Consider the following 179,516-nt stretch of genomic DNA (forward strand, 5'->3'; position numbering starts at 1 on the left):
TAAGACCCCTGAAAGATGATCAGGTTGATAGGTTTGGGGTGGAAGCGTGGTGACACGTGGAGCTGACAAATACTAATCGGTCGAGGACTTAACCAAATTAGAAAAGCGAAGGCGACTGTTCAACTTCGAGAGGCGTTGGAGAGCCGGTACTGCAAATCCCGCATTTGGATTTGTAGGGACGGATCGAAACGACCGAGAAGTTAGGAGCCGTAGCTGGACAGAAAATGATTACTCAAACATTCTTCTTTCACATTATCTAGTTTTGAGGGAACAAACCTCAACTTAAATAGGTCTAGTGGCGATAGCGAAGAGGTCACACCCGTTCCCATCCCGAACACGGAAGTTAAGCTCTTCAGCGCCGATGGTAGTTAGGGGCTGTCCCCTTGTGAGAGTAGGACGTCGCTAGGCAAATGAAAAGAGTACCGAATCGGTGCTCTTTTTTTATTTGTAAAATGAAAACCCTAGGCTAGGCCTAGGGTTCTAAAAAGCTTCCAGCGTGGTATTAAAAAAACTCCCCTTTGGTGCTAAAATATTTTTGGTTCGCCAACCAAAATATCAGCATACGGAGGAGTTTTAATGTCAAAAGACACTAATAGTTTAGCACACACAACTTGGAATTGTAAGTATCACATCGTGTTCGCACCGAAGTACAGAAGACAAGTAATTTATGGGAAAATCAAAAAAGATATTGGAGAAATACTTCGCACTCTTTGTGAAAGAAAAGGAGTAGAGATCATCGATGCAACTGCGTGTAAAGACCACGTACATATGTTAGTAAGTATTCCCCCTAAGTTAAGTGTATCTGCATTTGTAGGATATTTAAAAGGAAAAAGTAGTTTAATGATATTCGATCGTCATGCAAATCTGAAATATAGATATGGGAACCGAAAGTTTTGGTGCACTGGATATTATGTAGATACGGTGGGTAGAAATAAAAAAGTGATAGAGCAATATATACGTAATCAAATACAAGATGACATAGTCGCGGAGCAATTAAGCATGATGGAATATCTTGATCCATTCACAGGTGAAGAGGTAAAGAAAAAGAAACGAAAGTAAGTAGGAGGCCTTTGAGGTCTGGCCAGTAAAAGTAGTACGCAAGGCGAACCGTTCAGTAGCCCTTTAGGGTTTGGTCAGTAACAAAGGCTTTCAGCCGTAGAGCAAACCACCCGTTATCACGGGTGGTTTTGACTTAGATTTTGTTATAACTTATAACTGTATGTTGATTTTACGATGTTCGAAAAATAAGCGGAGAAACTCCGGCTATTTTAGGAAATACCTCTATTTTCTTAAAAATAAGCGGAGTTTTTCCGCTTATTTGATCAAAATCAATGGATTTTGTCTTATTTAGAGATTATAACCGGAATTTCTCCGCTTATAATCTCTTTTTTAGCTTCCAAATTCATATTAAGCGGAGTTTTTCCGCTTATATATCTGCTTCTTTGGTTTTTCTCTTTATATATTGGGCGAAAGTCCTCCGTCTAATTTTAAATCAGTAAAAGGTAAAAGCAAGTGCCAATAAATTTTAGGAGTCTTTTCAATTGCCAGCGCTTTTTGAATGTAAGTAGTTTCCCCTTAATAATAGTCTTGTCCATCTACTGAAAGACTTTCATTATTTCTTCTTAAGGTAAGGGTAAGACAATATTAATCCGAGCAAATAGATAAGAACTAAAAAGTATACAGGCAGTAAATGAATGAAAGTCGTATATCCAATATATAGATGTGTTCCAATTCCTGCTATAAAAGCTGGCAATGCACCTAAGCATAATGTATTCCAAACCCAGCGTTCCCCTTTTCTAAATCCCCACAAGGAAAGCGTTAGAACGAGTAACCCAACACTTATTAGAGCACTTCCAAATCCAGCCCGGTCATGTGCAATAACAGGAATTAAATTCGCACTAACTGTTTCTAATATTTCAGGTGACATGCATAAGAAGTTTAAGTCAGTTGAGACAAACACTTTGGATACACCGATCGTGGAAATAACTAAACCACCTAATAATAGTAAAAATCCAAGGAGAATAAAACAAAGCTGCCCATAAAGGCCATATTTCCATAGATGGTCATTTTCCCCATGCACAGAATATGGAGGGGTTATGGCGTTTTTACCTTCTTGAAAACTAAAATAATAGATTGGTAATAATATCACCCAAAATATACCATGTAGCCAATCGAAATAACCAAAGCCGATAAAAAGAAAAATCCCCAAAAATCCTATGATTGCTGCACTATGAAAAGCAATCTTTGTCCAATGCAAGCCATATTTAATTCCATGGCGTGCAAGCTGAGTATACAATATCCCTCCAGATATCATCGTTCCAGCAAGTGCCATTCGATCATGCGACATAAAGGATAAGATGAGTGGATTGATTTGTAAGATATCCGCTCTCGATAAACCGATAAATGATTCATCATAAGGAAGGATCACATCCGTAAATGCAAAATATAATGCTATGATCCCTCCAAATAGAATGGAGAGGCCAAACAGAAATGACCAGTGCCAAGAATGTTCTTTCATAGGATGGACTTCTTCATACAATATTCGTTCATGAATGCGTTTTGGCAACCCTGGTCCGGCATTTACATAGCCATCTGTAAGCATGACTAAATCGGCGCCAGCATGTACTAAAGCATATGCCTCATTTGGCGTCTCCACCCCACCAGAAGTAAGGATGATTAGTTCAGGATATTGTTCTTTAAACTGTGTAACCATTTTAATTAAAGATTCATTTGCATTTACGATTTCATGCCAATAGCTCCCATTTGATTGATGAGGCGCATTTAAAACAACACCAGCTACGTACTGGTTCTTCAGTAATTTCCCAAGATCGATAGTGTTATTGTCGAATTCATCAGTAGAAAATGATACATAAAAAAATCGATCAAAAGCGAATGCCTTTTGGTCGATGCAAGAAGTAAGTTGTTCACTTGTACCAATGAATGCATCGACAAAAGGGGATAAATGTTGGACAATTATTGCCCATTCCTCTTTATTTACTTGCTCATCAATCCTTGCAAATACTGGAATACGGATCGTATGTTTTATTAACTTTTTTAATGCAGATCTCAGTGGAACCTTCTCTAGTTGTTCGGAAAACTGAATATGATTACCCTTTCTCCTTGGCTCGAGCTGCTCTTCAGGTTCAGTTAATACAATCGGTCCAATTTCAACAAATCCGAAGCCTAACTCTTGAAAGACATTCATGCCAGATAAATGAGGGTCGATATGGCCATTTAATCCAATCGGAGAAGGATAATGAATATGATGAATGTCCTTCTGAAATTCATGAGGAGCTTTCATATGCCCTAAAAATCCAATCAGATTCCGGCCACCAGGAATGGATGCAATCGTACTCATGGATTTATGAATGAACTCTCGGCTTGCTTTTGGACTTATTTTATCAAGTAGCAGTTTTTTTAATGGATGATAAGACCAGTCAGGCATAAACAACACCTTCAATTCATAAATTTATGCGACTCTGTAAATATATGTATTTCGCTTTAACATTTATTCTAGCATGTTCATAACTATAAATCTGCTGCTACCTGTTTTAATTGAGAAGCTTTCAAGTGAATGTGGTGCTGATAAAAAAAGATTAATGCATGGATATTTAGGTTAATATAACATGTAATTAGAAAAATCCTAAGTTATTAGTAAATAATGGTTCGCAAATGATCAATTTTTCTGTAAAATAAGTACTCAATAGTCCTTGGCTATTTATGAATAGTCTTATTACCCTCAAAGGAGGATTTGCATTGCTCGAAAATAGTTTTATAATGGTCCTAATTATTCTTGTCATTAATATTGTGTATGTTTCTTTTTTTACTATTCGGATGATCTTGACTCTTAAAGGACAGAGATATCTTGCCGCATTCATTAGCACAATTGAAGTAGTTATTTATGTGATTGGTCTTGGGCTTGTTCTTGATAATTTGAATGAGATACAGAACTTGATCGCTTATGCGGTCGGTTATGGAATTGGTGTCGTTGTAGGAATGAAAATTGAAGAAAAACTTGCGCTAGGTTATATTACAGTGAATGTAATTACAAAAGAATATGATAAAGATCTTCCAAAGATATTAAGGGAAAAAGGGTATGGGGTAACGAGCTGGGCTGCAAATGGTTTAGAAGGAGATCGAATGTCTCTGCAAATTTTAACACCAAGAAAGTATGAATTAAAGCTTTATCATACAATTAAAGAGTTAGATCCGAAGGCGTTTATTATTGCATATGAGCCTAAAACGATTCATGGCGGTTTCTGGGTGAAATCGGTAAAGAAGGGAAAGTTGTTTCGTGAGTAAAGAAAAACAGAAAATGACTTTTGAGGTACAGGAAAATGAAACAATCGATATGTGTCTTGATAGAATAAAAAAAGCAGGCTATTTTCCTGTAAGGAGAACAGAAAAGCCCATTTTCAAAGAAGTTAAAAATGGCCCTACCATTACATATGAACCAGCGGGTCGCCAAATTACTTTTGAAGCGAGAGCCATCCAATTATAAAACACGAACAATCTGTATATTACATGTTTTATTGTTCGATTATAGGTTGACATGATTGATATAAAGTTGGTAAGATAACGATATAAGTTGCAAATGAACTGAATAGCCCTCGTATAATAATGGGAATATGGCCCATAAGTTTCTACCCGATAACCGTAAATTATTGGACTATGAGGGAAAGTCGATAAGCCCGGCGAATGTAGGTAAGTATCCTTTTCTATAAAGGAAACTCATTTCATTATGCTTATTTGTGCCCGGACAGATTGCTTTCTCTCTATGTAGAAAGGTCTGTTCGGGTTTTTTATATTTTATTTAAATAGTTTAGTAGATGAACTGGAGGAGAATCATGGAGACAAGTGTAGCTGTAATCATGGGGAGCAAGTCAGACTGGGAAACAATGAGGCATGCTTGCGAGGTACTTGATGAGCTCGAAGTTGGATACGAGAAAAAGGTTGTTTCCGCTCATCGTACTCCAGATTTAATGTTTGAATATGCGGAAGTAGCAAGAGGAAGAGGAATAAAGGTCATTATTGCTGGAGCAGGTGGGGCTGCACATCTACCTGGAATGGTCGCTGCAAAAACAACCCTTCCAGTAATAGGGGTTCCTGTTCAATCGAAAGCATTAAATGGTCTTGACTCTTTATTATCTATTGTGCAAATGCCCGGAGGAATCCCAGTTGCAACGGTTGCAATTGGAAAAGCGGGAGCAACGAATGCAGGACTGCTTGCTGCGCAAATTTTAGGTGTATATGATGCTGCCGTAGCAGATCGTTTAGAGCAGAAAAGGGCAAGAATAACACAGGAAGTGTTAGAAAGTAGTGATGAACTTGTCTAAACAGGTTATTTTACCAGGCCAAACAATTGGCATCATTGGCGGAGGGCAATTAGGGCGGATGATGGCGATTGCGGCTAAGGCAATGGGCTTCAGAATTGCTGTGCTAGATCCAACTGAAGATTCTCCATGCGGGCAGGTGGCCGACTATAAGATTATAGGTGAGTATCACAGCCTTCAATCCATTCAAAAACTTGCTGAGGTTAGTGATGTAATAACTTATGAATTTGAAAATATTCATGCAGAAGCGCTGAATTGGTTATGTAGTCATGCCTATGTTCCTCAAGGAACCTCTTTATTGGAAATTACACAGGATCGGATACGAGAGAAGGCTGCTATCCAAAATGCAGGCTTAGAAGTTGCACCTTATGGCGTAATCAAAACGCAACAGGAAATTTATGATAATATAGAAAAGTTCGGGCTTCCAGCTGTATTAAAGACTTCCAGAGGCGGCTATGACGGAAAAGGGCAATATGTTATTAAAAGTGAGCAAGAAATAAATGAGGCAGCTCAGCTTCTCGAAAAAGGCGTATGTGTGCTTGAACAATGGATTCCATTTGAAAAAGAAATTTCTGTTGTTATCTGTCGAAACAGCAATGGGGAAACGGCTGTATTTCCAGTCGGAGAAAATATTCATAAAGAGAATATTCTTCACCAGTCGATTGTGCCGGCAAGAATAACGAAGAATGCAAAAGATAAGGCAATTCAAGCAGCACAGCAACTCGCTTGTGAGCTTGAGCTCGTCGGAACATTAGCTGTAGAAATATTTCTCACAAAAGATGATCAAATTTACATAAATGAGCTGGCTCCACGGCCTCATAATTCAGGACACTATTCCATTGAAGCATGTGAAACCTCTCAATTTGAACAGCATATTCGCTCGATCTGTAACTGGCCGCTCGGTCAGACTACGCTATTAAAACCAGCAGTAATGGTTAATATATTAGGAGAACATCAACAGGGAATACTAGAAAAAATTCCTTCACTAACCGACTGGAAAATTCATTTATACGGGAAAAAGGATGCCAAATATAAACGCAAGATGGGCCATGTCACGCTTTTACGTGATTCAGTTGAAGAAGCACTAGCTGAAACTGAGAAAAGTGAGATATGGTCTGATGTGACAGAAAAGATCGGAGGATAAAACATGATTGAACGTTATACAAGACCGGAGATGGGGGCCATTTGGACGGAGGAAAATCGTTTCCAAGCTTGGCTGGAGGTTGAAATTCTAGCATGTGAGGCATGGGCGGAGTTGGGGGATATCCCTAAAGAGGATGTTCAAAAAATCCGTGAAAAAGCTTCATTTGATATTAACCGCATTAAAGAAATTGAAGAAGAAACAAGACATGATGTCGTTGCTTTCACACGTGCAGTATCAGAAACACTTGGCGAAGAGCGAAAATGGGTTCATTACGGCTTAACATCAACTGACGTAGTTGACACAGCACTTTCCTACTTAATTAAGCAAGCGAATGATATTCTTCTTAAAGACTTAGAACGCTTTGTTGAGATTTTGAAAAATAAAGCAAAAGAACATAAGCATACTGTTATGATGGGCCGTACACATGGGGTTCATGCAGAGCCGACAACTTTCGGATTAAAGCTTGCCCTCTGGTATGAAGAAATGAAGCGAAACCTTGACCGCTTTAAAGAAGCGGCAGTAGGTGTGGAATTCGGTAAAATTTCTGGAGCAGTTGGAACGTATGCAAACATCGATCCATTCGTTGAACAATACGTATGTGAAAAGCTTGGCCTGCAGCCAGCACCAATTTCAACGCAAACATTACAGCGTGACCGTCATGCGCACTATATGGGGGCACTTGCACTAGTTGCCACTTCCATTGAAAAATTTGCTACTGAGGTTCGTGGCCTGCAAAAAAGTGAAACACGTGAAGTGGAAGAGTTTTTTGCAAAGGGTCAAAAAGGCTCATCTGCTATGCCACATAAACGCAATCCAATTGGCTCAGAAAATATGACAGGGCTGGCACGCGTCATCCGTGGCTACATGATGACAGCATATGAAAATGTTTCATTATGGCATGAGCGTGATATTTCCCACTCATCTGCTGAAAGAATCATCATTCCAGATGCAACGATTGCGTTAAATTATATGCTAAACCGTTTCGGAAATATCGTGAAGAACTTAACGGTCTTCCCAGAAAATATGAAGCGCAATATGGATCGTACACTGGGTTTGATTTACTCTCAGCGTGTCCTTCTTGCCCTAATTGATAAAGGATTAACACGTGAAGAAGCATATGATACCGTTCAACCAAGAGCAATGGAAGCATGGGAAAAGCAAGTTCATTTCCGCAGCCTAATTGAGCAGGATGAAATAATTACAGCTAAGCTTACTGAAGCAGAAATCGATGATTGCTTTGACTACAACTACCATATTAAACATGTAGATACAATCTTTAATCGTTTAGGTTTATAAAAATTAAATAAGAGGTAAAGGTGTGCCTTTACCTCTTATAAAATAACCAAAAAGCACTAAAAATAGTAAAAATATTCCCAATTTTCTTGAAAAGGTGGCTTTCCAAGTGGAAAAAGGAACATTGTTATACGAAGGCAAGGCGAAAAAAGTATATCAAACAAATAATGATGACATCGTTTGGATTGAATATAAGGATTCAGCAACAGCTTTTAACGGAGAGAAGAAAGCCAGTATTGCTGGAAAAGGCCGCTTAAATAACGAGATTACTAGCTTACTATTTTCTAAGCTTCAAGCGCTTGGAATCGATTCTCACTTCATTAAAAAGCTTTCAGCAACAGAGCAGCTTGTCAAAAAGGTAGAAATCATTCCGCTTGAAACCGTTGTTCGCAATTTTTCTGCGGGAAGCTTTGCCAAGAGGTTGGGGGTAGAGGAAGGCGCCAAATTAGCACGACCGATTGTTGAGTTTTATTATAAGGACGATGCGCTTGGAGACCCGCTGCTAATAGAGGATCATATTGAAATTCTTCAGCTCGCGAATAGCGACGAAGTGGCAATTTTAAAAGAAAAAGCACTTCAAGTAAACACTGTGTTATCAGAATTATTTAAAGAGCTTGGCATCCGCCTTGTTGACTTTAAGCTAGAGTTTGGAAAAGACGAAAATGGAAACATCCTGCTTGCAGATGAAATCTCACCTGATACATGCAGGCTTTGGGATGACAAAACAAATGAAAAGCTAGATAAAGATGTATTCCGCAGAGACCTTGGAAATTTAACAGATGCATATGAAACTATTTTAGCGAGACTAAGGAGGCCAATCAGTATGTACAAAGTAAAAGTATTCGTCACTTTAAGAGAAAGTGTTTTAGATCCTCAAGGAACAGTAGTGAAAAACTCACTTCATTCGCTTAATTATAGTGAAGTGTCAGATGTTCGCATCGGCAAATATATGGAACTTACAATTGATAAGTCAGATCGCCCGGTTGATGAAGTAGTGAAGGATATGTGTGAACGCCTGCTGGCTAATGTTGTGATTGAGGATTACCGTTATGAAATTGAGGAGGCTGTTGCTCAGTGAAATTTGCGGTCATTGTTTTTCCAGGATCGAATTGTGACGTAGACATGTATCATGCTGTGAAGGATGAGCTGGGTGCTGAGGTGGAATATGTTTGGCATGACAGAAAAAGCTTAGACAAGTTTGATGGAATTCTTCTTCCGGGCGGATTTTCATATGGTGATTATCTGCGTTCGGGAGCAATCGCACGCTTTAGTAATGTCATGAAGGAAGTTGTGAAGGCGGCAGAGGCTGGAAAGCCGGTATTAGGCGTATGCAATGGATTCCAAATTTTATTAGAAGCAGGTCTTTTGCCTGGAGCAATGAAACGAAATGAAAGCTTAAAGTTTATTTGCCGCTCTGTTGAATTACAAGTGGAAAATAACAAGACGATGTTTTCATCCGCTTATGAAAGCAATGAAGTGATTACGATTCCTATCGCTCATGGTGAAGGGAACTATTATTGTGATGAAGAGACGCTAGCAAAGCTGAAAGCGAATAATCAAATTGTTTTCACATACAGTGGATCCAACCCAAATGGCAGTTTAGCAGATATCGCTGGAATAATTAATGAAAAAGGAAATGTCCTTGGAATGATGCCCCATCCTGAGCGAGCAGTAGATGAGCTTTTGGGCGGCGCAGATGGCTTGAAACTTTTTCAATCGATCGTAAAACAATGGAGGGAAGCACATGTCGTTAATGCTTGAACCAAATCCAGAACAATTAAAGGCACAGAAGGTTTACAAAGAAATGGGATTGTCGGATGAAGAATTTGCGATGATTGAAAAGATTCTCGGGCGTCTGCCGAATTATACAGAAATTGGCCTGTTCTCTGTCATGTGGTCAGAGCACTGCAGCTACAAAAACTCGAAGCCTGTCTTGAAAAAGTTCCCAACAACAGGTGAGAAGGTACTTCAAGGACCTGGTGAAGGTGCAGGGATTGTTGATATTGGTGACGAGCAGGCCGTTGTTTTCAAAATTGAAAGCCATAATCATCCCTCAGCAATTGAGCCATATCAAGGCGCAGCGACAGGGGTCGGCGGAATTATTCGTGATGTCTTTTCAATGGGTGCACGTCCTGTTGCCATGCTAAATTCCTTACGCTTTGGCGAGCTGGACAATGCGCGTACGAAGTACCTTTTTAAAGAAGTGGTTGCTGGGATTGCTGGTTATGGCAACTGTATTGGAATTCCGACAGTCGGCGGGGAAATTCAATTTGAATCAGCCTATGAAGGAAATCCATTAGTCAATGCAATGTGTGTTGGATTAATTGACCATAAGGATATTCAAAAAGGGCAGGCTCATGGTATTGGCAATACAGTCATGTATGTCGGTGCCAAAACAGGGCGTGACGGAATCCACGGGGCAACTTTTGCTTCTGAGGAACTTACAGATCAATCAGAAGAGAAGCGCCCAGCGGTTCAAGTAGGAGACCCTTTCATGGAGAAGCTTTTACTTGAAGCTTGTCTAGAGCTAGTAAAGTCAGATGCCCTTGTTGGCATTCAGGATATGGGTGCAGCAGGCTTAACAAGCTCATCCGCAGAAATGGCGAGTAAAGCAGGCTCAGGCATTGAAATGAATCTTGACCTTGTGCCACAAAGGGAAACAGGCATGACTGCCTATGAAATGATGCTTTCTGAATCTCAGGAGCGGATGCTTATTGTTGTGACAAAGGGCAGAGAGCAAGAGATTGTTGATCTTTTCTCTAAATATGATTTGGAAGCTGTTGCAATTGGCACAGTTACAGATGATAAAATGCTGCGCCTTATCCACAATGGAGAAGTTGTCGCAAATGTTCCAGCAGATGCGCTTGCAGAAGAGGCGCCTGTCTATCATAAGCCATCTCAGGAACCTGAATATTACCGTGAGTTTCAGATGATGGAAAATGATATTCCTCAAGTAGATGATTATAAGGAAACATTAATGAAATTGCTTCAACAGCCGACAATTGCAAGCAAAGAATGGGTCTATGATCAGTACGATTATATGGTTCGTACGAACACGGTTGTAGCACCTGGTTCTGATGCGGCTGTTATTCGAATCCGCGGCACACGAAAAGGGCTTGCGATGACAACGGATTGTAATTCTCGCTATATGTATTTAGATCCGGAAACAGGCGGGAAGATTGCTGTTGCTGAAGCAGCAAGAAATATCGTTTGTTCTGGCGGTGAGCCTTTAGCGATTACAGATAACTTAAACTTCGGCAATCCTGAAAAGCCTGAAATTTTCTGGCAGATTGAAAAGTCGGCTGATGGAATAAGTGAAGCTTGCCGGACATTGAATACGCCAGTCATTGGCGGAAATGTATCATTATATAATGAAACGAATGGAGCGGCTATCTATCCTACACCAGTTATTGGGATGGTCGGCTTAGTTGCAGATATTGAGCATGCTACAACGCAACACTTTAAAGAAGCAGGGGATCTTATTTATCTTTTAGGCGAAACGCAGGCTGAATTTGGTGGCAGTGAGCTGCAAAAGCTGACATACGGCAAGATTTTTGGCAAAGCACCTGTGCTTGATTTAGATAAAGAAGTGACGTACCAAAGCCAAGTATTAAAAGCTATTCGTGAGGGACTAGTTGCTTCCGCTCATGATGTGGCAGAGGGAGGATTGGCTGTTGCTGTTGCTGAAAGCCTCATTGGTTCAAAAGGTCTTGGTGCAAACATAAAAATTGCTGGAAACACAGTTTCTGCTTTATTCAGTGAATCCCAATCGCGTTTCTTGCTTTCAGTGAAAAAAGAGCATCAACAAATGTTTGAAAGTTTAGTAGATGCTAGGTTAATTGGAGAAGTAACAGATTTACCTGTCCTGCAAATGTCTTCAGAGGAAGGGTTTGAACTTGCAGAGCAGGTTGATGTATTGAAAGAGGCTTGGAAAGGAGCCATCCCATGCTTGCTGAAATAAAAGGATTGAACGAGGAATGTGGGATTTTTGGTGTTTGGGGACATTCTGAAGCTTCGCAAATTACTTATTACGGGCTGCATAGCTTGCAGCATCGTGGCCAAGAAGGCACAGGGATCGTTGTTACAGATGGGAAGAAGCTTAAGGGAAAAAAAGGCGAAGGACTTGTTACGGAAATTTTCACTTCTGAAGTAATCCAGGAGCTTGAAGGAAAAGCGGCGATTGGGCATGTTAGGTATGCGACAGCAGGCGGAGGCGGTTATGAGAATGTTCAACCCCTTCTATTTAACTCGCAAAGTGGAAGTCTATCTCTTTGCCACAATGGGAACCTAATTAATGCAAATGCTTTACGAAGCCAGCTCGAGGCTCAAGGGAGTATTTTTCAAACAAGCTCGGATACAGAAGTGCTGGCTCATTTAATTAAACGTGGAGGATTCACCTCCTTTAAAGATCGGGTGAAAAATGCACTATCCATGGTGAAAGGTGCCTATGCCTTCCTAATAATGACGGAAACGGAATTGATGGTAGCGCTTGATCCAAATGGAATGCGGCCACTATCTTTAGGGAAAATTGGTGACGCATATGTTGTCGCATCGGAAACCTGTGCTTTTGACATTGTCGGGGCAGAGTTTGTTCGTGATGTACTGCCTGGTGAACTGCTTATTATTGATGATAAAGGATTTCGTTCAGAAATGTTTGCTTTCGCTTCGAATCTTGCGATGTGTACGATGGAATATGTGTATTTTTCCCGCCCGGACAGCAGCATTAATGGCATTAATGTTCATACAGCTAGAAAAAACCTTGGCAAGCAATTAGCTATTGAAGTGCCAGTTGATGCAGATGTAGTCACTGGTGTGCCCGATTCTAGTATTTCGGTTGCAATTGGCTATGCGGAAAGCTCGGGCATTCCGTACGAAATGGGACTAATCAAGAACAAGTATGTTGGGCGTACGTTCATTCAGCCTTCACAGTCGTTAAGAGAGCAGGGCGTAAAAATGAAGCTTTCTCCTGTTCGAGGTGTGGTAGAAGGAAAAAGAGTCGTCATGGTCGATGATTCCATTGTTCGCGGAACGACAAGCAGAAGAATCGTTTCGATGCTGAAGGAAGCGGGTGCGACAGAGGTACATGTGCTAATCAGTTCACCGCCTATTAAAAATCCATGTTTCTATGGGATTGATACTTCTACAAAAGAAGAGTTAATTGCGGCTAATCATTCAGTGGAAGAAATTAGAGAGATAATCGGGGCAGATTCACTTACTTTCCTTAGTGTGGAGGGCATGGTAGAAGCAATTGGGCGAAAGGAAGACGGGGAAACCCGTGGTTCATGCCTTGCATGCTTTACTGGTAAATACCCAACAGAAATCTATCCTATCTCTTCAGAGGAAAAGGTTCCTACTGTTTAATGACATATAAAGGAAAGCGGCATTGCAAGATGTCGTTTTTCTTTTCAGAAAGTGCAGTTGCATAAACATCCTGTTTTTTTAAAAGCTCTGTTATAATTCATTGTTGATTTTCGTTTATGTAATAGGCGGAGAAATTCCGCCTATTACATAAAGAACATGTCGTAGTAGCAGAAATAAGCGGAGAAATTCCGCTTAACTGCCCTAAATTACACAAAATCCATCAATTTTGATCAAATAGGCGGAAAAACTCCCCTTATTTTTATGGAAATAGCGGTATTTCCCAATTTAGCCGGAATTTCTCCGCTTATTTTTCAAACATAGTTAACATAGATTTCCATGCAAGAAGATTAGCACCATGGGGTGTGAAAAAAGCGAATTTGTCTATAATGCATATTCATTTTTACAAGAAGACTTATTTTCAGAAGAGCCTTAAAAAAGAAAGTAAAACTTTTGAGTTGGAGAATTATCTGGCGCATTCGGACTATGATTGATCAAACTTTAGGGTTCCTTCGCAACGGTTTGCTAAGGCTCCCGTTATTTTCTTAATCAAGAAGGGGCCCCTCTAGATTGTATAGCGTTGCGCTTCTCTAATAGGAGGAAAAATATAATGGCGAATGCATATAAACAGGCTGGCGTGGACATTGAAGCTGGTTACGAAGCGGTATCCCGTATGAAAAAGCATGTGCAAAAGACAATCCGACCAGGGGTGCTTGGAGGACTTGGCGGTTTTGGCGGAATGTTTGACTTATCTGTCCTGCAATTAAAGGAGCCTGTACTCGTTTCAGGCACGGACGGCGTCGGAACGAAATTGATGCTCGCTTTTCAGATGGATAAGCACGATACAATCGGGATTGATGCTGTAGCTATGTGCGTAAATGATATTGTCGTACAAGGTGCAGAGCCTTTGTATTTCTTAGATTATATTGCATGTGGAAAAGCAGAACCCGAGAGAATTGAAGCAATTGTAAAAGGGATAGCTGAAGGATGCGAACAGGCTGGCTGTGTACTTGTTGGCGGGGAAACAGCAGAAATGCCAGGGATGTACAGCGAGGAAGAATATGATCTTGCAGGTTTTTCTGTTGGTGCTTGCGAGAAATCACAACTGATTGATGGCACAACGATTCAATCAGGGGATGTTTTAATCGGGTTGGCTTCAAGTGGCATTCATAGCAATGGTTACTCACTTGTAAGAAAGCTATTTTTTGAGAATGCGAAGATGGAGTTAACGGAGCATATAGATGCCTTAGGATGTACATTAGGAGAAGAATTACTGCGCCCGACAAAGATTTATGTGAAATCGATCTTATCGGCCTTGGAAAAGTTTTCGATTAAAGGAATGGCCCATATTACTGGCGGCGGGTTTATTGAAAATATTCCCCGTATGCTACCTGAAGGATTAGGTGCTGAACTGATGGAAAGCAACTGGGAGGTGCCTGCTATATTCCAATTGATGGAAGAGATCGGTGGACTAGATCGGTTGGAAATGTACAATATTTTTAATATGGGAACCGGTATGGTTGTAGCAGTTGATGAGGAAGCAGCAAATGAAGTGATCGCTCATTTTAATCGCCTAGGTGAAAAAGCTTATGTTATCGGTAAGGTAACAGCGAGACCTGGCATTGAAATATATAGGGGGCACGAATGAAAAATATCGCCATATTTGCTTCGGGCAGCGGCACAAACTTTCAAGCGATTGCCGATGCGATAAGGGAAGAAAAGCTATCTGCAGTCATTAAGCTGCTCGTTTGTGATCGTCCAGGTGCATACAGTATTGAGAGAGCAATCAAACAATGCATCCCAACATTTGTTTTTTCGGCAAAAGAGTATGCGAGTAAAGAAGAGTACGAGATAGAAATTTTACAGAAATTAAAAGAATTAGAGATTGATTACATCGTTCTAGCCGGCTATATGCGGTTAATCGGTCCAACGCTTCTTAAAAGCTATGAGGGCAGGATTATTAATATTCACCCTTCACTTTTGCCTGCCTTTCCAGGAAAAGATGCCATCGGTCAAGCATTGAATGCAAATGTGAAAGAGAGCGGTGTCACTATACATTTCGTTGATGAAGGGATGGATACAGGTCCAATCATAGCACAGCAGTCTGTTCCTCTTAGTGAAGTAGAAACAATTGAAAGTATTCAAACCAAAATCCATCAAATAGAACATCAATTATACCCGCAAGTATTGCAGCGTTTATTTACAACGAGTCAGGAGGATGACAGATGAAGAAACGAGCGCTAATTAGTGTGTCCGATAAAAAAGATGTGACAGCTTTTGCCAAGCAATTAAGTGAATTAGGCTTTGAAATTATTTCAACAGGTGGGACGAAAAAGTCGTTAGAGGAAAGCGGCATCCCTGTAATTGGAGTGAGTGATGTAACAGGATTCCCAGAGATCCTTGAAGGGCGTGTGAAAACGTTAAATCCGATGATTCACGGAGGGCTTCTTGCTAAGTTTGATGAGCCTTCTCATCAAGCACAGCTTGAAGAACATCATATTGAGCCTATCCAAATTGTCTGTGTTAACTTATACCCTTTCCAGCAAACAATCGCGAAACGAGATGTGACGGTAGAAGATGCGATTGAAAATATTGATATTGGCGGACCTGCGATGCTGCGTGCATCCGCTAAAAATCATGAGCATGTCACCGTCGTTGTTGATCCAGCTGACTATAAGACTGTTTTGTCACAAGTAAAGGATATGGGAGAAGTGGACAAAGAAACCCGCCGAAAGCTAGCCGCAAAGGTTTTTCGTCATACGGCTGCCTATGATGCGATGATAGCAGACTATATGACAAAGCTAGCGAATGAGGAGGCACCTGAAAAGCTGACCGTTACATATGAACTGAAACAATCACTTAGATATGGAGAAAACCCACATCAAAAGGCGGCATTCTATCGTAAGCCGCTTGGTTCTGAATGTTCAATTGCGAACGCAGAACAGCTGCATGGAAAAGAGCTTTCCTATAATAATATCAATGATGCAGATGCTGCCTTGCAAATGGTGAAAGAGTTTACGGAGCCTGCAGCTGTAGCTGTAAAGCATATGAATCCTTGTGGAGTAGGCAGTGGATCAACAATTTATGACGCATTTTCAAAGGCTTTTGCAGCAGATCCAGTTTCAATTTTTGGCGGAATCATTGCTTTCAATCGAGAGGTAGATGAAGAAACTGCCTGTAAGCTACATGAAATCTTTCTTGAAATCATTATTGCTCCTGCTTTTACGAAAGAAGCATTGGCCATTTTAACTGGGAAAAAAAATCTGCGCTTATTAACGATTCCGTTTCATACAAGTGGAAAGGAAGAAATAAGACTGACTTCAATGGAAGGCGGCTTGTTAGTTCAGGATTATGATACATTCACATTTGATCATGCGAATGTATCTGTGCCAACTAAAAGAGAGCCATCAGAAGAGGAATGGAAGGCACTACAGCTTGGTTGGAAGATCGTCAAACATGTGAAATCGAATGCGATTGTTGTGAATAATGAGCATATGACACTTGGAATAGGTGCTGGACAAATGAACCGTGTAGGTGCTGCCAACATTGCCTTGGAACAGGCTGGAAAAAAAGCTGCCGGAGCTGTTATGGCATCTGACGCATTTTTCCCAATGAATGATACTGTTGAGGCAGCAGCAAAGGCAGGAATTACGGCAATTATTCAGCCGGGCGGTTCGGTAAGAGATGAGGATTCGATCCAAAAGGCCGATGAGTACGGCATTGCAATGGTTTTTACAGGAATTAGACATTTTAAGCATTAAACGAATCTAAGGGGGTGCCTCAGAAATGAAAGTATTAGTAATTGGCAGGGGTGGACGTGAGCATGCGATCTGCAGAAAATTAGCAGAAAGTCCTTCCGTTGGGAAAGTGTTTGTTGCACCGGGGAATTGTGGAATGGAGGATGTTTCCGACCTAGTAGACATCCAGGAGAATGACCAAGAAAGGCTTATCCATTTTGCGAAGGAAAATGATATAGGATTAACAATCGTCGGGCCAGAGGTTCCTTTATTAGAAGGGATTGTCGATCATTTTCAGAAAGAGGGATTGACAATTTTTGGCCCTAAAAAAGAGGCTGCGATCATTGAAGGAAGTAAATCTTTTGCGAAAGAATTAATGCAAAACTATGGCATTCCAACAGCTGAGTATGCGGTGTTTTCAAACTATGAGGAAGCCCTTGCCTATCTGGAAGTAAAAGGGGCACCCATTGTCATTAAGGCGGATGGCTTAGCTGCTGGAAAAGGCGTTACTGTTGCAATGACGATGGATGAAGCAAGAAGCAGCCTTAAGGAAATGCTTTTAAATGAGCGATTTGGTTCAGCTTCATCTACAGTCGTCATGGAGGAATTCCTGATTGGTGAGGAAATTTCTCTAATGGCCTTCGTTAATGGAGAAGCTGTTACGCCGCTTGAAATAGCTCAGGATCATAAACGTGCTTATGATGGGGACAGCGGACCGAATACAGGAGGGATGGGGGCTTATTCCCCTGTTCCCCATATTAGTGAGGAAATCATTAGACAGGCGGTAGACTCTATATTAAAGCCAACAGCTAAAGCACTTGTCAAGGAAGGCAGACATTTTTGCGGAGTTTTATATGCAGGGCTTATTATTACAGAGACAGGACCGAAAGTGATTGAGTTTAATGCAAGGTTTGGAGATCCGGAAACGCAAGTAGTTCTCCCTCGAATGAAATCAGATCTAGGAGAAACTTTATTAGCGGTTATAAAAGGAGAGAGCCCAACGATTATTTGGGATGAAAAAGCAATGATTGGTGTAGTTGCTGCTTCAATTGGCTATCCTGAAGAATATAAAAAAGGAGCAGTCTTAGATGGACTGCAAAGGATTCCTCCCACGATATATATGTTTCATGCGGGGACAGAGAAAAATGCATCAGGAGATTATATAACAAATGGCGGACGGGTATTCTTAGCAGGCGCGAAAGCAAACACTTTGCTAGAAGCTCAAAATAAAGTGTATGCCGAACTAAGTAAAGTGAATTGTACCGGAATTTACTATCGTAAAGATATTGGGTATAAAGCTATTCAGCACGCCGTTTACTCGATTTTCGAATAAAAACAAAAAGCAATGCAACGATACTGCCAATTAATGCAATTAATACGAAAGACATATCAGTTAGATATTCCCAAAACATGTAGGATTACCCCCTTTGTGATAGCCCCCGTAATTGGGGGCTATTATTTATGCTTACGAAATGATAAATTCACATACTTGCGCTTTTGTTTATGTCGGATTATATGGAAGGATTTCATTAATATTGATTTCCTCTTCCTTATTCTCCTGTTTTTTTGGTAATAGGTTTTCTGGGCTATTTTCAAAGAGGGCTACGATTGGACAAAAGCGGACGATTCCTTCTGCAACCTTCATTGCACCGAGAATTGCTAAGATGATATAAGATTCACGCCAAGGTTTTTTTGCTAGCTTTGCTGTACTGCAAGCTAGAATGGTTAGCCCACAAGTAATTCGAATCAAGGCATTGATTGTACCGATGTTTGGCTTCATATTCACTTGCTCACCTTCTTCATCAATATTTTCAAACTTGTCCCATTCTTTAATGCGTTAAATAATGAAATATGGTAAGATAAAACAAATATGAAAGGGCTTTCTTTATTTCGTAAATAAAAACAGAGGGAGGGATACATATGCTGGAACAACGGTATCGTTGGAAGAACAAGCAGCTTCGTGATCATGTTTCTGTATTAGATGGGAAACTATCTCCAACATTATTATTAAAAAATGCACGAATTCTTAATCAGGCATTTCGCCAATGGATGACTGCAAATATTTGGATCTTTGAAGATCGTATCATCTATGTTGGAGATAAGCTGCCTGATGATATCGGACAATGTGAAGTAATGGATTGCGAAGGCTTAGTGCTTGTTCCTGGCTATATTGAGCCCCATGCCCATCCGTTTCAATTATATAATCCCCATTCGTTTGCGAGTTATGCATCGCAGTTTGGAACGACAACCTTGATAAATGATAATATGGTACTTGCTTTGCAGTTGGATAAAAAGAAAGCGTTTTCTTTATTAGCTGACTTAAATAATCTTCCCACAACGATGTATTGGTGGTGCAGATTTGATGCACAAACTGAAATACATAATGAAGAAAAGATTTTTTCACATAGTAATGTAAAAGCATGGCTTGAGCATGATGCGGTATTACAAGGTGGCGAATTGACTGGATGGCCCAAGTTATTAGCTGGTGATGATTTAATGCTTCACTGGATGCAAGAAGCTAAACGGATGAGAAAGAAAATAGAAGGCCATTTTCCTGGTGCTTCAGAAAAAACGTTAGCGAAGCTCATGCTCCTTGGGACAGATTGTGATCATGAAGCAATGACTGGGAAGGAAGTTTATAACCGTTTAATGCAGGGCTATACGGTTTCATTAAGATATTCATCGATTCGTCCTGACTTACCAAAGTTATTAGACGAAATGCATGCGCTTGGGATCAATCAATACGACTCCTTTATCTTTACGACAGATGGATCCTCCTCTTCCTTTTATGAACAGGGGATCATTGATCATATGATTCGAATGGCAATTGAAAAGAATGTTCCTGTCATTGATGCTTATAATATGGGATCGAGAAATATCGCGCGTTATTATAATATTGAGCATCTACATGGATCGATTGCAACAGGAAGAATAGCAAATATAAATTTCTTAACTGACGAATTAAACCCTACTCCAGTTTCTGTGCTTGCAAAAGGAAAATGGGTGAAAAAAGATAATGAAAATTTGAATGAATCTCCATTGTTTTCATGGAATGGAAAAGGACTTGGCCCATTACATATTCAGTGGGATCTAGGTTTAACTGATTTACAATTCTCAATGCCATTTGGCATTAAAATGGAGAATGCGGTTATTACAAAGCCTTATTCCATTACGATAGATGTGACAGGTGATCAATTAAGCAAGACACATGATGAGTGCTTTTTCGTCTTAATTGACAAAGACGGAAAATGGAGAATCAATACTATTTTAAAAGGATTTGCTAATAAGTTGGACGGCTTAGTGAGCTCTTTTTCTAATACAGGCGATATTATTTTAATTGGGAAAAGCAAGAAAGATATCCTTATCGCATTTAATCGGATGAAACAATTAGGTGGAGGGATTGTTGTTTCTGAAAATGGAGAAGTTGTTCAAGAAATTCCATTGAAAATTAAAGGCGTCATGTCTGATCAAAAAGTAGAAGCACTTATTGAAGCAGAAAAACAACTGCTTACGTATTTAAGGGCAAAAGGCTATCAATTTGCTGACCCTATCTATTCACTTTTATTTTTCTCATCTACCCATTTGCCCTATATTCGAATTACACAGCAAGGAATGTATGATGTCATGAATAAAACAGTACTCTTCCCAACGATAATGCGTTAAAATATAAAAGCAAAAGGGTTCATAAGATTAGGGAAAGATCGTTTCGTATAATTGAGAGCAAAACGTTCATTCAGTAGCTTTATTGAAACTAACGTGCTTATAAATAGTAGAAAGGCCACTACTGTGGCCTTCACCTAGTTAAGACATCTATTTTTCACTTATTAGGTCAGTTGATTGGAGCGGAAGGTAGCGAGACTCCTCGAAAATGCTGTCGCATTTCCTTCGTGCGGTGCGAATTCTAAGAAGCCTATTCAATGTCCTGCGGGATGCGTTGGACAGGTGAGACCCCGCAGGAGCGAAAGCGACGAGGAGGCTCAGCGCCAACCCCGCGGAAAGGGAGCAACCTGGAGCGGAAATCAACCTTTACCAACTTTATCTTAATAAGCAACAATGTTTGCAAAACAGCCTAAATGAAAGAGGTGTGATATGGGGAACAAATGGTTGGCTGCTTCTGTTATTGCTTTACTCTTACTAGCAGGCTGCAGCAATAATAATGAGGCATCAATTGATAATGAAGAAGAAGTCGTTGAAAAGCCTGAAGAAACAATTGACGTGCCAGAGGTAGAGGATCTTCCATTTCAATTTCCATTAACGGGGGTAGGGACAGAAAAGAAAGCGGAAGATCGAGCAGTTGCGGTTATGATTAATAATGATCCGAAAGCACGCCCACAATCAGGACTTGAGAAAGCGGATATTGTATATGAGCTGCTTGCAGAAGGAAATATTACCCGATTTCTTGCCATCTACCAGAGTGGACAACCAGAAAATATTGGTCCTGTACGAAGTGCAAGAGACTATTTTATTGAACTAGCGAAAGGCTATGACAGCCTGTACATCGCCCATGGGTATAGTCCAGATGCCAAAGCAATGTTAGATCAGGGCTATATTGATGAGTTAAATGGAATTACATACGATGGAACACTTTTTAAGCGTGCAAGTTTCAGAAAGGCACCACATAATTCATATATTTCATATGAGAATATTTTAAAGGGTGCTGAAAAAAAGAACTATGATATGGATGAAGCTCCATCATCCCTCTTTTTCTTAAATGAAAGTGAAATGGAAGAGATAGAGGGTGAAACGGCCGAATCAGCAATGGTTTCTTATTTCAACAGTGATCTTTATAATTCCATTTATGAGTATGATGAAGCACTTGAAAAGTATAAGAGATATACGAATGGCGAATTAACTGCTGATTATGATTCTGGAGAGCCTGTATTGCTGGACAATATTTTTATCGTTGAAACAAATCATAAAGTCATTGATGATGCTGGACGGCGCTCGATTGATTTAACTTCTGGTGGTAATGGATATTTGCTGCAAAAAGGCAAATGGAAGGAAGTAAAGTGGGAAAATATAAAAGGGAAAATTTTACCTGTCCGTAATAATGGGGATCAAATAGGCCTTGTTCCAGGACGAACATGGATCAATATCATTCCTACAAGCCCAGGCTTAACACAATCGGTTTCTTTCGATGTAAATTAAAACAAAGGAGTATGCATATATGCAAATTGATAAACTAAGAGGAAAAGAACTTGATCAATTATTTAATTCGATCTTATCATTAAAGGATTTAGAGGAATGCTATCGATTTTTTGATGATCTTTGTACGGTAAATGAAATTCAATCACTTGCTCAACGCTTAGAGGTGGCTCGAATGCTTCGTGAAGGGAAAACCTATCATAAAATTGAAACAGAAACAGGAGCAAGCACTGCAACAATCTCACGTGTAAAACGTTGTCTAAACTACGGCAATGATGCCTATGAAATGGCATTAGAGCGTATTAAGGATGAGGAAACGGACACAGCTGAATAAAATAATCATTTACTTGGTAATATTTTTCTGAATAAATAAAGAAACCGTAGGAGGATCTTCCTGCGGTTTCTTTATTTATGCCTCTTTTTAAAGGCTCTTTTGAAAAGATTGTTGTTTTAAAAAAGTGGTTAGAATGAATGGTTTACTAAATAGGTCGGTTGATTGGAGCGGAAGTCAACCTTTTCCAATTATGTGTAAAATAGCACCAATGTTTGTGGAAACAGCCTTATTTATTCATTGTTTTTGCTGAATTTTTCGACTGCATGCATTGCTTTTTGAAACAATCCACTAATGATATAATGGTGGAATGGAATGATAGAATGGGGGAGAAGTACGGATGTATGATATTAGCAAATGGCGTCATGTGTTTAAGTTAGATCCTGATAAGAGCATTTCAGATGCTCAATTAGAAAGAATTTGCGAATCAGGCACAGACGCTATTATTGTTGGAGGAACAGATGGAATTACTTTAGAAAAGGTGCTTGATTTAATGGCTCGCGTGCGAAGATATACCGTTCCTTGTGTGCTTGAAGTATCTTCTATTGATTCAATTACTCCAGGATTTGATTTCTATTTTATTCCGACTGTGTTGAATAGCAAGGAAACTAAATGGATTACAGGTCTTCATCATGAGGCTGTTAAAGAATATGGTGACGTGATGAACTGGGACGAGATCTTCGTTCAAGGCTATTGTATATTAAATGAAGACTGCAAAGCAGCCAAGCTGACAAAGGCAAAAACTGAATTAACAATCGATGAAATAAGAGCCTATGCGATGATGGCTGAGAAAATGTTCCATCTCCCGATTTTTTATCTTGAATACAGTGGAACTTTTGGCAATTATGATACTGTGCAAGAAGTGAAAAAGGTACTTGAGAAGACAAGCTTATTTTATGGCGGCGGGATCGAAACGGTCGAGCAAGCAAAGGAAATGGCCAAAGCTGCAGACGTCATTGTTGTAGGAAACATCATTTACAAAGACCTTGGAGCTGCATTGAAAACAGTTAATGCTGTCAAGAACTAAAAAAGATAAGGCATAGACGAAACAGAAAGAGTAAAGGGAATTTGTGTAATACTAATATGGTTCTTTCAGCTAAAAATCGGGATGAGGGAATCCCTTTTTACTAGAAGTTTCCCTATGCTAATACTTGATTCATCTTTAATAAGATTATAAAATATAATAGAACATATGTTTGTATGGCGGTGATGAAAAGAAATGAATTATTTAACAGATAAATTATTAACTGGACTTAATCCACAGCAAAGAGAGGCTGTGAAGTCAACAGACAATCCCCTCTTGATAATGGCAGGGGCAGGTAGTGGGAAAACAAAAGTGCTAACACATCGGATTGCTTATTTGATGGTTGAAAAAGGAGTAAATCCTTATAATATTTTAGCCATTACGTTCACGAATAAAGCGTCGAGAGAGATGAGAGACCGGATTCAGCGAATGATGGGCGGAGCCGCAGATGAAATATGGATTTCAACCTTTCACTCCATGTGTGTAAGAATTTTAAGAAGAGACATAGATCGGATTGGCTATAATCGTAATTTCACAATATTGGATACAACTGATCAGCAATCCGTCATTAAACAGATTTTAAAGGCAAAAAATATTGATCCAAAAAAGTTTGATCCACGTGGATTGCTTGGTTCAATCAGTTCAGCAAAAAATGAATTAGTTACTCCTGATGAATTCGCCAAAACGGCTGGTGACTATTTTCAAAAGGTTGCCAGTGATGTGTATGAGGAATATCAAAAAAGATTACAAAGAAACCATGCACTAGACTTCGATGATCTCATTATGAAAACCATTCAGTTATTTCAACGTGTACCCGAAGTACTTGAATACTATCAGCGGAAATTTCAATACATTCATGTCGATGAGTATCAGGATACGAACAGAGCACAATACATGCTTGTAAAATTACTTGCTGCACGCTTTAAGAATCTTTGTGTTGTCGGCGATTCAGATCAATCAATATATCGTTGGCGTGGGGCAGATATTACGAATATTTTATCCTTTGAGAAGGATTATCCGAATGCACAAGTTATTTTGCTTGAGCAAAATTATCGTTCAACGAAAAGAATTCTTCAAGCAGCAAATGAAGTAATTGGTCGAAATATGAATCGAAAGCCGAAGAATTTGTGGACAGAAAATAATGAAGGCAATAAGATTTACTATCATCGAGCAGATAGTGAACAAGGAGAGGCACAATTCGTTGTCGGGAAGATAAAAGAATTAATGAAGGAAGAGAAGCGAAATCTATCAGATATTGCGATTCTTTATCGTACAAATGCCCAATCCCGTGTAATGGAGGAAGTGCTTCTTAAATCAAATATTGAATACGCCATTGTTGGCGGAATCAAATTCTATGATCGTAAAGAGATCAAGGACATTCTTGCTTATTTACGATTAATCGCTAATCCAGATGATGATATTAGTCTACAACGGATTATTAATGTACCAAAGAGGGGAATTGGATCAGGATCGATTGATAAAATTGCCAATTTTGCTTTGCTGCATGAAATGACCATGTTTGATGCTTTGGATTCTATTGAACTCGTTGGGGTTAGCCCAAAAATCACAAAGCAAGCAGCTGAATTCAGAGATTTAATCAAGAACTATACGCAAATGCAGGAATTTCTTTCTGTTACAGAACTTGTTGAAGAAATACTAGAAAAGTCCGGATATAAAGAGATGCTTATTGCAGAAAAATCCATCGAAGCAGAGAGCCGGCTTGAAAACTTAGAGGAATTTTTATCAGTAACAAAAAACTTTGAAGAAGGCAGTGAAGATAAAAGTCTGATCGCCTTTTTAACAGACCTAGCACTTGTAGCTGATATTGATAAATTAGATGAAGATGGAGAACAGGCAGATTCAGTCGTTCTAATGACGCTCCACTCAGCAAAGGGCCTTGAATTTCCGATTGTGTTTCTCATCGGATTAGAAGAAGGGGTATTTCCGCATTCTCGTTCTTTAATGGAAGAAGCGGAGATGGAGGAAGAGCGGAGGCTCATGTATGTCGGCATTACGAGAGCAGAAGAAGAACTGTTCCTAACGAATGCACAAATGAGAACATTATTTGGACGCACCAATATGAATCCTGCCTCACGATTTATCAAAGAAATTTCATTCGATTTATTAGAGGGACTAGAGCCTGCTAAAAAAGCTGCTACACCTTTTGGTTCACCATTTAGTTCCTCACCGACAAGACAACCACAAAGAAAGCCTGTTATCCGACCAGCGATGAATGCAACTGGCGGAGATGAGCTAGGCTGGAATGTGGGAGATAAAGCTGTTCATGGCAAATGGGGAACAGGAACAGTTGTAAGTGTAAAAGGGGCAGGAGAAAGCATTGAATTAGATATTGCTTTCCCGAAGCCAGTCGGCATTAAGCGACTATTAGCTAAATTTGCACCGATTACAAAAGGATAAAAATAGACTGTTGGATTTCTTTAAAAAAGCGGCAAGAGATGGAAAACGCCTCTCTTGCCTATAATAAACGGTCAGTGTGGAATAAATGGAAAGTCCTTTACTGATTGCATGTTTCACATTATTTTTTAGTTAGGAGTTGACTGTATGGACCTTCAGCTTGCTGAAAAAAGGGTAAAGGAGTTGCACAAACTACTTAACCAATATAATTATGAGTACCATGTACTTGATCAGCCGTCTATTCCCGATTCAGATTATGATCGGCTATTAAAGCAATTGCTAGAGATCGAAGAACAGTTTCCTGAGTTAACTACAGCAGATTCTCCGACACAGCGCGTAGGCAGTGAAATCCTAGACATGTTTGAGAAGGTTCAACATCAATCCCAAATGCTCAGTTTAGGGAACGCTTTTAATGAACAGGATGTACTTGATTTTGACCGCCGTGTCCGACAATTAGCTGGAGAGAATGTATCTTATGTATGTGAACTGAAAATTGACGGATTAGCTGTTTCTTTACGTTATGAAAATGGATTATTTAATCTGGGAGCTACTCGTGGAGACGGGACAACTGGTGAAAACATTACAGCAAATTTACGGACAATCCGATCCATTCCGATCCGGTTAAATAGGGAAGTAAGCATGGAAGTGCGTGGCGAAGCATTTATGCCAAAACGATCGTTTGAGGCTTTGAACCTCCAGAAAGCTGAAAAGGGGGAAGAGGCATTTGCCAACCCTCGAAATGCAGCAGCCGGTTCATTGAGACAGCTTGATCCTCGCATTGCTGCTTCTCGTAATCTGGATGTTTTTTTATACAGTGTAGCAGATATAGGAGAAACAGGTGTCGCTTCACATAGTGATGCACTTAATTTATTAGATACACTTGGCTTCAAAACGAATAAGGAACGAAAAAAATGCGAAAATATAGAGGAAGTCCTTGCATATATACAAAAATGGACAGAAGAGAGACCCAATCTCCCTTATGAGATTGACGGCATCGTCATAAAAGTAGATTCGCTTAAGCAGCAGCAGGAATTAGGGACAACAGCAAAAAGTCCGAGATGGGCGATCGCTTATAAATTTCCTGCTGAAGAAGTAGTGACAACATTAACCGGTATTGAACTAAGTGTAGGCAGGACGGGCGTGATTACACCAACGGCCATTCTTGAGCCTGTTCGGGTAGCTGGCACAACGGTTCAGCGTGCATCTCTTCATAATGAAGATTTAATTCGTGAAAAGGATATCAAAATCGGTGATCAAGTAGTTGTGAAGAAAGCCGGAGATATTATACCAGAAGTTGTCAATGTTCTTGTAGATCGTAGAACAGGCGAAGAAGTAGATTTCCACATGCCAACACATTGCCTAGAATGTAACAGTGAACTCGTTCGTCTTGATGGGGAGGTTGCTTTACGCTGTATTAATCCGAAATGTCCAGCACAAATACGTGAAGGACTAATCCATTTTGTTTCAAGAACGGCAATGAATATTGATGGACTTGGTGAGAAAGTAATTAGTCAATTATTTAAAGAAAATCTTATTCAAGATGTTGCTGATATTTATAAGTTAACTTATGAACAGTTGATTCAGCTTGAACGAATGGGGGAGAAATCTGCGACCAATCTTCTTCAAGCAATCGAAGCTTCTAAGGTGAATTCACTTGAAAGACTTTTATTTGGTCTTGGCATCCGTCATGTTGGAGCAAAGGCAGCTAAAACATTGGCACAGCAATTTGAACATATCGATCATTTAATGGATGCAGACTATGAACAATTAACAGCAATTAATGAAATTGGAGAAAAAATGGCGGATTCCATTGTTAGTTATTTTGGACAAGAAGAAGCGATCGCCTTAATGAATGAATTAAAAGCTGTTGGAGTCAATCTGATCTATACAGGTCCAAAGCTCGTTTTGATAGAAAACTCAGCGTCCATTTTTGCTGGAAAGACAGTCGTTCTTACAGGGAAGTTAGAAAGAATCAAACGAAATGATGCAAAAGAAAAGATTGAATCGTTAGGTGGCAATGTAGCCGGAAGTGTAAGTAAAAAGACAGATATTGTTATTGCTGGGGAAGAAGCAGGATCCAAGCTAACAAAAGCACAAGAACTAGGGATTGAAATTTGGGATGAAGAGAGACTGGTTGAAGAATTAAATCTGTAAAAGGTGGAAACAAGATGAAAAAAATGAGGATGCTATCTCTAGCTCTTATCCTTCTGCTTGCAGGTTGTGCACCTAATTTTAATAAGCAGGAGGAAATTATTCAGGATAATGAGGACGCGGATGAGAAAGCGATCATTCCTAACTACAAAATATCTGATCAATATTATCAAACGCTCCTCCCCTTTAAGCCGAGTGAATCGAGAGGGCTTGTTGTTAATAATATTAATTCAAATTATAATTTGACCGAATTTGAAACGGGGTTAATGAGAGTAGCCCAAAATACTTTTTCAACAGATAAATATTTGTTTCAGGATGGTCAATATGTTAAAAGTGATCAAGTTCGATCTTGGCTGAATCGTAAGCTTAGCCCCCAGCAAATGGAAGAACAGGGAGTAAAGGAAGAGGACAATCTTGGACTGAATCCACTTGATAGTGGGAAAGAAGAGACACCAAAATATCTTGCACATATTCTGGAACATAATTATCTTGTGAAAAATGAGGATGGGCAAGCTAAATTAAGCGGGGTTGTCGTTGGTCTCGCATTAAACTCTGTTTACTATTATCAAAAGGTTGAATTTGGTGCATGGTATGAGACGAAAATAGGACATGCAGAACTAGAAAAGGAAGGAAAGAAGCTTGCAGAGGAAGTCTTAAATCGATTGCGCAAAATCGACGAATTAAAGGATGTTCCGATTACAATTGCTCTATTTGAACAGCAAAGCAAAACGTCTGTTGTTCCTGGAACCTTTTTTGCTTATGCGAATGCAGCAAAGGGAAGTGCAAATCTAGGTGGTTGGGAGAAGGTTGATGAAAAGTATATACAATTCCCATCTTCAGAAGCCATGGAGAACAATCGAGATGATGCCACTTCTTTTCTTAATTTTAAACAAGATGTAGAAACGTTCTTTCCGAACTTCAATGGGGTTATTGGGAAAGCTTTTTATGCACGTGGACAATTACAGGAATTAAATATAAATATTCCTATTCAATTTTACGGAAAAGCTGAAGGGGTAGGCTTTGCGCAATATGTTGCAGGGCTCGTTATTAAGCATTTTCCAAACTATATTTCTGTTCAAGTAAGTGTTTCATCCGTATATGGGCCTGAAGCGCTTATCGTCCGAAAAGCAGATCAAAATGAGCCATTTGTTCATATTTATCAGTAAAATGATTTTTCTTTTCATTATTGTAGAATATTATTCCTTTCTAACAGGATATTTGATGAAGTGAATTGAAACATGTTAAGATATATATGTTGCGATACGACCTATAAATGGGTAATTGCCCTTTATAGGCTAGTATCATTTTAAAAAGGGTGAAAGTTTAATACATAGGAGGCGGAAAATTTGGTACAACCATACAAGCATGAACCATTTACAGATTTTAAGGTAGAAGAAAATCGTCAAGCATATTTAACTGGTTTAAAGACAGTTGAAAGCTATTTAGGACAAAATTATGATTTAGTCATCGATGGAGAGCGTATTTCTACAGAGGACAAAATTGTATCATATAACCCAGCAAATAAAACAGAAGTGATTGGAACGGTTTCAAAAGCAAGCCAAGATCTTGCTGAAAAAGCAATGCAAGCTGCAGTTGAAGCATTCAAATCATGGAAAAAAGTAAAGCCAGAAGTACGTGCAGATGTATTATTCAAGGCAGCTGCAATTATCCGTCGCCGCAAGCATGAGTTTTCTGCTCTTTTAACGAAAGAAGCTGGAAAGCCATGGAATGAGGCAGATGCTGATACAGCAGAAGCAATCGACTTCCTAGAATATTATGCTCGTCAAATGCTACGAATTAAAGACGGTGTAGAAGTGAACAGCCGTCCGAATGAATATAATCGTTACAACTACATTCCATTAGGTGTTGGCATCATTATTTCACCATGGAACTTCCCTCTTGCAATCATGGCTGGTACAACAGTTGCTGCCATCGTAGCAGGTAACACTGTTCTATTAAAACCAGCTTCAACTACACCTGTAGTAGCTGCGAAATTTGTAGAAGTAATGGAAGAAGCGGGTCTTCCGAAGGGCGTATTAAACTTCGTACCTGGTAGTGGTGCAGAAGTGGGCGACTATTTAGTTGACCATAAAGATACTCGTTTCATCAGCTTCACTGGTTCACGTGATGTAGGTCTTCGTATTTTTGATCGTGCATCAAAAGTGAATGAAGGACAAATTTGGATGAAGCGTTTGATCGCTGAAATGGGCGGAAAAGACACAATCGTTGTTGATAAGGAAGCAGATCTTGAACTAGCTGCAACAGCAATCGTAACTTCAGCATTTGGTTTCTCAGGACAAAAATGTTCAGCTTGTTCACGTGCAGTGATCGTTGAAGATGTATATGATCAAGTGTTAAATCGTGTCGTTGAATTAACAAATGAATTAACACAAGGTGATCCAACAGATCAAAGCAATTACATGGCTACTGTTATTGACCAAAGTGCTTATGATAAAGTGATGAGCTATATTGAAATTGGCAAGCAAGAGGGCAAGCTAATGACAGGTGGAGAAGGAGACGATTCTAAAGGCTACTTCATTAAACCTACTGTATTTGCTGATTTGACACCAGATTCTCGTATAATGAAGGAAGAAATCTTCGGACCAGTTGTTGGTTTTACAAAAGCGAAGGATTTCGACCATGCAATTGAAATTGCAAATGATACAGAATACGGCTTAACAGGTGCTGTAATTACAACAAACCGTGCAAACATGGAAAAAGCACGCGAAGATTTCCATGTTGGAAACCTATACTTCAACCGTGGATGTACAGGTGCAATCGTTGGTTACCAACCATTTGGCGGATTCAATATGTCAGGAACAGATTCAAAAGCAGGTGGCCCTGACTATATTCTGCTTCACATGCAAGCAAAAACTACATCTGAAATGTATTAATAGAAATGGGGCAATCCAAAAGCCGGTGTATCCGGTTTTATGGATGCCCCTTTTTACTATTTCAAAAGTGTGACAAAATGTTGAAAGAAGGGATTTTTATTTTAATGTTGAAGTATGATTCTAAGAAGGGGTTTGGTGATTTATTGCATATGAGAGAGGATGAAAAGAATGATTAATGATAAAAGTGAGGTCTTTGAATGGTTGAAGGCCCTCTTTATTGCCATAGCATTCGCTTTTGTAATACATACTTTTTTCTTTACGCCCGTTTTAGTTGACGGAGCTTCAATGGAGCCTACTTTGCAAGACCAAGATCGTATGATTTTAACGAAAGTGGGGGAACCGAAAAGATTTGATATTATTGTTTTTCATGTAACAGAGGAAACAGATTATATAAAACGCGTAATCGGACTGCCTGGAGACCGTATTGAATACAAGGATGATCGATTATATATAAATGGAAAGCTATTTGATGAACCGTATTTAGATGAGTTTAAACAAGAAGTAATCGATGGGCCATTAACTCATTCATTTACATTACGAGAAACTCCGATAAAAAGTGAGGTCGTTCCAGAAGGACATCTATTTGTTATGGGTGATAATAGAAGATACAGTACAGACAGTCGCCATATAGGGGCTGTTCCTATGGAAAAAGTAGTGGGAACAACGAAATTTGTTTTTTATCCAATTGGAAAGATAAAAATAATTGATAAGTAAAGAGGCTTAATCTGCAGCAAGTTTTTATGTGATAGGCGGAAATTGAAACGATACTTTTAGGTTTATAGGATGGAAAATCCTATACTGATTAATAGAAAACTAGCCTAAAAGGATCCACATTACAATCATTCAACATAACTATATTGAAATCAATCTGTTTATTTAAGGGGCTTATCGGAAAGTCCTTTTTTTATTGCTTTTTTAAAAATGATTAGCAAGTGTAAGTAAATATAGTAGCCGTCTCTAACAGATCCCTTCATTAATAAAAACCAAATTAAAAACCGCTAAAGAACGATGCAGAAATATGTCGAACAATTATTTTGAAAATTTTAAAATTAATGTTCCGAAATAATTATCTGTGTTATATAATAGGTAACGTATTAATATCTGTATTATAACAATAAAGAGGTTTTAAAAAACTGTGTAGATTTACAATTGAAGGAGGAGATTGATGATGTTAGAAACTAGAGTAAAACAATTGCAGGAAAGTTGGGAAATGGATGAGCGCTGGAATGGAGTTGAAAGACCTTATTCAGCTGAAGAAGTGATTAAATTAAGAGGATCAATTGATATGGAATATACATTGGCAAAAAGAGGAGCAGAAAAGCTATGGAAGCTTATACATGAAGAGGATTTCGTGCATGCATTAGGTGCGTTAACTGGCAATCAGGCTGTACAGCAAGTGAAGGCAGGCTTAAAGGCGATTTATTTAAGCGGCTGGCAAGTGGCTGCAGATGCGAATCTATCTGGCCATATGTATCCTGATCAGAGCTTATATCCTGCTAACAGCGTACCGAGTGTGGTGAAAAGGATCAATCAGGCATTGCAGAGAGCAGATCAAATTCACTATTTAGAAGGGGATCAATCAATTGACTGGTTCGCTCCCATTGTGGCGGATGCAGAAGCAGGATTTGGCGGACAGCTCAATGTATTTGAATTAATGAAAGGGATGATTGAGGCGGGAGCGGGAGGTGTCCATTTTGAAGATCAGCTTTCATCAGAGAAGAAATGTGGGCATCTTGGTGGGAAAGTGCTGCTGCCAACGCAAACAGCGGTAAAAAATTTAATTGCAGCCAGACTAGCAGCGGATGTAATGGGTGTCCCTACACTCATTGTGGCGCGTACAGATGCGAATGCGGCCGATTTAATTACAAGTGATGTGGACCCATATGATGCCCGATTTATTTCTGGCGATCGTACACCAGAAGGCTTCTTCCGTACAAATGCTGGTTTGGATCAAGCAATAGCAAGAGGGCTCGCCTATGCTCCTTATGCAGATTTAGTCTGGTGTGAGACGTCAGAACCAAATTTAGAGGAAGCACGACAATTTGCAGAGGCAATCCATGAGAAATATCCTGGAAAGCTGTTAGCATATAATTGTTCCCCATCATTTAACTGGAAGAAGAAGCTTGATGATGAGACGATTGCCGAGTTTCAGGTTGAACTTGGGAAAATGGGTTATAAATTCCAATTTGTAACACTTGCAGGCTTCCATGCACTGAATCACAGCATGTTTGAATTGGCTCGTGGCTATAAAGAGTATGGCATGGCCGCTTATTCTGAATTACAGGAGGCTGAATTTGCTAGTGAAGAATATGGATATACGGCGACTAGACACCAAAGAGAAGTAGGTACGGGCTATTTCGATCAAGTGTCAATGACGATTTCAAGTGGAACTTCTTCAACAACTGCCCTTAAAGGATCGACTGAGGAAGAACAATTTACTCGATCAAAATAATTGAATGACTCCTCTCTTCTTTTTGAAGGGAGGTTTATTTTGTTTATAATGGAAATGATTATACTAGCACATCTTATATTATATATACATACAAAGTAATAGCCCTATAATGGCTTGAATAATTGAGGGAATAAGAGTATCTAGGTATGATGAAAGGAAATTCATTGATTGACTAAATAGGGAGGTATCGCATTGTCTAAAGAGATTGATGATTATATTCAGCAGGGAATTTATGGTGATAAGCAAACGAAGCCGGATGAACGCCGAAAGTATCTTGGGACATTGAGAGAGAGAATTGTGATTGTTCTTACACAATCACAAGTTAGGGAAGCTGGTATTTATAAGCAGGTAATCGACGCATATAAAGAGAACAGAAAGGCTCATCTTTACTTGAATGGCAATATGAGCTATTCAGAGCTTTCTAAATATACGAAGGCTGCTGGAGATTATAGTATTGAATATACAATAGTGACAAATAAAGAATATAATTCGGAAATTGGCTTAGTCCTTGCATACGATCATGCAATAGACAAAGAGGATATTTATGTGCACAAAGAAACTGTAAAACCAAAGCAAATAAAAAGTAAGGATAAAAAGGGCGCTTTTACAATTTTTTCAAATGTATTTAAGCGGGGAAGTCAATAAGGCCTCTTCGCTTCGTAAATAAAAGATTCTCTAATATACTTCTGAAAACCGTGTTAATGTTAAGGTGAAATAACGCTGATGACGGTGATATGTTATGAATTCAGTTACTATAAGCCCTAAGCTAAGCATATTTTTTAACCCGCTATTGGTTACTTATTAAAAGTATTGTTGGGGCAAATGATACCATCAATTAATTATCTCGGGCAGAGATGGAAAGGTACTGAATTTCATATCTAGGTATCGGTTAGGTTGAGCCCCAGGGCGGATAAATAGACGGAGAAACTCCGCTTATATTGTAATTATTAATAAAAAAGGCCTTAATAAGCGGAGAAATTCCGCCTATTTGCTCGAAAAATTCAAAAATGGAGGATTTTGCATTGAATAAGCGGAATAAATCCGCTTAATTCATCCAAAATGAGCTTCATTCTACATTTAGGCGGAAAATTTCCGCTTATTTTGCTTTTGTTGGTTACTCGATTACATATTTAAAGTGAGTTTTAAGAAGGGATGTTCGTTAGCAAAATCATTGATTTGCCTCATCAACTAAAGAAGCTCTAGTCAAAAAATTATTAGAAACGCAGAGGATGCAAATCACTGTGTTTTTTAGTCTGAACATATGCGATTTAGCCCGATATTTACCTTATAAATGAAATTTTTCTACTTCACAATCGAACTAATCCAATAGGGTACCGCTTTTTCTGAACTAGACGATTGAAACGTCATTTTTACTAAGGCTTACCGTTTGATCAACTAGTTGGATTGATGGGAGCATCCTGTAGCAGAAACCAACCTTTTAATAGCAATAATGTTTGCGAAAACAGAATTGTTTTCTCAATATATTAAGTATGAACTGCGAAACGACTGCAAATCATGTTAAAATAGGCAAAAGGATTGACTAATCTATCAAATCACGTAGTAGTTTAACGCGCGAAAGTCTGATATGATTAATCTTATTGTGTGAAGGAAAGTACATATATGGAGGTGTCTTGTATGTCTAGAATTTCTGCCGAACAAGTGAAGCATGTAGCAAACTTAGCGAGGCTAGCAATTTCAGAGGAAGAGTCAGAAAAGTTCACAAAACAGCTGGATGCGATTATTACTTTTGCTGAGCAGCTGGATGAATTAGATACGGAAGGTGTCGAACCAACTACTCATGTATTGAATATGATAAATGTTATGAGAGAGGACGAGTCGAAGGCAGGATTGTCCCAAGCAGAGGTCCTGAAAAATGTCCCTGATCATCAGGACGGACAAATTAAAGTACCATCAATCATGGAGTGAGGAGGGAAATAGAGTGAGTTTATTTGATCATAAAGTATCAGAACTGCATGAACGTCTACATAAAAAAGAAATTACTGTCACTGATCTTGTTGATGAATCGTATAAGCGGATCAGTGAGGTTGAAGAGAAAGTACAAGCTTTTTTATCACTAGATGAAGAAAAGGCGCGTGAAACAGCTAAGAAATTGGATGAGAAGCTGCATCTAGATGAATCGAAAGGGCTTCTATTCGGGATGCCGATTGGGGTAAAAGATAATATTGTAACAAAGGGATTACGTACGACATGCGCAAGTAAAATCTTATCGAACTTCGACCCAATCTATGATGCAACAGTGATGAACAAATTACATAATGCAGAAACAATTACAATTGGAAAATTAAATATGGATGAATTTGCAATGGGGTCCTCAAATGAGAATTCTGCTTATAAAAAGACACGCAATCCATGGGATTTAGAAAGGGTGCCTGGTGGATCATCAGGTGGTTCAGCAGCAGCTGTTGCATCAGGCGAAGTCCTCTTTTCCTTAGGATCAGATACAGGCGGTTCGATTAGGCAGCCTGCTTCCTTTTGTGGAGTTGTTGGCATGAAGCCTACCTATGGTCGCGTTTCGCGTTTCGGACTTGTTGCATTTGCTTCTTCACTTGATCAAATTGGGCCGATTACCCGAACAGTTGAAGATAATGCTTATTTATTACAGGCAATTGCTGGCCTTGATCCAATGGACTCAACTTCAGCAAATATGGCTGTACCAAGCTTTGTCGAGTCATTAACTGGCAATATTAAAGGCTTGAAAATTGCTGTACCGAAAGAATACCTTGGAGAAGGTGTCAAAGAGGAAGTACGACAATCTATTTTTGATGCCTTAAAGATACTTGAGAAACTAGGGGCTAGCTGGGAAGAGGTTTCACTGCCACATTCTAAGTACGCATTAGCAACCTATTATTTATTGTCTTCTTCAGAGGCTTCAGCAAATCTATCAAGATTTGATGGTGTTCGTTATGGTTATCGGACGGAAAACCCGGAAAGCTTAATGGATCTTTATAAGAAGACACGTGCAGAAGGGTTTGGCGAAGAGGTAAAACGCCGGATCATGCTTGGGACATTTGCCTTAAGCTCAGGCTATTATGATGCTTATTATAAAAAGGCACAAAAAGTGCGTACATTAATTAAAAATGACTTTGAAGAAGTTTTTAAACAATATGATGTGATTATTGGCCCAACTACGCCAACACCAGCTTTTAAAATCGATGAAAATACACATGATCCACTTACAATGTATGCCAATGATATTTTGACTATTCCAGTGAACCTTGCAGGCGTACCAGGCATATCGATCCCATGTGGGTTTGACAATGGACTGCCACTAGGATTGCAAATTATAGGCAAGCATTTTGATGAGAGTACTATTTATCGAGTCGCACATGCCTTCGAACAAGCAACAGACTATCATAAACAAAAACCAGCATTGTAAGGGGGGATAAAAAATGAAGTTTGAAACAGTGATTGGACTTGAAGTACATGTTGAATTAAAAACAGAATCGAAAATTTTCTCGGCAAGTCCGAACCATTTTGGGGCAGAACCTAACACAAATACAACAGTCATTGATCTAGGCTATCCAGGTGTTCTTCCAGTGTTAAATAAAAAGGTTGTTGAATATGGAATGAAAGCTGCAATGGCTCTTAACTGTGAGATTGCACCGATTACAAAATTTGATCGGAAAAACTATTTTTATCCAGACAACCCAAAGGCCTATCAAATCTCTCAGTTCGATAAACCAATTGGCGAACATGGCTGGATTGAAATTGAAGTAGATGGCTATAAGAAAAGAATTGGCATTACGCGTATCCATTTAGAAGAGGATGCGGGAAAGCTAACACATGGAAATGGTTATTCATTAGTAGACTATAACCGTCAAGGAACTCCGCTAATTGAAATTGTTTCGGAGCCAGACATTCGTACGCCAAACGAAGCTTATGCCTATCTTGAGAAACTAAAGTCAATCATTCAATACACAGGTGTTTCTGATTGTAAAATGGAGGAAGGCTCTTTACGCTGTGATGCGAATATCTCCCTTCGTCCAGTGGGCCAAGAGGAATTTGGCACAAAAACAGAACTCAAGAATCTAAACTCCTTTAACTTCGTACGTAAAGGATTAGAATATGAAGAAAAACGTCAGGAAGAAATCTTACTTTCTGGTGGCGTCATTGGTCAAGAAACATTAAGATATGATGAAGCAACAAACACAACGATTCTTATGCGGGTGAAGGAAGGTTCAGATGATTATCGCTATTTCCCTGAGCCCGATCTATTAGCTGTTCATATTGATGAAGAATGGAAAGCGCGTGTACAAGCAGAGATCCCTGAGCTGCCGGATGATCGGAAGAAGCGTTATGTAGATGAACTTGGCTTACCTGCTTATGATGCAGCAGTCCTTACAATGACGAAGGAAACAGCTGATTTCTTTGAAGCAGCCGTTCATGAAGGAGCAGATGCAAAGCAGGCATCCAATTGGATTATGGGTGAGTTATCAGCTTATCTAAAGACTGTACAAAAAGAGCTAGAAGAAACGAAGTTGACCCCAAAAGAGCTTGCTGGAATGATTAAGCTGATCGAAAACGGAACGATTTCTTCTAATATCGCGAAGAAAGTATTCAAGGAACTTCTTGAAAATGGCGGAGAGGCTGAAAAGATTGTTAAAGAAAAAGGCCTCGTGCAAATTTCAGATGAAGGTGCTCTTTTGAAAATCGTTACGGAAGTATTAGATAATAATCCGAAAGTAATTGAGGATTATAAAAATGGCAAACAAAAAGCAGCACTCTCCTTAGTCGGCCAAGTAATGAAGGCAACTAAGGGACAAGCAAATCCGCCATTAGTGAATAAAATATTAATGGATGAAATAAAGAAAAGATAATAGTTGAAAAGAACTGGTGGAAGGATCCATCAGTTCTTTTTTCGACATATTTTTATCTATTTCCCAGGAAAAGATATAAGATGACATTATTAGACAGACATGGACATTAGTTGGTTGGAAAGTAAGGTTAATTGCGAAAATTTCATTTAATAAGATATAATATGAAAATTATAGGAAAATAGATGAAGAGGATTCCGAAATTATCGGCACAAAGGTGATAGCAATGAGTATATTGAAAATCAACAACCTTGAAAAACATGATGGTCATGCTTTAATCTTCCCTCCATTTAGTTTAGAAGTCTCAGCACATGAAGCGATTGCTATTCATGCCAGCACAAACGTACGATTGATATTATTGAAAATATTAGTAGGTGAGATGCCAGCATCTAATGGGGAATGGACAATTAACGGGAAATCATATTCCGAGTCGAAGAAAGATTATTTTGAACAAGTTGGCATGTATTTTTTAGATGATGGTTTGTATGAAAGATTAACTGTGAAGGATCATTTTGATTTCTATAAAAAACTATATCATTCTAAGCTTCCAATTGAGGAAGGATTAAGAATCATTCAGCTCGAGGTCAAACGAAATAGTAAAATAAGTAAATTATCAGTTTCAGAGAAAAGAAGAGTTCATTTTGGACGTTTGCTTTTTCAGAATCCAGCTTTGCTTATTTTTGAAGAGCCAGACCAGAATGCAGATTTGGAAACAAAGCGTGTATTTGTAAAAATGGTAAGAATGCTTATTGAGAAAGGCAAAGGAGTATTTGTATTGACAGGGAATATGGAAAGTGCGCTAGCAATCACGAACAAGGTTTACCGTTTAGACGAGGCTGGATTGCATATGCTTGATATTTTATCAGAGGAAGAATCGACAGAAGAATTACATAGAGATGTGCAAAATCTTGAAGAGAAACAGAAGGAAGAAGAAATAATCGTTCAGCCAGTTCGTTTTGAAAAGATCCCGACAAAAGTGAATGACAAAATTGTCTTATTTGATCCGCCAGAAATTGATTACATTGAAAGTCATGAAGGCCAGTCAAATATATATATTAAGGGTGAAATGTATCCAAGTGTATTTACTATGACGGAACTAGAGAAACGCCTGCATCCATATGGCTTTTTCAGATGTCATCGATCTTATATCGTTAACCTGCAAAAGGTTCGTGAGGTTGTGACGTGGACAAGAAATAGCTTTACATTAGTATTAGGAGATACAAAAAAATCATCGATTCCGTTATCAAAGACAAAAATGGCGGAACTAAAGGGAATGTTAGGGCTTAAATAGTGATCCATTCGACCAAAGAAACGCTCCCCTCACCCTAATATATGCTCTTTTCATCCAATCCATAATGCACAGATCAGATTTGTTTTCTATGATGAGGTCATACGAATTGAATGACAAATCGCATCTACCAGGAGGATGAAAATGGAGAATATTATTGAAGTATCTGGATTAGCAAAATTGTTTGCAAATCAATCCGCATTAAAGGATGTTTCATTTCAAGTGAAAAAAGGGGAGACCTTCGGATTTTTAGGTCCGAGTGGATCTGGAAAAACAACGACGATTAAAATTTTAACGGCACAATTAGCTCAAACAGATGGAACGGCTCTTGTATTTGGTGTTCCTGCTTCCAAGTTAAAAGAAGCAGGTTACCGTAAAAAAATTGGTGTTCTGACAGATAATAGCGGGCTCTATGCACGACTTACTGTTCATGATAATTTAAAACTTTACTGTGACCTCTATGATGTCCCGCATACTCGTATTGATGAAGTGCTCGATATGGTCAATTTGAAGGATGCAAAGAAGAAGGCTATTTCCAAACTTTCAAAAGGAATGCTGCAGCGAATTACTTTGGCACGTGCATTCTTACACAAACCAGAGCTGCTATTCTTGGATGAACCAACATCAGCACTTGACCCAGTAAATTCAAAACATATATATAAGGGATTAGAAAGTTTGAAGGAGCAAGGAACGACGATCTTCTTAACAACACATGATATGAATGAGGCAGAGATACTTTGTGATCGTGTTGCTTTTTTGAATGATGGTGTCATCCAGTTGCTTGATACCCCAAAGGCTTTAAGACAAAAATTCGCTGATCATACATTAACTGTTGAGCTAGCAGATGGAAGCAAGGAAATAATTGATCGCGGTCCAGAAGGCGCAGAAGCGATGTACAATTACATGAAAGAAAGTAAAGTGGTTTCGATTTATTCGAATGAACCGACACTTGGTGATATTTTTGTTGAGGTAACAGGGAGGAAATTATCATGACATTTTCAATCAAACGTTCTATTGCAATACTTCAGAAGGACTATAAAGATGTATCGAAGAATTTATTTGTGGGCTCATCTATCTTTATGCCACTCGTTTTAGCTGCGCTATACGGTAGATTAGGTGTGGAATCAATCAATGAGTTTTATATGATTTTTAATATGACCTTTTGTTTAGTGGCAGCATACGTCCAGTGTTCGTTAATTGCTGAAGAGAAAGAGAAGAATACGCTGCGTGGGCTGATGCTATCGCCTGCAAGTACGGTTGAAATCCTTGCTGGAAAAAGTTTATTAAGCTTTATTGCTACAGTCCTTGTTATTGCTTTTGCTGCTTTTCTCATTGAATATAAGCCAGAAAATATTCTTGTCATTTCAATTGCTCTTATTTTGTCCACTGTTTTTTATATTGGATTAGGCACCGTGCTAGGCTTAGTGACGAAATCGGTAATGGAGGCGTCTGTCGTTATTTTGCCCTTCATGGCGATCTTCTCTTTTGGTTCATTTCTAACGGTATTTGCAGAGAAGTATCCGATTCTAAAGGTGGCAGAATATATGCCGAATTCACAATTGATTATTCTAGCAAGTGAGGTTCAAATAGGGGCTAGTTTAGCAGATATATGGTTTAATTTATTAGTAATACTCGCGTGGGTAGCTGTCATTTATATCCTTGTTGTTATTGTGTATCGCAAGCGGATGATGGATTAGGCAAGAAAGGGCTGAAGGGCTTCCTTCAGCCCTTTTCCTTAATTCTCCATAATATCTGTTTATTTCCTAGGAAAGAACAGTGTTTTTCGACATCGTTTATGCCTATTAATAGCTTTTTTGAATCAAGATTCGATGCTTCGCTTTAATAGAAGGGATATGTCATAATAAGGAATAGATACATAGGAAATGGAGGGCTACGAATGAACTTAAATCAATGGTTTGAGCAAGGATTAACTGCTGAGCAGTATATTGCAGGTATGAATGTCAATCAGGAAAGAATGAATAAAATTATTGAGGGCTTCTCCTTATCAAGTGAAGAAAAGGATCAAATGGCTTCACTTAAAGGAAAAGGATTAAAGGTCATTGCGTTATCAGAAGATTGGTGCGGAGATGCACTATTAAATAATCCTATTCTGTTAAAAATTGCAGAAGAAATAGAAATGGAAGTTCGCTTTGTATTAAGGGATCAGAATCTAGAATTAATGGATCAATATTTAACGAATGGGACATCACGAGCGATTCCGATATATATTTTCATCAATGAGCAAGGGGAGGAACAGGCAGTTTGGGGACCTCGTGCAGAACATCTCCAAGAACTTGTCATGCAGGAGCGCAGTAAGCTTCCAGCTCAGGAGGATCCAGACTTCGCAGACAAACAAAAGGCGATGTATAAAGGTCTAGTAGAAATGTATCAAGCGGATGAAAAATTATGGCACGCAGTTGCAAAAAGTATAATCGCTAGAATGACGAAGAGTGAATAACTCTTCTAATAAGCTAGTATAATGGAGACATCACTGGAAAACGGAATAATTTCGGTGGGACCAATAATACAAGGAAGGAACATTTGTTTCTTCCTTTTTCTGCGTTAGTTCCAATGTAACTAATAAAGGGTTACGGGAGAGAAAGTGTCGAATGCTCTATTGAAAAGAGCTTGCAGCAGCAAGTTCTTCCTTTTTTAATTCATGACGTGCATCAATGCGTTTTTCTATCTTTTCTATCGCTTTTTTGTCATTTAATAAATCTTGTTTATTTTCTTCAATTAACTCTTTCATCGTTTTAAATTCTTTACGCATATGAAATTTACCCCTTTCAACTACAATTTTTAGAATATTTGTATACTTCAATGATACCCTAATAAAAGCTGTAATTTGTTTAATACTTTGAACATTGTGTGAACCTTGTTTATTTAAGGCGAATATAAGAATCTTATTTCCTTTTCCTGGTTAATGCCTTTTAAATTCATCGAGATACTAGAAAGCATTTTTAAAGAAAATTAACAGAATAAATGTCCAATATATTAGACATTTGTAATGATCTAATATAAAATTATGCCTAAAGTATTGGACAAATCAGGAGATGAAAATGAAAAATATCATAAAGGAACTACGAAAAAAACTAGGAATTACACAGGAGTTTCTTGCTAAAGAATGTGGAGTTGTTAGGCAAACAATTAATTGTGTAGAAAATGATAAGTATGATCCTACGCTGGAATTAGCTTTTAAAATTGCGAAAGTGTTAAATAGGAAAGTAGACGAGGTGTTTATTTATGAATAAGTTCTCCCCAGAATATTTAATTACAATGAAAGATATTGTAAAAGAAGGTTCGGCTATTTTACGAAGGAAAACCGAAGAGGTTAAAATGCCAGTTTCAAATGAAGATAAAGCTGCATTATTATGTATGCTTCAATATTTGAAAAACAGCCAAGACCCAAATATAGCAAAAAAATATCAACTCCGTCCTGGATCAGGATTATCAGCCAATCAAATTGGTTTAGATAAATGTATGTTTGCAGCACTATTTGAAGATAAACAAAAAGACGGCGAGTATATGTTAATTAATCCAAAAATTATAAGTCATTCTCTTAATATGATTTATTTGCCTCAAGGGGAAGGCTGTCTTTCAGTTGATAGAGAAGTAAATGGCCTTGTTCCGAGATATGAGAGAATAAAGATAAAAGCTTATGATCTAACTGGTAAGGAATTGATATACAAATTTAAAGGATATGGATCCATTGTTATCCAACATGAAATAGATCATTTAAACGGAATCATGTTCTATGACAGAATAAATAAAGAAAATCCATTCAAGCTGCCAGACAATGTTGATATTGAAGCCTTGTATTAAGATAAACGATATACTCAATTAAAATAGTTAACCAATCCTAAGGAGTAAACAAATAATCAAATGATAGAAAAAGGTGAAGATAAACGAGTCGTTTTTCTTCACCTAATTATTTTCGAAACGAGTTCGTATTTTATCTTTCTGTCAATGCTTTTGTTAATGGCGGAACAATTTGCTTCTTACGTGAAACAACTCCATTTAAGGTAGCGCTGTTGTTTTCAAGTGTCACTTGATAGGCTTCTTCGACTGCTTTTGTTTCATTGCCGATTGCAATGACAACAGAATCACTATTTAAAATATCTGTTAAAACAAATAGGAATAGATCTAATTCTTTCTTTGTCACGACTTCAGAAAGTATGGATTCAAGTTCCTCTTTACGGGACAATACATCATTTAAATCAATCGCATTTACTTGTGCGATTTCTGTTTTGTAGCTGCCCATTTGGAATTCTTTTGCGTCAAGAGAAATGAGCTCTTCAAGTGTCTTATCGCTAAGGTCAGCTCCTGCTTTTAGCATCGCTAATCCGTACTCTTCTGCATTGACACCAGCGATTTCGGCAAGCTCGCGAGCAGCAGCTATATCTTCCTCTGTGCAAGTTGGTGATTTGAACAGCAAGGAATCAGAAATGATGGCAGATAGCATTAATCCCGCTGTTTCTTTACTAATTTCAATATTCTTTTCTTGATAGATTTTCTTTAAGATCGTTGCTGTACAGCCAACAGGCTCAGCGCGGTAATATAAAGGATCACTTGTTTCAAAGTTAGCGATACGGTGGTGATCGATGACTTCTAGAATCTTTACGTCGCGGATATCATTTGCACTTTGTTGGAATTCGTTATGATCGACGAGGATGACCTCGCTTACTTCCTTTGATACAGCTTCTACTAAACGTGGAGCTTCTGTTTTAAAATAGTCTAATGCAAATTGAGTTTCCCCGTTTACTTGTCCAAGGCGGACAGGCTCGGCATCTACTCCTAATTTAGTCTTTAATTCTGCATACGCAATCGCAGAACAAATAGTGTCTGTGTCTGGGTTTTTATGGCCGAATACGAATACTTTTGACATAATCCTTCTCCTTGAATAAATAGAATTGGGCAAAAAAAGCCTGTAGTTATTTTACCATAGATACAGATCGAGAAAAAACTTATAACAATAAAACACCCGAATAATGGATTGTCCACTATTCGGGTGTTGTCTAAGCCCGTTTTGCGTGACTCTTCGGAGGAATTCGATCATCCTTAATCCGCTTATCATTAATTTTTGGCTCATTATTATGAATGAAATTATTAATATTTGAGCGATGCAGAAAAATAAGAAGTAAAAGAAAAATAGAAAATATGAGTTCATAAGTAAGTCCTGGGGTAAAAAGGGAATAAAATAGCAAAGTAAGTCCAACCGTGAGAGAACCGTAAAAAACATACTTCGTCACAAAAATCACAAATACAAATGCAACATAGGCAGCTAGAAACATCCAAATATTCGTTATTAGGAGAACGCCTGCTGTCGTAGCAATGGCCTTTCCTCCACGAAACCCTGCGAAAATAGGAAAACAATGTCCAACGACTGCGATAAGCCCTGGCAATAGTGGATCGATTTCCACACTGAATAGTGCAGGAAGGGATGCGGCAACAACACCTTTGCCTACATCGACAAGCAACACAAAAATGGCTGCCTTTTTCCCGAGTACTCTTAACGTATTCGTTGCTCCTGGATTATTGCTTCCATGCTCTCGAATATCAATATTAAAAGCATATTTGCCAACGAGAAGAGCAGTAGGGATTGATCCCACTAAATAAGCAATGAAAAAAAGTAATATTGTCATCCTATCATCCTTTTATTAGAGAATTATCCAGCCCATCTTATCCAGGCTTGAGGCTGATCAGCATACCTAGAGTTCTTCTAGTATTCATCCCTACAATAATTTCATCTTACCATGGATTCGTTAATTGGGGTATGATGTATATAATAGTAAGGAAGACTAACCAATTATTACTAAATAAAAGTTAAAGAGGTGTGTTATGAAGACAGCGATATTTTTTGTTATCCTTCTGACTCTTCTTGCTGTAGTTCTTACACTTATATTTATGAGCAAAGGTGATCAAAATTACGGAGATGCATCAAAAAGAAATACGACAAATCTTTCATTAATATATGTAGTAGCTATTCTAATTTCAATTATTGCTTTAGCTATTTATATTTGGTTAACGTAATAGGAAGTCTTTGTCATTCTCATTCTAGCTGTTGCATAGATAAAACGCTTTGGAATACGAAAATTCCTTAGCGTTTTTTACTGTTTGAAAAAAGTAGAAAGAAATTTATCTTTTTGTGTAGGGGTATGTATGGTCACTTACGTCTATTAGGGTGGAAGCTGTTAGAAAGGGGGGGAGAGAGATTAGCGACCAAGTTCTTATCCAAAAAGTAAAAAGCGGCAATGATCATGCCTTTCGCTTACTCGTTGAAAAGTATCGCAACGATTTGTTCCGGACAATTTATGCTGTACTAAGAGACCAGAAAGAAGCGGAAGATGCTGCACAAGAAGTGTTTTTAAAGATCTATACTTCTCTCCCCCAATATGAGAATCAAGGCTTTAAAACATGGATAACAAGAATTGCTGTCAATCATGCAATTGATGTGAAAAGGAAACGTGATCGAAGGAAAGAAGATATAGCAGAAATCGACAAATATGATTTTCAGGGAAGCGAAAGTGAGAGTGTGGAAGCTGAGCTGATTGAGAAAGAAAAACGAGTGCTTGTACGCCAAAAGCTCAATGAGCTGCCTCCCAATTATCGAAATGTCATTTATGATTTTTACATAGCTGAAAAAAGCTATCAGCAAATAGCAGAGGAACAGAATGTCGGGGTCAAAACGATTGAGACGAAGCTTTACCGTGCCCGTGTATGGATGAAAAAGCATTGGAAGGAGGACGATTTTTCGTGATGCATTATTCAGAGCAAGAGTGGATGAAATACGTGAAAAATGAGTTAGCTAAAGATGTCCGAGAGGAGTTTGAACATCATCTGTATAGCTGTGACCAATGCTTAGATACGTATTTATTGGCGGTAGAAGCGGAGGAAGCTTTGTTGCCAAAGATCTCAAATGAAGTTGACTTCACGGACCTTGTCATGACACAAATTACAAAGACAAAAGTGGAAAAACACAAAGCTGAAGAAAAGAAGAAACGATTCTATCATTCATCGATTTTCCATTATTCCATAGCAGCGGCCATGACTATTCTATTAATGACGACAGGAGTTTTCCAATCGATTACGCAATATGCAGAAAATGTGCAAAGCCCATCCTTTCAGGGGAAGAATCCTTCTATGACTGAAGGGTTAGTAAATAAAACATTTGCTTGGATGGATACATTTTCAATGAATATGAAGGAGGATAAATAATGAAAAATCCAATTATCGCTTTTCTCTTGGCATTTTTTCCAGGTGGAGGGCTGATCTACTTAGGGAAAGTGTTTCGAGGATTAGTCTATATGCTCGGCGAATTCCTGCTGATTTCACTCTTTTTTCTCATTGTTTCAGGTTACTATGGCAATGTGGCAGGGTTTGTTGTTCTATTAGGTGTGTTCCTATACATTGTCAACTTAGTGGATACAGCGATTACAGCATCCAAACTATTTTACAAAAAACAAAGTCTTTCAGAAACAAATGCAGCGCCTGCAGATGAGTTGGAATATGAAAGATTCCGGACGATTCTGCTGTCATTCATGCCAGGTATTGGTCATTTTCAGCTTGGATTAATGAATCGTGGCATCACCTTATTAGCTGCATTTCTTGGTTTAGGTGTGATGGTCTTATTTATTACCGTGCTTACACATCGCGAAGAGTTTTTAGTCTTCCTTGCTATTCTGCCTGTGATTTGGGTGTATGGTTTTTTTGATGCGATGCAGCAGTTAAATCGTAAGCAACGCGGGGAAGAATTAATTGATCGTACATTGCTTGAAGATTTTGAAACGAGAAGAGAGGATGGAAAGAAGAGCAAAGCAATTGCCACCTTCTTATCGATTTTTCCAGGAGCGGGTCATCTTTATCTCGGGATGCAGCGTCGTGGCATTCAATTAATGGCCGCTTTCCTTTTCTCGATTTATATATTAGATATTTTACGACTCGGTATTTTTCTGTTTCTAATTCCAATCATCTGGTTTTATAGCTTTTTTGATGGCTTACAGAAAGCATCGAAATATGAGGATGAGCCAATGGAGGATACGCCAATTATCTCATATTTAATGAATCAGCAGAAATGGATCGGGATCGGAATGATCTTGCTAGGCTTGTATTATTTAACAACAACAATCGTGCTTCCAGTCATATCGCCGATGATTTATAACATGATTGATATTGACATTAGGTATTGGTTTGACCGTTATTTCCAAACAGGGATCGTCTGTATTTTACTGATTGGCGGAGGAATAAAACTTCTTCTTGGCAAGCGAGTCAATAAGGTTGAATTAGAAAAAGAAGAAATCACGGAATAAGGAAAATATAGAAAGTAGGTATAAGATGAGAACCTGGCGTGTTGGTACGTTTTCAATGGGGGCTTCGCTCCTGTTTCTTGGTATTTTTTTATTGCTATCACAATTTTTCGGAATGAACCTCATGCAAATCATGATTTCTTGGTGGCCAATCTTATTGATTGTTCTTGGGATTGAAATCTTGTTGTTTTTATTTTTATCCAAGCAAGAAAAGCCCTTTTTAAAATATGATTTTCTGAGCATCTTCTTTGTCGGTGTTCTTGGCACAATTGGGATTGGGTTTGCTGTGCTTAGCTCAACAGGAATATTTGATAAGGTCGATGATGTCTTGAATCGTGAGGAAAGAACAATCGATCTTCCCTCTTTCGAGCATCAAATAAATAATGACATAAAGCGAGTGGTGATCAATACAGATCGCAATCCACTAACGATTGAAGGAACAACAAGTAAGGAAATATCCTTATTCGGCACATATAGAGCATTGGTTGGTCCAAAGGAACAGTTAGTCACTAAGGCAGAAGAGTATGTATTGATACAGGAAAAAGGGGATACACTCTATATTCAAGTGAAGGGGCTGCCAAGTGAAACGGTAGGGCCATTTGATCGCTATTCAAGTCTTTCTGCAACAATTCTCATCCCAAATGATATAAAACTCGAAGTAAATGGCAATGATAATTCAATCATACTTAAGCCGCGTTCGCTCATGAGTGATTGGACGATTGACCAGGCTTCTGATGTAGCTGTTCAGCTACAAAATACAAGTGATGTAAAGATTACTGCAACAGACATTCGAAACATTGATGGAAATCGGAATGATTGGGCGATAACAGAAGAAACAGAAGCAAGTAGTCAAGAAATGTATGGGGATCGGCCAGAAATCAAGCAAGCAATTTTTAAGACTGGACAAGGCAAGCACCATCTTCAAATTATGAATAGCTATCAATTGAATGTAAGTACAGTTGATTAATGAGTCGCATATAATAGCGGAGAAATTGTTAGCTGAAAAGTCTTCTTTGACGAATAGAAAAGGTTAATTGATGAATCACAAGCTGTTTTGGAAGGGATTCTATTTCTGTGATTAGTCGATTTGTTTTTGTGGAGGGGAGTCTTTTCATTTGCTTTGGACGAATGTTCTCTATCAATCATTTTAAGGGCTATTCGGCTGGCAAAAAAATTGATATGTTTCTACTGTTCCGATATGATGTTAAATGATGGGAAGAATTGGACAGATCATGAGCCATTAAGTTTATTATTAGGATGATGAACATGAAACGAGCAAGAATTATATATAATCCGACTTCAGGACGGGAATTATTTAAAAAGAGCTTGGCAGAGGTACTGCAAAAGCTTGAGATGGCTGGCTACGAGACATCATGTCATGCAACAACGGGTGAAGGGGACGCGACAGAAGCCGCACGCGTGGCTGTGGAGCGCCGCTATGATCTCGTTATTGCAGCTGGCGGAGATGGAACAATAAATGAAGTGGTTAATGGATTAGCTGAGCAAGCGTACCGGCCAAAGCTTGGAATCATTCCGACGGGAACGACGAATGATTTTGCAAGGGCTCTTCATATTCCAAGAGACGTAGAGGCGGCAACAGATATTATCGTACAAGGTGATACGATTCCTGTTGATATCGGTCGAATTAATGATAAATATTTTATTAATATCGCTGGTGGGGGAAGAATCACTGAACTGACATATGAGGTGCCGAGCAAGTTGAAAACAATGCTTGGCCAGTTAGCCTATTATTTAAAAGGAATCGAAATGCTTCCATCCTTTCGTTCAACAGAAGTGAGCATTGAATATGATGGGAAACTGTTTGAAGGTGAGGCCATGCTTTTCCTTGTTGGCTTAACGAACTCTGTCGGTGGATTTGAGAAACTAGCACCTGACTCATCTATTAATGATGGGTTGTTCTCGCTATTAATATTAAAAAAGACCAATTTAGCCGATTTTATTCGTATCGCCACTTTGGCCATCAGAGGGGAGCATGTGAATGATTCACATGTAATCTACACGCAAGCAAACCGGATCAAAGTACAGTCAAATGAAAAAGTCCAGCTTAATTTAGACGGTGAATTTGGTGGCTTGCTTCCAGCTGAATTTGTGAATCTATACCGACATCTCGATGTTTTCGTACCGATTGACAAAATTCGCGAACAAGATATCCCTGTAGAATGGGAAAAAGAACAAGAGGATGCTCGTTCCGAATAGGAGCGGGCTTTTTTGTGAATAAATTTAAGCCCCTTTCGTATTCTGCTCCAAATTATGATACACTTTCTCTAGTTATCTATAGCAAAGGAAGAAAAAAATGAATAAAACAATCCCAGTAAATAAGAATGAATATATAGATGTAGAATTCGAAGATTTAACGCATGATGGTGCAGGAGTAGCAAAGATTGACGGCTACCCATTATTTGTACCGAATGGTCTCCCAGGTGAGAAGGCAAAGGTGAAAGTAATTAAGGTGAACAAAGGGTACGGCTTTGGCCGATTAATTGAATTATACGAAGAAAGCCCATACCGAGTAGAACCTGCTTGCACCATCTATAAAGAGTGTGGCGGCTGTCAGCTCCAGCATTTAAGCTATGAGGGCCAACTGCTAGCAAAAGAGAAACAAGTGCGGGATGCATTGACGCGAATTGGAAAACTCCAGAATGTGAAGGTACACCCTGTTCTTGGCATGCAAGACCCTTGGCGGTACCGAAATAAAGCCCAAGTCCCTATCGGTGAACAAGAGGGTGGGCTTATTGGCGGCTTTTATCAACAGCGCACCCATCAGATTATTGATATGAAAGAATGCATCATTCAACAAGAAAAAAACGATGAAGTTGTCCAAGTCGTGAAGGAAATCTGCAGCCACTATGGCGTTCGTGCTTATGATGAAGGCAGGCATAAAGGAGATCTTCGTCACGTCATGGTTCGTTATGGACTTATTACTGGAGAAGTAATGATCGTTCTCATAACAAGAACGAATGATTTGCCCCATAAAAATAAGATTGTTGAAGACATTGTTTCTCGCATTCAAGGAGTCAAATCGATCTGCCATAATATCAATTCCAAAAAAACAAATGTTATTTTTGGCGATCAAACGAAAGTTCTGTGGGGAGAAGATGTCATATATGATTATATTGGAGAAATCAAATTTGCCATCTCTGCCCGTTCTTTCTATCAGGTCAACCCTGAGCAAACAAAAGTCCTATACGAAAAAGCATTAGAATTCGCCGATTTAAGCGGCGAAGAAAATGTCATCGATGCCTATTGCGGAATCGGAACCATTTCATTATTTTTAGCACAAAAGGCGAAGAAGGTTTTTGGTGTCGAAATTGTACCAGAAGCGATTGAAGATGCGAAAAGAAATGCCGCACTCAACGGGATTAATAATGCGGAATTTGCTGTTGGAGAGGCGGAAATTGTTATCCCAAAATGGTATAACGAAGGCAATTCAGCAGACGTACTTGTTGTTGATCCTCCAAGGAAAGGCTGTGATGAGGCTCTTTTGCAAACCATTATTGATATGAAACCGAAAAAAGTTGTCTATGTTAGCTGTAATCCTGGGACATTGGCGAGGGATTTGCGGGTATTGGAAGATGGTGGTTATAGGACGGTTGAAGTGCAGCCGGTGGATATGTTTCCGCAGTCAACACATGTGGAGTGTGTGGTAAAACTAATTTTAAAATAAATTAAGTGAGCTTGTTTCTTAGCTGAAATGAGCTCACCTTGCTTAACTATTTATTAATTTAGCAATTTTTAGTTGAATATCGAAGTGTATTTTAGGTTCCCTCAGACTAATTGTTTGGGGGAATTTTGTTTTAGTTGTTCTAACTTTTACGCAGGATAAGAAGTTTTTCGTTGGGGAAATATGTTTGTGTTACAATGGGTAAAGATTAATGTTTAGAAAATTCTTTATTTTATATTATACACTAAGGTAATAATGAAAATTGAAGGCAAGCATGATGAAATAGAGGAGGTAAGTATATGGATGTTACACAAATTGTAGAAAGAATTGATGATCTTTTTAATATAACAAGTAAGGAAATCTATTCAAGTGAATCTGGGATTACATACGATGCAGGTAAAAAAGTAAAAAGAATAGGCTACTGTGTTAACCTAACGCTTGAAACAATAGAGGAAGCAAGAATTTATGGAGTTGATATGATGGTGACTCACCACGATGCATGGGATGAAATATTTGGATTAAAAGAGGCATGCATAGAAAAACTAACAGAATACGGGATAAGTCACTACTATAATCACTTACCGCTTGATGATTGTAACTTTGGAACAAATGATAGTTTATTAAAAAAATTGAATTTAGAAATTGTTAAAAGAACCCACGAATGGGAAGGGTTATATTTTGGTAGAGTCGCAGAATATGAGGAAGAAATTGAGCTTAATGAATTAGTAAAAAGTATTGAAAATCTACTTGAAGAACCAGTTAAATTTTGGCAGTTTAATGACAGAAAGGTAAAGCGAGTGGGCTTAGTCTGTGGCAATGGAGCACCGACAACTTGTCTTAAGGAAGCGGTTGAAAACAAGTGTGATGTATACATTACAGGTGAATGTAATTTATATACGATTCAATATGCGAGTTTTAAAGGAATAAACCTCATCATTGGAAGTCATACTTTCACAGAATTCTTTGGAGTTGAAAGTTTAGCATTGAAATTGAATGAGAATATAAAAGAACTTGAAGTAGTGAGACTTAATGAAGAGCATTATGAAGCTTGAGTTGACATTGTGTTTCCTCCACTAATATTAGTTTTCATCAATTTATTTTCTCTCTTTTGCATTTCCTGCAAAAAGGCAATTCGATTCAAATGGTCATTCAAAAACATATGATGTACCTACATATTAGAAGCCTATAAATTGCATACTCACTAATCAACAAATTCTGGTAGAGTTTGAAATCACTTATAGGAGCCTACAGTTGCCTCGAGTACATTTGCATAACAAAGCCTCCTGTCCATTCGTGAACAGGAGGCTTTGTTTGTCGTTGGTCGTAAGTCTGTTAATTATTGCTGCGGCTGTTCTTCTGAGACATTCACTTGGAACGTAACCATAAAAAGACACTCTGATTATGATTTTTAAGGTTTTTTTAAGATACATCGTTGATAATCTAGATTGAGATACATATTTCTAGTAATAATTAATCAGTAAAAGGTTAAATCTGTAATATCGGTTACATCAAATTGGAGCATCTAGTCTCTATTTTCCTGCAAATATGAAGTTGGTTGAGCAGCCGCAGAAATATTCGTACAAGGGGCATGGAGGAACAAAATAAATAGTAGGTGGAATAGTTAAATGAAAAAAATATCTACAAAGATTATCCTTATATCATTATTAAATTCAATAATGATTGCAATTACAAATGTAGGCGCATCATTAGTTATGCGCAATGGTGATAGTAATACACTTCCCACTAATACAGAATCTGCACAGCAAATGCAGCAAGGTTTTATCATTCCTACAACGGTATTGTGGGGGTTAATTATTTCTCTGATCATCGGTGTTGTATTGTCGTATATTTTAGGAAAAGCGATTGAAAAACCCATTGTCAAAATAACTGAGATTGCGGAAGAAACGGCGAATCTCAATCTAGTTGAGACAGATGGTGAATTTGAAAAACTATTAAACATAAAAGATCAGACTGGAGATATGGCAAGAGCTTTACATGACACAAGAAAAGCTCTCCGGGTTATGGCTTCTGAGTTACAAGAGGTATCTTCAACAGTGACTAATCACTCAGATAAATTGACCAAAAATACAAATGAAAACGTGAATTCGATTACACAAGTTGTAACAACTATAGACCAGCTTGCAGCAGGTAACTCTGCACAAGCTGAGACCATGAGTGGAATTAGCAAGACATTATCAGATGTGGTGCTTTTAATAGATGAGATAGCAAGAAAAACATCTGAAGGCGCAGAGCAAGCATCCCAATCGATCGAATCAATAAATGAAGGTCAAACAAGTGTCGATATGCAGACGAAGAAAATGGATGAAACCCTTCGTGTATCTAATGAAGTTAATCGTTCTATTAATGAACTAAAAGAAATGATTTACCAAGTAACAGGATTTGTAGGGATTATTACATCCATCGCAGAACAAACAAATTTATTAGCCTTAAATGCCTCAATTGAAGCAGCTAGAGCTGGTGAGGCTGGTAAAGGATTTTCGGTGGTAGCAGATGAGATTCGAAAACTAGCAGAAAAGGCCTCTAATTCAGCAAGTGAAATAACATCTATTATCGAAAAGACTTCAGATAGGACAGATTTAGCCGTAACAAATATTGAACAATCAAATAAATTAGTGGATGAACAAAGAGATGCCTTAAAGATTACAGAAGAAGCTTTTGATAAGATAAAGTATATGTATGAAGATATTGTGGGGGGATTTAAACAAACTGCAGTGGCCATGAGAACTGTTAATGAAAATTCGAAAATGGTATCTATTCAGATTCAAGATTTAACTTCACAAGTAGAAGACTTTGCGGCAAGCACAGAAGAAATATCTGCAATTGGGCAAGAACAGTTAGTTTCTACTGAGATTATTGCAAATTCGGCTAAAGAACTTGATGAATTAGCGATCACTCTAAACAATCAAATTAATAAACTCAAAATTAACTAGGGTAATTCTAATATTTGATATAATCATATTAAAATAAGCATAGACAAGTTAAGTATACGACGAAAAAAGGTTGGGAGTGGAAATCACATTGAATCTCAAAGAGAAGGCAAAAAAACTCCCATCTTCCCCAGGTGTTTATTTGATGAAAGATTCCTCAGATCATATCATATATGTGGGAAAGTCGAAAATGCCGTTAATGAATTACTTAATTTATAACAAGCGATTATAATTTCGGTAGGTAAACACGACTATATCAATAGATCTGCTATTACCGCTCAAGCCTCGTTGATTGCATGGCGTTAATAGAGTTGAAATAGTTTATTGACAATAGGTTTTCTTGCCTCCAGCTGAAAATTCAAGTATGTTTTATGTTCCCTCGGACTAATCATTCGGGGGGATTTTTTTCCCCCTAAGATTTAACTTTTACGTGGAATTAAGGAGTAATTGAAACATGGAACAGCGAACATTCCTACAGAAAAATAGTGTGGCAACGCTGCACCTATATAAAAAACGAAAAAAATGCCTGCCTCGGAACTCTGATTGATGATGAAGTTGCACGGAGGCTGGCGATTGCTGAAAAGCATTTTTACAGTAATAGTTAAAATGTAATGCGTCCCAACATTTTCTCAACTTTTATACAATAAAGGATTTCAGCAAAAAGTCTTAAAAATAAAAATCCCAATACAAGATATTCACACATAAAATAATAGTGGAAATAAGCGTCATGATTCTAATTGACGTTTGATATTTATATGTTTTTTTATTTTTTAATAGAAAAAGTAAATAGCCACTTATGACAAATGAAATAGCCATATAGAATATATTTGCAGTTAAAAAAGGTGTAAGTGATGAATAGGTTGTCATCGATAATGTTTTGTAACCAATCCAAATTACGTTAATGAACATGAATACATTTAACAAATGTTGAATTACATGTAATTTAGATTGTTGTTTTTTTCGTAACTTTTTAAAAACCGTGACAATCATAAATCCAAAAGAAAACAGGGCGGAAAATACCCCTAGAATCATTAATCCCCATTCAAGGAAATGTTTATAAAATGGAACGTAAAGTAAATCTGTATGTACAGATGATAAGATTTTTTTAGTTTCAGGATGTTTGGAATAAACATCAAGAGCATATCCACTAAAGTCATCTTCTGTTATGTAAATATTCGGCTCTGCCTGTGAATAATAAAAGTCGTTCATCATTAAATCATGTGAACCCGTCTGTTTCGCTTTGCTCCTTAAAAATAGTCCGTATACTTTACTAAATCCATGGCGAGGCACGCGAGCTGGCTCATAAATGCCATTCCATTCTGAAGAGTTCTCCAAATTTGTATGATTTCCTATATGCGTATAGTTACCAAAAATAATTTCAGGAATGCGTAGTGTGAACGTACTTTCGTTTGCCATGTTAGTCAACACTAAAACGCCTATACGCTCTACTCTGTCTAAATAAATGGAGGAGCTGAAAGAAATCGTATTTCCTCCATGACCAAAAACCTGCTCACTAGCGGATGGCAAGAAAAATAAACCATTTGCAATTCTTGGTATACTGGATTCCGGGTAATATAAAGAAGGTTTAAACAGGAAATCAATGGTATTGTGGTGTTTAAATAAAGGCGTTCCATCCTCAGCTAATAGCGCTTGTAATAGTTTTTGAAGATCTGAGGCTACTCCCATTACACCTCCGGAAGGATACATAGGAATCACATAATGATTCGGTTCTATTAATTGAAGGTCCTCTGTATACCCTTGCACTTTTTGCCTCTGCTCTTTCACCCACTGATTATCGTTCTGTTCGGGATCTATTGCTGTTTTTGTCATGTGAAGGGGATCGAAAATATGCTTTTGAATGTATTCTCGATAATCTAAACCACTCACTTCTTCAACAATGTAAGCTGCGAGACTTGCCCCATAGTTTGAATAAGCAACAAATTGCCCAGGGGGAAATACTTGCTTAATATCAGCTGCTTCCAGTGCTTCTCTTAATGAAGGAATTTTAGTAGGATGATAGATCATTAAGTCTGTATAACTATCATCAAATCCCGCTGTATGATTCATTAAATGTTGCAAAGTGACTGGAGTGTCAAACGATGTTTTTAAGCGGAAATCATGAGGCAAATAAGTTTTGATATCCATTTCTAAAGCAAGTTTTTCATCCTCTACTAATTGTAAAACACTAATCCAAATGAGGATTTTAGAAACAGATCCCCATTCAAAAACTGTTTCCTCATCGACGCGTGTTTGTTTTTCTATATCTGCATACCCTTTCATTTTATAAATTATTTCATCCTCGCTTACTGCAATCGTTGCGACACCAGCAGCAGTATTTTCATGTTTTGTCATAAAATCTATTAATTTATTTTCTAATCTTTGTTGTTCCGTTGCAGAAAAGACAGGTTTAGTAGCATATCCAAACAAAATATAAATAAGAAATAAACAAATGAATATGTTAAATCGTTTATTATTTTGATTGTTCACTATATATCAGACCCCTCTCCCTAATTCCCCCTATTATTCCATAAAGTGGGACGGAACTCCAATTATTATTACATCCAGACATTCACTCGATAATTACAAAAGTGGTCCATAATAAACAGTTTTAAAAATACCATTCAAGACTGATTTTCGTTAATACATAAATTGTTAAACATATTATAATAGAATATAAATTGAAATGAATCAGTGGGGATTTAATTGAGATGGTTTGAAGTACGTCGGTATTTTCGTTGTCTTCTAGTAAAAGCTTTTTAATCAAGAGTTCCAGTTGTTTACCATTGAGACAGTTATATATGTAAGTTTCAAGCATATGATTGAATGAATTAATGAGTAAATTGAACAGGAATGAATGTTTAAAAGCAGGGGGAATTGTATCAATATTAATAAGGGATGAAAGGATGATATCTCTGTGGATACTACCAAAATTGATATTCTTTTTAAGAAATTAACATCATCTGATAAAATTCATGAAAGCGTATTACTAATTGAAACATCATCTGGAGATTTCAATTTTACTAGAGAGTATGAGCGGGATATAGATTCCCCTATGCTTATGGCTAGTACAACAAAGCTTTTTACTACTACCTGTATCTATGCCTTAGCGCAGGAGGGGAAGATAGATTTAAAAGATAAAATATCTCATTATTTGCAAAAGGAAATTATTGCTGGATTACATGTCTACAAAGGTAAAGAGTATACCTCGGAGCTTACTATAGAACATCTATTATTACAAACAAGCGGTTTGCCTGACTTTTACCTGGAGGGTGCAAAATCTATTTTTTCAAAGGTAAAAGAGCAGGATTTTTCTTACTCCTTTGAGGATGAACTCAAATGGATTAATTCTAAGAAAGCTCGATTTATACCCGGCACAAAAAGAAAAGCCTATTATTCAGATGTCAACTTTGATTTGCTTGGTAAAATCATTGAGGTGGCAAATGTTTCTACGCTGCAGGAGGCATATGAAAAATACATATTTTCCCTATTAAACCTCAAAAACACCTATATTGCTTGCAATGAAAGTGATTTCATACCACATACTTATTATAAGAACCAACGTTTAGATAGACCTTTGTTTGTTCGTAGCAGTTATGCTAGCGGCGGCGGAATCACAACTGCACGAGAACTAATGATTTTTATCAAGGCATTTTGGAATGGAGAACTATTTGATACAACCTTCTTCTCCAAGCAAACACAGTGTAATCCGCTTCAGATGTCTTTCTATCCTATTCACTATATGAGTGGGTATATGAAAATCAGTGTGTCATCCCCATTTAGGAAAAAATACACATTAGTTGGTCACTCGGGTTCAACAGGTTCTTTTGCCTTCTATTGTCCAGAAAAGGATCTATTTCTTGTTGGTGATGTACCGCAAATCGCCTCTCCCAGTTCTTGCGTTAGATTAGCCATGCGAGCTGTACTGGCTGCTCATTGATAAAGCCGAGTAAAAACATATTGAGATTCACAATATAAAAAGGGCTTATTAACAGATCGCATTATTTTACAATTGTATTTATATTTTTCATAATAAAGATAATAAGGAAAGTACGTATTAAATGTCATTGTTTAATATTAAAGTTACTGATATGTGATAATATGTAATCAAATCCATCTTAATCGGCGGTGATCAAATGGTTAATGTATTATCTTCAGAGGAACTTATGAATTACATTAGTAAAATGGATAGTGAAAATTCTGTCGTTCAATTTTCTATCCCGGGTAAAGGCAGATTTACACTTGTTCTTCAAGAGGAAGACGATCAATCAATAAAAGCTGATGTAAAGAAAAATCCGCAACTTGAATTGATGTTTAAAGAAAGTGAAGAACAATATAAGAGTGGACTAGGGGATACGACTTCAGATCTATTAAAGTCACTTTCAGAAAAGGATTTCAGGTAATGGGAGCCCGTAATGTTATATGGACTCCAGCTGTGAGAGAGAAACTTATTGAATTTAGAAGTTCCAGATTTACAGCTGAGGAGACTTTTGATTTTATTTCTCATCTCGTGTTAGAAATAGAGGATTTACTAAAAAACCCCATTATAGGTAAAGCCTATACTGAGAAATTTGGAAAATATAAAGGGATTTCAAGATTAGTTATTAAGAAATTTCAAATTTATTTCAAACAAGTTAATAATGATATTGTTATTATCGCAATTTTGTTTCCAGGTGAGAATAAATAGCGATAAACCTAAATGGATTTTTCTAAAGCACGATCCTAAGCCCTCTTATGGTTGAATTCGGTATAATAGAAAAGCAGTTGATATAGAGCCCATCTATACCATCTGCTTTTTTGTTTATAAAAATTCCATTCAACGCCGATTTTCGTTACAATAAAGAATGTTGATTTTACAAATGATAAATATCCAAATGTGTTTGATAATCAGATATGACGCATGATATAAGTATAAAAGAAGTGAACATGTGGCTTTATATTTTTCATTGAAAAATAAAGTTGTATCGATAGTGAGAGGATTTGAGTTTGAAATGATCGATAATTTTTGGCGTGATTTGCCGCGGCCGTTTTTTGTGCTTGCACCAATGGAAGATGTGACAGATGTTGTTTTTCGTCACGTAGTCAGTGAGGCTGGGCGACCAGATGTGTTTTTCACAGAGTTTACAAACTCTGATAGCTATTGTCATCCAGAAGGCATAAAAAGTGTGCGTGGCCGTTTGACATTTACGGAAGATGAACAGCCAATGGTGGCGCATATTTGGGGGGATAATCCCGAATATTTCCGACAAATGAGTATTGGCATGGCAGAGCTTGGATTTAAAGGCATCGATATTAATATGGGCTGCCCGGTACCGAATGTGGCATCGAGAGGGAAGGGGAGTGGCCTTATTCTTCGTCCAGATGTTGCAGCAGAACTTATTCAAGCAGCAAAAGCAGGCGGTCTTCCTGTCAGTGTGAAAACACGACTTGGCTATAAGGAGATTAATGAGTGGGAAGAGTGGCTAACGCATATTTTTAAACAGGATATTGCAAACCTTTCTATTCATTTACGTACGAGAGAGGAAATGAGCCAAGTTGATGCGCATTGGGAGCTCATTCCAGAAATCAAGAAATTACGTGACCGTATCGCACCTAATACACTGCTAACAATCAATGGAGACATTCCTGACCGTCAAAAGGGGTTGGAGCTTGCGGAAGCATATGGGATTGATGGGGTAATGATCGGGCGAGGGATTTTTAAAAATCCATTTGCTTTTGAAAAAGAGCCTAAAGAGCATAGCAGTGAGGAATATCTTGATCTTTTAAGATTGCAGCTTGATCTACAAGATCAGTATGAAGACGAACTGCCACGTTCAATGACAGGACTTCATCGCTTCTTCAAAATTTATGTCAAAGGATTCCCGGGCGCTGCTGAATTAAGAAATCAATTGATGAACACGAAATCAACAGATGAAGTACGTGCCATGCTTGATAACTTTGGAAAGTGATTAAGTTTTTTATGAAGGAAGGAATTCTTTAGAATGTGAATAACTTAAATAGCAGTGTTTTGTACGATTATTTATAAATAAATATATAGACCTTTGAGTGCTGTGGTTATTGAATCCTCTATTCAATTGCACAACAGCTCATAGGTCTTTTTTTGTTCGTAGATATTTCCCGATTGTTAAAGATGACGTTGAAGTGACGAGGCCATTCCAAACTGCGGGAGTTACCATAGTAGTATGCTAAGTTGGATTTACCTGTATATTTCATGAATGAGTTTAAAAAGTGCCCTTTCATATTGAAAAGTGGAGGAAAGTAGAACATTTGTAAGGAAAGTTGATACCCAGTACATATGGTAATTTCTGTCCGTATTAAATGAACGATAATAACAGAATATACGGTTTGAATTGGATAAATTAATCACGTTACAATTAAATAGGTATTAATTGAAATATTAATAAAGTTTTGAATTTGAGGTGAATTTAGCAACAGTTGTTATCTCTATTTTTACTAGATCACATCATTCGAAATATAGGCAAGAAAAAACAAGGAGGAAAAGCATGATATTTAAAAGGGTTTTAGGCATTACATCAGCATTAATAGTAACACTTGGACTAGCAGCTTGTGGAGGAACTGAAACAGAAGACTCTGCAACAAAATCGATAGGAGAACAGTTAGATTATAAAATTGTTGGGATTGACCCAGGGGCGGGATTAATGAAACTAACAATTGAAGATGCACTGCCTGAGTACGGTCTTGATAAGTGGAATGTTATTGAAGGTTCAGGTGCTGCAATGACAGCCGCATTGAAAAAGGCTTATGACAAGGAAGAGCCAATCATTGTGACAGGCTGGAATCCGCATTGGAAGTTTAATAGCTTTGACTTAAAATACTTAGAAGATCCAAAAGGAGTTTTTGGTGGAGCGGAAGATATTAATACAATCGCACGTCTAGGGTTAAAGGAAGACCATCCTGATGCACATTTATTATTAGATCAGTTTAACTGGGAACCAGCTGATATGGAAGAAGTCATGGGCTTCATTCAAGATGGAACAGATCCAGTTGATGCTGCTTCACGGTGGATAAGTGAAAATGAGGACTTACTGAGTGAATGGACAAAGGGCGTCAATAATGTGAACGGAGAAGAACTTACGCTGCTTTATGTAGCGTGGGACGATGTAATTGCTAGCTCACATGTTGCAGCAAATGCTCTTGAAAGTGTTGGGTATGAGGTGAAATTGGTGCAGGTGGATGCAGGTCCAATGTGGGCTGGTGTGGCAGACGGAAGCGGAGATGCTATAGTAGGCGCATGGTTACCAACAACACATGCTGTATATTATAAGGAATACGAAGGAAAGTTTGAAGACTTAGGACCAAATCTTCAAGGTACAATGCAAGGACTAGTCGTACCTGCATACATGGATATCGACTCCATAGAAGATTTAAAAGAATAATATAATTTTAGAGAAAAGATAGCAATATTCATCGTTTGCTATCTTTTCTTTATCAGAGCTATAAGTCATGTCTAATCAAAGAAAATCTCATACATATAAGAAAAAAATAAGTAAAGGAGTGAATGAAATGTTAATCGGAAGTATGAAGGAAATTGTTCGTCATCCAGTAAAGTCCTTTTACGGAGAAAGTGTACAAAAAACAAAAATAATGGAATATGGTTTATATGGAGATCGGAGTCACGCCTATTTAGATGAAACAAGTAAAGGTAATTTCTTTACAATCACTCAATTCCCGGAAATGGTTCGCTATAAAGCAAGGTTCATAGGGGAGGAATCCATAGAAAAATATCCAAAAGTTGAAGTAATGACACCTGGGGGCGAAATTGTTGATTGGGATGATGAAGAATTAATTCATGAATTGGAAAAAAAATCGAACCGAAAAATATCTACAAAAAAATATCTCCCTTCGCATGTGCCTATTTGTCCAATAGCAGAAGAGCCGATTCAGCTTGTAACGGATGCTTCCTTAGAGGGATTGGAGGAAATTTGGAAGGGTCAGGTAGACTCTAGACGCTTTCGTCCGAATCTACTCATTGCATTAAAAGATAAGGTACCATTTATAGAAGAAACATGGTTTGGCAGACGAATCAAAATAGGAAGAGACGTAGAAATTCAATTAAAAAGACATTGTAAAAGATGTATGATTATTACAGTTAATCCAGAAAATGCAGAAAGAGATCCGAGTTTGCATAAAACGGTTATAAGTGAAAGAAACAATAATATGGGCGTTTATGCCTCTGTAATTAAAACTGGTGAAATTCATGTAGGGGATGAAGTGCATCTTCTCTAATGAGTTTTGCTTAAAATTAGCGTAAAAAAAGAACAAGATTTCAGCAAGCGGATGAGCATATATTTCCGCTTGCTTCTTTTTATTATTCTATAAGGATTACTAAATTCGAAAATAGCTATAGATGTAGTAAAGGGTTTAACTAGTAGGCAATATAAAATAGGTGGTAGGAGGCATCGTAAAAAACAGTGTAAATTGTGTAATCATATCAAGGGAAAAGATAGAATGTTACGGCTTTTCATATTTAGATATCGGATAGAGGGGATCAGGTTGAGTACCGAGCAGAAAAATAGACGGAGAAATTCCGCTTATTTCGTAATTTTTAACAAAAAAGGCTTAAATAAGCGGAGAAACTCCGCCTATTGATTCAAAAAATGCAAAAAAGGACAATTTTACATTAAATAAGCGGAAAAATTCCGCTTATTCCCACGAAAAACGGGTTCATTCTGCATTTAGCCGGAAAATTTCCGCTTATCTTAAGATTGCCCGTTACTCGATTTAGGACAAGAGGTTTTCTTTAGATGAAAGTAAGGCTATAAGGGGACATTCTTTAGCAGAAGTCATATATTTGCCTCAACAACTCTTTTTAGAGTAAGTAGTAGAGTGATTTTTTACAAGTCCATGCTCTATCCGCACACAGCGCTCCACAAACAATGAATGGGTTGTTCCCTAGAGGAAAATCCATTTACCGCCTCATAAGTAACTAGTTTATAATAAATAGATATCCCTTTTATAATAGGGTACTTTTCTTATGGAAAAAAGTAGAGGCAAGTAGGTGATTACAATCAACATCATTGAAACGCGGGTGAGAAGTTTTGTGGAAGATATTCAGCACCCTAAGCAAAAAAAGAAGATTAATATAAATGATTTAGAGCTTCAGCTTCGAAAGCTCTTGGATGATTATTTTGAAATGGACGGGTATTCGTTGTTCTATCAATCGATTGAGGCAATGCATGTCGAAGGAATATTGACGCCCATTCAAAATAAACAATATAACGGAAGAACACCAGCACTTCATCTATACTATTGGGTGAATGTAAAGGTTCAGGAAGATAAATGGGATCGGCTTGAAATGATGAAAGTAAGTGATAGATTTGATTTTTCCTTTTACGAACGTCATCCTGAATGGCAAACAAAAGAGGAATGGCTTCGAATTGAAAATGTATATACATTTCTAAAATCTAGTACGGATAGGGAAATGGTATCTGTGGAGGAAAGAAGTCTCGAACTGTTTGGACATGAAAAGTTTTTAGTGGATTCGGATAACTTCCCTGATGGCAAAGGATTTTTAACGCGAATTGGAGTAACGGAAAATCAGTTGAAAATGGTGAATTATGGGGAGCCTTTTGTCTTTTGGATGAAGCAGGGAAAAGAAATAAAAGACATTCGAAGGGTTCTTATTGTTGAGAATCTATCTTTCTTTCATACGTCCATTCAGCTTTTAGAAGCCAATAGATTAGACTATGAGCCTGAACTGATTATATATGGCGAAGGAACAAAGATCGAACGGAGTTTCTCCTTTTTCAATCAGATGTTCCCCGCTAAGCCGTATTTATTCTATTATGCAGGGGATTTGGATGCGGCAGGATGCGGCATCCTCATTCGACTGATTCAAAAGTATCCCGATTGCTCGATACAGCCGGCGTTGAAAATTTATCGCAAAATGCTTGATTGTCTAGAACAAAAAAACAACCAAAAACAAGGACAGAATCAAAATCCCAGATACCGAGATGAATTTATTCAATGGTTTACTGAGGAGGAACAAGCGGTTTTAATCCAATTATGGGAGGAAAAAAAGCGGATTCCGCAGGAAGTACTAACAGTTGAAACATGGGGGAGATGGATGTGAACGAGTCATGGGAAGGGTTTGCTCAGAGGATGCAGCGATTGAATCCTCTGTTTGAACTTGGGAGAGGAATGGATGTTGGAGAGCTAAAGCCCCATATCCAGACGATTCTGATGCAAGTGCTCCTCACCATTTTTTACCGAGAATTAAATGATGATGACAATCGACGTAAGATAGATATTAAATACATGGTTGAAGATGCCATTAAGGAAATGAAGCTTTTAGCAGATGAAAAGCAAATTGATCGGATTACGGGTGGTCTTCTTTATTCAGGAAAGGAAGAGTTTAGTAAGCCTTTTGAAGCCTTGTATTATGATGAAATCAGAGGTTCATGGGAAACTCAGACTTTCCGCTATGTCACGATGGATGAACTGTATACAAATTTAGAGATAGGCGGCTCTATCGTTTATAAGCTTACAGAGGTTGCACAGGAACTGATATTTATGAGTCGGGAAATGGCAGAGGAATTCTCGATTACCATTGAGCAGCTTTATAGTATGCAGCTTATTAAAAATGGGAATTTCAGAAAAGCTACCCGAAACCTTGATCATCTTATTTCAAGAGTGAACCGCCTAATGTCTAGGGAGTTTTCCTTTCAGAAGGAAATGATTAATAATCCAAAAATCCTCTTAATGGAAGAGGAGTGGCAAAGGGCTGATAACCGAGAAGAGATTGAAAAACAGTTTGAAGAAGAAAAAAGTCATTTCCGTACGATCACGAGCATGATCGAAAAAACAAAGCGAAGAAATGAGGAAGATGATTATATTCAGAAGGAACTGATTCTTCTGCAGGAGAAAATTGGTCATACAAGGCAATTGCATGATCGGTTTGCCAAGCTCGTCATCCAAAATATTTCCTATGAGATGAAGCTAAAGGTGGAAAATCCTTCGCTGTTTTGGGAAAACAGTCTCGTCTCTTTCCGGGAGCATTTTTATGAAAATTGGTTCATGAAAGAAGGTTTTTCTCGTTTTGAAGAAATCGAAAACGTATTAGCACCTTTATTTTCAACAAAAAATGAATTTATTTTGCCACTTGATTGGATTTGGGGTGAGCAAGAATTCGATGAAAAGAACCAAGCAGATGAAGTGGAAGAAGAGGCACCACAGGAAAACATCACAACTCAACGCGTGACAAATTGGGATTCAGTTATTAAGGCTTGGAGCTATGTCTTTCAATACTTACAAACCTATCGTGAATTTTCTATAGCTGATTTAGCAGATTTGCCATTAGAAGTGCAGGATTTGTGGGTAGAGGAATCGGAAACGATTGATTTATGGATGATGTTTGATAAAAAGCCATTGAAAGTTCAAGTGATGCACCGAAAACTAGAAACATTGAGTGATGAGAGAGAGATTCTTCTTTATAAATTAATGCAGGAATATCCCCAATTTCAAATGTTTGAGGGCTTGAAGATATATACAGAATTTGATTACCGAGCAGAACCACTCCTATGGCACCGAATGAAAATATCCCCTTTTAAAATTTGTGTACAGGAGGAGAAACGATGAATGCAGAAACGATAAAAAAAGCATCACAAGTTTATTTTACCCTTTTAAAAGAGAAAGTGATTGATGAAAATAGTGAGCATTTTCAAGTGTATTTTGAACCAGATGTAAGGCAGACAGTGCTTTTATTAGCAGATGAATCCGGTACATATATTATTGAAGCTCCAAAGCGTATTCATTTGGTAGTCCAGCCTACAGGGTCAGTCTTTGCTACAAATTTCACCCATATGAAGAATAAGCATCGGCAAGTCGAAACGAAAAAACACTTCCAACTTATGAGTATCATTATCATGTGCTTTTTGGCAAGTATTGACCGAAACCAGGCTGCTAAAGTACGTACGAAGCGGGAAGGAATAAGCTATTATGCTCTAGAAAGACAAGTGAATGATCTTATTATGAATTGGGCTAGTATGCTGAATGGAAATCCTCGCTTAGGGGAAGAAGAACGGATTGATATGAAGGAAGCTGTTACAGTCTGGAAGAACATGGAGGTCGACACAGACGATTATGGAATAAAGAAAGGCAATCGTCGGACGAGAATCGGTTTAATTGCGGGTAGCATGCGGCTGTTAGAGACAGAAGGTTTGATTGTCATTCTAGACAGGGACGATATACCTAAGGTGATTCCCCGAAATGAGTTATTTGAGCGAATAGAATATTTATACCATGATTATGATCGATACGAGATGTTTAAAAAATTGATGACAACAGAGGAGGATGAGCATGCCGAAAATTAACCAAATTAGAATTGTAGGCCTCAAGTATGATGGCATGCAAAAGCAATATAAGGACACCACATTCCACTTCCATAATGAGAGTACATCATCAAATGGCCTCATTGCCATGATGAACGGTGGTGGAAAAGGCGTGTTCCTGCAAACAATCTTCCAAGTCATTAAGCCAGGAACATCTTGGGGAAAACAAAACAACCGTTATTATCAGCAGTTCTTTTTTAATAATAAAGAACAATTTATTCCATATACGTTTCATGTTGTGATTGAATGGGAATTGGATGGTGCTGACAGAAGACATCTGATCACTGGAGGAATGTTCTCAGCAGAACAGCGGATTTCCATGAATGATGAAGGTGACAATGAAAGGAAGTCCTTGGAGCAAGAAGCGAAAATAGTTCCAAATATAACTTTTTACACAAGAGAATTTGAACGGAATGAAGTAGCTACCCTTGAGCATATTCCACTATTTGAAAATGATGAAGTTGCAGAAACAGAAGGCTTGAAGGATTACCTGAAATGGAATGGCTATGATGTATACCGTGATACGAAGAAGCATTATCGTATCCTAGATACTTACGGAATTAACCGTAAAGACTGGGATATTATGAAGGATATCAATAAAGATGAAGGTGGAGTTGGAAAATATTTTGAGGGAGCGGAGGATGATCATTCCTTATTCCAAAAAAGAATTATTCCGACGGTAAGCCAAGTATTGCATCGAACGGAGCATCAAAAGAACGACCTTGTAGAAATCTTCAAGAGTCAGGCAAGCATTGCAAAGGATCTGCCAATTCTATTAAAAAGAGAACAAGCCCATAAAGAATTTTTAGAGGATATCGTCCCATTCGAGGAGTACTTAGTTAAAGGAATCGAACATAAGGAAATTGTTGATGAAAGCATTAAAGTGGGCAGACAATTTCTTGGAGCTTTGGAGCATCTGAAGCAAACGGAGGAAGAAACACAGCTGTCTTTAGAGAAAGAATTAGAAAAGTTAACGATAATGCAAGTGGATCTACGCTTTCAAAAAGATAATTTGGAATATGCTAAAGCCCATCGAGAGGTTCTTGATTGGGAGCAAAAGGTTAAAGAAGAAAAGAAGAAGCATGAAGACTTGGAAACGGCTGTTACAGCAAAGCAGGAGAGAAAAGAAGAGCTCTCTTTTCAACTTCTTTTGAAGGAGTGGCATGAATACGAACAAACCATTCGCACTCTTTCACAGCAGATTGCCACACTGGAGCAAAATAGTGGATTAGAGCAAGTGAACCAGAGAATGGACGAGGTTAAAAGGAAAGTAGCAGCTGAATGGGAGCAAGCGCTTCAAAAATTACAAGAAGCTGTGAAGCAACATGTAGGCTATCAAAAATTCCTAAAGAAAAAAGAAGCAGAGCTTTCTCAGCAAGATAAACAAAAGACAAAGGAAATTGCTCAAGTTACTACAGAAATTGATTTCCTTTATACTCAAATTCATGACTTTGCCACGAATGAAGAAGCGCTCATTCAAGAATTTGGTGATCGTATTACCTATGATATGCAGGGATTTATTGAAAATTTAACGAAACAAATAGAAACAAAAAAGACAAGACTCCAAGAACTGCAAGATGAGGAGAAAGCATCGAATGAAAAACAAAATCAACTAGCAGAAGCAAATGGAACACTTGTTCAATCCATTCAGCATACAGAGGAAAAGTGGGGAGAATTAAAGGCTGAAAATGAAAGACAGAAGCAAAAGGAAGCAAAGCTTTATGAGAACCTTCAAGGATTGTTAACGGATGTCTCAGTCCCATTTACAAACTCTTTATTATCGAATTACTCCTTGCAGATTGAAGAAATGCTCATGCAAAATCGACAAGAAGCGGAGCAAGTCAAAAAAGAGCTTTGGGAATCCCAGTTGGATCATACGTTAAATGATGAGCCTTTTTGGATTGCCAATAAAGATGTGAAGGAGTTAAAGGAATGGATTGATGAGAAAACAGGCATTGATGTTTTTTATGGTTCCCAATTTCTACAGTCTTTAAGTGCTGAGGAAATAGCCAATTACTTGATTGCATATCCACTGCTTCCATATGGATTAGTCGTTAATCAGCATCAATGGCAAAAAATAAATCATCAGATTCTTTCTGTAAGAAAGTTTAATAGTCCTGTTCCTATTTTTTTGCGAGAGGAAATGAACAAAAGCAATACAAATGCGGAAGAAGGATTTGTGTTGCTATATGGTACGGAACGAGAACTATTAACAGATAAACAATCATTCACCAACTGGAAAATCAAGATTTCTAAACAAATAGAAGAGAAGATGGATACGCTTAATGAAATCGAAAAAACAGAAAATGCATTGAGACGTATTTTGACAGAAATCGATCGCTTTCTATCCAAAAACCTTTCTATTGATATTGAAAAGGCAATCAGTCAAGAACAGAATGCTCTTCAAGTAAAGAAAGTAAAATTACAGGACATTACAAATCAAGCAGAAAAAGAAAAAGAGCTACAGCTTCAGCTAAAAGAGCAGATAGAGAAGGCATTAAAAAAGATAGATAAGCTTTCAAAGGATGTAGAAGTATTAGAAGATTTTGAGCATAAAAGAGTTATTCATAAAGAAAACCAACGGGTGAAGCTGGAGAAGGAAAAACAAAAGGAAGTATTTGTCGGCAAGCAAGAGGAAATCAGCAATGAGCATCAAACGATTGTTAACTTAACAGTTCAGTGGAACCAAACGTATTTGGAATGGAAGCTGAAAACAGAACAAAATATAAAAGAGATTGCGCTTTTCATTGAGGAAGCGGCGTTTCCTTCTGATGAAAAAGCAGACCGAAGTGAGGAGATTCCAAACCTTTCTCTGCATCATTTAGAAGAAATCAATGGGAGCATGGACGAGCTAAAGCAGCTTCAAAAATCAAAGGAAGAGCAAGCGCGAGAATTACTCATTATTCAAGCTAAGAAAGAAACGGAACAGAAGCAGCAAAAGAAATTAGAGAAAAAGCTGAATGCTCATCGGGAGGACTGGAATGAAGCGCCAGAGCCGAATGAACCGATTAGTATAGTAGAAACGATGCTGCAGACTGCACAAAAGGAAGCGAAACAGGCAGAAAAGGAAGAACGTGAACAGGGAACGGCGGTAACGAAAGCGGAAACGACCTTGGATCATGCGAAGGTACAGCGTGATAAAGCAGGTAAAAAAGCAGCAAAACATGAACAGCAGCCACAAGAATGGGAAGAGCTTGACTTAAAGATAAAAGAAGTTGAAATCATTGACCTCACAAAGAAGACAAAAGAGCAAATCAAGCAAACAGAGAGCCTCCAGAAAGAAGCCGAAACAAAAATGGCTGGCTATGAAGGGGATTTGTTAACTTTATCGGTGATTCTCAAGAAGGAAGCAGCCGTATTCACAAATGATGACATCAAAAAAATCAAGAGTCAGGGAAAAGCTTGTATCCTAACCTGGTGTGAAGAGCATCAAGCGATTCAAGAGGAAGGCCAGGAGAAGCATGCGAAAATTGAGCAGTCCTTAAGAAACCTAAAACTCACAATTGAAGGGAAGAATTGGGAGATTCGCTTCAAAAATGAAGTATTAACGACTCTAGACCATTTGGATACGAGGCATTATACCCATATTCAAAGTGTTGTAAAGAATATGAAGCTCTTCTCACAAAGCGGCTTGGAGCAGCTAGAACGTGATAAGGAAAGGGCAGAGAGGGCGCAAAGCTTCTGGGCAAGCCGTGCCAGCATGAAGGTTATGAGTATTTCAGAGGCAATCCGTTCGATGATTGCAAAAATGAAGCTGAAAAATGAGCGTGGTTCATTCCCTCTTGTTCATTTAAAAGAGGATATATTACCGAAAAAGCCTGAGGATGTTGAACCACTTTTGAAGCAGCATTTCGTCTCGTCTATTAACAAAATTACAAAGCAATTTGATTTGATCGATGACCAGAATCGTGCATTAGATCAAGAAATAAAGGAGCTCATTAGTGATGAGCAAATTTTATTTGTTTCACTAAGGAATCGATACCCAGAATTACTTGTCTATAACATGAGAACAGATAATGCCTTTATGTATGGGAAACCGCAAAAGGAGCATTACTCAACATGGCAAACGATCAATCAGGGCTCAAAGACAAAATCAGATGGCAGTGGCGGACAAAAATTATCAGCTCGAATGGTTATGATGATGATGCTATTATCAGTGAAGAGTGAAACGGATCAGAGCTGGGTACCATTAGTATGTGATAATCCATTTGGACAAGCGGCTTCGGCACATGTCCTAGACCCTATTTTTGCTGTTGCGGAGAAGCTGAAATTCCAATTCATTGTCGTTACTCCACCAGAACTGGTGAAAACGGAGATTAGCCAAAGGTTTGATGCCTACTACAAACTCGATTTCATTCGTGAAAATGGAAAAGAAATTGTTTCTGACACGATTATTCCTGCGTTTCGGATCTATCAAGGTGAGAAAGTGGGCCAATAGGGCAGATAACTTGTAAATTGTGTAATTCGTTCTAAGGATATTTTTCAATGAATTCCATCAAAAAATCAATTTATGAAAAGGGATATAGGCAAGTGAAGAAGAATCCATTCTACAGCAAATTCACTTATGAATGTCCATTTTCAACATTAATAGTATATGGTGAACATGCATAATCAAGAAAGTTGAGCTTCACTTGCTTTCTGATAGGAAACGAGTTGCTTTAAGTTATACGTTCTATTTAATAATCAAAAGAAATTAAAAAACTTAGTAGAAAAGGAGTCGGTTTATAATGGAAAAGGTTATCCCTTTCTTAATGTTCCAAAATGGCAAGGCAGAAGAGGCGATGAATTTTTACACCTCGCTTATAGAGGATTCGGAAATTACCAACATTATTCGATACGGAGCGAATGAATCTGGGGACGAAGGAACGGTGATGCAGGCTACATTTACTTTAAAGGGGCAAGAATTTATGTGCATTGATAGTCATGTGACACATCAGTTTGCCTTTACCCCTTCTTTCTCCATTTATGTTACTTGTCATACTGAAAATGAACTTGATACACTTTATCAAAAGCTAAGTGAAGGTGGACAAGAACTTATGCCACTAGGTGATTATGGATTTAGTAAGAAATTTGGCTGGGTAAATGATAAGTTCGGGGTTTCTTGGCAATTAGATCTGCCTAGATAATATTGTTAAGCAAGAGCACGGGATAGAAAGTTTCCGTGCTTTTATTATGGGAAAAACTTGGATGAAAAAGTTGGGACGAGTATGTCTGGTGATGGAATTGATTAAGTGATACGATACAAATGAGTTGTACTCCCATAAGGAAGGGACTATTCGATGAAATCATATTGGTTATGGCTTTTTCTTAATATAATAGTTTGGCTGCTGGCAGTCGTTTATTTTAACGAAGATTTAGATAATTTAACGATACGCTTGTTTGGAGTTACCTTCTATTTTATTCAATTCTTTATTATTCCGATTACAATACGTAAGACCAATTTGTTAGTAATCATTTTGAGCATAAATGCACTTCTTGCAAGTATATCTTTACTTCCTTACGATAATGGTGGTTTTAACCCATTTCTCATTCTGATCATATCGCTCCTAATTGCAGAAGGGTTTTATCGTTTGTCAATTGGTCGTAGCATGATTGTAGGAGTAATTGGAACATTTGGGTTAATTGCAAATGTTCTATATTCCAATCTAGATCCATTTGTTCAACTTTTTATAGGAATTTATATTATTTTATTAATTATCGCTATGATATTTTATAAGAAAACAAAGAATCGCTCAGATGATCTGGAGGCGAGATATCAAGCGCTTCTAAGTGAGTATCGTGATTTAAAGCGAAGAGTGATTTCAGAAGAAGATTTAGCAAGACAGGAAGAGCGAGTTCTAATCGCACATGAGATTCATGATTCAGTAGGACATACATTGACAGCATTGCTAATGCAGCTCGAAATGTTTCGGTTAAATATATCGGGCGAATATAAAGAACAAGTACAAACCTTGAAAGAACTAGCTAATTCTAGCTTAGAGAAGACGAGAAATGCGGTAAAATCTTTAAAGGCTAGAGAATCTGGCGGTCTTCCTGGGATTTTAAGATTAGTTCGAAAACTGGAAATGGAAAGCTTTATCCGCATTCATTTTTCCGTAAAGCATGGCGCTTTTACTGCGCCGTTAACAGGAGAGCAATCTTTTGTTATTTACCGTTCTGTGCAAGAGGCATTAACGAATATTATGAAACATAGTCAGGCAAGAGAGGCTGAGATTACATTCGAAGCACCAGGCGGCAGTATTTTTCGCTTTGAAATCAGTAATCCAGTTATAGATAATCATAGATATCAGGAAGGATTTGGACTCACATCCATGCGAGAGCGGTTAGTAAAGTTTGGCGGCAATCTTGAGGTTTTTAAAACAGAGGAGCAATTCGTTGTTACTGGATTTATAAGAATTGGATATGAGGGATTAGAATGATTCGAATATTATTGGCAGAAGACCAAATAATGGTTAGACAAGGATTAAAAATGATGATTGAGTCGGATGAAGAAATGAGAGTGACAGGGGAAGCTGACAATGGCAAAGAAGCGGTTCTTCTTTGTGAAAAACAAATGTTTGACATTGTCATTCTTGATATTCGGATGCCAGTCTTAGATGGAATCGAAGCAGCAAAAGTGATTCAATCCCGCTGGCCCAATACGAAAATCTTAATACTAACGACGTTTGATGATGATGACTATGTGTTGGAATCATTAAAAATTGGAGTGAGTGGGTACATTTTGAAGACTGGAGATACAGATTCCTTACTTCGCTCCATTCGAAGTGCTTTAACCGGTGGGTTGTCCATAGAAGACCGAGTGGCAGCTAAAGTCATGCCGCTTCTACTTAATCGTGGGGAAAAGCACGTGGCTGATCCATCTTTAACTCCCCGTGAAAGAGAAATTTTGACATGCATTGGTGAAGGGCTCAACAATGGAGAAATAGCAGAAAGATTAGCTATATCTGTTGGAACAGTAAAAAATAATACGAGTCAGATTCTGAATAAATTGGCATTAAGGGATCGGACACAGTTAGCGATTTATGCCATTCGTCATAATCTTGTATAATAAAATGACAGAAGTAACGCCTAAATAAATATTTCATGACTAGAGACAGTGGTGACACTGTTTCTTTTTTTATACATTAAAAAGGAATAAGTCACAATAGAAATGGGTTAGGAAAATTAAATTAAAGGAGTGTTAAATAGATGCTAGAAACGGTCAATCTAAGTAAAACGTATAAAGATAAAAAAGCAGTAGATGAAATTGAAATATATTTAGATAAAGGGGAATCGGTTGGATTACTTGGACCTAATGGTGCAGGAAAATCAACGACTATTTCAATAATTTCCTCCCTATTAAAACCTACCTCCGGTGATGTCAGACTTAACGGAAAAAGTACGATTAAAGATCCATCTGAAATTAGAAAGGTGCTTGGTGTTGTCCCGCAAGAAATCGCCTTGTATGAGGAACTGTCTGCATATGAAAATCTTAAGTTTTTCGGCAGAATCTATAAAGTGAGAAAAGATCAATTGGAGGATCGTATTCAAGAAGTACTAGGGATGGTTGGGCTAAAGGATCGGCAAAAAGAGCTCGTTAAAACGTTCTCTGGTGGCATGAAAAGAAGGGTGAATATTGCAGCAGCACTCTTGCATCAGCCAGAAATTCTGATTCTTGATGAACCAACAGTCGGGATTGATCCACAATCAAGAAACCATATTTTAGAGACGGTTAAGAAATTAAATGAAGAACATGGAACAACCATTTTATATACAAGTCATTATATGGAGGAAGTTGAACAATTATGTAATCGTGTCTACATTATGGACCATGGAAAAGTTGTTGCTTCAGGAAGCAAAGCTGAATTATTAAGTATTTTATCCAGTGAGGACACGATACAAGTACATCTAAGCAAAACAACTGATGCATTAATTGAAAAGATTAAGAATATGGAGCATGTACGTCAGGTGGATGAAACAAGTGATGGCATTCGCATTATTACAAAAAAGGGCAGCAGCATTTTGAGTGATTTAGTACATGCGGCAGAAAAGGAAAAAAGTCAGATTGTTCATTATCAAGTAGAGGTTCCAAGTCTTGAAGATGTATTCTTACATTTAACTGGCAAGACTTTGCGAGATTAGAAGGGAGGAAAAAAAGTGGGCTCATTTTTTAGAAAAGACCTATTAGTGTTTTGGAGAGACCGTAAAGAGATTCTGCTAGCTCTATTCCTTCCTATCATAATCATTCTTGTTTTAAATACAGCTTATTCTGGCCTATTTAATAGTGACTCAGAGTCCGTAAACATTGATGTAGCCCTTGTTCAGGAAGATAATGAAGCATTGGGGCTAGAGCGATTTGCAGATGCTGTAAACGGTTTGGAAATGTCCTCAATCGAGAAGGAAACATTGCTCGAACAAGCTGCACAAATTACACCAGTGCGCCTTATTGATGATTTTTTTAGTAATCCAGAATTAAAGAAATGGATCAATATAAAGGAATTAAAGGAAGAGGAAGCAACAGAGTTAGTGGAAACAGGGGAATTAGATGCGATTATTAAGATTCCAGAAGGGTTTACGTATGAGGTTCTATCTCATTTAATGCTTGATGAGCAATCAGAAGTTGCATTAACGATCCAAGCTGAAGAGCAATCTACAGAGGTGAGTGTTCTTCGAGACGTCACACAGAATTTCATTGATACGATTAATTTACAATTCGCACTCGGAGGCGCATCTGACGCTGAAGCAAAAGAACTGGAACTGCCGCAAGGAGGAACAGAAGTAGTAGAAGGTGTTGAAACCTTTAGTATGACACAATATTTTACAATTGGGATGAGTACCCTTTTTGCATTATTTATTTCACAGACGATTGCGATTAAAACGGTGACAGAAAAGAGAGAACGTGTTTTTAATCGGATTTTATTAACGAATAGTAACCCTATTCATTATCTAACAGGAAAAATGCTTGCTACTTTTTGTTTAACATGGTTGCAGTTGGTCATTATCTTTACGTCAATGCAATTCATTTTAGATGTTTTCACTGAAAAACCATTGGTGTTTTGGATTGGGTTATTAGCAGTTATTACTGCATTTGCACTCACAGTCGCTGGATTATCTGCCTTATTTACTATTCTTACTCTGTATTTACATGACTCAAACGCAGTGAGTGGGCTGACTTCACTAATAGTTATGATGTTTGGGTTTCTTGGCGGCAGTTTTTTTCCAATACAAGGTTTTCCGGAACTTCTACGAAAAATTGGAGAATGGACACCGAATGGCCTCGTACAGACTACTTTAATAAAGTTGATTCAATTTAATGACTTGCAAGATTTAATGATTCCGATCATCTTTTTAATTGGAATGTTTATTGTTTGTTTGACTATTGGAATAGCATTCTTTCCGAAAAGGGGGAGGATATAATGTACTCAGTAATGATGGCGCAATGGATGAAAGAAAAACGGAAGCCACTACTCATTCTTTTATTTATTGTCATAAGTATTTTGGCAACAGTCATATTTGGCGATGCATCACTGTATACGCAAACATCTGTTGAGGTATATAGCACCGAAGAAAACGCTGAGGAAATCGAAAAAAAATGGGAGAGATTGTTAAATGAGGCAAGTGATATAGAATTTGTTATTACAGTTGAAGAGGAAGCGCTTAAGAATGTTTCTGAAGGAAAAAGCGATGTTGCTGTTCGACTAATGGAAAAGGATTATCGCTTGATTACTGCATCTGAAACACCCAATTTACAACTAGTTGAGCAGGAAGTTCAAAAAGTATTTACAAAGGAAGCAAGACTTGAAGCAATGACTGACGTCGTGAATTCGTCTAAATTACGAAATGAAGTGAAGGATTACCTGGAAAATCCGCCGATTAAGGTTCAATCTGAATCGTTAGCTGGCGAAGAAATTCCACAATATAATATGGGCATGCAGCTATTGTTTGGCTTTACCTTGTTTTTTGCGATGTTTACGATTGGTTTTAAAGTTAATGGAATTAATGAAGATAAGGTGAGCGGAATATGGAACCGGTTGATTCTCTCTCCAGTGAGTAAAACAAGCATGTATGTAGGTCATCTTATTTATAGCTTCCTCATTGGATACGTTCAAATATTGCTTGTTTTTCTTATCTTCAAATATGTGATGGGCTATGATATTGGAAATCTTCCAATGATACTTGTGATTTCAGCAGTGTATACACTGAGCATGGTAAGCCTCTCAATGTTGATTGCAGGAGTAGCTAAAACACCAGAAAAATTTAATATGATCTTTCCATCAATCATTCCGATCATTCCAATCATTAGTGGGATTTATATGCCGCCGGGTACCATTAGTAATCCAGTCCTTCAATTTATAGGAGATTTGTTTCCTTTATCCCATGCAACAGAAGCAATGATGGGGGTTGCATTATATGATAGCAGTTGGAATGATATAGCCCTGCCGATTTCCCTCATGCTACTTATTGGTGTTGTATGTATGGGGCTAGGAATTAATATGGTTGAACGGGTGAAAAAATGAAGGAGATTTGTTGGCTCCGTTTATGCTTAAGATAGGAGAAAATCAAAGTTAAATCAAAAACTTCATTCTATAAAGAGACAATATATTTTTTTTTGATTATTCATGTATAAAAGGCGCCGAAATAACAAATCGGTGTCTTTTTTATGCAATTACTTATAGATTGAGGGGAGGATCATATTTCTATGAAAATTGGAAAGTAAATTATTACGCTGAAGCAAGATAGGTACTTTCTCCATAATTATAATAGGATTTGATCAAAAGATACTTTAGAAGCTGTAGGTCAGTTCTTATCGTTCTTAATAAAGTAAAAATAGTTCTTTTTGTAGTATTATTTTCCAACATACTATAGTATAATTCTATTAAATGAAATGGAAAAGTTTATTTCATTTTTTTTACCTAAAACGTTCTTTTTAAAGAACTTATGAAGGGGGGATAAAAAGTTAGACAATTAATCTATTCACTAAATCCACAAGAACAGCAACGAACCGTAAGTTCATTCATACCTTACTAAAAAGGAATGAAATAGATTTTTATACATAGGTGAGTGAATAGAATCCAATCAGTACTTGATAGAGAAAAGAGAAGTAGGAGGAGAGTTTATTGGGGAAAAGAAAGTTTACAAAACTATTTAGTAGTTTCCTAGCTTTTCTAATGGTCATTTCGATCGTATTGCCTGTTTCTGCAACAGAACTAGGAACGACTGATCAAAAGCCATTCAAGCAGCAACAACAAAACGAAAGAAACATGCTATTAAAGGCAGCAATTGCGGAGCAATTAGAAGCAGCTGAAGGTTTACCAAAGCTTCATAAAGAATTAGAGGGTAAATCAGGGAATGAATTGGTCCCAATCATTGTTCATTTATCGGAAAATCCAGTAGCATTAGAAAAAGGAATTGGTGACCTAAAAGGAAAAGCACTTTCAAATTCTAAGCTTTCAGAAATCCGCAGCAAAGTAAAAAGACAGCAAGCGGATGTTGATAAAGCAATGAGAGTAAAAGGAATTCTATTTGAAAAAGGTTTTACTTATGATACCGTTCTTAACGGTTTTGCTGCCAAAGTAAAAGCAGATGATCTTCAAAAACTTCTAGACATTACTGGCATCACATTAGTAGAACCTGATACAGAAGTTCATGCAACTAATGAGAAGCCTGCAGATTCAACGTCAGACCTTGAAAAAGTAGGAGATTTCGAGGCGAAGATGAACACAAGCATCTCTTTTCTAGGGATCGAGAAGGTCTGGGATGAGGGATACAAAGGAAAGGGCGTCAAGGTAGCTGTACTTGATACAGGTATTGATCCAGACCACCCAGAATTCCAAGGAATATACAAAGGTGGAAAAAACTTTATTCCAAACAGCTCAACTTATGCTCGTGAACGCTCAGATGACGATGCACGGGAAACTTCGCCGAAAGATCGTCCAGCTAGCCAGCCAGAATTCAATGCAGATGGAAGATCCTTCTACACGGATCACGGTACGCATGTTGCAGGAACCATTGCGGCTATTGGTGCGAATGAATACGGAATTGAAGGCATCGCACCTGAAGTTGATCTTTATGCATACCGTGTTCTTGGTGCATACGGAAGTGGATCTACATCAGGAATTATCTCAGCGGTTGAACATGCGGTTAATGAAAAAATGGATGTGATTAACCTTTCTCTTGGTGGAGGCAGCAACTCAGAAAATGACAGTTTATCCTATGCGATTAACAATGCTATGATGGCAGGAGTAATTTCGGTTGTTTCATCTGGTAACTCAGGACCAAATCGGGGAACAGTAACAACTCCTGGAACAGCACGTCTTGGAATTGTAGTCGGTAACACGACTAATCCAGAAACACAACATAACGGATTAGTAACAATCAATGTTGGTGAAGATTACAATTACTCGAAACCATTGAAATTTATGGGAACAACGTTTGGGCAGGATCTTGCTGAACAATTGGATGGCGAGTATGAGCTTGTTTCTGTACCAAATGTTGGTGCTGTATCTGACTATGATGGAATTGATGTAGATGGAAAAGTTGCCCTTATCGCACGAGGAGAACTTGCATTCGTTGATAAAATTGCCAATGCAAAGGCAAACGGAGCCATTGCAGCAATTATCCACAACTTCTCAGGAGGAACAAATGCACCAGATGTATCAAACGTGTTCTTAGGTGATTCATTTGCCTTCATTCCCACGATAGATATGTCAGTAACGGACGGAACAGCAATCCGTGATGCATTGAAAAGTGGCAAAGGAACGGTTATATTTGGAAACTATAGTTCGGAAAAGTCCCTAGGTGATGATGTGAATGACTCTAGTTCCCGAGGCCCATCCACACCGAACTTCGATATAAAACCGGATGTAACAGCTCCAGGAACAAACATCATGTCCTCTGTGCCAGCTTATAAATGGGACTTCCCTGAAGCTAGCTACGAAGAATCCTATGATCGTTTTACAGGAACATCTATGGCAGCACCTCATATTGCTGGAGTTGCAGCACTAGTCAAACAAGCAAATCCAGATTGGAATGCTTTTGATGTAAAGGTTGCGATTTCAAATACAGCGAAACTTCTTAATACTAGTAAATATGACGTCTTCGTTCAAGGAGCGGGCCGTGTAGATGCATATGCTGCCGCATTCCCAAGCGTGCTTGCTTATGCTGAGGATGAAGCAGTACTTGATGGATCCGGTGAAATTGTACCGAATATTAAAGGAACAGTCACATTTGGTCCGCAAAAACTGGACAAAGATATTACAGTCACGAAGCAAATTCGCGTGAATGATCTTAATGGAGCGGGTGGAAGCTTTAATGTAACCGTGGACGTAACGAAGTCATTTGCTGATGCAAATATCACAATTGACAATCCGTCCTTTACATTAGCACCAAATGGAGAACAGTTATTAAACGTTACATTAACAGCATCGAAAAATACTGCAGCTAAAGCTGGGGATGAAATTTTAGGCTATATCCATATTAACGGTGGACAAAACCATGTTTCCTTGCCATTTGCTGCTGACTTTGGCGGAGTGCCAGCTACTCAAATTATGGATATGAGAATTACTGAAACAGATCTTTCCTTTAATGGAGACGGAGTGAAAGACTCTGCGATGCTTTATTTCACCATTACTGGAGATGTCGGAACGAACTATATTGAAATTTGGAATATTGAGGATCCTGAAGGAGGGGCATATGGTGATGGCTATATTGGTTACCTACATGCAGGAACTTCATTGGGGGCTGGTTCATACCAGTTAGCAATTAATGGGGAATATAGACCATGGGAAAATTCATCAACATTAACAAAAATTCCTGATGGCCTATATACAATTGACTATACTGCTCAGGCAGCAGCAGGTATAATCGGTGACTATGTTGGTCCAATTGTTGTAAAATCTACAGTACCTGAAATCGAGGGTGAAGTGGCAGAGAACAAATTAACAGGTCAAGTAACAGATAAGTACATTGATTATAATGATGTTCTAAAAGATTATGGGCTTAACTACGAACTCAATACAAAACTGAAGGCTTCCTATGTCATCACAAGTGATGGAAAGGCAGGCACTGCAGTACCATTGACACTTAATCAAGATGGTTCATTTGAAATTGATCTTACTCAAGATGCAGAAAAAGTGACTGTTTATGTAGAAGATGCTGCTGGAAATAAAGGGGAAGCTGAATTTGTTTATGAAAATACAGCAGAAATCAGCCTATCTGTAGACCAGTCAGATCTTACAATTGAAAAAGGCAAAACGGCATCAGTCATAGTTACTCAAACGACGAAAGATGGCGACGAATCAACAGATGAAGATGTAACAGCTAAAGCAACATACACAGTGGCAGATGAATCGATTGCAACAGCAGAAGCTGGTGTCATTACTGCAAAAGCTGCTGGCAAAACAACTGTTACTATTTCATATGGCGATAACGAAGTGAAAGTAGCTGTAACTGTAGTTGATGGAGAGCCAGGCCCAGAGCCAGAAATCAGCTTATCCGTCAATCCATCAGAAGTAAAAATTGAAAAAGGCAAAACGGCATCAGTTGTAGTTACTCAAACGACGAAAGATGGCGACGAATCAACGGATGAAGATGTAACAGCTAAAGCAACATACACAGTGGCTGATGAAGCAATCGCAACAGCAGAAGCTGGTGTCATTACTGCAAAAGCTACTGGCAAAACAACTGTTACCATTTCCTATGGCGATAACGAAGTGAAAGTAGCTGTAACTGTAGTTGACGGAGAGCCAGACCCAGAAAAAACGGTTAGCTTGAAGGCAGACAAGAGCCTATTCTTAATTAATGTAGGTGCAACAGACAAGGTGAAGATCACTGAAGTAACAACAATTGGTGATAAAGTAACAGAAGAAGATGTAACAGCTAAAGCAACATATAAAATGGCCAATGAAAAAATTGCAACCGTTAAGGAAGGCGTCATCTCAGGAAAGTCTGTTGGGATTACAGAAATGACTGTCACTTACGGTGGAAATACAGTTACGATTCATATTGCTATTGCACAACCCGATGGGGAAAGACCGGTTAGACCATTACCATAAGTTGTACTTAGGTCTTGGTAAAATCATTTGAAATAAATAAAGAAGAGTCAGCATTTTCAATGCTGACTCTTCTTTATTATTCTATTAGAAATCCAAAACAGAATAGGATTGCTTAATCATCCTTATCCTTCTTCATTCCTAATGTGATAGGTACTCACCTATATTTACAAAATGAATAGATTAGGATTACTGCTCATTGATCGTGCACGAGGGTATAAATGAAATACTGTATTAATTAATTTTTTAAAGTGAATAAATGACATTCTTCTATTTTCTAATGTAGGATAGTAATAGATAAAATTAGGGGGGGAATTACATGTTACATATTGGGATTATTGGCTTAGGAGCCATTGGTCAACGCTTGATTAGTCAATTCAAGAATCATTCTGAGGTTGAAATTGTGGCGGTATGTGATCAGTTGGAGACACTTGCCAAAGAATCTGCTAATGCGTTAGGTGGTATTCCATTTTATACAGAACCTACAAGTTTAATTGATCATCCGTTAGTAGACCTTGTTTATGTTGCAATTCCACCTAAGTATCATCATCCGATTGTAATGGAAGTGTTATATGCCAAGAAGCATGTCCTATGTGAGAAGCCATTGGCTAACTCCCTTGAGGAGGCAAATGAGATGGCTCAAACTGCCAAAGATGTGGGCGTGGTTCATGCGATGAACTTTCCACTCAATTATGGACAGGCGGCAGCTAAATTTGCAGAGTTGATTAATCAACAATATATTGGTAAGTTGCGTCGAATCCATTTGACGATGAATTTTCCAGAATGGCCGCGTACTTGGCAAAAGAATAATTGGGTAGGCGGAAGAGAACAAGGTGGGTTTGTTTTAGAAGTAGGCGTTCATTTTATTCAGCAAATATTAAAGCTTTTTGGGGACATTAAAAATATCCGAACACGCTTGGAATTGCCTGATAATCCTGAGGAGTGTGAGACGGGCATTATCGCAACCGCGGAGCTTACAGATGGAACGCCTATTTTAATCGAGGGATTAAGCAAACTAGCGGGCAAGGAGTTTATCGGTTTTACTGCATATGGCTCAGAAGGGGTGTTATCTCTTGAAAATTGGGGTCAATTAAAAGGTGGCAAATGTAGTGAGGAAATTAAAGAGATTTCATGTGAAAATATATCATCTACAAACTTGATTGAGGAACTTGTAAAAGCAGTGAATGGTCATGAAGCAGATCTTTACACTTTTGAAGTGGGTTATAAAGCGCAAGAGGTTTTAGAACAACTGCGGAAAATGTGAAGGCAGTTAATGATATTGTTCAAGTGAGGATACTAGACTGACAGTGAAAATGAGAGGATTACATGAAGATACATACTTATAAAGGTGAGACAGTACGCTTTGAAGTGAAGTATAAAAACCGAACTACGATAGGGATTTCAATAGATAGCTATGGAAATATTGAAGTCCAGGCTCCTAAAGGAACACCTGATGAAAGAGTACTTCAATTAATAGAAGAAAAATGGGATCTCATTCAGCAAAAGATAAAGGAATTAAAGGAAAGGCTGCATGGGAAACAGGAAAAGATTTATGAGCATGGAGAGAAATTTCTTTATTTAGGAAACGCCTACCCAATAATAATTTTCCAGGATACAAATATAACGCAAGATCATGTTGAGTTTGAAGGAGAAACATTGCATATATATGTGAAGATGCATGAGGATGAAAAAGTAAAACAAGCTTTAAAACGATTCTATTATCAGCAGTGTAAGTCTTTAGTGGAGAGGAGTATCGCCTCCTATCAAAGCAAATTTAAAATAAAACCACGTTCTATCCGCATATCAGACAGCAAAACTACATGGGGAACCTGTGATTCAAGGAGGCAGTTAACATTTAACTGGCGCTTAGCGATGGCCCCTCGTGAAGTAATTGACTATGTAGTCGTTCATGAAATGTGCCATTTCGTCCATCTGAATCATGACCGCTCTTTTTGGCGCCTTGTTGGCAGCATAATGCCTGATTATAAAGACAAGGAAAAGTGGTTGGCATTATCTAATAGGGAAATGACAGTATAGCCTTCAATAATAAACAGCTTAATTACTCATTCTAATTAGTTGAAGGGAATTATGAAATGGAAAATTGGATTAAAAGTATTATGGAGCAATTTGGGTATAAAATAAAGACTCATACTGGATCCGCTTTGGGTCCAGTATGAGTCTTACTTTTTAAAACGATAACCTACACCCCAAATGGTTTCGATAAATTGTGGGTTAGAAGGTTCCTCCTCGATTTTTTCCCTAATCTTTCTGATGTGTACAGTTACTGTTGTGTTGTCTCCAATCGAATCATAACCCCAAATGCGTTCGAATAAATGTTCTTTACTAAAAACGATATTAGGATTTGTTGCTAAAAAATACAATAAATCAAATTCCTTGGCAGTGAAGATTTTCTCTTCTCTACTTACAAACACCCGTCTTGAGTCAATTTGTATAAGCAGTCGATTGATTTGAATTTCACTCGGATGATGTACATGATTGATTAGACGTTCGTATCTTGAAATATGTGCTTTTACTCTCGCAACTAACTCATTTGGATTAAATGGCTTTACGATATAATCATCTGCTCCTCGATCAAAACCGCGAATCTTGTCTATATCTTCTTTTCTAGCCGTAACCATTAAGATGGGAATATCTAATGATTGTCGTAGCTTTTTACATAATTCGAAGCCATCCATGCCTGGAAGCATTAAATCTAATAGAATTAGGTTGTAAGAATTAGTCCGGGCAAGTTTTAATCCTTCATCACTAGTTATGGCAATATCACTTTCAAATCCATTCACCTCTAAATAGTCCCGTTCCAGTTCTGCGATATTTCGCTCATCTTCAATGAATAGTATTTTTTGCATTTATCTCACCTTCTTTAATTTGAAAGATATACTTGTGCCTTTTCCTACTTCGCTGGTAGCCCAAACAATTCCATCATGTCCTTCAATCATTTTTTTCACAATTGATAACCCAAGCCCACTTCCTCCTGTGGATGAATTTCTTGAAGTATCTGTACGGTAAAAACTTTCAAATATATATGGAACATCCTCTTTGCTTATGCCAATTCCATTATCTCTAATTTCCACTGTTACATGAGTAGGATCGGATGTTAGAAAGACTTTGATTTCTGTTTCGTTATGATCAATATATTTTAAACTGTTTTGGACTATATTAGTGACCACACGTTTTAATTTTTCTCTGTCTGCTTCCACTAAGTAGGTCTTTTCTTTATTTGCCAGAAGAGTGGCAATTCCATCTTCTTTTTCCAAATGAAAAGACAATTCATCAATAAAATCAGCAAAAAAAGAATATAAATCTACTTTTTCAAAATGGAAGGGGACACTTTGCAAATCCAATTTAGAGTAAAGAAATAATTCATCTATTAACTCGTTCATATCAGAATGAATGGGTTAATGGCCCTTGTAAGTTTCCTGTTAGAATAGGTGAGAAGATTCCGCTCATAATAATAGCCAATACCCCATAGCCAATTCCTGTAAAAAGTAAAGTAAGAATAGGTTGAGAATCACGTTTTATGACAACCGTAACAATCCAAATAATTGAAATAATTATGGTTGCTATTATACTAGTAATGGGTTTCCCGATGGCTTCAGATATGCCTAACATACTCATAAGTGGTCGTATAAGTGAGATGATAGATAGTGCAATAATAAGTGACCAATTTATTTTTAAAGTGGTGCTTTTATTTGACATTATGAATGACCTCTTTCCATAGTTTTAATACTTACAACTCATACAATAAATTCAATCTCTTATAAAAATATTAACCAGTTATTAAATAATTCTTAAATGATTTTTTTCTTGATTCTTTCTTTGATCTGGTAATCATCTCGTTAAAATGTATAGAACGGCTTATTTTTTTAGGATTGGCTCTGTTAAAACTGGATGTTGATTTTATAAAGTTTAAAAAATAAGCGGAGAAATTCCGGCTATATTGGGAAATACCTCTATTTCCTTAAAAATAAGGGGAGTTTTTCCGCTTATATCATTTAAATGGATGGATTTTGTCCTTTTTAAAGCAGTTAACCGGAATTTCTCCGCTTATATTCACTTTTTATGCTTTCTTTTTTACATTAACCGGAATTATTCCGCTTATATTTTGCTTCTGCAACTTTCTAGACAGAAATCGTCTGTGTATGTATGTATTCTCATACAAATACGAAAATCAACAGTGAATAATAACAGAGCCTTAGGATTAAATCGACATCCGACAATAAGCGTTTCTTTTTCATTGGGTGCTGTGGTGTATTCGTAATTATAATTAATACAAGAAGGAGGAAGAGGTTGTGCTAAAAAGTATGAACGAGGCGTTAGATTATATTGAACTGCATCTGCAGGACAAAATTGATTATAACGAAATAGAGAAGATTACAGGTACTTCTATTTATCACTTTCGGAGAATGTTTTCCTTTCTTTCTGGCATGTCATTAGGAGAGTATATTCGTAATCGGAAATTATCTAACGCTACTTTTGACTTGCTGCATAGAGGGATAAGTGTAACAGAAACAGCTTTCCAATATGGGTATGAGTCTGTTGATGGGTTTTCACGTGCCTTTCGGGATTGGTCGGGAATTAGTCCTTCAGAGGTCAAAAGGAAAAAAATGCTTAAAGCATTTCCAAAGCTCTCCTTCCAATTAACAATTCAAGGAGGAATAAAGATGGATTACAGAATTGAGAACAAAGAAACATTTAAGATAGTTGGTGTGAAAAAAAGAGTGCCCATTCAATTTGAAGGAGAAAATCAAGAAATTATAAATTTAGCTAAAAGCATTACCCCAGAACAGAGAAAAAAACTGCATAGCTATGCAAACATGGAGCCAAATAATGTCGTGAATGCATCCTATCATTTTGAAGATGGATGGTTGGAGGAAAAAGGCAGTCTTGATCATATGATTGGCTTCTTAACGACAAAAGACTCCGGCTTTGATGAGTTTGATGTGGTTGAAGTCCCAGCCCTAACTTGGGCGATCTTTTCATCTAAAGGGGAATTTCCAAAAGTGATGCAAGAGACTTGGGGAAGAATCGCCTCTGATTGGCTTCCTTCATCAGATTATGAATTAGTAGAAGCACCTAATATTTCATTTACTGGGGATTTATCTGACAGAAACAATGTTTATAGTGAGATTTGGTTTGCTGTAAAGAAGAAAGGTGAAACGAAATAAGGGGATGTTTGAAAAAACGTTATACCAATATTAAATTAAAAAGACGGGATCTAGTAGTGATTCGGTCTTTTTATATGTAATGTTTTTAGCTATATTAGATACAATTAGTAGAAAGCATGTTGCTGCAAACATTGTTTTAAAAACAACATCCTTTTAGAAAAAGCCTTTTAAAACCACAATAAGCCCCTGACATAGTCTGGGACTTATTGTTATTAACTAGTTATTGCTGAATCAACTGTTTATCGGAAATATGGAATCGGACATCTCCTACATTTTTAATAAATTGTTGATCATGAGAGACAAAAATAATTGTCCCTTTATATGCCTTAATAAACTGTTCCAATGCTTCAATCGCATTAATATCTAAAAAATTGGTTGGCTCATCTAATAATAAAATATTGTATTCGCCTAAAAAAAGGTGACATAGCTGGAGACGAATGGCTTCTCCGCCACTTAGCGATTTCACTCTTTTTAAAATATCAGTACCGATAAATTGCATGGAATGCAAAACACTTCGCAAAAATCCCTCATCATATTCAGAGCGGTTCTTCAAAAATTGCAATACCGTTTCATCACTTGAGAATTGATAACTCATCTGACGGAAATAGCCAATTTTTGCTTTTGGAGAAATCGTTAATCCAGAACTATTATTGGCAATAGAATGGAGCAATGTGCTTTTGCCACTCCCATTGCTGCCTGTAATTGCAATCTTTTTTCCGAGAGGCAGTTGAAAACTTACTGCATCTAGTAATTGGTTGTTCTCAATTTGGAGTGTAAAGCGATCAGCCATTATTGGAAATTTATTATGCAATTCTAATGATTTGGATTGATGGAAAATGATCGGTCTATCTACTTTTACAGCTTCTACTTCATGCAGTTGGTCAATTCGACTTTCAATTGCTTTTGCCGCACGTTGAACTGCTTTTTGGCTCGTGCCTTTTGATTTTGTCATGAATGATTTGTTAGGCATAGCGTTCGCTTCTTTTTTTGACATACGCCCTGCTTGTGCTACTTTTTCTGCCTTTTTCATTTTTTCCTGTGCTGCCTTTTCGAGTCGGCCTTTTTCCTTTAGGAATTGCTCATGTGCATGATTCTGTCTTTCTTGTTCAGCTTGCTTCTGTGCAAGATATTCACTGTAATTCCCAGAATAGACGCGCACCTTGCTATCCTGAACTTCCCATATCGTTGTAACAAGTTCATCTAGGACAGCTCGATCATGACTGATTAATATAAGTGCACCATAATAATAGCGCAATTCATCTAGGAAAAAGGCAATGCCATCTTGATCAAGATGTGTGGTTGGTTCATCAATGAGCAATGCTTCGTTATAATGTGTGAATAACTGGGCAAGCTTCAATCTTGTTTGTTCTCCACCACTTAATTGATTCGCTTCTTTTGGTACATCTAGCCTCCTAAGGATGGCTGGATCTGCTTCTACAGATGTCGGAGCTCCCAATTGTTCAAAATAGCCGAATCCAGTGTGGCAATGTGATGTTCCTGTAGTCGGTTGAATTCTATTTGCGAGTAACTTTAATAAAGTACTTTTTCCTGCCCCGTTTTTTCCAACAATACCGATACGGTCAAATTGATGTACCGCTAATCTATCAATTTTTAATACTTCTTTATCTAAAAAATTCACTTCAATATTATCTAATTCAAAACAAATTTGTTCCATTTTGCTACCTCCTGAAATGTTATGATTTCGTATCGATAGCCAGGATCGATAACGAGCTTAAGAAATTAGCTCAGTTATCAGAAAAACAATAGGAATTGCATGCTTATCCCTCATACAAAATTATTCTTTGTAAATATAATGATGATTCAAGTTCACAGGTAAATAAAAATGAATAAAATCCAATAAAAAAATCACAGACAAATTGTCTGTGATTGAGAGTAAAGGGATCAATTAACATGATTGAAGACAGCCGTAATCAAATCCATTTTTCTTCACATAATGAGAAGAAAAATGACATAAAAGGAAAGAATGGCAGACAATTCCGCCGTTCTCCACTTAAATGATCCTATTTGAAATGAAGATTATTAAAAAAGGACAGACTAATCCCGTTTACTCTGTATACACAAACAGAGCCTTTGAACATATTTAATTACTAGTTCAAAGTTGAAAAACGCAATTTCATCGAGTGTGTCATTTTTTAATAATCCTCCTTAATTTTGAAAGTACAGTGCTTATTATAGAGTCCATTTTTGAGGTAGTCAATAGAATAATCAAGATTCCCCTACGACATATGTATTTTGATTTAATTTGGAATAGAAATTATAATAAGGTAGAATGATTGAATGGAAACCGAAATGATGGGACTCATGCTAGTGATTTTAAAGAAATTTATACGAAAATAACTCCGGGTGTCTAAGAGTGATTCTCGGATTTTTTATCTTGTAAACAAAAGGAGAAAAGAACGTGACAAACAATGATTTATTAATTCGCTTACGCTACGCACTTGATATTAAAAATACAGATATGATTGAGATTTTTGAGCTAGGTGGTATTCATATAACGAAAGATGAACTTCGCAAGATTTTAACAAAGCCAACGGTAAATGAAGAAGGGGAGGTTGACTTGACCCCAACGGAGGAGTTTACACCATGTGATTACCGAATGTTAGATGCCTTCTTAAATGGCTTTGTAACATTTAAGCGTGGAAAGCAGGAGCCGAAACAAGGGAATGCGAATCCTCCTATACAAGTTTCCGGTAAGCAAGATAGTGCGAATAATTTATTCTTAAAGAAAATTAAAGTAGCTTTAAGCTTAACAACCGATGATATGATCGGAATCTTCTATGATGCTGGCTTAAATGTTTCTAAAGGTGAAATAGGCGGAATCTTACGGAAAGCTGATCATCGCAATTACAAAGAATGTGGAGATAACTTCACAAGGAATTTCTTAAAAGGATTAACGTTGAAGCATCGGAGTTAATAGATAACGCGATGACAATACAATGAGCATCATTCATATGCAGCAAGTTTGATTCACTTTATTTTATGAAAGGAAGTGTTCAGTCAGATGAAATTTCTTAAATTCTTGATAATAACGATTGTATTATTAGTTGCAATTAGTTATGGCGTTTATTATTTCGGAACGAATATGGCATCAGAAAAAATCATGGAAACAGTAACGACAGAATTAGAAAATAATGGCGGGTTGGAAGAAATAAAGCGAACAATAGAAAGTGATCCTGAATTACAATCATATGTAGAAGAAGCGCAAACAGCTAATCCAGAAACTCTTCCATTTACGACAAAAGAAGAAGCAACGAGAGCACTAATTAGTAAAATGGGCATTTCCGAGTTAAATGATATTCGAGTGAAGGTACAGGAAGGATCGATTTCGAAGGAAGAACTCCTTCAGGATATTGAAGGGAAATTAACAGAAGAAGAAATATTAGCATTAAAGGTGATTGCGTATAAAGAATTATATGGAAACTAGAAATGATTTTTAATAAGCTGTAGAATTGAAAGATATAGGCTTCTATTTTGTCAATTTAAATGTTGAAATAGAAGCCTTTTTTTTATTATTTATGGGTAAAGGATTGTAGTTAATTAATAGTAGAATCATTCAATAATATCTAATCTTTGCATAACTTAAAATGATTGCTATAATACTAGATGAGAATATTGCTTGACCAATTGAATCTAACATAGCTAGTAGGTGCCTTGTCTTTAGATAAGGTTAAAAGGGAAGCCGGTGTGAGTCCGGCGCGGTCCCGCCACTGTAATTCGGGGATAACCTCGCAGTACCACTGTTCCAGATAAGGAATGGGAAGGAGAGGAAGTCACTATACCCGAGAGCCAGGAAACCTGCCTACATAGCTTGCCAACGAAATCCTCCGTGGAAAAGGATAGGCTTAATCAGTATAAATTTATTTTATTTGTCTGGTTTTTGCATGCCTTGTTTCCGAATGGAAATAAGGCTTTTTTTCGTTGAAGAACAAGAAAGGATAGCTTTGGAGTTAGAAAATGATCGATCTCCAGTACCTTACTCCTATCAAACTTCAGGGTTCCTCCCTACGATAAATCAATACCGGTCTGAATTGTAAACCGTGTATTGAAAAAAGGAATCCTAATGCGTTTGTACGGTAATGATCAAGGTGTCTGTGCTTTTCTTGTTCAAGACTTCATGATATCAAGCTCATCTCGAACCATATATGAAGGGCAGAGGATTGAGTATGAAAAAGTTTTTGGCATTACTATTGACTGTGCTAGTAGCGATGACAATTAGTGCATGTGGGGCAGGAAATGATGAGGCAGAAAAAGACATCTCCACTCAAAGCGAATCTTCAGAAGCTGAAAATAACGGAAGTTCTGAAGTTGAAATAAGTGAGAAAGCAACGGTTTACCCGCTTACAGTAAAGGATGCAACAGGCTTAGAATTAACTTTTGATAAGGCACCAGAGCGTATTGTATCTACATCCCCATCAGAGACAGAAATTCTATTTGCACTAGGCTTAGGTGATAAAATTTATGGTGTTTCAGATTTTGATGATTACCCTAAAGAAGCTTTAACGAAACAGAAGGTTGGTGGGGTTACAAAGCCAAATGAAGAAACAATTATTGCTGCTGATCCAGATTTAGTGATTGGCGGCATATCAATGAAAGATGATATTGTGGAGAAATTTCGCGGGCTCGGTCTTACATTGTATAAAACAGAGCCAAAAAAGCTAGATGATATTTTAAATAATATTATTCAAATTGGCATCATTACAGATACGCAGGAAAAAGCAGAAGAACTTGTGGCACAAATGAAAGAAACGATTAAGACAGTAACAGATGTGGCAGCTACGATTAAAGAAGAAGATAAGAAAAAAGTATATATTGAATTTTCTCCAGGCTGGACGGTTGGCAAGGGGGAATTTATGGATGAGCTGATTACACTCGCTGGAGGAATTAATATCGCTTCAGATATGGAAGGCTGGAATGCAATCAACGAAGAGAAGGTTATTCAGGATAATCCAGAAGTTATTCTGTATACTGCTGAAGTAGTGGATGATAAGTCTGGTAAACCGCTGGAAGAGCTAATTACTTCAAGAAATGGCTGGGAAAAGATTTCAGCGATTCAAGATGGCAATTTGACTGGTATTGAAGGAAATATAATGTCTAGACCTGGTCCAAGAATAACAGATGCACTTACACAAATGGCAGAAGCGATTTATCCGGAATTGTTTAAAAAATGAAAAGAAGATTAGCACTATGGGGGGGAGCGGGATTCGTTCTCCTTCTTCTTTCAGTCATTATTAGTTTATCCCTTGGATCAGCCAATCTGCCAATCTCACATGTTTGGGGAATTATTCTACATCAGCTTCCATTTCTAGATGGTGTTATAGATACAAATTGGGCGACATCTTCCGAACAAATTATTTTAAAAGTTCGATTGCCTCGAGTTTTTCTTGCCATCCTTGTTGGGGCATGTTTGTCCCTTGCTGGGGCTGGTTTTCAAGGTGTATTACGAAACCCATTAGCCGATCCGTATACACTTGGGGTAGCATCTGGTTCAGCGGTTGGTGCGGCGTTCTTAATATTATTTGGGTATCATACGATTTTATTTGGTATTTGGACGATTCCATTAGTTGCATTTGTGACAGGGTTAATCAGTTTGCTCGTTGTTCTCCGCTTAGCAAATGTACAGGGAAAGTATAAATTAGAAACGATCATTTTATCCGGTGTCGTTGTCTCGGCATTTCTAGGTGCAATTGTTTCCTTTATGGTGTCAATGTCCGATCAAGTGGTGAATGAGATTGTCTTTTGGCTGATGGGAAGCTTAGCTCTTAGAGGCTGGTCTTTTACCTTTGTACTCATGCCATATTTGGCCATTGGACTTGTTATCTTGCTGTCATATGGCCGAACATTGAATTTATTTGCTTTAGGAGAACGCCAGGCTGCACATTTAGGTGTCAATATAAAACGTACAAGGCTAGTCGTGTTAATCGTTTCCACCCTGATTACTGCAGCGGCAGTGTCTATTGTTGGAACCATTGGTTTTGTCGGCCTTGTTGTTCCACACCTAGTGAGATTGATGGTAGGGCCTGACTACCGATTATTACTGCCTTTAACAGTTATCTTCGGTGCAATATATGTGCTTTGGGCGGATACAATCGCCCGTACATTACTTAGTCCGACAGAGATTCCGCTCGGGGTTGTGACTGCGGTTCTTGGAGCTCCATTCTTTGCGTACTTGCTTCGTAGAAATAAGCAAATGTCAGGGGGGAATTGATGGATGTTTATTGAAGTCGAGGGCTTGAGTATAAGTTTTGATAATCAGCCTGTGCTTGAAGAAGTTAGCTTTTCAGTTAAACGAGGAGAATGCTTAGGGATTATTGGCCCGAATGGAAGCGGCAAGTCCACATTACTTAAGCTTTTGTCAGGTGTAGAAAGGCTGACGTCTGGCTGGATTGAAATAAATGGAAAACGAATTGAAAAATATACACGAAAAGAGCTAGCCAAATGGTTGGCAGTCCTGCAGCAGGAATCTTTGCCTCCAATTGGTTTCACAGTTAGAGAAGTGATTGAGATGGGACGGTTTCCCTTTCAAAATTGGCTTGGAGAAGAGGCAACTGAAATGGATCAGCTTATCCATTCCATTCTCGACAAAATGGAGCTAAACGTTTTAAGTGATCGTTATCTAGAAAACTTAAGCGGTGGAGAGCGGCAGCGTGTAGCTCTAGGCAAGACGATGGCTCAGCAGCCTAAGCTTTTGATGCTTGATGAACCAACAACTTATCTAGATATTGGGCATCAAATCCTTCTAATGGATCGAATTCGAGAATGGCAGCAGGAGGATGAGTTGACTGTTATTTCGGTTCTGCATGATCTAAATCTCGCTGCACTTTATTGTGATCGATTGTTGCTTTTACATAATGGACAAGTCGTAGCAGTTGGATCCCCTGCCGATATTATTCGACCTGAACTGATTGAGGCAGTGTATGGTACCGCCCCGATTGTGATGGAGCACCCTGTTTATGGACTGCCGCAAATTATCCTTCAGGGAGAAAGTATTGATTCTCAGGAGCTGTCAACAAAGAAGAAAAAAGATAAGGTGGGAATCTCCCAGTAAGTAATACAAATTCATGAAAACTAAGGGAATATGCATCCAATTAATAAATGGAGGGATTCGTAATGAGTAAACCAAGTAAAGAACGAGGATTAACACTTGTTTATACAGGAGATGGCAAAGGGAAAACGACTGCAGCAGTAGGACTAGCTATAAGAGCATATGGCCGAGGGAAAAAAGTGCTCATGATTCAATTCATTAAATCACCCGAGCGTACATATGGAGAGAAGCTTGTATTTGATAGGCTTGGCATTGAAATAGTTCAAAAAGGGATTGGTTTTACTTGGACAAAAACGCCTGAAGAGCACCGTGCTGCACTTAAAGAAGCATGGACATATACGAAGGAGCGAGTGATGGCAGGTGAGCATGATCTTGTTATTTTAGATGAAATTAATAATGCACTCGCAATTAATGGATTTCCAATTGAAGATGTTTTGCCGCTTCATGAAGTTCTTGAACTCATTTCCAATCGTCCACAAGGAATGCATCTTGTTCTAACAGGAAGAAACGCAAACACAAAAGTCATTGAGGCAGCTGACCTCGTTTCAGATGTGACAGTGTTAAAGCATTATTATGATGAAGGAATTCCTGCTGTTATGGGGATTGAATTATAGGATCAAGTCTAACTGTTAAACAACTATCCTATTAGATGTGAAAGGGGAGAAACGTAATAATGAGAATTGTATCGTTATGTCCAAGTAATACCGAGCTTCTTGGATTTATGGGATTGACATCCTTTATCGTAGGTGTTGATAACTATTCAGATTGGCCAGCACAAGTGAATGATTTGCCTAGACTAGGGTCTGATCTGGATATCGACATCGCTGCAGTTGAAGCTCTACAGCCGGATTTAGTTCTTGCCTCATTGACAGTACCAGGAATGGAGAAGAATATTGAAGGTTTAAAGGAGAGAGGCTTGCCCTTTATTACACTGAATCCAAAGAGCTTGTCTGATATTGCGGATAATATGCTTGAGGTAGGAAAAGCAACAGGTCAAGAAGAGATTGCACAAGCAGTCTATAGTAAATATGTTGGCTTACTTGAGCAATTTGCGGAGTTTGGACGAAAGGTAGAGGAACGCCCACGATTGTATTGGGAATGGTGGCCGAAGCCAGTGTTTACTCCGGGTGGCACGAATTGGTTAACCGAAATCAGCAATATGGCAGGTGGTCATAATGTTTTCGCAGATGACGAGCGGGCCAGTGTGAAAACAGATTGGGAGGACGTAAGAAAGCGTGATCCTGATTATATATTGATGGCATGGGTTGGTGTAAAGGAAAAACAAATGAAGCCGCAATTGCTCAAACAACGACCTGACTGGCCAGAAATGAAGGCAATTAAGGATAATCGAGTAATGGTGATGGAGGAATCCCTTTATTGCAGGCCTTCCCCACGCCTACTTCTTGGTATCCAAAAATTAGGTATCCTGCTCCATCCACATCTTTTTCCTGCCTATGATGAACAGAAAGCAGAGGAATGGGTATGTCCATCAATCGAATTGTAGTAGCAGGAACAGGAAGTGGTGTGGGGAAAACAACGGTAGCAATTGGACTAATGGCCGCTTATAAAGCACTTGGCTATACGGTACAAGGATTTAAATGCGGCCCCGATTATATCGATCCGACATACCAAACCGCAGTAACTGGCAGGAATGCCCGAAACTTAGACAGCTGGATGTGCAGTGAGTTAGCTGTGAAGGAAATTTTTTTACGAGGAAGCGTAGATGCTGATGTGGCCATCATCGAAGGGGTAATGGGCTTATTTGATGGGAAGGATCCGCTATCTGACACGGGAAGTGCTGCGGAAATTGCTATGATTACAAATAGTCCAGTGCTGCTTGTCGTTGATTGTGGTGGAATGGCCCGTAGCGCTGCTGCAATCGTGAAGGGCTTTCAATTATTATCCCCGAACGTTCGTCTATGTGGGGTGGTTGCGAACCGTGTAGGAAGTGTTGGGCATTATGAGTTAATTCAGCAGGCGGTTGAAAAAGAATGTGGGATTCCTGTTGTAGGCTACTTAACTAAAGATGAAAGGCTTCGCATGCCTGAGAGACATCTTGGACTTGTTCCTTCTATTGAACGAGGAGAGCTGAAGCCTTTCTTCGACTTGCTCTCAGAAACCATTCAACAGAACTTTGACTTGGCTCATCTTTATCAAATAATGGGCTCACAAACTATTGAATCCTCAAAGGCTCTATTTGGTACGCAAAAGAAAGAGAGTCAAGTAAGAATTGCCGTTGCAAAGGATCAAGCATTTCATTTCTACTATCCCGAAAATTTGGAGCTCTTAGAGCATTATGGAGCGGAGCTTGTCTTTTTCTCTCCTCTTAGGGGGGAACGGGTGCCCTCTAATGTGCATGGTTTATATCTAGGTGGTGGGTTTCCCGAAGAATTTGCGGTTGAATTATCAAAGCAGGATGATGTCCTTTTGTCCGTTCGTGAGGCAATCGAAAGTGAGATGCCTTCTGTGGCTGAATGTGGTGGATTCATGTTTTTGACTGAATCGATTGAAACGATCGGCGGAGAAGTGTATCCGATGGTTGGAGTGATTCCTGGAAAAGTGAAGATGCACACAAAGCTTGCGGCACTTGGCTATCGGGAAGTCACGGGAATGGATGGAAATTTCTTAATTGGGCCGAATGATCGGGCCAGGGGGCATGAGTTTCATTACTCAACCTTCGAGCCTGCTCGTGAAATTCTTTCATCCTATTTTGTCTCTGGATCGCGAGGGACAAAGCACGAAGGCTATCTATCTAACAATCTGGTTGCAGGTTATACACATATCCATTTTGGTTCCGCTCCAGAACTTCCACAGCGCTGGGTAGAACAGTGCAAGATGTTTAAAAGTGGTGTCTGATATTGATAGAGAATAAACTAAAGCCGATACTGAAACCAGTTTCGGCTTTACTTATATATGTAAGCAGGGAGCAGATCTGCCGTTTGTCCAATATAGCAATGATGACGGCGGATATAATAGGGGAGATGGCGAATATATCCAAGTTGACGGCCAATATTTACGAAAGTATGGCGAATATATGCGCAGTGACGGCGAATATAGGATATTCACAATCCCTTTTAGTAAAAATAATCTTTGTTGATTCGTTAATTTAATGATTCTGCATACCTTTTGAAATTATCTACGATCGCTTCCCATCCACTTTTTTGCATTTCGATCGGATTTTCACTTTCCGCATCAAATATTTCACTTACAATGGTATCATTTCCATGAGAGGTAAATGTGATAGTCACTTTCCTTCCGTCGTCAAGCGTATAAGCAATATATTCATTTATTCGTATTTCATCATAAATCCCGCTAAAGTCAAATCCAAAACTTCCATCCTTCGCTTCCATTCTTGAAAGGAACTTTCCACCAGCTCTTAAATCATTTTCAGCTAACGGGGTATGCCAATCTTCTGAAGCGTGATTCCATTTAGTAATATGTATAGGCTCAGTCCAATATTCCCACACCTTTTTAACCGGAACATGAATGGTTGCTTCGACCATTATTTTCACTTGCTTACCTGCTTCCATCTCATTTTTCATCCTCTCAATATAAAATCACTCATTCTAAATTTATATTACCAAGTTTTCTTTTAAATAGTAACAAAATTCAATCAAAGTAAACGGATCATTTTTAATGAGCTTAGTTTAGTGCTGTGTTCCTTTTCTTTGTTCAAAATTCAACTGTCGAATGATGTTTAAAATTACCTTGTCTGTTGATAATAAACTAGAGATTAATGGAAATTGAATGAATTCAAGTGAATTAGGTGTTTTACATGGAACGAATATCACAATATCAATTATTTGTATTAACTGTTTTTTTTCAAGTTGGAACTACGATTATTTTTGGTTTTGGTGCCGCAGCTGGCAGAGATGCATGGATTGTTACGATTATCTCATTACTAGTAGGTATATTTGTTATTAGCATTTATCTATTTCTTTCCTATCTAAATCCAGGATTAACATTAGTTGAATGGTTTCCAGCTCAATTTGGAAAATGGATTGGTACCCCAATTGCCTGGCTCTACCCTTTATTATTTTTATATGAGGGGGGAAGGATATTAAATGACATTAAGTATTTAACAACTACGATTATATTAGTGGACACCCCTTTCTTGGCGATTATTCTTTTTTTTCTACTTGTAGTTGCCTATCTTCAATATTGTGGGATAGAGGTGATCGCGAGAATTGGCGAAATCTTTTTTCCTTATTTTCTTGTAATGATCTTAGGTAGTGTCGTTCTAATTTTAGTATCCGATATATTACGGGTGGATAATCTACTGCCTGTCTTAAAAAATGGCTGGAAGCCCATTTTGGCGTCAACTTTTCCTTTAGGAGCAAGTCAAGGGTTTGCCCAATCTCTTGAATTAGCGATGATTTGGCTGCTCGTAAGCACTAGCCATAAAGAAATAGTAAAAACTACGTTGTTTGCAACAGTTTTCTCAGGACTTCTGATCTTGATCACGGTATTGATGATTATCACTGGAATAGGGGAATTTTTTTATAAAATAGAAAGCTTTCCTATGTTTGCCTTAGTGTCAAAAGTGAATATTGGAGGAATTATTAAAAACTTAGATGCCTTTGCTGTACTCCTTTTTATTATTTCCGCCTTTTTTAAACTCTCTCTTCATTTATTCTTTGCTATAAGAGGGTTCCAGATACTGACTAAGGTAGAGAGTAGCCGGAAGTTAATTATCCCAATCACGATCATTTCGATCTATCTTGGCTATAGTGTTTCTTCCAATTATGAGGAGCATATAAAGGTTGCGATTGAAGTATTTCCATATAATTTATGGATTATGCTTTTATGGATTTTGCCTTTTGCTTTATTAATCGTCACGTTAATTAAAAGAGCAATAAAGAACAGAAAAAAGGAAATGGCACAAGCAAAGGAGTGATGAGGATGATCAAAGATTGGTTGTTTCCATGGGAATCACATATTATGATCAATCATCCATTGGCGATGCCGGTATTTATGGGAATCGCTTCGTTTTTTTTATCTATTGTTACTTGGACGAGAGGGAATAACAATCAGAACAAATCAAAACAGAAAGACATGGATGAGAATTAATGCATTTGCGATTTAATCTAGAACTCTTTGTTTAAAATAGCAGCTTAGAATCGATTGGGAGTTTTGCAAATGAGACGAAACATGTTCTTCAAAAATACTAAAATTAAGAAAGATGATTGGGATAATGTAACAGTTAAAGTAGATGCAGAACTTATTCCTGCTAAGATTTCTGAGGTTTTAAATAATATAAAAATAACAATGGGCAATAGTACTGATCTTGTCACAAGGGATTTTAAAACAGGGAAAGATGGTTCCATAGATATTGGAATTGCTTATGTGGATGGATTAGCTGATAAAGTATTTGTCCAAGACTATATCATTCAACCGTTAATGACCGATTTAAGAATGACAGGGCTGGATATAGAAATTGAAAAAGATCCAAACGTATTTGAAGTCATCAAGAACTTTAATTTAGTTAGTGGGGATTTGAAAGAAATTATCGATTTAAAGACTCTTTATACTCATTTACTTTCCGGCGACACAATCGTATTGATAGAGGGATATAAGAAGGGTTTTGCAGTTAGTTCACAAGGATGGCAGGATCGTGGAATTCAAGAGCCTACTTCACAGACTGTCGTCAGAGGCCCAAAAGATGGTTTTACGGAAACGCTGAGAACAAATACATCGCTAATAAGAAGGCGCATTAAAAATACGGACCTTTGGATTGAAACCATTCCTGTTGGAAATAAAACACAAACAGATGTAGCACTCCTATATTTGAAGGATGTTGCAAACCCGAAGATCGTAAATGAAGTAAGAATGAGAATTAATAAAATTGAAATTGATGCGATATTGGAAAGTGGTTATATTGAAGAAATGATCCAGGATAAAACATTTACAGTTTTTCCTACCATTCATAATACTGAACGTCCAGATGCAGCTTGTGCAGCAATCTTAGAAGGAAAAATTATTATTATGGTTGATGGTACACCATTTGTTTTAATTGCACCAGCTGTCTTTGTTGAGTTTTTTCAATCGAGTGAGGATTATTATCAAAGGGCAGATATTAGCTCATTACTGAGAATGTTACGGTACTTTTGTTTGTTTCTTGCATTAATTACACCATCAGCCTACATAGCAGTTACTACTTTTCATCAAGAGATGCTGCCAACACTTTTATTAATTAGTTTAGCTGCACAGCGTGAAGGTGTACCTTTTCCAGCTCTTATAGAAGCAGTAATGATGGAAGTCACCTTCGAAATATTAAGGGAAGCAGGAGTGAGAATGCCAAGGGCTGTAGGTTCAGCTATCTCGATTGTAGGTGCCTTGGTTCTAGGACAAGCTGCAGTGGAGGCTGGCATTGTTTCAGCAACAATGGTCATTATTGTTTCCTTGACAGCAATTGCCAGCTTTGTCTGTCCATCCTTTAATATGGCCATCTCAATCAGAATATTACGGTTTGTCTTTATGATCTTAGCTGCAACATTTGGCTTGTTTGGGATCATTATGGGACTAATCATGATGGTCGCACATTTAGCTAGCCTTCGGTCATTTGGGGTTCCATATTTATCACCGATGGCTCCAATGGTCGCTGCTGACCAGAAAGATGTTTTTGTTCGTGTCCCGATTTGGAAAATGATCACAAGACCTAGTTTTATTAGTCAGTCCGATAGTCGAAGACAGGCAACTCCTAGTCCTAAGCCGCCCAATAAATCTACGAATGAAGGTGGATCTCAAGGTGAAAATAAATAAAAAAACAGCTTTGCTTTCTATTGCCTTTTTCATTTTAATAGGTTTGACAGGTTGTTGGAGCGCCCATGAATTATCTGAGTTGGCTATTGCTACTGGTCTTGGAATAGATAAGACAGAGGATGGATATAGAATTTCGGTGCAATTTGTCAATCCAGGAGAAATAGCGGCCAAAAAAGCATCATCTGGTGTCCCCATTTCCGTTCATACGGCAGAAGGAAGGAGTATGCTGGAAGCTGTTCGAAAGTTAACGACTACGGCTCCAAGAAGGGTGTACTTAGCACATGTGCGTGTGATTATATTTGGTGAAGAATTAGCAAAAGAAGGTTTAAGAAAGCCATTAGACTTTTTATCAAGGGATCATGAAATGAGAGCTGACTTTGTTATCGCAATTGCGAAAGGCTTGAAAGCGGAAGACGTAATAAAAGTCATTGCGCCTATGGAAAAAGTATCGGCAAATAAAATTTTCACCTCTATTGAAACATCAGAGAAAAATTGGGCGCCAACCAAGATTGTTTTATTAGATGAATTGATCGAATCATTGGTTAGTGATGGGAAGGAGCCTGTCATAACTGGTGTTTATTTGACAGGGAATTCAGAACTCGGAGGGAATATTAAGAATATCCAACAAGTAAATACACCTACTAAAATAAAATCGGATTATTTAGCTGTCTTTAAAGGAGATAAATTGATTGACTGGTTGGATGAATCGGAAAGTAAAGGCTTTAATTACATAACGGATAATATTACGAGCACAGTTGGTTTTATTGAGTGTGAGGGTGGAGGAACGCTGACGATTGAGACGATTCGAAGTAAAACAAAATTAGAAGGAGCAATTGAAAATGAGAAACCAAAGATAAAGATTTATGTGACAGCTGAGTCAAATATTGGAGATGTTGAATGTCCAATTGATTTATCTAAGTCGAAAACAATTAAAGATATTGAAAAGAAATTCAATGAAAAAACAAAAGATATCATTATGAGTAGTGTAGAAAAGGCTAAAGAGCTAGGAACGGATATTTACGGCTTTGGGGAGGCCATTAATAGATCTGAGCCTAAAAAGTGGGAAGACTTGAAGAAAAAATGGGATGAGGAATTTAAGAATACGGAAGTTGTGGTGAAAGTGGATTTGAAAATTCGTAGAGTAGGCACAATCGCTGAATCATTCCAAGAAGAAGAGGATCAGTAGGATCGTGAGTATCTTATGGATTTTACTAGTAACTGCATTTGTTATTTTATTGGAGAAACCTAATATTTCAAAACGATGGAATAAAAAAGAGAAAATTATTTTTTTTGTCTCCTTGTTGCTTGGAATTGGCTTAGCTATTGCTTGGGTTTTACAAGTTGATTTAATCAATCCAATGGAAGTCATTACCGAGTGGTATCGGCCGATATCAGAGCCTTTTATATCCTATATGAATCAATTCAAATAGTTCAAATTAAAGTTATGTGCACTTTCCATGTAACTGCATCGGGGAGGGGGATAAGCAGTGGAAACGGTAAATATAAGTGTAAGGCAATTTACAATCCTAGTCATCATGTATACATGGGGAAGTGCAGTCCTCCTAATTCCAGCAGGGCTCGCTTCCATTGCTAAATCGAACGCATGGATCTCTTCGCTAGTAGGTTTATTATTTGGATTAGTATTAGTTTTACTTTATATGAAAATTGCTGCTATTTATCCTGAAAAAACATTTGTTGAATTAAACAGAATTGTTTTTGGAAGATGGATTGGTACAATTATTTCCATCCTATTTTTGTTTCCCATTTTCTTATTATCAGCAGGTATTCTTAGAGAAATTGGTGAATTTTTTACAACTCAGGTTATGATTGAGACGCCGATCCATGCGATTCACATCTTGACTTTAATTGTTGCTATTTATTGTATTCGAGCAGGGCTTGAGGTCATTTCGAGGACATGCGAGATTTTTTTCCCATGGACAGTCTTATTCTTAATTGTTCTTGTCATTTTTCTGCTACCTGAAATGAAAATAGAAAATCTACAGCCCAATTTTGCTAAAGGTTTTGGCCCGATTTTGGGAGCAGCTTATCCATATATAAGTATTCCATACTGTCAATTAATTGTATTTTTAATGATTTTTCCTAATGTAAACAATGCTCCAAAGGCGAGAAAGTTTTTTTTCTTTGGTGTTATTATTGCTAGTTTAGGGATTACACTTATAACGATTATGTGCCTTGGGGTTCTGGGCGATGACTTTACAAGCAGAAATATGTATCCTACTTATGTGCTAGGGAAAATGGTTAACATTGGTGGATTTATTGAAAGAGTAGAAGTATTGGTTGCAATTAGTTGGATATTAAGTACCTTTTTTAAATTTTTAGTGAGCTGCTATGCCCTTCTTTTAGGCATGACGCAGATTTTGAAATTAAACGATATGAAAGTATTAGTCTTTCCATTAGGTTTTCTATTATTGGTTTATTCAATGGTCTCTTATCCTAATATCGTTTATTATAAGGAAATTATCTATTTGATGTGGACCCCATATGCGTTGACCGTATTCTTTTTGCTGCCATTATTTGTGTTAACTGTGGCAATTGTTAAAACAAAAATAAGCAGCTAAAAACATATCGCTCAAAGAAACACGAGAGAAGCTGGAGAGATTCTCCAGCTTCTCTCGTGTTTTTTATCGTTAGTTGTAAAGGAGTATAGACAAAAGGAGAATGGAGAATTCCTAAGTAGTTCCGTTCCGAGGAAGAAAAGCATTTTAGCAAGAGAATTAACATATACTTCCACTGTATTCTTTATATTATTTCACAAGGATTATTATCGAAAATAGCAATCGATTTAGCATACGTTTTAACCATTGGGCAGTAGTTATTGGTCATACTATAAAATTTGCGTTAATAACGATGTAAGATGACTTTATTAATTCTCTAGAACTAAGAAAGTATCGGTTGGGGAATCAGGTTGATCACCCGAGTTTATGAATAGACGGAAAATTTCCGCCTATTTCGTAATTATTAATAAAAATGGCCCAAATAAGCGGAAAATTTCCGTCTAATGCCTTGAAAAATTCAAAAATGAGGGATTTTTCATTGAATAAGCGGAAAATTTCCGCTTATTTCACCCAAAACGAACTTCATTCTACATTTAAGCGGAATTTTTCCGCTTATTTTTTTTGCTGGTTACTCGAGTAAGGACGAGATTCCTTATTTAAATAGAAGTGAGGTCATAAGCAAGGTTGTTCTTTAGCAAAATTCATTTATCTACCTTATTAGCTAAAGATGCATTAGTTGAAGAACAAGTTAGCAGAGGAGACGCAAACCTCTGCATTTTAATGTGTAATTTTATAGTCTAAAAGTATGTGATTTAACTTCATATTGCTTTATGAAATCGTGTTTACTACTTTATAACCGAACTACTTGGCGAATACCAGTCTCCTTTATATATTCCTAATTAAAGTAATGGAATAATAATAAGAAAAAAATAATAATAAATACTTCACAATAGTGTACGTCGTACAGTATAATAAAAACAGGAGTTGATGACATGAGTGAAACAAATGAACATTTAGATAAACTAATGCAGGAATTGAGACGTGGCACACTTACGATTGGTGTTCTTAGTCAGCTTTATGAACCACAGTACGGATATTCACTCGTAGCCTCGCTTGAAGAAAAAGATTTTCAAGTGGAAGCAGGTACGCTTTACCCTTTGCTCCGCAGGCTAGAAAAACAGGGTCTTTTAGTGAGTGAGTGGGATACAAATGAAACAAGGCCACGGAAGTATTATCTTTTGAGTGAAAGTGGAAAAGAAGTTTTTGAACAGCTTGTTGTTGAGTGGAAGGATATGGTTAATCGTTTAGACAATTTGCTTATTAACAAAGGAGGATCATAAAATGGAGAGCATTGAACGGTATGTACACGCAGTTACTCATTTATTGCCGCAATCACAGAGAGAGGATATCGCTAAGGAACTACGCGGCCTCATTGAAGATATGCTCGATGAACGGGTACAAGATGGCAACGCAACAAAAAAAGATGTGGAAGAAGTGCTATTGGAGTTAGGTGAACCTCGAAAATTAGCAAATAAATATCGGGGTACGAACCGTTATTTAATTGGCCCAGAATTATTTGACCATTATATTATGGTGTTAAAAATAGTTTTAATTGCAACAAGTGCGGTCATTGGCGTGTCATTTATAATTGAGATAATTATGGATCCGCCTTCAATATTACAAGCATTTATCTCGTTTATTGTTTCTGTAGTCACAGGGTTACCTATGGCTTTTGCTTGGACGACGTTTGCCTTTGCGAGCCTTCAATTTTGGGGAAATAAACAGCTTAAGGTGGTGGATTTACAGCTAAATAGTGATTGGAAGCCCTCTGATTTACCACCGATTCCTCATCCTAAAGGCCAAGTGAAAAAAGGAGAAGCGATCACAGGAATTGTTTTCTACATTATCTGTATTACGTTTTTTGTCTTCTCTAGTGATTATTTTGGTATATGGGTTTTTGATGATGGAAAGTTTAAAGAGGTTGTCCACTTCTTTAATGAACAATATATTGGGTACTGTATGCTGTTCATTTTTCTAATCTTCGGTTTTGGTATTATAAAGGAATGTTTGAAATTGGTTCATGGAAGGTGGACGATGCAGCTTGTTTTATTTACAGCTGTTGTCAATATCTTTTCCATAATTGGATTAATGATCGTTATTGCTGAACCGTTGATTTGGAACCCAAACTTCATAACTCAATTGGTAGAAAGCGGGTTACTGGCTGTAGATAGTGAATCATTTCAAACACTTAGTGTGATATGGGAACAAGCAACAAAGTGGCTGCTTATTATCTTTTTATTTACACTAATATGGGATATTATTGATGGGTATATTAGAGTACGGAAAAGTAAATAGAAGTAGGGAGTACAGTGGTTGAAAATGAGCCATTGTACTTTTATTTGTCTAAAAGTGATAAAATGTCAAAAAAATTTAGGATGATTAAATACGCGCTATACATAGGATATAAATAATAAAAAGTGCTAATCAACTCGCTGGATCTCACGCTTTTGGTCAGTTGATATGTTATGGTTAGTGGCGAAGACTAAGAATGGAGTGAACCCTTTGACTTCAAACGCTGAATTGCAAAACCTAGATCTAATTGATTTATTAAGTGAGCGTCATAGTTTAGTCCGAAGAATTTCGGAGAAAGCATGGAACGATCAAAGTGATATTTATATCTCTAATTCTGAATGGTATATTATGGCTCGGATTTATAAAAAGCGTCCAACGATTTCGTATATCACAAAAAATGTAGAAATTTCTCGCCAGGCTATACATAAATTTATTAAAAACCTTGCCGCAAAAGGATTAGTAGAAATCAATAATGTAGAAAATAACAAGAAAGAAAAATGTATTCAGTTAACAGCATTAGGTGAAGAAAGCTACGAAAAAAATGAGGCACTTAAAGCTCAGCTTGAGAGCAAAATTGCAGATAAAATTGGTGTCAAGCAAGTAGCCATTCTTAAAGACTTATTAAAGCTGGACTGGGGCATCGAACAACATTAATAGGCGGAAGCTTACCAAAAAAAACGACTGTGTATAAAACTAAGTATTTTCATTTTTTTACAGAGAAACAAATCTTAGCAGAAGACATATAAAGGAAATAATTATTGCATGTAAAAGGAATGTTTTTACTATTATGATTAGGTTGTAAGCAAAATTGTAATATTATTTGTAGTTAATAGGACACATGTTCCGTTAAATGCGAAAATAATTGTATTTTTGCATTCTTAATGGACATACGTTCCGTTATTTATCCGAAAGGGTGTTGTTTTCACCTAATTAATAGCAAATAACGTACTCAGTGTCCGATAACTCTCCAAAATAGGATAATTTATGATAATAACGTACTCAATGTCCTCATAATAGATAAAACGAAATTTAGTAAGGTGGGATTGAATAAAATAAGTAAAAACACATGGATTTCCATACGGAATCCATGTGTTTTTGCTTGCTAATGCGAAGGCTATTATACATTTTCGGAACTACTTAATATAAAACAGCTGTGCTTTATTAGTAAAACGTTTAATAATAAATGAAATCCGAGTCTATTTATTGACTCGGATCTTTTTAATTGCTAAACGTTGTATATGTTGAAAATGCTGGTTTTCCTGTGGATGCAAATGGAATCATTTTATCTAGTTTTCTGTGTATAATTAAATTGGATAGACGAATAACTACGTACTCAACTTGTGATAGGAACGTGAAAAAAAGGAAATCTTTTGGATTATTAATAGTTATTTGAATGATATTGTTTACATATATTAAGAGATCATTAAATAGAGGGAATGGATTGTATGAATAAAGATTTGCTGAAAAAGGTGAATGCAAGCTATCGAAAAGCTGAACAAAGGGCTTCACACTACTTCAAAGTATTGCATGAGCAGGTGAACGTACAGGCATATGCAGATACCCTAACAAAAGACTTCCAATCGTGGAAACATAATCATATCCAACATTCCCTTCTTTCTTACTTTTCGCGAAAGAAGGGAAAGCCTGATCCAAGAAACTACCAGAAATATATCCAATGGCTTGATCATACTGGTAAGTTAGATCATTATTTAGATCGCAGCATTTCTTATATTTATATGCGTGATTTGGGCAAATCCCTTCACTCATTTGATACAAGGAATAGAATAAATCATGTGGTTGAGAATTTAAAAAGTCAGTTAACCAGTCCAACAGGGATGAATGATGAGTTTTTTAATATGGCAGGATTATATCGAAAAGCCCAGCGGGAAGGCATTGAATCCACGATGATATGGGCGATAAATAAGCTGAAATCAGTTTCTTCAATGATTCCAAAAGAGATGGATGTAGCACAAGCCCAGCGGAAGATTATTAAAATTATTGCAGGTGTATTGATGCATGAAATTGAAGAAATGAATGGGGTTATATCTCAAGAAGAACGTACGAAAAGGCTAGACCATGCGATTCGACTAGGCTTTTCCTATGGGCTGACCTATCCTTTCATTGATGATTTGCTAGATGCTAAGATTTTATCTGAAACAGAGGAGAAGCAGTATGCTGATTTGATACGCACAGCACTAATTACAGGAACTGTACCTGCATTAGGCAAATGGAGTGGGAAGAATCGTGAGCTAATTTCGTATATACATATGGAGCTGAATGAGGCGTTTCAATTTATTAAGAGTCAACAGCGACTAGAAACTAGACAACAATTTTTTAATCAAGCATATGTGTTCTTTCATTCACAGGAAGTGGACCGTGTAAAGGACCTTTCCAATGGTAATTATACAAATGAGGAGCTTTATATTCCAGTTATTTTAAAATCCTCATCTTCGCGATTAATTATTCGCTCCTTAATCAATGCACCAGAAGATGATGGTTTTGATGAACGGACATTTTTTTATGGCATATACAATCAATTGGCAGATGATTTTGCAGATATGTATGATGATTTGAAAGATGGTGCAGTTACCCCTTATACTTATTATTTAACCTATCATAAAGAACGCGCCGATCTTATCAATCCTTTTGAACTATACTGGACTGTTATTAGTCATTTGATTCATCAAGTGTATCAATCAGATAAAAAGGCGTGTGAAATTATACTGAATCGAGCAATAAATGGGCTGAAGCGCTATAGAGAGCGGATGGGATCACAACAATATCAAGAAGTGATGGAATTATTTGCTTCTAGCAATGAATCATTTACTCATCTCATACAAAAAATGGTCCGAAAAGCAGATGATGTTGATTTTTTTGATAAGCTGCTTCGAGATCAAATGATTATCAATTTAAAAAAGGAACAGCAGGAGCAAACAGAGTTCTTACATACAATCGAAGAGGTTCGTAAGCAAATTAATGATCATTTACTCATTTCAAAAGCAGAAAGAGATCCATTATTAAAGGCGCCGATAATTGAAGCTGCAAATTATAGTCTAATGGGGGATGGGAAGCGCTTGAGGCCAATTATGACTTGGTTCATGGGTGTGCGAGAATACGGATTAAATCCATCTGACATTATGCCGCTCTTAAAATCATTAGAGTATATGCATACGGCATCTTTAATTTTTGATGATTTGCCGTCCCAGGATAATGCGCCTATTCGGAGGGGGCGTCCGACCCTTCATAAAGTATATAATATTGCGGTTTCAGAATTAACGGGACTTTATTTAACTCAGAAGGCGATCCATGAACAAGCATCACTTGAACAGTTTGATTCAAGTATAGTGCTGGATCTGATCCGTTATTCAGCTAAAATGACAGAGGATATGTGTAAAGGTCAGGCAATGGATATAGGCTCAAAAGGGAAAGCATTAACATTGGAGCAATTAAATTCGTTATGTTTTTACAAAACAGGCATCGCCTTTGAAGCCGCACTCATTATGCCTGCCATTCTTGCCCATGCAGATGAAATAGAAAAGGATGCATTAAAGCAATATGCCCGCCATGCAGGGATAGCGTTCCAAATAAAAGATGATCTTCTAGATGTTGAAGGAGATGGTCAAGTTCTTGGCAAGCCGATTGGCAAAGACGCTGAAAATAACCATTCCACTTTTGTTACTATCCTAGGAGTAAGTGAAGCGAAAAAAGTAATGTGGGATCATTATTGCTACGCAATGGAAACATTGCAGAAGATCCCTCGTAATACTGCTTTTCTAAAATCATTATTGAATTATATTGTGAATCGGAATCGGTAGAAAAGAAAGAGGAGAAAATATGAGTAAAAAGATAAGAAGTGCAGCACGAGTTCATAATGTTGTGTCTGCATTTAGATGCCCTCTATGTGCAAGTTCAATGAGAGTGGTTGATCATACAAGCTTAATTTGTTCGCGAAACCATACGTATGATTTTGCAAAACAAGGCTACCTGAACTTAATGACTCACCCTATAAATAGCCAATACAATAAAGAACTGTTTGAGGCAAGGCATCGCGTTATTATGGAAAGCAATCTTTATTCGGATATGTATACGATCATTTCAAACGTGTTGAAGGATCATTTCGATGCATTGCTTCCATCTATAATGATCACTGATTTAGGATGTGGAGAAGGCTCTCATATGCAAAGAATTCTTGAAGAGTGTCATGATCCGAGAATAACAGGTGTTGGATTAGATATATCAAAGGAAGGGATCCTTATGGCAGCTAAACAATATGAGGATCCGATTTGGCTTGTTGGAGATTTAGCAAACTCCCCGTTAGCGGGTCAATCCTTTCATGTAATTTTAAATATCCTTTCACCTTCAAATTACAAGGAATTTAAGCGGATGTTAGCAAATGATGGATTAGTCATTAAAGTCATTCCTCGTTCGAACTATTTAATCGAGCTAAGAGAAGCACTTTTTAAAGATACTGAAAAAGAATCCTATAAAAATGACCAGATTACTTCGCTTTTTAAAGAGCATTTCGAGATGTTGAATATGTACAACGTTAGTTATACAAAAGTACTTACCCGTGCAGAATTACTAGATTTAGTGCAGATGTCCCCTCTTGCTTGGTCAGCAAAAAGTGAGGACATTGAAGGTTTTATAAATCGAGATTCTGGTGAGATTACGATTGATTTAGAGATTTTAGTTGGTGTAAATAAATCATGATTCCAGCCCTCGCTTTTATTCTTTTATGTGTGATGACCATCATGACGGCAGATGAAAAATTCTGTTTTAATGATGCTAAAGGATAAAAATTGGAGGGAATGGAATGGCAAAGATCAGAATAGAGAAAAACGACCTTATTTTAGAAGCGGATTTAGACGATTTAAAAACTATTATTGATGAAGCAACAAAAAATATTCATTTATATAAAGAAGAAATTGCTGTTATCTATGAAAAAATGCCAAAATTTGATTATACGTATTTTTGTTTTTATGCGTATTCAACATATCGTTTATTAGAAAACTCATTGAATTTCAATACAGATGAGGTTGGACACTTCCGATTAATTGCCCCAGAGTCTTTTTATTACGCATTTTATGGAATGATTGCTACATTGCATACAGAACATAATTGTTAAGGTAAATCTTTACTCTATTTCATCTCATCCTTTGATAAATATTTAACGGTATTTATGTAGATACTATCTACGAATATTTATTAAAGGGAGGATACATATGCCGAAAGCCAAACAATATGTTGATCAAGGAATAACATCTGTACAATCAACTGTAAACACATTACAGCAAGCACTTCATTCCGCAGAAAAACAAGACAATAAAGACAAAATTCAAGAGGCAATCAATGCACTTAACTCTGCACAGGAACAATTGTCTGGGTATCAAGATTAAACAATTTATAGAATTAAGGCATCTATACTATGTGTAGGTGCTTTTTGATGTTTTAAGTAAATTGTTGGTTAGTTAATTATTAATTATTAAAAATCCGAAATAGATCAAAAGTAAGTAATAAATGTTATAATTTGTAATTAGATAGACTTTTAGTAAGTGAGGAGTGGTTGTATGAGCTATATTGCCCACATTCGTGAAAGTGATGGGGAATTTCAGACGGTTGAAGAGCATTTGCTCGAAGTACAAGCATTAGCGGAAGCTTTTGGGGGAAAAATAGGTGTGAAGTATATTGCAGGATTAGCAGGGGTACTGCATGATTTCGGAAAATATACGGATGAATTCAAGGATTATATATTGGAGGCTGTAAATAATCCAGATGCTCCACCGAGACGAGGAAGTGTCGATCATTCTACTGCTGGTGGCAAGCTCTTGTATCGTTTATTTCATGAAAAAAACATTACAGAATTCAAGGGTAAGTTAGCAGAAATTGTCGGTAATGCAATTATATCGCATCATTCTTATCTTAAGGACTTCTTTAATGCTGATTTGGAATCAGATTATTTAAAAAGAGTTTGTGAGAAGGAACTAATAGAGTTTGAAACCTCGAAAGAGAACTTTTTCAAGCATGTAATGTGTGAAGCGGACTTTTTGTCTTATGTAGAACAGGCAGCAGTTGAATTGAAGGAGTTTTTACTGAAGGACCCTTCCAAAACAAGTGAACAAAAATATATGTTTTTAACGAAATTTATTTTTAGTGCCCTCATCGATGCTGATCGAACGAATACAAGACTATTCGAAGAGAATAAACCTTACGAACCTCAAGAAAATCATACTCTCCTTTTTGATACATATTACAATAGGCTAATGTCAAAAGTGAAATCCTTCCAGCAACATGAGAATGCAAATACTCCTATTAATCTATTAAGAAGTGAAATGTCGCAGCAATGTGATCATTTTGCAGAAAAGCCATCCGGCATTTACACATTATCGATCCCAACTGGCGGTGGAAAAACGTTAGCTAGTTTGAGATATGCTTTAAAGCATGCAAAAAAATATAATAAAAAACACATTATCTATGTCGTACCTTTTACAACAATTATTGAACAGAATGCAGAAGAAGTTAGAAAGATCTTGCAGGATGAAGAAAATATATTAGAGCATCATTCAAATGTGATAGAAGATGCAGATGATAATGATGAAAATCAGGATGGCTTCATGAGTAAGATTCAGAAGTTGAAGCTTGCAAAGGATAATTGGGATTCGCCAATTATTTTTACTACAATGGTTCAATTTTTGAATACTTTTTATGAGAAAGGGAGTAGGAATATTCGCAGGCTCCATAATTTGAGCGAATCAGTCATTATCTTTGATGAAGTGCAAAAGGTTCCAATTCCATGTGTCTCACTATTTAATGATGCACTGAACTTTTTAAAGGCGTACGGTCGGTCAAGTATTGTATTATGCACGGCAACACAGCCGGCTCTTGACTTTGTAGAGCATAAGCTTGCTATTGATGCAGATGCGGAGATGATTGATCGACTTGATCATGTTATCGATGCATTTAAACGAGTTGAAATAGTCGACTTGGCAACAGACCGAACATTTAACAATGAAAAATTGACAGATTTTATAGTCGAAAAGATGGACGAGCTCCAAAGTATGTTAATCATTTTAAATACAAAGTCAGTTGTTAAAGATTTATATGAGAAATTAAAAGAACAAGTTATGGGTGTGCCAGTGTACCATTTGAGTACATCAATGTGTGCTGCACATAGAAATGATATTTTAGAAAAAATAAGGAATCAGTTGAAGCAAGGAAATAAGATCATTTGTGTCAGTACACAGCTGATTGAGGCTGGTGTAGACGTCAGTTTTGAATGTGTGATCCGTTCACTTGCTGGACTTGATTCAATTGCCCAGGCAGCAGGTCGCTGTAATCGGCATGGAGAAATGGGCATTCGCTCTGTTTATGTTATTGATCATGAAGAAGAAAATTTAAATAAATTAAAGGAAATTCAAAAAGGAAAGCAAGTAGCAAAGCGAACTTTTATTGATTTAAAGCGTGATAAATACAGTCACGGCGGCCATATTCTTTCAAAAGATGCAATGGATCGCTATTTTCAAGAGTTTTATTCGGAGTTTGCATCTGATTTGAACTATTTCATTCCAAAGTTGAAGAAAGAAATGACGAAGCTGCTTATGGAGCCGAGAAATGAAAATAGTTATCGTCAGGCTTATATTCATAAGCATAATAAGACTAAGGATGTCCAATTATTTATATTAAACGGATATGGAACAGCAGCTGAGCATTTTAGTGTTATTAAAAATTTGACGACATCTGTTATTGTGCCCTACGGTGAAGGAATTGATATTATATCAGATTTAAATGGTAATAATTCAATAGAAGATTTAAGTAGGCTGCTGAGAAAAGCCCAGCAATATACCGTGAATTTATTTAGTCATGAAAAGCAGTTGCTTACAGAAAATAGTGGACTTGTTTCATTACTGGATGGGAAAATCATTGCGCTTAAGGAAGGGGCTTATAGTGATGAATATGGTGTGGATTTGCAGAATGAGAGTGGTTTCGGAGATGCAATATTTTAGGGTAATAAAAAACCTATCTTTAGGAGATAGGTTTTTTAACAATATAATATACTTTTCAATCCACGCTTCTGTAGCGACAACTAATTTTAACATGTTCAAATAAAATTCGCAACATTCGTATAATATATAGTTAATTTAATTTGGAAATCTATTGAAATTTAAATAGGAAAAAGTTACTATATAATTATTAGAATAATCAAAAAGTGCAGGAGGTGATTCAATGCGAAATTCAATTGAGTTTGAATTATACGGACCATATGCTCTTTTTACCGATCCATTGACCAAAATGGGTGGAGAAAAGATGACGTACAATGTGCCAACTTATCAAGCGTTAAAAGGAATAGTTGAGAGTATCTATTGGAAGCCGACATTGTTAATGGTAGTAGATGAGATCAGAATCATGAATGCGATCAAAATGGAATCAAAAGGTATTCGTCCAATTGAATATGGCGGTGGTAATACTTTGGCAAATTATACTTATTTAAGGGATGTTAGGTACCAAGTGAAAGCTCACTTTATCTTTAATCCACATCGACCAGATATGGCCTTTGATCGCAACGAGAATAAGCATCACAATATAATGAGGCGCTCTCTTAATGTTGGTGGGCGCAGGGATATCTTCCTCGGTGCTCGGGAATGCCAAGGCTATGTAGAGCCTTGTGAATTTGGTTCAGGAGAAGGTTTCTATGATGGCTATGGGGAGATTCATCTTGGCACAATGGTGCATGGCATCAATTATCCGGATGAAACAGGCAGAAGTGAAATGGAAGTCCGTCTTTGGAGTCCTGTTATGAAGGATGGCGTTATTAAATTTCGTAGACCAGATGAATGCACACAAGTCCGCAAATTAGCAGATATGGAACCAAAAGCCTTTGACCACTCAAATGTCGAATCATCTGATGAACTATTAAAGCAATTAGAAGATGGGAGGTGAATGAATGAGTTGGTTATTGAATTTGTATGAGACTTATGAATCAAATCTTGATGAAGTTGGGAAAATTGCAAATAAATATAATGGTCAGGAGTATACTTTGCTGCCAATTTCCCATACGACTCAGACAGCCCATATTGAAGTTACTATTACGGAAGATGGTGAATTTCATACTGCATCTCTAATTGATAAGAATGAGGGGAGTACGTTAATTCCTTGTACAGAGGATTCTTCCAGCCGTGCAGGTTCCAAAATAGCGCCTTACCCACTTCATGACAAACTCAGCTATGTAGCGGGAGATTTTGTTGCATATGGTGGCAAAATCAAGAAGGAAGAGCCCTTTTCGTATTACATTGCCCAATTGAAGGAATGGGTTGAATCGAAATATGCTATCCCGCAAGTAAAAAGCATATACACCTATTTAAGTAAACGCACATTAATTAAAGATCTCGTAAATGAAGGAATATTACATGTTGGCGCTGATGGCAACTTAATTGATTCATGGGACAAAAAGGCTGAAGCATTTCTTGGAGAGAAACCACCAATTTTTTCAACCGTAACCGGAGGACAAGAGAGTGCTTTCGTAAGGTTTACCGTGCATTCCTCAAAAAACATCTTGCCGAAAGTTTGGAAAGATCTCGAAATGTATAAGTCCTTTATCAATTTTTATAAAGAACAATTAGGTAATGATGATTTTTGCTATGTGACAGGGGAACTGTTGGCTGGAACAGATAAGCATGCAAATAAAATTAGAAATGCAGGTGATAAAGCGAAGCTAATATCAGCTAATGATACGAGTGGTTTTACTTTTAGAGGAAGATTCAATAAAGCTAATGAGGTTGCTAGTATCAGCTATGAGGTTTCGCAAAAAGCACATAATGCGCTGAAATGGCTAATAAATAAACAGGCGAAAATTATAGATGGAAGGGTGTTTCTTGTTTGGGGAAACGATGCATTGGATGTCCCTAGTTTTGCAGATGATAGCTTCTCAGTTTTTTCAATGGATGAGACTTCGTCAGCAAAAAAAGAAATCAAATCCTATACACATGAGGAATTTGCGAATCAATTAGCAAAGGCAATTGAAGGCTATAAAAATGATCTTTCAACTGGTGCCAATATTAATATTTTGGTTCTTGATTCTGCTACAACAGGTAGGCTTGCTGTTTTATATTATCGTAATCTGGATAAAGAAATGTATTTTAATAGATTAAAAAATTGGCATGCTACTTGTGCTTGGGAACACCGATATCGGAAAAATGATGATCAAGAGTTTGTACAATTTTATGGAGCTCCTGCAACAAAAGATATTGCCTTTGCAGCCTATGGTCCGAAGGCTAATGAAAAAGTTGTCAAAGGATTAATGGAGAGAATGCTACCCTGTGTTATTGACGAAAAGAAAATTCCTTTGGACATTGTCAGGAGTGCTATCCGCCGAGCATCCAATCCTGTATCTATGGAAAGATGGGAATGGGAAAAGACGTTGAGCATCACCTGTGCATTAATTAATAAAAAGGAGGGATATACTGTGTCGTTAGATAAAGAAAATAATGACCGCGATTATTTGTTCGGACGATTGCTGGCAATTGCTGATGTTCTCGAAAGAAATGCTTTAGATTCAAGTGATCAACGGGCAACCAACGCTAGAAGATATATGAATTCTTTTTCTCAGCACCCAGAACGAACGTGGAGAACAATTCAAGGAGCACTACAGTCATATCAAGCTCGTTTAGGAGAGAAGGTTTGGTATTATAACAAGTTAATCGATGATGTAGGCACAAAAATAAAACCAGAAGAATTCAATAATAAGCCGCTTTCAGGAAAGTACTTATTAGGCTTTTACAGCCAGCGCCATGATCTGTACCAGAAAAAAGATAAAGATAATGGAGAGGGGAATAAAGAATGACGACACTAGATCATAAAATTGATTTTGCAGTTGTTTTATCTGTATCAAAGGCAAACCCGAATGGAGATCCATTGAATGGGAATCGTCCGAGACAAAATTATGATGGACATGGCGAAATCTCAGATGTGGCAATTAAACGAAAAATTAGAAATCGCCTTCTAGATATGGAAGAATCTATTTTTGTACAATCAAATGATAAAAAATCAGATGACTTTAATAGCTTAAGAGAAAGGGCAGATGCGAATCCAGAATTGGGTCAAGCATTAAAATCAAAAGAAAATGCGAGTGAATTATTTGCAGCGGCAGCATGTAAAGCCTGGTTTGATGTCAGAAGCTTTGGTCAAGTATTTGCATTTAAAGGCGGATCTGGCAAAGGGGTGTCTGTTGGTGTAAGAGGACCCGTTTCTATTCACACAGCAACAAGTGTTAATCCAATTGATATTACAAGCATGCAAATTACCAAAAGTGTCAACTCGGAGCCTGGAAAGGAGAAGGGTTCAGACACGATGGGGATGAAGCATCGTGTGGATTTTGGTGTTTATAAATTTTTTGGCAGCATCAATACACAGTTGGCGGAAAAGACGGGATTTTCTAATGAGGATGCACTTAAGTTGAAAAATGCACTAATTACGCTGTTTGAAAATGATGCATCATCCGCACGTCCTGATGGTAGCATGGAAGTGCTGAAAGTCTGCTGGTGGGAGCATAATTCAAAGCTTGGACAATACTCCTCTGCTAAGGTACATCGTTTGTTAGAAGTGAAGGCTGAGGTTGAGGAACCAAAATCAATTAGTGATTATATGATCACTGTCAATGAATTAGATGGTCTAAAAGTAGAGATTATTGATGGCCTTTAATGAAGAAGATAACTATTTAATGTTATCAGGCATTCAACATTTCCTCTTTTGCAAACGGCAATGGGCGCTTATTCATATTGAGCAGCAGTGGGAAGAGAACGTAAGAACGATTGAGGGACAACACCTTCATACGAAAGCGGATCAGCCGTTTATTAGAGAAAAGCGGGGCGACAAAATTGTCGTGCGCGGCATGTCAGTAAAATCGAAGCAGTTAAAGATAACTGGTGTATGTGATGTAGTGGAATTTATTCGTTCTGAAAATGGAGTTGAGTTATCTGGTACAGAGGGGAAATTCCGTGCTTATCCAGTTGAATATAAGAGGGGCAAGCCGAAAAGGGATGATTCGGATATATCGCAGCTGACGGCACAAGCCATATGCTTAGAGGAAATGTTGCTTTGTGAGGTTAATACGGGATATATGTTTTATAATGAAATTAAACATCGAGTGGAAATTCCTATTACAATTGAGCAGAAGAGAAAGGTAAAATCGATTGTATCGGAGATGTATGATTATTATCAGCGCCGTTATACACCAAAGGTAAAGACGGGTGCCTTCTGCAAAAGTTGTTCCCTTCAGCATATTTGCTTACCGAATATTATGAATAAACGGTCTGTAAAAAGCTATATTGAAGGGAAGATTGCCGAATGAAGAAGCTGCTTAACACATTATTCATCACTCAATCGGATGTTTATTTATCATTGGATGGAGATAATATTGTTTTATTAAAGGATCAAGAAAAACTGGGACGACTTCCACTACATAATTTAGAATCAATTGTCTCGTTTGGTTATACAGGAGCAAGCCCTGCATTGATGGGCTATTGTGCAGAGAGGAATATCTCACTTTTGTTTTTAACAGGAAGTGGTCGTTTTCTTGCACGGGTAATTGGTCAAAGTAGAGGAAATGTTACTTTAAGGAAAAAACAATATCGTATTTCTGATAATGAAAAGATGTCAGCTGAGATAGCTCGTAATTTTATCATTGGTAAGATTTTTAATAATAAATGGATGATTGAAAGAATGACGAGAGACTATCCTTTAAGGATAGACGTAGCACAATTTAAAGGAATTTCAAGACATTTGTCAGCGATCATTCAAGAAGTGAGATCATGTGATGATTTAGAAAGATTAAGAGGGTTAGAGGGACAAGCTGCAATCAGTTATAATCGATTATTTGATCAGATGATATTGCAGCAGAAAGAGGATTTTTATTTCCATTCACGTTCGCGTAGACCACCCTTGGATAATGTGAATGCCTTACTTTCGTTTTCTTATACATTATTGGCTAATGATATGGCGTCAGCTTTAGAAGGGGTTGGATTGGATGCATATGTTGGTTTTTTGCATCGTGACCGTCCAGGAAGAGTCTCACTAGCTTTAGATGTAATGGAAGAACTAAGAGGAATTTATGCAGATAAGTTTGTCTTGTCATTGATAAATAAAAAGGTAGTTAGCAAAGATGATTTTGTGAAAAAGGAAAACGGCTCAGTACTAATGACAGATGAAGCAAGAAGGAAATTTCTAACTGCTTGGCAAAATAAAAAACAGGATAAAATTACTCATCCATATCTTGGTGAAAAAATTCAATGGGGACTAGTTCCCCATGCTCAAGCTCTGTTATTAGCAAGATATTTACGAGGGGATTTAGATGAGTACCCTCCATTTCTTTGGAAGTAGGTGTGATTTGTGCTTGTATTAATTACCTACGATGTTAGTACCATGACAAGTGCAGGAAGAAAAAGGCTGAGAAAGGTTTCTAAAGTTTGTCAAAACTACGGACAAAGAGTACAAAATTCAGTGTTCGAATGCGTAGTTGATGCAACTCAATTTACTTCATTGAAATTTGAATTAGCAGGAATTATCGATGAGGGGCAAGATAGCCTAAGATTCTACCAATTAGGCAATAATTATAAAAATAAAGTAGAGCACGTAGGAATAAAAGAATCATTAGATTTAGAAGGACCGTTAATTCTTTAGTGCGAATGTGAAGCTCACATGAAATCCCAGGGGGATTCGCACCAAAAAATAAGGATTAATATTCCAATTATGTTACAATTGTTTATTATGTTCCTTGTTTTACAAGGGAAATAGTGGATTTTAAACAAAAGGGGTGTAAAGTTACCCTTTTTGTTTAAAAATCGCTGTCGCACTCTTCATGAGTGCGTGGATTGAAATATTGTTATCACCAGTAGGTAAACAAACATAATAGTCGCACTCTTCATGAGTGCGTGGATTGAAATCGTGAAAAAGCGGAAAATGACCTCTATTCCAGCGTCGCACTCTTCATGAGTGCGTGGATTGAAATATAAAAAAACACGATAAAGCAGCAGAAAAGCATCCGTCGCACTCTTCATGAGTGCGTGGATTGAAATTCCCTTCCACACTTCTGACCCTTGAGGTGACAGAGTCGCACTCTTCATGAGTGCGTGGATTGAAATTTAAGCAGCCGGCGGAGCAGAGTGAGCAACGTTGGGGTCGCACTCTTCATGAGTGCGTGGATTGAAATACAGGACAAGCGTCAGTTAAAAAGTTTTACACGAGTCGCACTCTTCATGAGTGCGTGGATTGAAATAATCCATTCACTCATTTAGGAACCCCCCATACTTCGTCGCACTCTTCATGAGTGCGTGGATTGAAATTCTTAAGTCTTTGCTTTTAACTGTCGAATAAGCTGTCGCACTCTTCATGAGTGCGTGGATTGAAATCCTCCTCCGTCGGTCAGACATTTATACTTGAAAGTCGCACTCTTCATGAGTGCGTGGATTGAAATCTCCCTTAACAGGGAATCTTAAACGAGGGAACCCCGGTCGCACTCTTCATGAGTGCGTGGATTGAAATCCTACTAAATCCGCGGTATCTGCATAAGATCCGTGTCGCACTCTTCATGAGTGCGTGGATTGAAATGCTACAGCAATTTGCTCATCCACCGCTACATTATGTCGCACTCTTCATGAGTGCGTGGATTGAAATTTGCCCAAAGTATTCGGAATCGGTTTACCCAGTAAAAGTCGCACTCTTCATGAGTGCGTGGATTGAAATCGAGAATCACGCAAGGCCTTTAAATGCTCATCTGTCGCACTCTTCATGAGTGCGTGGATTGAAATCAGAAACTAACGCATGCAAAAACTGTAATTGGCGTCGCACTCTTCATGAGTGCGTGGATTGAAATTGGAAGCAGTTTACAGAAGGAATGGGACGAAAAGTCGCACTCTTCATGAGTGCGTGGATTGAAATCTTTTGGTGCATCCGCAATAGTAACACCACGTTTTGGTCGCACTCTTCATGAGTGCGTGGATTGAAATCCTCCTCCGTCGGTCAGACATTTATACTTGAAAGTCGCACTCTTCATGAGTGCGTGGATTGAAATATCGCTACGCTTGTACTACTTTTCGCGAAAATAGTCGCACTCTTCATGAGTGCGTGGATTGAAATTTTACATAATTCCTGCGTACGTTGCTCGCGAAATTGTCGCACTCTTCATGAGTGCGTGGATTGAAATTTACGACTTCTCGATCGTTAATGCAGTACTCTTGTCGCACTCTTCATGAGTGCGTGGATTGAAATCTTCATAGGCTCCCGAATAGCTGGGAGTCTGTAGTCGCACTCTTCATGAGTGCGTGGATTGAAATCCCTATTTAAAGTACCACTATTAGCTAATGAAAAGTCGCACTCTTCATGAGTGCGTGGATTGAAATCTTCTTCCCCTTCCACGATCGGAACATGAGGAGTAACGTCGCACTCTTCATGAGTGCGTGGATTGAAATAAGTGCTGTTAAATCTGCATTAACTGAGGTTACTGCAGTCGCACTCTTCATGAGTGCGTGGATTGAAATAACTTTTAGCTCTGCCTTTGGACCATTTTAAAGAACGTCGCACTCTTCATGAGTGCGTGGATTGAAATTTTTCCGTACCATCCCATTTCATGAGATTTCTTTGTCGCACTCTTCATGAGTGCGTGGATTGAAATACCAATATTATTATGATGTACAGTAAATTCTTTGTCGCACTCTTCATGAGTGCGTGGATTGAAATATAATTGTTTCCTGTTGCAAGTGCTTCAATGACGTCGCACTCTTCATGAGTGCGTGGATTGAAATAGCCATAGACCGTCGGCGGTTATGGCTGAAATCGGTCGCACTCTTCATGAGTGCGTGGATTGAAATTTTTCTACTTCCTTGGCAAAAGGAAGAATCTTTTGTCGCACTCTTCATGAGTGCGTGGATTGAAATTTTAACTTGGAATGCCGAAGCAGGTACATTTGTGTCGCACTCTTCATGAGTGCGTGGATTGAAATATAAAGTTCATGACGTCAAGCGGTGGCGGTGTCACGTCGCACTCTTCATGAGTGCGTGGATTGAAATATCCATAGACCTGCTTGGAATAAAAACCGAATCCGTCGCACTCTTCATGAGTGCGTGGATTGAAATATATAAGGAGCAGCCTTTTCGCCATCTCGGATCACGTCGCACTCTTCATGAGTGCGTGGATTGAAATAATAGAGGAAAAAATGGCAGTCGAACTTGCTAGGTCGCACTCTTCATGAGTGCGTGGATTGAAATCGCGTGTGTCCTCGAAGCCTAACTGTTTACCTGCGGTCGCACTCTTCATGAGTGCGTGGATTGAAATCTTATTTACTTTCGAAGAATTGCGCTACCCACGGCTGTCGCACTCTTCATGAGTGCGTGGATTGAAATTGCCATGGGTGATGCCTTATTTACTCGGTGACACGTCGCACTCTTCATGAGTGCGTGGATTGAAATGTATTTCCCCGTTTTACGCGCAGGAAGGAAAGGTAGGTCGCACTCTTCATGAGTGCGTGGATTGAAATTCCCTCGGCTACTTTAAAATCTTGTAAGCGACTATGTCGCACTCTTCATGAGTGCGTGGATTGAAATATTTTGTCACCCTCCATTTTTTTATACGTCACTAGTCGCACTCTTCATGAGTGCGTGGATTGAAATTTTCGAGTTATTTCCAATTGATATGTCTCCGACGGTCGCACTCTTCATGAGTGCGTGGATTGAAATATGCAGTTTGTAATTCTCAATGATGTTTGTTAGCTGTCGCACTCTTCATGAGTGCGTGGATTGAAATTCCACAAGTATGCATAACAACTTTATCGCCATTGTCGCACTCTTCATGAGTGCGTGGATTGAAATAGGTGTACCGTTTGCTTCAACTGCAAATGTCACAGTCGCACTCTTCATGAGTGCGTGGATTGAAATCTCCTATTAAATTAATGGGACTAATTGTTCACGTGTCGCACTCTTCATGAGTGCGTGGATTGAAATTCACCGTCATATTGGGTTAGGTTATAGTCCTGCAGTCGCACTCTTCATGAGTGCGTGGATTGAAATTCTTCCTCGACTCGGTTCATTATCCACATATTTGTCGCACTCTTCATGAGTGCGTGGATTGAAATCTCCTTTTGTCGCCAGTACATCATAGCGTCTGCGTCGCACTCTTCATGAGTGCGTGGATTGAAATGTACCTAATTTCGCGACTATTTCCGTGAGGTCCATGTCGCACTCTTCATGAGTGCGTGGATTGAAATTGCGCGAAATATATGATTTGATAATCACGGTCAAGGTCGCACTCTTCATGAGTGCGTGGATTGAAATCGTCTGTTATGGTCAATTGGATGCCATATTTAAGTCGCACTCTTCATGAGTGCGTGGATTGAAATAGTATGTTGGTGATCTGAATGAAGATGCGAAAAAACGTCGCACTCTTCATGAGTGCGTGGATTGAAATTTTAAAAGGAATAAATAAATGAAACCCAATATTGTCGCACTCTTCATGAGTGCGTGGATTGAAATCAAAATCTTACTAAGTGTGGTTAAGTCCACTCCACGTCGCACTCTTCATGAGTGCGTGGATTGAAATATTAAGGCGAAAAGAAATGCTGCTAAAATAGCACCGTCGCACTCTTCATGAGTGCGTGGATTGAAATTTCAAAGCTTTACGTGGTCAATCCCTTTCTTCTGTCGCACTCTTCATGAGTGCGTGGATTGAAATTTATAAATACACCGATAGCTTTAAATTTAACAACGTCGCACTCTTCATGAGTGCGTGGATTGAAATTTTTCGCCTTAATGAATAACGAAAAAGAAGATGGTCGCACTCTTCATGAGTGCGTGGATTGAAATAAAACTCGCATAACAGTCAACTCTAAATATCGCGTCGCACTCTTCATGAGTGCGTGGATTGAAATAATCTAAATAAAAGGGGAATTTGATCACCAAATGTCGCACTCTTCATGAGTGCGTGGATTGAAATAATGGTACGAGTTTCGGTTGCAGCACCGCTATTGTCGCACTCTTCATGAGTGCGTGGATTGAAATAACACGTCGTATATTTCGTTTATTAACGTTATTAGTCGCACTCTTCATGAGTGCGTGGATTGAAATTTCTTTAGATATTGCGTTGATATAGTTAATCTCGTCGCACTCTTCATGAGTGCGTGGATTGAAATAATCCTAACATTTTCTATCCTTGCGCTATGCGCCGTCGCACTCTTCATGAGTGCGTGGATTGAAATTCCTAACTACTCTTAGTAGACTCAGAATACATCGTCGCACTCTTCATGAGTGCGTGGATTGAAATATCACAGAAGCTCTATTATACGCATGGAAAACCAGTCGCACTCTTCATGAGTGCGTGGATTGAAATAGTAATTCTAATGGAACAGATAAGAACGATCGACAGTCGCACTCTTCATGAGTGCGTGGATTGAAATCCATTTTATATCTTCTGCTTTCCCTACTAATCCTGTCGCACTCTTCATGAGTGCGTGGATTGAAATATCACACGAAAAATTTTTAAATGGTCTCATTTTGTCGCACTCTTCATGAGTGCGTGGATTGAAATTCCACAAACCTAGCCACACGTCCAACTCGTATTTGGTCGCACTCTTCATGAGTGCGTGGATTGAAATATCATTCCCGAATGGATCGGAGCAGGTGAAGCATTGTCGCACTCTTCATGAGTGCGTGGATTGAAATATTACTAGGTCCTTGATGGTTTTCTAACTTTTCGTCGCACTCTTCATGAGTGCGTGGATTGAAATACCCACAACCATATCTATAGCAATTTTCTCTAAGTCGCACTCTTCATGAGTGCGTGGATTGAAATCCATGTGAAACCGAGCATTTCACCTAAGTGATAGTCGCACTCTTCATGAGTGCGTGGATTGAAATAGACTGTATGGATGTGGTAACGGATATCGCACGGGTCGCACTCTTCATGAGTGCGTGGATTGAAATTTCCAACCAGTCGGTGTCCTTGTGAACTCTGTAAGTCGCACTCTTCATGAGTGCGTGGATTGAAATTCAACCTCTTTTGTGGTGGAGCTAATACACCATAGTCGCACTCTTCATGAGTGCGTGGATTGAAATCTTCATATATTAATTTTAGTACTAATCTATTAATTGTCGCACTCTTCATGAGTGCGTGGATTGAAATCTTCATATATTAATTTTAGTACTAATCTATTAATTGTCGCACTCTTCATGAGTGCGTGGATTGAAATGTTTTGGGACGGAAAACATTCGCCACATCGATAAAGTCGCACTCTTCATGAGTGCGTGGATTGAAATGCGCAATGCCCGTTCAACATCGTCGAGGTTTTCCGTCGCACTCTTCATGAGTGCGTGGATTGAAATTCCAAAGTTAGCAGCTATAGGAATGACAGTGTGGGTCGCACTCTTCATGAGTGCGTGGATTGAAATTCAAAGAACTAAACGGTAAATCATCGGACTGGATTGTCGCACTCTTCATGAGTGCGTGGATTGAAATTTTTTGGATTCCCATTTTTATCACCTCAATAATGTCGCACTCTTCATGAGTGCGTGGATTGAAATTCCGAGATAATTTAAAAAGAAAAGACACCCGAATGTCGCACTCTTCATGAGTGCGTGGATTGAAATCACTGGACAACAGTAAATCCACATACAACTTTGGTCGCACTCTTCATGAGTGCGTGGATTGAAATATTAGTCTGCATTTTTTTAGTTCTTCCATATCGGTCGCACTCTTCATGAGTGCGTGGATTGAAATTACTATAAATTTTAGAGTGGAGCATAGAGGATCAAGTCGCACTCTTCATGAGTGCGTGGATTGAAATTCCCAGGCTGATTTCGCCCAGTTACTTGGTTCATTGTCGCACTCTTCATGAGTGCGTGGATTGAAATAGTCATTATTGTTACAGACAACCTGTATACCAGTGTCGCACTCTTCATGAGTGCGTGGATTGAAATACCAGCTTTAATATCAATTGTGTTTGAAGAGTTAGTCGCACTCTTCATGAGTGCGTGGATTGAAATAGACTCCTACACTTAATGGACGATTTTTACGTCGAGTCGCACTCTTCATGAGTGCGTGGATTGAAATTTTTTAGGGTTGCATGAAATCTTTTACCTTTGCATGTCGCACTCTTCATGAGTGCGTGGATTGAAATTGACGAAGAGGTTTCTTTTGATGAAATTACTAATGTCGCACTCTTCATGAGTGCGTGGATTGAAATTTTTTCAATCTAGGCGTGGACAGGATCGTATTCATGTCGCACTCTTCATGAGTGCGTGGATTGAAATGTATATGACGGCGAGGTTTCGGCTGACGAGCAAGACGCGTCGCACTCTTCATGAGTGCGTGGATTGAAATAATAATGTATTTGCGGTGATTCTCGTGGACCTGCGTCGCACTCTTCATGAGTGCGTGGATTGAAATACCAGATTAAAGGTACTCCTGCTGCTGTGGAGATGTCGCACTCTTCATGAGTGCGTGGATTGAAATTTACATCATCCTCTGTTAATTTCGCATTATGTGTGTCGCACTCTTCATGAGTGCGTGGATTGAAATTGTTGAAACTCCAGAAAAACCACCTGCAGTAATTGTCGCACTCTTCATGAGTGCGTGGATTGAAATCCCATCAATCAATTTTGTAGATTCAAGGGTGCGGCAGTCGCACTCTTCATGAGTGCGTGGATTGAAATTTTTTAAAGTCTTCCTCAATCAAAAATAAAAAATAGTCGCACTCTTCATGAGTGCGTGGATTGAAATAGGGGGTGGATGCTGAGCAGGATGAACAAATCATGTCGCACTCTTCATGAGTGCGTGGATTGAAATAAAGTTGCTTGCCTTGTTGTCGCATCGTGGATTGTCGCACTCTTCATGAGTGCGTGGATTGAAATCTAAAAGTTGTTTTTACCCGTCGGAGACATATCAGTCGCACTCTTCATGAGTGCGTGGATTGAAATTCGTGATCTAATCGACTTTAGTCGAGCTGGGAATGTCGCACTCTTCATGAGTGCGTGGATTGAAATTAATATCGCTTGAGCCAAAGTCAATGAAGCGAGAGTCGCACTCTTCATGAGTGCGTGGATTGAAATATTCTTAATATAAGCAGCTAATAGTTTGCCATCTGTCGCACTCTTCATGAGTGCGTGGATTGAAATATGCTTAAACTCTGGTTTGACCCTCCAAAAGAAGTCGCACTCTTCATGAGTGCGTGGATTGAAATCGGAAAATATTGAAGTTTCAGAGACGATCTCGGGTCGCACTCTTCATGAGTGCGTGGATTGAAATTGAACCATGTAACTCATTCAAATCTTTTACAATACGTCGCACTCTTCATGAGTGCGTGGATTGAAATTACTTTTCTTACCTCAACAGAATATTGATATTTAGTCGCACTCTTCATGAGTGCGTGGATTGAAATATTGTTTGCTGAAGCATCATTGTAAGTATTGTGGTCGCACTCTTCATGAGTGCGTGGATTGAAATTGTCTCGGAAAACCATTTAATAATTCATGAATATGGTCGCACTCTTCATGAGTGCGTGGATTGAAATAAACGAGATGTTAGTTGATTTAGCAAATGTATTGTCGCACTCTTCATGAGTGCGTGGATTGAAATAACACGTCTGCCAATGCCCCACATTTCGGATAGTGTCGCACTCTTCATGAGTGCGTGGATTGAAATTATTCGTCTTGAATCCAATGCAGGAATTGCCCAAGTCGCACTCTTCATGAGTGCATGGATTGAAATTCACCATGAAAGTCCAAAAATGCACAGTGCAATCGTCGCACTCTTCATTAGTGGGTGGATTGAAATTGGAAGGAATTCGAAATACTCTTGCCTTAGGAATGTCGCACTCTTCATGAGTGCGTAGATTGAAAAAACTATGCTGGCTCAACACCTTCGAATTAGATATCGAGGCACTCTCTATTCCTTATCCATATCAATTTATTAATATTTTGGATACAAAGCTAAATGTAGATGTTTTAGTCTTTGCATTTTTCTCAGTTGTTTGAATTAAATTCCGATAAAGAATAAAATGTTCAAAACTATATTCCAAATAGTGAGGCCATATAAAAAATTAGTAGAGAAGTTCATTAACAAAATAAACTTATATGAACGTTTTTTGTATAGGGCATCAACTTTAGTAAAAATCTTAAATTATTAGTAGGCAAATAAAATTTTTCGAAAAAGGAAAATTTTGAGTTTGCGCATTGTCGGATGATTGTATTTCTTAAAAAGCAATGGAGTAGTATAGGGCTTTGAAGTTTTTCCTATAAAGACTTTCTTACTAGACTCTTTCTATCTCAAAAACGTGAAAAATATCCTACCTTTCCCCATTTAATATGATAAACTATAGCAATAAAGTAATTAATACTTCATAAGGGGCAAATCTATTGAAAGGTAGAGACGCAAAGCTATAGGGGCTAAAGTATTGTATACTATGCCAGCCAGTTGCTAAAAAAGCTATTTTTATTTTTAGGCCCTTCTATTTAGAAGGGCTATTTTTGTCGGAATCAGGAGTGATTGTTTGAAATGATTATCTGCTAAGTTATTTTAATATATTAACAGTGAACACTACAGTGTTATCTAGGAGAGGAAAATAAGCATGAGAATGAATGTACGAAAAAAATTAATGATCGGTTTTATCTCAGTAATTATGCTACTAGCGATCATTTCATCAACTTCCTATTTTCAATACGATAGTCTTAACAAGAACTTTACTGAAGCAATCGATGAAAGCCTTCAAAAGAATAAGCTTGTTTCTGCGATGCAGGAAGCTGTTTTATCAGAGCAAATTGCTTTGCGTGGGTTTATTATCGGTGCAGATGAAAGCAATATAACGCGCTTTAATGAGTCGCATGATGATTTTGCTAAAAGCACAAAGGAATTCTTAAATCTTAAGATTGATGAGAAGGCAGAAAAAATAATAAAAGATTTAATTGAAGTAGAAGCGCAATATAGAGAAGTCGCATTTGAAGCGATTGAGTATAAAAACTAGATCAATTACATGAAATTACAAGATTAATGAAAGAAAAAGGAAATGCGATTGCTAGTCAAGTTTCGGAAAATGTAGAAAAAGTACTGGACCATCAGGAAACAATCTTTAAAAATACGAGCAAGGAACAAACAGAAATAATTAAAGGGATGAAAACCTTATTAATTGTTATTTCTACTTTAGCCTATTTAGTTGGCGTATTTGTCGCATTTTATTTAAGCAGAATCATTTCCAATCCTGTTAAGCAAATTTCATATTCAGCTGAACAAATTGCTAAAGGGAATTTAGCAATAGAGGATGTAAAGGTCAAGAATAGAGATGAAATTGGCCAATTAGCAGATTCATTCAATCAAATGACTAAAAATTTAAGGGAATTAATTGTACAGGTAGAGAGCACATCTGGACAGGTAGCATCTTCAGCTGAGGAATTGACGGCTAGTGCACAGCAAACGAATGCAGCAACTGAGCAAATTGTAACTGCTATGCAGGAAGTCGCTCGCGGCACAGAAATACAAGGGAAGAATACAGAAGATAGTGCATTAGCAGTGAATGAAATGGCTACCGGGATTCAACGAGTGGCAGAAAAAACTTCAGCAGTCGCTGTAACGGCATCAGATACAACAAAACAGGCGGTTGACGGGAATGAATCGATTCTAAAGGTGATTGATCAAATGAGATCAATCAATCATTCAACGATTGAAACGAATAAAGTAATGAAAGAATTGAATAGTAAATCTGCAGAAATTGGTCAGATTATTGATATGATCACAGCAATAGCAGAAGAAACAAATTTACTAGCATTAAATGCGGCCATTGAATCGGCTCGAGCTGGCGAGCATGGAAAAGGATTTGCAGTTGTTGCAAATGAAGTAAAAAAGCTAGCTGAGCAGTCAAGAGCATCAGCAAGCCAAGTAGCTAATCTAGTAAATGTCATTCAAAATGACACGTTACGAATTTCTGATATGATGGATCAAAGCTCAATTGAAGTAAATGTAGGAATGAATTTAGTACAGGAAACAGGCAAAACTTTTGATTCCATCTCGAGATCAGTCGAGAATGTAAGTGCTGAAGTTCAAGAGCTATCCGCGATTTCAGAAGAAATGTCAGCAAGTGTTGAACAGGTCAATTCCTCGATTGCTGAGGTTTCACGAATCACAAATGATGCGGTTGAGCGTAATGGGGAAATTGCTGCTGCATCTGAAGAACAGTTGGCATCAATGGAAGAAGTCACCTCGTCCGCATCTTCATTAGCAAAAATGGCTGAGGAATTAAAAGGATTGATTAAAAAGTTTACTGTTTGATCAAATATAACGGAAGCACAATCTCCATGAAACAGGAGATTGTGCTTTTTATGTATCATCTAATTTTACTATTGTAGAAAAGCTAGAAAAACAGGAATAATGATACAACTTTATGGAGCTTTCCGAAAATAACAATTAATTAATATCGTAAAATAATATCCGATATAATAGATGTGAAATCTTATAATTACGATTATGACTATTACTATGTTATTTGAAAACTCTCTTTTTTGAAGGATTTAATCTAAAAGATTTTTGCTAAAAGGTTAGATAGGTTAGCCAAAAGGTTGATGGAAGCGAAAGATGTGAGATTCCAGAAGGACGCATTGGTTTGCAGGTGCATTGTACTCTAAGAAAGCCTAAAGTTAGTCTTGCAGTGAAAATTAACTAGGTGCAATTTACTAGAAAAATATACGCAATAACCAATGAAATAGTTTTCACGTGGACATTAAATATTTAAGAGAAGTGTGAGGGATTTGTTTTGAAAGGATTGTTTCGTTTAAATAGTTTAAAAAGGAAAATTCTATTCAGCTTTAGTTCTGTGCTGTTATTAGTGCTTTTATTAGGAGTATTTAACACCATTTCAATCAATGATTTAAATAATAATACAAACATGATCGTAAAAGAACAATCATTATTGATTGTTGAAGAAAATATCTCGTTGAATATGTCAGAAAGAACCTCTTTAGTACGTGGATACTTATTATATGGCGATCATGAATTAAGAGAGGAATTTGCTGCCACTATAGATGAAAGCATTGCACTAGAGAATAAACTTGTTGGGTTCAACCCATCTGAGGAAGCGCAAAAGTTAATTGAAAAAAAGATGATTTGGGGAGAAGCTATTAATAGAGTGTTTGAGCAATATGACCTTGGGGAGAAGGAAAGAGCAGTCGAAATTATGTCTACAGAGGTTATGCCACTAGAACGCGAAATAACAAATGGATTTAAAACGATGGCTTTAGAAAGAGAAACATTTCTTTCCAACAACGGAGAAGAAATGATCGCTAAAGGGAAAACAACTTTAATCGTTGATATTGTAATTACTTTGATTGTTATTGCCCTAGGGATTACTGTTTCACACGTAACGGCTACAATCATCTCAAAGCCCATTATGTCTGTAGCAAAGAGGATGAAAATGCTTGCAAGCGGTGATCTTAGTCAACCATTATTGGATATAAAGACTAACGATGAAATTGGTCAGCTTGTAGATGCTACGAATGAAATGAATAAAAACACTAAAGGGTTATTAACTAAAATAAATCAAGTTTCTGAAACGGTATCAAGACAAAGTGAAGAGTTAACACAAACAGCAAATGAGGTAAAGACCGGAGCAGAACAAGTTTCAATAACTATGGATGAATTAGCACATGGATCTGAAAGTCAGGCAAATAGTGTAAGTATTTTGGCTTCTAATATGGGCGAGTTTTCCATTAAAATTGAAGAAACAAATGATAATGGGGAACAAGTACAAGTTTATTCAAAAGATGTGCTGCAGATGACTACTGAAGGCACTCAATTAATGGAATCATCCATGAACCAAATGGATAAAATCAACCAAATTGTCTTTGAGGCAGCTGGAAAGATGGATGGTTTGGATCAACAATCTCAAGAGATATCCAAATTAGTCTTAGTTATTAAAGATATTGCAGCACAAACAAATCTGCTAGCATTGAATGCGGCTATAGAAGCTGCTAGAGCGGGAGAGCATGGAAAAGGATTTGCCGTTGTTGCAGATGAAGTAAGGACCCTTGCAGAACAGGTTTCGATTTCAGTTAGTGATATTACTGGAATTGTTTCGAAGATTCAAAGTGAATCAGGTATTGTTGCAGAATCACTGAAAAATGGGTATGAAGAAGTTGAAAAAGAACATCACAAATGAAAATAACAGGGGATACCTTTAGCAAAATTAGTGAATCCGTAACAGAAATGGTTAGAAATATTATGAGTGTGTCAGAAAACTTAGCTGAGATTGCAGCGAATGGGCAGGAAATGAATGGGTCTATTGATGAAATTGCCTCTGTTTCTGAGGAAGCGGCAGCCGGCGTGGAACAAACAGCCGCTTCTGCTCAACAATTAAGTACCTCTATCGATCATGTAGCTAGTAATTCTGAGCAGCTTGCATCAATAGCTGAAGAATTGAACGAGCTTGTTCGACAATTTAAGTTATAAAAAACGAAATAAATATTAGCAAGATTATTGAATGGATAGTGAAAGTTGAATAAAGAAAATTCTCAAAATATTTTTTGTCGAATTCGTATGATATAATAATATAAAAACATTTAATAGTTAGGAGTAATCGCTATGTTAAAGGATCTTTTTATAAGCTTATCCCAAAACCAATTTCTCAATAGTGCGGCGAAAAAGTACGGGTTAAAAATGGGTGCACAAAGTGTCGTAGCGGGAACGAATATAGAAGAGACGATCAGAAGCATAAAGGAACTTAATGCTCACGGTATCTCGTGTACGGTTGATAATTTAGGAGAATTTGTTTTCAAAAAAGAAGAGGCTACTGAAGCAAAAGAACAAATTTTAAATGTTATTGAGGCAATTCATGAAAATCAAGTGGATGCGCATATTTCTTTAAAGCCTACTCAATTAGGGTTGGATATTGATTATCATTTCTGTCTAAATAATGTAAGAGAAATTGTCCATAGAGCAAATAATTACGGTATTTTTGTTAACTTAGATATGGAAGACTATGGGCATTTAAATCCGTCATTTGATCTTTTAGATGAGCTATCTAGAGAGTATGATAATGTTGGAACGGTTATTCAAGCTTACTTCTTACGTGCGGAAGATGATATTCAGAAATATAAAAATTTCCGTCTGCGCATTGTAAAGGGTGCTTACAAAGAGTCAGAAGAAGTAGCTTATCAAGACAAAAAAGCAATCGATGCTAACATGATTAATTTAATTGAATGGCATTTATTAAATGGAAAGTTCACTTCTATTGCGACACATGATCATAATATCATTAATCATGTTAAGGAATTCGTGAAGAGAAATGACATTCCAAATGATAAATTTGAATTCCAAATGCTTTATGGTTTCAGAAAAGAGATGCAGCTTCAATTAGCAAGTGAAGGCTATAACTTCTGCACATACGTACCTTTTGGTAAAGATTGGTATGGCTATTTTATGAGACGTCTTGCTGAAAGACCGCAAAATCTAAATCTTGTTGCAAAACAAGTTTTTAATAAGAAGACAAACACGGTAATTGGTGTAGCTGCTGGTGCATTTATATTAGGTAGATTAACGAAGAAGAAAAGCAAATAGAGCATAAATAAAAATAGCATGTTAAGCTTTAAAGCTTAACATGCTATTTTTTAAATTGGCTCTTTTCTAAAAGATTGTTGTTTTTAAATCAATTGTTAGAATGAATGCTTTACCAACTAGGTCGGTTGATTGGAGCGGAAGGTGCGAGACTCCTGCGGGATGTGTAGGACAGCTGAGACCCCACAGGAGCGATTGCTCCGAGGAGGCTCAGCGCCTACCCCGCGGAAAGGGAGCAACCTGGAGCGGAAATCAACCTTTACCAAAATTATGTGTAAAATAGCAATAATATTTGCGAAAACAGCCTTTAAATTAATGATAAATGAATGCCTAATCCTTCTTCCATTTAATAAATAACAAAAATAAAAGAAATTGCAGTGAGAGTCTGAGGATTCATTCGATTTTTACTTCTCCTCTTTATTCCAGGATTTGAACAAAGATCTATTAGGAGAAATGGTTAGATACGGTAAAGATAGCAAAAAAAAGGGCCAGTTTCACTCATGATTGTGAGTAGACTGGCTCTAAATTTTATAGTATACTTTCCTTCTGTTTTAAGCAAAAAAGTCGGAAACTAATTGTTCAAGCTTTTGTAGTTCCATATGCCCTAAAGTAGACTGATTTGTTTTCAACGATAATAAAGTACTATCAACTAGAAATTGACGTGGACTTTTAGAGTGGAGTAGTTCCTCTTGGATGAAATCTAATAGCTGAATACACTGAGAATGCTCATCCTTATGGGTAAGCGCCTTTTTAAGCGATAAAATAGTTTGATATAGTTTTTGCTGGAATGATTGGTCTAGATGATCGCGAATAGGAACCAAACTCTCTATTAATTCTGGCTGCACTAATTGTTCATCCGCTTCTGAAACCTCATTAACTATCTTTATCATTCGCTCGACACTATAGTGGATCACTTTATAAATACCTGCAGTAGATTGGTGTGCTAATTTATGGTATTTAAGATTATGCTGTAGAATCCCCATGAACATAATCGAACAGTCTAATAAATAGGGTTTTTTTTCTTCTCCGAAAATATCAATGAATCGATAATACAGCCAGCGAAGAATTCGAAAATGGCTGCGTTTCATGAACTGCTTCAAGTCTTCATCATTTGAAACAAGAACCTCTTCGAAAAGCGATATTAATTTATTCGACCGATTTATTTTTAGTTGTAATTCAATTTGTTTTTTAAAAACTTCAATATCGGCAGGGTCCTGTCCAATTAATAATTCATTTCGCGCCATTTCTAATTCTTTGTAAATTGTCGAGAAAAGTGCGAGTAATAATTCATTTTTTGATGAAAAATAATTATAAAATGTTCCTTTAGAAATGCCACTATAATCTAATATGTCTTGAATGGAAGTTGCTTGAAAACCTTTATCAATAAATAATTGATGAGCCATTTTAATCACATGCTTTTTCCGTGCATTCATTATAATCACCTTTAGTAATAGTTGAACTACTTGTATAAAACTAATAGTATATTACTTTTGAGGTTTATTCAAACAGATACATATTACAGAACCCGAAATTTTATAATTGCATTGTTTGGACTCATAGTATATGATATACCTTATGTGAAATAGCAGTACAAAATAATGAACCATACGTATATAGGGGGAAATTTATATGGACCATTCCATAAAAAAGACTGATCGTCCACCATATGGGATAATAGCTGTCCTGATGATTGGTGCTTTTATTGCATTTTTAAATAATACTTTATTGAATGTTGCATTGCCTTCAATGATGGAAGATTTACAAGTTGGGGCATCAACTGTTCAATGGTTAACTACTGGATATATGTTAGTGAATGGAATTTTAATTCCAGCAACAGCTTTTTTAATTGAAAAATATTCAGTTCGCCGCTTATTTTTGGCCGCCATGCTGTTGTTTACAATTGGGACATTAGTAGCGGGTGTTGCCCATGTATTCCCAGTTTTATTGGCAGGACGGATGCTTCAAGCTTCTGGTTCCGCAATTATGATGCCTCTTCTTATGAATGTCATGCTAGTAAGCTTTCCGATTGAAAAAAGAGGAGTAGCGATGGGCTTTTTCGGTTTAATATTAATGGCTGCACCCGCAATTGGACCAACATTATCTGGGTGGATCATTGAACGATACGACTGGAGAATGCTTTTCCATTTTGTCACACCAATTGCTTTCATCGTTTTATTAATTGGCTTTTTCTTGCTTAAGGATAAAAAAGAAAAGAAAGATATTCACTTAGATATCAAATCGCTTCTTTTATCGAGTTTGGGATTTGGTGGAATCTTATACGGGTTTAGTTCTGCAGGTGATAAGGGTTGGGGGAGCCCACATGTATATGCAACCATCGCGATAGGGGTCGTTACACTTACATGGTTTATTTTACGTCAAATACGAATGGAAAACCCAATGCTTAACTTTAAGGTATATAAATATCCGATGTTTGCTCTATCATCTGCCATTACGATGGTAGTCAATATGGCGATGTTTTCTGGAATGCTATTAATTCCAATTTATGTTCAAACCATTCGTGGAATTTCACCTATGGATGCTGGTTTAATGATGCTGCCTGGTGCATTAATTATGGCAGTTATGTCGCCAGTGACAGGAAAATTATTTGACAAATTTGGTGGACGAATTCTAGCCGTTACTGGCTTAATTATATTAACTGTAACGACATACTATTTCAGTCAGCTAACAGATGAGACAACATATGCTTATTTAGTAGTTTTAAATTCCATACGGATGTTCGGAATGTCGATGGTCATGATGCCAGTTTCTACAAATGGATTAAATCAGTTGCCTCCACGATTCTATCCACATGGTACAGCAATGAACAATACGCTGAACCAAGTGGCAGGCGCGATTGGTACAGCATTGCTAGTTACTGTTATGTCTACAAGGACAGAAACACATGCAACTAAATTAGCTGCAGATATGATGAATAATATGACTGCTCAGCCGACTGAAGCTGTACTAACAGAAATGAAGCATCAAATCGAAATGACAGCAATGCTTCATGGAATAAATGATGCCTTCTTTATTGCAACAGGTATTGCTGCAGTTGCTATTATTCTTTCTTTCTTTATTAAGCGGGCAAAGCAAGCTGAAGATCCACTTAAGGGAAAAGAATCAGATGGAAAAGTTGCTACAAAATTAGCTGAAAATTAATAGGATATGAAAAGAAGGGACATTCAGTTATTGAATATCCCTTCTTTTTTGCTTATTTATTAAACCATAAAGGGTCTGTATCATCCACATCGCCATTATAATTAATTAAGATTTCTTCACCTGCTTTAATATTTGTGTAGGCAAAAAAGTCGAATGTATGATTATCAAAATTAATATCATAAGTAGCGTTAGGCGTGTAGGAGTGATTAAAAAGCATGCCATACCCTAAAAGAATCGCACTATGATTCTTGCCATATTCAAAAGCATAATCAGCAAGTATTGTTTGATCAATATACTGATGTTCATCATTTGGGTAAGCGATGACTGGTGCTTCATGTATTAGCTCACCTTTAGCAATATCACGTGTAGCGAATACTCCTCTATTGAATTCCCCATCACTGAGTGTCGAAGTTTTAATCTCAATCATATTTTGCACCTACTCATTCTGTATTTGAAGTCTCTTAATCATGACAGTTGAAGAGGGGGAAAGCAATAGTTTTCTTCGTTGTGTGCAAAAGTTTGTTGAAGATGAATGTCTCGTAAGATCCAGTAGGCAAGTAAGTATGAATCCCTTTCTTTTTCCAGTTGGATCAATTATGCTAATGTAATTAGTTCATATAAAAAGAGGGATGAGTTATGAAGCAAATATATAGTGATATTATCCAATTTCGTGGAACTCATTTTGATTTTGGTTATATGCAAGGAGAAAAAATTAAAGATTCACTTTCTGTAATAAATCGTGATAATCAATGGAAGGTACGAAAACCTCGATTTAAATTATCGGTTGATGAAGTGAAAGAGGCGATTATTCCATTTGCCCCTCGTGTTTGGGATGAATTAGAAGGGATGCAAGCTGCATTGGAATGGCCTATGGAACGTGTATTGAAAGAGTTTGGCGGCTATCGTCTTAATTACGCTCGTTCAGGATGTTCAATTATGACAAGTGAACATTACTTAATTCGAAACTATGATTATCACCCAAAAACATATGAGGGACGGTTTGTGATATTTCAACCAAGTGATCAAGGATATGCGATAATTGGACCGAGTCAAAGAGTGACTGGAAGAATGGATGGAATGAATGAAAAAGGGTTAGCTATAGGATATAATTTCATGCATCGAAAAAAACCTGGTGACGGTTTTATTTGTTGTATGATTGGGAGACTAGTCCTGGAATCCTGCGGAAATGTGACTGAAGCCGTTATGATGCTTAAGGAACTTCCACATAGACATTCTTTTAGTTATGTTGTATATGACGGCACTGGAGAGACATTCGTAATTGAAACATCGCCACGTGGCATTGAGGTTCGACGTTCAAATGCTTGTACCAATCATTTTGAAATAATGAAACAAGAGAATCGTTACCATCTAGATGATTCAAAAAGAAGACTAGAAATTATTGAAGACCATTATTCGAATATCATGAATGCAAATGAAGCTTTTCAACTGTTTAATCAGACAGATAAAGGAATCTTTTCTGATTTATATAGCAGCTGGGCAGGTACCATTCATACTTCAGTCTATTTCCCTAAAGAATTAAAGGCATGGTTTGCTCTAGGTGGGGACCAGGTGCCAACCTCATTTGACTTTGCTCAATGGCTAGCTGGAGACAATGTACCCATTAAACAGATCGTAGGTGAGATTGATACGGATATTCCAGTTTTACATATGGATGAGCATGCTGATTGGTATAAAAGATAATGTCAAGACTCGGTCTTTTTTGGCCGAGTTTTTTCAGTCTATAAAATAAATGTATTTTTTATCAATTATTCATAAGCTAATGGAGTAAGGAAATTTATTAGGAATGTCTTTATTTGGTAAATGAGATAACTTAAATATATGATACAATTAATGTAAAAAAAGAAGGAGTACAGCGATGTCTCAAACTTTAAGAAATCATCAGTAATGCTGATCAGTAAATAATCATCGACTAGTTCCTCGAGAAAATAAATAAATCGATGAATCAAAGTAATGATTCCATTCAGGAAATCGTTGAAACGATAGAAAGGACTCCGCTAGTATTCAAGAGCTAAGCAGCTTCTTTTCCTATATTTCCTCATCAGCTGAAGAACTAATGAAAAGGGCGAAAGTCAATTAATGCAAAAGGGAATCCTATCTAAATCTACCGTCTAATTCTGGAGATTGGGTTCCTACTCATCCTCTACTCTTTATCCATATCTATATTCGCTCCTAGAGATCGATCAATCCTACTCCAAACAGCTAAGTGGCCATATCTACGTCTTAAGTCTTAGAGAAAATTAAGGTTGCAGTCTATGGATGAACAAATAGTTATGATGTATTGTTAATAAGAAGGATAAAATTAATTTGTAAAGCTGAAACCTGGAATTCGTTCATACGTATATATATTAAGGATTTAAGTCAGGAGTTGATTGCTGATGAATCAGTTTTTAGTCTTTCTTAGTCGAATGTTTGTTGCAATTCCATCCACTTTTCTTGTATGGCTGTTAAGCTTTTTTGCCTTTGATCAAACATTTTTCCTTTCAGGAGCCATTTCCATTGGTGCAGGAATTATTGCTTACTGGATAAGTGGAATCGTTTTGAAACAGCGCTTTTTGAAAAAGCATCAGTTAACAAGAAAAGAGTATCAATATATTAAGAAAAACTTGGAGGAAGCGAAAGGAAAGTTAAATCGTTTGCATAAATCGATGCTTTCTATTCGACATTTGCCAACACTTAAACAACGGGTGGAATTTACAAAGACGACGAAAAAAATATATTATTTAACAAAAAAGGAACCGAAGCGTTTTTATAAGGCGGAGGAATTTTATTTCTCACATTTAGATTCGGCTGTTGAACTATCCGAGAAATATGTGTTTTTATCTGCGCAGCCCAAAAAGACGTATGAATTGGATCAATCACTTTATGAAACACGCAAAACATTAGAGCAAATGTCTAAGATGGTTGAGGAAGATTTATATCGGGTGATTTCTGATGATATTGACCATCTGAATTTTGAAATTGATGTAGCAAAGCATTCGATTCAGACACGTAAGGATTCGCAAAACCTTATAGAAAGCAGGCGTTTAAAATGAGTGAAGTGAACCCATCCTTATTAAAAAATGCAAGCGATGCAAATTTAATGGATGATTTGCTTGCCAATCCTTTTGGTGAAAAGCAGGAGCTTCCAAGTTTGCAAGTAAAGGAAGAGAAACCAATCAAGCTGATCGATGTTATTCCACCAGAAAACAAAGTCAAAGCATATCAATTGGCTGAACAAATTGATCCAAAGAATCATCAAGCGATGATTTCATATGGTACACCAGCTCAGTCAAAGCTATTGACCTTCTCACATACGATGCTTGAACATGTGCAAAAACAAGATATTGGGGAAGTTGGAGAAATCATTAGTGATTTAATGCGAAGATTTAATGAAGTAAATCCTGATGATTTGCGAGCGGAATCTCCGTCCTTTTTTGCACGCATGTTTGGGAGAATTTCGAGTTCTATTCAAGAAACATTATCCAAATACCAAAAAACAGGAGCACAAATTGATCGAATTAGTGTGAAGCTTGAAAGAAGTAAAAATATCCTTTTATCAGATATCGTGATGTTAGATAAACTTTATGAAAACAATAAGGAATATTTTAATGCGTTGAATGTCTACATTGCAGCTGGGGAAATCAAGCTGGAAGAATTACATGAGAAAACGATTCCTGAACTGAAAAAAGCAGCAGAAGCATCCAATGATCAAATGAAGTTCCAGGAAGTAAATGACATGATTCAATTTGCTGATCGGTTGGATAAACGTTTGTATGATTTGAAGCTTAGCCGTGAAGTGACGATTCAGAGTGCACCACAAATTCGTTTAATCCAAAATACAAACCAAGCACTCGTTGAAAAAATACAGTCTTCTATTATGACAGCTATTCCGCTATGGAAGAACCAAGTCGCGATTGCTTTAACCTTAATTAGACAGAGGCATGCAGTAGAAGCACAGAAGCAAGTATCAAAAACAACAAATGACCTATTATTAAAAAATGCTGAAATGCTTAAAACAAATACGATTGAAACAGCAAGAGAAAATGAGCGTGGAATTGTTGATATTGAAACTTTAAAGAAAACACAAGAAAGCTTAATTTCAACATTAGAAGAAACATTGAAAATTCAAGAAGAAGGCCGCCACAAGCGTAGAGTGGCTGAAAATGAGCTAGCCTCAATGGAAAGTGATTTAAGGCAAAAGCTGCTTGAAATTAAAGGATAAATGTAAAATGATCCATTAATCAGTTATTCGGTTAATGGATCATTTTTTTTCGTGTTTAAGGGAAACCACTAATCGCACGTTGTGTATAAAATGTGAATAGTTTGTTCTACGTCCAGCTCCACAAGGAACACTTCGGCAGCGTATGCATCGCACGAGTATAAGAGTTTTTCTTATAGGAGGAGTGCCTATCGCCTATCAAACTTCAGTACTGCTCCGCAACGATTGCGTCAAGCATGGTATCGCTCACGCTCACCGTGTTTCCTTTATCGAAAGAACCAGTCCTTCCAGTTTGTACGGCGAGACCTTAGGCGCTTGCGCTTTTGTTCCGTGTTTTTTGTTATAATTCTTTATAGATCTTTGAAAGGAAATGACTATTCGATGTATTTAACAATAAAGGAAACAGCAGAGTATCTTTCTTATCCTGAAACGTATGTTGAGAGCTTAATACAGCAGAAGCGAATTCGTGCGATTCATGATGGAGAACAGTTTTTAATTAATAAAGAGCAATTTAAAACACATATTAAGCAAATGGAAACATATAAGGAGCTGATTGAAGAGATACTGAATGAACCGATTCCAGAGGATCGAGATATAAAGGATGAGGATTGACTTAAACATATTATTGTACAATTGCTATTTTTTAATATAATCTATAATCAATCACTAAAATAAGGAGGAAATATAGATGTTTGATATTACAATTATTGGCGCAGGTCCAACAGGTGCAAGTGCAGCTTTATTTGCTGCAAAAGCTGGAAAAAAAGTATTAATGATCGATAATGATAAAAGTGTAACTAAAAGAGCATGGCTAGAAAACCATTATGGTGTAATGGAAATTACAGGCCCAGAGCTAGTAGAGATTGGCAAAAAGCAGGCAGCAAAATTTGGGGCAGAACTTGTAGAAGCAACGGTTGAGAACATTGAGAAGCTAGAATCAGGTTTCTCTGTACAAACAGCAGAGCATACATATGAATCAAAGCATGTTATTTTTGCGACAGGAATGCTAGCAGATTTAGCTGAGAAAATTGGCTTAAAAACAAAGCCAGGTACAGAACCGCGTATCAAGACTATCCTAGATTTAGATCCAAATGGAAAGACAAATATTGAAGGAATCTGGGGAGCAGGAACAATTGCAGGCGTAAGCATGCACACAATTATTACTGCTGGTGATGGTGCAAAGGTAGCGATCAATATTATTAGTGAATTAAATGGTGAGCGTTATGTTGACCATGACATGATGAAATAATTTTGAATGGGGAATAGGATACCAGTCCTATTCCCCATTTTTTAATACCCTTTTTGATAATCCACTAGATTAATGGATGGTGTACTTCCCTGTATATAGCTTTGTAAATTGGGGATGAAAATATCCTCAATGACTCGCTTAGTATAATGCTCAGTCGAACCTGCCGTATGTGGAGTAATGATGACATTTTCGAGTGCCCATAATGGACTTTCTCCATGCAGTGGTTCTTTCTCAAATACATCCAGACCTGCTCCAGCAATTTCCTTACTCTGTAATGCGTGGATGAGATCTTCTTCCACAACGATGCTGCCTCTGCCAATATTAATGAAGAAAGAGGATGGTTTCATCAATTTGAATTGTTGCTTTTTGAATAAATGATGCGTTTCTTTTGTATAAGGGAGTGTAACGACGACATAATCACAAATGGGGAGTATCTCGTCTAACTGATTAAGGGCGTACATGGAATCAACGTTTTCTTCGGGTTTCTCAGAGTTACGAAAGCCAATGACTTTCATACCAAATGCTTTAGCGATCTTTGCTGTTTCCATGCCAATCGCTCCTATTCCTAGAAGAGCAATTGTTTTTCCATGTAATTCCAAGCTTAAGTTTGCATGATGCCATGTTTTTGTTTGCTGGTTTTTAATATATGAATGAATCTTTCGTGTTAAGGCAAGCATTAGTGCGAATATGGTTTCTGAAATCGGATAGGCATGCACACCGTTGGCAGAAGTAATATGTATTTTCTTCTCTTCGAATACTTGAAGTGGCAGGCTATTTACGCCAGCAGACCATGATTGTAGCCAGCGCAAATTCATGTTATTTTGTATTAGCATTCTTTCCATTTCTTTTTTCCAGCTAACAATTATTTCAGCATCTTCCAAGTGTTTCTGCCATATGGTATTGTCCTTGCCAACGATTATTTCCCACTCTGGAATGATGGCATTTATTCTCATAATATAATCTTCATCAAGATTTTGGGCAATGACTAACTTCCTTTTTTGCATTCGGTTCCATCCTTCCGTTTGTGTTTGATATATGCAAATACAGTATAGAGTCCTTTCCAAACAGATAAACAAAAAACATAGCGCTTTCCAAAGGATGGCTATGTTTTTTGTTGACCGGCTAATTCAAAAATAGAATTTATGATAAAAATTCTTGGGGATTCAATCCTAATTCTAGGCAAATATCATGGACTGTTTGCTGTTCGCTTGGGTCGAAGTGCCCATCAGCATAACCTAGAGCAATACAGTAACGAGCAACTAATCGGGCAATTTCAGGCTTTGAACGAACGCGTCCTAATGCTTTAAATGCCTCTGCACGTCCAATTACTGAATCTCTTTCAATCTTTTGGACAAAGATATTAAACTGCTGAATGACTTTATTCGTATCAAAAACTCTGAGTTCCTCACTTTGATTGACGAATTCCATCATTTTTTGACGTTCGGATGGATCAAGTCTTCCATCTGCTAAAGCAACAAGTGCACATGCTGCAACAACTGCTTCTAGGACATCCTGACTTTTATAGCGAGTAAATAAATCTTGTGCCTTTCTTTTTTGCTGATTCGCCCATTGTGCATAATCTGTTTGATTAGGGGACCAGTTATTTCCACAGTTATTGCAAGTGAACTTCAATTGGTTTTTCCCGATAAATCCACCTAATAAGCCGACAGGGCCAAGAATAAGTCCTCCGATTGCCGCTTTCCCAAGTCCAAAGCCTTTTTCACCCGTTCGAACATTTGATGACCCACAGCGGGTACAGTTAATATTATCTCCTCCATATGAATGGGAAGTTACGGGAGGCTGACTATATGATGATTGATTGTATGGTGCCGAGTGTGCTGGCTGTCCATAATTGGTAGTTGGCTGATTCGTATGGCCAAAGCTAGGCTGACTGTATGTATGTTGCTGTTGGCTAGGCTGACCGTAGGATGATTGATAATGGTTCGGCTGTGAATTATAGGATTGTGTTTGTTGTGATTGTCCGAATGATGGATTACTTTGCTGTTGATAGCCTGATTGAAAAGGTGGCTGTGCGGGCGAAGTAGGTACTGGATCGTCATCAACAGACACACCGAAATTTCGACAAAGTGCTGCTAATCCCCCTTGGAAACCGCTAGCAATCGCATTAAATTTCCATTCCCCATTGTGACGGTATAGCTCAGCAGCAACTATCGCTGTCTCCACAGTGAATTCACGGCCAAGATCAAAACGAATTAATTCCTCATTTGTTTGCGCATTAAAAATCCGTACATAAGCGTTTGAAATCTGTCCGAAACTCTGGCCCTTCGCTTGAGCATCATGGATGGTGATTGTGAAGGCAATACGATGAATAGAAGGTGGCACTTGATTTAGGTTAATTTGAATTTGTTCATCATCATTAGCCCCTGCTCCTGTTCGATTATCCCCACTATATAGTATGGAACCATTTCCTCCACTAGGGTTATTGTAGAAAACAAAATCCAAGTCACTTTGTACTTTTCCTGTTGGTCCAACTAAAAATGCGGATGCATCTAGATCATATTGAGAATGACTTCCACTGACATCCCATCCTAATCCAGCAACGACCATTTGCAAACCAGGATTTGTCTTTGTTAAATCAACCTTTTGTCCTTTACGTAAAGTTACACCCATGCCTCTCCACTCCTTAAAAGTCTTGTCTATCAGATTCGTTCATATAGTTATTATAATTCACGATCCATTTAAAAGGAAAATAATAACCCTTAATATAAATGATGGCAACGAGTTTGGATTTGATATTTTTTAAAAGTATATGAAGGAAGAATGCTAGTTGGAGAGTGCTATGAGACAAAAAAAGTAAAAAAATATGTAAAGAGTCTCATTGGAGAGTTCAATGAGACAAAAAAAGTAAAAAAACATGTAAAGAGTCTCATAGGAGCATTCAATGGGACAAAAAAAGTAAAAAAACATGTAAAGAGCCTCATAGGAGCATTCAATGAGACAAAAAAAGTAAAAAAACATGTAAAGAGTCTCATAGGAGCATTCAATGAGACAAAAAAAGTAAAAAAACATGTAAAGAGTCTCATAGGAGAGTTCAATGGGACAAAAAAAGTAAAAAAACATGTAAAGAGTCTCATAGGAGAGTTCAATGGGATAAAAAAAGTAAAAAAACATGTAAAGAGTCTCATAGGAGGATTCAATGGGACAAAAAAAGTAAAAAAACATGTAAAGAGTCTCATAGGAGCATTCAATGGGACAAAAAAAGTAAAAAAACATGTAAAGAGTCTCATAGGAGCATTCAATGGGATAAAAAAAGTAAAAAAACATGTAAAGAGTCTCATAGGAGCATTCAATGAAACAAATTATATGAATCCCCAACAAAAATCCTAAAGGATAGCCCCAATGAGAATAAAATTAGAGAATGTCTGATGAATCAAGCAAATAAACTAACTACCATCATTACCAAGAATGCACAAAAATGGCCAGTCTCCCTAAGCGAGACTGGCCATTACCTACCACAGTACAGGCTTTGCAACCATGAACCATAACATGATCATTAAAAGAATTAAATAAAGCCATGTAGACCGTAATAGATTTTTGATTAATGCTGGTTGATTTTGCGTGGACTCATGGAAGATTCGCATCGTTGGTGTGAATGCACGCGCAAGGAAAAGGACGGACCCGAACATGACTATTAATGTAGCGATGATCCAAGATGTTTTCCAAGTCCATGGGCCCATTATTATAAGGAGTGCTCCACTGCCAACGAGGACATGCCCAGCATGCTTAATAAGTCTTATCGTATATTTAATAATATCAAGATATGCTTGTTGTACCTTCTCGTCAGCAGCACGCAGTTTTTTCACGATTGGAATTAGAATTATAAAGGGACCAATGGAAAAAACAGCACTGCCAACATGAAGGTATACAATTAAGCGATAGAGGAATTCCATGTAATGCTATGTTATTCCGTTACGAGACGAAACTCATGTACCCATACTCTCATTTGTGGCAGCCAAGGCATGCCAGGGTGAAAGGATAGAATGGACTCTTTGTATTCCTCAACATTTTCAAAGCCCTCTTGTTTCGCGTGTTCATCTGTTAATTCTCCAAGTGCTTGAGAATATACCTTTTCAATAATGAAATCCTTCCCTTGAAGGGTCATGATTTCCCCAATATCCGCATAGCGGCCATTTCGGCGAGTAGCGACCTTTTTGCCTGCTAGAACTTTTTCGATATCTTCGGGAACAGTTACTAGGCGATCAATTGTACATGTTTTTGGTGGCAGTTCTTCATGATGCTTCTGTTGATTAGTCATTTATTTTCCTCCATATGGTGTTTTTCAGATAGTTACAGTTTAAATGAACTTTTTAAAGAAACGATTCGATTGAAAACAACTTTTTCTGCTGTAGAATGCTTTGGATCCACATTAAAATAGCCGTGACGGAAAAACTGGAATTTATCCTGTGGGTGTACGTCTTTCATGTTTGGCTCAATAAATCCTTGAACAATTTCAAGGGAGTTAGGATTGACGTAATCAAGAAATGTTTTTCCTTCTGGGATTTCTTCCTCTGTTTCGGCATCTAGGATTAGTGGCTCGTATAAACGGAATTCAGCAGGAATTGCATTTTTAGCATCTACCCAGTGAATCGTTCCTTTTACTTTACGTCCCGTAAAGCCTGTACCGCTTTTTGTTTCTGGATCATACGTACAGTGAATTTCTACGACTTTTCCATTCTCATCTTTAATGAAGTCATTACATTTAATGAAATAAGCATGTTTTAAGCGAACTTCATTTCCAGGGAAGAGACGGAAGTATTTCTTCGGTGGTTCTTCCATGAAGTCGTCCTGTTCAATATAGATTTCTCTCGAGAATGGAATTTGACGCGAGCCCATTTCTGGATTCTCAGGATTAATTTCAGCATCAAGCATTTCCACTTCATCTTCAGGATAGTTTGTAATCACTACTTTTAATGGATTCAGCACGCCCATTGTACGTGGAACCTCAAGCTTTAAGTCTTCTCTAACGAAGTGTTCAAGCATTGCTTCGTCTACTGCTCCCCAGCCTTTTGACACACCTGTTGCTTTAACAAATTCGCGGATCGCACCGGGTGTGAAGCCTTTTCTTCTTAAACCAGAAATAGTAGGCATACGAGGATCATCCCAGCCATCAACAAATCCTTCATCCACAAGCTGCTTAAGTTTTCGTTTGCTCATTACTGTGTTTGTGATATTAAGGCGGCCAAATTCAATTTGTTGTGGCTTGCTTTCCATTTCACATTCTTCAACAAACCAATTGTACAATGGACGTTGATCCTCAAATTCTGTTGTACAAATGGAATGAGTCACATTTTCAATCGCATCTTCTAGTGGGTGAGCAAATGCATACATTGGATAGATGCACCACTTATCCCCAGTATTGTGATGAGTAGTATGGGAAACTCGGTAAATAACTGGATCACGCAAGTTTAAATTAGGTGAAGCCATATCGATTTTTGCCCGTAATACTTTGCTGCCATTTTCAAATTCTCCGTTGCGCATACGTTCGAATAAATCAAGGTTCTCCGCAACCGTACGATTACGATAAGGGCTGTCTTTACCAGGCTCTGTTAATGTACCGCGATATTCACGGATTTCTTCTTGTGATAATTCATCAACATATGCTTTTCCTTTATTTATTAATAGGACAGCACGATTATACATTTCTTCGAAGTAGTTCGATGCAAAATGCAGTTCATCCCATTCATAACCTAACCATTTCACATCTTCCTTAATCGAGTCCACATATTCTTGATCTTCCTTTAATGGATTCGTATCATCGAAGCGCAAGTTTGTTGTTCCTTCAAATTCATCAGCTAGTCCAAAATTAATTATTATGGATTTCGCATGACCGATATGAAGATACCCATTTGGCTCTGGTGGAAAGCGAGTAATAATTCCTTTATGCTTTCCTACTTTTAAATCCTCAATCATAATATTCTTTATAAAGTTTGATGAATTATTTTCCAAACCTGAATCAGCCTTTCTATAATATGTAGTTATTCCTTATTTTACTGATTTACACATGGTAAATCAATTAGGGACGGTATATCCATCGTGAGAATATGTCAAAAAAGGTTTCTTTTTGTAACTTTTCGGTTAATAAGTACGAAAAGGCGTAAGCATATTTTCCTATTATTTAAATTGTTACAATGGAATACAATATTGTAATCAACTATGTACCAATAGTTTGTTAGAATACAAGAAAGAGATTGAACTTTGTTGAAATTTGTCTATATTGTTCAAAAATATGGTTAGTGGAGGGAACTTTTATGACAATAGATAAGCAGCTGAATAGTAAACAGTATTATTTAACACTAATTAATGAAAGGGAAGATCGACACCCAATTGAGCTGCTCGGAGAACTATATATGGAGGAGCAGAAAAAGGAACTATCTGATTTAGCTTATATTCGTTTCTCCCAAGGAGAAATCTATTTTCATAATAGGGATTATGAAGCAGCTATTTTTAAATGGGAGAATATTAGCAATGAGCTTGAGCCGTGGGCAAAGAAAAATATGGCGGATGCTTATTTTGAGTTAGATTTGCTCTCCACTGCAGAGGGGATTTATCAGGAGATACATACGGATTCCGAAGTGTTAAGAACGGAGGTACTTCTGCAGCAATTTTCTATTTGTGTTCAGCAGGGAAAGCTTGAATTAGCTATAGACTTTATTAAGCAAGCAGTTAGCTTGAACCCAGATTATGCAGATGTAACTGAGATTGCACGGCTATTTTTTGAGGAGTATCAGGATTGGAACAATGCTGTTCAGCTAGCTATTGATGAATCTGTACGTACGAAACAGATGCATTGGTTTGATATTCTCCATACATATGTCGTAAAAGATAAAACAAAGAAAATGGAACCGGGTTGCTTCAATGAAGTTTTGATTCAATTATCTGCGCTTGATTTAGCTAGATTTGAAGCGTTAACGGCATCCTTCTGGAATAGCTATAAAAATAGTGAGCACTATTTCTCGTGGTTAAAAGAAATGAATTATATTTTATTAAATATAAATAAAACGAGTACACATGAATTCCGCGAATTATCCAAGCTTTTTCATGATACGTATATAGATTTAATTAATGGAAAGTATTTGATTCGAGAAATTTCCCATCTCATTCCTACTCATTTAGTCAATTGGAGTAAAATCACGGATGATCGATATGCGCTGCTTGCCTCAACCTCATTACTTGCATGGAATGAACTATTTATGACAGAAATTGAACTGGAAGTAGTTAAAAAAGCAGAAAATACATTATTCCATTCAACGAAATCTAGTGATGGGTTGGAAAGAGCGTATGAACTTTTCGATACGATCATGAATTGGGCAAAGAAAAATGGGGTTGAATTAGGAGTTCAACATAGGGAGTCCATGAAGGAAACGATAGGAATAAATGATCAGGACCCATTTTCTAATCAAGACATAGAACAAATAACAAAAGTGCATCATTCGATTCGAAAAACAATTAAGTATTTGCTAGAAAAACGTGTAGAAAAGGAAAATAACTTAATTGAGTCGATTAAATGGAATGAGGATATGATGACAAAGCTGAAAGGGGCAACCAATCAGTTAAGCGATCTTGAGGAGGAAAAGATACGGGTCATTCAACGATCCTTTAGAAATATGAAGGATGGAACTAGAAATAAGCTATCGGAAGAAATTCCCACACTTTTGAAGAGTTGTTCATCACATATTACAGAAGAGAGCGACTTTGGGAAACTATCTCTCAAGCTGAATGATGAAATGAATCATAAAATTCATCTTTATATTGAAGAGACTGTTCTTCCAGGGCTTCAGCTTGAATTTCACAATTGGATTGCTGAAGCAGGGAAGGAATTAGAATATAGCCAAAGCTTTTTAAATGAAATGAGTGCTGGATTCAATGATTTGTATGGGGAAGAGGCTCTTAAGCTAGATTGCGATTTTAAGTTATTGGACGATTGGCAAAGGGATGCGAATCGGATGACAATGGGAAGCATCCAATTAGGATCAATGAATATTCTGCTTCGTTTTACACCAGCCCAATTTTTAATGAAAAGTGCGGGGAAATTATTTAATGCTTTGCCGCAAAATAAAACGTTTATTCATCAAAAGTATAAGCAATTTATTGAAAATGAGGATTATAGTCATGTTTCAGAGGAAGTGTTCAATCAATTGATTCAGCCATTCGAACTATTTGATAGAGCGTTAGAGCGTGACATGAAGCTATTCTTTAAAAATCCCTTTATCGTTTTAAGTGAAAAAATGGATGAGGCAAATAGAGAAAACGAAATGAACAGGCAAGACCTGCAAGAAATAAGAATAAATCCAGAAATATATCGTGACCCGCTTACACTTTTTCAGCTTAAACTACGACAATATGAATGGATGACGCATGCGAGTGAGCGTGTGGAGAATTCCTACTAAAATACTTTTATTGAATGAATTTTTTTAGTAGTAGGAGGAGAAGATATTGAGTTTTAAGAAAAAGCAGTACCTTGGTTTAGGGCTTACGATTTTTTGTATGGTTATATTAATGATTGTCCTGCTATTTATGGCGAACTTGATGAGGGCGAATATGATTGAAATTGTCCAAGACAGGTATTTTAAGGTAAGTCAAGCAACGGAAGTGAGGCAATTATTTGATCAAACGGATCGTCAGCTTTTAAGAATAGCTATCGATAATGATTTATCTGATTCTGCATTGACTGTTAATATGCTTAAAGATAATCATAATGAAATACGGTTAAGGCTCGTTGATATTCGGGATTCAGTTAATAGCAAAACAGGTAAATCACTTATTAATGAAATTGATACATCATATGACGCCTATTTTGAAATGGAGAACCAGGTGTTTAAACAACTCGAAGATGAAGATCCTACGAATTTGCAAGAAATATATAATAGTGGACGAAGCAATCGTGATACATTGATAAATTTATTAAATGAATTTAGAGATCATCAGGAATCATTAATGGAAGATTCTTTAGAAAATGCGACAACAACCTATTCCCAGCTCGTAACTGTCTTAGTTACATCTGTATTGCTTGCCTTGTTATTGATTATTCTTGTCACTCTTTGGTTGATTCGAAGCACAAGTAGAAATATCCATTCTATTACGAAAGGAATTAATAAAATAGACTTCGAACAATTATCAAATATCCCTAGATTAAAAGTAAATTCTAAAGACGAAATAGGGGAAATTGCGCTTGCTTTTAATTCAATGGCAAGCTCATTAGAACAACACCATGAAAGAGAACAAAATTACACAAAAGAAATAATGGGGAAAAATTGGGTTCAAACGAATTCAACGAATATTATTCATCTTTATAGTCATCATGTGAAAATTTCCTCTCTAGTAGAAGACTTAATCACCAATCTTGCACAGGCAGTCGAAGCAAAGTTAGGTGTCTTTTACTTAAAAGAGACAGGTGAAAGAACAACCTATCGAAAAGTTGCTTCTTTTGCAGATTCGGGCCAAGCGGCTGGGAAGGATCTCTTCGTTGAAGGGGAAGGGCTGGTAGGCCAGTGTGCTTTAGATAAAAAAATAATTCAATTGAATGAGATTCCTGATCATTCTCATGTGATATCAACAGGACTGGCAACAATTAAACCACAAAGCATTCTTATTGCCCCTGTGCTGTTAAAGGATGAAGTGGTTGCTGTCATTGAATTAGCAAGCTTGGAGGAATTTACGCCCATTCAAATTCATTTATTAGAAGAAGTACTGGGGACTTTAGGTATTGCTATTACAAATATTATTGGTCGAATGGAAATTGCTAACTTGCTTCAAGAGTCACAGGCAAAGACTGAAGAACTGCAAATGCAATCAGAGGAACTGCAAACACAGTCGGAAGAATTGCAATCACAGTCAGAGGAAATGCAGACGCAAGCAGAAGAGCTCCGCATGATTAATGAACAATTGGAAGAAAGAACGAAGGATGCAGAACTGAAATCAGAGGAACTTCAGTCAGCGAAGGAGAACCTTGAAGAAAAGGCGAAAGAACTCCTAGAAAGCTCAAAATATAAATCTGAGTTTCTGGCTAATATGTCTCATGAACTGCGTACACCATTAAATAGTATCCTTTTACTCTCGGAAATGTTAATGGATGATTCAGATCAAGGCTTGAATGAAGAACAAGTTGAGTTTGCAAAAGTGATTCATTCATCAGGCAAGGATTTACTTGATTTAATTAATGATATTCTTGATCTGTCCAAGGTCGAGGTTGGAAAAATGGATATCCACTTTGAAGAAGTAAATATTTTAGAGCTAACTGAACATATAAATCGTCAATTTACGCCATTTGCTAAGAAAAAGGGTCTTGAATTTACTGTAACATCGACAGAAAATGCACCAAGTTATATTTATTCAGATGAGCAGCGCTTGCAGCAAATTATTAAAAATTTACTATCAAATGCATTCAAATTCACTGAAGAGGGATCTGTTTCTATTGAAATTGAAGGAGCTGACAGAGAGGATTTGATTGGACTTCCATTAATTGACCAATCAGACTCATGGTTAAAAATAATTGTAAGTGATACGGGGATTGGGATCCCTAAGATGAAGTTTGATGAAATATTTGAAGCCTTCCAGCAGGTGGATGGAGCAACAATGAGAAAGTATGGGGGCACAGGACTTGGATTATCGATCACAAAAGAGTTTGCACATCTGCTTGGCGGGGAATGTAGAGTAATAAGCAGTGAAGGAAAAGGAAGTAAGTTCACCTTGCTAATCCCGAGTTTGCCAAAGGGAATGCCTGCCAACATCGAAACGGCAATAAGTGATAACCCTCCTTCTGAATTGGTTACAGACCTTCCTGAACAAGCATTTGAAAAAATGCCAATAGAAGATATGACAAATCAAAAGTCTGCCGTTTTAAAAGGGAAAACCGTGCTTGTTGTTGATGATGATCATCGAAATATCTTTGCAATAAAAAATGCACTTGAAAAAGAAGAGATGGAAGTTCTGACTGCAGAAAATGGGGTTGACTGCTTAGAAAAAATAGAGCAATCCAATCAGATTGATATTGTGCTAATGGATATTATGATGCCGATAATGGATGGCTACGAAACGATGAAAAGAATTCGGAAGTCAGAGAATCATCAAGATGTCCCAATTGTCGCTTTAACAGCAAAAGCAATGAACAGTGATCGTCGAAAATGTTTGGAGTCTGGTGCGTCAGATTATATTAGTAAACCACTGAATTTAGATCAGCTTTTATCTGTTATGCGTGTGTGGCTATCGTAAAACAAGAAGATACTCCCAACAAAAAGTTATGGGAAGTGAATGATGAGAAATGCCTAGGATTAATAAGGAGGATTTAGAACTAGAAATTTTATTACTATCGATTTTCCGTCTTTCAGGCTATGATTTTAGGCAATATATGAAATCATCCATTATGAGGAGGGTTCATAATCGCTTAAACCAAGAAAGGTTGCCGACGATCACAAGTTTAACGGAACGGATTATTCATGATCCAGAATATTTACGGAAAATATTGAGTGATTTTTCTATTAATGTAACAGAAATGTTCAGAGATCCTTCTTTCTTCAAAGCATTCCGAAAGGAGGTTGTGCCCTTACTTAAGGGCAAACCTGAAATCCGTATTTGGCATGCGGGATGCTCTACTGGTGAGGAAGTCTATTCCATGGCCATATTGTTGGAGGAAGAGGGCTTATGGGATCGAACCAAAATCTATGCAACAGATATGAATGAGTTTGTGCTTGCAAAAGCAGAAAAAGGAATCATTCCACTTCAAAAAATGCAAACATATACAAAAAATTATATCCTTGCGGGCGGGAAACGATCATTCTCTGAATATTATACAGCAGATTGTGAGTCAGCCTATTTAAAACGATATCTCTTGGAGAAGGTCGTTTTTGCCCAGCATAATTTAGTGACAGATTGTTCTTTTAATGAGTTTCATGTCATTATTTGTAGAAATGTGCTCATCTATTTCAATGTTGATCTTCAAGTACGAGTGTTAGAGCTATTTAATAAAAGCATGAGCTCAAATGGGTTCCTTGGATTGGGGAGTAAAGAATCAATCCGCTCCGATGCGGATATTTATGAAGAATTCAATGTGAAAGAGAAAATTTTTAGAAAAAGATGATCGTTAAATAATTATTTCCTATCAATAAATCAATCGAAGAATGTTCATATTAAATAGGAAAGAATCACACCTTCAATGCATTATGAAGGTGTATTTTTTATGTAGATCATAAGACTTTCTAATTGTAATGTTACATAGTTTTTGTTAAATTATTATTATGTAACATTGATCTGTAGGAGGAATTAAGGTGGAATATGTCGATCCAATTAGAGACATAGACAAAATTCTTGCTATCAAAAAGTATTTACGTAACCAGTCTTCAAGGGATTTATTGCTCTTTGTCCTTGGAATTAATACGGGGATTCGAATAAATGATTTACTCTCACTGAAGGTTAATGATGTTTGGGACGGGACAGGGGCTAGGGAGTTTTTATTTATTAATCACGAGGAAACTACTAGCAGCAAAAAGGGATATTTTTATTTAAATCATCAAGTGAAAATGGCATTAGAAAGTTACTTGTCTAAATATGATTTAAAAGAAACTGATTATCTTTTTAAATCGAAAAAAAATGAGCTGTCGATTTCACGTCAACAAGCTTATCGAATTATTAATCATGCTGCAAAAGAAGTCGGGATTTGTGGAAAGATAGGTATGCATACATTAAGAAAGACATTTGGTTATCATGCATACAGGAAAGGGATTGCTATCTCGATTTTAATGGGGATCTATCATCATCAAACACCTGCAGAGACATTACGCTATATTGGAATTGATAAGAATGTTGAACATTTAATTAAGCTAGATGTGAATTTATAAAAAAACTCTTCCACTATAAAAATAAGTGGAAGAGCATGTATTTATTTATCTTCATCATTCTCAAGTAATTCAATCATTCGAACATGTTTTAATTCCTTCACAATGTCCTCTGTGACATTTACTTGCAATGTTTCTTTATCTTTCATGAATTTGAATACACCATTATTGAAATCTGTGCCCTGGTCTTTGAAGAAAATCCCTTCATACTCAACATCTTTCGTATAGTTAAAGCTTAATCGGTAGCCCTCATCTTCCTTAATTAGATATGCGCGGACTCCTTTTTCAAATTGTCCTTCTTGATCTCTTAGTGCCCGAGATACAGAAACAATATGCAAGTCTACAAAAGGAATTTCTCGTAATAAAGAGTTAATTACAGAACCTTTAGCAAGTTGCTCCCAGCGGCTTTGAGCTGTCTGACCTAAAATAATTTGTGTGATTTTCTTCTCTCGAGCAATTTCAGCAATTACTTTTGAGATTGGACGTTTTTCATTATCTTGCAGAATAAATTCTGCGGTACTGTGTTCTTGCGCTAATTGCTGCCATCTCGTAATATAATCTGATTTTTCTGCATCCAAATCATCAAATGGCAACCGATCAATTGTCAGGATATAGAGTGGACAACCAAGCATATTTGCAATTTTACACCCACGTTGAATGAGACGTTCACCATTTGGCCCATAATAGACGCAGACGAGGATACTTTCGTCCATGCGTCCTTTAAATTTTTTCATGTACTATTCACCTCAGAATTAGATGGGTTCACCGGACTCCTTTGAACTATGTATGACTATAGCTTATGAGTCCCTTTTTAGTCAATATCAATCTTGTAATTTTAGATAAGGAAATTCTTTTGATGTAAGGAGGGGAATTAATGTCTTGGCTGTACCTCATGATATTCATTCCATTTATATTTGCGATCTTTGTTCCATTTATTTATAAATTATTTGGTACAAGAATACATACGGGTTGGTTTGTATTCTTCGCTCCACTAGCAGTATTTCTATATTTACTAAAGTATATCCCTATGATTTCAAAAGGAGAATCCGTTCATTCAAAGCTTGCGTGGATGCCTTCTTTAGGGATCAATTTCACAACAAATATTGATGGATTAGCATTAATTTTTGGCTTATTGATTACGGGTGTTGGGGCGCTTGTCGTTCTTTATTCTATCTATTATATGTCAAAGGAGAGAGAAGCGCTTCATAACTTCTACGTATACATGCTCCTCTTTATGGGGGCAATGCTTGGTCTCGTCCTTTCTGATAATATTTTAGTTCTATATGTATTTTGGGAACTAACGAGCATATCCTCTTTTTTATTAATTGCTTATTGGTATCAAAGGAAAGGCTCACGTAATGGTGCGCAAAAGTCAATGCTCATCACTATTTTTGGCGGGCTTGCGATGCTAGCCGGTTTGATTATGCTCTCGATGATGACAGATACGTACAGTATTCGTGAAATTTTAAGCAAGGTTGATTTGATTACTAGTCATTCTTTATTTATTCCAGCAATGATCTTAATTTTATTAGGAGCTTTTACAAAATCAGCTCAATTCCCATTTAGTATTTGGCTGCCGGATGCAATGGAAGCACCGACTCCTATTAGTGCTTATTTGCATTCAGCAACGATGGTGAAGGCGGGTATTTACTTAGTTGCCCGATTCACATCTGTTTTTGGCGGAAGTGCAGAATGGTTTTGGATTGTTTCAAGCATTGGATTGATTACATTGATATATGGCTCCATCAATGCGGTTAATCAAAAGGATTTAAAGGGATTATTAGCGTATTCTACAATTAGTCAGCTAGGGCTTATTATGAGCTTACTTGGTGTTGGCTCAGCTTCCATTTATTTTGGATATGGGGATGAATCTTCTGTCTATGCATTTGCTGTGTTAGCTGCTATGTTTCATTTAATTAATCACTCGACATTTAAGGGCAGCCTTTTTATGGTTGTTGGTATTATTGACCATGAGACGGGAACACGTGATATTCGTAGATTAGGCGGTTTAATCAGTTTAATGCCAATTTCTTTTACGATTACAGTCATTGGAAGTTTTTCGATGGCAGGTCTCCCTCCGTTTAATGGATTTTTGAGTAAAGAAATGTTCTTTACAAGTATGATTACTGTCATTGAATCCCCTGTGTTTGGGATGGAAAGCATTGGATTGTTATTTCCAATTATCGCATGGGTAGCTAGTATATTTACCTTTATTTATTGCATGATTTTAGTTTTTAAAACATTCTTAGGCAAACATCGTCCTGAGAAACTGGATAAAGTAGCACATGAGGCGCCAATTGGTATGCTTATCCCGCCAATGATCTTAGCATTTTTAGTGATTGTCATTTTCTTCTTTCCAAATGTTGTTTCGGAGTATTTCCTTCAGCCTGCTTTAATTGCTGTGCTCCCTGGATTTGCAGCTGCAGGAGGAATTGATGTGGAAATTTCCGCCTGGCATGGGTGGAATACTGAACTATTTATGACTATTGGTGTAATTGTCCTTGGTGCATTCATGTATTATTATTTGAGGAAATGGTCAAGGATATATAGCTATTACCCACAAGTACTGACATTAAACAACTTTTATAATCAGCTGTTAGCAGGCATGGAAAAGCTATCATCAAAACTTACAAAGCAATACATGACGGGGTTTGTTCGTGATTATTTAGTGTATATTTTCACCTTTATGATTGCGCTTCTAGGGTGCTCACTATGGTTATCAAAAGGCTTTTCGTTTAATGCTACGAATGATGCACCGATTAATTTGTTTGAAGGCGGAGCGATTGTAGCGATGCTGATCGCTGCACTTACTGTTGTTTTTTCGAAATCAAGAATTACTGCCATTATTGCAGTGGGTGCGCTTGGATATCTTGTTTCCTTATTCTTTGTTATTTTCCGGGCACCAGATTTAGCACTTACTCAGCTAGTAGTTGAAACAGTAACAGCAGCTTTATTTCTGCTTTGCTTCTATCATTTGCCAGAGCTTCGTAAGGAAAAGAGTAAAGTTCCATTTAAAGTAGTGAATTTACTTATTTCATTAGGTGTAGGGGTAATCGTCACATTGATCGCCTTATCCGTTAATAACCATCGACTGTTTGAATCGATTTCATATTTTTACGAAGATTCCTATACATTGGCAGGTGCCAAAAATATTGTGAATGCGATTCTTGTTGATTTCCGTGGTCTAGATACAATGCTTGAAATTTTAGTGTTAAGCATAGCTGGTCTTGGTGTGTATACATTGATTAAACTTCAATTAGCAGGGAGGGAGAAGAAATGAAGCCGAATGATGTTATCCTGCATTCAGTAACAAAAGTAGCAGTTGTGATAATATTGACATTCTCCATTTATCTTTTCTATGGAGGCCATCATAATCCAGGTGGGGGATTTATTGGCGGATTGAGTGTTGCATCAGGCTTAGTTCTTCTCTACCTTGCATTCGATATTGAGACCGTTAGAAACAATATTCCGGTGGATTTCAAAATAGTTGCTGCTGTTGGTGTATTAATTGCAGTACTAACGGGAGTAAGTTCGCTTTTCATTGGTAAACCTTTTTTAAATCAAGCATTTGGTTATTTCGATCTTCCGATTTTCGGAAAAACCGAGCTTGCAACAGCTGTTCTATTTGATGTCGGTGTAGCCTTAGCGGTCATAGGAACAGCAGTAACAATTATTCTAAGTATAAGTGAGGATGGATAGAAATGGAAACATCAATGTCTATTCTTATCGGCGTTCTATTTACGATAGGCACCTATTTAATCTTGACAAAAAGCTTGCTGCGAATCATCTTAGGGACATCGATTATTAGTCATGGTGTAAATCTTCTTATCCTTACAATGGGTGGATTGAAAAAGGGTGGACCGCCATTATTAGGTGAATCTAGTACAACATTTACCGATTCACTGCCGCAAGCTCTTATTTTAACAGCAATTGTGATTAATTTTGCGGTAACAGCTTTGTTTCTAGTGCTAAGTTATCGTACGTATAAAACATTAGGGACTGATGATATGGATCAATTAAGGGGAATTGAAGATGAATAATTTAGTCATACTGCCGATTATAATCCCCCTTATTGCTGGGTTGATTATGATCCTCATTCGAAAAAAAATCCTTGTACAACGAATTATAGGTATCTTCACGATTATTGTGATGGGAATGGTATCTATTTCACTGATGAATCAAATTAAAGAGAATGGGATTCAATCGCTTCAGGCTGGTGGATGGGAAGCCCCGTTTGGAATTAGCATCGTAGCAGATATGTTTTCTGCGATCCTCTTATTGACGACGAGTATTGTTGCGCTCTTTTGTTTCATCTATTCCTTCTCTACGATTGGAAGAGAACGTGAAGCGCATTATTTTTATCCTCTATTTTTATTTCTAATAACCGGTGTAAATGGGTCATTCCTAACTGGGGATTTATTCAATTTATTTGTTTGTTTCGAAGTCATGCTTATTTCTTCTTATGTGCTCATTTCATTGGGAGGGACAAAGCTACAGCTTAGAGAATCAATTAAATACATTTTGATCAATGTTATTTCTTCTTCTTTATTTCTACTAGCTATTGCGTACTTGTATGCGATAACAGGTACATTGAATTTAGCACATCTTTCCTTGCGTGTGGCAGAAGTTGGGCAAGATGGTTTGCTGACTACGGTATCCCTTTTATTTTTAATTGTATTTGGCATGAAGGCAGCGCTGTTTCTTTTCTTTTGGTTACCTGGGTCCTATAGTGCACCGCCAACAGCAGTTGCTGCAATTTTTGCTGCGTTATTAACAAAGGTAGGAATTTATGCAATCTTTCGCTTATTTACGCTCGTATTTTATCATGAGCCACAAATTACTCATTTATTAATTGGGATTCTTGGAGCAATCACAATGCTTCTTGGTGCGATTGGTGCAGTAGCTTATTGGGATATTAAGAAAATTCTTACTTATAATGTCATTGTAGGTGTTGGGTTCATAATTATTGGTCTTGCTTCTTTTACTTCAATGGGCATGATGGGCTCTATCTACTATTTAATTCACGATATCATTATTAAAGCGCTAATTTTCCTTTTAGGTGGAACAATTATTCATATTACGGGCACGAGCAAATTAAAGGACATGAGTGGACTCATTCGAAATCATCCATATTTAGGATGGATGTTCTTTATTGCTGCATTATCATTGTCTGGTATTCCGCCACTTAGTGGATTACTAGGAAAAATATTTATAACAAGAGGTACATTTGAAGCTGAATTATATTGGCTTGGTGCGATAGGATTGATGACGAGTTTAATGGTTCTTTATTCGATTATGAAGATCTTTATGAATGGCTTTTGGGGTGAAACCTATTTAAGCAAAGAAATGGAAAAGGGAAGCATGACTAAAAGCATGACGCTAGCCATTGGTTGTCTAACAGCTATGACAATTGCGCTTGGATTGGGAGCAGAAGGCATTCAAGTATATGTACAGCATGCTACTGACAGTATGATGAATCCACATGAGTATCTTGAGGCTGTATTAGGGAAGAATCCTATACGTTAGAATCCTTATTGCAGTTTGATTAAGTTAGAAAAGGAGGGGGACCGTTGCCCATCCAAGTATTGATTAATCTATTTATTGCCTTTTTATGGATGTTTTTTCAAGATGAATGGAGTATTTTGTCCTTTATCGGTGGCTATTTTGTTGGAATTATCGTTTTATTTATGATGAGACGTTTTTTTCCTACTAATTTTTACTTAAAAAGGATACTTTCCATTATTAATTTATTTCTCTTGTTTATAAGTGAGGCCATCTCTTCATCCATTTATGTTATTCGCCAGGTAATCGGACCGAAAATCGATATTACACCAGGCATATTTAAGTTAGAAACGGAATTAGAGGGCGATATGGAAATTACGCTTCTCGCTCTTCTATTGACTTTGACTCCAGGATCCGTTGTGATGGAAGTATCGCATGATAATAAGTTTTTCTATCTTCACGGATTGAATTTACCAGAATCAGAACATGCTGTTATCCAGTCAAAGCTGAAATATGAAAAAGCGATAAAGGAGGTAACTCGATAATGTTTACTCATTTTTTGATGGGATGTTTATTTTTCCTTATTCTTTCCATCCTAGCAGCGCTCTATCGAGTAATAAAAGGACCTTCCATGTCAGACAGGGTGATGGCTTTGGACAATATCGGCATTAACCTCCTTGCTGGTGTGGCAATTCTTTCGATTCTCCTTCATACACATGCTTTTTTAGATATCATTCTATTATTAGGGATCCTTTCATTTGTCGGTACCATAGCCTTTGCTAGATATATTGAGAGGGGTGTTGTCATTGAGCATAAGCACTCAGAGTGAGATCCTTGTAGGTTTACTCATTTTTATCGGTACGGCCTTTAGTTTTCTAAGTGCGATTGGGATTATTCGTTTGCCGGATGTGTATACACGTGCACATGCAGCATCAAAAAGCACGAGTCTCGGTGTACTCTTTATCTTATTTGGCACATTTCTTTATTTCGTAATAACAGATGGTTATATAAGCATTCGTCTAATTTTGGGGATTTTCTTTGTGTTCCTAACTTCCCCTGTTGTTGCTCATTTATTGAATCGGGCTGCTTATCGTTCGAAAGTAGAGTTAGCAGAAGTAAGTATCAAAGATGACTTAAAGGAGTATTTGAAGGAGAAGGACGCATAATTCAATAGAAAAAGCAAATAATTCATGAGAATTATTTGCTTTTTCTATTTATGAAAGGAAGGATCATTGGATATGTATTTTACTTTTTTATCGGCTGTTTTCGTAAACAATGTTGCTATTATACACATAATTGGTAAAGGTTGATTTCCGCTTCACGTTGCTCCCTTTCCGCTTAGGTCTCAGCTGTCCCACGCATCCCGCAGGACATTGAATATGCTTCCTAAATTAACACCGCACGAAGGAAATGCGGATGTATTTTTGAGGAGTCTCACTACCTTCCGCTCCAATCAACCGACTTAATTGGTAAAACATTTAATTCAAAAGCAACAATCTTCTAGAAAAGAGCCTTTAATAGGATTGAATGAATACGACACACATATCATCTTCTGCATTTGCTTGCTGTTTTTTTGATAAAAGATAATCAATTGGCCGCTTCTTTTTGCATTCCCCCCAGTATGTGGAGGCTTTTTCTATTAAAAATTTAAATCCGTTCGGCTCATATTTTTCAATCGCTTCTTCCACCCCATCTGTACAAAGCAGCATTTGTATTTTTTCAGAATAGGTAATAACCGCTTTCTTACTATTCATTTCATCAAAAAATCCAATTGCACAGGCATTGCTCTTAAGTTCGACAACTTTATGATGATCAATAAAGGCAAATCCGGTTGGATGGCCGGCATTGACATATTCAATGCGCTTATTTTTTGTATCAAGGACTAAATAAATCGCCGTGAAATAATAGGGAATTTGTTGGTTACGGTAATTAAGTGAGCTCATCCAGCGGTTAAGTTCTTTAATGACAAATTCAGGATCAGGATCCTTTGTAATCGCATCCCTTAACACAGAAGAAATGAACATACATACTAATGATGCCGATATTCCGTGTCCCATCATGTCAAGCTGAATGGCAGCATAACGGTGTTCATCTATTCTTTGCCAATAGTACATATCGCCTGCGAGCTTAAATGCGGGTAAATAGGAGGCTGTTATTAAAATATTCTCATTATCAATTGGCTCACTTAATAAGCTTGTTTGTACTTGCATGGAAAGATCAAGTTCATTTCTGATCTTTTCATCCTGTTCGAAATGCCAATCTTTTTCGTATTTCAATCTTAATGCCACTCGAATTCGAGCAAGGAGCTCAATCTTATTGATTGGCTTCATTACATAGTCAATTCCTCCAGCATCAAGTGCTTGGGCAACTTTATTGGAATCCTCAAGTGCAGTGACAAAAATGACCGGAATGTCTTTTAAATGTGGAATTTGTTGTAGACGTTTGCAAGCCTCAATTCCATCCATCTCAGGCATCATAATATCCATTAAGATCGTGTCTACTTGCATTTGAGTAGGTGATTTTCTTTGGAAAAAGGCGAATAACTCCTTTGCTGAAGTGAGAGATAAATATTCATTATAACCTGCTCGCTTTAGAATATTCTCAATGACAAACAAGTTTGATTGATTATCATCAACGATAAGAATTCCCATGTAGTTAGCTTCCTTTCTCATTTCACTACATTAATAGGAAATGACAAGTATTAATAGAGTTACCATTATTATATTTTAAAAGTGGTTAAATTTGTTAGGGAAATGTCTTTAAAATAGGAGAATAAACCTATTTTTTATAGTAACTCATTCTAAATGTCCATAACTATTTTTTTATGCCATACTTTTTGTCCGCTAGAAAAGCACAAATGTAAGTATACAGTGGAAAAACCTTGATTATTTTCAGAATAGGAGTAAAATTAAGATTAATTTTTGAGATTGGAGATGTATGAATGAAAGTTGTTAAGTTTGGGGGTTCCTCTTTAGCATCTGGAGAACAAATTGAAAAAGTATTTCAAATTGTGACATCTGATCCAAAAAGGAAAGTAATCGTCGTTTCTGCTCCTGGAAAAAGATATCCTACAGATGATAAAGTGACCGATTTATTAATAAGGTGTGCTGAGCGATGCCTGTTAAAGTTTGACCCTTTAAAATTGTATGAGCAGGTAATCGAAAGATATGCTTCTATTGCAAGAGAATTACTGCTGCCGAATGAACTAATGACTGAAATTGAATTAGATTTATTAGGAAGATTAAATGGGGACAAGGGAAATCCCGAGCAGTTTATCGATCGAATGAAGGCAAGTGGAGAGGATAATCACGCAAAACTGGTAGCAGCCTATTTTCGTGAGCAAGGAGTGGAAGCTCATTATATTAATCCAAAGGATGCCGGGCTATTAGTAAGTCCGAATGCTGGGAATGCTCAAGTATTGCCTGAATCTTATGAACAGCTATATTCTTTACGTCAACAATCTGGAATATTAATCTTTCCTGGCTTTTTTGGGTATAGTACAGCGGGGGAAGTATATACTTTCTCTCGCAGTGGATCAGATGTAACAGGTTCGATTCTTTCCAGTGCCTTGAAGGTTGATTTATATGAGAACTTCACAGATGTGGATGCGGTCTATTCTGTTAACCCATTTATTGTTAGCCATCCAAAGGAAATTAAGGAATTAACTTATCGTGAAATGCGGGAACTTTCATATGCTGGATTTACCGTTCTACATGATGAGGCGCTTGTTCCAGCATTTAAGGCAGGTATTCCCGTACAAATAAAGAATACGAATAATCCATCAGCAGAAGGAACGCGGATTGTTTCTGAACGTGCTCATACGAATGGGCCAGTTATTGGCATTGCAAGTGATAACGGGTTTTGCAGCCTATACGTTAGTAAGTATTTAATGAACAGAGAAGTAGGATTTGGAAGGAAGCTCCTCGCCATTCTTGAGAATTTCGGGTTATCTTATGAACATATTCCTTCAGGCATTGATGATATCTCTATTATTTTAAGAGAGAACCAATTTGATTCTGTCATTGAAAAGAAAATTAAACTTCAAATTGAAGCAGAACTTCATACGGATGAAGTCATTTTTGAGCATGGTCTTGCACTAATTATGGTAGTAGGTGAAGGGATGCGGCATAATATTGGCACGACAGCAAGAGCATCTAAAGCATTAGCAAATGCCGATGTGAATATTGAGATGATCAACCAAGGATCATCAGAGGTGAGTATGATGTTTGGAGTGAAGGAAGTAGATGAAAAACGAGCGGTTCAGGCGTTATATAATGAATTCTTTGCTCCAGTAATTGTTTAATTTTGCAAGGAGTGAATTGTATCGGGAAGTTGATAGAGGCAAACAATAAAAAATAGTGGATGCTACTTGAGCATCCACTATTTTTCTATTAATTTATTGAAATTCACTCGCTTATTGAGTGCATACATAATTGGAATTCCAACAGCCATAACAACAAATTCCCCAATTGCTGCAGTTAGCCATGTGTAACCAAATGGCCAGCCATATACAAGATTAAGCTCAAGAGCAATAATCCACATCATAAATGTAAAGACGACTGTATTTATAATCATACGGGCCCAAATGTTCTTTATATAACGACAGACAAGAATCGTAATTAGTAAAGAAATCAAGGAATGTCCGACTCCAAAAATGAGATCATATGCTTTCATTGGTGAAAACAATAGATTGGTTATAAATACACCTAGAATGATTCCATAAATATACTTTTTATTGAAAACGACTAGATGATTAAACATTTCAGATAACCGAAACTGGACGGCAAAAAAGCCAATTGGCTGGATAAGCATCGAGACAGCAATATATAAAGCTGCCAAAATCCCATTTCCAACAAGTGTTTTTACGTTCATATTCTCTTCTCTCTCCTTAGTTTTTTTTCGTGGGAGGATCTCGAACCACGTGAGTTATCACTCAAATAAAATATTTTAAATGAAATGCGTGTGTTTGTCAAATAATAGTAAGGAGGGGTAAAAAGCGTATGGAACAATTCAACAATTGGCAACATTAAGGTTGACATAATTACATTTTCATTCAATTGATAATGAAATGTAAACGCTTTAATATTAATTGTAACAAAGGAATTATCAAAAAATTTAGATAGGAAGGGGTTTAGTGGGATGACAGATCAGCAAGAAACTTCAGGCTTTAAGATTAAAGTACAACGTTTTGGCAGCTTTTTAAGCGGAATGATAATGCCTAATATTGGGGCATTTATCGCTTGGGGTCTTATAACAGCATTATTTATTCCAACAGGTTGGTTTCCTCACAAAGAATTAGCTGAATTAGTTGGTCCAATGATCAATTACTTATTACCGATTCTAATTGGTTTTACTGGTGGACGTCTTGTTTATGATATTCGTGGAGGGGTCGTTGGAGCAACCGTTACAATGGGGGTTATTGTCGGTGCAGAAATTCCAATGTTCCTTGGTGCAATGATTGTCGGTCCATTGGGCGGCTGGGTCATTAAAAAATTTGATCAATTAATTGAAGGAAAGATTAAGTCAGGATTTGAAATGTTAGTCAATAACTTTTCAGCTGGAATCCTCGGCGGTTTCCTAACATTAGTTGCTTATAAATTAATTGGCCCACTTGTAAGTACTTTGACAAACTTCCTTGCAGATGGGGTTCAGTTCATATTTGATTTAAGTTTATTGCCGCTTGCTAGTATTTTTATTGAGCCAGCAAAGGTTCTATTCTTAAATAATGCGATTAATCATGGGATATTAGGGCCACTTGGTATTGAACAGGCAGCAGAAGCTGGCAAATCAATTCTGTTCTTGCTGGAAGCGAATCCTGGGCCAGGGATTGGTATTTTACTTGCCTATATGATTTTTGGCAGAGGAGCAGCAAAGCAGACAGCTTCAGGTGCAGGAATCATTCACTTCTTTGGGGGGATTCATGAAATCTACTTCCCATATATATTAATGAAACCAATTTTATTATTAGCTGCGATTGCTGGAGGAGCATCTGGTGTATTAACTCTTCAAATCTTTGGGGCTGGATTGGTGGCAGCACCATCACCAGGTAGCATTTTCGCAATTTTAGCATTAACACCAAAAGGAAATTATGTGGGTGTTATTTTAGCGGTAGTAGTAGCAGCTGTTGTATCCTTCCTTATTTCAAGTATTATTTTGAAATCATCTAAGAAAACAAGCGAAGATGATCTAGTGAAGGCAACAGAAAAAACTTCTTCATTAAAAGGAAAAGAAAGTAGAGCAGCCGCATTTATCCAACCTAATCCGGTTGATAAAGGACAAGACGATTCTTTCGTACATGTGAAACATGTCATTTTTGCTTGTGATGCTGGGATGGGATCAAGTGCAATGGGTGCCTCCATTTTAAGAAATAAAGTAAAACAAGCAAATATAGATGTTTCAGTCACGAATATGGCGATTAGCAATCTCCCTTCTGATGCAGAGGTTATTATTACTCATAAAGATTTAACAAGCAGAGCAAAAGAAAAAGCGCCAAACGCTCATCATATTTCAGTTGAAAACTTTTTAAATAGCCCTAAATACGATGAGCTAGTTGAACAATTGAAAACAGAATGACCAAATAGCTAACTCGGCCTGGTTCCCTTTGAACCGGGCCCGAGTTTGTCATCGTTATAGGATGGTTAGGAAATGAGGTGATTGAATTGTATATTTCAGCTCGAGAAAAAATGATTATTGAAGCTTTAATCAGAGAAAAAGAGGAAATGACGATAAAAGAACTATCAAAAATAATTGATGTGAGTGCTCGAACCATTCATCGAGATTTGAATAGCATCAAGGATTTCCTCGAATCCTATCAACTAACCCTCGTACGAAAATCAGGTGTTGGGGTTCAAATTGTTGGGGATGAAGACAAAAAGCTTGAACTGAAAAAGCAACTCAATATTTTCACCTTTAGAGAGTACACAGTAGATGAAAGACAAACGATGATTCTCTGTATTTTATATGAGTCCACTGAGCCTGTGAAGCTATATACGTTAGCGCAAGAACTTAGAGTGTCAATTGCTACAGTAAGCGCGGATTTAACAAAGCTTGAACAGCAGTTAAAACCATTATTGCTCTCTGTTATTAAAAAAAGAGGCTATGGTGTAGAGCTTTCTGGCACAGAAAAGGCAAAGCGCAGAGCGATTAGTTATTGGATTGCGAAAACAATGAAAGATGAGGGATTATTTGCTCTCATAAAAGAGCAAATTCAGCAGCAATCCTCTCATCATGATAACTTAATTTCCAATCGCTTAATGCAGCTTGTTGATCGTGAAAAACTATTTATCATAGAAGAAATTATGAAGGATTTACAGCTTGATATTCAATTTACGATGACAGATAGCTCCTATGTCAGTTTGATGGTGCATCTAGGACTGGCATTGGAAAGAATTATCGTAGGTGAAAGCATCGAACTGAGTGAAGAGTATGCGAGTCAACTTAAAGAGGAACCAGAATACCCCATTGCGAAGAAGATCATCGATAAGCTGAAGGAGCGTTTCCAAGTAGCTATCCCAGATGCTGAAATAGGCTATATCACCATGCATTTGCAAGGTGCAAAGCTTCGAAAGCAAGAAGGGATTTTACATGAAGCAACTCATTTAGATTTATATATGCAAACAAGTAGATTCGTTCAACTAATGGAAGAAGCGACTGGTTTTCGATTGACAAACAATCGCTCACTTATCGAAGGACTCATGATTCATCTCAAACCTGCCATTTATCGGTTGGAACAAAATATGGGGATTATAAATCCTTTGTTAGATGAAATAAAAGAAAACTATATGGAATTATTTGAACAAGTAAAAGGAGTAACTGTAAAGGTATTTCCCGCCATTCATTTTCCAGACGAAGAAATAGGCTATTTAGTTATGCACTTTGGATCAGCCATGCTTAGTATGGGAGAAAAAGGCGATTTAAAAGCGTATATTGTTTGTTCAAGTGGGATCGGAACATCAAAATTACTTGCCTCCCGATTGCAGAAGGAAATTCAGGAAATTGCTGAAGTTATAAATGTATCGATATTTGAATTAGATCAACTGCCTATTTCTGATAGAGACTTGGTTATTTCAACCATCCACTTACAAGACTTTCATAGAGAGTATATGATTGTCAGTCCATTATTAACAAAAGATGAAATTAAACAAGTACAGCTATATGCAAGAAGACAAATATTGATGAAAAAACCAATTCCTATTTTAAAAGAAAGAAAACCAATGATTGATGGCATGATAAAGAAAATGGAGGAAATTCATTTATATACAGGAACAATTGCTGAGATATTATCCAATTTTCAATATATTCTTCTCCAAGATGAACAATCACCAGTGGAGTGTCTAGAGAGTATGTGTAAAATGCTAGAAAAAGAACATATTATTCAAGATGCAAAACTTGTAGCCGAAGCTTTATTTGCAAGAGAGGCAATTGGAGGAATCGGTATTTCAGGTACAAAATTAGCGTTATATCACACAAGTAATGAACATGTGTCCAAACCTTCCTTTACTTTGCACAGACTCATCCAGCCTGCTGTAATGAAAGGGATGGATGGGAACGATATGGAGGTTCGAACATTATTGCTGCTTTTATCTCCAAAACCATACTACAAGGAAGGGGTAGAAGTACTTAGTTACATTAGTACGGTCATTATTGAAAATGAGCAGAGTATCTATTTATTTGAAAAAGAAGAGGAGAAGCAAGTACACTCCTATCTTGCAAAAAAGTTCGAACAATTTATTTTAGAAAAATTAAACTAATGGAGGCGTTTTATTATGGGTTTGCCAATTTTATCAGTAGAAAACATCGTGTTAAATCAAGAGCTAGCATCAAAGGAAGAGGCAATCCAGTTAGCGGGGAATATACTTGTTGACAGAGGATATGTACAGGCTGAATACGTAAAGAAAATGCATGAGCGTGAAGCAATGACATCGACCTTTATGGGGAATTTTGTGGCCATTCCACATGGAACAGATGATGCAAAGAAAAATGTCCAGGAGTCAGGGATCTCGATTATTCAAGTGCCTAATGGCGTTGATTTCGGTGACGGCAATATTGTTAAATTAATATTTGGAATCGCAGGCAAAGGGGACGAACACCTTGAGCTCCTTTCGAAAATTGCCATTGTCGTTTCTGAAGTTGAAAATGTAGAAAAAATAGCGAAAGCTGCATCGAAGGAAGAGGTACTTTCATTTTTTGAAGGAGTGAACTGAAGATGAAGGCCGTTCATTTTGGTGCTGGAAATATAGGAAGAGGATTCATTGGTCTATTACTGTATCAATCAGGATTTGAAACATGTTTTGTCGATGTAAATAAAGAAATTGTTGATTTACTTAATGAAAAAAGACAGTATACTGTTCAGTTAGCGAATGAGGCACAAGAACAATTTTCAGTGGAAAATGTGTATGGGATCAATAGTGTGGAAAATCCAGAGCAAGTAGCAGAGGCGATTGCACATAGCGATCTAGTAACAGCGGCAGTTGGTCCGACGATTCTTCCTATGATCGCTGGAGCCATTGCCAATGGATTAAAAAAGCGATTAACTCAAACAAAAAAGGAATTAACTATTATTGCTTGTGAAAATATGATTGGTGGCAGTGCACTACTGAAGGAAAAGATATATGAACAATTAACTGATGATGAGAGAGGGCAGTTTGATCAATATTATTCCTTTCCGAATGCAGCCGTTGATCGCATTGTTCCTAATCAAATAAATGAAGATAAATTAATGGTGACTGTTGAACCATTTTACGAGTGGATTGTTGATCAATCTGAGATTAAAGGAGTAAACCCGCCCATTCATGGGATCACCTTTGTTGAGGATTTACAGCCATATATAGAAAGAAAGTTATTTACTGTTAATACTGGTCATGCAGTTGTTGCCTATTTAGGGTATTCAGCGGGAATTCCTTATATTGCTGAGTCTCTTCAAAATAAAGAAATAAGAGAAATGACAGCATGCATCTTACAAGAAACAAGTAAATATCTTATTACGAAGTATTCATTTGATAGAAAAGCACATATGGATTATGTAGAAAAGATAATCCAACGTTTTGCGAATCCATATATTTCAGATGAAACAACAAGGGTAGGCCGGTCACCGATTCGAAAATTGAATAAGAATGACCGTCTCATTCGCCCAGCAACACAATATGTTGAAATGTTTCATGAGACGCCAAATTGCTTAGCAAAAGGGATTGCAGCAGCGCTAAGCTATGATTATCTTAATGATCCGGAAGCGAAGGAAATACAAGAAAAGATTCAACAAAAGGGCGTAGAAAATGCAATCGAAACATTTACAGGTCTTAAAGCGGACACAGATCTATTTACAGCGGTCTGCAATAACTATTATGAATTAGTTAGTAAGTAAAATAGTTCAGCAGGGGAGATGAAGATTTTGAAAAAGAGTACATTTGAAGTAATTGCGGAATCGGGTATTCATGCAAGACCAGCAACAGGTTTGGTTCAAGTAGCATCTAAATTTTCTTCGGAGGTTTTCCTTGAGTATAAGGAAAAAAAGGTGAATTTAAAGTCTATTCTCGGAGTGATGTCACTTGGCGTTGGGCAAGGTGCCCAAATTTCAATTTATACAGATGGGGCAGATGAAGAGGATGCCTTATCTGCTATAGAGAATTTCATGAAAACGGAAGGAATTGTTCAATCATGATGAACAATTTATCTGGGATTGCTGCTTCAAGCGGGATTGCAATTGGAAAGGCGTTTTTAATGGCAGAACCGAATCTAACAGTTGAAAAGAAAAAGATAGCTGAGATTGAACAAGAAATAACAAGATTTCATGAGGCAATCACCTCTTCTAAACAAGAGTTGCAACTCATCCGTGAGCAAACGGCCAATCAAATGGGTGAGGAGAATGCTGCAATTTTTGATGCTCATTTGCTCGTACTAAGCGATCCTGAGTTACTTCAAGCAACAGAGGACAAAGTAAGAAGTGATGAAGTGAATGCAGAATTTGCATTACAGGAAATTTCACAAACATTTGTTGTAATGTTTGAGCAAATGGATAATGAATATATGCGTGAACGAGCTGCAGATATTCAAGATGTAACAAAAAGGGTATTATCCAAGCTTCTTAATATAGAAACATCAAAGATTTCAGCCATTGAGGAAGAAGTCATTATCATTTCCAATGATTTAGTCCCATCAGATACTGCCCAATTAAACAGGCAGTTTGTAAAGGGATTTATCACTGACATGGGTGGACGCACATCTCATTCCGCCATCATGGCAAGGTCAATGGAAATCCCTGCGGTAGTTGGCACACAGAATGCAACTGCAATCATTAAAAGCAATGATTTTCTTATTATTGATGGTGACAGTGGGGAAGTCTTTGTCAATCCAACAGAAGATATGATTAAAGCATATGAACAAAAACAGCTAGGGCTCGAATCACAAAAGCGCCAATTAGCCGAGTTGAAAGATAAAAAAACGGTAACGCTGGATGGCAGGCAAGTTGAGATCGCTTCCAATATAGGCACCCCACAGGAAGTAGAAAATGTTCTTGCAAATGGCGGTGAAGGGATCGGTCTTTACCGGACAGAATTTCTTTATATGGAAAGAGAAACGATGCCAACAGAAGAAGAACAGTTTCAGGCGTATAAGCAAGTATTAGAGAAAATGGGAGAAAGACCTGTTGTTGTAAGAACATTGGATATTGGTGGAGATAAACAGCTTCCTTACTTATCGATGCCAGAGGAAATGAACCCGTTTCTTGGCGTTCGTGCGATTAGGCTATGCCTCGAGGAACAGGAGATATTCAGAACCCAGCTTCGTGCATTATTACGAGCAAGCTGTTTTGGAAATTTAAAAATTATGTTCCCGATGATTGCGACGATTGAGGAATTTCGTGAAGCAAAAAAGATTCTTCTTGAAGAAAAGAAAACATTAAAATTAGAAGGTGTTTCAGTTTCAGAGGAAATTGAGATTGGGATCATGGTTGAGACTCCTTCAACAGCTGTTCTTGCTGACCAATATGCAAAGGAAGTAGACTTCTTCAGTATCGGTACGAATGACCTCATACAATATACAATGGCTGCGGACCGGATGAATGAACGTGTATCCTATCTTTATCAGCCTTATAACCCAGCGATATTAAGATTAGTAAAAATGGTTGTAGATGCCGCACATGCAGAAGGAAAATGGGCAGGGATGTGTGGGGAAATGGCCGGAGATGCTACTGCCATCCCATTATTAATTGGTCTTGGCTTAGATGAGTTTTCGATGAGTGCTCCATCTATGTTAAAAGCGAGAAGCCAGATTAATCAATTGTCCCATCATGAAATGGAAAGATTCGCAGAGCAAGCACTGAACATGCAAACAGCTGAACAAGTAAAGCAGTTAGTGGAAGAAAAGCTTCAAGTTTGACAAATCAGTAAAAATGAATTATTTTAAATATATAGAAAATTATATTGGCGGATGACTTTTGTGGGAGAGTGCAAAACAATGAGCCACCGAAGGGGCAAGTTCCAAAAATACCCTTGGAACCAATCTCTCAGGTAGAAGAACCACAAATAGGACGCATCTCTGGAGAGCATATACATGAATGTATAGCACCAAAGAGGACCCAAGACAGCAATTTGGGACAAAACTTTCAGGTAAAAGGACAGGGAAGGGTAGAGAATACTACACTTTTTTGTCCTTTTTTTATTCCATAACAAAAAGGAAAATAACAACATGAGGAGGAACCTGGAAATGACTAGAAAAAGAATTACTTTATCCAATTTGATTAGAGAAAATAAAGAGGCGCTATTAAGAGACCGTGATCAGCTTGAGAAAATTGAAAAGCGAATTGATGCTAAGCACTCCATCCAGAAAAAAGAAATCAAAGTGTAATAAAATTAGGGTATTATCGGTTGACTGATTGATTCATAATGAATACAATAAATATAATCAATTAAATAAGAACTCCTAAAGGGGAGTAGCTTTCACACCAAAGTCGTCACTTCGGAGTACATAACTCCCGGCTTTGATGGCAACAATTCCGTTGTTAGCAAGACCTTTACCGAATAACTGGTAAAGGTCCTTTTTGGATTTAGGACCTTTACTGTCTATGTGCGGTAGGGTTCTTTTTTGTTGGTTAGAGAACTAGAAAATCGCACGTTGTGTATAAGTTTATGAGTAGTTTAGTCTACGTCCAGCTTCGGCGCCTATCGCCTATCAAACTTCAGTACTGCTCCCTGCGAAAAGTCAACATCGGTTCGTGCCTCACCGTGTTTCCTTTATCTCAGTCGCACTCCTTCCAGTTTGTACGGCGATGATCAAGGCGCCTACGCATTTGTTCTTGACATAATCAAAGTAGGGAGAGATGAAAAAATGGAATTAGCTATTTTACTAGAATATGGTGGGGTATTGTTAGTGCTTATTGCACTAGAAGGATTACTTGCTGCAGATAATGCATTAGTGCTAGCCATCATGGTTAAGCATCTACCAGAAAAGGAAAGGAAAAAGGCCTTGTTCTATGGGTTGGCAGGGGCATTTGTCTTCCGTTTCGGTTCGTTATTTATTATTTCCTTTCTTGTCGATGTATGGCAGGTTCAAGCAATTGGTGCTCTATATCTCCTGTTCATTGCTTTCAATCATATTTATCGAAAAGTAATCATCAATAAAGGCGAAAAAGATACCGGACGTAAAAAAGAGAAGCAAAATGCCGGCTTCTGGGTGACTGTTCTAAAGGTTGAACTAGCAGATATTGCTTTTGCAGTGGACTCCATTCTTGCTGCTGTTGCACTTGCGATCGTACTTCCAGATACGAACTTACCGAATATTGGAGGGTTAGATGGAGGGAAATTCCTCGTTATTTTTGCAGGCGGCTTGATTGGATTAATAATTATGCGTTATGCAGCTAATTTCTTTGTGAGATTATTACAGGCAAAACCAGGATTAGAAATTGCTGCATTTCTTATCGTTGGCTGGGTTGGTGTGAAGTTATCTGTTTATACGCTCTCCCATCCAGCATTAGCTGTTTTGCCAGAAGCTTTTGCTAAGTCGCCTGTATGGAAAATCACTTTCTATTTGGTTCTTTTGCTCATAGCGTTAGGTGGCTGGTTTTTTTCAAAAAGAAAATAGATATTAATGATCTAAACACCGTTCTAGTGAATGAGAATGGTATGGACACCTTCCAACGGTTGAGCAGTTAAAAGAACTACATGACTCCTTAATTAGAAATCGTGAACTTCCAAGTTATCTCGTTCATATTATTACTTGTTTGCCAGCGGATATCGATATGATGAGTGTTTTAAGAACTGTTATTTCAGCAGAAGGAAATAAAGAGTATCAATGGAAGCCATCCATTGAACAAGCCATTCGATTAACTGCCCTAATCCCAAGCATTATTGCCTATCGCAAAAGACATCTAGAAGGAAAAACCTTCATTCCGCCAAATCCTAAATTCAATCATGTTGAAAACTATTTATATATGCTGAGTGGCGAGGTTCCTGTTCAAGCACATGTCCATGCTTTGGAAACCTATATGATTTTAACGATGGAGCATGGAATGAATGCGTCTACGTTCTCAGCGAGAGTAACAGCTTCTACTGAATCAGATCTTGTATCTGCTGTTACTTCTGCGGTTGGTACAATGAAAGGGCCTCTGCATGGGGGAGCACCATCAGAAGTGATTTTATTATTGAATGAGGTGCATGAACATGGGGATGCAGAAACAGTTATCAGAAACAAATTAAATCTAGGTGAAAGATTGATGGGGTTTCGCCATCGGATTTATAAAACGGTAGACCCAAGATCAGTGGCATTGAAAGCAAAGCTGATGGAGTTTTCTGGTGAGGATCAATGGCTTGATCTTTCGATGAGAGTGGAAGAGCTTGGAGTAGCAATTCTTCAAGAGATGAAGCCTGGCAGATCACTTTATACAAATGTTGAATTTTATGCTGCGGCTATTATGAAAGCAATCAAAATGAATCCAGAATTATTCACACCAACCTTTACAGCAAGCCGCATAGTAGGCTGGTGTGCCCATAGTATAGAACAGGCTGAAACTAATGTAATTTTTAGACCACAATCAAAATATATTAGTGCTGTTAATAAGATGTAAGAATCAATATAAGTATTAAGTATTATAATAATATTAGGCTCTTTTTAAAAGGTTGTTGTTTTAAATCAAATGTTAGAATGAATAATTTACCAAATAGGTCAGTTGATTGGAGCGGAAATCAACCTTTACCAATTATGTGTAAAATAGTAACAATGTTTACGAAAACAGCCAAATGTAATTAATTAGTGAAGGAAAGTAATGCTCGTTCCTGATCGGATGGATTTTAGTGCAGCTCATCGGGGCTGCTTTTTCTTATGTTCACAATGAGAAACCATCGGATTGATAAGAAATGAACAAATGTAAAATAAAATACAAGAATTTTGTCGAAATTTAGGGGATAAGAGGTATAATAAATGCAATACAGATGAATGGATTGAATTACATACTCTGTATGAAGTCGAGGAAATTCTAAATAGAGTTTCTAAAACTTATTCCATTTTTGTGAGGAACGATATGAACATACAGAATATCCATGAGCGGCTGCTTAATGAAGAGAAGCGCGCGCTGAAAGTGTATTTATTAACCTTTTATATCACTTTTATTTTATATGATCTTTTTTACTACTATTTGTATCCAACGTATATATTGGACAAACCCGCAGGATTAGAAAGTCCTTTTGGCTTTTGGAATTATGTAATAATCTTTGGGCTGCTTCCAGTTTCCTATTATTTAATAAGGCAAGGAAAGCTATATATAGTAAAATATCTCTACATTTTTATTTACTTAACGGTAACAACAACGAGTGACATCTTCCAGTATATGAACACAGTTGGCGAGTTCAAAAGTGGCAATGTTGCTGAAATTATCCTAATCTTATTTTCACCTATTTTTATTAATAAACGCTTTTTCTTTGTTTGCTTACTTGCATCCATTATAAGATATGTAATGATTGGAATAGTGATCAATACTTCAGCAGTGGCTTTTCCTATCGTGTTAATTATTACTTTCGCAGCGATCTCTTATATTTTATTAAATCGATTTCTCTCTTATATTCATGCGCTTACATCTGCTAATGAGGAATTAAAGCATAGAGAAAAGCTGGCAATTATTGGACAGATGGCAACCTCGATTGGCCATGAGATACGAAACCCACTAGCATCATTAAAGGGATTTACACAGTTACAAAAAGAAAAATATATTCATGATCAAAAGTATTTTTCAATAATGGAGCAAGAAATTGAACGGATTGATTTAATTGTAAATGATCTGCTATTACTAGGAAAACCAAAGTCTAATCAATTTCAGAAGCATCAAATGAAAGACATTCTTTCCTATGTGCTATCCATTACAAAACAACAGGCCAGTCATAAACAGATCTCCTTTTCGTTAGAAATGGATCCACATCTTCCTGAAGTGGAGTGTGTTGAAAATCAAATTAAGCAAGTGTTTATAAATGTAATAAAAAATGGTCTAGATTCAATGAATGTTGATGGGGGCGTATATACGATACTAGTAAAGCAACACTCAAGGAATGAAATCTCTATCAGCTTTATTGATCAGGGATGTGGCATGTCTGAAACAGTTATAGAAAATTTATTCACTCCTTTCTATACGACTAAAGAAGATGGAACAGGACTTGGCCTTATCGTTTCGAAAAAAATAATTGAAGATCATCTAGGGAGAATCTTCGTTGAAAGTGAAGTCAATAAGGGAACAAGGATGGATGTAATCCTGCCTATTAGTCAATAAGAGGTGTAGGTGTGTTCATTTAATTGATGGGTTCTAATATACAATCTGTTAAGGAGAGAGTGACGATGCAATTAGAACAAAAGAAAATTGATCAACTAGTCGAATGTTTTTACGGTAAATTAATAAAAGATTCCTATTACAGTACAATGTTTGCCGAAAGAGAAGTTGACATTGAGCTTTTAAAAAGCAGACAGCGCACGTTTATTAGTAAACTAGCTGCGGAGGATTCCTCACATGATCATGAGGGACAAGTGAATCAAGTAAAAGAAAGGCATCCATTTCAAACGACGCCAGAAAGAGCAGAAATTTGGTTGAATACAATGGAAGATGCCATGAATGAAATAAAACTAGAAGAAGCAGTAAAGGAACATTTATTACAGAAAATAACCTTTTTGATGAATAAAATGAGTAAAAAACAACCTTAGATTGAGGTTGTTTTTCTTTTGTTTAAGTCAAATATAATTAATGGAATAACTCCTCTCTTTTCACAATATGATGAACTATTAATCATGGAATGAGGGGATCATAATGAAAAATAAAGTGGATGTAGTCGTGACAAGTGAGATGGTTGCTCAATATCATGAACTAAACGGTAAGAAAAAGGAGATTGAAGCTCAATTAAATGAGCTGAAAAATAACTTTAATCATTATTTCGATCGATTAGTAGGAAAGAATATTAAAGGTGAAAAAATTCTAGGTGATTTCAAATTACAAAGACAAATTAGGATCACAGAGAAATATGAGGATGAGGCAACCGTTAATCGACTAGAAGGGTTGAATCTACAAGAATTGATTATAAAGAAACCGGATGAAGAAAAAATTAAATCGGCACTGAATTTAGGGCTCTTAAAAGAAGAGGATTTAAAGGATTGTAAGAAAATAAGTTATTCTCAGGCGATTTATGTTAAATCTAACGAGTAGTTATTGCCTAATTTTTAATAAATCTGTATAGGCTTTGGACGTATGTTGTCCAAAGCTTTTTTATGTGATTAATAGTACAATATAGCTAATCAAATATAGACCATTGTATTGATGTTAAACACTGAAAGGAAGATAGAGTTTGAAAAAACTATCATTTGTTATCCCAATAATGATTGTCGTAGCGATCCTAGCTATATGGATGCTAAATAAAGACTACGCAGAAATTGATTTTCAAATAAGACTTGTGATTGCATTAGGTGCCGCATTATTATCTGGAGTCATATCCTATTTCTTATTTGCTTTTGACAAAGAAAAATAGCTTGAAAATCAACGAAACCGCAGGATCAGTCAGAGGATCTTGCGGTTTTTGTATAGCAAAGAATGGACTTTCTTCTTGCTTTTGATGCCAATCACAGAATATTTTACTTTCTACGTATATAATAAACAAAAAAATGTAGGAGAGGGATTGCATGCAATTAATTTTATCTGAAAAAAATCTGGAGGTCTATTTGGAAAAAACAGACATAATCAATTTCCGTCATTCTTTGATACAAAAGAAGTTGGATGAGTTCAGAAAAAAGGGGCAAACAAAGAGAGAATTAGCAGAAATGGCTTTTTTATTTGTTAGGGATGAGATTCAACATTCTTTTGATAAAGAAAGTGAAGTGATTACGATTTCTGCTTCAGATACACTTGAGAATGGAGAGGGAATTTGTTTTGCGAAAGCTCATTTGCTCGCAGCTTTTCTAAGGGGAATGGATATACCAGCTGGCTTTTGTTATCAGCGTGTAACAAGAAAGGGAACACCTGAATCTGGATATGCTTTGCATGGATTAAACGCTGTATACTTGGATGATATCAATCAATGGTTTCGGTTAGACCCGCGCGGCAATAAGCCAGGTGTTTATTCTGAATTTAGTATTTCTCCAGAAAAACTGGCCTATCCGATCCGTACACAATTAGATGAAATGGATTATCCCTTTGTTTATAAGGATCCACTTGAAAGTGTCATTTATTCTATGGAGCAATCTATTAATTGTAAAGAATTATTCTTTAATCGGCCAGAATCAATCATAATTAACTCAAATATACTGAAATCGGTAAAAAAGCTTTGAGGCAATTAGAAAAACTGTCTACCTATTATTGGAATTTCCTTTCAATTAATCGTTGTCTATTTAAAAGTATTTTCAGGAACCTTGATAATTACTTTAAAGCTTTGGCCAACTCTAGTTAGTTTTCTTCATAGTATATTTTATAGAATATTCCTCCATGTGTGTACTGATCTTTATCAACGATTTTTTATGTTTTATATTATTGTGAGTTTGATAATAACCTTTGGTCTTATAAACACAGTGATTATTTAATTTTAGCTAAATAATCACTGTGTTTACTGTATAAATGTAGTATAAGATAGATAAGTTTAACCAAATTATACAACAAATAAGATTAGAAGGAGTGTTATTAACCAACAAAGGAGGTACCAAAGGTTTGAATGCAGATTGTAAAATGCAACCATAATAGGTTAATCAATATTTTTTCTTTATAAAATTATGGTCGAGATACAATTTTAAATGATATATTTATCATAATAGTAAATTCACTTTAATTGGTATATTTGTTATAATTTGGTTCATCACCATAACTTGGGGTTGACCTCATGAAAATTCAATAATTTTACATCTAACTATAGAAGAAAAGCGAAAACTCCCGTATCGTAATTGT

Annotated in this window: 150 protein-coding genes, 2 rRNA genes, 2 pseudogenes, 1 CRISPR repeat array and 5 riboswitches; of the genes and pseudogenes, 132 read left to right on the top strand and 22 right to left on the bottom strand. The window is 37.4% G+C overall.

Features of this window, described 5'->3' with window-relative positions:
- From J2Z40_RS07065 to tnpA, 3 genes are all read left to right on the top strand, one after another.
- Positions 1-96, top strand: a 23S ribosomal RNA gene (locus J2Z40_RS07065); the annotation flags it as partial.
- Positions 97-291: 195 nt separating this feature from the next.
- A 5S ribosomal RNA gene (gene rrf, locus J2Z40_RS07070) occupies positions 292-408 on the top strand.
- Between the two features lie 168 nt (positions 409-576).
- On the top strand, positions 577-1,059 hold the full coding sequence (gene tnpA / locus J2Z40_RS07075; protein ID WP_066400602.1) for an IS200/IS605 family transposase: 483 nt from the start codon (positions 577-579) through the stop codon (positions 1,057-1,059).
- Between the two features lie 553 nt (positions 1,060-1,612).
- Here the strand turns inward: tnpA and J2Z40_RS07080 are convergent.
- On the bottom strand, positions 1,613-3,445 hold the full coding sequence (locus J2Z40_RS07080; protein ID WP_066400603.1) for a hypothetical protein: 1,833 nt from the start codon (positions 3,443-3,445) through the stop codon (positions 1,613-1,615).
- A gap of 311 nt (positions 3,446-3,756) precedes the next feature.
- Here J2Z40_RS07080 and J2Z40_RS07085 point away from each other — a divergent pair, with 311 nt between their 5' ends.
- The 14 genes and pseudogenes from J2Z40_RS07085 (at position 3,757) to purD (ending at position 18,198) form a co-directional block, all read left to right on the top strand.
- Positions 3,757-4,302, top strand: a complete 546-nt coding sequence (locus tag J2Z40_RS07085; RefSeq protein ID WP_066400604.1) for a DUF2179 domain-containing protein — start codon at positions 3,757-3,759, stop codon at positions 4,300-4,302.
- Positions 4,295-4,501, top strand: a complete 207-nt coding sequence (locus J2Z40_RS07090; protein WP_066400605.1) for an NETI motif-containing protein — start codon at positions 4,295-4,297, stop codon at positions 4,499-4,501. Before J2Z40_RS07085 ends, J2Z40_RS07090 begins: the two co-directional genes overlap by 8 nt.
- An 89-nt stretch (positions 4,502-4,590) precedes the next feature.
- Positions 4,591-4,692: riboswitch (purine riboswitch) on the top strand.
- A gap of 155 nt (positions 4,693-4,847) precedes the next feature.
- The gene (gene purE, locus J2Z40_RS07095; protein ID WP_066400607.1) at positions 4,848-5,336 is read left to right on the top strand and encodes a 5-(carboxyamino)imidazole ribonucleotide mutase; all 489 of its coding nucleotides are present in this window, start codon (positions 4,848-4,850) and stop codon (positions 5,334-5,336) included.
- Positions 5,323-6,477, top strand: coding sequence for a 5-(carboxyamino)imidazole ribonucleotide synthase (gene purK / locus J2Z40_RS07100; RefSeq protein ID WP_180316822.1), 1,155 nt, complete (start codon positions 5,323-5,325; stop codon positions 6,475-6,477). The genes purE and purK overlap by 14 nt, the downstream gene beginning before the upstream one ends.
- A gap of 3 nt (positions 6,478-6,480) precedes the next feature.
- Positions 6,481-7,773 (top strand): adenylosuccinate lyase, encoded by a 1,293-nt coding sequence (purB, locus tag J2Z40_RS07105; protein WP_066400609.1) that lies wholly within the window; start codon positions 6,481-6,483, stop codon positions 7,771-7,773.
- Between the two features lie 106 nt (positions 7,774-7,879).
- A pseudogene (gene purC, locus J2Z40_RS07110) lies at positions 7,880-8,606 on the top strand (phosphoribosylaminoimidazolesuccinocarboxamide synthase).
- The gene (gene purS / locus J2Z40_RS19745; RefSeq protein ID WP_066400610.1) at positions 8,594-8,848 is read left to right on the top strand and encodes a phosphoribosylformylglycinamidine synthase subunit PurS; all 255 of its coding nucleotides are present in this window, start codon (positions 8,594-8,596) and stop codon (positions 8,846-8,848) included. Before purC ends, purS begins: the two are co-directional and overlap by 13 nt.
- Complete coding sequence (gene purQ, locus J2Z40_RS07115; RefSeq protein ID WP_066400611.1) at positions 8,845-9,531, top strand: phosphoribosylformylglycinamidine synthase subunit PurQ; 687 nt, start codon at positions 8,845-8,847, stop codon at positions 9,529-9,531. Before purS ends, purQ begins: the two co-directional genes overlap by 4 nt.
- On the top strand, positions 9,515-11,731 hold the full coding sequence (gene purL, locus J2Z40_RS07120; protein ID WP_066400612.1) for a phosphoribosylformylglycinamidine synthase subunit PurL: 2,217 nt from the start codon (positions 9,515-9,517) through the stop codon (positions 11,729-11,731). The genes purQ and purL overlap by 17 nt, the downstream gene beginning before the upstream one ends.
- Positions 11,716-13,131 (top strand): amidophosphoribosyltransferase, encoded by a 1,416-nt coding sequence (purF, locus tag J2Z40_RS07125; protein ID WP_066400613.1) that lies wholly within the window; start codon positions 11,716-11,718, stop codon positions 13,129-13,131. The genes purL and purF overlap by 16 nt, the downstream gene beginning before the upstream one ends.
- Before the next feature lie 607 nt (positions 13,132-13,738).
- Complete coding sequence (gene purM / locus J2Z40_RS07130) at positions 13,739-14,776, top strand: phosphoribosylformylglycinamidine cyclo-ligase (RefSeq protein ID WP_066400615.1); 1,038 nt, start codon at positions 13,739-13,741, stop codon at positions 14,774-14,776.
- Complete coding sequence (gene purN, locus J2Z40_RS07135; protein WP_066400617.1) at positions 14,773-15,357, top strand: phosphoribosylglycinamide formyltransferase; 585 nt, start codon at positions 14,773-14,775, stop codon at positions 15,355-15,357. The genes purM and purN overlap by 4 nt, the downstream gene beginning before the upstream one ends.
- Positions 15,354-16,889 (top strand): bifunctional phosphoribosylaminoimidazolecarboxamide formyltransferase/IMP cyclohydrolase, encoded by a 1,536-nt coding sequence (gene purH, locus J2Z40_RS07140; protein WP_066400619.1) that lies wholly within the window; start codon positions 15,354-15,356, stop codon positions 16,887-16,889. The genes purN and purH overlap by 4 nt, the downstream gene beginning before the upstream one ends.
- Before the next feature lie 25 nt (positions 16,890-16,914).
- Positions 16,915-18,198 (top strand): phosphoribosylamine--glycine ligase, encoded by a 1,284-nt coding sequence (gene purD / locus J2Z40_RS07145; RefSeq protein ID WP_066400620.1) that lies wholly within the window; start codon positions 16,915-16,917, stop codon positions 18,196-18,198.
- Here purD and J2Z40_RS20090 read toward each other — a convergent pair.
- Together J2Z40_RS20090 and J2Z40_RS07150 are read right to left on the bottom strand one after the other, a co-directional pair.
- A complete protein-coding gene (locus J2Z40_RS20090) occupies positions 18,164-18,277 on the bottom strand; it encodes an EYxxD motif small membrane protein (protein WP_342590322.1) in 114 nt (37 codons plus the stop codon). The genes purD and J2Z40_RS20090 overlap by 35 nt on opposite strands.
- Before the next feature lie 89 nt (positions 18,278-18,366).
- Positions 18,367-18,651 (bottom strand): YgaP-like transmembrane domain, encoded by a 285-nt coding sequence (locus J2Z40_RS07150; RefSeq protein ID WP_066400621.1) that lies wholly within the window; start codon positions 18,649-18,651, stop codon positions 18,367-18,369.
- A 134-nt stretch (positions 18,652-18,785) separates the two neighbouring features.
- On the opposite strand from J2Z40_RS07150, the gene J2Z40_RS07155 reads away from it, so the two are divergent.
- The 18 genes from J2Z40_RS07155 (at position 18,786) to J2Z40_RS07240 (ending at position 41,858) form a co-directional block, all read left to right on the top strand.
- Complete coding sequence (locus J2Z40_RS07155; RefSeq protein WP_066400622.1) at positions 18,786-20,528, top strand: adenine deaminase C-terminal domain-containing protein; 1,743 nt, start codon at positions 18,786-18,788, stop codon at positions 20,526-20,528.
- 426 nt (positions 20,529-20,954) lie between these two features.
- Complete coding sequence (locus J2Z40_RS07160) at positions 20,955-22,013, top strand: DUF3048 domain-containing protein (RefSeq protein WP_066400623.1); 1,059 nt, start codon at positions 20,955-20,957, stop codon at positions 22,011-22,013.
- 19 nt (positions 22,014-22,032) lie between these two features.
- A complete protein-coding gene (locus J2Z40_RS07165; protein WP_066400624.1) occupies positions 22,033-22,344 on the top strand; it encodes a YerC/YecD family TrpR-related protein in 312 nt (103 codons plus the stop codon).
- A 337-nt stretch (positions 22,345-22,681) separates the two neighbouring features.
- Entirely contained in the window at positions 22,682-23,368 is a 687-nt protein-coding gene (pcrB, locus tag J2Z40_RS07170) for a heptaprenylglyceryl phosphate synthase (RefSeq protein WP_066400626.1), read from the top strand.
- Between the two features lie 192 nt (positions 23,369-23,560).
- Entirely contained in the window at positions 23,561-25,783 is a 2,223-nt protein-coding gene (gene pcrA / locus J2Z40_RS07175; RefSeq protein WP_066400627.1) for a DNA helicase PcrA, read from the top strand.
- A 144-nt stretch (positions 25,784-25,927) separates the two neighbouring features.
- Positions 25,928-27,934 carry an NAD-dependent DNA ligase LigA gene (ligA, locus tag J2Z40_RS07180; protein WP_066400628.1) on the top strand — a complete coding sequence of 669 codons (2,007 nt, stop codon included), beginning with the start codon at positions 25,928-25,930 and terminating at the stop codon, positions 27,932-27,934.
- Between the two features lie 14 nt (positions 27,935-27,948).
- Positions 27,949-29,097, top strand: a complete 1,149-nt coding sequence (locus tag J2Z40_RS07185; protein ID WP_066400629.1) for a CamS family sex pheromone protein — start codon at positions 27,949-27,951, stop codon at positions 29,095-29,097.
- Between the two features lie 180 nt (positions 29,098-29,277).
- Positions 29,278-30,825: an L-glutamate gamma-semialdehyde dehydrogenase gene (gene pruA / locus J2Z40_RS07190; protein WP_066400632.1), complete on the top strand. Its 1,548-nt coding sequence runs from the start codon at positions 29,278-29,280 to the stop codon at positions 30,823-30,825.
- A gap of 168 nt (positions 30,826-30,993) precedes the next feature.
- On the top strand, positions 30,994-31,539 hold the full coding sequence (lepB, locus tag J2Z40_RS07195; RefSeq protein ID WP_066400635.1) for a signal peptidase I: 546 nt from the start codon (positions 30,994-30,996) through the stop codon (positions 31,537-31,539).
- Positions 31,540-31,993: 454 nt separating this feature from the next.
- Complete coding sequence (gene aceA / locus J2Z40_RS07200) at positions 31,994-33,277, top strand: isocitrate lyase (RefSeq protein ID WP_066400828.1); 1,284 nt, start codon at positions 31,994-31,996, stop codon at positions 33,275-33,277.
- Positions 33,278-33,469: 192 nt separating this feature from the next.
- Positions 33,470-33,922, top strand: coding sequence for a YueI family protein (locus J2Z40_RS07205; protein ID WP_066400636.1), 453 nt, complete (start codon positions 33,470-33,472; stop codon positions 33,920-33,922).
- Positions 33,923-34,912: 990 nt separating this feature from the next.
- Entirely contained in the window at positions 34,913-35,203 is a 291-nt protein-coding gene (gene gatC, locus J2Z40_RS07210; protein ID WP_066400637.1) for an Asp-tRNA(Asn)/Glu-tRNA(Gln) amidotransferase subunit GatC, read from the top strand.
- 13 nt (positions 35,204-35,216) lie between these two features.
- Positions 35,217-36,674, top strand: coding sequence for an Asp-tRNA(Asn)/Glu-tRNA(Gln) amidotransferase subunit GatA (gatA, locus tag J2Z40_RS07215; RefSeq protein ID WP_066400638.1), 1,458 nt, complete (start codon positions 35,217-35,219; stop codon positions 36,672-36,674).
- A 13-nt stretch (positions 36,675-36,687) separates the two neighbouring features.
- Positions 36,688-38,115 carry an Asp-tRNA(Asn)/Glu-tRNA(Gln) amidotransferase subunit GatB gene (gene gatB / locus J2Z40_RS07220; protein WP_066400639.1) on the top strand — a complete coding sequence of 476 codons (1,428 nt, stop codon included), beginning with the start codon at positions 36,688-36,690 and terminating at the stop codon, positions 38,113-38,115.
- 223 nt (positions 38,116-38,338) lie between these two features.
- Complete coding sequence (locus J2Z40_RS07225; protein WP_066400641.1) at positions 38,339-39,403, top strand: LytTR family transcriptional regulator DNA-binding domain-containing protein; 1,065 nt, start codon at positions 38,339-38,341, stop codon at positions 39,401-39,403.
- Between the two features lie 141 nt (positions 39,404-39,544).
- A complete protein-coding gene (locus tag J2Z40_RS07230) occupies positions 39,545-40,393 on the top strand; it encodes an ABC transporter ATP-binding protein (RefSeq protein WP_066400642.1) in 849 nt (282 codons plus the stop codon).
- Positions 40,390-41,097 (top strand): ABC transporter permease, encoded by a 708-nt coding sequence (locus J2Z40_RS07235; RefSeq protein WP_066400643.1) that lies wholly within the window; start codon positions 40,390-40,392, stop codon positions 41,095-41,097. The genes J2Z40_RS07230 and J2Z40_RS07235 overlap by 4 nt, the downstream gene beginning before the upstream one ends.
- A 200-nt stretch (positions 41,098-41,297) precedes the next feature.
- Positions 41,298-41,858, top strand: a complete 561-nt coding sequence (locus J2Z40_RS07240) for a thioredoxin family protein (RefSeq protein ID WP_066400645.1) — start codon at positions 41,298-41,300, stop codon at positions 41,856-41,858.
- 156 nt (positions 41,859-42,014) lie between these two features.
- On the opposite strand, the gene J2Z40_RS07245 is transcribed toward J2Z40_RS07240, so the two are convergent.
- Entirely contained in the window at positions 42,015-42,170 is a 156-nt protein-coding gene (locus J2Z40_RS07245) for an FbpB family small basic protein (protein ID WP_083954065.1), read from the bottom strand.
- 289 nt (positions 42,171-42,459) lie between these two features.
- Here J2Z40_RS07245 and J2Z40_RS07250 point away from each other — a divergent pair, with 289 nt between their 5' ends.
- The gene (locus J2Z40_RS07250) at positions 42,460-42,651 is read left to right on the top strand and encodes a helix-turn-helix transcriptional regulator (protein ID WP_066400647.1); all 192 of its coding nucleotides are present in this window, start codon (positions 42,460-42,462) and stop codon (positions 42,649-42,651) included.
- Positions 42,644-43,222, top strand: coding sequence for a peptide deformylase (gene def, locus J2Z40_RS07255; protein WP_066400648.1), 579 nt, complete (start codon positions 42,644-42,646; stop codon positions 43,220-43,222). Before J2Z40_RS07250 ends, def begins: the two co-directional genes overlap by 8 nt.
- Before the next feature lie 130 nt (positions 43,223-43,352).
- Here the strand turns inward: def and J2Z40_RS07260 are convergent, their stop codons facing one another.
- Both J2Z40_RS07260 and plsY read right to left on the bottom strand, forming a co-directional pair.
- On the bottom strand, positions 43,353-44,285 hold the full coding sequence (locus J2Z40_RS07260) for a manganese-dependent inorganic pyrophosphatase (RefSeq protein WP_066400649.1): 933 nt from the start codon (positions 44,283-44,285) through the stop codon (positions 43,353-43,355).
- Positions 44,286-44,415: 130 nt separating this feature from the next.
- A complete protein-coding gene (gene plsY, locus J2Z40_RS07265; protein ID WP_066400650.1) occupies positions 44,416-45,042 on the bottom strand; it encodes a glycerol-3-phosphate 1-O-acyltransferase PlsY in 627 nt (208 codons plus the stop codon).
- Between the two features lie 196 nt (positions 45,043-45,238).
- Here plsY and J2Z40_RS07270 point away from each other — a divergent pair, with 196 nt between their 5' ends.
- From J2Z40_RS07270 to J2Z40_RS07310, 9 genes are all read left to right on the top strand, one after another.
- Positions 45,239-45,430, top strand: a complete 192-nt coding sequence (locus J2Z40_RS07270; protein ID WP_066400651.1) for a hypothetical protein — start codon at positions 45,239-45,241, stop codon at positions 45,428-45,430.
- Positions 45,431-45,581: 151 nt separating this feature from the next.
- The gene (locus J2Z40_RS07275) at positions 45,582-46,157 is read left to right on the top strand and encodes a sigma-70 family RNA polymerase sigma factor (RefSeq protein WP_066400652.1); all 576 of its coding nucleotides are present in this window, start codon (positions 45,582-45,584) and stop codon (positions 46,155-46,157) included.
- Entirely contained in the window at positions 46,157-46,615 is a 459-nt protein-coding gene (locus J2Z40_RS07280; protein WP_245350020.1) for an anti-sigma factor, read from the top strand. Before J2Z40_RS07275 ends, J2Z40_RS07280 begins: the two co-directional genes overlap by 1 nt.
- Entirely contained in the window at positions 46,612-47,706 is a 1,095-nt protein-coding gene (locus J2Z40_RS07285) for a hypothetical protein (RefSeq protein WP_066400657.1), read from the top strand. The genes J2Z40_RS07280 and J2Z40_RS07285 overlap by 4 nt, the downstream gene beginning before the upstream one ends.
- A gap of 25 nt (positions 47,707-47,731) precedes the next feature.
- Positions 47,732-48,670, top strand: coding sequence for a hypothetical protein (locus J2Z40_RS07290; protein WP_066400658.1), 939 nt, complete (start codon positions 47,732-47,734; stop codon positions 48,668-48,670).
- Positions 48,671-48,969: 299 nt separating this feature from the next.
- Complete coding sequence (locus tag J2Z40_RS07295; protein WP_066400659.1) at positions 48,970-49,920, top strand: diacylglycerol kinase; 951 nt, start codon at positions 48,970-48,972, stop codon at positions 49,918-49,920.
- 97 nt (positions 49,921-50,017) lie between these two features.
- Positions 50,018-51,388, top strand: a complete 1,371-nt coding sequence (gene rlmD / locus J2Z40_RS07300; protein WP_066400660.1) for a 23S rRNA (uracil(1939)-C(5))-methyltransferase RlmD — start codon at positions 50,018-50,020, stop codon at positions 51,386-51,388.
- A gap of 296 nt (positions 51,389-51,684) precedes the next feature.
- Positions 51,685-52,437 (top strand): Nif3-like dinuclear metal center hexameric protein, encoded by a 753-nt coding sequence (locus J2Z40_RS07305; protein ID WP_066400661.1) that lies wholly within the window; start codon positions 51,685-51,687, stop codon positions 52,435-52,437.
- A gap of 573 nt (positions 52,438-53,010) precedes the next feature.
- Entirely contained in the window at positions 53,011-54,336 is a 1,326-nt protein-coding gene (locus tag J2Z40_RS07310; protein ID WP_066400663.1) for a methyl-accepting chemotaxis protein, read from the top strand.
- A gap of 663 nt (positions 54,337-54,999) precedes the next feature.
- On the opposite strand, the gene J2Z40_RS07315 is transcribed toward J2Z40_RS07310, so the two are convergent.
- Positions 55,000-56,820 (bottom strand): serine hydrolase, encoded by a 1,821-nt coding sequence (locus J2Z40_RS07315; RefSeq protein ID WP_066400664.1) that lies wholly within the window; start codon positions 56,818-56,820, stop codon positions 55,000-55,002.
- 427 nt (positions 56,821-57,247) lie between these two features.
- Here J2Z40_RS07315 and J2Z40_RS07320 point away from each other — a divergent pair, with 427 nt between their 5' ends.
- The 19 genes from J2Z40_RS07320 (at position 57,248) to J2Z40_RS07410 (ending at position 83,746) form a co-directional block, all read left to right on the top strand.
- Complete coding sequence (locus tag J2Z40_RS07320; protein WP_342590323.1) at positions 57,248-58,270, top strand: serine hydrolase domain-containing protein; 1,023 nt, start codon at positions 57,248-57,250, stop codon at positions 58,268-58,270.
- 196 nt (positions 58,271-58,466) lie between these two features.
- On the top strand, positions 58,467-58,733 hold the full coding sequence (locus J2Z40_RS07325; RefSeq protein ID WP_066400666.1) for a hypothetical protein: 267 nt from the start codon (positions 58,467-58,469) through the stop codon (positions 58,731-58,733).
- Positions 58,733-59,017, top strand: coding sequence for a type II toxin-antitoxin system RelE/ParE family toxin (locus tag J2Z40_RS07330; protein ID WP_066400667.1), 285 nt, complete (start codon positions 58,733-58,735; stop codon positions 59,015-59,017). Before J2Z40_RS07325 ends, J2Z40_RS07330 begins: the two co-directional genes overlap by 1 nt.
- A gap of 304 nt (positions 59,018-59,321) precedes the next feature.
- Complete coding sequence (locus J2Z40_RS07335; protein ID WP_162840520.1) at positions 59,322-60,278, top strand: tRNA dihydrouridine synthase; 957 nt, start codon at positions 59,322-59,324, stop codon at positions 60,276-60,278.
- A 498-nt stretch (positions 60,279-60,776) separates the two neighbouring features.
- On the top strand, positions 60,777-61,727 hold the full coding sequence (locus J2Z40_RS07340; protein ID WP_342590325.1) for a glycine betaine ABC transporter substrate-binding protein: 951 nt from the start codon (positions 60,777-60,779) through the stop codon (positions 61,725-61,727).
- Between the two features lie 127 nt (positions 61,728-61,854).
- Entirely contained in the window at positions 61,855-62,577 is a 723-nt protein-coding gene (locus J2Z40_RS07345) for an MOSC domain-containing protein (RefSeq protein ID WP_066400669.1), read from the top strand.
- Positions 62,578-63,349: 772 nt separating this feature from the next.
- Positions 63,350-64,423: a Wadjet anti-phage system protein JetD domain-containing protein gene (locus J2Z40_RS20095; RefSeq protein ID WP_157087904.1), complete on the top strand. Its 1,074-nt coding sequence runs from the start codon at positions 63,350-63,352 to the stop codon at positions 64,421-64,423.
- Positions 64,414-65,928 (top strand): hypothetical protein, encoded by a 1,515-nt coding sequence (locus J2Z40_RS07355; RefSeq protein WP_245350009.1) that lies wholly within the window; start codon positions 64,414-64,416, stop codon positions 65,926-65,928. The genes J2Z40_RS20095 and J2Z40_RS07355 overlap by 10 nt, the downstream gene beginning before the upstream one ends.
- Positions 65,925-66,662, top strand: coding sequence for a DUF6063 family protein (locus tag J2Z40_RS07360; RefSeq protein WP_066400671.1), 738 nt, complete (start codon positions 65,925-65,927; stop codon positions 66,660-66,662). Before J2Z40_RS07355 ends, J2Z40_RS07360 begins: the two co-directional genes overlap by 4 nt.
- Positions 66,649-71,118 carry a coiled-coil domain-containing protein gene (locus J2Z40_RS07365; protein WP_066400672.1) on the top strand — a complete coding sequence of 1,490 codons (4,470 nt, stop codon included), beginning with the start codon at positions 66,649-66,651 and terminating at the stop codon, positions 71,116-71,118. The genes J2Z40_RS07360 and J2Z40_RS07365 overlap by 14 nt, the downstream gene beginning before the upstream one ends.
- Positions 71,119-71,407: 289 nt before the next feature.
- Entirely contained in the window at positions 71,408-71,806 is a 399-nt protein-coding gene (locus tag J2Z40_RS07370; protein ID WP_066400674.1) for a VOC family protein, read from the top strand.
- 153 nt (positions 71,807-71,959) lie between these two features.
- The gene (locus tag J2Z40_RS07375; RefSeq protein ID WP_066400675.1) at positions 71,960-73,099 is read left to right on the top strand and encodes a sensor histidine kinase; all 1,140 of its coding nucleotides are present in this window, start codon (positions 71,960-71,962) and stop codon (positions 73,097-73,099) included.
- Positions 73,096-73,728, top strand: a complete 633-nt coding sequence (locus J2Z40_RS07380; RefSeq protein ID WP_066400677.1) for a response regulator transcription factor — start codon at positions 73,096-73,098, stop codon at positions 73,726-73,728. Before J2Z40_RS07375 ends, J2Z40_RS07380 begins: the two co-directional genes overlap by 4 nt.
- A 140-nt stretch (positions 73,729-73,868) precedes the next feature.
- Positions 73,869-74,801 (top strand): ABC transporter ATP-binding protein, encoded by a 933-nt coding sequence (locus J2Z40_RS07385; protein WP_066400678.1) that lies wholly within the window; start codon positions 73,869-73,871, stop codon positions 74,799-74,801.
- Positions 74,802-74,816: 15 nt separating this feature from the next.
- Complete coding sequence (locus tag J2Z40_RS07390; RefSeq protein ID WP_066400679.1) at positions 74,817-76,076, top strand: ABC transporter permease; 1,260 nt, start codon at positions 74,817-74,819, stop codon at positions 76,074-76,076.
- Entirely contained in the window at positions 76,076-77,176 is a 1,101-nt protein-coding gene (locus J2Z40_RS07395; protein WP_066400680.1) for an ABC transporter permease, read from the top strand. The genes J2Z40_RS07390 and J2Z40_RS07395 overlap by 1 nt, the downstream gene beginning before the upstream one ends.
- Positions 77,177-77,776: 600 nt before the next feature.
- Positions 77,777-81,712, top strand: coding sequence for a S8 family serine peptidase (locus J2Z40_RS07400; RefSeq protein WP_066400681.1), 3,936 nt, complete (start codon positions 77,777-77,779; stop codon positions 81,710-81,712).
- Positions 81,713-82,028: 316 nt separating this feature from the next.
- Positions 82,029-82,973 carry a Gfo/Idh/MocA family protein gene (locus tag J2Z40_RS07405; protein ID WP_066400682.1) on the top strand — a complete coding sequence of 315 codons (945 nt, stop codon included), beginning with the start codon at positions 82,029-82,031 and terminating at the stop codon, positions 82,971-82,973.
- A 62-nt stretch (positions 82,974-83,035) separates the two neighbouring features.
- Positions 83,036-83,746 (top strand): M48 family metallopeptidase, encoded by a 711-nt coding sequence (locus J2Z40_RS07410; RefSeq protein ID WP_066400686.1) that lies wholly within the window; start codon positions 83,036-83,038, stop codon positions 83,744-83,746.
- 143 nt (positions 83,747-83,889) lie between these two features.
- Here J2Z40_RS07410 and J2Z40_RS07415 read toward each other — a convergent pair whose 3' ends face one another.
- The 3 genes from J2Z40_RS07415 to J2Z40_RS07425 all read right to left on the bottom strand — a co-directional run bounded on the left by J2Z40_RS07415 (position 83,890) and on the right by J2Z40_RS07425 (position 85,426).
- Positions 83,890-84,576, bottom strand: a complete 687-nt coding sequence (locus J2Z40_RS07415; RefSeq protein ID WP_066400687.1) for a response regulator transcription factor — start codon at positions 84,574-84,576, stop codon at positions 83,890-83,892.
- A complete protein-coding gene (locus J2Z40_RS07420; protein ID WP_245350010.1) occupies positions 84,577-84,984 on the bottom strand; it encodes a sensor histidine kinase in 408 nt (135 codons plus the stop codon).
- Positions 84,985-85,111: 127 nt separating this feature from the next.
- Positions 85,112-85,426: a hypothetical protein gene (locus tag J2Z40_RS07425; RefSeq protein ID WP_066400688.1), complete on the bottom strand. Its 315-nt coding sequence runs from the start codon at positions 85,424-85,426 to the stop codon at positions 85,112-85,114.
- Positions 85,427-86,019: 593 nt separating this feature from the next.
- Here J2Z40_RS07425 and J2Z40_RS07430 point away from each other — a divergent pair.
- A complete protein-coding gene (locus tag J2Z40_RS07430; protein ID WP_066400690.1) occupies positions 86,020-86,895 on the top strand; it encodes a GyrI-like domain-containing protein in 876 nt (291 codons plus the stop codon).
- Positions 86,896-87,115: 220 nt separating this feature from the next.
- Here J2Z40_RS07430 and J2Z40_RS07435 read toward each other — a convergent pair whose 3' ends face one another.
- The gene (locus tag J2Z40_RS07435) at positions 87,116-88,570 is read right to left on the bottom strand and encodes an Msr family ABC-F type ribosomal protection protein (protein WP_066400691.1); all 1,455 of its coding nucleotides are present in this window, start codon (positions 88,568-88,570) and stop codon (positions 87,116-87,118) included.
- Between the two features lie 744 nt (positions 88,571-89,314).
- Between J2Z40_RS07435 and J2Z40_RS07445 the strand changes: the two genes are divergently transcribed.
- From J2Z40_RS07445 to J2Z40_RS07480, 8 genes are all read left to right on the top strand, one after another.
- Positions 89,315-89,830: a DUF1456 family protein gene (locus J2Z40_RS07445; RefSeq protein WP_066400692.1), complete on the top strand. Its 516-nt coding sequence runs from the start codon at positions 89,315-89,317 to the stop codon at positions 89,828-89,830.
- An 87-nt stretch (positions 89,831-89,917) separates the two neighbouring features.
- Positions 89,918-90,340: a hypothetical protein gene (locus J2Z40_RS07450; protein ID WP_066400693.1), complete on the top strand. Its 423-nt coding sequence runs from the start codon at positions 89,918-89,920 to the stop codon at positions 90,338-90,340.
- 204 nt (positions 90,341-90,544) lie between these two features.
- Positions 90,545-90,733: riboswitch (cobalamin riboswitch) on the top strand.
- 346 nt (positions 90,734-91,079) lie between these two features.
- The gene (locus tag J2Z40_RS07455) at positions 91,080-92,084 is read left to right on the top strand and encodes an ABC transporter substrate-binding protein (RefSeq protein ID WP_066400694.1); all 1,005 of its coding nucleotides are present in this window, start codon (positions 91,080-91,082) and stop codon (positions 92,082-92,084) included.
- Positions 92,081-93,121 carry a FecCD family ABC transporter permease gene (locus tag J2Z40_RS07460; protein WP_066400696.1) on the top strand — a complete coding sequence of 347 codons (1,041 nt, stop codon included), beginning with the start codon at positions 92,081-92,083 and terminating at the stop codon, positions 93,119-93,121. The genes J2Z40_RS07455 and J2Z40_RS07460 overlap by 4 nt, the downstream gene beginning before the upstream one ends.
- Positions 93,122-93,124: 3 nt before the next feature.
- On the top strand, positions 93,125-93,961 hold the full coding sequence (locus J2Z40_RS07465) for an ABC transporter ATP-binding protein (RefSeq protein ID WP_066400698.1): 837 nt from the start codon (positions 93,125-93,127) through the stop codon (positions 93,959-93,961).
- A gap of 62 nt (positions 93,962-94,023) precedes the next feature.
- A complete protein-coding gene (locus J2Z40_RS07470; RefSeq protein ID WP_066400699.1) occupies positions 94,024-94,572 on the top strand; it encodes a cob(I)yrinic acid a,c-diamide adenosyltransferase in 549 nt (182 codons plus the stop codon).
- Positions 94,573-94,631: 59 nt separating this feature from the next.
- Positions 94,632-95,462 carry a cobalamin-binding protein gene (locus tag J2Z40_RS07475; protein WP_066400700.1) on the top strand — a complete coding sequence of 277 codons (831 nt, stop codon included), beginning with the start codon at positions 94,632-94,634 and terminating at the stop codon, positions 95,460-95,462.
- Complete coding sequence (locus J2Z40_RS07480; protein ID WP_066400701.1) at positions 95,441-96,814, top strand: cobyrinic acid a,c-diamide synthase CobB; 1,374 nt, start codon at positions 95,441-95,443, stop codon at positions 96,812-96,814. Before J2Z40_RS07475 ends, J2Z40_RS07480 begins: the two co-directional genes overlap by 22 nt.
- 245 nt (positions 96,815-97,059) lie before the next feature.
- On the opposite strand, the gene J2Z40_RS07485 is transcribed toward J2Z40_RS07480, so the two are convergent.
- Positions 97,060-97,488, bottom strand: a complete 429-nt coding sequence (locus tag J2Z40_RS07485; RefSeq protein WP_066400703.1) for an SRPBCC family protein — start codon at positions 97,486-97,488, stop codon at positions 97,060-97,062.
- 245 nt (positions 97,489-97,733) lie between these two features.
- Here J2Z40_RS07485 and J2Z40_RS07490 point away from each other — a divergent pair, with 245 nt between their 5' ends.
- From J2Z40_RS07490 to J2Z40_RS07605, 25 genes are all read left to right on the top strand, one after another.
- Positions 97,734-98,855, top strand: a complete 1,122-nt coding sequence (locus J2Z40_RS07490; RefSeq protein WP_066400704.1) for a GerAB/ArcD/ProY family transporter — start codon at positions 97,734-97,736, stop codon at positions 98,853-98,855.
- A 5-nt stretch (positions 98,856-98,860) separates the two neighbouring features.
- Positions 98,861-99,028, top strand: a complete 168-nt coding sequence (locus J2Z40_RS07495) for a hypothetical protein (protein WP_157087905.1) — start codon at positions 98,861-98,863, stop codon at positions 99,026-99,028.
- A gap of 69 nt (positions 99,029-99,097) precedes the next feature.
- On the top strand, positions 99,098-100,720 hold the full coding sequence (locus J2Z40_RS07500) for a spore germination protein (RefSeq protein ID WP_066400705.1): 1,623 nt from the start codon (positions 99,098-99,100) through the stop codon (positions 100,718-100,720).
- On the top strand, positions 100,707-101,906 hold the full coding sequence (locus J2Z40_RS07505; protein WP_162840521.1) for a Ger(x)C family spore germination protein: 1,200 nt from the start codon (positions 100,707-100,709) through the stop codon (positions 101,904-101,906). Before J2Z40_RS07500 ends, J2Z40_RS07505 begins: the two co-directional genes overlap by 14 nt.
- 4 nt (positions 101,907-101,910) lie before the next feature.
- A complete protein-coding gene (locus J2Z40_RS07510; RefSeq protein WP_083954068.1) occupies positions 101,911-102,150 on the top strand; it encodes a hypothetical protein in 240 nt (79 codons plus the stop codon).
- A gap of 57 nt (positions 102,151-102,207) precedes the next feature.
- The gene (locus tag J2Z40_RS07515; RefSeq protein WP_083954069.1) at positions 102,208-103,299 is read left to right on the top strand and encodes an endospore germination permease; all 1,092 of its coding nucleotides are present in this window, start codon (positions 102,208-102,210) and stop codon (positions 103,297-103,299) included.
- Positions 103,300-104,228: 929 nt separating this feature from the next.
- Positions 104,229-104,576 (top strand): PadR family transcriptional regulator, encoded by a 348-nt coding sequence (locus J2Z40_RS07520; protein WP_066400707.1) that lies wholly within the window; start codon positions 104,229-104,231, stop codon positions 104,574-104,576.
- A gap of 1 nt (position 104,577) precedes the next feature.
- The gene (locus J2Z40_RS07525) at positions 104,578-105,591 is read left to right on the top strand and encodes an HAAS signaling domain-containing protein (RefSeq protein ID WP_066400709.1); all 1,014 of its coding nucleotides are present in this window, start codon (positions 104,578-104,580) and stop codon (positions 105,589-105,591) included.
- Positions 105,592-105,798: 207 nt separating this feature from the next.
- Entirely contained in the window at positions 105,799-106,242 is a 444-nt protein-coding gene (locus J2Z40_RS07530; protein WP_245350011.1) for a MarR family winged helix-turn-helix transcriptional regulator, read from the top strand.
- A 791-nt stretch (positions 106,243-107,033) separates the two neighbouring features.
- Positions 107,034-109,403, top strand: a complete 2,370-nt coding sequence (locus tag J2Z40_RS07535) for a polyprenyl synthetase family protein (RefSeq protein WP_066400712.1) — start codon at positions 107,034-107,036, stop codon at positions 109,401-109,403.
- 19 nt (positions 109,404-109,422) lie between these two features.
- Positions 109,423-110,298 (top strand): putative RNA methyltransferase, encoded by an 876-nt coding sequence (locus J2Z40_RS07540; RefSeq protein ID WP_066400713.1) that lies wholly within the window; start codon positions 109,423-109,425, stop codon positions 110,296-110,298.
- Positions 110,299-110,401: 103 nt separating this feature from the next.
- A complete protein-coding gene (locus J2Z40_RS07545) occupies positions 110,402-110,713 on the top strand; it encodes a hypothetical protein (RefSeq protein ID WP_066400714.1) in 312 nt (103 codons plus the stop codon).
- A gap of 97 nt (positions 110,714-110,810) precedes the next feature.
- Positions 110,811-110,984, top strand: a complete 174-nt coding sequence (locus J2Z40_RS07550) for a hypothetical protein (protein WP_162840522.1) — start codon at positions 110,811-110,813, stop codon at positions 110,982-110,984.
- Positions 110,985-111,155: 171 nt separating this feature from the next.
- Complete coding sequence (locus J2Z40_RS07555; protein WP_066400715.1) at positions 111,156-113,588, top strand: CRISPR-associated helicase/endonuclease Cas3; 2,433 nt, start codon at positions 111,156-111,158, stop codon at positions 113,586-113,588.
- A 220-nt stretch (positions 113,589-113,808) separates the two neighbouring features.
- Positions 113,809-114,522 carry a type I-C CRISPR-associated protein Cas5c gene (gene cas5c, locus J2Z40_RS07560; protein WP_066400716.1) on the top strand — a complete coding sequence of 238 codons (714 nt, stop codon included), beginning with the start codon at positions 113,809-113,811 and terminating at the stop codon, positions 114,520-114,522.
- A 4-nt stretch (positions 114,523-114,526) separates the two neighbouring features.
- Positions 114,527-116,422, top strand: coding sequence for a type I-C CRISPR-associated protein Cas8c/Csd1 (cas8c, locus tag J2Z40_RS07565; protein ID WP_066400717.1), 1,896 nt, complete (start codon positions 114,527-114,529; stop codon positions 116,420-116,422).
- Complete coding sequence (cas7c, locus tag J2Z40_RS07570; RefSeq protein ID WP_066400719.1) at positions 116,419-117,279, top strand: type I-C CRISPR-associated protein Cas7/Csd2; 861 nt, start codon at positions 116,419-116,421, stop codon at positions 117,277-117,279. The genes cas8c and cas7c overlap by 4 nt, the downstream gene beginning before the upstream one ends.
- Positions 117,269-117,928 (top strand): CRISPR-associated protein Cas4, encoded by a 660-nt coding sequence (gene cas4, locus J2Z40_RS07575; RefSeq protein ID WP_066400721.1) that lies wholly within the window; start codon positions 117,269-117,271, stop codon positions 117,926-117,928. The genes cas7c and cas4 overlap by 11 nt, the downstream gene beginning before the upstream one ends.
- Positions 117,925-118,956: a type I-C CRISPR-associated endonuclease Cas1c gene (gene cas1c, locus J2Z40_RS07580; protein ID WP_066400722.1), complete on the top strand. Its 1,032-nt coding sequence runs from the start codon at positions 117,925-117,927 to the stop codon at positions 118,954-118,956. Before cas4 ends, cas1c begins: the two co-directional genes overlap by 4 nt.
- Positions 118,957-118,965: 9 nt before the next feature.
- Positions 118,966-119,256 (top strand): CRISPR-associated endonuclease Cas2, encoded by a 291-nt coding sequence (cas2, locus tag J2Z40_RS07585; RefSeq protein WP_066400723.1) that lies wholly within the window; start codon positions 118,966-118,968, stop codon positions 119,254-119,256.
- Between the two features lie 166 nt (positions 119,257-119,422).
- Positions 119,423-127,458: direct repeats of the CRISPR family, unit length 32 nt; unit sequence GTCGCACTCTTCATGAGTGCGTGGATTGAAAT.
- A 495-nt stretch (positions 127,459-127,953) separates the two neighbouring features.
- Positions 127,954-128,039: riboswitch (cyclic di-GMP riboswitch) on the top strand.
- Positions 128,040-128,185: 146 nt separating this feature from the next.
- Positions 128,186-128,578: a CHASE3 domain-containing protein gene (locus J2Z40_RS07590; RefSeq protein ID WP_083954070.1), complete on the top strand. Its 393-nt coding sequence runs from the start codon at positions 128,186-128,188 to the stop codon at positions 128,576-128,578.
- A 26-nt stretch (positions 128,579-128,604) separates the two neighbouring features.
- The gene (locus tag J2Z40_RS07595) at positions 128,605-129,876 is read left to right on the top strand and encodes a methyl-accepting chemotaxis protein (protein ID WP_083954071.1); all 1,272 of its coding nucleotides are present in this window, start codon (positions 128,605-128,607) and stop codon (positions 129,874-129,876) included.
- Positions 129,877-130,357: 481 nt separating this feature from the next.
- Positions 130,358-131,758 (top strand): methyl-accepting chemotaxis protein, encoded by a 1,401-nt coding sequence (locus J2Z40_RS07600; RefSeq protein WP_245350012.1) that lies wholly within the window; start codon positions 130,358-130,360, stop codon positions 131,756-131,758.
- Entirely contained in the window at positions 131,755-132,048 is a 294-nt protein-coding gene (locus J2Z40_RS19755) for a hypothetical protein (RefSeq protein WP_245350013.1), read from the top strand. The genes J2Z40_RS07600 and J2Z40_RS19755 overlap by 4 nt, the downstream gene beginning before the upstream one ends.
- Before the next feature lie 132 nt (positions 132,049-132,180).
- Positions 132,181-133,155, top strand: a complete 975-nt coding sequence (locus J2Z40_RS07605; RefSeq protein ID WP_066400726.1) for a proline dehydrogenase family protein — start codon at positions 132,181-132,183, stop codon at positions 133,153-133,155.
- Positions 133,156-133,703: 548 nt separating this feature from the next.
- Here J2Z40_RS07605 and J2Z40_RS07610 read toward each other — a convergent pair.
- Complete coding sequence (locus J2Z40_RS07610; protein ID WP_066400727.1) at positions 133,704-134,585, bottom strand: TetR/AcrR family transcriptional regulator; 882 nt, start codon at positions 134,583-134,585, stop codon at positions 133,704-133,706.
- 196 nt (positions 134,586-134,781) lie between these two features.
- On the opposite strand from J2Z40_RS07610, the gene J2Z40_RS07615 reads away from it, so the two are divergent.
- Positions 134,782-136,311, top strand: a complete 1,530-nt coding sequence (locus J2Z40_RS07615) for a DHA2 family efflux MFS transporter permease subunit (protein ID WP_066400728.1) — start codon at positions 134,782-134,784, stop codon at positions 136,309-136,311.
- Positions 136,312-136,363: 52 nt separating this feature from the next.
- On the opposite strand, the gene J2Z40_RS07620 is transcribed toward J2Z40_RS07615, so the two are convergent.
- Positions 136,364-136,738: an SET domain-containing protein gene (locus J2Z40_RS07620; RefSeq protein ID WP_066400729.1), complete on the bottom strand. Its 375-nt coding sequence runs from the start codon at positions 136,736-136,738 to the stop codon at positions 136,364-136,366.
- 209 nt (positions 136,739-136,947) lie between these two features.
- Between J2Z40_RS07620 and J2Z40_RS07625 the strand changes: the two genes are divergently transcribed.
- The 5 genes from J2Z40_RS07625 to J2Z40_RS07645 all read left to right on the top strand — a co-directional run bounded on the left by J2Z40_RS07625 (position 136,948) and on the right by J2Z40_RS07645 (position 141,779).
- Positions 136,948-138,012, top strand: a complete 1,065-nt coding sequence (locus J2Z40_RS07625) for a C45 family autoproteolytic acyltransferase/hydrolase (RefSeq protein ID WP_066400730.1) — start codon at positions 136,948-136,950, stop codon at positions 138,010-138,012.
- 695 nt (positions 138,013-138,707) lie between these two features.
- A complete protein-coding gene (locus tag J2Z40_RS07630) occupies positions 138,708-139,364 on the top strand; it encodes a 5-bromo-4-chloroindolyl phosphate hydrolysis family protein (protein WP_066400732.1) in 657 nt (218 codons plus the stop codon).
- A complete protein-coding gene (locus tag J2Z40_RS07635) occupies positions 139,361-140,533 on the top strand; it encodes a toxic anion resistance protein (protein ID WP_066400734.1) in 1,173 nt (390 codons plus the stop codon). The genes J2Z40_RS07630 and J2Z40_RS07635 overlap by 4 nt, the downstream gene beginning before the upstream one ends.
- Positions 140,534-140,911: 378 nt before the next feature.
- On the top strand, positions 140,912-141,142 hold the full coding sequence (locus tag J2Z40_RS07640) for an excisionase family DNA-binding protein (protein ID WP_066400736.1): 231 nt from the start codon (positions 140,912-140,914) through the stop codon (positions 141,140-141,142).
- A gap of 76 nt (positions 141,143-141,218) precedes the next feature.
- Entirely contained in the window at positions 141,219-141,779 is a 561-nt protein-coding gene (locus J2Z40_RS07645) for an FAD-dependent oxidoreductase (RefSeq protein ID WP_066400738.1), read from the top strand.
- 41 nt (positions 141,780-141,820) lie between these two features.
- On the opposite strand, the gene J2Z40_RS07650 is transcribed toward J2Z40_RS07645, so the two are convergent.
- Positions 141,821-142,783: a D-2-hydroxyacid dehydrogenase gene (locus tag J2Z40_RS07650; protein ID WP_066400739.1), complete on the bottom strand. Its 963-nt coding sequence runs from the start codon at positions 142,781-142,783 to the stop codon at positions 141,821-141,823.
- A gap of 136 nt (positions 142,784-142,919) precedes the next feature.
- A complete protein-coding gene (locus J2Z40_RS07655) occupies positions 142,920-144,410 on the bottom strand; it encodes a TerD family protein (protein ID WP_066400740.1) in 1,491 nt (496 codons plus the stop codon).
- A gap of 150 nt (positions 144,411-144,560) precedes the next feature.
- On the opposite strand from J2Z40_RS07655, the gene J2Z40_RS07660 reads away from it, so the two are divergent.
- Positions 144,561-145,127, top strand: coding sequence for a hypothetical protein (locus J2Z40_RS07660; protein ID WP_209795148.1), 567 nt, complete (start codon positions 144,561-144,563; stop codon positions 145,125-145,127).
- A gap of 122 nt (positions 145,128-145,249) precedes the next feature.
- Here J2Z40_RS07660 and J2Z40_RS07665 read toward each other — a convergent pair whose 3' ends face one another.
- From J2Z40_RS07665 to J2Z40_RS07675, 3 genes are read right to left on the bottom strand one after another with little or no spacing between them, the layout of a single operon-like run.
- Complete coding sequence (locus J2Z40_RS07665; protein WP_066400743.1) at positions 145,250-145,690, bottom strand: hypothetical protein; 441 nt, start codon at positions 145,688-145,690, stop codon at positions 145,250-145,252.
- 11 nt (positions 145,691-145,701) lie between these two features.
- Complete coding sequence (locus J2Z40_RS07670) at positions 145,702-146,055, bottom strand: ASCH domain-containing protein (protein ID WP_066400745.1); 354 nt, start codon at positions 146,053-146,055, stop codon at positions 145,702-145,704.
- A gap of 32 nt (positions 146,056-146,087) precedes the next feature.
- On the bottom strand, positions 146,088-147,746 hold the full coding sequence (locus J2Z40_RS07675) for a glutamine--tRNA ligase/YqeY domain fusion protein (RefSeq protein WP_066400749.1): 1,659 nt from the start codon (positions 147,744-147,746) through the stop codon (positions 146,088-146,090).
- Positions 147,747-148,048: 302 nt separating this feature from the next.
- Between J2Z40_RS07675 and J2Z40_RS07680 the strand changes: the two genes are divergently transcribed.
- From J2Z40_RS07680 to J2Z40_RS07695, 4 genes are all read left to right on the top strand, one after another.
- Positions 148,049-150,187, top strand: coding sequence for a tetratricopeptide repeat protein (locus J2Z40_RS07680; RefSeq protein ID WP_066400750.1), 2,139 nt, complete (start codon positions 148,049-148,051; stop codon positions 150,185-150,187).
- A 46-nt stretch (positions 150,188-150,233) separates the two neighbouring features.
- Entirely contained in the window at positions 150,234-153,008 is a 2,775-nt protein-coding gene (locus J2Z40_RS07685) for a response regulator (RefSeq protein WP_066400751.1), read from the top strand.
- A 49-nt stretch (positions 153,009-153,057) separates the two neighbouring features.
- Complete coding sequence (locus J2Z40_RS07690) at positions 153,058-153,873, top strand: CheR family methyltransferase (RefSeq protein WP_180316819.1); 816 nt, start codon at positions 153,058-153,060, stop codon at positions 153,871-153,873.
- A gap of 187 nt (positions 153,874-154,060) precedes the next feature.
- Positions 154,061-154,630, top strand: a complete 570-nt coding sequence (locus tag J2Z40_RS07695) for a tyrosine-type recombinase/integrase (protein WP_066400752.1) — start codon at positions 154,061-154,063, stop codon at positions 154,628-154,630.
- Between the two features lie 41 nt (positions 154,631-154,671).
- On the opposite strand, the gene J2Z40_RS07700 is transcribed toward J2Z40_RS07695, so the two are convergent.
- Positions 154,672-155,361 carry a universal stress protein gene (locus tag J2Z40_RS07700; protein WP_066400754.1) on the bottom strand — a complete coding sequence of 230 codons (690 nt, stop codon included), beginning with the start codon at positions 155,359-155,361 and terminating at the stop codon, positions 154,672-154,674.
- 140 nt (positions 155,362-155,501) lie between these two features.
- Here J2Z40_RS07700 and J2Z40_RS07705 point away from each other — a divergent pair, with 140 nt between their 5' ends.
- Genes J2Z40_RS07705 through mnhG form a run of 7 tightly spaced genes read left to right on the top strand, consistent with a single transcriptional unit; the run spans position 155,502 to position 161,295 of the window.
- Positions 155,502-157,907 carry a Na+/H+ antiporter subunit A gene (locus J2Z40_RS07705; protein ID WP_066400756.1) on the top strand — a complete coding sequence of 802 codons (2,406 nt, stop codon included), beginning with the start codon at positions 155,502-155,504 and terminating at the stop codon, positions 157,905-157,907.
- Complete coding sequence (locus tag J2Z40_RS07710; RefSeq protein WP_066400758.1) at positions 157,904-158,326, top strand: Na(+)/H(+) antiporter subunit B; 423 nt, start codon at positions 157,904-157,906, stop codon at positions 158,324-158,326. Before J2Z40_RS07705 ends, J2Z40_RS07710 begins: the two co-directional genes overlap by 4 nt.
- 2 nt (positions 158,327-158,328) lie before the next feature.
- Positions 158,329-158,667, top strand: coding sequence for a Na(+)/H(+) antiporter subunit C (locus J2Z40_RS07715; protein WP_066400760.1), 339 nt, complete (start codon positions 158,329-158,331; stop codon positions 158,665-158,667).
- Positions 158,660-160,153 carry a Na+/H+ antiporter subunit D gene (locus J2Z40_RS07720; RefSeq protein WP_066400761.1) on the top strand — a complete coding sequence of 498 codons (1,494 nt, stop codon included), beginning with the start codon at positions 158,660-158,662 and terminating at the stop codon, positions 160,151-160,153. Before J2Z40_RS07715 ends, J2Z40_RS07720 begins: the two co-directional genes overlap by 8 nt.
- A gap of 44 nt (positions 160,154-160,197) precedes the next feature.
- Complete coding sequence (locus J2Z40_RS07725; RefSeq protein WP_066400762.1) at positions 160,198-160,674, top strand: Na+/H+ antiporter subunit E; 477 nt, start codon at positions 160,198-160,200, stop codon at positions 160,672-160,674.
- Positions 160,674-160,958, top strand: coding sequence for a Na(+)/H(+) antiporter subunit F1 (locus J2Z40_RS07730; RefSeq protein WP_066400763.1), 285 nt, complete (start codon positions 160,674-160,676; stop codon positions 160,956-160,958). Before J2Z40_RS07725 ends, J2Z40_RS07730 begins: the two co-directional genes overlap by 1 nt.
- Positions 160,936-161,295, top strand: coding sequence for a monovalent cation/H(+) antiporter subunit G (gene mnhG, locus J2Z40_RS07735; RefSeq protein WP_066400765.1), 360 nt, complete (start codon positions 160,936-160,938; stop codon positions 161,293-161,295). The genes J2Z40_RS07730 and mnhG overlap by 23 nt, the downstream gene beginning before the upstream one ends.
- A gap of 348 nt (positions 161,296-161,643) precedes the next feature.
- On the opposite strand, the gene J2Z40_RS07740 is transcribed toward mnhG, so the two are convergent.
- A complete protein-coding gene (locus J2Z40_RS07740; protein ID WP_066400767.1) occupies positions 161,644-162,780 on the bottom strand; it encodes a SpoIIE family protein phosphatase in 1,137 nt (378 codons plus the stop codon).
- 290 nt (positions 162,781-163,070) lie between these two features.
- On the opposite strand from J2Z40_RS07740, the gene J2Z40_RS07745 reads away from it, so the two are divergent.
- Positions 163,071-164,432: an aspartate kinase gene (locus J2Z40_RS07745; protein ID WP_066400769.1), complete on the top strand. Its 1,362-nt coding sequence runs from the start codon at positions 163,071-163,073 to the stop codon at positions 164,430-164,432.
- 77 nt (positions 164,433-164,509) lie between these two features.
- Here J2Z40_RS07745 and J2Z40_RS07750 read toward each other — a convergent pair whose 3' ends face one another.
- Positions 164,510-165,001, bottom strand: coding sequence for a QueT transporter family protein (locus J2Z40_RS07750; RefSeq protein ID WP_066400770.1), 492 nt, complete (start codon positions 164,999-165,001; stop codon positions 164,510-164,512).
- Between the two features lie 10 nt (positions 165,002-165,011).
- Positions 165,012-165,056: riboswitch (PreQ1 riboswitch) on the bottom strand.
- 212 nt (positions 165,057-165,268) lie between these two features.
- Between J2Z40_RS07750 and J2Z40_RS07755 the strand changes: the two genes are divergently transcribed.
- From J2Z40_RS07755 to J2Z40_RS07820, 14 genes and pseudogenes are all read left to right on the top strand, one after another.
- Positions 165,269-166,702 (top strand): PTS mannitol transporter subunit IIBC, encoded by a 1,434-nt coding sequence (locus J2Z40_RS07755; RefSeq protein WP_066400771.1) that lies wholly within the window; start codon positions 165,269-165,271, stop codon positions 166,700-166,702.
- A gap of 77 nt (positions 166,703-166,779) precedes the next feature.
- Entirely contained in the window at positions 166,780-168,879 is a 2,100-nt protein-coding gene (locus J2Z40_RS07760; protein WP_342590324.1) for a BglG family transcription antiterminator, read from the top strand.
- A 15-nt stretch (positions 168,880-168,894) separates the two neighbouring features.
- Positions 168,895-169,332, top strand: coding sequence for a PTS mannitol transporter subunit IIA (locus J2Z40_RS07765; protein ID WP_066400773.1), 438 nt, complete (start codon positions 168,895-168,897; stop codon positions 169,330-169,332).
- A 2-nt stretch (positions 169,333-169,334) separates the two neighbouring features.
- A complete protein-coding gene (locus J2Z40_RS07770; protein ID WP_066400775.1) occupies positions 169,335-170,489 on the top strand; it encodes a mannitol-1-phosphate 5-dehydrogenase in 1,155 nt (384 codons plus the stop codon).
- A gap of 27 nt (positions 170,490-170,516) precedes the next feature.
- Positions 170,517-170,786: a phosphocarrier protein HPr gene (locus J2Z40_RS07775; protein WP_066400776.1), complete on the top strand. Its 270-nt coding sequence runs from the start codon at positions 170,517-170,519 to the stop codon at positions 170,784-170,786.
- Positions 170,786-172,501 (top strand): phosphoenolpyruvate--protein phosphotransferase, encoded by a 1,716-nt coding sequence (ptsP, locus tag J2Z40_RS07780; RefSeq protein WP_066400834.1) that lies wholly within the window; start codon positions 170,786-170,788, stop codon positions 172,499-172,501. The genes J2Z40_RS07775 and ptsP overlap by 1 nt, the downstream gene beginning before the upstream one ends.
- A gap of 51 nt (positions 172,502-172,552) precedes the next feature.
- Positions 172,553-172,654, top strand: a riboswitch (glycine riboswitch).
- 174 nt (positions 172,655-172,828) lie between these two features.
- On the top strand, positions 172,829-172,969 hold the full coding sequence (locus J2Z40_RS07785) for an FbpB family small basic protein (RefSeq protein ID WP_245350014.1): 141 nt from the start codon (positions 172,829-172,831) through the stop codon (positions 172,967-172,969).
- 480 nt (positions 172,970-173,449) lie between these two features.
- Positions 173,450-174,202 carry a TerC family protein gene (locus tag J2Z40_RS07790; protein ID WP_066400777.1) on the top strand — a complete coding sequence of 251 codons (753 nt, stop codon included), beginning with the start codon at positions 173,450-173,452 and terminating at the stop codon, positions 174,200-174,202.
- A 49-nt stretch (positions 174,203-174,251) separates the two neighbouring features.
- Positions 174,252-175,184 (top strand): annotated as a pseudogene (locus tag J2Z40_RS07795) (citrate/2-methylcitrate synthase); the annotation flags it as partial.
- A gap of 453 nt (positions 175,185-175,637) precedes the next feature.
- Complete coding sequence (locus tag J2Z40_RS07800) at positions 175,638-176,873, top strand: ATP-binding protein (RefSeq protein WP_083954073.1); 1,236 nt, start codon at positions 175,638-175,640, stop codon at positions 176,871-176,873.
- Positions 176,874-176,938: 65 nt separating this feature from the next.
- Complete coding sequence (locus J2Z40_RS07805; RefSeq protein WP_066400779.1) at positions 176,939-177,298, top strand: globin domain-containing protein; 360 nt, start codon at positions 176,939-176,941, stop codon at positions 177,296-177,298.
- A 103-nt stretch (positions 177,299-177,401) separates the two neighbouring features.
- On the top strand, positions 177,402-177,794 hold the full coding sequence (locus J2Z40_RS07810; RefSeq protein ID WP_066400781.1) for a hypothetical protein: 393 nt from the start codon (positions 177,402-177,404) through the stop codon (positions 177,792-177,794).
- A 139-nt stretch (positions 177,795-177,933) separates the two neighbouring features.
- On the top strand, positions 177,934-178,113 hold the full coding sequence (locus J2Z40_RS07815) for a histidine kinase (protein ID WP_245350015.1): 180 nt from the start codon (positions 177,934-177,936) through the stop codon (positions 178,111-178,113).
- Positions 178,114-178,264: 151 nt separating this feature from the next.
- Positions 178,265-178,909 carry a transglutaminase-like domain-containing protein gene (locus J2Z40_RS07820; protein WP_066400783.1) on the top strand — a complete coding sequence of 215 codons (645 nt, stop codon included), beginning with the start codon at positions 178,265-178,267 and terminating at the stop codon, positions 178,907-178,909.
- Positions 178,910-179,516 lie beyond the last annotated feature (607 nt).

It is taken from the genome of Cytobacillus eiseniae (assembly GCF_017874625.1).
Taxonomy (GTDB): Bacteria; Bacillota; Bacilli; order Bacillales; family Cytobacillaceae; genus Cytobacillus; species Cytobacillus eiseniae.

What these genes read in the sequence shown, in the direction of transcription:
- tnpA (WP_066400602.1), top strand. Translation starts at nt 577, where the DNA reads ATGTCAAAAGACACTAATAGTTTAGCACACACAACTTGGAATTGTAAG.
- J2Z40_RS07080 (WP_066400603.1), bottom strand. Translation starts at nt 3,445, where the DNA reads ATGCCTGACTGGTCTTATCATCCATTAAAAAAACTGCTACTTGATAAA.
- purE (WP_066400607.1), top strand. Translation starts at nt 4,848, where the DNA reads ATGGAGACAAGTGTAGCTGTAATCATGGGGAGCAAGTCAGACTGGGAA.
- purK (WP_180316822.1), top strand. Translation starts at nt 5,323, where the DNA reads ATGAACTTGTCTAAACAGGTTATTTTACCAGGCCAAACAATTGGCATC.
- purB (WP_066400609.1), top strand. Translation starts at nt 6,481, where the DNA reads ATGATTGAACGTTATACAAGACCGGAGATGGGGGCCATTTGGACGGAG.
- purS (WP_066400610.1), top strand. Translation starts at nt 8,594, where the DNA reads ATGTACAAAGTAAAAGTATTCGTCACTTTAAGAGAAAGTGTTTTAGAT.
- purL (WP_066400612.1), top strand. Translation starts at nt 9,515, where the DNA reads ATGTCGTTAATGCTTGAACCAAATCCAGAACAATTAAAGGCACAGAAG.
- purF (WP_066400613.1), top strand. Translation starts at nt 11,716, where the DNA reads ATGCTTGCTGAAATAAAAGGATTGAACGAGGAATGTGGGATTTTTGGT.
- purM (WP_066400615.1), top strand. Translation starts at nt 13,739, where the DNA reads ATGGCGAATGCATATAAACAGGCTGGCGTGGACATTGAAGCTGGTTAC.
- purN (WP_066400617.1), top strand. Translation starts at nt 14,773, where the DNA reads ATGAAAAATATCGCCATATTTGCTTCGGGCAGCGGCACAAACTTTCAA.
- purH (WP_066400619.1), top strand. Translation starts at nt 15,354, where the DNA reads ATGAAGAAACGAGCGCTAATTAGTGTGTCCGATAAAAAAGATGTGACA.
- purD (WP_066400620.1), top strand. Translation starts at nt 16,915, where the DNA reads ATGAAAGTATTAGTAATTGGCAGGGGTGGACGTGAGCATGCGATCTGC.
- J2Z40_RS20090 (WP_342590322.1), bottom strand. Translation starts at nt 18,277, where the DNA reads ATGTTTTGGGAATATCTAACTGATATGTCTTTCGTATTAATTGCATTA.
- J2Z40_RS07155 (WP_066400622.1), top strand. Translation starts at nt 18,786, where the DNA reads ATGCTGGAACAACGGTATCGTTGGAAGAACAAGCAGCTTCGTGATCAT.
- J2Z40_RS07160 (WP_066400623.1), top strand. Translation starts at nt 20,955, where the DNA reads ATGGGGAACAAATGGTTGGCTGCTTCTGTTATTGCTTTACTCTTACTA.
- J2Z40_RS07165 (WP_066400624.1), top strand. Translation starts at nt 22,033, where the DNA reads ATGCAAATTGATAAACTAAGAGGAAAAGAACTTGATCAATTATTTAAT.
- pcrB (WP_066400626.1), top strand. Translation starts at nt 22,682, where the DNA reads ATGTATGATATTAGCAAATGGCGTCATGTGTTTAAGTTAGATCCTGAT.
- pcrA (WP_066400627.1), top strand. Translation starts at nt 23,561, where the DNA reads ATGAATTATTTAACAGATAAATTATTAACTGGACTTAATCCACAGCAA.
- ligA (WP_066400628.1), top strand. Translation starts at nt 25,928, where the DNA reads ATGGACCTTCAGCTTGCTGAAAAAAGGGTAAAGGAGTTGCACAAACTA.
- J2Z40_RS07185 (WP_066400629.1), top strand. Translation starts at nt 27,949, where the DNA reads ATGAAAAAAATGAGGATGCTATCTCTAGCTCTTATCCTTCTGCTTGCA.
- lepB (WP_066400635.1), top strand. Translation starts at nt 30,994, where the DNA reads ATGATTAATGATAAAAGTGAGGTCTTTGAATGGTTGAAGGCCCTCTTT.
- aceA (WP_066400828.1), top strand. Translation starts at nt 31,994, where the DNA reads ATGTTAGAAACTAGAGTAAAACAATTGCAGGAAAGTTGGGAAATGGAT.
- gatC (WP_066400637.1), top strand. Translation starts at nt 34,913, where the DNA reads ATGTCTAGAATTTCTGCCGAACAAGTGAAGCATGTAGCAAACTTAGCG.
- gatB (WP_066400639.1), top strand. Translation starts at nt 36,688, where the DNA reads ATGAAGTTTGAAACAGTGATTGGACTTGAAGTACATGTTGAATTAAAA.
- J2Z40_RS07225 (WP_066400641.1), top strand. Translation starts at nt 38,339, where the DNA reads ATGAGTATATTGAAAATCAACAACCTTGAAAAACATGATGGTCATGCT.
- J2Z40_RS07230 (WP_066400642.1), top strand. Translation starts at nt 39,545, where the DNA reads ATGGAGAATATTATTGAAGTATCTGGATTAGCAAAATTGTTTGCAAAT.
- J2Z40_RS07235 (WP_066400643.1), top strand. Translation starts at nt 40,390, where the DNA reads ATGACATTTTCAATCAAACGTTCTATTGCAATACTTCAGAAGGACTAT.
- J2Z40_RS07240 (WP_066400645.1), top strand. Translation starts at nt 41,298, where the DNA reads ATGAACTTAAATCAATGGTTTGAGCAAGGATTAACTGCTGAGCAGTAT.
- J2Z40_RS07245 (WP_083954065.1), bottom strand. Translation starts at nt 42,170, where the DNA reads ATGCGTAAAGAATTTAAAACGATGAAAGAGTTAATTGAAGAAAATAAA.
- J2Z40_RS07250 (WP_066400647.1), top strand. Translation starts at nt 42,460, where the DNA reads ATGAAAAATATCATAAAGGAACTACGAAAAAAACTAGGAATTACACAG.
- def (WP_066400648.1), top strand. Translation starts at nt 42,644, where the DNA reads ATGAATAAGTTCTCCCCAGAATATTTAATTACAATGAAAGATATTGTA.
- J2Z40_RS07260 (WP_066400649.1), bottom strand. Translation starts at nt 44,285, where the DNA reads ATGTCAAAAGTATTCGTATTCGGCCATAAAAACCCAGACACAGACACT.
- plsY (WP_066400650.1), bottom strand. Translation starts at nt 45,042, where the DNA reads ATGACAATATTACTTTTTTTCATTGCTTATTTAGTGGGATCAATCCCT.
- J2Z40_RS07270 (WP_066400651.1), top strand. Translation starts at nt 45,239, where the DNA reads ATGAAGACAGCGATATTTTTTGTTATCCTTCTGACTCTTCTTGCTGTA.
- J2Z40_RS07280 (WP_245350020.1), top strand. Translation starts at nt 46,157, where the DNA reads ATGCATTATTCAGAGCAAGAGTGGATGAAATACGTGAAAAATGAGTTA.
- J2Z40_RS07290 (WP_066400658.1), top strand. Translation starts at nt 47,732, where the DNA reads ATGAGAACCTGGCGTGTTGGTACGTTTTCAATGGGGGCTTCGCTCCTG.
- J2Z40_RS07295 (WP_066400659.1), top strand. Translation starts at nt 48,970, where the DNA reads ATGAAACGAGCAAGAATTATATATAATCCGACTTCAGGACGGGAATTA.
- rlmD (WP_066400660.1), top strand. Translation starts at nt 50,018, where the DNA reads ATGAATAAAACAATCCCAGTAAATAAGAATGAATATATAGATGTAGAA.
- J2Z40_RS07305 (WP_066400661.1), top strand. Translation starts at nt 51,685, where the DNA reads ATGGATGTTACACAAATTGTAGAAAGAATTGATGATCTTTTTAATATA.
- J2Z40_RS07310 (WP_066400663.1), top strand. Translation starts at nt 53,011, where the DNA reads ATGAAAAAAATATCTACAAAGATTATCCTTATATCATTATTAAATTCA.
- J2Z40_RS07325 (WP_066400666.1), top strand. Translation starts at nt 58,467, where the DNA reads ATGGTTAATGTATTATCTTCAGAGGAACTTATGAATTACATTAGTAAA.
- J2Z40_RS07330 (WP_066400667.1), top strand. Translation starts at nt 58,733, where the DNA reads ATGGGAGCCCGTAATGTTATATGGACTCCAGCTGTGAGAGAGAAACTT.
- J2Z40_RS07335 (WP_162840520.1), top strand. Translation starts at nt 59,322, where the DNA reads ATGATCGATAATTTTTGGCGTGATTTGCCGCGGCCGTTTTTTGTGCTT.
- J2Z40_RS07345 (WP_066400669.1), top strand. Translation starts at nt 61,855, where the DNA reads ATGTTAATCGGAAGTATGAAGGAAATTGTTCGTCATCCAGTAAAGTCC.
- J2Z40_RS07355 (WP_245350009.1), top strand. Translation starts at nt 64,414, where the DNA reads ATGGATGTGAACGAGTCATGGGAAGGGTTTGCTCAGAGGATGCAGCGA.
- J2Z40_RS07360 (WP_066400671.1), top strand. Translation starts at nt 65,925, where the DNA reads ATGAATGCAGAAACGATAAAAAAAGCATCACAAGTTTATTTTACCCTT.
- J2Z40_RS07365 (WP_066400672.1), top strand. Translation starts at nt 66,649, where the DNA reads ATGCCGAAAATTAACCAAATTAGAATTGTAGGCCTCAAGTATGATGGC.
- J2Z40_RS07370 (WP_066400674.1), top strand. Translation starts at nt 71,408, where the DNA reads ATGGAAAAGGTTATCCCTTTCTTAATGTTCCAAAATGGCAAGGCAGAA.
- J2Z40_RS07375 (WP_066400675.1), top strand. Translation starts at nt 71,960, where the DNA reads ATGAAATCATATTGGTTATGGCTTTTTCTTAATATAATAGTTTGGCTG.
- J2Z40_RS07380 (WP_066400677.1), top strand. Translation starts at nt 73,096, where the DNA reads ATGATTCGAATATTATTGGCAGAAGACCAAATAATGGTTAGACAAGGA.
- J2Z40_RS07385 (WP_066400678.1), top strand. Translation starts at nt 73,869, where the DNA reads ATGCTAGAAACGGTCAATCTAAGTAAAACGTATAAAGATAAAAAAGCA.
- J2Z40_RS07395 (WP_066400680.1), top strand. Translation starts at nt 76,076, where the DNA reads ATGTACTCAGTAATGATGGCGCAATGGATGAAAGAAAAACGGAAGCCA.
- J2Z40_RS07405 (WP_066400682.1), top strand. Translation starts at nt 82,029, where the DNA reads ATGTTACATATTGGGATTATTGGCTTAGGAGCCATTGGTCAACGCTTG.
- J2Z40_RS07410 (WP_066400686.1), top strand. Translation starts at nt 83,036, where the DNA reads ATGAAGATACATACTTATAAAGGTGAGACAGTACGCTTTGAAGTGAAG.
- J2Z40_RS07415 (WP_066400687.1), bottom strand. Translation starts at nt 84,576, where the DNA reads ATGCAAAAAATACTATTCATTGAAGATGAGCGAAATATCGCAGAACTG.
- J2Z40_RS07425 (WP_066400688.1), bottom strand. Translation starts at nt 85,426, where the DNA reads ATGTCAAATAAAAGCACCACTTTAAAAATAAATTGGTCACTTATTATT.
- J2Z40_RS07435 (WP_066400691.1), bottom strand. Translation starts at nt 88,570, where the DNA reads ATGGAACAAATTTGTTTTGAATTAGATAATATTGAAGTGAATTTTTTA.
- J2Z40_RS07450 (WP_066400693.1), top strand. Translation starts at nt 89,918, where the DNA reads ATGAAATTTCTTAAATTCTTGATAATAACGATTGTATTATTAGTTGCA.
- J2Z40_RS07455 (WP_066400694.1), top strand. Translation starts at nt 91,080, where the DNA reads ATGAAAAAGTTTTTGGCATTACTATTGACTGTGCTAGTAGCGATGACA.
- J2Z40_RS07460 (WP_066400696.1), top strand. Translation starts at nt 92,081, where the DNA reads ATGAAAAGAAGATTAGCACTATGGGGGGGAGCGGGATTCGTTCTCCTT.
- J2Z40_RS07465 (WP_066400698.1), top strand. Translation starts at nt 93,125, where the DNA reads ATGTTTATTGAAGTCGAGGGCTTGAGTATAAGTTTTGATAATCAGCCT.
- J2Z40_RS07470 (WP_066400699.1), top strand. Translation starts at nt 94,024, where the DNA reads ATGAGTAAACCAAGTAAAGAACGAGGATTAACACTTGTTTATACAGGA.
- J2Z40_RS07475 (WP_066400700.1), top strand. Translation starts at nt 94,632, where the DNA reads ATGAGAATTGTATCGTTATGTCCAAGTAATACCGAGCTTCTTGGATTT.
- J2Z40_RS07480 (WP_066400701.1), top strand. Translation starts at nt 95,441, where the DNA reads ATGTCCATCAATCGAATTGTAGTAGCAGGAACAGGAAGTGGTGTGGGG.
- J2Z40_RS07485 (WP_066400703.1), bottom strand. Translation starts at nt 97,488, where the DNA reads ATGGAAGCAGGTAAGCAAGTGAAAATAATGGTCGAAGCAACCATTCAT.
- J2Z40_RS07490 (WP_066400704.1), top strand. Translation starts at nt 97,734, where the DNA reads ATGGAACGAATATCACAATATCAATTATTTGTATTAACTGTTTTTTTT.
- J2Z40_RS07495 (WP_157087905.1), top strand. Translation starts at nt 98,861, where the DNA reads ATGATCAAAGATTGGTTGTTTCCATGGGAATCACATATTATGATCAAT.
- J2Z40_RS07500 (WP_066400705.1), top strand. Translation starts at nt 99,098, where the DNA reads ATGAGACGAAACATGTTCTTCAAAAATACTAAAATTAAGAAAGATGAT.
- J2Z40_RS07520 (WP_066400707.1), top strand. Translation starts at nt 104,229, where the DNA reads ATGAGTGAAACAAATGAACATTTAGATAAACTAATGCAGGAATTGAGA.
- J2Z40_RS07525 (WP_066400709.1), top strand. Translation starts at nt 104,578, where the DNA reads ATGGAGAGCATTGAACGGTATGTACACGCAGTTACTCATTTATTGCCG.
- J2Z40_RS07535 (WP_066400712.1), top strand. Translation starts at nt 107,034, where the DNA reads ATGAATAAAGATTTGCTGAAAAAGGTGAATGCAAGCTATCGAAAAGCT.
- J2Z40_RS07540 (WP_066400713.1), top strand. Translation starts at nt 109,423, where the DNA reads ATGAGTAAAAAGATAAGAAGTGCAGCACGAGTTCATAATGTTGTGTCT.
- J2Z40_RS07545 (WP_066400714.1), top strand. Translation starts at nt 110,402, where the DNA reads ATGGCAAAGATCAGAATAGAGAAAAACGACCTTATTTTAGAAGCGGAT.
- J2Z40_RS07550 (WP_162840522.1), top strand. Translation starts at nt 110,811, where the DNA reads ATGCCGAAAGCCAAACAATATGTTGATCAAGGAATAACATCTGTACAA.
- J2Z40_RS07555 (WP_066400715.1), top strand. Translation starts at nt 111,156, where the DNA reads ATGAGCTATATTGCCCACATTCGTGAAAGTGATGGGGAATTTCAGACG.
- cas5c (WP_066400716.1), top strand. Translation starts at nt 113,809, where the DNA reads ATGCGAAATTCAATTGAGTTTGAATTATACGGACCATATGCTCTTTTT.
- cas8c (WP_066400717.1), top strand. Translation starts at nt 114,527, where the DNA reads ATGAGTTGGTTATTGAATTTGTATGAGACTTATGAATCAAATCTTGAT.
- cas7c (WP_066400719.1), top strand. Translation starts at nt 116,419, where the DNA reads ATGACGACACTAGATCATAAAATTGATTTTGCAGTTGTTTTATCTGTA.
- cas4 (WP_066400721.1), top strand. Translation starts at nt 117,269, where the DNA reads ATGGCCTTTAATGAAGAAGATAACTATTTAATGTTATCAGGCATTCAA.
- cas1c (WP_066400722.1), top strand. Translation starts at nt 117,925, where the DNA reads ATGAAGAAGCTGCTTAACACATTATTCATCACTCAATCGGATGTTTAT.
- J2Z40_RS07590 (WP_083954070.1), top strand. Translation starts at nt 128,186, where the DNA reads ATGAGAATGAATGTACGAAAAAAATTAATGATCGGTTTTATCTCAGTA.
- J2Z40_RS07595 (WP_083954071.1), top strand. Translation starts at nt 128,605, where the DNA reads ATGAAAGAAAAAGGAAATGCGATTGCTAGTCAAGTTTCGGAAAATGTA.
- J2Z40_RS19755 (WP_245350013.1), top strand. Translation starts at nt 131,755, where the DNA reads ATGAAAATAACAGGGGATACCTTTAGCAAAATTAGTGAATCCGTAACA.
- J2Z40_RS07605 (WP_066400726.1), top strand. Translation starts at nt 132,181, where the DNA reads ATGTTAAAGGATCTTTTTATAAGCTTATCCCAAAACCAATTTCTCAAT.
- J2Z40_RS07610 (WP_066400727.1), bottom strand. Translation starts at nt 134,585, where the DNA reads ATGAATGCACGGAAAAAGCATGTGATTAAAATGGCTCATCAATTATTT.
- J2Z40_RS07615 (WP_066400728.1), top strand. Translation starts at nt 134,782, where the DNA reads ATGGACCATTCCATAAAAAAGACTGATCGTCCACCATATGGGATAATA.
- J2Z40_RS07620 (WP_066400729.1), bottom strand. Translation starts at nt 136,738, where the DNA reads ATGATTGAGATTAAAACTTCGACACTCAGTGATGGGGAATTCAATAGA.
- J2Z40_RS07625 (WP_066400730.1), top strand. Translation starts at nt 136,948, where the DNA reads ATGAAGCAAATATATAGTGATATTATCCAATTTCGTGGAACTCATTTT.
- J2Z40_RS07630 (WP_066400732.1), top strand. Translation starts at nt 138,708, where the DNA reads ATGAATCAGTTTTTAGTCTTTCTTAGTCGAATGTTTGTTGCAATTCCA.
- J2Z40_RS07635 (WP_066400734.1), top strand. Translation starts at nt 139,361, where the DNA reads ATGAGTGAAGTGAACCCATCCTTATTAAAAAATGCAAGCGATGCAAAT.
- J2Z40_RS07640 (WP_066400736.1), top strand. Translation starts at nt 140,912, where the DNA reads ATGTATTTAACAATAAAGGAAACAGCAGAGTATCTTTCTTATCCTGAA.
- J2Z40_RS07645 (WP_066400738.1), top strand. Translation starts at nt 141,219, where the DNA reads ATGTTTGATATTACAATTATTGGCGCAGGTCCAACAGGTGCAAGTGCA.
- J2Z40_RS07650 (WP_066400739.1), bottom strand. Translation starts at nt 142,783, where the DNA reads ATGCAAAAAAGGAAGTTAGTCATTGCCCAAAATCTTGATGAAGATTAT.
- J2Z40_RS07655 (WP_066400740.1), bottom strand. Translation starts at nt 144,410, where the DNA reads ATGGGTGTAACTTTACGTAAAGGACAAAAGGTTGATTTAACAAAGACA.
- J2Z40_RS07660 (WP_209795148.1), top strand. Translation starts at nt 144,561, where the DNA reads ATGCTAGTTGGAGAGTGCTATGAGACAAAAAAAGTAAAAAAATATGTA.
- J2Z40_RS07665 (WP_066400743.1), bottom strand. Translation starts at nt 145,690, where the DNA reads ATGGAATTCCTCTATCGCTTAATTGTATACCTTCATGTTGGCAGTGCT.
- J2Z40_RS07670 (WP_066400745.1), bottom strand. Translation starts at nt 146,055, where the DNA reads ATGACTAATCAACAGAAGCATCATGAAGAACTGCCACCAAAAACATGT.
- J2Z40_RS07680 (WP_066400750.1), top strand. Translation starts at nt 148,049, where the DNA reads ATGACAATAGATAAGCAGCTGAATAGTAAACAGTATTATTTAACACTA.
- J2Z40_RS07690 (WP_180316819.1), top strand. Translation starts at nt 153,058, where the DNA reads ATGCCTAGGATTAATAAGGAGGATTTAGAACTAGAAATTTTATTACTA.
- J2Z40_RS07700 (WP_066400754.1), bottom strand. Translation starts at nt 155,361, where the DNA reads ATGAAAAAATTTAAAGGACGCATGGACGAAAGTATCCTCGTCTGCGTC.
- J2Z40_RS07705 (WP_066400756.1), top strand. Translation starts at nt 155,502, where the DNA reads ATGTCTTGGCTGTACCTCATGATATTCATTCCATTTATATTTGCGATC.
- J2Z40_RS07710 (WP_066400758.1), top strand. Translation starts at nt 157,904, where the DNA reads ATGAAGCCGAATGATGTTATCCTGCATTCAGTAACAAAAGTAGCAGTT.
- J2Z40_RS07715 (WP_066400760.1), top strand. Translation starts at nt 158,329, where the DNA reads ATGGAAACATCAATGTCTATTCTTATCGGCGTTCTATTTACGATAGGC.
- J2Z40_RS07720 (WP_066400761.1), top strand. Translation starts at nt 158,660, where the DNA reads ATGAATAATTTAGTCATACTGCCGATTATAATCCCCCTTATTGCTGGG.
- J2Z40_RS07730 (WP_066400763.1), top strand. Translation starts at nt 160,674, where the DNA reads ATGTTTACTCATTTTTTGATGGGATGTTTATTTTTCCTTATTCTTTCC.
- J2Z40_RS07740 (WP_066400767.1), bottom strand. Translation starts at nt 162,780, where the DNA reads ATGGGAATTCTTATCGTTGATGATAATCAATCAAACTTGTTTGTCATT.
- J2Z40_RS07745 (WP_066400769.1), top strand. Translation starts at nt 163,071, where the DNA reads ATGAAAGTTGTTAAGTTTGGGGGTTCCTCTTTAGCATCTGGAGAACAA.
- J2Z40_RS07750 (WP_066400770.1), bottom strand. Translation starts at nt 165,001, where the DNA reads ATGAACGTAAAAACACTTGTTGGAAATGGGATTTTGGCAGCTTTATAT.
- J2Z40_RS07755 (WP_066400771.1), top strand. Translation starts at nt 165,269, where the DNA reads ATGACAGATCAGCAAGAAACTTCAGGCTTTAAGATTAAAGTACAACGT.
- J2Z40_RS07765 (WP_066400773.1), top strand. Translation starts at nt 168,895, where the DNA reads ATGGGTTTGCCAATTTTATCAGTAGAAAACATCGTGTTAAATCAAGAG.
- J2Z40_RS07770 (WP_066400775.1), top strand. Translation starts at nt 169,335, where the DNA reads ATGAAGGCCGTTCATTTTGGTGCTGGAAATATAGGAAGAGGATTCATT.
- ptsP (WP_066400834.1), top strand. Translation starts at nt 170,786, where the DNA reads ATGAACAATTTATCTGGGATTGCTGCTTCAAGCGGGATTGCAATTGGA.
- J2Z40_RS07785 (WP_245350014.1), top strand. Translation starts at nt 172,829, where the DNA reads ATGACTAGAAAAAGAATTACTTTATCCAATTTGATTAGAGAAAATAAA.
- J2Z40_RS07790 (WP_066400777.1), top strand. Translation starts at nt 173,450, where the DNA reads ATGGAATTAGCTATTTTACTAGAATATGGTGGGGTATTGTTAGTGCTT.
- J2Z40_RS07800 (WP_083954073.1), top strand. Translation starts at nt 175,638, where the DNA reads ATGAACATACAGAATATCCATGAGCGGCTGCTTAATGAAGAGAAGCGC.
- J2Z40_RS07805 (WP_066400779.1), top strand. Translation starts at nt 176,939, where the DNA reads ATGCAATTAGAACAAAAGAAAATTGATCAACTAGTCGAATGTTTTTAC.
- J2Z40_RS07810 (WP_066400781.1), top strand. Translation starts at nt 177,402, where the DNA reads ATGAAAAATAAAGTGGATGTAGTCGTGACAAGTGAGATGGTTGCTCAA.
- J2Z40_RS07820 (WP_066400783.1), top strand. Translation starts at nt 178,265, where the DNA reads ATGCAATTAATTTTATCTGAAAAAAATCTGGAGGTCTATTTGGAAAAA.